Annotated in this window: 166 protein-coding genes, 6 tRNA genes and 1 pseudogene; 72 read left to right on the plus strand and 101 right to left on the minus strand. The window is 28.8% G+C overall.

Going from position 1 to position 167833, the window contains the following annotated elements; genetic code table 11:
* The 10 genes from L8Y18_RS01230 to L8Y18_RS01275 form a co-directional block, all read right to left on the minus strand.
* A partial coding sequence (locus tag L8Y18_RS01230) for a hypothetical protein (protein ID WP_263676109.1) occupies window positions 1-186 on the minus strand: 186 nt, incomplete at its 3' end.
* A gap of 555 nt (window positions 187-741) precedes the next feature.
* Complete coding sequence (gene cmoA / locus L8Y18_RS01235; protein ID WP_263662402.1) at window positions 742-1446, minus strand: carboxy-S-adenosyl-L-methionine synthase CmoA; 705 nt, start codon at window positions 1444-1446, stop codon at window positions 742-744.
* Complete coding sequence (locus L8Y18_RS01240) at window positions 1436-2287, minus strand: bifunctional riboflavin kinase/FAD synthetase (RefSeq protein ID WP_263676110.1); 852 nt, start codon at window positions 2285-2287, stop codon at window positions 1436-1438. The genes cmoA and L8Y18_RS01240 overlap by 11 nt, the downstream gene beginning before the upstream one ends.
* Window positions 2253-2975 (minus strand): TlyA family RNA methyltransferase, encoded by a 723-nt coding sequence (locus L8Y18_RS01245; RefSeq protein WP_263661375.1) that lies wholly within the window; start codon window positions 2973-2975, stop codon window positions 2253-2255. Before L8Y18_RS01245 ends, L8Y18_RS01240 begins: the two co-directional genes overlap by 35 nt.
* On the minus strand, window positions 2965-4920 hold the full coding sequence (gene ligA / locus L8Y18_RS01250; RefSeq protein WP_263662477.1) for an NAD-dependent DNA ligase LigA: 1956 nt from the start codon (window positions 4918-4920) through the stop codon (window positions 2965-2967). Before ligA ends, L8Y18_RS01245 begins: the two co-directional genes overlap by 11 nt.
* A gap of 2 nt (window positions 4921-4922) precedes the next feature.
* Window positions 4923-6065, minus strand: a complete 1143-nt coding sequence (gene folP / locus L8Y18_RS01255; RefSeq protein WP_263662400.1) for a dihydropteroate synthase — start codon at window positions 6063-6065, stop codon at window positions 4923-4925.
* Complete coding sequence (locus L8Y18_RS01260; protein WP_263662476.1) at window positions 6052-6663, minus strand: DNA polymerase III subunit delta'; 612 nt, start codon at window positions 6661-6663, stop codon at window positions 6052-6054. Before L8Y18_RS01260 ends, folP begins: the two co-directional genes overlap by 14 nt.
* A gap of 41 nt (window positions 6664-6704) precedes the next feature.
* On the minus strand, window positions 6705-7241 hold the full coding sequence (locus tag L8Y18_RS01265; protein WP_126340811.1) for a HobA family DNA replication regulator: 537 nt from the start codon (window positions 7239-7241) through the stop codon (window positions 6705-6707).
* Window positions 7242-8444 carry an aspartate kinase gene (locus L8Y18_RS01270; protein ID WP_263659611.1) on the minus strand — a complete coding sequence of 401 codons (1203 nt, stop codon included), beginning with the start codon at window positions 8442-8444 and terminating at the stop codon, window positions 7242-7244.
* On the minus strand, window positions 8444-8914 hold the full coding sequence (locus L8Y18_RS01275; RefSeq protein ID WP_133319199.1) for an RNA pyrophosphohydrolase: 471 nt from the start codon (window positions 8912-8914) through the stop codon (window positions 8444-8446). The genes L8Y18_RS01270 and L8Y18_RS01275 overlap by 1 nt, the downstream gene beginning before the upstream one ends.
* A gap of 80 nt (window positions 8915-8994) precedes the next feature.
* Here L8Y18_RS01275 and hemW point away from each other — a divergent pair, with 80 nt between their 5' ends.
* Window positions 8995-10044 carry a radical SAM family heme chaperone HemW gene (hemW, locus tag L8Y18_RS01280; RefSeq protein ID WP_263662399.1) on the plus strand — a complete coding sequence of 350 codons (1050 nt, stop codon included), beginning with the start codon at window positions 8995-8997 and terminating at the stop codon, window positions 10042-10044.
* On the opposite strand, the gene L8Y18_RS01285 is transcribed toward hemW, so the two are convergent.
* Together L8Y18_RS01285 and L8Y18_RS01290 are read right to left on the minus strand one after the other, a co-directional pair.
* Window positions 10041-10358, minus strand: a complete 318-nt coding sequence (locus tag L8Y18_RS01285) for an ArsR/SmtB family transcription factor (protein ID WP_263662398.1) — start codon at window positions 10356-10358, stop codon at window positions 10041-10043. The genes hemW and L8Y18_RS01285 overlap by 4 nt on opposite strands.
* Window positions 10359-10366: 8 nt before the next feature.
* On the minus strand, window positions 10367-11347 hold the full coding sequence (locus L8Y18_RS01290; RefSeq protein WP_133319202.1) for a permease: 981 nt from the start codon (window positions 11345-11347) through the stop codon (window positions 10367-10369).
* A gap of 154 nt (window positions 11348-11501) precedes the next feature.
* On the opposite strand from L8Y18_RS01290, the gene tatB reads away from it, so the two are divergent.
* Genes tatB through queA form a run of 3 tightly spaced genes read left to right on the plus strand, consistent with a single transcriptional unit; the run spans window position 11502 to window position 13652 of the window.
* The gene (gene tatB / locus L8Y18_RS01295) at window positions 11502-11894 is read left to right on the plus strand and encodes a Sec-independent protein translocase protein TatB (protein ID WP_133319203.1); all 393 of its coding nucleotides are present in this window, start codon (window positions 11502-11504) and stop codon (window positions 11892-11894) included.
* Between the two features lie 2 nt (window positions 11895-11896).
* Window positions 11897-12637 (plus strand): twin-arginine translocase subunit TatC, encoded by a 741-nt coding sequence (tatC, locus tag L8Y18_RS01300; RefSeq protein WP_133319204.1) that lies wholly within the window; start codon window positions 11897-11899, stop codon window positions 12635-12637.
* Complete coding sequence (gene queA / locus L8Y18_RS01305) at window positions 12624-13652, plus strand: tRNA preQ1(34) S-adenosylmethionine ribosyltransferase-isomerase QueA (protein ID WP_263676111.1); 1029 nt, start codon at window positions 12624-12626, stop codon at window positions 13650-13652. Before tatC ends, queA begins: the two co-directional genes overlap by 14 nt.
* On the opposite strand, the gene mrdA is transcribed toward queA, so the two are convergent.
* From mrdA to L8Y18_RS01365, 12 genes are all read right to left on the minus strand, one after another.
* Window positions 13645-15471 carry a penicillin-binding protein 2 gene (mrdA, locus tag L8Y18_RS01310; protein ID WP_263676113.1) on the minus strand — a complete coding sequence of 609 codons (1827 nt, stop codon included), beginning with the start codon at window positions 15469-15471 and terminating at the stop codon, window positions 13645-13647. The genes queA and mrdA overlap by 8 nt on opposite strands.
* A gap of 1 nt (window position 15472) precedes the next feature.
* On the minus strand, window positions 15473-15964 hold the full coding sequence (locus L8Y18_RS01315) for a hypothetical protein (protein WP_263662396.1): 492 nt from the start codon (window positions 15962-15964) through the stop codon (window positions 15473-15475).
* Window positions 15954-16553: a ribosome biogenesis GTP-binding protein YihA/YsxC gene (gene yihA / locus L8Y18_RS01320; RefSeq protein WP_133319208.1), complete on the minus strand. Its 600-nt coding sequence runs from the start codon at window positions 16551-16553 to the stop codon at window positions 15954-15956. Before yihA ends, L8Y18_RS01315 begins: the two co-directional genes overlap by 11 nt.
* On the minus strand, window positions 16550-17008 hold the full coding sequence (gene lptA / locus L8Y18_RS01325; RefSeq protein ID WP_263662395.1) for a lipopolysaccharide transport periplasmic protein LptA: 459 nt from the start codon (window positions 17006-17008) through the stop codon (window positions 16550-16552). The genes yihA and lptA overlap by 4 nt, the downstream gene beginning before the upstream one ends.
* Window positions 16990-17496 carry a hypothetical protein gene (locus L8Y18_RS01330; RefSeq protein WP_133319210.1) on the minus strand — a complete coding sequence of 169 codons (507 nt, stop codon included), beginning with the start codon at window positions 17494-17496 and terminating at the stop codon, window positions 16990-16992. The genes lptA and L8Y18_RS01330 overlap by 19 nt, the downstream gene beginning before the upstream one ends.
* A complete protein-coding gene (locus tag L8Y18_RS01335) occupies window positions 17487-17975 on the minus strand; it encodes an HAD hydrolase family protein (RefSeq protein ID WP_133319211.1) in 489 nt (162 codons plus the stop codon). Before L8Y18_RS01335 ends, L8Y18_RS01330 begins: the two co-directional genes overlap by 10 nt.
* A 4-nt stretch (window positions 17976-17979) precedes the next feature.
* Window positions 17980-18819 carry a septal ring lytic transglycosylase RlpA family protein gene (locus L8Y18_RS01340; protein ID WP_133319212.1) on the minus strand — a complete coding sequence of 280 codons (840 nt, stop codon included), beginning with the start codon at window positions 18817-18819 and terminating at the stop codon, window positions 17980-17982.
* Complete coding sequence (locus tag L8Y18_RS01345; protein ID WP_133319213.1) at window positions 18755-19906, minus strand: lytic transglycosylase domain-containing protein; 1152 nt, start codon at window positions 19904-19906, stop codon at window positions 18755-18757. Before L8Y18_RS01345 ends, L8Y18_RS01340 begins: the two co-directional genes overlap by 65 nt.
* A complete protein-coding gene (locus L8Y18_RS01350) occupies window positions 19906-20703 on the minus strand; it encodes a TatD family hydrolase (protein WP_263676114.1) in 798 nt (265 codons plus the stop codon). The genes L8Y18_RS01345 and L8Y18_RS01350 overlap by 1 nt, the downstream gene beginning before the upstream one ends.
* The gene (locus L8Y18_RS01355; protein ID WP_263664863.1) at window positions 20694-21938 is read right to left on the minus strand and encodes a diguanylate cyclase; all 1245 of its coding nucleotides are present in this window, start codon (window positions 21936-21938) and stop codon (window positions 20694-20696) included. Before L8Y18_RS01355 ends, L8Y18_RS01350 begins: the two co-directional genes overlap by 10 nt.
* A gap of 67 nt (window positions 21939-22005) precedes the next feature.
* The gene (locus L8Y18_RS01360) at window positions 22006-23520 is read right to left on the minus strand and encodes an AAA family ATPase (RefSeq protein ID WP_263676116.1); all 1515 of its coding nucleotides are present in this window, start codon (window positions 23518-23520) and stop codon (window positions 22006-22008) included.
* Window positions 23520-24350, minus strand: a complete 831-nt coding sequence (locus L8Y18_RS01365; RefSeq protein ID WP_263660276.1) for an NAD(+)/NADH kinase — start codon at window positions 24348-24350, stop codon at window positions 23520-23522. Before L8Y18_RS01365 ends, L8Y18_RS01360 begins: the two co-directional genes overlap by 1 nt.
* Before the next feature lie 85 nt (window positions 24351-24435).
* On the opposite strand from L8Y18_RS01365, the gene aspS reads away from it, so the two are divergent.
* The 10 genes and pseudogenes from aspS to L8Y18_RS01415 all read left to right on the plus strand — a co-directional run bounded on the left by aspS (window position 24436) and on the right by L8Y18_RS01415 (window position 34724).
* Entirely contained in the window at window positions 24436-26187 is a 1752-nt protein-coding gene (aspS, locus tag L8Y18_RS01370) for an aspartate--tRNA ligase (RefSeq protein ID WP_263664865.1), read from the plus strand.
* A complete protein-coding gene (locus L8Y18_RS01375) occupies window positions 26184-26756 on the plus strand; it encodes an adenylate kinase (protein WP_220566653.1) in 573 nt (190 codons plus the stop codon). Before aspS ends, L8Y18_RS01375 begins: the two co-directional genes overlap by 4 nt.
* Window positions 26757-26766: 10 nt before the next feature.
* The gene (gene ppa / locus L8Y18_RS01380) at window positions 26767-27285 is read left to right on the plus strand and encodes an inorganic diphosphatase (RefSeq protein ID WP_263664866.1); all 519 of its coding nucleotides are present in this window, start codon (window positions 26767-26769) and stop codon (window positions 27283-27285) included.
* Between the two features lie 36 nt (window positions 27286-27321).
* The gene (locus L8Y18_RS01385) at window positions 27322-28359 is read left to right on the plus strand and encodes a hypothetical protein (protein WP_263664867.1); all 1038 of its coding nucleotides are present in this window, start codon (window positions 27322-27324) and stop codon (window positions 28357-28359) included.
* Between the two features lie 74 nt (window positions 28360-28433).
* Window positions 28434-31046, plus strand: a complete 2613-nt coding sequence (locus L8Y18_RS01390) for a valine--tRNA ligase (protein ID WP_263676118.1) — start codon at window positions 28434-28436, stop codon at window positions 31044-31046.
* A gap of 3 nt (window positions 31047-31049) precedes the next feature.
* Window positions 31050-32006 (plus strand): methionine ABC transporter ATP-binding protein, encoded by a 957-nt coding sequence (locus tag L8Y18_RS01395; protein ID WP_263664869.1) that lies wholly within the window; start codon window positions 31050-31052, stop codon window positions 32004-32006.
* A gap of 2 nt (window positions 32007-32008) precedes the next feature.
* Window positions 32009-32665: pseudogene (locus tag L8Y18_RS01400) on the plus strand (methionine ABC transporter permease); the annotation flags it as partial.
* Window positions 32666-32674: 9 nt separating this feature from the next.
* Window positions 32675-33658, plus strand: a complete 984-nt coding sequence (locus L8Y18_RS01405; RefSeq protein ID WP_263676120.1) for a glycosyltransferase — start codon at window positions 32675-32677, stop codon at window positions 33656-33658.
* A gap of 16 nt (window positions 33659-33674) precedes the next feature.
* A complete protein-coding gene (locus L8Y18_RS01410; RefSeq protein WP_263664871.1) occupies window positions 33675-33881 on the plus strand; it encodes a hypothetical protein in 207 nt (68 codons plus the stop codon).
* Between the two features lie 72 nt (window positions 33882-33953).
* Window positions 33954-34724 (plus strand): MetQ/NlpA family ABC transporter substrate-binding protein, encoded by a 771-nt coding sequence (locus tag L8Y18_RS01415; protein WP_133319226.1) that lies wholly within the window; start codon window positions 33954-33956, stop codon window positions 34722-34724.
* A gap of 31 nt (window positions 34725-34755) precedes the next feature.
* Here the strand turns inward: L8Y18_RS01415 and L8Y18_RS01420 are convergent, their stop codons facing one another.
* Both L8Y18_RS01420 and pta read right to left on the minus strand, forming a co-directional pair.
* Window positions 34756-35937 (minus strand): acetate kinase, encoded by a 1182-nt coding sequence (locus L8Y18_RS01420; RefSeq protein ID WP_263670325.1) that lies wholly within the window; start codon window positions 35935-35937, stop codon window positions 34756-34758.
* Window positions 35938-35945: 8 nt separating this feature from the next.
* Window positions 35946-37415 carry a phosphate acetyltransferase gene (gene pta / locus L8Y18_RS01425; protein ID WP_318529911.1) on the minus strand — a complete coding sequence of 490 codons (1470 nt, stop codon included), beginning with the start codon at window positions 37413-37415 and terminating at the stop codon, window positions 35946-35948.
* 85 nt (window positions 37416-37500) lie between these two features.
* On the opposite strand from pta, the gene flgH reads away from it, so the two are divergent.
* Window positions 37501-38202 carry a flagellar basal body L-ring protein FlgH gene (gene flgH / locus L8Y18_RS01430; RefSeq protein WP_133319229.1) on the plus strand — a complete coding sequence of 234 codons (702 nt, stop codon included), beginning with the start codon at window positions 37501-37503 and terminating at the stop codon, window positions 38200-38202.
* 11 nt (window positions 38203-38213) lie between these two features.
* Here flgH and L8Y18_RS01435 read toward each other — a convergent pair whose 3' ends face one another.
* The 6 genes from L8Y18_RS01435 to L8Y18_RS01460 are packed head-to-tail and all read right to left on the minus strand — an operon-like array spanning window position 38214 to window position 44032.
* Window positions 38214-39614 carry a Mur ligase family protein gene (locus L8Y18_RS01435; RefSeq protein WP_263660270.1) on the minus strand — a complete coding sequence of 467 codons (1401 nt, stop codon included), beginning with the start codon at window positions 39612-39614 and terminating at the stop codon, window positions 38214-38216.
* Window positions 39607-40350, minus strand: coding sequence for an alpha/beta fold hydrolase (locus L8Y18_RS01440; protein ID WP_263676121.1), 744 nt, complete (start codon window positions 40348-40350; stop codon window positions 39607-39609). Before L8Y18_RS01440 ends, L8Y18_RS01435 begins: the two co-directional genes overlap by 8 nt.
* Before the next feature lie 2 nt (window positions 40351-40352).
* A complete protein-coding gene (locus L8Y18_RS01445; RefSeq protein ID WP_087699049.1) occupies window positions 40353-40568 on the minus strand; it encodes a type II toxin-antitoxin system Phd/YefM family antitoxin in 216 nt (71 codons plus the stop codon).
* Window positions 40569-40570: 2 nt separating this feature from the next.
* On the minus strand, window positions 40571-41611 hold the full coding sequence (locus tag L8Y18_RS01450) for a D-alanine--D-alanine ligase (protein ID WP_263661296.1): 1041 nt from the start codon (window positions 41609-41611) through the stop codon (window positions 40571-40573).
* A gap of 16 nt (window positions 41612-41627) precedes the next feature.
* Complete coding sequence (gene ruvA / locus L8Y18_RS01455; protein ID WP_263676122.1) at window positions 41628-42179, minus strand: Holliday junction branch migration protein RuvA; 552 nt, start codon at window positions 42177-42179, stop codon at window positions 41628-41630.
* A complete protein-coding gene (locus L8Y18_RS01460; RefSeq protein WP_263676123.1) occupies window positions 42176-44032 on the minus strand; it encodes a FapA family protein in 1857 nt (618 codons plus the stop codon). The genes ruvA and L8Y18_RS01460 overlap by 4 nt, the downstream gene beginning before the upstream one ends.
* A gap of 124 nt (window positions 44033-44156) precedes the next feature.
* Here L8Y18_RS01460 and murJ point away from each other — a divergent pair, with 124 nt between their 5' ends.
* From murJ to rseP, 9 genes are read left to right on the plus strand one after another with little or no spacing between them, the layout of a single operon-like run.
* Window positions 44157-45611 carry a murein biosynthesis integral membrane protein MurJ gene (murJ, locus tag L8Y18_RS01465; RefSeq protein WP_263676124.1) on the plus strand — a complete coding sequence of 485 codons (1455 nt, stop codon included), beginning with the start codon at window positions 44157-44159 and terminating at the stop codon, window positions 45609-45611.
* Window positions 45611-46993 (plus strand): cysteine--tRNA ligase, encoded by a 1383-nt coding sequence (gene cysS / locus L8Y18_RS01470; RefSeq protein WP_263676125.1) that lies wholly within the window; start codon window positions 45611-45613, stop codon window positions 46991-46993. The genes murJ and cysS overlap by 1 nt, the downstream gene beginning before the upstream one ends.
* Complete coding sequence (locus tag L8Y18_RS01475) at window positions 46986-48749, plus strand: ABC transporter ATP-binding protein (protein WP_263676126.1); 1764 nt, start codon at window positions 46986-46988, stop codon at window positions 48747-48749. The genes cysS and L8Y18_RS01475 overlap by 8 nt, the downstream gene beginning before the upstream one ends.
* 50 nt (window positions 48750-48799) lie before the next feature.
* Entirely contained in the window at window positions 48800-49858 is a 1059-nt protein-coding gene (locus tag L8Y18_RS01480; protein WP_220566636.1) for a quinone-dependent dihydroorotate dehydrogenase, read from the plus strand.
* A complete protein-coding gene (locus tag L8Y18_RS01485) occupies window positions 49855-51108 on the plus strand; it encodes a M16 family metallopeptidase (RefSeq protein WP_263664879.1) in 1254 nt (417 codons plus the stop codon). The genes L8Y18_RS01480 and L8Y18_RS01485 overlap by 4 nt, the downstream gene beginning before the upstream one ends.
* Window positions 51098-51994, plus strand: a complete 897-nt coding sequence (gene dapA / locus L8Y18_RS01490) for a 4-hydroxy-tetrahydrodipicolinate synthase (RefSeq protein WP_133319239.1) — start codon at window positions 51098-51100, stop codon at window positions 51992-51994. The genes L8Y18_RS01485 and dapA overlap by 11 nt, the downstream gene beginning before the upstream one ends.
* A complete protein-coding gene (locus L8Y18_RS01495; protein WP_087689753.1) occupies window positions 51994-52773 on the plus strand; it encodes an enoyl-ACP reductase in 780 nt (259 codons plus the stop codon). Before dapA ends, L8Y18_RS01495 begins: the two co-directional genes overlap by 1 nt.
* A gap of 38 nt (window positions 52774-52811) precedes the next feature.
* Window positions 52812-53348, plus strand: a complete 537-nt coding sequence (pgsA, locus tag L8Y18_RS01500) for a CDP-diacylglycerol--glycerol-3-phosphate 3-phosphatidyltransferase (RefSeq protein ID WP_263664880.1) — start codon at window positions 52812-52814, stop codon at window positions 53346-53348.
* Window positions 53345-54451 carry an RIP metalloprotease RseP gene (gene rseP, locus L8Y18_RS01505; RefSeq protein ID WP_263664881.1) on the plus strand — a complete coding sequence of 369 codons (1107 nt, stop codon included), beginning with the start codon at window positions 53345-53347 and terminating at the stop codon, window positions 54449-54451. The genes pgsA and rseP overlap by 4 nt, the downstream gene beginning before the upstream one ends.
* Here rseP and L8Y18_RS01510 read toward each other — a convergent pair.
* Genes L8Y18_RS01510 through L8Y18_RS01585 form a run of 16 tightly spaced genes read right to left on the minus strand, consistent with a single transcriptional unit; the run spans window position 54448 to window position 72446 of the window.
* Window positions 54448-55278, minus strand: a complete 831-nt coding sequence (locus L8Y18_RS01510; protein ID WP_133319242.1) for a hypothetical protein — start codon at window positions 55276-55278, stop codon at window positions 54448-54450. The genes rseP and L8Y18_RS01510 overlap by 4 nt on opposite strands.
* 11 nt (window positions 55279-55289) lie before the next feature.
* Window positions 55290-56663, minus strand: a complete 1374-nt coding sequence (locus L8Y18_RS08665) for a methyl-accepting chemotaxis protein (protein ID WP_133319243.1) — start codon at window positions 56661-56663, stop codon at window positions 55290-55292.
* Entirely contained in the window at window positions 56638-57144 is a 507-nt protein-coding gene (locus tag L8Y18_RS01520; protein ID WP_263676127.1) for a PAS domain-containing protein, read from the minus strand. The genes L8Y18_RS08665 and L8Y18_RS01520 overlap by 26 nt, the downstream gene beginning before the upstream one ends.
* Window positions 57145-57203: 59 nt before the next feature.
* The gene (gene mnmC, locus L8Y18_RS01525; protein WP_263676128.1) at window positions 57204-59039 is read right to left on the minus strand and encodes a bifunctional tRNA (5-methylaminomethyl-2-thiouridine)(34)-methyltransferase MnmD/FAD-dependent 5-carboxymethylaminomethyl-2-thiouridine(34) oxidoreductase MnmC; all 1836 of its coding nucleotides are present in this window, start codon (window positions 59037-59039) and stop codon (window positions 57204-57206) included.
* On the minus strand, window positions 59036-60976 hold the full coding sequence (locus L8Y18_RS01530; protein ID WP_263676129.1) for an N-acetylmuramoyl-L-alanine amidase family protein: 1941 nt from the start codon (window positions 60974-60976) through the stop codon (window positions 59036-59038). Before L8Y18_RS01530 ends, mnmC begins: the two co-directional genes overlap by 4 nt.
* The gene (locus L8Y18_RS01535) at window positions 60969-62066 is read right to left on the minus strand and encodes a nitronate monooxygenase (protein WP_263676130.1); all 1098 of its coding nucleotides are present in this window, start codon (window positions 62064-62066) and stop codon (window positions 60969-60971) included. The genes L8Y18_RS01530 and L8Y18_RS01535 overlap by 8 nt, the downstream gene beginning before the upstream one ends.
* The gene (tyrS, locus tag L8Y18_RS01540) at window positions 62066-63268 is read right to left on the minus strand and encodes a tyrosine--tRNA ligase (RefSeq protein WP_220566337.1); all 1203 of its coding nucleotides are present in this window, start codon (window positions 63266-63268) and stop codon (window positions 62066-62068) included. The genes L8Y18_RS01535 and tyrS overlap by 1 nt, the downstream gene beginning before the upstream one ends.
* 13 nt (window positions 63269-63281) lie before the next feature.
* Window positions 63282-65471 carry a RelA/SpoT family protein gene (locus L8Y18_RS01545; protein WP_133319249.1) on the minus strand — a complete coding sequence of 730 codons (2190 nt, stop codon included), beginning with the start codon at window positions 65469-65471 and terminating at the stop codon, window positions 63282-63284.
* A complete protein-coding gene (locus L8Y18_RS01550; RefSeq protein WP_133319250.1) occupies window positions 65455-65673 on the minus strand; it encodes a DNA-directed RNA polymerase subunit omega in 219 nt (72 codons plus the stop codon). Before L8Y18_RS01550 ends, L8Y18_RS01545 begins: the two co-directional genes overlap by 17 nt.
* A 9-nt stretch (window positions 65674-65682) precedes the next feature.
* Entirely contained in the window at window positions 65683-66408 is a 726-nt protein-coding gene (gene pyrH, locus L8Y18_RS01555) for a UMP kinase (RefSeq protein ID WP_133319251.1), read from the minus strand.
* Window positions 66409-66463: 55 nt separating this feature from the next.
* On the minus strand, window positions 66464-67639 hold the full coding sequence (locus L8Y18_RS01560) for a murein hydrolase activator EnvC family protein (RefSeq protein ID WP_263676131.1): 1176 nt from the start codon (window positions 67637-67639) through the stop codon (window positions 66464-66466).
* The gene (locus L8Y18_RS01565; RefSeq protein WP_133319253.1) at window positions 67636-68442 is read right to left on the minus strand and encodes an ABC transporter permease; all 807 of its coding nucleotides are present in this window, start codon (window positions 68440-68442) and stop codon (window positions 67636-67638) included. Before L8Y18_RS01565 ends, L8Y18_RS01560 begins: the two co-directional genes overlap by 4 nt.
* On the minus strand, window positions 68429-69085 hold the full coding sequence (locus L8Y18_RS01570) for a cell division ATP-binding protein FtsE (RefSeq protein WP_039625813.1): 657 nt from the start codon (window positions 69083-69085) through the stop codon (window positions 68429-68431). Before L8Y18_RS01570 ends, L8Y18_RS01565 begins: the two co-directional genes overlap by 14 nt.
* Before the next feature lie 46 nt (window positions 69086-69131).
* On the minus strand, window positions 69132-70322 hold the full coding sequence (trmB, locus tag L8Y18_RS01575; RefSeq protein ID WP_263676132.1) for a tRNA (guanosine(46)-N7)-methyltransferase TrmB: 1191 nt from the start codon (window positions 70320-70322) through the stop codon (window positions 69132-69134).
* Entirely contained in the window at window positions 70322-71530 is a 1209-nt protein-coding gene (locus L8Y18_RS01580) for a fibronectin type III domain-containing protein (protein WP_263676133.1), read from the minus strand. Before L8Y18_RS01580 ends, trmB begins: the two co-directional genes overlap by 1 nt.
* The gene (locus L8Y18_RS01585) at window positions 71484-72446 is read right to left on the minus strand and encodes an RluA family pseudouridine synthase (RefSeq protein WP_263676134.1); all 963 of its coding nucleotides are present in this window, start codon (window positions 72444-72446) and stop codon (window positions 71484-71486) included. Before L8Y18_RS01585 ends, L8Y18_RS01580 begins: the two co-directional genes overlap by 47 nt.
* A 72-nt stretch (window positions 72447-72518) precedes the next feature.
* On the opposite strand from L8Y18_RS01585, the gene L8Y18_RS01590 reads away from it, so the two are divergent.
* Both L8Y18_RS01590 and L8Y18_RS01595 read left to right on the plus strand, forming a co-directional pair.
* Window positions 72519-73628 carry an FtsW/RodA/SpoVE family cell cycle protein gene (locus L8Y18_RS01590; protein ID WP_087700555.1) on the plus strand — a complete coding sequence of 370 codons (1110 nt, stop codon included), beginning with the start codon at window positions 72519-72521 and terminating at the stop codon, window positions 73626-73628.
* 52 nt (window positions 73629-73680) lie between these two features.
* Window positions 73681-73757 (plus strand) — tRNA-Ile (locus L8Y18_RS01595).
* Window positions 73758-73782: 25 nt separating this feature from the next.
* Here the strand turns inward: L8Y18_RS01595 and L8Y18_RS01600 are convergent.
* Together L8Y18_RS01600 and L8Y18_RS01605 are read right to left on the minus strand one after the other, a co-directional pair.
* Complete coding sequence (locus L8Y18_RS01600; RefSeq protein ID WP_263676135.1) at window positions 73783-74055, minus strand: hypothetical protein; 273 nt, start codon at window positions 74053-74055, stop codon at window positions 73783-73785.
* Between the two features lie 49 nt (window positions 74056-74104).
* Complete coding sequence (locus L8Y18_RS01605) at window positions 74105-78277, minus strand: inverse autotransporter beta domain-containing protein (RefSeq protein WP_263676136.1); 4173 nt, start codon at window positions 78275-78277, stop codon at window positions 74105-74107.
* Window positions 78278-79770: 1493 nt separating this feature from the next.
* Between L8Y18_RS01605 and L8Y18_RS01610 the strand changes: the two genes are divergently transcribed.
* The gene (locus L8Y18_RS01610) at window positions 79771-80226 is read left to right on the plus strand and encodes a tyrosine-type recombinase/integrase (RefSeq protein ID WP_263676137.1); all 456 of its coding nucleotides are present in this window, start codon (window positions 79771-79773) and stop codon (window positions 80224-80226) included.
* 139 nt (window positions 80227-80365) lie between these two features.
* Here L8Y18_RS01610 and L8Y18_RS01615 read toward each other — a convergent pair whose 3' ends face one another.
* Together L8Y18_RS01615 and L8Y18_RS01620 are read right to left on the minus strand one after the other, a co-directional pair.
* Complete coding sequence (locus tag L8Y18_RS01615; protein WP_263676138.1) at window positions 80366-80530, minus strand: hypothetical protein; 165 nt, start codon at window positions 80528-80530, stop codon at window positions 80366-80368.
* 69 nt (window positions 80531-80599) lie between these two features.
* Window positions 80600-81856: a hypothetical protein gene (locus L8Y18_RS01620; protein WP_263676139.1), complete on the minus strand. Its 1257-nt coding sequence runs from the start codon at window positions 81854-81856 to the stop codon at window positions 80600-80602.
* Window positions 81857-82433: 577 nt separating this feature from the next.
* On the opposite strand from L8Y18_RS01620, the gene L8Y18_RS01625 reads away from it, so the two are divergent.
* From L8Y18_RS01625 to L8Y18_RS01640, 4 genes are all read left to right on the plus strand, one after another.
* The gene (locus tag L8Y18_RS01625) at window positions 82434-82682 is read left to right on the plus strand and encodes a hypothetical protein (protein ID WP_263676140.1); all 249 of its coding nucleotides are present in this window, start codon (window positions 82434-82436) and stop codon (window positions 82680-82682) included.
* On the plus strand, window positions 82660-82875 hold the full coding sequence (locus L8Y18_RS01630; RefSeq protein WP_263662375.1) for a hypothetical protein: 216 nt from the start codon (window positions 82660-82662) through the stop codon (window positions 82873-82875). Before L8Y18_RS01625 ends, L8Y18_RS01630 begins: the two co-directional genes overlap by 23 nt.
* A gap of 241 nt (window positions 82876-83116) precedes the next feature.
* On the plus strand, window positions 83117-83332 hold the full coding sequence (locus tag L8Y18_RS01635; protein WP_263676142.1) for a hypothetical protein: 216 nt from the start codon (window positions 83117-83119) through the stop codon (window positions 83330-83332).
* A complete protein-coding gene (locus L8Y18_RS01640; RefSeq protein WP_126204267.1) occupies window positions 83332-83538 on the plus strand; it encodes a hypothetical protein in 207 nt (68 codons plus the stop codon). Before L8Y18_RS01635 ends, L8Y18_RS01640 begins: the two co-directional genes overlap by 1 nt.
* Window positions 83539-83665: 127 nt before the next feature.
* Here the strand turns inward: L8Y18_RS01640 and L8Y18_RS01645 are convergent, their stop codons facing one another.
* Complete coding sequence (locus L8Y18_RS01645; RefSeq protein ID WP_263660609.1) at window positions 83666-83926, minus strand: hypothetical protein; 261 nt, start codon at window positions 83924-83926, stop codon at window positions 83666-83668.
* A gap of 225 nt (window positions 83927-84151) precedes the next feature.
* Here L8Y18_RS01645 and L8Y18_RS01650 point away from each other — a divergent pair, with 225 nt between their 5' ends.
* Both L8Y18_RS01650 and L8Y18_RS01655 read left to right on the plus strand, forming a co-directional pair.
* A complete protein-coding gene (locus L8Y18_RS01650; RefSeq protein WP_263676143.1) occupies window positions 84152-84367 on the plus strand; it encodes a hypothetical protein in 216 nt (71 codons plus the stop codon).
* A 9-nt stretch (window positions 84368-84376) separates the two neighbouring features.
* Window positions 84377-84520 carry a hypothetical protein gene (locus L8Y18_RS01655; RefSeq protein WP_263676144.1) on the plus strand — a complete coding sequence of 48 codons (144 nt, stop codon included), beginning with the start codon at window positions 84377-84379 and terminating at the stop codon, window positions 84518-84520.
* 2544 nt (window positions 84521-87064) lie between these two features.
* Here the strand turns inward: L8Y18_RS01655 and L8Y18_RS01660 are convergent.
* A tRNA-Met gene (locus L8Y18_RS01660) sits at window positions 87065-87140 on the minus strand.
* A 13-nt stretch (window positions 87141-87153) separates the two neighbouring features.
* Window positions 87154-87228: transfer RNA gene (locus L8Y18_RS01665), tRNA-Gln, on the minus strand.
* A 105-nt stretch (window positions 87229-87333) separates the two neighbouring features.
* On the opposite strand from L8Y18_RS01665, the gene L8Y18_RS01670 reads away from it, so the two are divergent.
* Window positions 87334-88356, plus strand: a complete 1023-nt coding sequence (locus L8Y18_RS01670) for a bifunctional 3,4-dihydroxy-2-butanone 4-phosphate synthase/GTP cyclohydrolase II (protein WP_220566773.1) — start codon at window positions 87334-87336, stop codon at window positions 88354-88356.
* On the opposite strand, the gene L8Y18_RS01675 is transcribed toward L8Y18_RS01670, so the two are convergent.
* Genes L8Y18_RS01675 through L8Y18_RS01695 form a run of 5 tightly spaced genes read right to left on the minus strand, consistent with a single transcriptional unit; the run spans window position 88346 to window position 93714 of the window.
* Entirely contained in the window at window positions 88346-89296 is a 951-nt protein-coding gene (locus L8Y18_RS01675) for an SAM-dependent methyltransferase (RefSeq protein ID WP_318529420.1), read from the minus strand. The two genes, L8Y18_RS01670 and L8Y18_RS01675, sit on opposite strands and share 11 nt — an antisense overlap.
* A gap of 2 nt (window positions 89297-89298) precedes the next feature.
* Window positions 89299-90105, minus strand: a complete 807-nt coding sequence (locus tag L8Y18_RS01680) for a M23 family metallopeptidase (protein ID WP_263659975.1) — start codon at window positions 90103-90105, stop codon at window positions 89299-89301.
* Window positions 90102-92096 carry a glycine--tRNA ligase subunit beta gene (glyS, locus tag L8Y18_RS01685; RefSeq protein WP_263676145.1) on the minus strand — a complete coding sequence of 665 codons (1995 nt, stop codon included), beginning with the start codon at window positions 92094-92096 and terminating at the stop codon, window positions 90102-90104. The genes L8Y18_RS01680 and glyS overlap by 4 nt, the downstream gene beginning before the upstream one ends.
* A gap of 35 nt (window positions 92097-92131) precedes the next feature.
* Window positions 92132-92272, minus strand: coding sequence for a hypothetical protein (locus tag L8Y18_RS01690; protein ID WP_263660603.1), 141 nt, complete (start codon window positions 92270-92272; stop codon window positions 92132-92134).
* The gene (locus L8Y18_RS01695; RefSeq protein WP_263659973.1) at window positions 92272-93714 is read right to left on the minus strand and encodes an alanine/glycine:cation symporter family protein; all 1443 of its coding nucleotides are present in this window, start codon (window positions 93712-93714) and stop codon (window positions 92272-92274) included. The genes L8Y18_RS01690 and L8Y18_RS01695 overlap by 1 nt, the downstream gene beginning before the upstream one ends.
* 223 nt (window positions 93715-93937) lie before the next feature.
* On the opposite strand from L8Y18_RS01695, the gene L8Y18_RS01700 reads away from it, so the two are divergent.
* Entirely contained in the window at window positions 93938-94690 is a 753-nt protein-coding gene (locus tag L8Y18_RS01700; protein WP_133319270.1) for an amino acid ABC transporter permease, read from the plus strand.
* Window positions 94683-95411 (plus strand): amino acid ABC transporter ATP-binding protein, encoded by a 729-nt coding sequence (locus L8Y18_RS01705; RefSeq protein WP_263660602.1) that lies wholly within the window; start codon window positions 94683-94685, stop codon window positions 95409-95411. The genes L8Y18_RS01700 and L8Y18_RS01705 overlap by 8 nt, the downstream gene beginning before the upstream one ends.
* Here L8Y18_RS01705 and L8Y18_RS01710 read toward each other — a convergent pair.
* The 4 genes from L8Y18_RS01710 to L8Y18_RS01725 form a co-directional block, all read right to left on the minus strand.
* A complete protein-coding gene (locus L8Y18_RS01710) occupies window positions 95408-95875 on the minus strand; it encodes a tRNA (cytidine(34)-2'-O)-methyltransferase (RefSeq protein ID WP_257928077.1) in 468 nt (155 codons plus the stop codon). The genes L8Y18_RS01705 and L8Y18_RS01710 overlap by 4 nt on opposite strands.
* Before the next feature lie 14 nt (window positions 95876-95889).
* Window positions 95890-95966, minus strand: a tRNA-Arg gene (locus L8Y18_RS01715).
* A 42-nt stretch (window positions 95967-96008) separates the two neighbouring features.
* On the minus strand, window positions 96009-97025 hold the full coding sequence (locus L8Y18_RS01720) for a sensor histidine kinase (protein WP_263659366.1): 1017 nt from the start codon (window positions 97023-97025) through the stop codon (window positions 96009-96011).
* Window positions 97026-97027: 2 nt separating this feature from the next.
* Window positions 97028-97879, minus strand: a complete 852-nt coding sequence (locus L8Y18_RS01725) for a DUF234 domain-containing protein (RefSeq protein WP_263676146.1) — start codon at window positions 97877-97879, stop codon at window positions 97028-97030.
* Between the two features lie 58 nt (window positions 97880-97937).
* On the opposite strand from L8Y18_RS01725, the gene L8Y18_RS01730 reads away from it, so the two are divergent.
* A complete protein-coding gene (locus L8Y18_RS01730; protein WP_263676147.1) occupies window positions 97938-99203 on the plus strand; it encodes an aminotransferase class V-fold PLP-dependent enzyme in 1266 nt (421 codons plus the stop codon).
* On the opposite strand, the gene L8Y18_RS01735 is transcribed toward L8Y18_RS01730, so the two are convergent.
* The 6 genes from L8Y18_RS01735 to L8Y18_RS01760 form a co-directional block, all read right to left on the minus strand.
* Entirely contained in the window at window positions 99204-99962 is a 759-nt protein-coding gene (locus L8Y18_RS01735; protein WP_133319276.1) for a basic amino acid ABC transporter substrate-binding protein, read from the minus strand.
* Between the two features lie 190 nt (window positions 99963-100152).
* Window positions 100153-101316, minus strand: coding sequence for a putative lipid II flippase FtsW (gene ftsW / locus L8Y18_RS01740; RefSeq protein WP_220566762.1), 1164 nt, complete (start codon window positions 101314-101316; stop codon window positions 100153-100155).
* Between the two features lie 69 nt (window positions 101317-101385).
* Entirely contained in the window at window positions 101386-102192 is an 807-nt protein-coding gene (locus tag L8Y18_RS01745) for an adenylosuccinate lyase (protein ID WP_133319278.1), read from the minus strand.
* 18 nt (window positions 102193-102210) lie between these two features.
* Entirely contained in the window at window positions 102211-102930 is a 720-nt protein-coding gene (locus tag L8Y18_RS01750) for an arginyltransferase (RefSeq protein ID WP_133319279.1), read from the minus strand.
* On the minus strand, window positions 102930-103190 hold the full coding sequence (locus L8Y18_RS01755) for a hypothetical protein (RefSeq protein WP_012661304.1): 261 nt from the start codon (window positions 103188-103190) through the stop codon (window positions 102930-102932). The genes L8Y18_RS01750 and L8Y18_RS01755 overlap by 1 nt, the downstream gene beginning before the upstream one ends.
* Entirely contained in the window at window positions 103187-104629 is a 1443-nt protein-coding gene (locus L8Y18_RS01760) for an acetyl-CoA carboxylase subunit A (protein ID WP_220566761.1), read from the minus strand. The genes L8Y18_RS01755 and L8Y18_RS01760 overlap by 4 nt, the downstream gene beginning before the upstream one ends.
* 118 nt (window positions 104630-104747) lie before the next feature.
* Between L8Y18_RS01760 and L8Y18_RS01765 the strand changes: the two genes are divergently transcribed.
* Window positions 104748-104824, plus strand: a tRNA-Arg gene (locus L8Y18_RS01765).
* A gap of 1 nt (window position 104825) precedes the next feature.
* On the opposite strand, the gene L8Y18_RS01770 is transcribed toward L8Y18_RS01765, so the two are convergent.
* From L8Y18_RS01770 to folD, 5 genes are all read right to left on the minus strand, one after another.
* Window positions 104826-105584 carry a CorA family divalent cation transporter gene (locus tag L8Y18_RS01770; protein WP_220566760.1) on the minus strand — a complete coding sequence of 253 codons (759 nt, stop codon included), beginning with the start codon at window positions 105582-105584 and terminating at the stop codon, window positions 104826-104828.
* Window positions 105578-106699: a tRNA guanosine(34) transglycosylase Tgt gene (gene tgt, locus L8Y18_RS01775; protein WP_220566759.1), complete on the minus strand. Its 1122-nt coding sequence runs from the start codon at window positions 106697-106699 to the stop codon at window positions 105578-105580. The genes L8Y18_RS01770 and tgt overlap by 7 nt, the downstream gene beginning before the upstream one ends.
* An 89-nt stretch (window positions 106700-106788) precedes the next feature.
* Entirely contained in the window at window positions 106789-107955 is a 1167-nt protein-coding gene (locus tag L8Y18_RS01780) for a pyridoxal phosphate-dependent aminotransferase (protein WP_263676148.1), read from the minus strand.
* Between the two features lie 162 nt (window positions 107956-108117).
* Entirely contained in the window at window positions 108118-108966 is an 849-nt protein-coding gene (lepB, locus tag L8Y18_RS01785) for a signal peptidase I (protein ID WP_220566758.1), read from the minus strand.
* The gene (folD, locus tag L8Y18_RS01790) at window positions 108963-109811 is read right to left on the minus strand and encodes a bifunctional methylenetetrahydrofolate dehydrogenase/methenyltetrahydrofolate cyclohydrolase FolD (RefSeq protein ID WP_263676149.1); all 849 of its coding nucleotides are present in this window, start codon (window positions 109809-109811) and stop codon (window positions 108963-108965) included. Before folD ends, lepB begins: the two co-directional genes overlap by 4 nt.
* Before the next feature lie 81 nt (window positions 109812-109892).
* On the opposite strand from folD, the gene L8Y18_RS01795 reads away from it, so the two are divergent.
* The 7 genes from L8Y18_RS01795 to L8Y18_RS01825 are packed head-to-tail and all read left to right on the plus strand — an operon-like array spanning window position 109893 to window position 115736.
* Window positions 109893-110246, plus strand: a complete 354-nt coding sequence (locus L8Y18_RS01795) for a c-type cytochrome (protein ID WP_263659360.1) — start codon at window positions 109893-109895, stop codon at window positions 110244-110246.
* Window positions 110233-111510, plus strand: a complete 1278-nt coding sequence (hemL, locus tag L8Y18_RS01800; protein WP_263676150.1) for a glutamate-1-semialdehyde 2,1-aminomutase — start codon at window positions 110233-110235, stop codon at window positions 111508-111510. The genes L8Y18_RS01795 and hemL overlap by 14 nt, the downstream gene beginning before the upstream one ends.
* Window positions 111507-111785, plus strand: a complete 279-nt coding sequence (locus L8Y18_RS01805) for an AtpZ/AtpI family protein (protein WP_263676151.1) — start codon at window positions 111507-111509, stop codon at window positions 111783-111785. The genes hemL and L8Y18_RS01805 overlap by 4 nt, the downstream gene beginning before the upstream one ends.
* Entirely contained in the window at window positions 111769-112254 is a 486-nt protein-coding gene (locus L8Y18_RS01810) for a hypothetical protein (RefSeq protein WP_263664733.1), read from the plus strand. The genes L8Y18_RS01805 and L8Y18_RS01810 overlap by 17 nt, the downstream gene beginning before the upstream one ends.
* Entirely contained in the window at window positions 112248-113444 is a 1197-nt protein-coding gene (locus L8Y18_RS01815) for an MFS transporter (protein ID WP_133319290.1), read from the plus strand. Before L8Y18_RS01810 ends, L8Y18_RS01815 begins: the two co-directional genes overlap by 7 nt.
* Entirely contained in the window at window positions 113434-115443 is a 2010-nt protein-coding gene (locus L8Y18_RS01820) for a flagellar hook-length control protein FliK (RefSeq protein ID WP_263676152.1), read from the plus strand. The genes L8Y18_RS01815 and L8Y18_RS01820 overlap by 11 nt, the downstream gene beginning before the upstream one ends.
* A 2-nt stretch (window positions 115444-115445) precedes the next feature.
* Window positions 115446-115736 carry a FlhB-like flagellar biosynthesis protein gene (locus L8Y18_RS01825; RefSeq protein WP_133319292.1) on the plus strand — a complete coding sequence of 97 codons (291 nt, stop codon included), beginning with the start codon at window positions 115446-115448 and terminating at the stop codon, window positions 115734-115736.
* Here L8Y18_RS01825 and L8Y18_RS01830 read toward each other — a convergent pair.
* On the minus strand, window positions 115711-116520 hold the full coding sequence (locus L8Y18_RS01830; protein ID WP_263660591.1) for a phosphatidylserine decarboxylase: 810 nt from the start codon (window positions 116518-116520) through the stop codon (window positions 115711-115713). The genes L8Y18_RS01825 and L8Y18_RS01830 overlap by 26 nt on opposite strands.
* Complete coding sequence (locus L8Y18_RS01835; protein ID WP_263676153.1) at window positions 116521-117651, minus strand: metallophosphoesterase; 1131 nt, start codon at window positions 117649-117651, stop codon at window positions 116521-116523.
* Window positions 117652-117721: 70 nt separating this feature from the next.
* Between L8Y18_RS01835 and abc-f the strand changes: the two genes are divergently transcribed.
* The 7 genes from abc-f to L8Y18_RS01870 are packed head-to-tail and all read left to right on the plus strand — an operon-like array spanning window position 117722 to window position 124461.
* Window positions 117722-119659, plus strand: coding sequence for a ribosomal protection-like ABC-F family protein (gene abc-f, locus L8Y18_RS01840; RefSeq protein ID WP_263676155.1), 1938 nt, complete (start codon window positions 117722-117724; stop codon window positions 119657-119659).
* Window positions 119660-119712: 53 nt separating this feature from the next.
* On the plus strand, window positions 119713-120900 hold the full coding sequence (locus L8Y18_RS01845; RefSeq protein WP_263676156.1) for a M48 family metallopeptidase: 1188 nt from the start codon (window positions 119713-119715) through the stop codon (window positions 120898-120900).
* The gene (locus L8Y18_RS01850) at window positions 120900-121700 is read left to right on the plus strand and encodes a HemK/PrmC family methyltransferase (protein WP_165955269.1); all 801 of its coding nucleotides are present in this window, start codon (window positions 120900-120902) and stop codon (window positions 121698-121700) included. Before L8Y18_RS01845 ends, L8Y18_RS01850 begins: the two co-directional genes overlap by 1 nt.
* Before the next feature lie 30 nt (window positions 121701-121730).
* The gene (locus L8Y18_RS01855; RefSeq protein ID WP_133319299.1) at window positions 121731-122198 is read left to right on the plus strand and encodes a DUF4149 domain-containing protein; all 468 of its coding nucleotides are present in this window, start codon (window positions 121731-121733) and stop codon (window positions 122196-122198) included.
* A 33-nt stretch (window positions 122199-122231) separates the two neighbouring features.
* Entirely contained in the window at window positions 122232-122981 is a 750-nt protein-coding gene (locus L8Y18_RS01860) for a flagellin (RefSeq protein ID WP_263659352.1), read from the plus strand.
* A gap of 38 nt (window positions 122982-123019) precedes the next feature.
* Complete coding sequence (cmoB, locus tag L8Y18_RS01865) at window positions 123020-123895, plus strand: tRNA 5-methoxyuridine(34)/uridine 5-oxyacetic acid(34) synthase CmoB (protein WP_263659350.1); 876 nt, start codon at window positions 123020-123022, stop codon at window positions 123893-123895.
* 2 nt (window positions 123896-123897) lie between these two features.
* Complete coding sequence (locus L8Y18_RS01870) at window positions 123898-124461, plus strand: hypothetical protein (RefSeq protein ID WP_318529802.1); 564 nt, start codon at window positions 123898-123900, stop codon at window positions 124459-124461.
* Here the strand turns inward: L8Y18_RS01870 and L8Y18_RS01875 are convergent.
* Together L8Y18_RS01875 and L8Y18_RS01880 are read right to left on the minus strand one after the other, a co-directional pair.
* Window positions 124441-124626 carry a hypothetical protein gene (locus tag L8Y18_RS01875; RefSeq protein WP_263659349.1) on the minus strand — a complete coding sequence of 62 codons (186 nt, stop codon included), beginning with the start codon at window positions 124624-124626 and terminating at the stop codon, window positions 124441-124443. The genes L8Y18_RS01870 and L8Y18_RS01875 overlap by 21 nt on opposite strands.
* A gap of 8 nt (window positions 124627-124634) precedes the next feature.
* Complete coding sequence (locus tag L8Y18_RS01880) at window positions 124635-125159, minus strand: thermonuclease family protein (protein ID WP_263659348.1); 525 nt, start codon at window positions 125157-125159, stop codon at window positions 124635-124637.
* A 53-nt stretch (window positions 125160-125212) separates the two neighbouring features.
* Between L8Y18_RS01880 and L8Y18_RS01885 the strand changes: the two genes are divergently transcribed.
* Window positions 125213-126481, plus strand: a complete 1269-nt coding sequence (locus tag L8Y18_RS01885; protein ID WP_263659347.1) for a M20/M25/M40 family metallo-hydrolase — start codon at window positions 125213-125215, stop codon at window positions 126479-126481.
* Window positions 126482-126615: 134 nt separating this feature from the next.
* Window positions 126616-128010, plus strand: a complete 1395-nt coding sequence (locus tag L8Y18_RS01890) for an anaerobic C4-dicarboxylate transporter (RefSeq protein ID WP_263676158.1) — start codon at window positions 126616-126618, stop codon at window positions 128008-128010.
* 33 nt (window positions 128011-128043) lie between these two features.
* Here the strand turns inward: L8Y18_RS01890 and L8Y18_RS01895 are convergent, their stop codons facing one another.
* The 4 genes from L8Y18_RS01895 to L8Y18_RS01910 form a co-directional block, all read right to left on the minus strand.
* The gene (locus L8Y18_RS01895) at window positions 128044-129900 is read right to left on the minus strand and encodes an aryl-sulfate sulfotransferase (RefSeq protein WP_263666743.1); all 1857 of its coding nucleotides are present in this window, start codon (window positions 129898-129900) and stop codon (window positions 128044-128046) included.
* Between the two features lie 21 nt (window positions 129901-129921).
* Window positions 129922-130659 (minus strand): protein-disulfide oxidoreductase DsbI, encoded by a 738-nt coding sequence (gene dsbI / locus L8Y18_RS01900; protein ID WP_263676160.1) that lies wholly within the window; start codon window positions 130657-130659, stop codon window positions 129922-129924.
* A 13-nt stretch (window positions 130660-130672) separates the two neighbouring features.
* Window positions 130673-131335, minus strand: a complete 663-nt coding sequence (locus tag L8Y18_RS01905) for a thiol:disulfide interchange protein DsbA/DsbL (protein ID WP_263659342.1) — start codon at window positions 131333-131335, stop codon at window positions 130673-130675.
* Window positions 131336-131532: 197 nt separating this feature from the next.
* Window positions 131533-132183, minus strand: a complete 651-nt coding sequence (locus tag L8Y18_RS01910; protein ID WP_220566742.1) for a thiol:disulfide interchange protein DsbA/DsbL — start codon at window positions 132181-132183, stop codon at window positions 131533-131535.
* 174 nt (window positions 132184-132357) lie between these two features.
* Between L8Y18_RS01910 and L8Y18_RS01915 the strand changes: the two genes are divergently transcribed.
* Window positions 132358-132738, plus strand: a complete 381-nt coding sequence (locus L8Y18_RS01915; protein ID WP_263676162.1) for a YbgC/FadM family acyl-CoA thioesterase — start codon at window positions 132358-132360, stop codon at window positions 132736-132738.
* Here the strand turns inward: L8Y18_RS01915 and L8Y18_RS01920 are convergent.
* The 3 genes from L8Y18_RS01920 to L8Y18_RS01930 are packed head-to-tail and all read right to left on the minus strand — an operon-like array spanning window position 132716 to window position 135014.
* On the minus strand, window positions 132716-133933 hold the full coding sequence (locus tag L8Y18_RS01920; RefSeq protein ID WP_263659341.1) for a hypothetical protein: 1218 nt from the start codon (window positions 133931-133933) through the stop codon (window positions 132716-132718). The genes L8Y18_RS01915 and L8Y18_RS01920 overlap by 23 nt on opposite strands.
* Window positions 133930-134541, minus strand: a complete 612-nt coding sequence (locus L8Y18_RS01925; RefSeq protein WP_220566740.1) for a uracil-DNA glycosylase family protein — start codon at window positions 134539-134541, stop codon at window positions 133930-133932. Before L8Y18_RS01925 ends, L8Y18_RS01920 begins: the two co-directional genes overlap by 4 nt.
* Window positions 134541-135014 carry a GNAT family N-acetyltransferase gene (locus L8Y18_RS01930; protein ID WP_263660624.1) on the minus strand — a complete coding sequence of 158 codons (474 nt, stop codon included), beginning with the start codon at window positions 135012-135014 and terminating at the stop codon, window positions 134541-134543. The genes L8Y18_RS01925 and L8Y18_RS01930 overlap by 1 nt, the downstream gene beginning before the upstream one ends.
* A gap of 141 nt (window positions 135015-135155) precedes the next feature.
* On the opposite strand from L8Y18_RS01930, the gene rpmH reads away from it, so the two are divergent.
* Genes rpmH through L8Y18_RS01985 form a run of 11 tightly spaced genes read left to right on the plus strand, consistent with a single transcriptional unit; the run spans window position 135156 to window position 146217 of the window.
* The gene (gene rpmH / locus L8Y18_RS01935; RefSeq protein ID WP_012661270.1) at window positions 135156-135290 is read left to right on the plus strand and encodes a 50S ribosomal protein L34; all 135 of its coding nucleotides are present in this window, start codon (window positions 135156-135158) and stop codon (window positions 135288-135290) included.
* On the plus strand, window positions 135287-135613 hold the full coding sequence (gene rnpA, locus L8Y18_RS01940) for a ribonuclease P protein component (protein ID WP_082018444.1): 327 nt from the start codon (window positions 135287-135289) through the stop codon (window positions 135611-135613). Before rpmH ends, rnpA begins: the two co-directional genes overlap by 4 nt.
* On the plus strand, window positions 135601-135984 hold the full coding sequence (gene yidD, locus L8Y18_RS01945; RefSeq protein ID WP_039664776.1) for a membrane protein insertion efficiency factor YidD: 384 nt from the start codon (window positions 135601-135603) through the stop codon (window positions 135982-135984). The genes rnpA and yidD overlap by 13 nt, the downstream gene beginning before the upstream one ends.
* Window positions 135948-137531 (plus strand): membrane protein insertase YidC, encoded by a 1584-nt coding sequence (gene yidC / locus L8Y18_RS01950; RefSeq protein WP_263661572.1) that lies wholly within the window; start codon window positions 135948-135950, stop codon window positions 137529-137531. The genes yidD and yidC overlap by 37 nt, the downstream gene beginning before the upstream one ends.
* Window positions 137515-138360 carry a Jag N-terminal domain-containing protein gene (locus L8Y18_RS01955; protein ID WP_133319314.1) on the plus strand — a complete coding sequence of 282 codons (846 nt, stop codon included), beginning with the start codon at window positions 137515-137517 and terminating at the stop codon, window positions 138358-138360. The genes yidC and L8Y18_RS01955 overlap by 17 nt, the downstream gene beginning before the upstream one ends.
* Window positions 138357-139685, plus strand: a complete 1329-nt coding sequence (mnmE, locus tag L8Y18_RS01960; protein WP_263660574.1) for a tRNA uridine-5-carboxymethylaminomethyl(34) synthesis GTPase MnmE — start codon at window positions 138357-138359, stop codon at window positions 139683-139685. Before L8Y18_RS01955 ends, mnmE begins: the two co-directional genes overlap by 4 nt.
* Window positions 139686-139698: 13 nt before the next feature.
* Entirely contained in the window at window positions 139699-141876 is a 2178-nt protein-coding gene (purL, locus tag L8Y18_RS01965) for a phosphoribosylformylglycinamidine synthase subunit PurL (protein ID WP_263660573.1), read from the plus strand.
* Window positions 141877-141878: 2 nt separating this feature from the next.
* Window positions 141879-142646, plus strand: coding sequence for a DnaJ domain-containing protein (locus tag L8Y18_RS01970; RefSeq protein ID WP_133319317.1), 768 nt, complete (start codon window positions 141879-141881; stop codon window positions 142644-142646).
* Window positions 142646-144178: a bifunctional phosphoribosylaminoimidazolecarboxamide formyltransferase/IMP cyclohydrolase gene (gene purH, locus L8Y18_RS01975; RefSeq protein ID WP_133319318.1), complete on the plus strand. Its 1533-nt coding sequence runs from the start codon at window positions 142646-142648 to the stop codon at window positions 144176-144178. Before L8Y18_RS01970 ends, purH begins: the two co-directional genes overlap by 1 nt.
* 15 nt (window positions 144179-144193) lie before the next feature.
* Complete coding sequence (locus L8Y18_RS01980) at window positions 144194-145786, plus strand: methyl-accepting chemotaxis protein (protein WP_263665645.1); 1593 nt, start codon at window positions 144194-144196, stop codon at window positions 145784-145786.
* 17 nt (window positions 145787-145803) lie between these two features.
* Complete coding sequence (locus L8Y18_RS01985) at window positions 145804-146217, plus strand: META domain-containing protein (protein ID WP_133319320.1); 414 nt, start codon at window positions 145804-145806, stop codon at window positions 146215-146217.
* A gap of 10 nt (window positions 146218-146227) precedes the next feature.
* Here the strand turns inward: L8Y18_RS01985 and pyrF are convergent, their stop codons facing one another.
* Genes pyrF through L8Y18_RS02015 form a run of 6 tightly spaced genes read right to left on the minus strand, consistent with a single transcriptional unit; the run spans window position 146228 to window position 150896 of the window.
* Entirely contained in the window at window positions 146228-146911 is a 684-nt protein-coding gene (gene pyrF / locus L8Y18_RS01990; RefSeq protein ID WP_263659334.1) for an orotidine-5'-phosphate decarboxylase, read from the minus strand.
* Window positions 146908-147306, minus strand: a complete 399-nt coding sequence (nusB, locus tag L8Y18_RS01995) for a transcription antitermination factor NusB (protein ID WP_263664753.1) — start codon at window positions 147304-147306, stop codon at window positions 146908-146910. Before nusB ends, pyrF begins: the two co-directional genes overlap by 4 nt.
* 1 nt (window position 147307) lies before the next feature.
* On the minus strand, window positions 147308-147778 hold the full coding sequence (gene ribE, locus L8Y18_RS02000; protein ID WP_012661257.1) for a 6,7-dimethyl-8-ribityllumazine synthase: 471 nt from the start codon (window positions 147776-147778) through the stop codon (window positions 147308-147310).
* A 12-nt stretch (window positions 147779-147790) separates the two neighbouring features.
* Complete coding sequence (kdsA, locus tag L8Y18_RS02005; protein WP_263676164.1) at window positions 147791-148594, minus strand: 3-deoxy-8-phosphooctulonate synthase; 804 nt, start codon at window positions 148592-148594, stop codon at window positions 147791-147793.
* 18 nt (window positions 148595-148612) lie between these two features.
* Entirely contained in the window at window positions 148613-149974 is a 1362-nt protein-coding gene (locus tag L8Y18_RS02010; RefSeq protein WP_263670123.1) for a uracil-xanthine permease family protein, read from the minus strand.
* Entirely contained in the window at window positions 149964-150896 is a 933-nt protein-coding gene (locus tag L8Y18_RS02015; protein ID WP_263676165.1) for a DMT family transporter, read from the minus strand. The genes L8Y18_RS02010 and L8Y18_RS02015 overlap by 11 nt, the downstream gene beginning before the upstream one ends.
* Window positions 150897-150995: 99 nt before the next feature.
* On the opposite strand from L8Y18_RS02015, the gene der reads away from it, so the two are divergent.
* From der to L8Y18_RS02040, 5 genes are read left to right on the plus strand one after another with little or no spacing between them, the layout of a single operon-like run.
* The gene (der, locus tag L8Y18_RS02020) at window positions 150996-152381 is read left to right on the plus strand and encodes a ribosome biogenesis GTPase Der (RefSeq protein ID WP_263676166.1); all 1386 of its coding nucleotides are present in this window, start codon (window positions 150996-150998) and stop codon (window positions 152379-152381) included.
* Window positions 152365-152862: a shikimate kinase gene (locus L8Y18_RS02025; RefSeq protein ID WP_263676167.1), complete on the plus strand. Its 498-nt coding sequence runs from the start codon at window positions 152365-152367 to the stop codon at window positions 152860-152862. The genes der and L8Y18_RS02025 overlap by 17 nt, the downstream gene beginning before the upstream one ends.
* Window positions 152859-153818, plus strand: a complete 960-nt coding sequence (trpS, locus tag L8Y18_RS02030; RefSeq protein WP_263664759.1) for a tryptophan--tRNA ligase — start codon at window positions 152859-152861, stop codon at window positions 153816-153818. The genes L8Y18_RS02025 and trpS overlap by 4 nt, the downstream gene beginning before the upstream one ends.
* 11 nt (window positions 153819-153829) lie before the next feature.
* Window positions 153830-155065, plus strand: a complete 1236-nt coding sequence (gene serS, locus L8Y18_RS02035; protein WP_263676168.1) for a serine--tRNA ligase — start codon at window positions 153830-153832, stop codon at window positions 155063-155065.
* A gap of 8 nt (window positions 155066-155073) precedes the next feature.
* On the plus strand, window positions 155074-157476 hold the full coding sequence (locus tag L8Y18_RS02040; RefSeq protein WP_263676169.1) for a tetratricopeptide repeat protein: 2403 nt from the start codon (window positions 155074-155076) through the stop codon (window positions 157474-157476).
* Window positions 157477-157578: 102 nt separating this feature from the next.
* Here L8Y18_RS02040 and L8Y18_RS02045 read toward each other — a convergent pair.
* The 7 genes from L8Y18_RS02045 to secA all read right to left on the minus strand — a co-directional run bounded on the left by L8Y18_RS02045 (window position 157579) and on the right by secA (window position 165099).
* Window positions 157579-157653: transfer RNA gene (locus tag L8Y18_RS02045), tRNA-Asn, on the minus strand.
* A gap of 67 nt (window positions 157654-157720) precedes the next feature.
* The gene (locus tag L8Y18_RS02050) at window positions 157721-158629 is read right to left on the minus strand and encodes a radical SAM protein (RefSeq protein ID WP_263670116.1); all 909 of its coding nucleotides are present in this window, start codon (window positions 158627-158629) and stop codon (window positions 157721-157723) included.
* Window positions 158626-159648, minus strand: a complete 1023-nt coding sequence (gene hemE / locus L8Y18_RS02055; protein ID WP_263670114.1) for a uroporphyrinogen decarboxylase — start codon at window positions 159646-159648, stop codon at window positions 158626-158628. Before hemE ends, L8Y18_RS02050 begins: the two co-directional genes overlap by 4 nt.
* Before the next feature lie 14 nt (window positions 159649-159662).
* Complete coding sequence (locus L8Y18_RS02060) at window positions 159663-160169, minus strand: YqhA family protein (RefSeq protein WP_087699510.1); 507 nt, start codon at window positions 160167-160169, stop codon at window positions 159663-159665.
* Window positions 160170-160180: 11 nt separating this feature from the next.
* Entirely contained in the window at window positions 160181-161197 is a 1017-nt protein-coding gene (locus L8Y18_RS02065; protein WP_263664764.1) for an aspartate-semialdehyde dehydrogenase, read from the minus strand.
* Between the two features lie 12 nt (window positions 161198-161209).
* Window positions 161210-162499: a sigma-54-dependent transcriptional regulator gene (locus L8Y18_RS02070; RefSeq protein WP_263670113.1), complete on the minus strand. Its 1290-nt coding sequence runs from the start codon at window positions 162497-162499 to the stop codon at window positions 161210-161212.
* Window positions 162500-162507: 8 nt separating this feature from the next.
* Complete coding sequence (gene secA, locus L8Y18_RS02075; protein ID WP_263670112.1) at window positions 162508-165099, minus strand: preprotein translocase subunit SecA; 2592 nt, start codon at window positions 165097-165099, stop codon at window positions 162508-162510.
* Between the two features lie 119 nt (window positions 165100-165218).
* Between secA and lolA the strand changes: the two genes are divergently transcribed.
* Window positions 165219-165725, plus strand: coding sequence for a LolA-like outer membrane lipoprotein chaperone (gene lolA, locus L8Y18_RS02080; protein ID WP_263659319.1), 507 nt, complete (start codon window positions 165219-165221; stop codon window positions 165723-165725).
* On the opposite strand, the gene L8Y18_RS02085 is transcribed toward lolA, so the two are convergent.
* On the minus strand, window positions 165726-166376 hold the full coding sequence (locus tag L8Y18_RS02085) for a flagellar basal body-associated FliL family protein (protein ID WP_263676170.1): 651 nt from the start codon (window positions 166374-166376) through the stop codon (window positions 165726-165728).
* On the minus strand, window positions 166373-167719 hold the full coding sequence (locus L8Y18_RS02090; protein WP_263676171.1) for an ATP-dependent DNA helicase: 1347 nt from the start codon (window positions 167717-167719) through the stop codon (window positions 166373-166375). Before L8Y18_RS02090 ends, L8Y18_RS02085 begins: the two co-directional genes overlap by 4 nt.
* Window positions 167720-167833 lie beyond the last annotated feature (114 nt).

Consider the following 167833-nt stretch of genomic DNA (forward strand, 5'->3'; position numbering starts at 1 on the left):
GATTTGATTTAGGGTAGTATTAGCTGAGTTAGAACTATGAAAGCCATTAACTACAAAAATATCTTCTTTAATACTTGGAGTGAGTATGTCTTGTTTAAAATATAAATCATTCATTTTTTCATGAGCTTTGTTTTTAGGATTATCATAAATTAAAGTAATATTTGAAAGGTTTTTATTGCTAGCCATTTGACCATAGAAGTTTTTACCACTTAAGAGTTTATATGTATCAAGATTATAATCATAGACATCATTATTATTATAATGGTGTTTTTTAATTACATAAGCATTAGAAGTTTTATCATAATTTGCCTGGGTGGCAGCTTCTAAAGAGTTTAGTGAAAGTATAGTGAGTAGGGAAAGTTTTAATAGATTAAAGTTTTTATAGTTTTTTAAAGGGTTTAAAGTGTTTGAGTTAAAACGAAAATTATCGTATCCCCCCCCCCCGTGAGGTGATTTTTGGATAAATTTATATTCATTGAAAAAGTCCTTTCAAAAATAGTTAATGTATTTGATTGATTCATTATTTGTTTGTGTGTTTTACAATACCCATTGCTAATATTTTAACAATAAGTGTAGAATATTAATATTTTATTTATAAATTTTTACTTAAGTATAATTTAAGATAAGAAGTATCTTAAATTTAAAATTACTATAAAATAGACTTTATGGTTAAAAAATAATATTTTTGCTTCCATGGCTTCATAATTATTTTTCTAAAACACATTGTTATAAAAAATATTTTTATTTAAAAGCTATGAAAGTTTCAAAATTTACCCATTTAAAAACACTTTCTACTTTAGAAAATCCTGCCTTTTTAAGCATAGCTATGTTTTCATTTTGAGTATAAGGAATGAGGACATTTTCTAAGGCTTCTCGTTTGCTTGAAATTTCTAGCTTACTATAACCTTGCTCTAGTTTATATTGCTCATAAATTTGTATCATTTTTTTAGCTATTTTTACATCTTCATAAAGAATTTTTTCACTAAGCACAAATATACCATTTTCTTTTAAGTTTTGATAGATTTTATCAACTAATTCTTGTCTTTTAGGTGGGCGGATAAACTGCAAAGTATAAGTAGCTATAAAAACATCATTTTTAAAAAACTCAAAATCATCTAAATTTTTTTGATGAAATTCCACCCTAGCTCCAAAGGCTTGACATTTGTTTTTGGCGATCTCTAACATAGCATTAGCTTCATCAACCCCACTTAAAAGAAAATCTTTTCTTTTTTCATAAAGTGCAAGCAATAAACTAGCCGTAGAACAACCAAGATCACAAATTCTCGCATTTTGTGGTGCAAAATGATCAATAAGTTTGACTATGAGTTTTAAATTTTGCGTATAAAAAGGCACAGATCTTGACACCATATCATCAAAAACACTTGCTACGCTTTTATCAAATTCAAATTGTTTTTCTAAGGGTTTTTTAAAAATTTCATCTTTCATTTAATCTTCCTAAAATTTCTTTTGCTTTGTCAATATCTTTACTAATTTGTGCTTTTAATAAGGCTAAGTCGTTAAATTTCTCATTAGTTCTTATATAGTCAATAAAACTTAACTCAACTAAAATTGCTTTTGTGTTTGTGAAATTTTCATCTAAAATATGCGTTTCTAAAGCAAAATTTTTATCAGTAGATCTTATGCCTATAAAACTTACACTATGATAGCTTTTATTTTCAATCTTTACTAAAGTCGCATATACGCCATCTTTGGGTAAAAAGAAGTCTTTTGTATGTAAATTTAAAGTTGCAAAAAGCTCTTTAGCACCTATGCCTTGACCTTTGATGATATTTGCTTGTATATTATAAAATCTACCTAGAAAATTTTTAGCTTCTTTGACTTTTGCTTCTTTAAGTAAGGTTTTAATCATACTTGTATGAACACTTTTATTTTGAATTTTAAACTCATCTACGATGATGGTGTTTATACCACAAAGACTTTGTATGTCTTTGGCACTGCATTTTCTTTCTTTGCCAAATTTAAAATCATAACCTACAATGATCTTTTCTAGTTTGGGAAATTCTTGCTTTAAAAGCTTTAAAAAATCCTCGCCTTTATAGTCCTTGATTTTATCAAAATCACAAAAAATCAAAGGAAAATCAACCAAATTTACTCTAAAATCCTTAGGTGTTAGGGCTTCTTTTTCCTCTTTAGTGATGATAAATAAGGCACCATTTTCATCTAAATGCTTAAAAAGTTCAAAATGCCCCAAATGCATACCATCAAAACGCCCTATGGCTAAATTTGTGATCTTAGTTTTTTCTATAGGCGTAGAAAAACTCAACATTACCTTCTTTTCCTTTTAAGTGTGACTCTTGACTTGCTTGCAAGATCCAACCAAGCTTTGCACAAGCTTTTTCAAAGCTTTCTTTAGCATTTTTGATGGCTTTGGTATCTTTTACCACTCCGTTTTTATCGCGCTTAGCATTTTTACCTACTTCAAATTGAGGTTTAAAAAGCAAGATGATAAGATCTTTAGCAAGTTTATCTATATGAAAAATCAAATGTGTTAAAGATATAAAACTCACATCACAAGTGATAACATCATATAAAATTTCACTTTTAAACTCACGCAAATCAGTGTTTTCACAAATTTGGATATTTTCTAAATTTCTTAAGCTCTCATGAAGTTGGTTAGAACCTACATCTAAAGCTGTAATGTGTTTAGCATTATTTTGGTGTAAAATTTGCACAAAACCTCCGGTCGATGAACCTATATCTAAACAAATTTTATCTTTGATAGTAAATGTATGCTCTTGTAAAAAATGCTTGAGCTTAAAAGCAGCTCTGCTTACAAAAAGCTCTTCTAAAAGCGTGAGTTTTAAACTCTCATCTTCTAAAGGATTTAAAGATGTGATTTTAAAAGAGGTTTTTTTAAACTCACTATTGAGTAAAATTTGCTTGTTTTCTATAAGCTCACAAGCTTTATTGCGAGAAATGTTTAACTTTGCACTTACAAAGACATCATACCTCATCATCATCACCTAAAAGAGCGTTAAACTCAGCTTCATTGATGCACTTAACCCCTAAGCTTTGAGCCTTTTCAAGCTTTGAGCCTGCTTCACTTCCATATAATACAAAGTCAGTTTTCTTAGACACACTTGAACTTACCTTTGCTCCAAAGTTTTCGATTAGTTCTTTAAAATGATCGCGTGATTTGCTTAAAGTGCCTGTGATAACAAAGGTTTTATTAGAAATATTATCATTTATAATAAGCTCTTTTTTCTCATCCTCTAAATGTAAAATTTCATAAAAATGCTTAATGCGATTTGCATTGACATGGGTAAATTCTTCTAAGCTTTTAGCCATTTGTTCGCCAAAGCCTTCTAAATTTGCATAAGCTTCATAGCTTTGCATAAACCATTCAAAGCCAAAAGATTGAGCTAATTTTTTAGCTGCTACTTCGCCAATATGCTCTATACCCAAAGCAGTGATAAACCTTGATAAGGGGCATTTTTTTGCATTTTCAATAGCACTTAGAAGATTGTTGATTTTTTTCTCTTTAAAACCTTCCAATCCTTCAAAATCACTATATTTTAAGAAAAATATACTTTCTATGTTAGTGATTTTTCCTTCTTTAAATAAAAGCTCGACGATATTTTCTCCAAGGCCGTCTATATTTAAACACTTTTTAGATACAAAATGTATGATAGAATTTACAAGTCTTGCTTTACAATCTAAGTTTTGACATTTTAAAAAAGCACCCTCATCTAAAAGTTCACTTAAACACTCAGGACAAAGAGTTGGTTTAGTGATCTTACTTTCTAAACCATCACGCCTTTGAGTAAAAACTTTAGTGATTTTAGGTATAACATCTCCACTTCTTATCACACTTACGCTATCGCCTATCATCACTCCAAGTCTAGCTACCTCATCAAAATTATGCAAGGTTGCAGATTTTACTACAACCCCATCTAAATTTACAGGCTCTAAAACCGCCACAGGGGTAATCACTCCGCTTCTTCCAACTTGCAAATTAACCCCAAGCAATGTTGTAGTTTTTTCCAAAGCAGGAAATTTAAACGCAGCCATAAATTTTGGAAATTTCACGGTATAACCCAAAAGCTTACAATGAGCTAAATCATCTACCCTTACAACCATACCATCCATCATCATAGGCTTTTGATCTCTTTTTTCTAAAAGCTCGTGATATTTTTCTAAAACCTCATCTAAAGTCTTAACACAAAAAACAAAATCATCTTTTAAAAAACCAAGACTTCTTACAAACTCCATTACTTCAGAGTGCTTGCTAAATTCTAAAGAATTCTCCCCCACTCCCCAAGGATAAAATTTTAAATTTCTTTCTTTTGTAATGCTTGTATCAAGCTGTCTTAGTGAACCACTTGCTGCGTTGCGTGGGTTTGCAAATAAGCTCAAGCCATCTTTAGCTCTTTTTTCATTGATTTTTTCAAAATCTTCTTTTAAAATTACCACTTCGCCACGAATTTCTATCTTGTCTTTATAAGGAATTTTTTGAGGTATGTTTGATATTTCTTTTACATTTAAAGTAATATCCTCGCCTACTTCTCCATCACCCCTTGTAGCACCGCTGATTAAAATACCATTTTCATAAGTAAGATTTAAACTCGCTCCATCAAATTTAGGTTCTATGAAAAAATCAAATTCACATTTAGCTCTTTTTGCCCAAGCTCTAAGCTCAGCTTCATCAAAAACATCTTCCATAGACCACATTTTTGCACTATGTGCAAGTTTGTAAAATTCACTTTGTATAGTTGGGGCGATATTTTGCGTAGGAGAATCTTTAGAAATCTTTTCTTGATGAAGCGTTTCAAATGCTTTTAACTCTCTTATAAGTTTATCATATTCTTCATCGCTTGCTAAAGGCTCATCATCTTCATAATAAGCCCTCATCCATTCTTTTGCTAATTTTACCTTTTCTAAATACTCTTGATAAGTCATCATTACTCCAAAGAAAGTTCATCCATAGCTTTTGCAAGTTCAAACATTTGCTTATGTTCATACACATCATGCACTCTTATAATACTTGCACCATTTTTAAAAGCCTCTAAATGTAAATAAAGTGTGCCCGCTAGTCTTTGCTCAACACTTGAGTTAAAATAAGCATTTATCATACTTTTCCTACTAGCTCCGATTAAAAGTTCTTTTTCAAAGCGTAAAAAATGCTCTAAATGTTTGATTAACATCATATTATGCCAAGGGCTTTTACCAAAACCAATACCAACATCTAAAATCACATCTTCTAAACCAAGCTCACTTAGCCTTTCTAGCTTTTGTGTAAAAAAATCATCAAGCTCGGCTAACACATCTTCATAATGCGGGTTATCTTGCATATTTTGTGGGGTATTTTGTATATGCATGAGTGTATAAGTGGCTTTGTATTTTAAAGCTAGTTTGGCTAAATTTTCATTTTTAAAACCGGTGATATCATTAATAAGCTTAAAGCCTTTATTTAAAGCATATTCTAAACAATACTCATCAAAACTATCTAAACTAAAAATACATTTTTCATAAAGTTTTTCTTTATAGATTAAATCTAGGGTATTTTTTAAGCGTTTAAACTCTTCTTCTTTCCCGCAATACACACTTCCAGGCCTTGAAGAAACCCCGCCTATATCTATATAATCAGCCCCTTGAGAAATCATGAGTTCGATTTTTTCTAAAACTTCATTTTCTTTAACCCTACTTTGAGCGTTAAAACTATCTTCATTAACATTAATCACACCCATGATTTTTGCATATTTTGGTTTAGCAAAATTAGACTTTAAAAATAGTGCTAAATTTTTAAGCTTAAAATCTTGCAGTTTTTCTTTTTCTATAAGCTTTTTAGTTTGATCTTGTGTTACCATAAGCAAGGCATTAGTATGTTCTTTACCTAGTATAACTTCTTTGTGTGTTACAAGTTCAGCTCCAACCCTTAGTGCGTCTTGTTTAAGTATATTTGCAGCAGGTGCTCTTAATTCTTTGATAAGAAAAAAATGAATTTGAGTTTTTTCACTCATAATTTTCTCACCTGCTTTGTGTGGCTTTATATATTTAGAAATTTGTTCAAAGTCTGTGTTGGGATTGATTTTAATGATTTTCATTTTTTCTCTCGTGTAAAATTAAAGCTATGGTGCTTAGTAAAATAGTTGGCTTTGCATTTAATTTAGCTAACTCATAAGCTTTATAAAAAAATTCAATTTCTTCATCGTTTAATTTTATATCTTGTTTAAAACACTCATAGCTTAAAACACTAATTAAATCTAAACACTCATGCTTGTCTATATTTTCATATTGTTTTAATAATGAAGCAATTTGAGCTAGATCCATTTTTTTAAGATCTAAATTTAAAGACATCTTTTCTTTTTGAATTTTATGCTTTTCTATGATAAATCTTGAAAGTATAGTAGGTAAAAAAACATTTTTTGAAGGAGCTACGATGATAAAATACACATTTTTTGGTGGCTCTTCAAAAAGCTTTAATAAAAAATTTTGTGCTTCTTCACGAAAAGACTTAGCTAGTATAACAATAATTTTAGCTTGCGCTTCAGCTACATAGCTTTCTTTCATAATGGCTTTTGCGGTTGCTTGAGCGTTTTTGTCATAAGTTAAGTCATTTAATCTTAATTCTAAGTCAGGATTTTTAGGTATGAAAAATCTAAGATTTTTTTGACCATATTCTTCTGTGAGTTTTTCTTGCATAAACTCAAAATCATTATGGATAATGATTTTATTTCTTAGATTCAAATTTCTACCTTAGAAAAAAGCACAGCCTCTAAGCTTTGCTCAAATACTTTATATAAAGAAATAAGCTTATAGTCTAATTCTTTATCACGCGAGGAAAGATAAAAGCTATTTTGTAATTGCTCATCAAAAAGCCAAAGCATACTTTCTGCTTTAGAATTAGCGATTTTAAATTTAAATCCTGTATTAGTTCCTATATAAAAAAAAGCATAACCATTGGGAAAAGAAATACTTAAAAGATCATTAAGTAAATCTATATCTTCTTGGGTATTGCAAGCTTTGTTATAAATTCCTTTTAAAGATACAAAAGGCACTAAAGGTCTTGTAGTGCTAGCATTGATTTGACTTAAAAAATACTCTTCAAACCAAGCTCTTTGATCATCAGTAATCACAATAAAAGTATAACCTTGCAAAAGCAAAGCTAACTTAGAAGCGATCAAAGGCGACCATTCAAGACGCCTTTCTTCTAACCAACTTGTATAAGTGCCATTTTCTCGGATTTGTTCTAGGGTAAATTTTAAAAAACTATTACTCATTTATACATCTAGTTTATAAACTTCATGCAATACTCTTACAGCTAATTCACCATATTTTTCATGCACGATAACTGAAATTTTAATTTCGCTTGTAGAAATCATTTGTATGTTAATATTTTCATTTGCCAATGCTTTAAAAGCTGCTGAAGCTACTCCAGAATGTGATTTCATACCCACACCCACAACTGAAACTTTTACCACTGCACTATCTGTTTCTATATTAGCATTAGCACCTAAAACTTTTTTCATAGCATTAGTTGCTAAATCAAGCTCGTTTTCAGGCACAGTAAAGCCCAAATTTGTAGCTCCATCTACACCTACATTTTGGATAATCATATCTACATTGATATTTTCATTTGCTAAAGTTCCAAAAATTTCAGCAGCAATTCCTGGCTTATCATCAATATTTCTTAAAGTAACCCTTGCTTGGTTTTTATCTAGTGCTATACCACTAACCAAAGCTTGTTCCATATTTTCCTCCTTAGTAATGATCGTCCCTTCATTTTCATTAAAGCTACTTCTAGTAACTAATTTTACATTTAATTTTTTAGCAAGCTCTACAGAGCGATTTTGTAAAACTTTAGCTCCCAAACTTGCAAGCTCTAGCATTTCTTCATAAGAAATTTTATCTAGCTTTTTAGCCTTTGGTTCAATTCTAGGATCGGTAGTATATACCCCATCTACATCAGTATAAATTTCACACAAATCAGCATTTAAAGCTCCTGCTAATGCAACTGCACTTAAGTCACTTCCGCCACGACCCAAAGTAGTAACATTACCCATTTTGTCGATACCTTGAAAGCCAGCAACTACTACAATATACCCCTCATCTAAAGCTGTATTAATATTTGTAGTATCAATGTGCTCAATTCTTGCTTTAGTATAAACATCATCTGTAATAATCCCTGCATTGCGTCCGGAAAATGCAGTAGCTTTTAAACCCATTTCATTTAATGCAATAGCAAGTAAAGATGAAGTTACACGCTCACCACTACTTAAAAGCATATCCATCTCACGACCTGAAGGATTTTTACTAAAATGATGTGCAAAATCAATAAGCTCATTAGTAACTCCACTCATTGCAGAAACTACTACAACTAACTTATCGCAAGTTTTTTTACTTTTTGCCACTCTTTTAGCAACTTCATCAATACGCTCAAGCGTTCCTACACTCGTTCCCCCATATTTTTGTACGACCAGCATTAAATATACCCCCTTTCTTTAAAATATTTTAAAACTCTAATATATATAGGCTTTTTAAAATGATTAATCATATCATACACATCTTCTAATGAAGCAAATTTATAAGCATCAAATTCAGGATTTTTAGTATTTAGATTAACAATAGCTTTGTTTTTTAATCTAACTAAAAAATATTTTTGATTTTGACCATCATAAGGATACATTTTTTGTGCAACCTTAGGTGGAAAATCATAACTAATCCATTCAGGATGTTCGGCTAAAATTTCAATCTCATCTGTACCTATTTCTTCTTTTAATTCTCTAAATAACGCACTTTTAGCATCCTCTCCCTCATCTATTCCACCTTGAGGAAACTGCCATATATTTTCCATATCATTGCGTTTAGCGAGTAAAATTTTACATTCAAAAGGATAAGCTGATGATAGCACTATTGCGGCTACATTTGGCCTATATTTTTTTTCTTTTTCCATGATTTTCTTATCCTTGACTTTTTAATAATATAATTCTAACAAAAAAATACGAATTTATAATCACATTTTAAAGAAGTTTTATGCATTTATATATACATATACCATTTTGCGAAAGTAAATGTTTTTATTGTTCTTTTACTTCACTTAAAAAAAAAGATTTTGAAAAAGATTATCTAAACGCATTAATGCAAGATATAAAATATCAATTAGATTTTTTTATGCTTGATAAAAATTCCATAAAGACTGTTTTTATAGGCGGTGGAACGCCTAGTTTAATGGATGCTAGTTTTTATGAAAAAATATTTATTTTTATACAAAGTTATTTACAAAAAAATAATGAAATAAGCATAGAAGCAAATCCTAACTCAAGCAATTTTTCTTGGCTTAAAGAGATAAAAAATTTAGGTTTTAACCGCATTTCTTTTGGGGTGCAAAGTTTTCATGAAAAAAAATTACAATTCCTTGGGCGTATTCATGATCAAAAAAGCATTTTTACAAGTATAGAAAATGCAAAAAAAGCAGGATTTAATAATATAAATTTAGACTTAATTTATGATACAAAACTCGATGATAGTAAAATGCTTGATTATGAAATTTCTAAACTCGCTTTAATTGATATTAGCCATGTGAGTGCTTATAATTTAACTATAGAAGAAAAGACAAGATTTGCTAAAAAATTTCATTTTAAAAAAAACGCTCCACGTCTTGCAAAACATTTTATCAAAGCAATTGAAAATCTTGGTTATAAACAATATGAAATCAGTAATTTTGGACAAATTTGCAAACATAATTTTGCTTATTGGCAAGGAAAAGACTATATAGGATGTGGATTAAGTGCAGTAGGATTTTCAAAAAATCAAAGATTTTATACTAAAAAAAGTTTAAAAGATTATATAGCAAATCCTTGTTTTAGAGAGGTTGAAAATTTAAATTCAAAAGATTTGTGTTTAGAGCATATTTTTCTAGGACTTAGAAGCATTATAGGAGTGGATGAAACAAAGCTAGAACCTTTAGAAAAAGAAAAGGCAATGTTTCTTAGCAAAAAAGGGAAATTAGTATATAAAAATGGATTTTTTTATAATACTAATTATCTTTTAAGCGATGAACTAGCCTTGTATATTAGCACTTAAACTTTGCATTCACAAGAAAACTTTTTAAGCTCAGGAAGCTTTATAGAAAGCTCGTTGATATTTTTTAATATATCGCTGCAAAAATTATTTAAATTTTTTTTGACTCCATAATACGCCCAAACACCCTGTCTATCTACTTCTAAAAAATTAGCTTCTTTTAAAATTTTTAAATGTCTTGAAAGCCTTGATTGACTCATATTTAAAGAGCTTTGCAAATCACACACGCAAAGTTTTCCGTATTTTTGTAAAAAGGCTAGGATTAAAATCCTGCTTTCATCGTTAATTGCACTTGTTATTTTTAAAAATTCTTGCATAAAATTCCTTATATAAAAAACATTAAAAGTCCAAAACTAATTGCAATAAAAACAATCATACCTGCAAATAAAAACAAAAAGCTTGTTTTAAAAATTCTTTTAAGTAAAATAAGTTCAGGTAAAGAACACCCTGCTCCTGCTATTAAAAAACTCATCATTATACCAAGCGGAATTCCACTGGTAGTTAAAGCTAGTGCTACAGGAATCATAGCAGTGCAATTCATATAAAGCAAAACCCCTATAAATGCTGCTATAAATACACCCAATACCCCATAATCTTTCATATAATTTTGAAAAAAATCTTGCGGAAAAAAGCCGTGTATAAAAGCCCCAATACCCATACCAATAATAATATATGGCAGAATTTTTTTATATTCATTAAAGCTTTGCATAAATAATATTTTGATTTTATTTTCTTTTGTTTTAGTCTTAAATTTTAAAATTTTACTGCTAATTTTAGAATTTTTAACAAAAATAGAGCTAGGTTTTTCACAGCATAAACTTTTAGAAGTATCATTAGAACAACACTTTGAAGTTTGCTCTAAATCATTTTTTAAAAAGTCTTCATTAAAAAATCTTTGAGTGTTTATTTTTGAAACACAAAAAGCAATAAATAAAATCACGCTAAATAAAAATCCCACATAAAATAAAGAGATTTTTAAGCCAAAACTTACTACAAACATCACTACTATAATAGGATTAATTAAAGGCGAAGTTATCAAATAAGCTATACATACTCCAAGTGGTACTTTAGCTTTCAAAAATGCATTTAAAAGCGGTATGCTTGAACATGAACAAAAGGGAGTTAAACTACCCAAAAGAATAGCCTTTATATAACTTACAAAAGAATCTTTCTTTAAATGTTCATTGAAAAATTTAGCATAACGCTCATTAAGATAAGCAATAAGCATACTAACTAATATAAATAAAATAGAAATTTCAACAAATAAAATCAAAAAATCTTTAAAAATAAAAAATAACTTTTCCATAATCTTTCACTCCATTTCATTTTAAAATAAGCATAACAAAAATATATTAATATATCAATATATCTTTATATATTGATATTATAAAAGTAATAGTATTTTTAAGTATTTTTATGTAAAATGCAAACTATATATTTAAGCGAAAGAAGATAAAATAATGAGTTTTGGAGAAATTTTAGTTATTTTAGTTATAGCTATTTTAGTTCTTGGGCCTGAAAAACTACCTTCAACTATAGTTGAAATTGCAAAAATTTTAAAAGCCATTAAAAGTAATATTGATGAAGCAAAAGCAAGTATCAATAAAGAATTAAAAATAGCAGAGTTAAAAGATGAAGCACAAAAATACAAAGATGAATTTTCACAAACTAACGAAAATATCAGAAAAAAACTGAGTTTTGAAGAATTTGATCAACTCAAAGAAGATATTTTAAATAATACCAAAGAGTTAAAAAGTGAAATTAATGATTTAGAAAAAGATATACAAGAACTTTCGCGTGTAGAAGAAAAAACTCAAAAAGATGAAAAAAATACTCAAAAAATGGAAAGCTAAGAATGTTTGAAGAATTAAAACCGCATTTAGTAGAACTTAGAAAAAGATTATTTATAAGCGTAGCTTGTGTTGTTGTAATGTTTTTTGTATGCTTTAGTTTTAATAGTTATATCATAGATATACTAAAAGCACCCGTTGAAGCAGCCTTACCTGAAATTTCAAAACAAATGACTTTCGTTGAATTACAAGAGCCTTTATTTACTGCAATGAAAGTTTCATTTTTTACAGCTTTTTTGATTTCTTTACCGGTTATTTTTTGGCAGTTTTGGAAATTCGTAGCACCAGGACTTTATGATAATGAAAAAAGATTAGTAGTGCCTTTTGTAAGCTTTGCTAGCATTATGTTTGCGCTTGGAGCTTTGTTTTGTTATTATATAGTCATACCTTTAGCTTTTAAATTTTTAATTGATTTTGGGGTGCAAACTCAAGATTTTAAACCTTTAATCAGCATAGGCTTGTATGTGGGATTTTTTACTAAACTTGTAGTTGCCTTTGGCTTAGCGTTTGAAATGCCTGTGATAACCTTTTTCTTTGCCAAACTTGGACTTATTGATGATGCATTTTTAAAAAAACACTTTAGAGTTTCAGTTTTAGTAATTTTTGTTTTTTCAGCTATGATGACACCACCTGATATAATCTCACAATTTTTAATGGCCGTTCCTTTGTGCGGGCTTTATGGAATTTCTATTTACATAGCCAAAAAAGTTAATCCTAGTCAAAAAGAAAATGATGAAAACGATTGATAAAGATCTTTTGCTTTCTAGTTATGATTATAATTTACCTAATGAACTTATAGCAAATTTTCCTATTTTACCCAAGGAGAATGCTAAACTTTTAGTTTATGAAAGATGTAAAGATCAAATTTTACATTTACATTTTAAGGACTTAGCTAAAATTTTACCACCTTGTGAAATCATCTTTAATGACACTAAAGTAATAAAAGCAAGAATTTATGGATTTAAAGAAAGTGGTAGCAAAATAGAACTTTTCATTAATCACCCTTTAAAAAATAATGATTTTTTGGTTCAAATTCGTGGCAAGGTTAAAGAAGGACAAATTTTATATTTTGAAAATTCTTTAAAAGCTAAAATCAAAAAATTACACGATGATGGCACAAGAGAAGTAGAGTTTTTTAATGATGAAAAAAAATTCAATCATCATGAAGTTTTTGAAATTTTAGAAAAAATAGGCCATATACCTTTACCACCATATATTAAAAGAGCAGATGAAGCACAAGATAACATTAACTATCAAAGCATTTTTGCCAAAAATCAAGGTGCGGTTGCTGCACCCACTGCAAGCTTGCACTTTGATGAAGCAATGATAAAAGAACTTAAAAAAAATCATAATATCCATACTATCACACTACACGTTGGCGCAGGAACTTTTAAAGGTGTAGAATGCGAAGATATACGCGAGCATAAAATGCATTCAGAATTTTTCTATGTTGATGATGAAACTTGTGCTTTGATTAATTCTTCTAAAAAAATACTTGGTGTAGGCACCACAGTTACTCGTTGTATAGAGTATTATCATAGAAAAAAATTAAAAGAAGGTTTTTGTGATTTGTTTTTACACCCACAAAATACCCCGCAAAGACTTGATTTTTTACTCACTAATTTTCACTTACCAAAATCAACTCTTATTATGCTTGTGGCTTCTTTTATAGGCAGAGAAAAAACTTTAGAACTTTACCATGAAGCTATAAAAAACAAATATCGTTTTTATTCTTATGGCGATGGAATGCTAATCATTTAGCTTTTTTCTTAATATATTTTTTATCAATATAACCCAAATCTATAAGTTTTTGATAAATTTTAGCAAGTACAGGTCCGCCTGCGCTACTACCACTTTTTCCATGTTCGATTAAAACTACTACTACATATTGAGGTTTTTCATAAGGCGCATAAGAAGTAATCCAAGCATGAGATCTTAAAAAATACTCTAAATCCTCTTCTTTAATACGCTTTTTTTCACTTTGGGAAATTCCAACTACTTGAGCTGTTCCTGTCTTGGCTGCTATAGTAATAGGAGAATTTCTTAAAAATCTTGCTGTAGTTCCACCATCAACATTGGCCACCTCATACATCGCACGCCTTAAAAGTGGAAGTTTTGATAATTCAAAAGTCGTAAAAACACTTTCATTATTGTCAAAATTTACCTTAGTAACATTATCATCAATACTATATAAAAAATGCGGTGTGATATTTTTAGCCGTAGCAATCATAGCTGTAAATTTAGCCACTTGCATAGGAGTAGCAAGAAAATCACCTTGACCTATGCTTGTATTTAAAGTTTCACCTTGATACCAAGGTTGATTGTATTTTTCTTTTTTCCAAATTCTATTAGGAACTGTTCCTATAAATTCATTAGGTAAATCTACTCCTGTTTTTGTACCAAAACCTATTCTTTCAAAAACAGAACTAATAATGTCAATACCAACCTCCAAAGCTCCTTTATAAAAATATACATCACAGCTTTCTCTAATAGCATCTGTCATATCTACATAACCATGACCTATAGCCTTCCAACATCTAAATTTTCTACCACCAAGTTCAAAGTTAGAATCACACAAATATTTATGATTTTCATTCACTTTTCCACTATCTAAAAATGCTAAAGCTGTTCCCATTTTTATAACTGAACCTGGAGGATAAAGACCATTAATGAGTTTATTAGTAAAAGGATGGTTTAAATCATTAGAAAGTTTATCCCATTCTTCTTGACTAATACCGGTAACAAAAGGATTGAGATTATATTCAGGAAAACTACCCGCTGCTAAAATAGCTCCACTTTTTACATCCATTACTATAGCAGCGCCTGCTAAATTTTCAAAAATACTAGCCAAGTATTCTTGCAAATCAAGATCAATGCTTAAAGTGATATTACTTGAAGTAGGTTTTTTATAAGAAAGTTCTTCTATTTCTTTATTTAACGCATTTACTTTGCTAACCTTTTCACCCTTTTGACCTTGCAAAATTTCATTATAAGAACGCTCTATACCGCTACGCCCTACATAGCTAGTTAATCTTGCAATTTCATTTTCATTCATATCGTTTAAATTTGCTTTTCCAACATAACCTATAACATGGCTAGCTAAAGCATCATAAGGATAAAATCTTTGAGTAGTAGATTTAACTTGCATATTTTCACGCAAATTAAGCTTAGTAAAATGCTTAATCATAGCATCATATTCTATAAATGGAACTACTTCTATATAATCTTGATTATAATAAGAATCTGCTTTTATATAATTTCGTTTTAATTTAGTTATGTTTAAATCAGGAAAAGCATCTACTATAATTTGCAATTCCTGCTCTAAAAGATTTCTGTTTTTCTTTTTTATATACAAATATGGCTTTATAGAGATTGAAAAACCTAATTTATTTACTGCTAAGGGCCTACCTTTAACATCTAAAATTTGCCCTCTTACAGGTGCTAAAAATTGCGTTTTAATAGCATTTTGTTTAGCTATTTCTTCATAATAAACATTAGATTTAATGCTTATATAATACACTCTAGCAAGTAAAAGTATAAAAAAACAAGCTATAAATCCCATCACCAAACGCATACGCATATTAGATTTTCCCTTTAAAAATAACAAAAGAAATCAAAGCTTCAACGACAAAAAACCACAGATATTCAATACCAAATTTTAAAATTTGACTATTATCTAAATACGCCAAAAATATATCAAAAAGATAGATAAAAATATAAGCACAAAAGGTAAATATAACGAGTAAATAATGGCCTAGTTTTAATTTGCTTTTAAACCAATCAACAAAAAGATGATAAAAAACAAAAAAAGCTATCCAAGAACTAAAAAGATAAAATCCATGGATAATATCAATTAATAAAAGATAAAACAAAGAAAAATACCATCTAAAATCAAGCTTATTAAGAGTTCTTTCTTTTTCTTTTAAAAGCACTATCATATAACAAAAAAACACGCCAAACAAAGGAGGCATCCAATAATAAACAGAGCTTAGCACTTGATAAAAAATCAAAGATAAATAAAAAAATAAATAAGAAAAATCAAATCTATTTTTTACTAAATTTCTACTCCTCATTAAAACCTAAGCTCTCTAAAATAATTTTTTGTTCTAATTTATCAATACCACTTTTTTTCAAATTTGAAACTAAAATGGCATTTTTATTTACATTTAAAATTTTTGCTTTTTGACTTTGATTGAGCTTATCTGCTTTTGTATAAACTATTATTTTTTTTTGATCAGCTCTAATAAAAGAATCTAAATACAAATCCAAATTTGCATCAATATCTAAATTTTCATGTCTTGAATCTATTAGATGAATAAAAAGCTTGATAGAACTACGCTCTTTTAAAAACTCATCTAAATTTTTATTCCAAATAGCCTTAGTTTTTTTGCTCACTTTAGCATAGCCAAAACCAGGTAAATCAATAAACATCAATTTAAATTTATCTTCATCTTTTTTACAATCAACTTCAAAAAAATTAATGAGTTGGGTTTTGCCCGGAGTTGAAGAACTTTTTGCTAAATTTTTATTCTTACAAAGAGTATTAATCAAAGAACTTTTTCCTACATTAGAGCGGCCTAAAAATGCAATTTCGGTATATATAGGCTGTGGAGCTTCATTTATTTTAGAAGCAGAAGTTAAAAATTTAGCATTTAATATCATTCTTTTACTTCAAATACAAATTTAGCAGGTTTTTTATCATTACTAACTACTCTATAAGTCATATTTTTTCTATCTACTATGATTTTATCACCTATAAGCTCTTTTTTTGACTGCACTTCTATAATTTTTGCATTACCATTAATTTCATATGTATCTTTAGCTACATTATAAACAAACTCATCACCACTTCCATGATAAATCTTATCTTTCATCATAATTTTAAATTTAGCATCTTTAGTAGCTATATACTTAATGGGTTGTTTATTTTTCATATAAATGACTAATTTTTGCGAATTTAAAATATCTTTACCTTTTTTTACTTCCACATCACCGGTTAATATGCTCGTTTCATTTTTCTCATCCAAATAAAAATCTTTAGCATAAACTTCTATTTTTTGAGCACTAAATGCAAATAAATTTAACAAACACAAAAAAATTATTGCTCTAAAAACCATGCTTTTATTCCTTGAATTTTTAATTCTTTTTGACTCACATCATATAAAAAATTATCCCCAAAAACCTCATTTAACCCTATATATGCCTTAAATTTTTCATTGGAAAATAAAATTTTATTTTTCATATCATAAATTGCTTTTTGAGTAAAAATAGAAGTTTGATTTTGATCAAAATAACTTACATTACCTTCTAAAATGGATTTTTCATCATTTCTTACTAATAAATCCGAACTTAAATTATAATCAAGTGCTTGCACTTTAAAATCATCAAAAATATCTTTATCTTGGTATTTTACCCAACGACTTGCTTGATAGCTAGCTTTTGTAACAGATGTATTAAGCTCATAATCAAGCACATCAAAAGCTTGCATATTTGCCACATCTACCTTTTGCGGTTTTATTGCAAACAAATAAGGATCTTGAGTACTTAAAATCACCATAACAAAGGCAAATAAACTCATTAATATAGCAAAAATTTTTATCGCCAAAGTTTATCCCATTGAGCTTGCATATTATTATGTTCAATTAAAATTTCTATCATCTCACTCACTGCTCCATTACCACCTTTTCTGTTTAAAACTTTATCAGTTTTTAAAGCCTTATGCGCATCTTTTGGCTTAAAACTATAAGCAACTGCTTCAAGTAAGCTCATATCATTATAATAATCCCCAATAGCAGCACATTGAGAAAAGTCTAAATTTAATTTTTCTAAAATTTCTTTAGCACAAGTTAATTTATCACTAATACCTTGATATACTAGATCAATTTTTAAATCTCTAGCTCTAAAATATACACACTCGCTAGTCCTGCCTGTAATAATAGCAACTTTTTTGCCAAGCTTTTGCCAAGCCTCAATTGCTGCACCATCTTTTACATTAAACTCTTTAATTTCACCATAATTTTGTGTGTAGATGATTTTACCATCTGTTAGACAACCATCTACATCTAAAAAAATAAGCTCTATCATAATTTTACTCTCTTACTATAAACGCACCGGGAAAAGAACCACCATCAACAAAATCCCTTGCTTCTTGCTCGCTTCTAAAGCCTTTTAAAAATACTCTATGTAAACCATCTTTAGCACTTGTTTGTATTGTTGAAGTATAAGAATTATAATTTTTATATCTACTTGCTATTAACTCTGCGCCACTTTTATTTCTAAATGCCCCAATTTGCACCATAAAAGCTCCACCTTGGAAAATATGGCCACTATCAGCAATCTCCCCGCTGCTACCTAAATTAGAATTAGTATGCACTGAACCTGAATTTGCACTTGTTCCAAAACCAATTACTTCAAGTCTTACAGGAGCCGTTCCTGCTTGAATCATATCAATATCTCTTGCGGCCATATTAGATAAATCTATAATCCTACCTGCTACAAAAGGTCCTCTATCATTTATTCTTACGGTAGTTTGACGATGATTTTTTAAATTAGTTACCTTTACTATAGTATTCATAGGTAAAGTTTTATGAGCTGCTGTATAAGCATGTTGATCATAAGTTTCACCATTGGAAGTTTTTTTACCATGAAAGCCCGGTCCATACCAACTAGCTATACCATCAGCAGTCTCACCTACTTCTACTACGGTTGGATAATATGTTTTACCATTAATAGTATAAGGTTTCATAGTGCCTTTTAAGCCTGTATTATTATGCTTTATACTTTTAAAATCTCTTTCTGGATAATACACAGTAGGTGTGCTAATAGGCACCATACTACAAGCACTAAATAAAACCCCTACACAACTAACGACTAACGACTTTTGTATGAGAGTTTTTTGGTAATTTTTGAGTAGTTTTGATTTTTGCATTGTTATTCTCCTTAATTTTTAACACAAGTTTTTGATTAATATTAATCAAGTTTCCTTTGATTTTATTATATTCTTTAATGCTTTCAACACTAATTTTATGTTTTTTTGCAATAGTATAAAGACTATCACCCTTTTTTACTATATAAATTTTTGTATGCGGAATAGTTGTATCCACTTTAGCTAGCTTTACATTCTCTAATGCATTTTCCACAGCCACACTTTTACTTAAAGGAATATACATATAATAATCTTTTTTATCAGGCGGAGTAAAGTCATAATTAAAATGTGGATTATAACGCTTAAATTCATTATAAGACATCTTAGCTACTTTAGCAAGCTCTCTTAAAGAAACACTTGGTGGAACAGGTATTTTTTTAACTTCACTCGATAGAGCATAATTAAGCAAAGCACTATCTTGTGAAATCAAAAAATCATTATTATTAGCCAAAAATGCCATAGTAAGAATTTTTCTAATAAAAATTCTAGTTTCCAATGGTAAATATTTCTTATCAGGATCAAGCAAGATTCTTAAATCATCACTTTTTGCTTTTTTTATAGCTTGGCGTAATTTACCATCACCACAATTATAAGCTAAAATTGCTAAATACCATTTTCCAAACTGCTCTTTTAATTGCTTTAAATAAGCAATGGCTGCATAAGTTGATTTGACTAAATCTCTTCTCTCATCAACATAAGGATCTATTCTTAAACCTAAAGTTTGTGCTGTTGGCTTCATAAACTGCCAAACACCTACTGCTTTAGTTCTAGAAACACTATGAATTTTTAAACCAGATTCTACAATTGCCAAATATAAAAATTCTTGAGGAATATTTTCTTTTTCTAAAATTTTACGGATAATTGGAGTGATTTTATAAAATTCTCTCATGGTATCAACTAAAGTTTTAGAATGCATATTTAAAGAAGATTCTTTAAATTCTAAAAATAACATATCACTAAGATAGCTTGCTTCTATGTCTAAATTTCTTAGAATTTGAGCTTGCTGAGTATAATATTCAGGAGTTACCTGCAAGGCTTTAGCATTTAAACATAATAATACTAATATAAAAAATATAAAGTTTTTTTTCATTATAAACCTTGAAAAAACAAACGATTAGCATTTAAATTCGTAAGTTTTACTACTTCAACTTTAGATAATTTTAAAAGATCAGATATTTTTTGTGCTACAAAATGCGTTAAAATAGGATCATTTACTTTACCACGATGTGGTTCTGGAGTTAAATAAGGCCCATCTGTTTCCAAAACAAGTTTATCTTTTGGAATTTTAGATAAAATTTCCACTAATTTTTTTGCATTTTTAAAAGTTAAAACCCCGCCTATACCAAAATAAAATCCTTCATCTGCTAGTTGAAGTAAAAGCTCGCTTGCATTAAAGCAATGCAAAACACCGCCTTGTAATTCTTTTGAGTATGTTTTTAGAATATTAAAGCTGTCTTCATTAGCTTCACGCACATGCACAATCAATGGCTTTTTATATTCAATAGCTAGTTGTATTTGAGCTATAAAAACTTCTTTTTGTCTTGTTTTGACAGTATCATCATTAGTATTTAAACGATAATAATCAAGCCCACACTCACCCACTGCGATACATTTTTTATCATCTATAAATTCTTTTAAAACTTCTAAATCAAAATCATCTATATCATAAGGATGCACCCCACAAGAAAAATACACATTATCATAAGTATGTGCTATCTCTCTTGCTCTTGGTAGATCTTTTATATCTGCACCTGGTATAATGATTTTATCTACACCATTTTCAAATGCATGCGTTAACATCTCATCTAAATATCCAAAATAAGCTTGACTATCTAGATGACAATGAGTATCTATGATTTTTTCGCTAAAATCACAATCTAAAAACATACCTCTACCCTATTTTTTCCATTAGCCTTAGCTAAATCTAATGCCTTTTGTGCTTTATTGAGCAAATCTTGCATTTGGCTTCCTTTGCTACCAAAAGCAACCCCCACAGAGATGCTATAATCAACCTCATCTAAAGCTATCAAAACACTTTCTTTGGAAATATTAACTCTTATATTTGAAAAAGCTTTTAAAGCCTCTTTATTGCTTATATTTTTTAAAGCAATGTAGAATTTACCATCTTCAATTCTAGTAGCTAAATCCATACCACGAATTTGATCTTTAATCTTTTCGGCTGTATATTTTATCACTCCATCACCGCAATCATAACTTAATTCATAATTAATTGTTGCAAGATTATCAATATCAATCAAAGCCAACGCCATTTCTTCATTTTCTTGCATATCTTCTAAATAATCTAAAAATCTTTTTTCAAAAGTAGCATAATCATCAAGTCCTGTTAATAAATCTTTACCTAAACTATACTCATCTAGCAAAACACATTTTTGCATATAATCTAAACAATTATTTACTCTACAATTAAGTGATTCTTTTTGGAAAGGTCTAATCACATAATCATTCACACCTTTTCTAAAAGCTCTTGCTTCTAATGCATCATCTTTATCCCCAACCATAATCACACCAAGTTCTATTTTAGAATATTTTGAGCGAATTTCTACAAGTAAATCTTCCCCATTAATTACCGGCATAGTAGCATCGCAAATTACTAATTTTGTATCAGGATGATCACTTAAATAACTTAGTGCCTCTTCTCCATGAGCTGCTGCTAAAACATTAAAAAGCTGATTGTTTAAGTTTTTCTTCATTTCTGCGCGTAAAGTTACATTTGCAATTGCTAAAATTATCTTAGTTTTATTATTTTTTTGAAGCATTCTAATAGAATTTAACATTTCATTAATACAATCTTCACTTTCTTTTTGAATATAATTAATAATATCTTTTTCCATAAATTTTTTACGAGTTTGTCCGTCATTACTTCCCGTAAGAACAATAGCGGGGATATTTTTTTCTAAAACTACATCAACCACTTCACCATTAGGAGCATCTGGTAAACAAAGATCTACAAAAGCCATAAAATAATCATTTTTCAATAAATCTTTTGCACTATTCATATCAAAAGCAACATCTACCTTTAATCCTAAAGTATTTTCTACTTTTTTTGCTAAAAGTTTAGTTAGCATTTTATTATCATCAATGATTAAAATTTTTTCTTCCATGGTAAAACACTCTCTTTAAATAATTTTAAAAAACTAATTATATCATATTGAAATTTACTTTTTGTTTTTAAAGCAAAGTTCTAGTAAATTCTAAAGCTTCTTGGGTAATATTTTCCCCGCTTACCATTCTAGCAAGTTCTTTTACTCTTTCTTCTTTTTCTATCTTTCTTACCTTACTTTCATTTCCTATTTTTTCTACTAGGAGGTGATTGCTTGCTTTTGATGAAAGCTGTGGTAAGTGTGAAATTGCAAAAATTTGATAAAACTTAGCAAGCTCTTTTAAAACTTCAGCTATACTCATTGCTTCTTTACCACTTAAATTTGCATCAATTTCATCTAAAAATATTATCCCGCTAGCTTTATTAGTAACATTACATTCAGTTGCGATAAAAGAAAGTCTTAAACGATTTATCTCACCTGAGCTTAAATTTTTCAAACTAGCTTCATTTATATTTAAATTCACTTCATCTTTACCTAAAATACTCAAAGCACAATCTTTAAGCTCTAATTTAATCTCTTTCATATAAAGTTTTTCAAGATAAAAATTAAGTAATTTCTCAAGCTCTTTTAATCTTTTTTTGCGCAAAGTACTTAATTTTTGGCTTTTCTCATCTAAAAGTATTTTAGCATTTTGCACTTTCTCTTCTAATTCTTTTTTTTCAAAACTTAAATTTTCATAATGAGCTAATTCTGCTTTTTTCTTCTCTAAAGCTTCTAAAGCTTCTTCTATACTTCCATATTTTGAAATCAAAGAAGAAAGTTTTTCTATCCTATCAAGCACTTCTTCTATATCAAAATCAAAATCATCAAAACTTTGATTTTCCCACACCACCCTTAGTTCATTTAAACACTCTGAAAAAAATGAACTATCAACATCACTAATTTGCAAAGCTTCAATCACTGCTGATTCTAATTCAAAAATTTTGCTTGCCCTGTTCCAAGCTGCATCAATTTTGTCTTTTTTAGAAAGCCTTTTTTTTAAACTCATCAACTCATCAAATTCGCCTATTTTTGGGTTGATACTTTGGATTTTTTGTATTTCAAAGCTTGTAAATTCTTTTAATTCTTCTACCTTTTTTTCTTCTTCTTGAATTTTTTCTAATTTAATTTTATTTTCTATATATTCTTTATAAACATTTTTATATTCATTTAAAAAATCTTTAAATTTCTTATCTTCTTTTGATTGCATAAAATCAAGTAAGTTTAAAAATCTTTCATTTGAAAACTCATTATTTTCCTTAGCTGAAAGATATTTTACAAATTTCTTAGAAAGTAAGGCTAAATTCTTTTTTGAAATAAGTTGATTATTGACAAAATAACGCGAGCTTTTATCTTTTAAAAGTTTAAATACATTTAATTCTTCATTTTCAATGCCAAACTCATCTAATTCAAGCTCATCGTTTAATAAAACTTCCACCATTTTAGCTTCACTCTCACTTAAAGCAAAAGCTGCCAAAATGGCCTTAAAAAGCACAGACTTTCCAGCACCACTTAAACCAGTAAAGACAGTAAGTCCCGCTTCTAAGTCTAATTTTGCTTGTTTAAAACCTAAATTTTCTTTGATTAAAATACTTTCTATCATCACTTACCCCAATTTAACTTTTCTTTTAAAACTTGGAAATAATCTCTATCTTTTTTATGTATAAAACTAAGTTCTTTCTTGCTAAGCCCTATAAGAATTCTATCATATTCTTTAGGATCAACCACTTCTTGCCCATCTAAATACAATAAACAATGCTCAACTTTTAATTCAAGCTCAAAACCATAAGGCAAAACTATAGGCCTTTGAGTTAGAGAATGAGAACAAACCGGAGTTAGAACAAAAATTTCACTCCAAGGATGTACTATAGGTCCACCTGCACTAATATTATAAGCAGTTGAACCACTTGAACTAGCTATGATTAAACCATCTCCATAATAAGCATTAAAAAGTTTATTTTCAAAAAAAACTTCCACATTTGCCATTAAAGCATTATCGCGAGAAAAAACCGCGTCATTAAAAGCAAATTTTTTAATGATTTTATTCTTTTTACAAAGCATTATTTGAAGCATTTTAGCTTTTTCTATTTTAAAATCATTTTTAAAAAACTCTTTAAAAAAACTTTCTACTTCATTAAAAGAAAAAGCAGTTAAAAAACCTAAATTTCCTGCATTTATCCCTAAAATAGGCTTTTTTGCTTGATAAGCTTGCCTACATAAAGACAAAAGCGTGCCGTCCCCACCTAGAGAAATTAAAAAATCTAATTTCTGTAAATCTTTAAGATTATTTTTTTTCTGATCTAATAACACAAGCTCTATATTTTTTTGCAAAAAAATTGTTTTTAAAAAAGCAATTTGCTCATTTAAATTTGTATTTAACCTGCAAAATAAGCCTACTTTTTGAATTTTTTCTATATTTATACATTTTTTCATAAAAAAATTATAACAAAACTTAGCTAAGCAAAAGAATAAAATACTATAATAACAAAATTGAACAAAATTAAGCTAAGGAAAAATTTTGAGAACTCATTATAATACAGAGCTTAACATACAAAATGTTGGCGAGGAAGTAACATTATGTGGTTGGGTAAATTCTTACCGTGATCATGGAGGTGTAATTTTTATCGATCTTAGAGATCGTAGCGGACTTATACAATTAGTATGTGATCCAGCAGATAATCAAGAAGCACATAATATAGCTTCATCAGTAAGAAATGAATATGTTTTAATAGCACAAGGAAAAATTCGCCCACGCGGTGAAGGACTTGTAAATCCAAAATTAAAAACCGGAGAAATAGAAGTTGTTATAAATAAACTTACTATTGAAAATGAAAGTGCTGTAGTACCTTTTGCTATAGGCGATGAAAGTGTAAATGAAGAATTAAGATTGAAATATAGATTTTTAGATTTAAGAAGCAAAAAACTTTATGATAATTTTGCTCTAAGATCAACTGCTTGTATAGCAACAAGAAATTCTTTAGCAAAAATGGGATTTTTAGAAGTTGAAACCCCTATTTTAACCAAAGCTACCCCAGAAGGCGCAAGGGATTATTTAGTACCATCACGCGTACATCAAGGTGAATTTTATGCCCTACCTCAAAGCCCTCAACTTTTCAAACAACTTTTAATGTGTTCAGGATTTGATAGATATTTTCAAATTGCAAAATGTTTTAGAGATGAGGATTTAAGAGCAGATCGTCAACCTGAATTTACTCAAATAGACATAGAAATGAGTTTTTGTGAGCAAAAAGATATCATAGCCATGGCAGAAAATTTACTTAAAGATATTTTCAAAGCTTGCGGAAAAGAAATTAGCATACCTTTTAGACAAATGAGTTATAAAGAAGCTATGGAAAATTATGGCTCTGATAAGCCTGATTTAAGATTTGATATGAAATTTATTGATGTGATTGATATTTTTGCAAAATCAAATAATGAAATTTTTGCAAATATTGCAAAAGACACGAAGAAAAATCGTATTAAAGCTTTAAGAGTTCCAAAAGGCGATACGATTTTTTCTAAACGCCAAATGCAAAGATTTGAAGAATTTGTGCGTAAATTTGGAGCAGCAGGGCTTGCATTTATACAAATGAAAGAAGATGGTCCTAAAGGCCCACTTTGTAAATTCTTTAGCGAAGAGGACTTAAATGCTTTAATCCAAAGATGTGAATTAGAAGTTGGTGATGTAGTATTTTTTGGTGCAGGGATTAAAAAAACTGTGCTTGATTATATGGGCAGATTTAGATTATTCCTTGCTGATGAAATGAAAATTATCGATGAGGATAAATTAGAATTCTTGTGGGTTATTGATTTTCCTATGTTTGAGCAAAATGATGATGGAAGCTATTCTGCAATGCACCATCCATTTACTATGCCAAAAAATATTGATGAGCAAGACTTAGAAGAAATTAATTCTATTGCACATGATGTAGTGTTAAATGGTATAGAATTAGGTGGCGGTAGTATAAGAATTCACAAAAGTCCTATCCAACAAAAAGTATTTAAGCTTTTAAATATTGATGAAGAAGAACAAAGAAAGAAATTTGGCTTCTTACTTGATGCATTAAGTTTTGGAGCACCACCACATGGTGGTATAGCAATAGGCCTTGATAGACTTATCATGCTTTTAACAAAATCTTCAAGTATTAGAGAAGTTATAGCATTTCCTAAAACACAAAGAGCGCAATGTCTTATGACTCAAGCTCCAAGCGAAGTAAGCAATGAACAAATGAGAGAACTAGGTATAAGATTAAGGGAGAATACTAAATGAAACAATTATTTTTAATCATAGGTGCACCAGGTAGTGGTAAAACAACCGATGCAAGCATCATAGCTACAGATGATGCGAGCATTACTCATTATTCTACAGGTGATTTGCTAAGAGCAGAAGTGGCTAGTGGAAGCGAACTTGGAAAGACTATTGATAGTTTTATTTCTAAAGGAAATTTGGTTCCTTTGGAAGTGGTAGTTAATACTATCATCACTGCTTTAAAAAATGCACCAACTAATACTATATTAATAGATGGTTATCCAAGAAGTGTTGAACAAATGCTTGAGTTTGATAAGGTATTAAAAAATCAAAGTGAAGTAATTTTAAAAGGTGTGATAGAAGTTAAAGTTAGCGAAGAAGTTGCTAGAGAAAGAGTTTTAGGGCGTGCTAGAGGTGCTGATGATAACGAAGAAGTTTTTAATAATAGAATGAAAGTTTATTTAGAACCTTTAGAAGAAATAACAAATTTTTATACTAAAGAAAATATCCACCATGTAATCAATGGTGAAAGAAGTATTGAAGCTATCGTAGCTGATATGAAAAATTTAATCAATGATTTATTAAAATAAAGGATAAAAAATGGATATTAGCAAAATCAAAGTTGGAGAAGTACCAAATAAACTTAATGCAGTTATTGAAATTCCTTATGGATCAAACATTAAATACGAACTTGACAAAGAAAGCGGAGCCATCATGGTTGATCGCGTGATGTATTCAGCTATGTTTTATCCAGCAAACTATGGTTTTATACCAAATACTCTTGCAGATGATGGCGATCCTATTGATATTTTAGTATTAAATGAATACCCTATCCAAGCAGGAGCTGTGATTCCTTGTCGTTTAATAGGGGTATTATTAATGGAAGATGAAAGCGGTATGGATGAAAAATTACTTGCTGTTCCTGTAAGTAAAATAGATCCAAGATATGGTAATATTAAATGTTTAGATGATTTACCAAAAGCAAGCCTAGATAAAATCAAAAATTTCTTTGAAACATATAAAATGCTTGAGCCAAACAAATGGGTAAAAGTAAAAGAATTTGCAGGTATTGAAAAAGCAAGTGAAATTTTAGAAAATTCTATTAAAAATTATAAATAATCAAAGTCCTTTTGAGGACTTCACAAAGGATAAAAAATGAAAAGTATTATTGCTTTTAGCATAGCTTTTGTGGTGCTAATAGGCGCTAGTATTGGTTTTTATATGTGGTATTTTGAAGATGATTCAAATACTTATGTATATGATTATAAAAAAAGTAGTTCTTATCAAAGCTACACTCCGCCAAGTACTCAATACAATCAAGAAAGAAATAATATAAGTGATAATACTTATTATCCATCACAACAAATAAATCCGGAGTCTTTAAAAGAAGAGACTCCGGTACAAAATAATCCTACCATAGATGAAAATACAAGCACTCAAGAAGTCGCGCCAACAACCCAAACAAATATAGCTGAAGTTTCTAAAAATGAAACTATTACTCCTAAAGTAGCCCAAGAAGAACAAAAAGTTCTCGTTGAAAACAACAAACAAACAAGTGTAAAAAAAGAAAAAACAACAAAATATAAAAATACTATGCAAGAATACATTGCAAAAGGTAAAACTAGCAGATATGAACCAAGATTAAGTAATGATTTTGTTAAAGTTTATGTATTGGATGGAAAAAGTTTAAGTGATTATAGGGTTGATATGTTAAAAGAAATGATTAATCCTGTTAAAATTAATTCTCAAGATTACAATTTAACTATTTTTATCGATATGCTTTCAAATGATAATATGAAACTAAGCATATATAATAAAGATATTGTTTTTGCTAAAAATAAGAAAAAATACAATTATGTAGATGTTAAAATTTCTGATTTAAAATTTTTATTTGAAAGAAATGGATATAGTGAATACAGCAATGAAAATCTACTTGAAAAAATCAATCAAAATCTAGCAAGAGAAGATATACTCAAAAGAGTTAAAATTCAAGGTTATGCAGACGATAGAGGTAGCACTTTTGCAAACTATATGATAGGATTAAATAGAGCAATGAATGTGGCTAAACATTTCTTTAGTTTTACTGAGGTTATAAAAATAGAATCTTTGGGAAAAGACACCTATCCTACTAAAGATAAGTCTGATTCTCAAAGAAAAAATAATCGTAAAGTAGAAATTAGTTTTTATAACTAATTTCTAAATTTCAAAACTTCTTTAACAATTTTAAGCTAACATAACAATTTATTTTCATTCTCAAGGTAGCAATTATGTATGATAAATCACTAGAAAAAGAATATTATAAAATTTGCGAAGAACGCGGATATTTTGAAATCAATGGTAATGAAAAAATTCAAGAAAAAGGTAAAAACTTTTGTATTATGATGCCACCACCTAATGTAACAGGTGTTTTGCATATAGGTCATGCTCTAACTTGTACTCTACAAGATATCACAACGCGTTATAAAAGAATGGATGGTTACAAAACTCTTTATCAGCCAGGACTTGATCATGCAGGGATTGCAACACAAAATGTTGTAGAAAAACAACTTTTAGCTCAAGGCATTAAAAAAGAAGAACTCGGTAGAGAAGAATTTGTAAAAAAGGTATGGGAATGGAAAGAGCAAAGCGGTGGTACCATAGTTAAGCAAATGCGAATTTTGGGTATCACTCCTGCTTGGAGTCGTTTGCGTTTTACTATGGATGAAGGTTTAGTAAATGCAGTAAAAAAAGCTTTTGTAGATCTTTATGATAAAAAGCTTATTTTGCGTGGAAATTACATGGTAAATTGGTGCACTCATGATGGAGCATTAAGCGATATAGAAGTAGAACACAAAGAAAATAAAGGAAAATTATATTACTTAAAATATTTCTTAGAAAATTCTCAAGAATATATCGTAGTAGCCACCACAAGACCAGAAACTTATTTTGGTGATAGCGCTGTGATGGTTAATCCAAACGATGAAAGATTTAAGCATTTAATAGGCAAAAATGTCATTTTACCTTTAATAGATAGAAAAATTCCTATTATTGCTGATGAGCATGTAGATATGGAATTTGGTACAGGCTTTGTGAAAGTAACCCCAGCACATGATCATAATGACTATGAAGTAGGCTTAAGACATAAACTTGAATTTATTACCATCTTTGATGAAAAAGGTATCTTAAATGAATATTGCTTGCATTTTAAAGGCTTAGAAAGATTAGAAGCAAGAGATATTATTATAAAAGAATTACAAGAAAAAGGTTTTGTTGAAAAAATAGAAGATTATACTAATCAAGTAGGATATTGCTATCGTTGTAAAAATGTGGTTGAGCCATATATTTCTAAACAATGGTTTGTAAAAAATGAAATCGCAAAAGAAAGTATAGAAAAAGTTAATTTTGGTGGAAGTAAATTCTACCCTGCACATTGGATTAATAGTTTTAATGCTTGGATGAGGGATTTAAAAGATTGGTGTATTTCAAGACAACTTTGGTGGGGTCATCAAATTCCTGTGTATTACTGTGAATGCTCTCATGAATGGGCAAGTGAAGAAACTCCAAGCCAATGCCCAAAATGCCAAAGCACTAATTTCAAACAAGATCCTGATGTTTTAGATACTTGGTTTTCTTCAGGTCTTTGGGCTATGAGTACTTTAGGTTGGGGTAATAAAGACTGGGGTAAAAATACACTTTGGCATGAAGATGATTTAAAAGACTTTTATCCAAATTCTTTATTAATCACTGGTTTTGATATTTTGTTTTTCTGGGTTGCTAGAATGATGTTTCAAAGCACTAATGCCTTAGGTGAACTTCCTTTTAAAGATATATATTTGCATGCTTTGGTTAAAGATGAACAAGGTAGAAAAATGAGTAAGTCTTTAGGTAATGTCATTGATCCTGTGCAAAGCGTGGATGAATATAGTGCTGATATCTTGCGTTTTACTCTTGCTCTTTTAGCTATCCAAGGTAGAGATATAAAGTTAAGCAATGACAAACTCATACAAGTTAGAAATTTTACCAACAAGCTTTATAATGCAAGTAAATTTTTACTCTTAAATGAAGAAAAATTTGAAGATTTAGATAAAAGCAAAATTCAAACTAACTTGGCAAAATACATGCTATCTCGTTTTGAAGTATGCGTAAAAGAAACAAGAGAAAATTTAGATAATTACCGCTTTAATGATGCGGCAAATACTTTGTATAGATTTTTCTGGGATGAATTTTGTGATTGGGGGATCGAGCTTAGTAAGGCTGAAAAATCAAGTATAAAAGAACTTGGAAGCATTTTTAAAGAAGCATTAAAGCTTTTAAATCCTTTTATGCCATTTATTAGTGAGTATTTATACCATGAGTTAAGTAAAACTTCTATCCAAACTCATGAATCTATAATGATTTCAAAATATCCTAAATTTAATTCTAGAGATGAAAAAATCGAAAAATTATTTAATATCATTATAGAAAGTATAGTAAGCTTACGTCGTGCAAAAACCCTAGTAGAACTTGCAAATGCAAAAATTCAAAAAGCTTGTATAAAATTAAACGATGAGAGTTTAATGGCTGAGTTAAAAAATTACACTAATTTCATCTCAACACTTGCAAAATGTGAAAACATCGAGTTTATCAATACAAATTTGGAAAAATCCATTAGAGATGTAAGCGAGAATTTAGAAGTATTTATACCAACTCAAGATCTTGATTTAAGCGGTGTTTTAAATAGACTTAATAGTCAAAAAACAAAACTTGAAAAAGAATTTAACAAGCTAGATGCTATGATGAAAAATGAAAAATTTATCTCTAATGCACCTGCTGCGGTTGTTGAGCAAAATAAAACTCAACTTGAAAATATTAAAGCTCAACTTGAAAAAATCAATGATGAAATTTCTAATTTAGAAGGCTAATAAGTGATAAAAATACAAAATCTTAAAAAACATTATGGCAAAGAATTAGTTATAAACGATGTTTCTTTAGAAGTTAAAGAAGGAGAAATTTATGCTCTTGTTGGACATAGCGGGGCAGGAAAATCAACTTTGCTAAGATGTATTAATGGTTTGGAAAATTATCAAAGCGGTAGTGTGGAAGTTTTTGGTAAAGAAATAGCTACTTTAAAAGAAAAAGAGTTAAGAGTATTTAGAAAAGATATAGGAATGATTTTTCAGCATTTTGCACTTATGAGTAGAAAAAATGTATTTGAAAATGTAGCTATGCCTTTAGAAATTCATAATTTTGACAAAAGTACAATTCAAAAAAGAGTTAATGAGCTTTTAGATCTTGTGGGACTTTTAGCCAAAAGCAAGGCATATCCAAATGAACTAAGTGGTGGGCAAAAACAAAGAGTAGCCATAGCCAGAGCCCTTGCTTTAAATCCTAAAATTTTACTAAGTGATGAAGCTACTTCTGCGCTTGATCCAAATACTACAAATAATATTTTAGAACTTATTGCCACAATCAATCAAGAATTTAACATCAGTGTAGTATTAGTAACTCATGAAATGGAAGCAGTAAAACAAATAGCACAAAAGGCTGTATTGCTAGAGCATGGACAAATTATAGGTCAAGGGAAAATCGAAGATTTATTCTTAAAACCAAGTGAAAAAATGCGTGAATTCTTAGGTGAGAGTGATTTTTTACCACAAAATGGAGTTAATGTGCGTTTATATTTTTGCAAAGAAAAAGCAAACCAAAGCATTATCACTCATATGGCTAGAAGTTTAAATATTGATTTTAATATAGTTTGGGGTAAGATAGAAAAACTAAACAACAATGCTTTAGGAAATTTGGTAATCAATATAGAAGCCAAAGATCAAGAAAGAGTTTTAAATTATTTACAAGAAAATGGCGTTATTTGGGAGCTTGTGTAATGAACTTAGAAACAATTTTAAGAAATTTTGAAAATATACTTTATCCGGCATTACTAGAAACTCTTTATATGAGTTTTACAGCCACTTTTTTAGCCTTTTTAATCGCGCTTATCCCTGCAATTGTACTTACTGTTACTGATAAAGGTGGCTTATGTGAAAATAAAAGCATTTATAGCGTGCTTGATTTTATTATCAATATTTTAAGATCTTTTCCATTTTTAGTACTTATTGTAGTTTTAAGTCCTTTTACAAAATATCTCATTGGTATTAGCATAGGAACAACTGCTACCATAGTACCACTTACCATAGGAATTGCGCCTTATTTAGCCAAAATGATAGAAAGTGCTTTTAAAGAAATTGATCCTGCTATCATTGAAGCAGCAAGATCTTATGGAGCTAGTAAAGCACAAATTATCTTTAAAGTTATGTTTAGCGAGGCTTTACCAAGTATTATTAATGGTATTACTTTAATTTTGATTATTGTTATTGGTTTTTCTGCTATGGCAGGAACTGTTGGTGGTGGTGGTTTGGGTGATGTGGCTATTCGCTATGGTTATGAGCGCTTTAGAACTGATATTATGATTCAAACTGTTGTGATTTTAATTATACTAGTGCAAATCATACAATTTATAGGAAATATTCTTTATAAAATCACCAAAAGATAAACAATGAAGCATAAACTTGGTATTTTACTAGCTGCGACTAAAAATTCAAGCTTTACCATAGGAACCTTGCTCATTAATATCATGGATGTTATGGGTGAAAAGGTAGATGTGTTTTACATTTTACATGATGGTTTTAGCTTGAACGATCAAAATATCATGCAAAAAATTGTTAAAAACAAAACAATTAAATTTATTCTTTTTACCCAAGAAGATTTTTTAACCACTCTTGATAAAAATCAAAACGATATTAATAATTTATTTTTCTTAAAAAGATGGACGCATATGACTTTTGCAAGATTTGAAGCTTTTAAGTTTTTAGATGAATGCGAAAGTATTATCTATCTTGATTTTGATGTTTTACTTTTAAAAAGTATAGATGAACTTAGTAAATTAAGAGCTAGAAAATATCATTTTGGTGTAAGATTAGGTAAAACTTTACTTCTTGAAAGCTTACCTACAAAAAAAGAGTATCATCAAAAACGTACATATTTAACTGGAATTTTAGTCTTTACCGATCTTATACCAAATCCTTTAAAATGCTATCAATTTATATATAAACATTTAAACGAAAACATTCATAATTTAAACGATCAAGGATTGTTTACACTACTAGCACTAGAATACAAATTTAAAATAAAAGATTTAAAAGATACTTATAATGGAAATATTGATTATAAAACTAACTTATCACAAAATGCTTCTATAACACATGCAGAAGGTAGCAATAATCGTTTTTGGAATAATATTTTATGCAATCAAACATGGCCTAAATGGCAAGAATACTATGAAAAATGGTTAAAATTTGGAGGAAGTAGATATTTAGATGGAATAAAAGCTACTAATACTCAAGCAAAAGCAAGAGTAAGATATCATTTATCATACAAACTAGGTTATGCCTTTATAGAGTGTGCTAAGAATAAGAAAAAAATTCCTTTTTTTACCTTTTACTCTACTAAAGATTTATTACAAACACACAAAACTAGCTAAACAATACCAAAAAGATTTGAAAACAAGACCTTACCTTAAACTTCCACCTTTATCAAGCTATGATGATTACAAAAGCGAAGGTATTAAAAATCAAAATACTTATTCTTATAAAATTGGAAAAGCCCTTATTAATGCTCAAAAAAGTTGGTATAAAGGTGGTTATATAAAATTTATAAAAGAACTTAAATGCTTTTCTAAAGAATATAAAAACAAACAAAAATAAAACTTTTCTCATCTTATTAATATTTTTACAATATAATCAAACATTTTAAAAAACTATAAAAAAGGAGTTAATATGAAATTGTTAAAATTGCTCGCTGTAAGCACAATTTTAGGTGCAAGTTTATTTGCTAATGAAGTTATCACTGTAGGTGCAACACCTGTTCCTCATGCTGAAATTTTAGAACAAACTAAAGATTTATTAAAAAAAGAAGGTTACACATTAGAAATTAAAGAATTTAATGACTATGTTTTACCAAATCTTAGTACAGATAGTAAAGAACTTGATGCGAATTTCTTCCAACACCAACCTTATTTGGATGAGTTTAATGCCAATAAAGGCACAAAATTAATTAGCGTTGCAAAAGTTCACATCGAACCAATGGCTGTTTATTCTAAAAAATATAAAAATATCCAAGATCTTCCACAAAATGCTACTATAGCTGTACCAAATGATCCGACAAATGAAAGCAGAGCTTTAGATATTATCGCTAGTACTAAACTAGTTAGTTTTAAAAATATCGCATTAAAAACTCCACTTGATATTAAAGATAATCCAAAAAATATCAAATTTAAAGAGTTAAAAGCAGCACAACTTCCAAGAGCTTTAGATGATGTTGATTTTGCAGTGATTAATTCAAACTATGCTTTATCGGCAAATTTAAATCCTGTAAAAGATTCTATTTTAATAGAAAGCAAAGAAAGTCCTTATGCAAACATCTTAGTAACTACTCAAGATAATAAAGATAATCCTAAAATCAAAGCTTTAATAAAGGCTTTGCAAAGTCAAAAAGTAAAAGATTTTATCAATGAAAAATACCAAGGTGCCGTAGTTCCTGCATTTTAAAACAAACCTTGAGTTTAAAACTCAAGGTTATTTATTTTTTAATAAGTTCTGTGGTAATTTTAGCTATTTCTAATTCTTCTTCTGTTGGAACAATTAAAATTTTAATTTTAGAGTCTTTTTTACTAATCTCACCATTTCTAAGTTGTGCATTTTTATCTAAATCTATATCAAATCCCAAATGCGCTAGTCTTTGACAAACTTTTGCTCTAACAATATTATCATTTTCTCCAATACCAGCTGTAAAAATCAACGCATCGACTCTAGGTAAAATCGCAAAATATGAGCCAATATATTTACTCAAACGATAACAAAACATATCAAGAGCAAGTCTTGCTTTTTCGTTATTTTCTTCAATTTGCGCTTCAATATCTCTAAAATCATTAAACCCACAAATTCCATAAACACCACTTTTTTTATTCATTATAGTATCTAAATCAGATGGATTTAAATTTAATTCTTTTGCTAAAAATGGCAATACAGCAGGATCAATATCACCACATCTAGTTCCCATAATCAAACCTTCTAGTGGAGTAAAACCCATAGAAGTATCTACGCATTTTCCATTTTCTATAGCACAAACACTCGCACCATTTCCAAGGTGAGCGCTAATTGCATTAAATTCATTAATATTTTTACCAAGTATATGTGCAGCTTGTTTACTTACATAAGAATGTGAAGTACCGTGAAAGCCGTATTTTCTAACTTGGTGTTTTTCATAAAACTCATAAGGCAAAGCATACATATAAGCATAATCAGGCATGCTTTGATGAAAAGCTGTGTCAAAAACTGTCACATTGGGAACTTTTGGAGCTGCTTTTATCATAGTTTTAATACCTATTAAATGTGCAGGATTATGTAAAGGTGCTATATGAGAAACCCTATCAATTTCTTTTAAAATTTCATCATCTACTAAACAATGTTTAGTTAAATTTGGACCTCCATGAACTATCCTATGTCCACACCCATCAAGCTCATTTAAATCATGTAAAATTCCACTTTGAGCAAATAATTCATTTACTAATTCAATACCTTGTTCATGATCTTTAATTGCTAATTCTTTTTGGTATTTTTGACCACTTTTTAGATCTTTTAGTTCTATTTTAGAGCTTTGCTCGCCTATTTTTTCCACTAAACCAGATGCTAGGGCTTCATCTTTTTCAAAAAGCTTAAATTTAATTGAAGATGAGCCTGAATTTAAAACTAATATTTTCATTTTTCTCCTTATTCTTGTGCTTGAATAGCACTTAAAATCACAGTATTAACAATATCTTCCACCAAGCAACCTCTACTTAAATCATTAATTGGCTTTTTAAGACCTTGTAAAATCGGGCCAATAGCTAAAGAATTTGCTGTTCTTTGTACTGCTTTATAGCAAATATTTGCCGCATTTAAATCAGGAAACACATATACATTTGCCTTTCCTGCTACTTTAGAATTTGGCATTTTACTTTTTGCTGTTAGCATATCATATGCTGCATCAAATTGTATAGGACCTTCTAGCTCAAGTTGAGGATATTTTTCTTTAGCTATTTTAGTAGCTTCTTTAATCGCATCCACGCTAGCTCCACTCCCACTATCTCCACTAGAATATGAAAGTAAAGCCACTTTAGGTTCAAGTCCAAAAGCCTTAGCACTATTTGCACTCACATAAGCAATTTCAGCAAGTTGTTCAGGGGTTGGATTTGGCATAACAGCGCAATCAGCAAAAACCAAAACCTTATCTTCTAAAGACATAAAAAACATACCAGAAACCAAACTCACATCAGGTTTTGTTTTGATAATTTGCAAAGCAGGACGAATAGTTTCAGCAGTAGTTGTACTTGCACCACTTACCATAGCATGGGCTTTTTGAGTATGTACAAGTAAAGTCGCAAAATAAGTTTTATCTTGCACGAGTTTTTTAGCTTCTTCTTTACTCATACCTTTACTTTTTCTAGCTTCATATAAAAGTTCTTCAAATTCTTCATTATATTGAGAATTTTTAGGATTTATAATACGCACACCATCGATATTGATATTTAAACTATTAGCTTTCGCACAAATTTCATTGCTATCACCTAGCAAAATCAAATCAACAATTTCATTTTGTATTAAAAATTCACTAGCTTTTAATACTCTTTCATCAAAACTTTCAGGTAAAACTACTATTTTTTTATCTGCTTTTGCTTTTTCAAAAAGCTCATAAGAAAATCTTGCCTGAGTTTTATAAGTATATTCTTGTAATAAATCTTGAGTAAAATCTTCATTTTCTTTTAACAAAACAAAGTCGCTAAGCTTTTGGCTTAGTAAAAAATTTAACATAGTATAATTTTCATCTTGACTTTTTGCATACAATGGAGTGTTTAGCTCTTTAGCTAAGGCTATATTTAAACTTAAATCCCCCATCAAGCCAAAATCATCTACTCCAACTACTATAGTAAAATCATTTTCTTTTTTTGTTTTCTCAAAATCTTCAATAATTTTTTTAAAAAAATCATTTAAATTTTGAGTGAATTTACCTTGATACTCATTTTTTTCAAAACTACTAAAAAAATCTATTTTAAGATTTCTTTTTGTGCAAAATGAAGTAATTTTTTCTTTATTTTTTTCACAAAAAACAGGAAAGTAAAAAGCTATTTTACCTCGTACCTTTTCTAAACACTGCTGCAAAAATTTTTCATCAATGCAGTTTAATAAAAACATAGATTTCATTTTTTCCTCTTTATTTAACAAAATAATTGTTTTTTATAATATAATTATTTTAAAATTCATCATAATAATATAAGGTTATAAAGCTATGAAATTTAAAAATGTTAATTTTTACTTGTTACCTTTTGTAATGTTTGGCTGTAGTGCCACAGTTGATCCACATATTAATATGAAACCACCTACTTATGTAGAAGAACTAGCTCCTAAGCAAAATCATAATACTCAAAGCAATCCTGGATCGCTGTTTGGTAAAGGAGATAACCCTTTATTTTCTGATAAAAAAGCAATGAATGTAAATGACTTGGTAACCGTAGTCATTAGAGAAAATGCTACACAAAATTCACAAGGCTCTAAATCTACAAGCAAAAACAACAATGTAAATTTAGGCGGTGGACAAATAACTACAGGTGCTGGACTTAGCAAAGTTAGAGATTTTGTTAATGACTATACAAATATAGGCTATACCACAGCAAGTACTTCACAATATCAAGGCACAGGAAGCCAAACTAGAAGTGAAAATTTCCAAACTACAATTTCTGCTAGAGTAATTAAGGTTTTATCTAATGGAAATTATTTTATAGAAGGAAGTCGTGAGCTTTTAATCAATGGAGAAAAACAAATCATTCAACTAAGTGGGGTTATAAGACCTTATGATATTTCTCAAGATAATATGATAGATAGTAAATATATAGCTGATGCAAAGATTCTTTATAAAACCGAAGGCGATATAGACAAATCTACACGCAAGCCTTGGGGGACAAAATTTATGGAGACCATTTGGCCTTTTTAAGCTAAATGGTTTTACATAAAACTTGGCGCATCATTGGAAAATAAAATCAAATCCCCATTTTGAGTTAATCTTGATAAAGTTTGCACAAGTTGAGATTTTTCTTTTAATACATAAAAATCTAATGTGATATGTTTTTGTAAAATCGCGCTATTAGCCTCTGAAGTAATAATCACAAAATCAAAACATTCATTAATAATTTTACATAATTTTATATTTTCTTCTTCATTAACTTCAACTATACCAGGAGTTACTAAAACTCTTCTTCCTTGATAGCTTTTACAAAGCTCATAGCTTTGACTCATACCCTTAAAATTTCCATTAAAGCCATCATCTATGATAAATTTAGGCTCTTTAGAAATCACTTGCAAGCGATGTTCTACTGCCTTTAAATTCGATACGCTTTTTGTAATATTTTCTATTTTAATTCCTAAATAATGTGCAAGCAAAATACACACGCTAATATTATAAGCATTAAAAGCACCTAGTAAATTTGCATGAAAGTCATAAATACTATCATCTAATCTTATTTTAAAATCCAATCCTTCCAAACTTGCCCTAACATCACTTAAATACTCATCATAAAATTCATTTTCATATAAGGTGCTTGAGTGTAAAAAGTATTTTTCTAAACGCTTGGATTTTAAAGCTTGCAACTTAGCTTTGCGGATATTATCTTGAGTTTTAAAATATTCCAAATGCGCCAAACCAATCTCACCTACTATGCAAATTTGAGGATTTAAAAACTCTGTAATTTCTAAAATATCATTTTGCTCTCTTGCACCAGCTTCTACGATATAAATTTCAGTATTATTTTCCAAATTTTCATTGATATCTTTTACTATACCCATAAAAGTATTAACACTTCTTGGAGTCTTATAGCACTTAAACTCATCTTTTAAAAGTTCGTATAAAAAATTTTTTATACTTGTTTTTCCAAAACTTGCAGTTATTAGAATGATTTTTAAATTTGGATTATCACAAATCTTTTTACTTGCTTTTTTTATAAAACTTTTCTGATTAATTTTTTCCACAAAAAAGCTTAATAAAAATGTAACTACTAAAGCTTCTAAACCTATCCAAAAAAATGGTATAAAAATCAAGCTAAAAAGTGACAAAAATAAAAAATAACGCTTAATCCTAGCAGTAAAAACTAGCTTTTTATCTAAATTTTTATATAAATATCCACCATATAGTAAAGATAGAGCAAAAACTATAAAATATAAATAAAAATTTCCACTATACAAAGAAAACACAAAAGCAAAATAAGGAATTATTAAAAAATACAAATGCCATAAGGGTTTGGAAAAGTGTAAAATTATGCGTGAAAATTTATAAGAGTACCATTGTAAGGCTAAAATCAGATAAAATCCAAGTAAAAAATTCAAACTTAAAAAAGCTATCATACTAATCATTTTTTAAAAATTCCTCATGTATTTTTTCATTTATAAAATCAGCATGTTTTAAAAAGAAAAAATGATCCCCATCTAATGCAAAAAATTTCCCTTTTTGTGCTAAAGAATGGATAATTGCTCCGCTTTTTAAAGGTGTAGCCTTATCTTCATTACCCCAAAAAATCAAAATAGGATTTTTAAGCTTTTGAAATTCATTTTCTAAATTTTCATTAACAACCTTTTTAAAGGTTTCATACATCACTTCATTCATGCCTTGAGCGTCTTTACTAATAAAAAATTTCCTCCAAAAATCCCCATAAGGGAGATTTTTTAAAATTTTAAACAAGGTTATTTTAAACTTCACTTTAAAACTTTTTGGTAAAACTACGCCTGCACTAGAAAGCAAAATCAAACCTTGAAAATTAGCATTTTGGCACATAATAGTCGCAACTTTTCCGCCAAAAGAATGCCCCATTAAATAATCTACTTTTTGCTCAATTGTAGTTAAAAAGTCTTCTACAACCTTTGCATAAGCATAAGAATCCATAGATGCATCTATACTTGAATTTCCAAAACCAGGTAAATCTAAATAAATTTGCTTAAAATCACTCAAAGGCTTTTCAAAAGCTTGTTTCATAAGCTCTTTATTAGCACCCCAACCATGTAAAACAAGAATTGTTTTTTCGCATTTTGGATTGATGATTTCATAACTTAAATTATAAAAATACCCATTAGAATATACTCTAGTTTTTGCCATTTCTAGCCTTTTTTATCTTTGTAAATCTTTTCTAAAAGCATCACAGCTTCATTTAAACGCTCATATTCTTCAAAGTTCAAAAGTACAGCTTCAAATTTATTGTTTTTTACAATCACCACTCTACCATTTTCACTTTTTTTTGTTTTTTCAAGCATAGTGCTGAAATTTCTTACCACTTCAGTTGCAGTATAAATTTCATCTTTGCTAAAAGTAGCCATGATTATAATTTACCTTTTTGTCCATTAATACTATGAATAAAAGCATAATCAATCTTAATTTGCTTTTCAAATTCTATATTTTTAGCTAGACTATTAATTACATTAGTAAAATCTTCAAATAAATAATTTGCTAAAGATCCTGGATTTGGATTGATCTCATTTAAATAAACCTCATCATCTATCACAAAAAAATCACAGCGAATCAAAGCTCCTTTAAATAAAGGATTATAAATTCTAGTAAAATTATCCCTTAATTTTTGTTTTAATTCTTCACTAATATTTGCTTCACTTACTTTAGAACTTTCTGAAAAACCTAAATATTTTTGTTCAAAATCTAAAATTTCATTTTTTCTAGGCTCTTCAATAATAGAAAATTCCATTTTTTCATCTATCATACAACCTGCTAAGTTATATTCTTTAATATTACTTACAAATTGTTCTATCACAATATCCTCATCAAATTCAAAAGCAACATCTTTGGCATACTTAAGCTCGCTTTCATCTTTAACTATGCTTATACCTATACTACTACCTAATCTTGCAGGCTTTAAAATACAAGGAAAGTCCAAAGATACATTTTGCTCTTTATGCAAATTTAAAACCTTATAATCAAGTGTTTTCACCCCTACGCTTTGTGCATAAAGTTTAGTTAAAACCTTATTAAAAGATAAAACACTAGCTTCTATGCGTGGACCTATGTATTTTATACCATAAAAATCAAGCAAAGCAGCTATTTTGCCATCTTCACCATCTTTTCCATGTATGATATTTATCGCTATATCAATGTCAAGTTTTTTCTCACCTAACATAGTTTTTATGAAAAACCCACCCTGCTTTAACACCAAGGCTTTTTCTTTTTTATAAGCACCGCTGCTAAAAGTTTTTGCATTCATTTTTTCTTCATCTATAAGAAAAAATTCCTTATTTTTATCACAAAATATAAATTTTTTTTGTGCTTTGAGTACTTTTTTTAATACCACAGCACTTACAATGCTAATTTCATGCTCATAAGAATTTGCACCAAAAATTACACCATATATCATTATATTTTTCCTTTTATTATGCTAATTTTTTCAAAGCCTCTTTAATAAGCTCACTAGTATTTTTACTCTCACAAGTTTTTAAAACCTTTAAAATATTTTCTTGTTTAAAACCAAGTGAAAGTAAAGCTGCCAAAGCTTGTGCTTGGTCTTGATTAGAATTTTCTATATTGATTTTTGTATCACTTAACTCAGCTATAATTCTTTTTGCACTCTTTGGACCAATACCAGGAACTTTTTTAAATACACTCTCATCGCCACTTTGCAAAGCTGCATAAAAAGTATTAGTATCTAAGCTTGAGCAAAGTGCCATAGCAGTAGTTGCTCCTATACCACTAATTTTGATTAATAATTCAAACATTCTTTGCTCATTTATATCTAAAAATCCATATAATTTATGAGAGTCTTCTTTGATAATTTGAGTGATTAAAAACTCAACCTTTTGATCTTTTTCAAAATTACTTGAGCAAAAAAGCGAAACAAAAACACCATAACTTACCCCACTTGAAGTTTTCAAAACTACAAAAGTAGGTTCTTTTTTACTCACTATTCCTTCAATTGCCACTATCATTTAGTTTCTTCCTTGTAATTGTTAATAGCACGAATTTCAAAAAGTTCCATCTCATTTTCTGTATTAATTTTTTGAAGCTCAAAACATTGAATTTTTTCTTCATCATGAGGATAATAGCTTAATTCTTTTCTAGGATTTAACAAAATGAATTTAATTTCATTTAAATCCATCCATTTTCCACTTTTATTAATAATCTTAGATTTTAAAAGTTTTTCTTGAATTTTCTTAAGCTTTTCCATATTTGCTTTTTCTTCTTCTTTTAAAGATTCTATTTTATTGGCAAAAATACTTAGATTTTCAATCTTTTGATTAAAATCTTTAATAGTAGCTTTATAAGCTTGCGGTATAGCTCTTTTTGCACTCATTAATTCTTTTACTTTTTGCTGTAAAATTCGTATGGAGTCTTTACTTATATTGATTGTGTGTTTAGTCTCTTCTATTTCTTTAGCTAAATTTTCTTGTTCTTTTTTCAATCCATCAACATGTATTAGTATCTCTTCTCCGCTTTTTTCTTCTCCAAAAGCTTTAAGATCTTGAATTATAAATTTATTTCCACTGCCTTGAATTTTTTCAACATGGATTAAACTTTTAGCACTACATAAACAATTTCCGCCGAGTTCTTGTATGTAAATTTCATCAGCAATAATCTCTCCACCCATAGCCTTTTTAATATTTACTTTTTTAGCCTTGATAGAGCCATTTTCCAAAGTTTCAGCAAAAACCTCCTCAGCCTCACAATATCCTCTTAAGATATTAACCTCAACCTTTTGTCCTATGATAGTGCTTTTATGATGCATATTGCCTTTAAGAATTATTTTTTTACCTCTTAAAACAGAATCTTGAGCCATATTACCAGTAACTTCTAATTCCTGAGCCTCAACAGTAATTCTAGGACCTATTGCATCTTCTAGAGTGTTTGTATTTTTAATCACAATAATAACTTGCTTATCAAAACCCGCCCAAATAGAACCTGTACTTTTAAAATCAACTTTACTAAATTCTAAATAATTTTCTATCTCATAAATGGATTTTCTTTGTATAATAAAACCATCTTTTTTAGCAATATATTTTATACTCTCATCATCTTCTTTAACTTCAAATTTATCAGAACAAACAACTTTTTCTTTATTTATTTTTGGTGGAAGTGCTTTTAAAATTTTAAATCTTAAATCCTTGCCATCGCTACCCTCTTTTGGCTTGATTCTCTCAATAGCCACCTCATCTTTTCCTATAGGTGCTACATAGTTTCTATTCATCACATCGTTGTGTTTTTTTAGATTTTCTAGATAGTGATATTGAATTTCTTCATTTGTAGGCTCTTGTGGATTAACTCCCTTACATACTTCAAATTCAACTTCAAAATCAAATTTTTGCTTCTCTTTAACCTTAGCATTAAAATCAATAATTTGCTTTTTAAAATCAAAAATTCTAAGCCCAAGCAAATATTTTTCTTTTATCATCGCTTTATAAATAGCCTCTAAAAGCTCTAGTGCTAATTTATCATGAAAAGCAATAGTTTCACTAGCTCTAACGCTAGCTTTTAATAAAGTACAAAGCTCATTAGTATATAAACTAACTTCAAAAGTTGAAATGCGTGCAAATTTTTTAAAATAAATTTCTATTTTATATTCTTGTTCTATATTTAATTCATGATTTAAAAATTTCTCATCTTCTTCAAAAATTTTCAACTCTTTTTCATTAACTTTTATCCATTCTTGATTATCATAAGTATAAGAAGTACTAAAACTTAACAACCTAAAATCAAGTTCATCAACTTCACATTTATTTTCAGAAGCAAATATTAAAAGCTCTCTATAAGGGTCTTTAGTGTATAAAATTTTCTTTTCTTCCATAGCTTAAGCTTCCTTATTATATATAAAATTTTGATTTTAGCAAAAATAAAATCAAAATTTAGTTAAAATTAGCTCTATTAAAAATTTTATAATACTCAAACTAATGTTTAAAGAATGAAAATTAATGAGAAAAAATATTGTTTTTAAAAATTTCATCATCAATGCCTTAGGAATTTTATTTTCTAGGATTATGGGCGTTTTAAGAGATATTGTTTTAGCTTTGTACTTAGGAGCTGGAATTTATAGCGATATTTTCTTTGTGGCTTTAAAAATGCCTGCTTTTTTTAGAAGAATTTTTGCAGAAGGGGCCTTTGGACAAGCTTTTTTACCAAGTTTTTTAAAAGCAAGCAAAAAAGGTGCTTTTTGTATAAATGTTTTATTGCAATTTAGTATAATTGTTTTTTTAACCTGTATTTTAGTGAGTTTTTTTGCTGAATTTTTTACAAAGATTTTTGCTTTTGGCTTTAATAAAGAAACAATTATCTTGGCTGCACCTTTGGTTTCTATTAATTTTTGGTATTTGTTTTTTATTTTTTTGGTAACTTTTTTAGGCTCTTTATTAAATTATAAGCAAAATTTTTTCATCACTTCTTTTTCTGCTTCATTTTTTAATCTTTTTGTTGTGATTGCAGGTTTTTTTGTCAATCAAGATGAGCCTTTAGAGGCCTTGTATTATTTTTCATATGCGACTGTCTTAAGTGGTTTAGCTCAACTTATATGGCATATTTTTGCTTTAAAAAACACTAGAATTTTAAAAAGTATGTATTTAAGCATAAAACTTAAAAAAACAAAGACCAATTTAGATAAATTTCATTCTACTTTTACCCATGGACTTTTAGGCTCTTCGGCAAATCAAATTAGTTCATTATTAGATACTACTATAGCTAGTTTTTTAATGTCTGGAAGTATTTCGTATTTGTATTATTCTAACAGAGTTTTTCAGCTTCCTTTAGCTCTTTTTGCAATCGCTCTAAGTCAAGTAAGCTTTCCAAAAATACTAAGACATTTAAAAGCAAATGAAGAACAAAAAGCCTTAGCTTTTATGCAAAAAGCTTTTGAATATTTAAGTGTGCTTTTGATTTTAGCTAGTATAGTAGGGATTATTTTAGCTAAAGAAATTGTGGAGTTTTTATTTCAAAGAGGAAATTTTAATCAAGAAGATACAAAAATCACTGCATTTTTATTACAAGCTTATCTTTTAGGACTTTTACCTTTTGGTTTACAAAAACTTTTCTCTTTATGGCTTTATGCTAAATTTAAACAAAAAATAGCCGCTATAATAGCCTTTAAAACACTTTTTATTTCAGCATTTTTTAGCATAGTGATTATTTTACTTATCAAAGAAGAAGCTTATAAGAGCTTAGGCATTGCATTAGCTTCATCTATTAGTGCTTTTTATTTATTATATGCTAATATTAAAGAATTTGGCTTTAAAAATCTTTGGGGTATTTTTAGGGTTAAATTTTGGCTTATTAGTATAGTATTTTTAAGTTTATTTGCTCTAGGCTTATTTGAAATTAAAGATATTTTAATACAATTTTTAATTGGAATTTATCATTTTTTTAAAGGTTTATTTTAATGGTTTTTTTTGATAGTGTTTTAAAGAAAAAATGCGAATTTATCCCAAATGAGGCAAAAAAAGCAAACATTTATCTATGCGGGCCTACTGTATATGATGATGCACATTTAGGACATGCAAGAAGTAGTGTTTGTTTTGATTTTTTAAGAAGAGTTTTACTAGCAAGTAATTATGAAGTGATTTTTGCTAGAAATTACACTGATATTGATGATAAAATTTTAAAAAAAATGCAAGAAAGTGGTAAAAGTTTAGAAGAAATTACAAATTTTTATATTAAAAGATATGAAGAAGATATGCAAGCGCTTAATATCTTAGAACCTGATTTTAAACCAAAGGCTACAGCTTATATTGAGCAAATGATTATATATATAGAAAAACTTTTAGAATTAAACCTAGCTTATAAACTTGAAGATGGAATTTATTTTGATACCAGCAAAGATGATAAATACTTTTATATCTCTAAAAGAAATTTAGAAGATAATCAATCACGCTTAGAAGAAAGTGTAGCCAAAAAAAATGATAGCGATTTTGTTTTATGGAAATTTGATGAAAAATTTTATCCTGCAAGTTTTGGTAAAGGAAGACCAGGTTGGCACACAGAATGCGTTGTGATGATAGAAAGTATTTTTAAAGATAAACTTGATATTCATGCAGGAGGCATAGATTTACTTTTTCCTCACCATGAAAATGAAGCTTGTCAATGTCGTTGTAAAAACAATCATGAGCTAGCTAATTTTTGGCTGCATAATGGCTTTGTGCAAATTAATGGTGAAAAAATGAGCAAAAGCTTGGGAAATAGCTTTTTTCTAAAAGATTCTTTAAAACTTTTTAGTGGAGAGGTTTTGAGATTTTATCTTTTAAGTGTGCATTATAGAGCGCATTTTAACTACGCTTTAGAAGACTTACAAGCTGCTAAAAAAAGACTTGATAAATTTTACCGTTTAAAAAAACGCTTAAATTTAAATGCTTTTATAGATGAAAAAACTACCATAGAAAGCGAAGTAACTAAAAATATCTTAGAAGTTTTAAATGATGATTTAAATGCCTCTAAAGCCTTGGCTTTACTTGATGAGTTTATCAATGAAAGTAATATTTACTTAGATCAAAACCTAAAAGACAAAGCTTATAAAATACAATTAGAAAAAAACTTAAAAGAACTTGCTTTTATTTTTGGTATAGGTTTTATGGATACTATAAAATATTTTCAATTTGGCATTAGTGAAGAAAAATGTCAAGAAATAGAAGAAAAAATCGCTCTACGCAATAAGGCAAAGCAAGAAAAAAACTATGCCTTAGCAGATCAAATTCGTGATGAGTTAGCTAAAGAAAATATTCTTTTAATGGATACACCAAATGGTGTAGTATGGGAGAAAAATGGATAAAAATTACAAAGAAATGAAACTTAAAGAAGTTTTTACTCGCTTTAAGCCTTATTATAAAGATTATTGGTTTTATTTTGTCTTAGCTATTATTGGCATGCTTTTAACTAGTGGTGGCACAGCAGCTAGTGCATACATCATAGAGCCTATTTTAAATAAAATTTTTATAGAAAAAAATGTTGATTTGCTTTATTACATGCCTTTACTTGTTGTTTTAATTTATGCTTTAAAAAATCTTGGTGCTTATATGCAAGTTTATTATATATCTTATGTTGGGACAGATATTTTAAGAAGATTAAGAGAATTAGTTCTTGGCAATCTTTTGCGCTTAGATATGAGTTTTTTTCATAAATACAGAAGTGGAGAATTAATCAGCAGATGTACTTCTGATATTGGAGCTTTACAAAATATAGTTTCTACTATAATACCTGAAATTTTAAGAGAAAGTTTAACCGCGATTGGACTTTTAAGTGTGGTAATTTATCAAAGTCCAAAACTTGCTTTTTTTGCTTTAGTTATTTTACCTTTAGCAATTTACCCTCTTGCTATTTTTGCTAAAAAAATCAAAAAAATAGGACGCAATACTCAAGAAAAAAATTCTGATCTTACTTCAAGATTAAGTGAAATCTTTTCTAATATAGAACTTATTAAAGCTTCTAATGCAGGTAAAAATGAAATGCAAAAATTCAGCCAAACTAATAGCGAAGTTTGCAAACTTTCCTTAAAAGGCATTAGAATTGAAGCTTTAAGTAGCCCTTTAATGGAATCTATGGGTTCAATTGGCTTTGCAATAGTAATTATAATAGGTGGTAAAGAAGTAATTGATGGAAGTTTAAGCATAGGTTCTTTTTTTAGCTTTACTACAGCTTTATTTATGGCTTATACTCCTATTAAAAGACTTTCTTCACTTTATACAAGATTGCAAAATGCAGTAGCAGCTAGTGAGAGAACTTTTTATCTAACTGATTTAGAACCACAAATTAAAGGTGGCGATGAAAAACTTGCAGAAAACATCCAAAATATTCATTTTAAAAATGTCTCTTTAAGCTATCAAAAAGATAAAATAGTATTAAAAGATGTAAATTTTTCTTTTGATAAAGGAGAAATTCTAGCCTTAGTTGGATCAAGTGGTGGAGGAAAATCTTCTATTATCAATCTTTTGATGTATTTTTTTGAAAAAGATAGTGGTGAGATTTTAATCAATCAAAAAGACATTAGCTCTTTTGATATTATTAGTTTAAGAGAAAATATTTCTTTGGTAACTCAAAATATTTATATATTTAATGACACTATAGCTCAAAATATTGCTTATGCTAAAGAATATAACGAAACACGCGTGATAGAGGTTTTAAAACAAGCTAATGCTTATGATTTTGTCCAAGAACTTGGTGGTATACATACTGAATTAAAAGAACATGGAAAAAATCTCTCCGGCGGACAAAAACAACGCATTGCTATAGCAAGAGCTTTATATAAAAATCCTCAAATTTTAATTTTTGATGAAGCAACTTCAGCACTTGATAATGAAAGTGAAAAAGCCATAGTAAGAACTATAGAAAGCTTAAAAAAAGATCGCTTAATACTCATCATCGCTCATAGGCTTAGCACTATAGAAAATGCTGACAAAATTGCTGTGCTTGATAAAGGAAAAATAGCTTCTATAGGAAATGATGCTTATTTGATGCGACATTGTGAAATTTATCAAAAATTAAAACAAAAAGTACAAAAAACTGATAAAGTTAAAGAAAATGAAAACTAAGAATTATCATTTTTTTAGTAAAATATGCCATTTTATAAAAAAGGAAAAATATGACTTATGAAAGTTTAAAACCTTTAATATATAAATTAGATCCAGAAAATGCCCATGCTTTAGCTGAATTTAGCATGCGAACGCTAGATTGTATATTTCCTGGAGGACTTAGTTTTTTTGCAAAAGATTGTATAATAAATGATGAAATTTTAAATCAAGAAATTTTTAATTTAAATTTTTACAATCCTGTGGGCTTAGCAGGTGGCTTTGATAAAAATGCAACTATGATAAGACCGCTAAGTGCTTTAGGTTTTGGTTTTTTAGAATATGGAACTTTCACCCCAAAACCTCAAAATGGCAACGAAAAACCTAGACTTTTTAGACTTGTTGAACAAGAAAGTATTCAAAATGCTATGGGTTTTAATAATAAAGGTAAAGATGCTATCGCAAAAGAAGTAAAAAAAGTCTATCCTTTTAGCATACCTTTAGTAGCAAATATAGGCAAAAATAAAATCACTCCAAATGAAGAAGCTATTAATGATTATATTATTTTATTAAAAGAATTTAAAGATTTGTGCGATTTGTTTGTGATTAATATATCCTCTCCAAATACCAAAAATTTAAGAGATTTACAAAGTGAGGAATTTGTAAGCACCCTATTTAATCAAGCAAAAGAAATCACAAAAAAACCTGTGATTTTAAAAATTGCTCCAGATATGAGTATAGATAGTGCAATTTCACTTTGCAAAAGTGCTATTAGTGCAAAAGCTGATGGTATTATCATGGCAAATACTAGTATAGATTATTCTTTAATTGATAATACAAGAACCTTTGGTGGAATTAGTGGTAGATTAATCACTCAAAAAAGTGCGACATTTTTTAAAGAAGTAGCTAAAGAAATTTATCAAGATACTATTTTAATAGCAAGCGGTGGTATAGATAGTGCTGAACTTGCTTATGAACGCATTAAAAATGGGGCTAGTTTGGTTCAAATTTATACAGCTATGATTTTCAAAGGACCAAGCATTGTTAAAAATATCAATCAAGGATTAATTGAACTTTTAAAACAAGATGGTTTTAATCATATTAGTCAAGCTATAGGAGTTAATTTTAAATGATTAATTATAAAAAAATCACCCTTGAAAATGAACTTGAAATTTACACTTTACCTGTAAATAAAAAAAGCGGGGTTATAAGTGTAGATATTTTTTATAAAGTTGGCTCAAGAAATGAAAAAATGGGAAAAAGCGGCATAGCTCACATGCTTGAACATTTAAATTTTAAAAGTACAAAAAATTTAAAAGCAGGCGAATTTGATGAGATAGTCAAGGGTTTTGGTGGAGTGGATAATGCAAGTACTGGTTTTGACTATACGCATTATTTTATAAAATGCTCTAGTGAAAATTTAGACAAATCTTTGTGGCTTTTTGCTGAATTAATGCGTAATTTAAATTTAAAAGATGATGAGTTTCAGCCTGAAAGAAATGTAGTTTTAGAAGAAAGGCGTTGGAGAACTGATAATAATCCTTTAGGATATTTATATTTTAGATTATACAATCATGCCTTTTTACATCATCCATATCATTGGACTCCAATAGGCTTTTTTAAAGATATACAAAATTGGAAAATAGAAGATATACAAGATTTTCATCAAACTTTTTATCAACCCAAAAATGCTATTTTGCTTGTGAGTGGTGATATTAATGAAGATGAAGTTTTCAATCTTGCTAAAAAACATTTTCAAGATATAAAAAACACCAAAGAAATCCCTATAGTTCATGAAAAAGAACCTGAACAAGATGGTGCTAAACGCGTGATCTTGCACAAAGAAAGCGATACGCAACTACTAGCACTTGCATACAAAATTCCTGCATTTAATCATGAAGATATGCCAAAACTTTGCGCATTGAGTGAGCTTTTAGGAAATGGAAAAAGCTCATTAATAAGTGAAATTTTAATTGATAAATTAGAACTAATCAATGAATTTTATGCCTATGCAAGTGAAAATATAGATGAGAATTTATTTATATTTATTTGTGTTTGTAATGAAGGTATAAAATCAGAAGATGTTGAAAAAGAGCTTTTGAAAATTCTTGAAGATGTAAAAAATGCCAAATTTGATGATGCTATCATGGAAAAAATCAAAAATACCGTAAAAAGTGATTTTATTTTTTCACTAAGCAATGCAAGTAGCGTTGCAAATATTTATGGATCTTATCTTGCAAAGGGTGATTTAAAACCTTTGCTTGATTATGAAAAAAATATAGAAAATCTAAGCAAAGATGATTTAATTCATTGTGCTAGAAAATACTTCAATGAAGACAAATCTACAACAATAATCTTAAAAAGGGGTGAAAATGGACAATAACATCATCATAGGAGCAATGACAGCTTTAATAACTCCGTTTAAAAATGGAAAATTAGATGAGCAAACTTACCATAAACTCATCAAAAGACAAATCGCAAATGGAATTGATGTGGTGGTGCCTGTTGGAACAACCGGAGAAAGTGCCACCTTAACCCATGAAGAGCATAGAATTTGTATAGAAATAGCACTAGATGCATGCAAAGGAAGTTCTTGTAAGGTTTTAGCAGGAGCAGGAAGCAATGCCACACATGAAGCTGTAAGTTTGGCTAAGTTTGCACAAGAGCATGGAGCTGATGGAATTTTAAGCGTTACTCCATATTATAACAAACCCACACAAGAAGGTTTATATCTTCATTATAAAGAAATAGCAAAAAGTATAGATATACCTGTACTTTTATATAATGTCCCAGGAAGAACAGGGTGTGAGCTTCAAACAGAAACTATTATAAGATTATTTAGAGATTGTGAAAATATTTACGGAGTAAAAGAAGCTAGTGGAAGCATTGATAAATGCGTTGATTTGCTAGCGCATGAACCTAGAATGATACTTTTAAGCGGGGAAGATGCGATTAATTATCCTATACTTTCAAATGGCGGTAAGGGTGTGATTTCAGTTACTTCAAATTTACTTCCTGATATGATTTCAAAATTAACTCATCTAGCTTTAAAAGAAAAATACATTGAAGCTAAAAAAATCAATGATGAGTTATATAATATTAATAAAATTTTATTTTGCGAAAGCAATCCTATACCTATTAAAGCGGCAATGTATATAGCAGGTTTAACCCCTACTTTAGAATATCGTTTGCCACTTTGCAAACCTAGTGATTGCAATTTAACAAAAATAGAAGCGATTATGAAAAACTATAATATAAAAGGATTTTAATGGATACTTTTTTTCAAAATAAAACTTTAGTAATTAGCGGCGGAACAAGAGGGATTGGTAAAGCTATTGTATATGAGTTTGCAAAAGCGGGAGCCAATGTAGCTTTTACTTATAATTCTAATGCAGATTTAGCTCAAGAAATTGTGAAAGATTTAGAAAATAATTATAAAATCAAAGCAAAGGCTTATGAATTTAATATACTTGAACCAGAAACATATAAAGAGTTGTTTGAAAAAATCGATCAAGATTTTGATAGAATAGATTTTTTCATCTCTAATGCTATCATTTCAGGTCGTGCTGTTGTAGGTGGATATACTAAATTTATGAAATTAAAGCCAAAAGGTATTAATAATATTTTCACAGCAACCGTAAATGCTTTTGTTGTTGGAGCACAAGAAGCGGCAAAAAGAATGGAAAAAGTTGGCGGGGGTAGTATATTATCTATTTCTTCAACAGGAAATTTAGTTCATATTGAAAATTATGCTGGTCATGGCACAGCTAAAGCAGCGGTTGAAGCTATGGCAAGATATGCTGCAACCGAGCTTGGTTCTAAAAATATCCGTGTAAATGTAGTTAGCGGTGGACCAATTGATACTGACGCGCTTAAAGCATTTACAAATTATGAAGAGGTAAAAAATGCAACTATCAATCTTAGTCCGCTAAACCGCATTGGACAGCCACAAGATCTAGCTGGTGCATGTTTATTTTTATGCTCTGATAAGGCAAATTGGATCACAGGCCATACTTTGATCGTAGATGGTGGCACCACCTTTAAGTAATATTACCTTAAGGGTGCTTTATAAAGGATTTTAAAAGTATGAATTTACCCAATATCTTAGCTTTTATAAGGATATTATTAGCTCCACTTTTGTTTTTTTTACTTATTAATGATTTTGAAAATATCCATCCTAGTTGGGTAAATTATTTTTCTTGCGTTATTTTTAGCATAGCTGCTTTAACTGATTTTTTCGATGGCTATATTGCAAGAACTTGGAATCAAACTACTAAACTTGGAGCTATTATAGATCCTTTAGCAGATAAAATGCTTATTCTAGCTGCATTTTTAGGGTTATTACTTACGCAAAAAGCTGATCCATGGATGGTTTACATTATCTTAGTAAGAGAATTTTTCATCACCGGCTTTAGAGTGGTTATGGTAAGTGAAAAATTTGATGTAAGTGCTTCTTTTGCAGGCAAAATAAAAACAACCTTTCAAATGATAGCTATTATATTTTTAATCATGCAATGGCCTTTTGCCAATACATTGTTATTTATTGCTTTAGTGCTTACACTTTATTCAGCTTTTGAATACATACTAGCTTATGTAAAACATTTAAAAAAAGGTATAAATTGAAATCATATTTATTTTTATTTATTATCTTAGCTATTGGCTTTAAATTTTATTCTTTTAGTTTTTTAATAACACTTTTAGTGATATCTTTTTTAATTTTTTTTCACGAATTAGGACATTTTTTAGCTGCAAAACATATGAGAGTTGATGTAGAAATTTTTAGCATAGGTTTTGGAAAAGCTATTTTTAAAAAAACTTACAAAAATACAGAATATCGCTTATCCGCCCTACCATTTGGTGGTTATGTTAAGCTTAAAGGACAAGATGATTTAAATCCTAGTGAAAAAAATTATGAGCCAAATAGCTATAACACTTTAAGTCCTTTAGCTAGAATTTATATACTTTTTGCAGGACCATTTTTTAACTTTTTTCTAGCATTTTTACTTTATATAGCCATAGGTTTTTTAGGAGTTCAAAAACTTGTGCCTGTTGTTGGAGATATAGCGCCAAACTCAGCTGCACAAAAAGCAAATTTACAAATTGGTGATAAAATCCTAGCTATAGATGGGGTTCAAATTCAAAGTTTTGAAGAAATTGGCAAACTTGTTCACGCAAAACCAACCCTGCTTGATATAGAACGCGATAATAAATTTATCAATATCACTTTAACACCGCAAATTGACCAAGGCTATAATGAGTTTTATCAAAAAGTTCAAAAACCTCTTATTGGTATAGCACCTAAGGGTGAGTTTGTTACTATTTATCACTCAGGAATTAGCAGTTTAAAATATGCTTATGAAGAAAGCATAGATGCTTCTTTGCTTATTTTTAAAGGTCTTGCTAAAATCATCAGTGGGGAATTAGATGCTAAAAATATGGGTGGAATCATCACTATGGTGGATATAACCTCCAAAGCAGCAAATACTAGTATAGTAGTTTTATTTTTAATCACAGCTTTAATTTCCATCAATCTTGGAGTATTAAATTTACTTCCCATTCCAGCACTAGATGGAGGACATATACTTTTTAATCTTTATGAATTAATTTTTAAAAAAGAAGTACCAAAAGTATGTTTTGAATATCTTAGTTATTTTGGCATGGCTTTACTTTTAAGCTTAATGGTATTTGTAACTTACAACGACATTACTCGTTTTATAAGCAATTAATAAGTCCTAGTAGCAAAATCATAGCGATTAAACTCGGCTATACTATTTTTACGATAAAAGCTATTATAAAATTGCTTACTTAAACTTTGTTCATAATTTAGTCTAAACTTAACCCACATTGCCGTTTGATCTTTTGCACTTGTTTTTTCATCTTGATAATTAAGTGATAAATCCAAAATAGAAATTGGAGAATAAGTAATGTTATACTGATTTTGTGTTTCTTTCATGTTAGAATTTACATTTAAAACATTTAAATAAGGTAAATCAAATATAACCCCAAACTCTGTACTATCATCACTATTATTTTCTTTTATATCATAATGATTAGCATATGCTTTAAAATATTGACTAAATTGCAATTCAGCACCAAAACTATTTTTTGCATAAGCTTGTTTATATTGATCGTTAAAATAATTAAAACCAAAATTGATTTCATCAAATTCATAACGATTAATAATTCCCAAAGAATAAGCTTGCTCTAACTGCCCTATTCTTGCTTGTTTTTCTAAAAGTAAAGTAGCATTATCATAATCTAAAATTGAGTTGATATTTTTAATATTTACATTTAAAGCGTTATAATCTAAACTAGCTTCTGTTTTATCCTTTGAGCTTAAATTTAAAACCTGTGCTAAAGAATTACTAGCAAAAGTACCAAAATCAACATTTTGAGCTTGATACTCCTGCGGTTTTTGAAAAAATACTTGTTTGGAAATTGCATTTGTTTTTTGTTCTTTAGTTATATTAACATCACCCTCACTTAAGCTTTCTTCTAAATTAGAAGCAAGCACATTTAAACATATACAACTTAAAAAAATGTATTTTTTCATTTAACCTCTTATTAAATATGTTTTTTATGCTCTATTTCGCTTATCATTTTTTCATTTATATCTTGAATTTGCTTAATATGTGCATAAATTTTTCTTTCCTCTTTGACTATTTGATTGTTTCTTATATAATCAAATAATTTTTCTATATAAGAATTTAAATTTTGATTTAAAACATAAATATTACTTGTAGAATCAAATTTGGCTAAATTTTTATCTTCTATATCTTCTATTTTGGAATTAATCACACAAGAGCAAGCTAGATATGTTTTTAAGCAACACTCTAAATAAAGCAATATTTTATTAGTATCAACACTTGTCTTAGAAATCTCATCTAATAAAATTTTAGCTTTTTCATCAACACCGGTAAACACCTCTTGAAATTCTTCTAAACTTGAGTTAGATTTTTTAGCAACTTTATAAGCTTCATTAGTTATATTTTTAATATTACTCATTTGCTCTATTGATACTTTAATCATCACAGAAATTTCTTTGGCGGCCTCTTGAGTTTTTTCAGCTAAATGTCTTACCTCATCTGCAACTACCGCAAAACCTCTACCATGCTCTCCTGCACGAGCTGCCTCAATAGCTGCATTTAATGCTAAAAGATTTGTTTGCTCTGTAATATCTTCTATAATAGATATAAAAGAAGAAACATTATTAATTTGCTGTGAAAAAGTATCCATTAAAGTATGAATTTGAGTGATATTTTCACCTAAATTTTGCAAATCGACTGAAATTAATTCTGCATTTTTGGCACTTTTTGAAGAATGAGTAGAAATATCATTTGCCTGCTCATATATATCATGCATAGTGCTTGCATTATCATTTAATTTCACATTAATCAAAGCTAATTCTTTTTGCAAAGAATCTGACATATCCTTAGAAACATTTTCAACGACAATACTTCTTATGGATAAATTTTGAGTTTTTTCTATTTCTAAAGTAGCTTCATTAATAATTTTAGCATTATATGCGAAAGTACCCATTAAGCCTTCTAATCTTGCTTTTCTATAAAATCTTTGTTCTTTTACAGCTAAAATAGCATTAAGAATTTCTCTGTTAAAAGCCTCCATTTGATCAGCTAAATCATTCACAACCCAACTTAATTTTCCTACTCCAGATTTTGGAACAGCTATATGAGTAATTCTTGCTTCCAAATTTCCTTTTGTAAGCTCATTTAAAACTTGAGTAATCCTTAAAACTTCTTTATTTCTATAATAAGCACTAGCAAGCCCAAATAACACCACTAAAGTTCCAATCACACAAAAAATAAAACCAAAAATATTATTTTCTACTATTTCCAAGATTGCCATCAAACAAAATAAAAATAAAGCAAAATAATTTACAGATTGATTGATATTATATTGATAAAACCAATTCTTCATAACTCATCCCTTTTGTATTTAAATAATCATCAAGTTTCTTCCTTGATGCACCTTTTCCACCTTTTTGCTCTTCAATCAAAAGCTCTTTGTATAATTTTTCTATTTTTTCAACTGCTTCTTTTTTGGGTTTTAAACGCATAGAATAATACCCAACAACTTCTCCTTTGGAATCAAACGAAGGACTGACAAAAGCCAAAACCCAGTAAAATGATCCATCTTTTGATAGATTCTTAACATAAGCTACAATCTCTTTTTTACTCTTAAGTCTTTCCCAAAGTAATTCAAAAACAACTTTTGGCATATCCGGATGACGCACTATGTTATGAGGTTTTCCCAATAATTCTTCCTCACTATAGCCCGAAAGAGAAATAAAGATTCTATTGCAATATATGATTTTTCCTGTAGTATCTGTTTTGGAAATAATCATTTGTCCGTCATTGAAAAATTTTTGATTATTATTTGGCAAAATTTTTCTTTTCATATACCCTCCTTAAAATATTAATTTTAATATACCAATATATAAAATTAATAAATCAAGGATTAAATAAGTCCTTTTTTAAGCTTTCTAATTAAGAATCTTGCAGGATGTAAGGCATGTAAAAATTCTTTTTTTATTCTTGGCTCATCAAAAATCAATGAGCTCATCACTCTAGCACAAACAATAGCACTAGCAAAAGCTCTAGATCCATGAGCAATAGAAAAATACAAAGGAATAAAATCATTTGGTATGACTTGATTTTTATTTTTATGCCATAAAAGTGCTTTATAATTTTGCATATAAAAATTTTCATCATAGGCTTGACCTACTATGGCAAATCTATCACTAGAATATGATCTAAATCCTACTTTACCGCCCATTATCTCTAAATTTTCATCATGTAAAAACTCTTTTACATTTTCAATATTTTGCAAATCATCATTTTTTAAAAGCGTTGTATCTTGATTAAGCCTATCATAACTTGCGCCAATAAGTTGTAAATTAAGCTCCTCATTAATAGGACAAATATATCCTTTAGAAGATAAGGCATGCGGGTTTTTTAAAAATGGTTTTAAATGAGTACATTGACCTCTTACACTACTTAATTTCATATATTTATACTCTAAAAAATTCTTAACATCAGCACCTTGAGCATAGATTAACACATCATAATCTTTTAAAATTTTTTGATTATTAAAATTTAAAAAAAACTTTTCATTTTTATAAGAATAATCTTTAAATTCATACTCAAAAAATACCCTAGCCTTGCTTTTTTGCAAAAGTGTCTTCACAAGCTCTTGAGGTTTTATACAAAATCCATCTTTTAAAAAGGCTTGATTGTTAATAATTTCAAATAAAACATTATCTTTTTGACTATCAAAACGCTCTTGCATAAGCTCATTATGAGCAAATTCATAAACCCCTTGTGGAGTTAAATTTAAAATTTGTCTATAAAATCTACTTGCTTCTAAAAAAGCATATTGTGAAAACTCACCCAATAAAACATCGGGTTTTAAAATCAAAGAGCTTAAAATTCCATTGATATTTCCAGAAGCGCCTTTTCCTAATGAATTTTCTTTTTCAAAAACATCTACTTGAACATTTCTTAAAGAAAGCTCATAAGCCATGCTTGCTCCGGCTATACCTGCTCCGATAATAGCTATTTTTTGAATCTCTTTTTTTAAAGATGGGGTATTAAAATATGCAAATTTATCTTCAAATTCTAAACCATTAAAAATGGCTTGTATCATTTCTCTTTTTCTAAAACCTTTTATCTTTTGCACTTGAAAATTGTTGTTAATTAAAGCCTTTTTTAAAACACTAGCAGAAGAAAAAGTTAAAATCTTAGCATTTATTTTTGAGTTTTTAGCAACATTGTTTATAATATTATCATCAAACATATCTTGATTTTTAGAAGGTGAAAAACCATCTAAATACCAAATATTTGCCTTAAAGTCTAAATTTTGTAGATTTTCTTTAGCATCACCAAACACCAAATCTAAAAAACAATCTTGAAAATAAAACCTATAAACTCCATCCTTACATGGAGGATAAAAATTTAAAAATTGCTCTAAAACTTCTTTAAATTCCTCATAAAAACCAAGTTTTTTATAAATTTCTCTTAATTTATCTTTTTCTATATAAAAATTTTCAAAGCTAAGATAAAAAAGTCTTTGATTGTGTTTTTTTTCTTTTAAAAAACGCTTTAATGTAAGAAAGAAATTTAAGCCTATACCAAAACCAAGTTCTGCTACAATAGTTTGTTTGTTTTCAAAGTCAAAAGCATTTGTATATATAAATTTGCTTTCACTTAAACCATCACTAGAATTAAAATAATAATCATCAAAATCCAAAGAAAAAGGCGCATTATTTTTTATAATAATATTTGCTTTTTTCATTGATTCTTATAAAAATAACTTTCAATTCCATTGGCAATACCAATGGCTAATAATTCTTGGAAATTTTTATTTGTCAATCTATTTCTTTCACTAGGATGACTAATATAACCTGTTTCAATCAAAATCGCTGGCATTTGTGCTCCTACTAAAACCCAAAACGGAGCCTCTCTAACCCCGCCATCAACAACTTTATATTTTTTTCTTACATTGCTCAAAATTTTTTTCTGCACATCGATAGCTAATTTATTTGAAGCAACTATTTTTTCACGATTTAAAAAATTTAAAAATGTTTGCTTGGAAAAATAATTCATTTCTTCAAAATCTGATTGATTTTCTGCTTCAGCAGCTTTTTTACTTCTTTCGCTTCTTGCAGGAGATAAAAAGAAAGTTTCAATTCCTTGTAAAGTCTTAGCTCTTTGTTTATTTGGTGCTGCATTTGCATGGATAGAAATAAACAAATCTGCCATTTTCTCATTAGCCATGGAAGTTCTATCTCTAAGGTTTATAAATTTATCAGTACTTCTTGTGTAATAAATTTTATATCCTCTTTTTTTTAGCTCATTTCCAAGTTTTAAAGCCACACTTAAAACTACATCCTTTTCTCTAACACCCTTATCTCCTAAAGTTCCTGGATCCTTACCTCCATGACCTGGGTCAATTACTATAATTTTGCCTGATTTTTTGATAGTAGCTTTTGCTGCTTTTGAAGTATTTTTTACTGGCGTTTTTTTAATCTTTTTCTCAAATCCTACAAATAGCTCATCATCATCCAAATCAAGACTAGTCTTAAAATCACTAGTAGAATTTAAAACAATTCTTACTGTAGTTTTATTAAACTGCACTATTGTGATAGATTGATTTTTATTAATATCAATTTTTTTTCTATCGCCTTCTAGAATGGCTTCAAAACTCACAATAGAGCGATACATTTTACCATCTTTAAAAGAGTTGATTTTAATATCTTCAATATCAATATCATTGTTTAATTTTAAATTAACACCACTTTTATCTTTACTTGATTTTAAAATATATAAAGGTTCATTTCCAACAACTTCTTTTTTAACTTCTGTTTTTTTAATCTCGCTTTGTTTTTTAACTATAGGTTTAGGTTCTTCTTTTTTTTCTATTTTTTCAAGTCCCATAAAAAGACTTTGATCTTTAAGCTCTATTTTTACTTTTAACTCTTTTTTAGAACTCAAAACTAAACGCATGCTAGTTGGATTAAATTGTGATACAATAATATCAAAATCTTTAAATTCAAAATTTCTCTTTGGCCCTTTTAAAATTCCATCAAAATCTGCAACATAACGAAAATTATCACCTTTTAAAGTAAAATTTTTTATATCTTTTTGGCTAATTTTTTCACTCAAATCAAGCAAAACACCATTATCTAATTTTTTAACATCAAGAATAAAAAGCTCTTTTTGTACCGAAGTTTTTTTATCTTCTTTTTTATCTTCTTTTTTATCTTCTTTTTTATCTTCTTTTTTATCTTCTTTTTTATCTTCTTTTTTATCTTCTTTTTTATCTTCTTTTTTATCTTCTTTTTTATCTTCTTTTTTATTAGTAAAAGCGGTAGCATTAGTTTCGTTTTTTACTAGCTCTTTTTTTATTTTTTGATCTTGTATAACTTTTAAAGCATTTTTTAAACGCGAAATTTCTTCTTCATTTACTCCGCTTTCTTTAAGCTCTTGCACATAAGCTTTATCATCAAAACCTAAAAAATTTGAACTAATGATTAATCTTTTTAAAATCTCATTTTTTTCTTCATTATTATCATTAATTACGCTTTGTATATATAAAGATTTTAGTTGTTGATGTAATTGTAATTTTTCTTCTGCATTAGAGGTTAAAAAGTTTTGATCAAATTTTTTAACCTCTACATTAGCAAAAACACCAATATAAAATAATAAAAAAATAAAAAATATTCTAAGCATCTTCACCATAAACTAATTTTTTCATTAGTTCTTCTACACTAATAAGTTTATCTAATCTATACCCATTAGCTCCTGTAAAAAATAAACCTGTTTCTTTTTTGCCACTCCAAGCATCGTATAATCTATCCGCTATACAATAACCTACTTTAGTAGCTTCCTTACCTCTACCACATGGTGCAACGCAGTTGCTCACACAAGAAATTTTTGGCCCCATTCTTTTATCTACTAAATTTAAAAGATTGGTTCTTACTCCTCTTGCAGGATAACCAACCGGGGATTTTAAAAGCTCAATATCTTCTTTTTTACAATCAAGTAATACTTGTTTAAAATCATCACTCGCATCACATTCAAAAGTTCCTATAAAACGAGTTCCCATTTGAACGCCACTTGCTCCTAAAGACATCATCTTTTCTATATCTTGCTTATCCCAAATTCCACCTGCAGCAATCAGTGGTATGTCGCCCCAATTTTTAATTTCTTGCGCAACTTGTGGCACCACATTTTCTAATTGATATTCATCCATTAAACATTGCTCATAAGTAAAACCCTGATGTCCGCCGCTTTTTGGTCCTTCAACTATAACTGCATCAGGTAAGCGATTGTATCTACCTTGCCATCTTTTACAAATAATTTTTAAAGCCTTAGCTGATGATACAATAGGTACCAAAGCAACATTAGGATAATCTTGTGTAAATTCAGGTAAATTTGTAGGAAGTCCTGCTCCTGAAACTATCACATTAAAACCAACCTCACAAGCATTACGAGCAATTTGCGCATAATTATTACTTGCATATAAAATATTACAGCCCAAAGGTGCGTCTTTGCAAACCTTTCTAGCATTATCTATCAAAGCTTTTAAGCCTGCTTTTGAGTAAAAATTATCACTACCATAAGGTTTTGCATTAAGTTCTTTATCTATATGTGTTCTATTTTCATAATACCCAGTTCCCACTGAAGAAATAATCCCTAAACCACCATTTAAAGAAACTGCAGAAGCAAGCTTATCCCAACTTATACCAAGCCCCATTCCACCTTGAAAAATAGGATATTTTATCTCATGCTTTCCAATTTTTAAAGCTTTAAAACTCATTATATTACCTTTAATTTTGCAAATTTTCTTTTTCCAACTTGTATAATATATTCTCCACTTTCTAGTTGGTATTGTTCATTTTGAACTTTTTCTCCATTAATACTTACTGCATTAGAACTAATCAATCTTCTAGCAGCTGAAGTAGAGCTTTCCATTTTACATTCCACTATAGCTTTTGCAAGCCAAATACTACCTTCTAAAGTAAAACTTGGCATATCACTAGGAAGCTCTTTTGCACTATGAACTTTGTCAAATTCCTCCTTAGCTTTTAAAGCACATTCATTTGAGTGAAAACGAGCTGTTATTTCTAAAGCTAAATTTTCCTTAGCTTTTTTAGGGTGTAATGAGCCTTTTTTAATATCATCTTTCATTTGCGAAATTTCATTTAAGCTTTTTTCACTTAAAAGCTCATAATATCTAAACATCAACTCATCACTTATACTCAAAACCTTAGCATACATATCTTTAGCATTTTCTGTTACACCGATATAATTTCCTAAGCTTTTACTCATTTTATTTACACCATCAAGACCTTCAAGCAATGGCATCATCATTACCGCTTGCTCTTTTTGGCAATTATATACTCTTTGAAGCTGTCTACCCATTAAAAGATTAAATTTTTGATCCGTTCCACCCATTTCTATATCACTTTTTAATGCAACGCTATCATAACCTTGTAAAAGTGGATATAAAAACTCACAAATTGATATAGGACTTTGCTCTTTAAAACGCTTAGTAAAATCATCTCTTTCAAGCATTCTAGCAACACTAAAAGTCGAAGTAAGTTCTACTATACCAGCAGCACCAAGCTCATTTAGCCATTTAGAATTAAAATGAATTTGAGTTTTACTTGGATCTAAAATCTTAAAAACTTGCTCTTCATAAGTTTTAGCATTTTTAAGTACTTCTTCTTTATCAAGTTTTTTTCTTGTGACACTTTTTCCTGTTGGATCGCCTATTTGAGCAGTAAAATCACCTATTAAAAATTGCACTATAGCTCCATGCTTTTGAAGTAAAGCCATCTTGCTTAAAACTACAGTATGACCTAAATGCAAATCAGCGGCCGTAGGATCAAAACCAGCTTTTACAAAAAAGTTTTCGCCTTTTTCATAATAATTTTTTACCAAAGAAATCAATCTTTCCTCATCAATAATTTCTGCTATTCCTCTTTTAATTTCTTTAATAATTTCTTCAATATTCATTATAAAACCTTTTTTAGTGATTATTATATGCATCATTTAAAGATGTAAAATCTAAAATCTTATACCTAGCTTTTAATCTTTCTTTTGCATTTTCAACATCTATATTATTAGGTAATTCAACTTGCACTTCAAAATAATTTGCCACCACAGGCTCTGAATCGGCTGAATTAATACTTAAAACATTAATCTGCATTTTAGCCAAAGTAGTTAGAAAATCCGCTAAAGAGCCTTTTTTATTTTCTATAGAAACAATGATTTTGTAACTTTTTATCGAGCTATCATTCCAAGAAACAAAAACCATTTCTTTGTTATCTTCTATCATCTTCATTGCTTGTTCGCAAAGTTTATGGTGTATTGTAGCACTAGTTGAATGTCTAAAAGCGATGATTTCATCTCCTCTTTTAGGTCTACAACAATAATCAAAATTAATCGTAGTTATTTTATAATTAGAACCAATCACTATGCTTTCAAATTTTTGTTCATTTTGTTCAAATTTAGCTGCTTGATTTTGTCCTACATATTTTCTAAGAGCTATAATTACCTCTTTAAAATAATTAAAATCTAAAGCAATTTGTCTGAGCTTTTTATTAAATTTTTCTTTTTCAAGCCATTCTTCTATAAGTTTAGAATCTTTATTAAATGCCGTAGATAAAAGATTAATGGCAATTTTATTGTTTAATTCTTTTTTCTTTTGCTTACAAAAATCTCTTATACTAGCTCTAGCTTTTCCTGTTTTAACACTATCTATCCAAGAGCATCTAAAAAATTCTTCCTCTGAAGTTTCAATACTAACTATATCTCCATTTTTAAGCACAGTTAAAAGCGGGACTCTCATACGATTTACAAAGGCGGTTTTTGCATGAAGTCCTACTTTAGTATGAACCTCATATGCAAAATCCAAAGCCGTAGCTCCACGCGGTAAGGTAAAAATTTCACCTTTAGGAGAATATACTGCTATATCCTCAATATATAAACTATCCTTTGCATATTCATAAAGCTCAATAGCATCACAATCTTGTATATTATTTCCTTCTTCTTTACCATGCATAGAAATATCTTCAAGCCAATCTAAATTTGGTGTTGCAATATTTCCTTCTTTATATTTCCAATGTGCTGCAACGCCAAATTCAGCAGTTTTATGCATATCAAAGGTACGAATTTGAGCCTCTATGATATTTTTTGCATCAAAAAGTGTTGTATGTAAGGTTTGATAACCATTTTGTTTTGGCAAGGCTATATAGTCTTTAAATCTTGAAATCAAAGGATTAAAATGCGTATGTAAAATTCCCAAAGCCAAATAACAATCATAAACTTTTTCAACCAAAATTCTTACACCCAAAAGGTCTAAAACTTCATCAAGCCCCACACCTTTTCTTTGCATCTTTAAATAAATAGAATAATTATGTTTAATTCTTTTATGTATAACAAAACTACCTTGTCTAAACCCATTTTCCAAAAATAACATTTCTATTTTTGAAATAAATTCATTAAATCCAAGTTGAATTTGTTGATCTTTTGCATTTATATAATTATCAATTTGTGCATATTCATCAGGAAGCAAAAATTTAAAACTTAAATCCTCAAGTAAATTCTTTATACTTGAAATTCCAAGTCTATGAGCTATAGGTGCATATACCACTAAGGTTTCTTCGCTAATTCTTTTTTGCTTATCTTCTCGTAAATAATTTAAGGTAAGCATATTGTGCAATCTATCACAAAGCTTTATTACAAGCACACTCACATCTTCAACACCCGCTAAAAGCATATTTCTAAAAGTCAGAGCAGATTTTGCAAGTTTCTCATTGGAATTAGAATGAGTAAGATGATCTTCTCTAATACTAACTATTTTAGTTAAACCTTGAACTAATTTTGTTACTTCTTCGCCAAAATTTGCATTTAACTCTTCTTCATTACAATTTGTATCTTCTAATACATCATGTAACAATGCGGCTATAATCATAGATTGTATAGGACTCAAAAAAGCTACAAAAGAAGCTACTAATATAGGATGAACCGCATAAGGTTCTCCACTCTTTCTAAATTGTCCTTCGTGTTTTTGGATACAAAACTCCACTGCTTTTTCCAAAACAGCAGATTGTGGAAAAACCATAAAAAGAATTTCTTTTGCTCTTTGTAAATCCTTGCAATTTTTTACATCATCAACAAGTTTATCTAGCAATAACTCATCATTTACCAGCTTCAATAAATCCCTCTAATACGATTTTATCTTCTGCTATTTCATATAAAGCAATATCAGTATATTTATATTTATTTTTATCTAAATTTACTAAAGGTTCTGCGCCATTTGCAAGCTCTTCAGCTCTTTTAGCTACTACAAGAGCTAATTTGTATCTATCATCTTTTAATTTTTTTAATGCCTTTGCAGCTATTTGTTCTACTCTCATTTTTTACCTTTAATCTTGATTTTTAACAATAGAGCATAAGCTCATATCGCCTTGGATAATTTTTAATAAATTTCCTTCTTTAAACATATTACATACCACAATAGGTAAAGCATTATCTTTAGCTAGAGCTATTGCTGTATCATCCATAACTTTTATATTATCATGTAAAGCTCTTTCATAGCTTAACTCATTAAGCATAATAGCATCATCAAATTTTTTAGGATCTTTGTTATAAATTCCATCTACCTTAGTTGCTTTAATGATCATATCTGCTTGAATTTCAACCGCTCTTAAAGTTGCAGCAGTATCTGTAGTAAAATAAGGATTGCCAGTACCACAAGCAAAAATAACTATGCGTCCTTTTTCTAAATGTCTATGTGCTCTTCTCATAATATATGTTTCGCAAAATGCTTCCATTTGGATAGCACTTTGAACCCTCACATCAAGTCCAGCACTTTCTAATGCTTCTTGCATAGCTATAGAATTAATTACAGTAGCAAGCATACCCATATGATCGCCACTTGTTCTTTTTATAAGTCCATCTCTTGCAGCAGATACCCCTCTAATGATATTACCACCACCTATTACAATACCTACTTCAACATTTTCATGAATCAAACTTTTTATTTCAGAAGCTATATATTTTAAAATAGAATTTTCTATACCAAATCCATTTTCTCCAGCCAAAGCTTCTCCAGAAAATTTAACCAATACTCTTTTTCTTTTATTGTTCATTAAATTTCTCCTTTGATTTAAAACTATATCAAAATTCGCATTAAAAAAAACTAATTTATTTAATCATTTCCAAAGGATTGATATGAAAATTCTTTTGGGTTACTTCAAAAGTTAAATCACTTTCAACCCTACCTATAATATAACCTTTTTTGATATTTCTACCTACTTTAACCCCAGGGGCAATTTTATCTAAATGTGCATAAATAGTATGTATACCATCTTTATTTTCAACAATCACAACTTGCTTTAAAGTTGGAGTTGCTTTTGCAAAAACTACTTTTCCATCTAAGACATTTCTTACCGCAGCATTAGTACTATCACTTTTTAAAACTACATTTTCATTATAGATCTTAATATTATAAATAGGATCTATATAATTTCCAAATTTTTGCTTTACCGTATAAGATTCTAAAGGAGCTATTGTCTTAGGACCATTATATCGCTTAACACTGCTTGTTTGATAGCTTGAACCTACTTGTTTTATGTTTGAATTTGGCTTTTGATCATCCTTTTTTTGTGCTAATTTTTCTTCTTCTTTTTCTTTGATAATTTTTAATTTATTGAGTGTTTTTCTTAATTCTTGCTGTTGGGCTTGCAAATTAGAAAGTTTTCTAGTATAAATTTCTTTATCAGTTTTTTGTTTAGCTATTTCTTGCTCTTGTTTTTTTCTAAGGTTTTTGAGCTCATCAATTTGATCTTTATAAACTTTTAAATTATTATTAATTGTAGTAATTTGTCTTTGCTTTTCTTCTATTTTTTTGCTCACATCTTCATAATCTTTTGAAATTTGATAAAATTCTTCTTTGAAAATTTTATCCAAAACCCCAACTAACTCCAAAGCAATAATACTATCTTCACTTTCAATATAATTTTTAGGGATTGCTAAATCATAAGCAAAATCTTTAGCAATTAAATCAATTATTTTTCCTTCGATCTTATTTTTATTTTGCAAAAGATCTTTATTTTGTGCATTAAGCTGTTCTAATGCTTTTATTTGAGTTTTCACAGATCCTTCAAGTTTAGAAGTTTTTGAAGTTAAGGTGCTAATTTCTGAAGCAATTTTTTTTAAATTTTTCTCATTATCTAAAATTTCACTAGCTAAATCTTCTAATTTTTTAGATAATTGCTTTACTATGCGTTCATTTTCTTTAATGTCTTTTTGCTTTTGTGCAATTTCATTTGCAAATAAAACAGAAAAGGAAAATAAAAAAAGCAAAAAGCATTTTTTCATTTTCTAACCTTAAACATCACAAAATTCACACAAGCAAAACAAACACAAAGCATTGCTAAAAAAATCAAAAATAAATGCGTGAAAATACTTATTTTAGGTAAGCTAATATCTACACTTTGTAAAGCTAGTTTAATGGATTCAAGATCATAAACTTGGGTAAAAAATAATACAAGCAATAAAAATGCTATAAAACAATCAATAAAAACTATCTTATAAAGCATAAAAGATCTAAACCAAAATGGGGCACCAAGCAAGCACATGATTTCCACTCTTTGAGTATGCTCGAAAAGCCAAATTTTCATTTGTTTAAGCAATAATACAAAACTAAGCAATATTATAATAAACAAGAAAAACCATAATAAAAATTTCACTAAAACTAAAAGTTTATAAATTTTTGTATGCGTTTTTGCAAAAGTCTCCACTCTAGTAATGTTAGGATTTTTTAAAAGTTTATCTTTTAAAATGTTTAACTCATCTTCTGACAAAAGCTTATTAAGCTTTAAAGTATAAAATTTTGGCAATGTAGCCTTTAAAACCTCTATGTTTTTAGCTGATATATCATTTTTAAGTCTATCTATCATTTCATTTGGATTTAAAATTTCTAAAGACTGAAAATGACTTACTTGATCCTCTATGCTTTTTTTATCTAAGTGAGTTTTTCCTACTAAAATGATATTATAGTCTTTATTTAAAAGTTTTTCATAATATTCAATAGTTTTATTTGTAATAATCAAAAACTCAAAAGCAAACATCATCACCATTAAAGCAAATATTAAAGAAAGATGATTTTTAAAAGATTTCATTCATTCTCCCATTCTCTATATTAAAACGACGATAATCAAGTCTTAAATTAGTAGGAATTCTATGTGTAACAACTACCACGCAAGTTCCAAGTATTTCTCTGGCTGATTTTAACAAAGTCCATATAATATCTGAAGAATACTCATCTAAATTTCCCGTTGGCTCATCGCATAAGAGTAATTTTGGATTATGTGCTAGAGCTCTTGCCATGGCCACGCGTTGCTGCTCTCCACCTGAAAGTTGAGCTGGCTTTTTATCAGCTTTGAAAGTTAAATTTACATGCTTTAAAAGCTTTGCGGCTTGTTCTTTACATACATTTTTACTATAACCTTTAATCATCAAAGGTAACATTACATTTTTTTCTACACTAAATTCTTGAACCAAACGATAATCTTGAAAAATAATTCCTATTTTTTGCCTAAGCTGCAAAAGTTCAGCATTAGAAATATCCACTAAATCATTATTGCAAACCTTTAAATTTCCACTTATTGGCTCCAAATCCCCATAAAAAGATTTTAACAAAGTTGATTTTCCACTACCACTTTTTCCTGTGATAAAAACAAAATCATTATCTTTTAGCGAAAAACTAGCATTTTCTATAACAAGCTCATCATAACCAAGACAAAGCTTTTTGGCTTCTATCATCACTGCTTTTTCCTTATCATTTGTTTGATAATTATTTAAATCATTATTATTTAATATAAGAATACAATATTTCTCTTAATTTTTCTATAGCTTTTAAATTTTCTTTAGTTTTAAAAGGTTGCTCAAAGATAAATTCTATCTTTTGTAAGTTTAATACTATATAAACATGTTCAGGTTTATAAAAAGCACCAAAAGCTATTTTAATAACAAGTTCTTCATCTTTAATATACATTTTTTCAAAATGCAAGAAAAAATCTTCGCCTTTAAAAACTTCATTTTTAAAATTCTTTTTTATACAAGCTAATTCTTTTGTATTTAATTTTAAATCCTCAATAGCAAATTTTTGATTTTTATTCAAGCTTTTACTCTTGCTAAAACCACTAATGATTAAATCATATATATCTTTATTTTGTCTTTTCCAACGATCTTCATATTTACTTGAAATTTCTAAATTTTCATTTTTTTTGATTAAAGCTTTTAAATGTGAGAAAGTTAAAAAAGTCTCCAAAGTAAAATCAAAATACAAAAAACTATCCGTTCTAAGTTCAAATTGTCCATCTTCTTTTAAAACCCTAGCACATTCATTTACAAAATTTAACCCCACAACTCTACGGTGAGGCTTTTTATCCCAAGGAACAGGAAAATGCAAAAAGATTTTATCTACAAGATTAGATTCAAGTACGCTTAATAATAATCTTGCATCAGTTTCTATTAATAAAACATTGTTTAAATTTTCACTTAAAGCAAGTTTAGCTACTTGTTCTAATGCAGGAGTGTAAATTTCTATACCAATTATCAGTACATTAGGATTTTGCCTAGCTTGATAAAGCAAATGTCTACCGCTTCCAAAACCTATTTCAATATAAATTTGTTTTTTATTTTTTATTTGTTCTAAAATTTCTTTTAAATCATTAGCAATTAAAGGTGTTTTTTGGATTAACCTTGTGTGTTTTAGCGCCACAGCTTCACAAGCTACATCTTGAGTAAAATTTTCTTTAAATACAAGTAAAGCCTTTTGCAAATACCCAATTTGCGAAGGCTTAGTATGTTTTTCACCCTTTATAAGCCATTCTTGACTTTTTTCATCTTTTTTAATTTGTAAAAAAAATTTTTCTTGGTTTATACGCGTAAAAAGCAAATCAACATTTTCACCTTTAGCAAGCCATAAGAATTCAACTCCATCTTTTTCAAAAGGAAGTTGAATTTCTTTTAAAATTTTACACTTAAAATTTGGCATTATTTTACTGCTGTAAATTTATCAGAAGCTTTTGATTCTATGCCATTTGCATCAATTGCAATAACTTCATAACTATATACTTTTCCAGGAGCTGCAGTAATATCTTTTAATTGTTTAGATTTAATCTCTTTAAACACAGCATTACTTCCACCACCACTTCTTTTAACTATGTATTCTTTAGCTCTATCATCATTATCAATCCACTCTACTCTAATACCATCATCTTCAACAGCACACAAAACAATACTTGGCGCTAATGGTGCTCCTAGGGTAATACCTTCCACAGGCTCACTTGCTATAGGACTTTCCAAGCCATCTTTATCGACCATACTAACTTTATAATATCTTTTTTCAGCCACACCTTTAACCACATCTTCATAAGTATTTTCAGAAGTTTTAGCTACCACACTAAAAGGTAAAAAAGTAGTTGAACTTGAATAAATTTTATAATAAGCAAAATCAGCATAATCAATTTTATCCCAAGTTAAAATGATTTTTCTTGGTGCGTCTTTACTTGCTTGTAAATTACTTACCATAGGAGGAAGGGCTTTGGTAGTTGATTCTACTATTTTACTTGGAGTGCTTTTAATACCATCATAAGTTAAAGCTATGATTCTATATTGAAAACTTTCATCAGGTTTTAGCGAATCATCTATATATTCAGCACTTAAGCGATTTTTGATTCTAGCTAATTCTTTAAATTTCATATCTTTCATATTTGCGCGCTCAATGATGTATGAATTTACTCTTACATCAGGATGTGGTCTCCAAACTATTTTCACACGATTTGGCAACCCCACAATAGCTTGCACAAAAGGCACTGGATCAATCACTCTATTTGTAAAAGCTTCTATACTTACACCATCTTGAGAAACTTGTCCAAGTTCATTAAAGGTTTTCATGGAATAATAATACCTTGTATTTGGCTCTAAATTTGTATCAGTATAATGAGTTTGAAATTTATTTTTAATTTTTGCTATAAGCTCCATAGGTGCACCAGCTGCATTTGCTCTATAAATATAATAACCTGCTATATTTTGATCATACAAAGGTTCCCATTCAAACGCTATACTTGTAATATCACTTATACTTTTAATACTTGATATTTTTGGTAAAGTATCATTTACTTGAGCAATTTGCGGTGAACTTACGCTACAAGCACTAAAAGCTAAAGCAGAACTTAAGATAATCCAATGAAGTTTTTTCATCTATCTCTCCTTGTGTAAAATTTTCTTTTAAAATTTGATAAAAATCATCAAACATAGGAGCTTTTACAAACATCAACTCTTTAGTCCTAGGATGAATAAAATAAATCAAATACGCATGAAGCATTACTCTATTATACTTTATTTTTCCTTTATATCCGTATAATTGATCTCCTAAAATATATCGATTAAAATCTGCTAAATGCACCCTGATTTGATGAGTTCTTCCTGTGTATAACTTAGCAGCTATCAAAGAGCAATTTTTAGCGCTTAATAAATTTATAAAATCTGTTTTTGCATTTTTTGCTAAAGGATTTTTAGTATTTGTAGTAATTTTTTTAAGCCTATTGCTAGGACAACGCATAATAGCTTTTTCATTACTCATTTTATCATTTTTCAAAGGCAATTCACTCAAAGCAAGATAAAATCTACCCATACTTTTATCCAAAAGCTGATTTGCTAAAAATTGATGTGCTTGATTGTTTTTAGCTATGATGATAGCTCCACTTGTGCCCTTATCAAGTCTATGCACAAGCCCTGCTCTATACTCTCCATTTAAATTTGATAAAGCATAGCCCTTATGCAAAAGCCAATCCACCAAAGTCGCTTCTTTAACACTACTTGCACCATGCACGACAACATTAGGAGCTTTGTTTAAAACCAAAACATCATCATCTTCATATAAAATTTCTATATCAAACTCAGGCGTGTAGCTTTCTTTGGCTTCTTTTACTAAAGGTAAAAAAATACTTATTTCATCTTTTTGTTTTATTTTTTTAGAACTTTTATTTTCTATTTTTTCATTAATATATATGCAGTTTTCTTTGATTAGTTTAGCAACTTGCGAACGACTTTGCTTAAGTATATCTGATAAAAAAACATCCAATCTTTCTTCACAAAGTGATGAAATTTTTAGCATATTATATTTCCTTGTGATAAAATTTGCAATTTTAGCATATAATTATGTAATATTTTATAAAAAAGGGTAGCTTTGATAAAACTTGATAGAAGAATTTTAACACATTTTGACTTTGTACAACCTCTTTTAGTGTTACCTATCATAGCTATATCTTTTCTTTTAATTTATGAGGCAAATACGCGCTTAGCTGAAAAACAATTTATCTATACTTTAGTGGGTTTTGCAGGATTTGCGTTTTTTTTCTTTTTACCCTTAAGAAGACTAATGTGGCTTATACCTGTGTTATATTGGATTAATATAGCTTTACTTTTAAGTGTGGATATTTTTGGTGTTGAAAAACTTGGAGCTAGAAGATGGCTTGAAATACCTTTTACGCATTTTACCATACAACCTTCTGAAATTTTTAAGCCCTCTTTTATTTTAATGTTAGCTTATTTGATTTATCAAAATCCTCCACCACCTAATGGCTATGGCTTAAAACAATTTTTAAAGCTAAGTTTTTATATTTTACTTCCGTTTTTGCTTATAGCAGGAGAACCTGATTTGGGAACAGCTTTGGTACTTTTAATAGTAGGCTTTGGAACGCTTTTTATCATAGGGGTAAATTATAAAATTTGGCTTAGTATTTTTTTAGCTATAGCCATAGCCTCACCTATTATTTATAGTGATTTTTTAAAGCCTTATCAAAAACAAAGAATTCATGACTTCTTAGCTGAAGAGCCAAGTTACCATGTAAAACAATCCATCATCGCTATAGGAAGCGGTGGTTTGAGCGGAAAAAAAGCAGATGAAGCTACACAAACACATTTTAAATTTTTACCTATTTCTACGAGTGATTTTATCTTTGCATATTTGTCTGAAAGATTTGGTTTTATCGGTGCAGTTGTAATCATACTACTTTACACCTTACTCATTTTTCATTTATTGAGTTTAAATTATAAGCTCAAAGATGATTATTTTACAAGAGTGGTGACAAATTGCATTGCTTTATTTATTTTCATATATGTAGCGGTAAATATATCAATGACCATAGGTTTTGCTCCTGTTGTTGGTATACCTATGCCATTTTTTAGTCATGGGGGAAGTTCTTTTGCTACTTTTATGATTTTCTTTGGAATTTTACAAAATTTAATAACCTTTAGATATTTAGCAATAGAAAAAGCGGTAAAAATAAAATTCTAAATTTAAATTAAGGAAATAAAGATATAATAACATTTTTATTTTAACTTCTGGCGGATTTATAGCTCAGTTGGTTAGAGCAACCGGCTCATAACCGGTTGGTCGCAGGTTCGAGTCCTGCTAAATCCACCATTTATTTTGCATTACAACTTGATTTTCAAAAAAACATTTTCCAATGATTTTTTAGTATTTTGATAATATTTTTGCAAATTTCTTTCTTTTTGCTTTCTTCTATTTGGAGTTTATCTAAAAAAGTTTCTTCAAGAGTGTTAATAAGTTGTATACATTCTTTTGCATTAAATCTTTCTACTTCGTTTAAAGGCGATAACGCTTTTAACAATAAATCTTTATATTCCATAAGAGTTTTAATATCTACCTCTGAAAGCTGGGCTAACAGAGATAGAAATTGTTCAAAATTATACAGTGGCATATATTTCTTTCTTTTTCCATAACATTATAAAATGTGCCTATATATCCGACTAATAAATTATTTCATGATCTCCACCACCAAAAGTAACATCTCGTATTCTTGTGACATCTGCACCTAAAGTATTAAATCTCATTGTAAAAGTAGGAGTTTCGGTCAATGGTTTAGTGCACCATGTAGTTGATATTACAACTTTCGCTTCACCGGAATTATCAAATTCTTTATCCCATCTTTGTATTTTTGGCGGAGTTTGACCATGGCCAACATCGAGTTTGGTTCCATCAAAATCAACTTTTTCTCCTGCAATTCCATCGGTTAATGTTAAAGTTGCACTGGTATAGCATGAAGCAGGATCTTTCCAAGTATCATATATTGCATGAATGCGTTTTTGCACCTCAATACTTCCTACAATTGCCTCATGATCAGTTCCATCCCATTCTTTATATTTCACTTTAAGACTAAAAATTCTACCGGTGTGTTGAGTAACTTTTCCAATAGGTTTAAAATTTAAATAAACTGAACCTTCATCATCAGTATGAAGCTTGCCTTTATTTACAAAATTAGTATAACCAAGATACTGATCTGGTTGAACATCTACACTAGAGTTTGGAGTTAATCCATATAGCTCTATAGTTGCTCCTGTATCAAATGGAATATATCTCATATTTATTCTTGGACGAATTGGTCCATCAAATACAGCTGTTTCAGTAGCTTTTTCACTTCCATCTTCATATTCAACGCTTACTTTTACCAGATGAGCAGTAGGATTAATTGTTTTAAACTTAGTTAGTGCAACACCTTTACTATCAAAATATTTTGGAATTAGATCTTCTTTTTTTGGAAGTACTCCATCGCCGGCAATACTCCATTTTATTTTTGCATAAGGGGTGCCTTTTGCCGATATACTGACAACTTCAAACAAATATGGATTTAGCTTTGTTTGACCAAGAGTTAATTGAATTGGAATCTTCTTATAATTTAATTCTTTACTTAAATTTTGACCCATAGCATTTACACTAATTACAGGGTTAGCTTTAAATGGAGCTTTAGAAGTAATAACTGCCTTAGCTTCACCGCTAACATTAAATACTTTATCAGTCTTAGTTAAAGTAGCACCCCCACTTAAACTCCATTCTATTTTTTCATTAGGCTTACCACCTTTTAAAGTTACTTCGGCATTTTTATTAGGTTCTGCAATGATAGTACTTGGATCAGCATTAAAGGAAATAGCGTATTGATAAAGTTTGATTTTATCTAAATTAAGCTCCTTTTTAATACCACCTTGTTTGATATAATTAAACTTAATAGCAATATCTTTAACACTATAATCACTAATACCACTAAATTCTAAAGTAGCTTCACCTTTATCATTAACATTAAAGCTTTCTTTTTTAGCTTTTACTCCTTTGCTTCCACTGATATTATCAATGGTTGAATTTGGCAACAAACCACTTACTTTTAATACATAATCACTTTCATAGTCTATGGTTTTTTCGTGACTTTTGAAGCTTGGATAAGTTACTTTAGGAGTATATTCTTTAATCTCATAAGGCAATTCTTTTTTAAGATCTTTAGTCATAGTTTTAACTTCTAAATTTGGATTAACTTTAAATGGAGCTTTAGAAGTAATAACTGCCTTAGCTTCACCACTAGCATTAAATGTTGCTTCTTGATTGCTTAAAGTAGCGTCTCCACTTAAACTCCATTCTATTTTTTCATTAGGTTTACCACCTTTTAAAGTTACTTCAACATGATCAAGTTTTGGATCTTTTAAAGCTTTGTTATTATCACTTTCATAAGCATGAATTTTGTCTTTACTAAAACTAATGCTTGGGGTGTATTGGTGGAGTTTGATTTCTCCACTTACTTCTTGAGTACTAGCTGCGCTTTGATTATAAGTAGCAATGATTTGTAATCTTTTAATATTAAAATCTTTTACTCCTTCAAATACTACCTTACTCTCACCTTTATCATCAGCTGTACTTTCTTTATCGTTACTAATTCTTAAAGTTTTATTGCTTTGTATATCTTTAGCCTTCCATAAAACTTTTGTTTTTGGCATTAAACCTTTAAGTTTTACTTCAAAGTCGCTTTTATAATCAATCATTCCTTTTTCAAAGTCTTGATGAGTCACAGGATCTTTTCCAGCAGGAAGCTCCATAGTGGCTGTATAATTTTTAATCTCTAAATCTTTACTTCTTTCTTTTACTAATTCATCACTCATATTCTTAGCAATGATTTTTACTTTTTCATTTCCACTAAGTCCTATGATTTCTACATTACTCTCACCTTTATCATCAGCTATTAAATTAAGCTCCTTAGTAGTTTTATCTTTATCAACAAATAAAGCATTATCTCCTTGAATACTCCACTTAACCTTAGTGGTTTTAGCTTGTAAGTTTTTATAACTTGCATGAGCTTTTTCTTTATTACCTATAATAGTTTTATCTAAGATAATATCATCATCTCCATAAATTGCTATTTGAACAAATGTTTTTAAAGTAACTCCTAATACATTAGCAATGATTTCAGCTTTTTCTTTATCTTTCATGTTTACATCAGGTTTGTAGATGATATTTGAATTTCCATCTTTATCAGTTTTATCTGAATTTGGCGTTTTTTCTAAACTTCCTTTACCATTTAATTTCCAATGAATTACCGAATCGCCTGCTAAATCATTTCCTGTAAATGTGATTAGAGATTTTTCATATCTTTGTATATTAGAAGGTTTAGCAAATATCCTAAAGTCTTCTTTTGGAGCTATGATAGTAATAGGGAAACTTTCTTGAGCATTCCCTGCTTTAGTAATTAAATTGGTTTGATGGACTCCATAAGAATGGATTATTTTTACAAAAACTTTTCCATTACTATCAGTAATATAATGATTTCCATCTTTTAAGATTACACTTTTTTGTTCAGGAGTTACACTCATAGCAACATTTTTAACTGCTTGATTAAAACCATCTTTAAGCATAATACAATGAGTATTATCTCCCAAATTTCCGCAATAAGAAATATGATAAGTATTGTTAATAGCTTTATATTCAAGCACCATAGAATAATCTCTATCTATAAAATGAGTTCTAGAGCCTTCAATGGTATTATTTATACCTGCTAATTTTGTATCAAAAGCGTGTTTGAAGGCATCTTTATCTAAAGGTATGTTAAAATTCATAGCTATATTTGTGCCTTGTTTATCACTTTCATTACTTCTTTTATGGCTTAGCGAAAAAGTTAATGCAGGACAAGGTGAGTAAGTAATACCTCCTTCATACACTAAAGGATTTTTTTCTAAATCTTCATAGCAGTTTACATTGCCAAATGGAGCTACTTTTTCTCCATACCATTTACTCATATTAGCAAAAACAGCTACATTACTCATAGAAGGAAAAGCATATTTAATACCCATATCCCAGCCATTAGCAGGGCGTTCTAAGAAAGTTAGATCATTATTTGCATTTTTAAAATCATAACTATTAATCCAATCACTTAATCTTTGATAAATATTAGCATGGAAAGCTAGTGTATCTAACATACTTTCAAAGCCCAAAGATATTCTTTTATGCTCTCTACTAAAATCATGATCATAAACTAAATTTAATCCTAGCATGATATTTCCTGAATTATCTAATGCTAATGCATTAGGATAATATCTTATACCACCACCAAAATGACCTATGATTCTATTATTATCATATCCACCTATACCGCTTTGTAAAAAATAAGATATTTTTGGATTATCTTCACTCATAATAGGTAAAAGAACTTTAGCATTACCACTTAAACCACCCCTATCATTATAGTTTAAATTAAACTCACTATTAATGGAGTGATTAAGAGCATGTAAATATTCTTGGATTAAAGTATTAGCTTGTAAGCTTAAATAATTGCTTGCTAAATCTCTTATAAGTTCATCTCTTTCTTTACTATCCTTGGCATTATATACATTGCCTATAGTTTGAATAACACCAATAACCTTATTAGATAATTCTTCATCTTCTTTACTAAGATTAGAATCTTTCTTTGATTTTTCTTCTAATAGCTTTTTGACTCTTGGGTCAATGCTATCATATTCTTTAAGTATTTGCTTTTGATCATGGTTTACATGATTAAGTGCAAGAGTTTGATTGTCATCTATAATGATTTTATCTTGATTTTTTAAAATCATTATTTGAGAAAAAAGAAAAGTGTGAATGATTAAAACAAGTAAAAGTGTTTTTTTCATATCCCCCCCCCCGAATCCTTTGCATAAAATTTTTTATTTGTGATGAGAATATGATAACACAAAAAATACAAAAGTGATAAAAAAGTTATAAAAATATTGAAAAATAGCCAAAAAATTAATAAATATAATAATTATTTATTAATAATAATCAAAATTACTTTTATTTTTTATTAAAAAAATGCAAATAGATTTATTATTATTTAAATATATATGAAAAAAACTTATCATTTACTTTTTAAAAACAATGAAAAATAATCTTTTTGAATTTTTATATTTATATTTTATTATACTATTTAACATTTTTAAAAGTATTAGCATTTAGTATTTTAGATAACAGTGTAAGGTGTATTTATCATATTTGGTATATAAAGTATAAATACTAAGCTTATATATAGTAATAAATAAAGAGTATAAATACCTTATTATACTCTTTAGATAACTACAATATAGCGTTTTTGTATAAATTTGATAATAGTTGTTATAATCTTAAAATTACTTATTAAAAAAATATATTTAATTATAATTTGTATGTTTTTATAATTTGGATAATAGGTAAAAGAATATATATAATATTTAACAGAAAATAAAAAGTGATTAAATAAAGTTAGATATATAAAGATATTTATAGTTTTATATGTTATTTTTATAAATTAAAACAAACATATTTCACAATTAAGCAAGATTAGCACAACTAAGAATTATTTAGAAACAAAAATTTTTTGAGAAATATAAAAAAATGTCTTTAAGTAAAAAAGAATTTGCTAAAGTATTAGGCGTTTCTTCAGGAACTATTGATAATCTAAGAAGAAAAAATACAATCTATGGAAGTATCTTGCTATGTATTATTTTCCATTGAAGAAATAGCTAAAGTTGTATCAGGGATTAAATCTTTAAAATGAGATTTAACTATACAAATTATTGAATTTTCAAAAGTATATGTTATTTAGATATTTAATTTCTAAAGTATGGATACTTAGACGCTTTCTAAATCCACCATTACTTCTCTATCACGAATTATTACTACAATTAAAATCTTTTGACAAATTAAAAAAAATATTTTTTTGTACACACTTTAAAGGAAAATCAGTGATTATTGTAAATGATAGGCAACTTAAAAATTTAACTGTTGATAAAAAACTTATATCAAAGTGCTTGTACTAAAAATTTATATATTGAAGCTATGGTTTTTCATGGAAATATTGATAAGAATTTTTATTTTAGATATAAACTTAATAAAAAGGGTATTCTTTTAAAATAGGAAAATATCCTATAACCATATTAACACGAGCGAGAGAGATTGTAAATGATTATAACGACATGCTATCATAAGGCATTAATCCAAAAGAACATATTCAAAAAGAAAATACTAAAAATCAAAATATAAAAAAGCACTTTATGGTACTAATAAAGTTCAAAGTTATAAAACTTCACAGATGAAGCAAGATTTAAAGAATTATTACTTACGATTAATAAGTATTTTTACAAAAGTTGCTTTGCAAATTAGTCCATATTTATTTTTAAGAAGTGCTAATATTATAAATTTAGAATGGAAAGAAATAGATTTTGATAAAAAAATTATTATTCGTGCTAATAAAGTTAAAGCAAGAGAGGATTTTATTATTCCGCTAAGTCAGAGTGTTTTAGACTTGCTTTTATATGTTAAAAATTTTTCTTACTCAAATTCAAAATATGTTTTTTCAAGTGATATAAGTAAATCTAAAACAATGAGTAAAAACACATTAAATCAAGCCATTAAAAGATTAGGTTTTGGTGATGAAATACTATATCATGGTTTTAGAGCTACTGCTTCAACTTTTCTTTATGAGCATAAAAACATTCATAAACGAGATAGTGAAGTTATAGAACTATGTTTAGATCATAGAGAAAGAAATAAAGTAAAAGCGGTATATAATAGAAGCTTAAGACTTGATGATAGAGAAGAGAGTTAATGCGATGGTGGAGTGATTTTATTGATAAATTAAAAAGAGATAAGTAGTTTAATTTTATAATGTTTGTAAATTATAAACACATAAGAACTTTTTAATTTTTGTAAATTTAATAGTATTTTATTGAATATCTTTAACGCAATTATTCTATTAGTAGCTTTCTTAATACACTATTTTGTGAATTTATATATTTTAAAACAACACTTTTTTTTATTTTATTTTCATCTAAATCTAAGAAATCTAAATAAGCTTGAAATAAATTATTATTTAAATCATCATCAAATTTATGATTTATAGCCATATTCATAGAAAAATGATTAAAAAATTTCTTACAAAAATCGTTATTATTTTTAAATAGCTGTACTAATTCTTCTTTTTAAAAAAAATTATATTGCTTGATTGCTTCGAGGTAAAAACTACTTTCTATATTTTCATAGCTATTAATAAGTGCATTAATATTTTCATACTTGCTTGTTTTGTATTTTTCTTTGGTATCTTCATAATAATCTTTCCATTTTTCATTTTTTAATAATTTTAAAAGAGCTATGTCAGACTTATAATAATGATTAAGATTAAACTTAAATTCTTCTATAACAAGAGCTTCTATATAATGCTGATTGATTTTTTCTTCTATGTTGCTTAATTTTTTCTTTGTAATTTGTGTGTAGGTTGAAAGTAAGTTTTGATAAAAATCATAAGGATAATACGCCATTCCACATTTTGGATAAAAGTTTATTTTTGGGAGTAAATTCTCAATACCTTTTACAAATTGCTCATCGTTTAAATTACCTTCTATATATTCTATTCTGCAGTTGTGAAGTTTGTAGCAAAAATTTAATTTTAAAGTTTGATAAAAATCGCGTCTTAGTTGGTATTTTTCTTCTTTATTTAAATAAAACATATTTTTTAGGTATTTTTCATAAAGATGATAATAACCTGAAGCTAAATCTATTTTCTCTATTTTAATGGAAAGATATTTTTTAATTTGAAATATTAATGATTTATAACTTAATTTCAGAGCAATTGCAAATGCTTGTTTATCGTTGTATTTTCTAAACTTTAAAAAACAATGCTTGTTAAAATAATATATGTGTTCTAATGCGTGATATAATAATCTTAGATTACCACTACAGTGTTCTTGATATACTTCAAAAATAACAATTTCAATAATATTTCTTATCTCATCTGTAATTTTAGTATATTTATTTACTTTATCTTTGATAATTGCCTTTGCTACTTCATCATTGTTTTTTATGGTTATTTCACAATCAATAACCTTTTCTTTGTATATTTGATACCAGTTTTTACTATTATATTGTTTGACTTGTTCTTCTTTAGCTTTTTGATACCAACTATTAAAATCTTGTTCAGTCTCTTCTTCTTTATTATTTTCAGTCAAATTGTCATCTTGTTCTTTTAATTCTTCCTCATGAAAAATCACAACAACATTACATTCTTTTTCTTCTTTAAGCAAATTTACAAGTCCTAAATTTTCTTTCAAAGAAAGATTATCAGATTTTCTTTCTATGTTGTCAAAACACACAATAATATTATAAAAGTCTTCCTTTTTTAAAAAGGAAAAAATAGCATCACTATCTATATCTATTAAGCCGCTACTTATACTTTTAACCAAACCTTCTAAACCTTTAAAAGTTGTTTTGGTAATTTTATTATAATCTCCATGTAGGCTTACAACTATTTCTTCTAATATTTGCTTATAACTTTCTTTGCCAAAAAGATCTATATAAACAACTTTTTTATCTTTAGAAAGTTTCTTTTCAACTTCTTTCCATAAATAAGTTTTACCTATACCTCAAGATCCATTTATAGCTAAACATTTTTTAGATTTTTTATTTAAAAAATTTGCGATAGTGTCAATCTTATTCATTATACACTCCTATAAAATATTTATGTAATTATATAAAATTATTTAAGTTTTCTATGTAACTATCCTCCAAACCTTAAAGCTATAGATAGTTACATATTCTTTTTAAAATACCCCTTACAACTACGCACTCAGACAGCCTTTCTTTTTTTAAAAAATATATAAAAAAATACATACGCATACGCGAGAGAAAAAACAAAAAAAGTTGAGTAATTTTTTTCAATGTTTAAACAAATTTTTGTTTTTTCTGTTATTTAATATTAAATTAATTTTTTGACTTTTATAATTATTCATATATCAAAAATAATCATAGAAAGACTCAAAAATGAAAAAAATTATCTTAGGTTTAGCAGTTATTGCTTCATTATCTAGCCTTGCTTCAGCTTCAAATCATAGTTATCATAGCAAGAAAAATTTTAATAATTCACAACAAGAATATATAGAAGGTAGAAGTATAACTTGTGCAACTTTTCATAATTGCCAGACAATACATCAACCTATTTACCAAGAAGCTGGGCATAAGTACTTTGTAAATTTGGATATTGTTTCTAATGTTAAATATGTTAAATCCTAATTCAAATATTCGCTTCCACAAGTGTATGCCTAAGGAAGTTCATCAAATATATGACACCTTAAAGCTTATGGAACAAGAAGATACAAAAAAAGTAGAAGCTGAAGCTAAAAAAGAAGAACAAAGTAATTCTACAAATGCTGATAATCAAGCAAATACTAGCAAAAAAGATCAGCTTTTAGATATATCTGCTTAATCTTAATATTAGGGCAGTGGGTTTTGTCCATCTTCCGTGCTACGCACTCAGACAGCCTTTCTTTTTTTAAAAAATATATAAAAAAATGCATACGCGTACGCGCGAGAAAAAACAAAAAAGTTGAGTAATTTTTTTCAATATTTAAACAAATTTTTGTTTTTTCTCTTATTTAATATTAAATTAATTTTTTAGTTTTTATAATTATTCATATATCAAAATTTTAATCATAGAAAGGATTAAAATGAAAAAAATTATCTTAGGTTTAGCAGTTATTGCTTCATTATCTAGCGTTGCTTCAGCTTCAAATCATAATTATCATAGCAAGAAAAATTTTAATAATTCACAACAAGAATATATAGAAGGTAGAAGTATAACTTGTGCAACTTTTCATAATTGCCAAACAATACATCAACCTATTTATCAAGATGCTTTTTGCAAATGGACAGGATATTGTTAATGTTTGTTAATACTTGTCACGGCTTGGTAGATACCAAAGTAGAATATCGAGATAAACCTGCATTAGAAGAGGCGATTGCTAAACAGCAAGAAGATACAAAAAAAGTAGAAGCTGAAGCTAAAAAAGAAGAACAAAGTAATTCTACAAATGCTGATAATCAAGCAAATACTAGCAAAAAAGATCAGCTTTTAGATATATCTGCTTAATCTTAATATTAGGGCAGTGGGTTTTGTCCATCTTCCGTGCTACGCACTCAGACAGCCCCCGCACCCCAATTATCGCAAATCATAGCACCTTAACAGGTGCGATTTGCTAAAGCACCAAAAAGGAAAACTATCTATTAAACCCAAACCCTCTATCGTTTCTTTTAGTTTTTGCTTGTTCAAAAGAATTTTCAAAAGCTCTTTGATATTTAAGCTCTTTTTCTATTCTTTCGGCTTTTAATGGAAATACTTCTTTTAACTGCTCCACGCTTAAATTTTTTTCGCACCATCTGCCTATTTCTTTTAGTCGAGTTTCTAATCTTTCATTATTTGTCTTGTGTGTTTCAAACAAAGTTCTTAAAGTATCTCTATCATCTTTGACTTTATCCACTTAATATTTCACTATCTCCTATCATATAGACTTTTGTGAAAATCCATCCCCTGCTTTTTTAAATATATAAAAACGCATACGCGCGAGAAAAAACAAAAAAAGTTGAGTAATTTTTTTCAATATTTAAGCAAATTTTGTTTTTTTCTCTTATTTAATATTAAATTAATTTTTTGACTTTTATAATTATTCATATATCAAAAATAATCATAAAAAGGCTCAAAAATAATGAAAAAAAATATCTTAGGTTTAGCAGTTATTGCTTCATTATCTAGCGTTGCTTTAGCTTTAAATCATAGTTATCATAGCAAGAAAAATTTTAATAATTCACAACAACAAGATGGAATTTTAACTTGTGAAAATTTTCATAATTGCCAGACAATACATCAGCCTATTTATCAGCATCAAGCTTGTGCTAAATTAGGTATTTGTATAAATCACTAAAGGATAATGATGGGATTAGTATATTCTCAATGTTGTAATCAAGTTATTGATACAAGCTTGCGTTATACAGCAAAACCACTATTAAAACTTGAAGAAGCTAAATTTGAACAAGAAAAAAAGCTGAGAATGATAATACAAAAAAGTAGAAGCTGAAGCTAAAAAAGAAGAACAAAGTAATTCTACAAATACAGATAAAGCAGACAATAAAAAAGATCAGCTTTTAGATATATCTGTTTAATCTCAATATTAAGCGGCAGACTTTATCCGCTTTCCGTACTACACACTTAGACAACCCTAGCACCCATTTTAGCACAAAACATATGGCACCTATAAGGTGTATTTTATTTAGAGAAGAAAAGGTGCTTCTTTTGAAAACCTTATCTTGCTTCTTCTCTTCTTCATCACGGTGATTGCTATTTAATAGCATTAAAAGCCGTATTTTTAAAAGTGTTTAAAAAAGATTTTCTAAATCATTCATTGGTGTAGTTTCTTTGATATTTACAACCGCACTCCATTTATAGTTTTTTACTTAAAAATTTTATCCTATAAGTTTGATATATTTTTCATAGCATTATTTATGATTTCATTTTTTAACGCAATTGTTTATTTAAAATAACTAAGTAATGAAAATCTTTATTATGTTGGATTTGTATAAAATTGGATTTCAAAATTAATACTATATATTTATCTCATTGTCATATTTGTCTATAATCATTTTAAAATAATTGATAATTTTTTCAGGATTTTTATTCCATTTCTTCAAATGTTTAAAAATCAAAACTGCCATATTTATTTTAAGTTTCATTGCAATTGGTTTTAACAAGATCAAATCAGTGATTTACATATAAATATGGCTTAGTTATATCAATCAAGTGATGAAGAAGATTATATTTTTAAAAAAAGAAAGAATTTTACTTGTAGTTCATACTATATAGAAGGCAGTACGGCATACATTATTTCAACATCAAACTTAATCAATATTTTTTAAAGATTATTGCAGTGGTTAGATATTTATTATCTTTAATATTCAAGAAGAGTATAAAATAAATATTATTTCATGTTATCAACTTAGAAAACAAGAGTATAATTTATTCTTATATCATTTAATGACTCATAAAAAAAGAGAGAGTAATCATTAAATAAATCTTGATTATTATTACAATAACATAATAATTGCTACAATATACCTTAGAATAATTATACAAAATATTTTAAAATTAATTTCTTATACTTATTTTATATTGCTTCAATGTGAAGATTAAAAACATCAAGATAAAATATTATCACACAAGTTCGAACACATTTGGCACTTTCTTAGTTAATAAAACTACTATCTTTTATTTACCAATCAAGAAATATTTGATTAATAAAACTAACTAAGGAATATTTATCCAAACAGATTATTTATTTAGATGTATAAAAGGATTTGCTAAATTAAGAGAATATAGTTATATTTTTGAAATAAAACATAAAATAATAGAACAAAGAATAAAAATTATATCTTTCATAAGCATCATGGTTTAAAAGCTACTTTAGAAGCTTTTAATATAGATAAAAAGACACTTTTTAGAAAACAAGAAATTTATCACAAAAATAATGATAATTTAAATACCCTAAATACAAAATACACTAAAGTAAAAAATATAAGAAGTTCTTTTGATTTGGAAATTACTTTAAATATTAAAATACTTAGGCATATTTATATAAATTTAGATAAAGAAAGATTGTATTATTTTTTAAAGCCTTTTTTATAATAAAACCTCCTAGTGTTTCCACCATAAGAAGAATCATCTCTAAAGATAAAATGAGAATAACACTTACAAGAATTAATTATCTAGGCCAAAATAAAAGCTACAAGAGAGAGTTAAAAATAGATAACTAAAAAAATCTTAAAACAACTCCTATGAATACTTGGGCAATAGATACTATAAAATATGTCGATAATAAAATAAAAATATATACTTACTATGATAGATTTAGTTACAAGAATTGATTATACTGTAGCTTTATCTCCTAAAAAGACAAGATATACTAGCATATCTTAAAAGTTTTGTTATTATCTTAAAAACTAATAATATTCATAAAAGAATTTAGCATACTCACAGATAATGGCTGTGAATTTAAAAAACTATGAATGTTTTATTAAAGGAACTTAACACTACTCATTATTATACTTATCTAAAGAATCTTAGAATGAATATTCATAATGAAATATTTAATAAAACCTTAAAAGAAGCATTTGCTAATCATTATAAAGATTTATTATTTATAGATCTTAAAGAATTTAATCAAGAAACGATTAAGTAGTTAGCAGCTTATAATACTATCTTGTTATATCCAGCTTTAAAATATAAAGTCTCCTCATTTGCTCTTCATCAATTAAGAAATATTTTTATTTGTTAGACTTTAAATCAATATTGTTTTTCTTGCACTCTAAAAATTTTAATACATTACCTATTTAACAAAAAATATCATTTTTTTACATTTTTACAATAAAATACAAAGCATGTGCAATATTAATTAATAAATCATACGCCTATTAAACTCGCCATTTATTCTTGTTAAATATATTTTATCTATTTTATTCTTTGTATTGTATTTTTAAAATTTCAATAATTTTAGAAATTTTAAATTAATTTGATTTCAATATTGCTAAAAAATATCTGTTGAAATAGATTATAAATTATTTTTATATAATGGTTGCGAAGGGGAGATTTGAACTCCCGACCTTCGGGTTATGAGCCCGACGAGCTAACCACTGCTCTACTTCGCGGCATCATATGAAGTGGATGGGGTAAAGGGATTCGAACCCCTGAATGACAGGACCAAAACCTGTTGCCTTACCGCTTGGCGATACCCCAATAGAAATTTTTTATTTAAATTAAAAGTGATATTATATATTATTTTTTATACAATGTCAAGAAAAATGCTATAATATTTTTAAAATATTTTCAAGGAATGATTTTATGGGATATATAAGTATAGAACAAGCTATAAAAGAACTTCAAGATGGTAAAATGTTAGTAATGGTGGATGCAGAAGATAGGGAAAATGAAGGGGATTTGATTTTCCCTGCACAATTTAGCTCACAAGAAAAAGTAAATTTTACCATCACTCACGCAAGAGGTGTGGTATGTGTAGCATTAAGTGAGAACTTAGCTAAAAAATTTGAACTACCTTTAATGGTACCTAAAAACACATCAAATCACGAAACAGCTTTTACCATCACTGTCGATGCAAAAAATGCAACAACAGGAGTAAGTGCCTACGAAAGAGATATGACTATACAAATTTTTGCTGATGATAATGCAAAGGCGAGTGATTTTGTGCGTCCTGGACATATTAATCCTTTGATAGCAAAAAAAGGTGGAGTTTTAGAAAGAACGGGCCATACAGAAGGAACAGTGGATTTATGTCGTTTGGCAGGATTAAAAGAAGCATGCGTAATATGTGAAATTGTTAAAGATAATGGAGATATGGCTAGAAGAAGCGATTTGCTTGAGTTTTGCAAAAAACATAATATTAATATGATTACTATTTCAGATTTAATCGAGTATCGTTTAAAAAATGAAAGTTTGATTTCTTTAATTAAAGAAGAAGAAAGTATTTTAGCAGGTTTTAAAGCTAAAAAAATGACTTTTAAAGATCACAATGAAAATGAACACATAGCTTTTAGTTTTGGCACTTTGAAAGAATGCGAGAATGTTAAATTTTATCTTAGTGGAAGCGACTTTGAGCTTCTAACTTCTAATAAATTTAATGAATTATTAAAACAAATTGAATTTTTAAGTCAAAAAGGTGGTGTAATCATTTTCATGAAAAATGAAAAACAAGAAAACATACAATTTAAAAATTATGGCATAGGAGCGCAAATTTTAAGGTATTTAAAAATTTCAAAAATCAAACTTCTAAGTCAAAATACCGATAAAGAATTTATAGGCTTAAAAGGCTTTGGGCTTGATATTACAAGCAGTGATTTTAAAGCTTAAATTCTAAAAACTTAAACTTATCGCCAAAGTTAAACATCAAATTTTTACTTTGGTTGATAAAGTTTTTATAAATTTGGAGGTTAATATTTTTAACTTGCTCGATAATTTCTTCTAAGCCAAAATCAATTAAAGCTTGATTTTGATTTTTATATTCTAACACCTCAAAGCCCTCTTCTTTTAAAACTTGTAAAAAATGATCAAAATTTACATTATATGTAATATCACTTTTAGCAAAAAAATCTTTTAAGTTTTCTTCAAAAAGATTATACACTTGGTGATTTTTATACATTCTAATACTAATTTTTTCTTCTTTTTTTGCATAATCAAAACATGCAAAAGTTAGTTTTTCACAGGTTTGTTTTAATTTGGATAAAAAGGGTTTATAAGAAATACAAAGCTCGCTATTAGTGATAGAATATTTTTCACATTCTTTTAAAAGATCTTCATTCATAGCTTTAAAAACAATGTTTAAATCATCATCAACATATGCCATTGTTCTATCTTTTATAAGCTCACACGCAAAACAATCAAATAATTCATTAGCGTAAAAAAAGGCGTTTTTAAAATGACATTCTTCTAAAGAATTATAAATTTTTACATCCAAATCATACTCATCAAAAAGTTTTTTTTGAACACATTTTAATTTTTCATGTGGCTCTATGATAAAACACTCAATCTGCTCTAAAATATCAGCCCTAAGAGTGTATAGAGCTTGTATAAAATCAAGCATTAAATGCCCTTCATTTGCCCCTATTTCTACAACTTCAACCGGTAAAATTAGCTTTTTATCATCTATAAGTTTTAAAAAATGATTAGCTAAGAGTGTTCCAAACAGATTTCCCACGCTAACTGCGGTATAAAAATCTCCATTTTTACCAACACTCACAGCTTGGCAGTAATATTTATCAATCCAATTTTGAAAAAACTCGCTAAAAACTATCATTATAAAGCATTAAATTTGACTATAAAATCAAGTGGATCAACTTGCACACCATTAACTAAAATTCCAAAATGCAAATGTGGCCCTGTAACCCTACCGCTAGCTCCACTCAAACCTATAAGCTCACCCTTTTTTACCTTTTGTCCTACTTTTACATTAAGTTTTGATAGATGATAATACTGAGAATAAATCCCATATCCATGATCAATTACCACTGAATTTCCTGCATAATAACGATTTGAAGCAATCCTTACAATACCATCATTGCTAGCATAAATTTTTGTCCCACTTGCTGCTCTAAAATCAGTTCCGCTATGATAACTTTTAAGAGTATCATTAAACAATCTTGCTTTTCCAAAAGCACTTGTAATTTTACTTTCTAAAGGGTATGTAAAATTGCCTTCAAATAAAGCCATATTAGTATAAGTATTATAAACCTTAATAGCTTCTTGATATTCTTTACTAATGCGATCAAGTGTTTCTTTAGGTGGATTAACCTTAGAAGCACTAACTTTTAAAAATTCTTTTTTATAGTTTCCTTCGCTAAATTTTATGTTAATTTCTTCTTTGGAATTATCTTTAAATTCAGCTATTAATTTTCTATCTTTAGGATTTTTATAAGGTATGGCTATACTAACAATGACTTTATTTTTATACTCAAAAAAAGGAAGTTTTTTAGAATTTGAGCTAATTTGTAAAAAATTATTTTTATCAAATTCTAAAAAAATTACTTGCCCTTTTACAAGCTCAATCTCTCTAGCTTCTAATGCAAATACCAAAAAACAAAGTAAAAAAAGAATTTTTCTCATACACTAAGCTCTTTAATATCAGCTATTTTTAAAAACTCACGATAAATTGCACATACTAAAGCTTGACGATTGTTTTTAATATTTTCATCTTTGTCATTAATCATTACTTTATCAAAAAAAGCATCAATTTGTGGTTTTAGTGCAAAAAGGCTTTCTAAAAGCTCTTGGGTGTTATTTTCTTTTGTTTTACACTGCATAAAAGCTTGGTATAAATCTTTTTCCTCTTGAGTGTTAAACAAATTTTCATTAATTTGAACTTCACTTAATATTGCAATATTTGCCAAGCGCTTAAAAGTAGCAAAATTTTGACTAAAATCTGCCTTATTTGCACTTTGTATTAAAGCTTTAATACAAGAATCAATATAAATAACATCATAAGTTTTAGAGCTAAGCACAGCTTTAACAAAAGAAGCATTAACCTCATAAAAAGTATATAAGCGCTCTAAGATAAAGTCTAATAAAATTTTCAAATCAAAGCTTTTATACTCACTAGCTATTACTTCTAAAAATATCTTAAGATCAAAATTTTTATTTAAAGCTAGAATAATTTTTAAAACACCATTTGCTGCTCTTCTTAAAGCATAAGGATCTTTTGTACCACTTGGGATTTTCCCCATTGAAAAAAGCCCCACGAGTGTATCAAATTTATAAGCCAAAGCTACAATAGAACTAAATTCATTACTTGGCATAGCTGAATTATCGCCATTTGGAAGGTATTGTTCTTTAATCGCCAAAGCAAGCTCATCGCTCATACCCATAGCCTTAGCATAATAAGATCCCATAATGCCTTGAAGATCAGTAAATTCATACACCATTTGAGTACTTAGATCAGCTTTTGAGTATTCTATAGCTTTTAAAATTTCATCTTTTTGAGTATTAGCAAAAACTTCACAAAGCTTAGTAGCAATTTTTTGTTCTCTAATAATTTTATCTTTTAAGGTTCCAAGTCCTTCAAGATAAACCATTTGGCTTATTTTATCATTATTTAAACCCTGTGCTAAGTCATTTTTCCAAAAAAACATTGCATCACTTAATCTTGCTCTTAAAACTCTTTCATTTCCATTAATGATTTTAGAATAATCTTCACAAACCGCATTAGAAACTACAATAAAATGATTGCTTAGAGTATTGTTTTTAAATACTGCAAAATAGCGTTGATTTTCTCTCATAGAAGTAATTATCACTTCGCTTGGGATTTCTAAATACTCTTTTTCAAAATGCCCTAATAATGCCTTTGGATACTCTGTGATAGCTACAACTTCAGCTAAAAGCTCATCATCTTCTGCAATAGTAATATCATTTTCTTTTTCAAGTGTCTTTAACTGCTCAATAATAAGCTTTTTTCTTTGTTCTTGATCTAAAATAATATAATTTTGCTCTAGAGTCTTAAGATACTCATCAATATTTGAAAAAGGTATTAAATCATAACTAACACTTCTATGAACAAAAGTACTTTTTGCACTTTTAACGCCATAGCTTTCAAACTCAATCAATTCATCATTTAAAATACAACAAAGCGAGCGAATAGCTCTGATAAATTCAAATCTACCATCACCCCATCTCATAGTTTTACCAAAACTCAAGCTTTTTAAAAAAGCCTCGATCATTTGAGCTAAAACCACCTTGCTTTGCAAGCCTTGTACTTGTTTTTGACAATACAATACTTCTTTACCCTTAATTTCTTTAAATTCAAGCTCTTCTTCTTTTAAACCACTTTTTTCTAAAAAGCTAAATCCTGCTTGAGTAAGCTTTCCATCTTTATAAGCTATCGCCTTAGGTGCGCCTATAAATTCCACAAAAGAATCATCTTGTTTTTCTTTAAAATTTTCATGAATAAAAACTAATCTTCTAGGAGTATAGAAAAATTTAAATTCAGATTCTAAATGATACTCTTGTAAAATCTTTTCCCATTTTTTAGTAATATTTGGAAGTTCTTTTAATAAAGGAATAGCAGGAAGCTCTTCTGTGCCTATTTCTATTAACAATTTCATTTTACACTCTTTTTTAAAAAATTTTTTAGTGTATTTTACCTATTTTTTTTAAAATCTTTCTTTGTTTTTAGTTTTTCTTCTCTTTGCTTGACTTTTTCTTGCATTTGGCGGTTAAAGCCAAACACAAGAAAAACCATAAAAGCTATAAACAAAGCAATAATAATATAATCTATCATTAGTCCCAACACTCTGCGTTTTTAATACCAAGCTTTGAAGCACTAAATACCGGATCTCTACCTTGTCTTTTTTGCTCGCTAAAATCTTTTAATACCTTTTTCACTATACCACCAAGCAATAAAATAGAAATGATGTTAATCGTAGCCATAAACGCCATAGTAGTATCAGCCAAATCCCACGCAAATTTTAAATCCATATTTGCACCAATAAAAATCATAAGCACGGCACTTGCTTTAAAAAGATTAATAATAATAGGATTTTGAGTAAGGTATTTAATATTTGCTTGAGCATAATAATAATTTCCTATCAAAGAAGTAATAGCAAATAAAACTATACTAATAGTAGTGAAATGTACACCTAGATTTCCATAATATTCTTTCATGGATTCTTGTACTAAAGGTAGTGCTGTTAAAATAGGCTTACCGTCTACACCAATATTATTAGCATAAGCAAGTGAAAATAATACCAAAAATCCTGAACTTGTACAAATAATCACATCAATTAATACAGAAAATGCTTGAATAACCCCTTGTTTTGCAGGGTGAGTTGTAAGAGCTGAAGCTGCTGCATTTGGTGCTGAACCCATACCTGCTTCATTAGAAAATAATCCTCTTTTTATACCTATAACTAAAGCAGAACCTGCAAATCCACCAAAAATAGCTTCAAAATCAAAAGCACTTTTAAAAATCATAGAAAACACTTCAGGAATTTTATCAAAATTCATAAACATCGCTATAATAGATAAACCAACATAAATCATCGCCATAATAGGAACGATGACCGAGCTTACTTTACCTATTTTAGTATGATCACCAAAAAACATATAAGCAGCAAAAATAGCCAAAATAGCCCCTATTACAATAGGCCACCAACTTTGCGAAAAACTTACTTCGCTAGCATCAACCATACCTTTATAATAAAACTCAAATGCTGAAGTCATAGTTTGACTTTGAAGTCCATTAAATCCATAAGCATAAGTAATGATTAAAATCACCGCAAAAACAGCTCCAAGCCATTTTAAATTTAAAGCTTTACTAATATAATAAGCAGGGCCACCTTTAAAACTTTTACCATCACGACTTTTATAAACTTGTGCTAAAGTGCTTTCTGCAAAAGCTGAAGCGCCACCAAAAAATGCCATAGCCCACATCCAAAACAAAGCACCAGGTCCGCCCAAAACAACTGCTACTGCAATACCTGCAATATTTCCTATACCAACTCTTGAAGCTGTTGAAATCATCAAAGCCTGAAAAGGAGTAATATGGTGTTTTTCATGTTTTTCTTGCTTTTCTGTCAAAATGTCAAACACATAAGGAAGCATTCGAAATTGCACAAAACCTGTCAAATAACTATAATAAAACCCTACAATAATAAGCAAAATAACCAAAATGGAATAATACTGATTATTTACAAAGCCAACAAATTGGGATATTAAATCCATATTTATCTCCTTTTTATAATTTAATCGAGTGTAAATTTATCATAAAAAAATGAATTTGCTACAAAAAAATATAATTTTATATTAATTTTATTTTATTTTTTACAGCTATGTGAAAATTTAACTCACGATATTTACCAAAAAAACACATAAAAATGCTTTTAAGTAAAAAGAAAACTTAATTTTTATACACTTAGTTTTTTTAAAATTTTATAAGGTGTTTAAATTGAAACAAAATACGATGAAAATTTTTGTATTTTTTGCCATTATTGTTTTTTGGGCTTATTTTTCATTTCCTATTGAAATTTTACAAGTTAAAGATCAAAATGGCTTAGCTACAGGAGAATATGCTTATACTATAGAAGCCAAAGCTTATGTTCATAGTTATTTCACAACACTTGGCTTAACAGTGGGTGGAATTTTAATAGGAATAGCACTTGGTTTTTTCCTAGCATTTTTAAGATTTTTAGAAATTCAAAGTTTAAATTTCATCATAGATGAATACATAGACATTATACGCGGAACTCCTCTGCTTTTACAGCTTTTGATTTTCTCAGTAGTGATTTTTGCTACTTGGAGTGATAATTTTTATGTAGCTATTATTGCACTTGGACTTAATAGTTCTGCTTATGTAGCTGAAATCGTAAGAAGTGGAATTCAAAGTGTAGACAAAGGACAAATGGAAGCATCAAGAGCAATGGGGCTTAATTATTCTGCTTCTATGAGACTAATCATCTTTCCACAAGCGATTAAAAATATCTTACCTTCTTTAATGAATGAATTTATTTCTTTATTTAAAGAAACTTCAATAGTGGGCTATATTAGCGTTATGGATATTACCATGCAAAGTAAAAGCTTACAAGCAATTTATTACAACCCTAAACCTATTATTTTTACAGGGCTTGTATATTATGTAAGCGTTAAAATTTTAACACTGATTGCAAGATTTATAGAAATGAGATTAAACAAACATGATTAAAATAGAAAATTTGATTAAAAAATATGGAGATTTAGAAGTTTTAAAAGATATTAGCATTGAAGTACATAAAGGTGATATTATTGCTATTATAGGGCCTAGCGGAGGTGGAAAAAGTACTTTTTTACGCTGTTTAAATAAACTTGAAACACCAGATAGTGGTAATATTTATATCAATAATATCAATATACTTGATAAAAAAACAGATATCAATAAAATTCGACAAAAAGTAAGCATGGTATTTCAACATTTTAATCTTTTTAATAATAAAAATGTTTTGGAAAATTTATGCCTAGTGCCAGTACAAACAAAAATCATGGGTAAAGATGAAGCAGTAAAAAAAGCACGAGAATTACTCAAAAAAGTTGGCCTAAGTGATAAAGAAAATTATTTTCCTCATAAGCTTTCAGGTGGACAAAAACAGCGTATTGCCATAGCAAGATCATTAATGATGAATCCTGATGTGATTTTATTTGATGAGCCAACTTCAGCTTTAGATCCTGAAATGATAGGTGAGGTTTTAAATATCATGAAAGAAGTGGCTAAAGAAGGTTTAACTATGCTTGTAGTTACACATGAAATGGGATTTGCAAGAAATGTAGCTAATAGAATTTTTTTCATGGATAAAGGCATTATAGCAGTAGATGAATGTCCTAAAATAGCTTTTGAAAACCCAGAGAATGAAAGATTGAAAGAATTTTTAAATCAAGTTTTAAATCATTAAAATTTTTCAAAAGAGGCAAAATTTTGCCTCAAAGCCTCATAACTCACTATGCCTACACTTGTAGCTAAATTTAAACTTCTACCGCAATCTTTCATCGGTATAGTAATAGCATTTTCCCATTTTTTTTGCATTAAATCCATAGGCAAACCAAAACTTTCACTTCCAAAAAATAAAAAATCACCTTTTTGATAATTTACATCAAAATAAGCTTGAGTAGTTTTAGTTGTCGCAAAGAAAAATCTATCTTGAAATTTTTCATACTCTTTTAAAAAATCTTCTAAATTATCCCATAAAAAAGGATTTAATTTTTTCCAATAATCAAGTCCTGCTCTTTTAACTGCCTTTTCATCAATACTAAAAAGCGGATTGATAATATGTAAAGCAAAACCTGCATTAAAACACATTCTGCCTATACTTCCTGTATTTTGTGGTATGCGAGGCTCAACTAAGACTATATGAAACATCTTTTTCCTTGAAATGGTGTCCCCAGCAAGGTTTGAACTTGCGACCTCAGAATTAGGAATTCTGCGCTCTATCCAGCTGAGCTATGAGGACAAATATTTTTATTATTTTAAGAAAAAATTTATTTTATAGAGCTTAAATTTTAAGCTCTATAAAAAAACATTTTGGATTTTCATCAAAACCTAAAACTCCATTATGCGCATCAATAATTTGTTTTGATAAAGAAAGACCTAAACCATTACCTTTTAATTTAGTTGTTTTAAAAGCCTCAAAAACCATTTTTTTATCTTTGATACTTACACCATTATCATAAACTTTAATAAAAACCCTATCTTCTTTTTGTTCGCACTTAACCTTTATATAACCATCATCATTTTCGCTTTCTTCAATAGCATCTATGGCATTATAAAGTAAATTTTGCAAAACTAAAGCAAGTAAAGATTTATCTGCATTGATTTTTAAATCTAAAAATTCAAATTTAAAATCGATATTAGCTAGATAATTATAAGCTCCAATAGCTTGCTCACACTCATCTTGTAACTCCTGTAAATTAAACTCATTTAAATTAACATGTACTCCTTTTGTAAAAAGTAAAGTAGAATTTACAATACGCTCTACTCTTGAAATTGCTTTTTGGATTTCTAAAACTATATGCTTATTTTTTAACTCACTTCTTTCAAACAAAGTAGAGCTTAATAAAGAAATAGAACCTATGGGATTGCGTATTTCATGCGCTAGGTGTGCTGCAACTGTTCCCATACTAGCTAACCTTTCGTTTCTTTTTTCATCACTAATATCTGTTGCATTTACTATAAGTTTATCAGTATGAGAAGTGATTTTGATTAAATAAAATTTATGATCAAACTCAAGCTCATAATGTGTTTTATCAAGATCAATGCATTCTAAAAGCTTTGGCTTTTGTGTAGCTAGGTTGTTTTGCAAAATAATATTTTTATTTGCGTCTAAAATCCACAAAGCCATAGGCAAAACCTCTATAATCTCACTTACCATTTGTCTTAATGCAGTGTAGTTTTCATTAAGTTGCTTATATTCATTTTCTATAACATAGGTTTGCTCTATTAAGGCTTTTAATCCTTGTTGTAAGTTTTCTTTTTCACTAGAATCTAAACTTTTTAAAATATTCTCATCCACACTTAATCCTTAATTAAAAATTGAAAATCTTCTAAAGTATATAAAAGCAAATTACGCTCCTTATTTAAAATAAGCTCTTTACTAAAGCCACTCTTTGAAAAAAGCACATATAAATTAGGTTGAATTTGCAACTGTTTTGCTTTACTTTTTAAAATATTTAAAACATTTTTACATATTTTTCTTTCTTTAAATTTAACTTCACCTAAAACACAAAAATTGTTTTCATGATAATACAAGTCTATTTCATGATAATAATTCCAAAAACTATACACTTGATCCACTTTAAGTTTTTTTGCTAAAAATTCTTTACATAAAAGTTCAAAAGTAAAACTTTGGTATTTTTCCAAATTTTCTTGGATAAGTTCTATTAATTCATTATATTTTTTCATCGCGATTAAATTAAGTTTAGGATATATAAAATAAAAGAAAAATCTTAATCCTTGATTTTTAAAAACAACCTTATCTTGTATATTATAAGAGCGTAATTCTTTTTTAACTTTCTGTCTTTTGTTTTTTATAATTGGCTTTTCTTGACTTTTTTCTAAGATCAAAATATTTTTCTCTAAAAGTTTATTAATAAGTCCTAGAGCCTGAAAATGCGGAATAGATTTATTAATAGAATAGCGTTTTCTATCGTTTTTACTTAAAACACTCAAAGCTTTTAAAGCATTCTCATCTAAATTTAAAGAAGCTAAAACATCAAAGGCTTTCAAAATAAAAACATTTAAGATATTTTCATATAAACTTAATTTCAAATCAAATTCAAACTCATCAAAAATACTATAAAAATCAAAAATACTTTCAAGCTCCAAAGTTTCACAGCGTTTTGAAAAATCACCAAATTTTATAATCACATCCTTAAAATAAATATTTTGTATGTTATAATTTTAACAAAAAATTAGAGGATTTTTTTTGGATACTGAAAAACTAAAACAAGATATTATTTTAAAAAAAGGAATATATTATTTTGATTTTACAGCTAGCGCTTTAGCACTAAAAAGCATAGAAAAAGAAATTAAAAAAATTCTTACTACCTATGCAAATACACATTCAGATAGCTCTTTAAATTCTTTTATCACACAACAGCATTATGAAAACGCAAGAATAAATTTAAAAAAATACCTTGAATTAGATGATAGTTTTGCTCTTATAGCTTGTGGGAATGGATCTTCAGCAGCTATAAAAAAATTTCAAGAACTTTTAGGTCTATATATACCACCACTTATTAAAGAAAAATATTTTAAAAATACAGACAAAAATACCTTACCTTTGGTTATAGTTGGACCCTATGAACACCATTCTAATGAACTTTCATTTAGAGAAGCTTTGTGTGAATGCGTTCGAGTGCCCTTAGATAAAAATGGAGAATTAGATTTTAATTTTTTAGAAAGATTATTACAAAAATCCAAAAACAGACAAATCATAGCAAGCTTTAATGCAGCTTCTAATGTTACAGGAATTTTAAGTGATTATAAAAAAATTTACACTTTAATCAAACAACACAACGGTATAGTTGCTTTTGATATTTCCACTTTAGCTCCTTATGCTAATTTAGATCCTAAATTTTACGATGCAGTGTTTATTAGCTCTCATAAACTACTTGGAGGTGTAGGATCTTGTGGCTTACTTGTTATCAAAAAAAATCTATGTGGCAATACCCCTAGCTTTGCAGCAGGTGGAACTGTGGGCTATGTTTCAAGAACATCTCAACAATATTTATGCGAAGTTGAAAATTTAGAAGAAGGTGGCACACCTGGAATTATTCAACTTATTAGAGCAAGTTTGGCTTTTAAAATACGCAATGAAATAGGTTTAAAAAATATAGAAAAAAAAGAAAAAGAACTTTGTGAATATTTTTTCAAACAATGTACAAATTTTCCAAAAATGATCTTATATGCAAAAAATATCACTAATAGATTACCTATTTTTGCTTTTAATATAGAAGGAATTTCTCCTTTTGATTTAGCTTATAAACTAAGTAAAACTTATAAGATAGAAACAAGAGCAGGTTGTGCTTGTGCAGGACCTTATGGACATGATTTACTCAATCTAAAAGACAATCAAGAATTAAAATCTAAACCAGGTTGGCTAAGAGTGGGTTTTCATTATACGCATACAAAAGAAGATATAGAATATTTTTTTAAAGCCTTGAATATAAGTATCAAGGCTTTAAGTTAATTATTGTAAATCGTATTTTTCTACAATTTTTTGGTAAGTACCATCAGCTTTAACTTTTTCTAAGCCTGCATTAATTTTTTGAACAAGCTCACTTTGTTTTCCTTTATCAAAAGCTATACAAAACCCTGAACTTCCATCATTTTCTTCTAAAAATGCTTCTAGCTCTTCATTAGTTTTTAAATAACCTTTACCAATATCTTTATCCGTTAAAACTGCATCTACTTTGCCAGCTTTTAAAGCTAAAATTGCTGCTAACATTTCTTCACTTGCAACCACTTGAGCATTTGGAATAGTCTTAGCAGCACTTTCTTGAATAGTTCCAAGTTGAACACCTATTTTTTTACCTTCCAAACTTTGTTTATCGCTAATACTAGAATCTGTTTTTAATTTTAAATATAAATTTTTAGTATTGAAATAAGTATCACTAAAATCCATACTTGCTAATCTTTGAGGAGTTGAACTCATAGCAGAAGCTATCATATCAATCTTTCCAGCTTTTAAGGCAGGAATTAAACCATCAAAACTCATATTTACCCATTCAAGTTTTAAATTTTCTCTTTTAGCAATTTCTTCCAATAAATCAACATCAAAGCCGGTAATTTTTGCATCTTTAATAAAATCAAAAGGAGGATAATTTGCAGCTATACCTACTTTATAAACTTTTTCACCAGAAGCACTAGCTTGATTTTTATCGCTTGAACAAGCACCTAAAGCTAATATACCAAATAACGCTAAAACAACATATAATATTTTTTTCATTTTTTTCCTTTGTTAAAATTAAAATAAAATTGATAAATGATTATAATGTGTTTAAACGCCTGTATTTCTTCATATCCGCCTCCTTTATAATAAATGTGAGCATAATTATAGCAGAAAAAAGTTTTTTGTAAAGAGTTGTTATAGAATATTTTTTATTTAAGTTAATTTTTATATATTTTAATTAATGAGTTTAAATTTTTACCTTCTTACTAATCATTAAAACATAACCTATTCCAAGACAAATAGACCACATAGAACTGCCACCATAACTTAAAAGTGGCACAGCAACTCCTTTTAATGGAGTTAAAGAAATAATTCCAAAAGCATTCATAAAAAATGAAAATAATAAAAGTAAAGCTACACCTGAACAAAATAAAAAATGGACCTTATTTTCACAGCGCCCAGCAATTCTAAAAATTCTAAGTATAACCATCAAATAAATCAAACATATAATGCTCAATCCCAACAATCCTATTTCCTCAGTAATCCCTGATAAAACAAAATCCGTATGCACCTCACTTAAAAATCCCAATTTGAAAGTTCCAAGACCCAACCCTTCTCCAAAAAATCCACCATGAGCTATAGCATTTAAACTATGTGAAATTTGATAAGGTTCTGAGTTATGGCTTACTCTTAAAGCACTTGCTAGCCAATCAGGAAAAAAAGGTAAAAACGCATCTTGGATATTTCCCCACCAAGCAGAAATACGCTGAATTCTTCTTTGATTACTTAAAATCACCAAAACCCCAATCATTCCAACAATAACCACGCCAAAAGCAAAAAGTCTTTTACTAGCTCCTGCAAAAAATGCTAAAGCAAAAACCAAGAAAAAAGAGATAACACTTTGGCCTAAATCATTTTGTGTCATATAAATATAGCCAATAACAAAAGCAGCTAAAATAAAATAAGGAATTAAAATTAAAACTTCGTGTTTGATTGCTTTTTTGCTATCATCAATTCTTCTTGTATAAGACCAAGCAAGGAAATAAATCAAACCTATCTTAAAAAATTCAACAGGAGAAATAGATAAAGGACCAAGCCTGATCCACCTTTTAGCACCACCTGCTGCAGTAGCAAGAAAGGTAGGTAAAAAAGGCAAAATAAGTATAAATAAAAAAGAGATTAACAAAACACTTATCATTAAATAATGTGCCATTTTACTATCAGGATTTAATCTTGAAACAAAATAAATAATAGCTATACCACTAAGTCCAAAAAAAAGCTGTCTGATAAAAAAATGAAATTCATTATATTCTAAATAAAGCACAGTAAAAGCACTTAAAGAATATGAAAAAAGTATCCCTATAGTTATTAGAATGCAACTTAAAAAAAATAATTTTCTATCAGCAACCAAAATTTCTTCCTAGAATTTTATAAAAATTAATTTTAATAAATTGCAACTTAAAATGATGTTATTTGGAGATTATGTATTGTTTTTATATAAAGATTTTAAACTCTCATAAGCAAGCTGAATTTTTTCAAATTCCTCACGACAATAAGCTTGTTCGATTTTGCTTTTACCTTGATGGCGATCAGGATGATAAATTTTAACTAAATTAAGATAATTTTGTCTAATAGTAGCAAAATCATCACTAGAATTACATCCTAAAGTTTGGAAATAATTCTCAAAAAGTTTAGCCAAAGCATTAAATTTCCAATTAGTATTGGCTTTATTTTTCATTTTATTTCTAAATTCTAAAAGCTGAGTTTCATTGATTGTAAAATCCACACAATATTTTAAATGCTCATTTACGCTTGCTAAAATTTCTAAAAGATTTAAAGTATTATCATCTTTGTATTCTACTGAAAAAATACAATTTTTCTCATCATACATGCTTTTATGATCTTTAAAATATTGCTCTAAATATACAGCAAACATTTTTTCATTAGAACTTAAAGTTATTAAGATATTTTTTTGTGCAAAACCTATTTTAGCAAAGATTACAGGCTTTAAAGTATTTGCTTGAGCAAGATTTAATTTAAAGGTCTTATAATGCGCAAAAGCAAGATTATCGATTTGGTTTCCAGTATTTTTTTTATACTTGTGATTAACAAGTTTTAAAAAATATCTTCTTTGAGGAATTTCATTTTCCACAAAAAAAGATAGGGTTTTATTTTTATTACCTATAACTTTAGAAAAATTTTTACGGATAAGATCTTGAAAATATTTAAACATTAAAAAATCATCAGTATTAACACTAACAGATTCTAAAGTTTGCACTACTTGCATAAAATCCTCTCTATAAACCTAACTCCACAAAAATGCCTGTTCATCTAAAGCACTAGTGTGTTTTAAAATTTCATTTGGACTATAATCGGCTTTATACGATAAAGATTGACACCCTTTTACAAAATATCCTAAATAAATATATTTTAATTTTTTTAATTGTGCAAGCTTGATTTCTGTTAAAAGCGAGTATTTTCCAAGACTTAGATGTGAAAAATCAGGATCATAAAAACAATATATACTAGAAATTCCATCTTCTAAAATATCAATCAAATCAACACAAACTAACTTATTATCTATATAAAAATCAAGTTCATATCCAAAAGTACCTGCATTATCTACATAAAGATTGTAATATTTTCTAAAATTTAAATCATAAATTTTCCAATTTCTTTTATCTTTTTGATAATGGTGGTATTTTTCATAAAGCAATAAATGCTCATCACTTAAAGAAGGTTTTTGTAAGATTATTTTAGTAGCTATATTTTTTTTTAAAACCCTACGATAGCTTTTGCTAAAATGGAAATTTTCTACCAAAATACGCAAATTTTGACATTCATTACAATCATTACATATTGGTCTTGAAAAATATGAACCAAAGCGACGCCAACCTCTTGAAACTAATTCTTGATTTTGTGCTTTGTTAATAAAAGATATATAATTATACTCATTTCTACAATATCTATTTTCAAGATAAGGACATTCTTCTTCTAAAGTACAAAAACCAATAATATTATTCATTAGATCTTTTTAATATCACTATTTTTTACAAATTCCATAAATTCATTAGCTAAACGCTCTTCTTTTAAAAACATATCTTCAAATTCTTGTTCTTGCTTTTTATCTTCATTTTGCTTAGCTAAGTCTTTTTGTATAGCATCTAAGTCAGTATTTTTCATACTAACTCCGCTTTTACTCGCTTTAACCTTTTCTTTTTTTGTTTGACCTTGTTCTTTTTGGAGTGCTTTTTTTATATCTTTTAATTCATCTAAAAAACTCATGATTGCCTACTTTCTTTTATCTTTTGTAAGGCTGCAGCTATAGCAGCAATTACTTCTTCTTTATTTTCTTGGTGTCTATCTTCTGTCTTTTCCAAAAGCTCTTCCATATGTGTTTCTATGAAAGAAGTATCAAAATACCCTCTTCTAAATTCTCTTATTTTGGTAATTGCAATCAAAAATGGAACAGTTGTTCTAATATCATCAATCACAAATTCTTTCAAAGCTCTCTCAAGTCTATTAACTGCACTATCATAACTTGAACCCTTAACAATTAATTTTGCAAGTAAAGAATCATAATAAGGTGGTACAGTATAGTCTTTATATAAATGACTATCCACTCTCACAGATGGCCCTAAAGCTGGAAAATACTCTGTAATTTTGCCTGGACTTGGAATGAAATTTTTCCATACATTTTCTGCTGTAATCCTAGCTTCTATCGCGAAACCTCTTGGTTTTATATCGCTTTGCTCAAGATCTAAAATTTCCCCATTTGCTATACGAATTTGTCTTGTAATAAGGTCAATCCCCGTAATTTCTTCAGTAATTGGGTGTTCTACTTGAATTCTTGTATTCATTTCCATAAAATAAAATCTATTATAATCATCAAGTAAAAACTCAACCGTCCCAACATTTGTATAACCTACAGCTTTTGCAGCAGCTACTGCAGTAACTCCTATGGTTTTTCTTAGTTTTTCTGAAATACTTGGGCAAGGTGCTATTTCAATGATTTTTTGATGTCTTCTTTGTATTGAGCAATCTCTTTCACAAAGATGAATGATATTACCATAATTATCTGCTAAAATTTGAAATTCAATATGCCTTGGATTAATAACATATTTTTCCATAAAAACTTCATCATTTTTAAAAAAACTTAGTGCTTCTCTTTTGCATGCTTCAAAAGATTTTTCCAAATCCTCTTCTTTATGTACTACGCGTATGCCTCTACCGCCGCCACCACCACTAGCTTTTAAAATTACAGGATAGCCTATTTTTAAAGCTTGGAGTTTGATTTCTTCTAATGTGCAATGATTTAATTTTTCAGTACCTGGAACTACAGGGATTCCATTTTTTTTCATTAAATATCTTGCTATGTTTTTATTACCCATTTTACGGATAACATCTGATTTTGGACCTATAAAGATAATCCCTGCTTCTTCGCATTCTTTTGCAAATTCATAATTTTCACTTAAAAAACCATATCCAGGATGTATAGCATCAGCTCCACAAGCTTTAGCAATCTCAACTATTCTTTTACCATCTAAATACCCTCTTATGGCATCAGTTCCTATTCTATATGCTTCATCAGCAACTTTTACATGCAAACACTCATAATCAGGTTCAGTATAAACAGCAACACTTTGTATATGCAAATCTCTACAAGCACGGATCACCCTTACTGCAATCTCACCTCTATTGGCTATTAAAATCTTATGTATCATGACTTTGCCTTAAGCTAAAATATTAAAAAGAAGATTAGCATAAAAATATAAAAATTCTATAAAAATATTTATTTTTGCTAATTTTAAGAATTTTTTGATAAAATTACTCTTTATTTTTGCGCCCATAGCTCAGCTGGATAGAGCATTTGATTGCGGTTCAAAAGGTCAGAGGTTCGAATCCTCTTGGGCGTACCACTTACTTCTTTTTTACAGAAAATTCATCCAAATCCAATTCTTTTTTATCTTTAAATTGATACCATAAAAATAAAATAAAAAATATCGTTAAAATCACAGCTAAAATATAGTAAGTTCCGTATTCATTTTCAGATAAAAATAAATTTTTGGTATTCATACCAAAAAATCCAACGATTAAATTTAAAGGTAAAAAAATTGCAGACATAATACTTAAAAAGTAAATATTTTTATTTATTTTTTCATTTCTTGCGGTATTAATATAAGTGTAAATCCCTTCTAATCTTGATATATTTTCTTTAATATTTTTTTCCAAAACAGCTAAATTTAAAATAATTGTTTTTAAACTTTTCTTTATAAAATGATGCTTACTATGACAAATTTTACAAGCCTCTAAAACAGAAGAAACCATGTTATAACTTTTACTAAGCTTGACTTTTAATATAAAATATTTTGTCAAGAAATTCTTTACTTTTTTATTTTCTAAAATCAACTCCTCTCTTTTTTCTATAGAAAGGTTAATGGTATTATTTTTTTCTTTTTCATTTTGCAAAATTTCTTTTAATATAGCTATAAATTCCGTATTAGAAAATAAAATCAAATTTTCATCTTTATACTCAAAAATTTGATTTTCTTTAAAAACAAATACACTTTTAGAATTTTTAGTTATATCTAGAGTGAAAATATCAAAATCATCAAATTCATAATAAGCATTTGATATATTAATATTGCTAATAATTTGTTTTAAAACATCATTTAACACATTCTTTGCCTATAAAATTCTTTTCTAAAATTTTCAAATTCATCTTTAATAATAGCTTCACGCATTTGCTTGACCAAATTTAAATAATAATGTAAATTATGAATACTTGCAAGTCTAAAAAAGGTTAATTCTTTGGCTTTAAATAAATGATTTAAATAGGCCCTTGAAAAATTCTTACATGTATAGCAAGAACATTTGCCGTCTATAGGAGCATGATCAGTGATAAATTCTGCTTTTTTGATATTAAATTTTCCAAAGCTAGTAAATAAAGTACCATTTCTTGCATTTCTTGTTGGCATCACACAATCAAACATATCCACACCTCTTGCTACATTTTCTACTAAATCTTCAGGCGTGCCAACTCCCATTAAATATCTAGGGCGATTGTTATCCACATAAGGCATCATAGCTTCAACCGTATCATACATAGCCTCATTTTCTTCTCCCACGCTTAATCCACCTATAGCAAGTCCATCAAAATCCATCTCGCAAAGTGCTTGAGAGCAAATTTTTCTAGCTTCAAAATCAGTCCCACCTTGGATAATACCAAAGATATTTTGCCCTATTCCCACACCTTGACTTTGTTTTAACTTATGATAATCAATAGCTTCTTTTGCCCATTTTATAGTGCGTTTTAGAGAAAGTTCTATCCTTTCTTTACTTGCAGGTAAGGCCACTAAATCATCTAAAATCATCATAATATCTGAATTAAAATCATATTGCGCATCTAAAACACTTTGCGGGGTAAAATAGTGCAAACTTCCATCGATATGACTTTTAAATTGAATACCTTTTTCATCAGGTTTTGAATTTTTACTTAAAGAAAAAGCTTGAAAACCTCCACTATCTGTTAAAAAAGAGCCTTCAAATTTACTAAAACCGTGCAGGCCACCCATTTGCTTAATCACTTTAGAACCAGGCCTTAGATACAAATGATAAGTATTTGCTAAAATAATTTTTGCATTTAAAATCTCACTCATATCAACAGCATCTAAACTTTTAATCGCAGCCAAAGTTCCAACGGGCATAAAAATAGGAGTTAAAATTTCACTATGTGTAGTTTTTATACGACAAGCTCTAGCATTTGCGCTTTTATATTGAACTTCAAATTCCATTATTTTTCCTATATTTTTTGCATAATCATACCAAAGACTTGCTTATAAGTTTTTTTGAAAGAAAGCCTGTTTTTAACAGGCTTAAGAAATTAGTAGTTTTTTACAAATTCAACGATTTTTTCACAACCTTCAATAATATCTTTTTCATTAGTTGCATAAGAGAGCCTAAAATACCCTTCCATGCCAAAACCAATACCTGGCACCAAAGCTACTTTTTGCTCTTCTAGCAGTCTTTTACAAAATCTCATAGAATCATTATCAGCTTCTTTACAAGATATAAATAAATAAAAAGCTCCTTGTGGAATTTGTTCTAATTTTAACTTATCGCTTTTGGCTAAAATTTCACAAGCTAATTCTCTACGCTTTAAAAAGGCTTGTCTCATCATTTCAATATCATTATCTGCTTTTCCAAGTAAGGCTGGTAAAGCTGCGTGTTGGATGATTGAACAAATATTTGATGTACTTTGCCCTTGTAGTTTTTTAACAGCATTATTAAACTCGCTCATTTTACTTGCCATGTATCCAAAACGCCACCCTGGCATAGCACCACATTTGCTAAGACCATTAATACTTACAGTTCTATTTAAAGCATCTTCACTAACTTGCGCAAAAGCACAAAATTCTCCATCATAAACTAATTTTTCGTAAATTTCATCACTTAAAACTACTATTTTAGTTCCTTCTAAAACCTTAGCTAAAGCACTTATTTCTTCTTTAGAATATATAGCTCCTGTAGGATTTGATGGAGAATTAAACATCAAAACCTTAGTTTTTGAAGTAATAGCTTGTTTTAATTGTTCTGGGGTGATTTTAAATCCATTTTTTGCTTCACCTTCTATAAACACAGGAGTTGCGCCTGCAAATTTTACCATTTCAGGATAACTCACCCAATAAGGACTTGGAATAATAACCTCATCACCTTCTTCAACTAAACACTCAATCGCCATAAACAAAGAATGTTTAGCACCAACATTGGTAATGATTTCACTTGTTTTATAATCTAAACTATTATCATTTTTAAATTTATATTGTATAGCCTCTATAACTTCTTTTATACCCACAACTGGCGTATAAGCTCCACAACCTTTTTCAATAGCTTCAATTGCTGCTTTTTTAATGATTTCTGGAGTATCAAAATCAGGCTCACCTGCCGAAAAACTAATAACTTTCTCACCATTTGCTTTTAAAGTTTTGGCTATATCAGTCATTACTAAAGTTAAGGATTCTCCTAAATTTTGAGATCTTTGGCTTAGCATTTTCTATCCTTTTATCTTATACTAATTTTAATTTTTGTAATTGTTACAACTTGGAGCTTAAAAAATTCTACGAGTAAAATCAAGATTGTATATTTTTAAAAAATTTTGTGTAGAAACTATACATTTTCTACACAAACTATTTTTATTTGTTTCTTTGGGTAATTATTCTAAAGCTTCTATGTCGCTTTCATTATGATGAATAAAGCGTTCATCTTTTTCTATAGTTTCAACTAAACGCCCTACTCTTTCCCATCTAACTTTTTTATTTTCATCCCATGAAAAATAAATAAACCAAGGTTGCCCAACTATATATTTATAATCTACACTTCCCCAAAATCGACTATCGCTAGAATGATCACGGTTATCGCCCATCATAAAATATTCATTTTCAGGTACTTTATAATAATAAGCATTAAAACCATAAATATTATTAGCACCTAATTCATCAAAAGAAGCAGGCTTCATAGCAAATTGTCCCAAATTTAAATAGCGAAAAAATACACTGTCTATATCCACTCTAGAATCATAATGTATCCCTTTTTCTACAAAAGGCTCTTTTACAAAAAGTCTTCCGCCTATGATTTTTGTTTTATTAGGATAATAATCTTTCATATATTCATCACCCTCAACCATACGCACATATAAGGTTTTATTTGCAAAAACTACTTCATCTCCGCCTTTGGCCACACATCTTTTTACATAGTGGATTTTTGGCTCATGCGGATATCTAAATACCACAATATCCCCTCTTTTAGGACCTTCACCACTTACTAAATGTCCATTTTTATTAAAATCAGGTAAAACAGGAATTTCCACCCAAGGAATATGCGGAGTTGGAATACCATAAGAAAATTTTTTTACAAATAAAAAATCCCCTACTAATAAAGTATTTTTCATAGAACCGCTTGGTATAGTAAAAGCTTGTATAAAGAAAAATATAATCAATAAAACAACTACTAAAGTTCCCGTCCAAGATTGTGTAAATTTATAAATTTTCTTCAAAAATTTCATTTTTTTATCCTATTTTTAGCTGATTTTATAGTATTTTCTAAAAGCATGGCAATAGTCATAGGCCCTACTCCACCTGGTACAGGAGTGATATAACTAGCTTTTCTACTAACATTTTCAAAATCGACATCGCCTACTATTTTTCCATCAACTCTATTAATCCCAACATCAATTACCACCACACCTTCTTTAACCATATCTTCTTTTAAAAGATTTGGACAACCTGCTGCTACGATAACAATATCAGCATTTTTTGTATAAGCTTTTAAATCTTTTGTATAAATGTGACAAATACTCACACTAGCATTAGCATTTAACAAAAGAGTAGCCATAGGACGGCCTACTATATTTGAAGCTCCTATTACAACTACACTAGCTCCTTGTAATTTTATATCATAATGTTCTAAAATTTTCATAACGCCTAAAGGTGTACATGGTAAAAAACCACCTTTTAAATTAAGATTTAAATTTCCGACATTAAAGGGGTGAAAGCCGTCTACATCTTTATTAAAGTTAATACTTTCTAAGATTATATCTTTATTAATATGCAATGGCAATGGAAGTTGAACTAAAATTCCATCTATACTATCATCATGATTTAAAGTATTAATCAAAGCCAAAAGCTCATTTTGAGTTGTATTTACATCAAGTTTATAAACTAAAGACTTAATTTCACATTGCTCGCAAGCTTTTGCTTTAGAACCCACATAAGTAGCACTAGCAGGATCCTCGCCTACTAAAATTACAGCCAAACAAGGCTCTATACTTTGAGCTTTAAGTTCTAATACTTCTTGTTTTAAATTTTCTTTTAACTTATCACTTAGCTTTTTACCATCTAAAAGTGTCATTTCTTTCCTTAAATTTTATAGCTTTCTTTAACTTAAAAAATTGTATCATAACAAAACTTCTTTTTTTGTTAAAGGCAATGAATGAAAATTGTATTATTTTTATTTTTTATAATTTATGGTGCTTGGGCTGAAGATTTTATCTCTCCTAAAGAATACCAAGAGTCCCTTTACAAAAATCCAAGAGGCATAAGTTGTGCTAAATGTCATGGCGATGGAGGTCAACAAATACTAGGTTATTACACTAAAAATGGAGAAAAAATTCCTTTTATTGTGCCAAGTATTAAAAACACTCCTTATACGCGTTTTAGAAAAATTCTAAATCAACCTCAAGAGGCAAAAAGCATTATGCCAACTTACTCGCTAACAGAAGATGAAATAAAATCACTTTATGATTATATTACTAGCAATAAAAGGAGTAAAAATGAAAAACAATAAAAAAGCCTTTGAGGAAGCTTCTGAGTATATAGCAGGTGGGGTAGATTCTCCAGTGCGTGCTTTTGCAAGCGTAGGTAGCAATCCTTTATTTATCAAACAAGGCAAAGGTGCTTATATTAGCGACATAGAAGAAAATACTTATATAGATTATGTGCAAAGTTGGGGACCTTTACTTTTTGGACATTGTGATGAGGATATTGAAAAAGCTTGTAAAAAAGCATTAGAGCATGGCTCGAGCTTTGGTGCGCCAACTTTAGCTGAAACTAAATTGGCCAAATTTATCTTAAAAGATTGGCCACATTTGGATAAAATCCGTTTTGTAAGTAGTGGCACTGAAGCTACTATGAGTGCTATTCGTCTTGCAAGAGGATTTAGTAAAAAAGATAAAATCATCAAATTTGAAGGATGTTATCATGGGCATTCTGATTCTTTATTAGTAAGCGCTGGAAGCGGTGCAGCTACTTTTAACACCCCAAGCTCACTAGGAGTTTTAACCGATGTAGCTAAAAATACTCTAGTAGCCGTTTATAATGATATTGATAGTGTTAAAAACTTAATCAATAATGATGATAATATAGCTTGTATCATCATAGAGCCAATTGCAGGAAATATGGGTTTAGTGCCTGCTAAAATAGAATTTTTACAAGAGTTAAGAAAACTATGTGATGAGCATCAAATTCTTTTAATTTTTGATGAAGTTATGAGTGGCTTTAGAGCTTCATATCTTGGCTCTTTTGGGATTAATAATATAAAAGCTGACATAGTAACTTTTGGTAAGGTTATAGGCGGAGGTATTCCTGCAGCTGCTTTTGCTGCAAGAGCTGAAATCATGGATTTATTAAGTCCTTTGGGCGGGGTATATCAAGCAGGAACACTAAGTGGCAATCCTCTTGCTATGGCTGCAGGTTATGCGAGCTTAAAAAAAGCAAGAAATTATGAAGGCTTATATGAAAAATTAGAAAAACTAGGCAAAAGACTTACTCAAGGCTTTAAAGAAGCTGCAAATGATTGCAAAATTCCTTTGCAAGTTAATTGCGTTGGTTCTATGTTTGGATTTTTCTTTTGTGAAAACCCTGTTAATAATTATAAAGACGCTTTAAAATCAGATACTAAATTATTTGCCAAATTTCATGCGCAGATGCTAAGCAAAGGTGTATATTTAGCACCATCTCAATTTGAAACAGGTTTTATATGTGAATGTATGGATAAAAAAATCATTGATAAAACTATACAAGCAGCACAAGAAAGTTTTAAAGCATTATGAATAAAAGACAAAAAATCATTCGCAAAGGTATAGAAGCTGCAGATGGATTAAGCCTTGGTATATCCATGGTTGTAGCTGTTTTAATCGGAGTTGGCATAGGCTATTTTTTTAAAAACTTAACCGGCATTGTTTGGCTTTTTTGGGTAGGAGTGTTTATAGGAGTAGCTGCGGCGATTTTAAATGTTTACAAAGCCTATAAAGCACAAGTAAAAAGTTACGAAGAATTTAAAGAAGAAAATCGCTATAAAGATTTAAAAAATGATCCTAAAGCCTAAAATTTTATTAAAACTCTTGCTAGGATTAAATTTACTTTTCTTAGCAGGAGTTTTTTTTTACAAAGAATTAAGCTTTAAAACCTTTATAAGCTTTGAATTTGGCTTTTTAGCTCAAAATTTAATCATTCTAATATCTTTTTTAAATTATAAAAATTTTATTTTTAAAGCAGCTAAAAATTATGATTTTATGCAAAGACCTTTACAAATTTTTGCTAAAAAACAATATTCTTTGCCAAAAATTATAAAATTTATCTATATAGATGACGATTTAAAACCAAAATTTAAAAGTATTTTTAAAAACGCGTTAGCTTTTTTTTCTTTATTTAAAATTTTTGCTTATGTGTTTTTAATAGCAGGATTTTTATTTTTAGAGTTTCAAGGTTTAATGAGTATTTTTGCCTTGTTTTGTGCAATGTTTGTCACACCCATAGCGGTATTAATATATAATTTTTTAATAAGAAAATGTTAAGCTCAAAAAGAACGATTAGATCACTAACAGCATTATTTCTTGGTATGATTTTTGTTTTCATAGGAAGTGCTTTAACAGTAAATTCCATAGCTATTATTTTAAAGCATAATAATGTTAGTAATTTTTATATAGGCGTAATAGGAAGTTGTTATTTTCTTGGTGCTATGGTAAGTACAATTAGTGCCCATAGAATAGTTTCTAAAGTAGGACATATAAGATCATTTGGAATTTTTGCTATTATTTTTGGTATAGCCACCATGCTTCATAGCTTAAATTCTAATCTTTATTTTTGGATGTTTTTAAGATTTTTGCTAGGTTTTTGCTATTATGCGCTTTTAATGGTAATAGAATCATGGCTTAATGAAAAAGCAAAAAACACTATTCGCTCAAGAGTGATAGCCTTTTATGAGGTTGTATTTTACTCATCATCAGGTTTTGGAATTTTACTTATGTCTTTTGACTTTCCAAGTAATACAGTATTTATTTTAAGTGCTAGTTTTATTATGTTTGCTTCTATTCCTTTATTTTTAATCCGCATTAAAGAGCCTATTTTGCCACAAAAAACAAAAATTTCCATTCCTAAGGTTTTTGATATAGTGCCTTTAGCCTTAGTAACAAGTTTTATAGCAGGCATGCTTTTAAATGGCTTTTTTTCCATGGCTTCTTTATTTGTGCTTATACAAGGATTTGGCGCAAAAGAAGCTTCTATTTTTATTTTCTCTACTATGGTAGGTGGCTTTATTTCGCAACTTTATATCGGAACTCTTTCTGATAAAATTAGTAGAAAATTTGCCATTATATTGTGTGCTTTTATTGCTTTAAGCGCTATGCTTTGCATACTACTTTTAGAATATAATATTTATCTAAAATACTTTTTTGGATTTTTGCTAGGCATGGGTATGTGTTGTTTATACGCTCTTTCTTTAGCAAGAGCAAATGATATGCTTGACAATCCTAGCAAAAGAGTTGAACTTGGCAGAGCAGTTCTTTTTACCTATTCTTTTGGTGCTTTATTCGCGCCTGCAGTTTTGGGAACTTTGATGTATTATTTTCAAGCTTATGGCTTTATGTATTTTTATATAGTTTTATTAAGTATTTTGATACTATTTGCCATCGATAAACCAAAATTTAAAAAACTTACCAAATTTAAAAGAAAACCTGGTAATATGGTAATGCTAGATGATAACTAATATCTCTAATAATCAAAATCAGTTTGCAAAAAATGAAACAAATAAAGAAAATAAAAGTGAAAAATCAGACAAAAAAACCTCGCTCAATGAAGCGTTAAAAAATCCTTTATTTTCCAAAAGCGATTCTGAAGTTAAATTACCCAAAGATTATATTAGCAAAATTGATCAAAAACTACAAGAATTACTTAATAAACTTTTAGATCAAATCAAAACCAATAAAGATCCTGATTTGGCAGTATTAAAAAATCATAAAGATTTAAATTTTGCACCTAATTTTGCCAATGAAGTAAAAAAACTTCAAGCAGAGCTTTCAAAAAATCCTGAATTTGAAAAACTGCTTAAAATTCTAGAAGATTTAGTCAAGCCTGCTAAAGATATTAATAATAAAAATCTTTCATCTTTAGTGAAAAATTCAGGCATATTTTTAGAAGCAAAGCTCAATCATTCTTTAAAAGAACAAAATTTACCACAGAGTTTTTTTAATCTTTTAAGTACTATAAAAGGCGCTACAAGTGAAAATTTAAAACACGATATAAGTAATTTAGATCTTAAAAATCTTGATACTACAAGCACCTTAAAAGAACTTATTCACATCTTACAAAATTACAAAAAAGATAATAAAATTTCTTTAGAAAATACAAACTACAAAACACTTTTTAAGCTATTTGATAAAATAGAAAATTTTAAAAATTATATCAATAAAAACCCAAGTTCTATTAGTCAAGAAAAACTCCAAAATATTGCGGATAATTTTATCAAAAATCTTAATAAAAATTTAACACTTATCAACAAAGAACTAGCTAAACCCGAAAACATAAAAATTCAAAACACTCATATACTAAAAGAGCTTAGCCAAAATATAAAAGATTTTATAATACTTTTAAAAGATATAAAAAATCACAAAAACAAAACCGAAACAACACAAGAAAATTTAAATAAAACTCCACACACTAAAGACATCAAAGAAGAGTTAAAAGAAGAAATAAAAACTCCACAAAAAAGCACAGAGGATAAAAAAGAAACTCAACAAAAACAAGAAAGCATAGCAAAAGATAAAGAAATTCAAAACACAAAAGAAGAAAAAATACCACAAAGTAAAGATATCAAAGAAAATCCCAAAGAAGAGCCAAAAACACCACAAAAAAATACTGAAGATTTAAGCAAAAATGATAGCAAAAGTCAAAATTTACAAACAAATAATACTAAGTTAGAGGATATATTTAAAAGCACTTCGGGTAAAATTTTACTAGAAGATATTTTCAAACAAAATGTAAGCAAAAATCTTAATTTTAGCCAAAATTTACAAGAAGAGCTTTTAAACAATCTAAACAAAGAACTAGGCTTAATAGGAAGAAAACTCAATGAAGTTTTAAAAGCTTTAGATCCTAAAAATTATGAGGCAAAAAATTCTTTAGATGATATAAAAAATATAGAAAAAAAATTAGAACTTTCTATAAAAGATCTTGGAAAAATCACCCAAAAAGATAGCACAGAAATTTCTTCAGAATTACAAAAAGATATTAAATCCACTCTTTTACAAGTTTCTAATCTAGCCAAAAATTTAGACAATGAAAGCATACTAAATCAAACAAATCGTCTTATAGCTCAGCTTGAGTTTAATCAACTTTTATCTTTAGCCAATAATAGCATTCATACTTTTTTACCTTTTTTTTGGGATGATTTAGAAAAATCTAATGTAGTTTTTAAACGCGGTAAAAAAGATAAATTTTATGCACAAATTAATCTTGAATTTGAAAAATTAGGAAAAATCAATGTATTTTTATCTCTAAGTAATGATAAATACATCGATATAAATATGATGATAGAAAATGCTAATTTTAGAAAAAAACTTTATGAAAGAGCACATGAACTAAAAAAAGCCTTAGTTAAAGTAGGACTTCTAAGCTCTAATTTTTTCATCAGCGATATAATTAAAAGTAAATTTCACAATCAAGAAGAATATAATGACTTTAATATGGGTTTTGACACAAGGGCTTAAAAATGGCTAAAAAAACAAAAAAAGCCGTTGCGCTAGGCTATAACAAAGAAGAACAAAATGCACCAAAAATCCTAGCTAATGCCAAAGGTGAAAACGCTGCTAAAATCATCTCTTTAGCCAAAGAAAATGGCATACCCATAAAAGAAGACAAAGACTTAGTAGAAGTGCTTAGCAAACTTGATCTAGGCGATGAAATCCCACCTAATATGTATAAAGCAGTGGCTGAAATTTTTGCCTTTTTATATAAAGTTGCTAATGAAGATGAGACTAAGCAAAGTCCGCAATCTTCTTAGAAAATTCAACTTGCTCATAAGCATTTTTACTAAATTTTAAAAACCCTTTTTGAGCGATTAAAACTATAGTTGAACCTAGCTCAAAATTTCCAAGTCTTTGGCCTTTTTTTACAAAAAGATCTTCATAGGTATGAGTAAAATCAAAATTTGCTGCATTAGTTTGTATGCTAGTATCAAAGCTAAAGTGCATTTTACCGACATTTAGCGCACCCACAAATACCATCCAAAGTATAAATTTTCCTTCCACTAAGCACTTTAAAACTACTCTTTCATTTTTAGTATAAAGGTTTATAATTTTAGCTAACTTTGCCTCACTCACACTAAATAAAGCCCCGCTCATATAAGTAGCACTTAAAATTTGCATATTACAAGGTGCATGATAATGATGATAATCTTTTGGAGATAAATAAATATTTGCATAATCTATGCCATTTTCCAATTCTTCTTTACTAGCTGAGTTTTTTAAAAGCTCTTCTATACTATAACTTGAACCTTTAATGCTAAAGGCTAAATTTTCTTTTAAATCATTTTGAAAGCTACTTCCAAGTTCTAAAATTTTACCATCACTTGGACTTATAAAGCCATCTTCTAATTCTCGCTCATTTAATAAAGTTCTTGTAAATAAAGCATTTAAACTCTCATATTCTTCTAAAGGTTTAAATTCACTCATATTGATATTAAAAGCATTTACATAAGCTTTATTAATATTTTTTTGTATAATTTTTGGAAATTTATATTTTGCTATGATTCCAAACATTTTTGAAGCACTATTGCTAAATCCCACTCATTCTCCTTTTAATCTAATCAAAGCTATCTCACTAGGGGCTAAAAATCTCACAGCAGGTCCCCAAAATCCAGCTCCACTGCTTACATAAAACAAACTATCCTTGCTTAATTTATAAAGCCCATACACAAAGCCTTGTTCTAAATATACTAGCAAAGAAAAAGGGAAAATTTGTCCTGCGTGTGTATGCCCTGATAAAATCAAATCAAACCCACTCACATCATAAGTTTTTACATATTTTGGCTGATGTGTGATTAAAATATTAACTTTTTCTTGATTGATTTGAGTTTTGATTTTTTCTATATTGCTTTCTTTAAAACCCAAACGCTTGGCAGCCAAATCCAAAGTCCCACTTAAAGTAAAATCCCCAAAATCAATACTTTCATCTTCCAAAACTTTGAAATTTTTAAGAGTTTTAAGCTTTTTGCTTATTGCATTTATATCATTATAATACTCATGATTTCCATAAACAAAATAAGTACCATATTTTGATTTAAAATTTTCTAATAAATTAATATAAGGCATACTAGCAATATCTGCATCGATTAAATCCCCAGCTATAATGACTATATCAGCATTTAAAATATTAACTTCATCGATTAAGGTTTTTAAAAAATCTTCTCCTAAATTTTTTCCCAAATGCACATCAGAAAGTAAAACTATATTTAAATCTTCTTTTAAATTTTTAACTTTAATATCTACCTCATTAACCTTAGGTGTGCTAATAGCATTTACAAAACCTTTAAATACCATACTAACGCTAAGTATAATAAGCCAAGAATCAAAAATTAATTTTAAAAACTTTCTTCTTTGGACACTGAAAATTTGCTCTTTTTTATTTTCATTAAAAAAAATCCAAGAGCCAATTTCAAAAATCACTCCAAAAAGCAAGAAAAAGCAAGTAGCAGTAGGAAAAATAGCTAAAATATAATAAAGCTTTTCATGCAAAAAGTCCCCGCGCATATTTATAAAAAAGATTAATTCACATGCAAAAACTATTAAAACAAAAGCTAATACAAACTTCTTATAAGGTTTTAAAAAACCAACCCTACTTAAAAATCTTTTATAAATATACCAATTTGCCAAAGCAAAAAATAAAACTAATAAAGTAAAAAAAACAAATGCTCTCATGGCGTAATTTTATTTAAGCAAAATTAATACTTTTTAAAGTAAAATCGTAAAAAACATTTGGGAAAGAAATTTGGCTTTAATAGATTTAATCGACGCAAATAAGAAATTTAATACAAAAATAGTTTTAGAAAATGCAAATTTTAGTGCAAATTTAGGAGAAAAAATCGCTATTATAGGCAAAAATGGCGAAGGAAAATCAAGCTTTTTAAAAACCCTTATGGGGACTTTAAAATTAGATAGCGGTAGAGTAATTAAACAAAATAACACTAGTATAGATATGCTAAGCCAACAAGTAAGCTTTGAAAGCACCTTAAGCGTAAGCGAAGCCATCAAAAAAGAACTTGAAGAAATTTACCAAGCCTTGAAAGAATTTGAAAGCTATAATGAAAAACTAGCTTTTGATCCTGAAAATAAAGAATATTTAAAAAAAGTAGATGAATTAAGTTTATTTATAGATTCAAAAGACGCATGGAATTTAGACCAAAAAATACAAAGAATATTAGAAGAATTTAAACTATTAGAATACAAAGACAGAACACTTTGCTCTTTAAGTGGGGGCGAAATAAGACGCGTAGGGCTTTGCACACTTTTGCTAAAAAATCCTGATATATTATTGCTTGATGAACCAACTAATCATCTAGATGTATATATGAGTAACTTTTTAGAAGAAAGACTGAAAGCTTCTAAAATGTGTGTTATTTTCATCTCTCATGATAGGTATTTTATCGATGCTATAGCGCAAAAATGCGTAGAAATAGAAGCGGGAAAATTAAGCATTTTTGAGGGTGGATATACGCAATATCTAGAAAAAAAAGCAGCTATTTTAGCTTCCTTAGCTAAAAGCCATGAAACCTTGCTTAAGCAATTAAAAAGTGAGGAAGAATGGCTAAGAAGAGGAGTCAAAGCTAGGCTTAAACGCAACGAAGGACGCAAAGAACGCATTTTTAAAATGCGTGAAGAAGCTAAGAAAAACCCAGGAGCTATCAAACGCTTACAACTTGAAATCAAAAGAGCAAGTAAAAATTTTAACCAAACTCAAAGCCAAAACCGCAAAAAAATGCTTTTTGAACTTAAAAATATCTCAAAGTCTATTGCCAACAAGACACTTTTTAAAGACTTTAATGCACGAATTTTACAAGGTGAACGCATAGCCATAGTAGGTAAAAATGGCTGTGGGAAATCTACTTTCTTAAAGATTTTACTTGATCAAATTCCGCTTGATAGCGGAGAGATTAAAAGAGGTGAAGTTAAAATAGGCTATTTTGATCAAAGCAGAAGTTTATTAAACACTGATAAAAAACTTTTAGAAATTTTTTGCCCAAATGGTGGCGATCACATTCAAGTGCGTGGTAAAAATATGCATGTTTATGGGTATTTAAAACAATTTTTATTTCCAAAAGAATTTTTAGAGCAAAGCGTGAGTGTGCTAAGTGGGGGTGAGAAAAACAGAGTTGCTCTAGCCTTGCTTTTTACCAAAGAATATGATGTATTAATCTTAGATGAACCAACAAATGATTTAGACATAGCTACGATTAATATCTTAGAAGAATACTTACTTTCTTTTGAAGGCGCGATTTTGCTTGTCTCACATGATAGATATTTTGTCGATAAAATAGCAACTAAACTTTATGCTTTTGAAGATAATGCAAATATTAATATAGAAGTTCTTTCTTATAGTGAATATTTAGAAAATGAAAAAGAATACAAAGACTTTGAAGAATTTTCTAAAAGCTTAGAAACAAACACCACCGCAAGTGTAAAAACAAAAGAAAAATCGAGTAAAAAACTAAGCTATAAAGAAAATGAAATTTTAAACTCATATCCTGATAAAATTCATAAATTAGAAGAAGAAATAAAAGAAATCAAAAATGCTCTAAGTAATCCTACAATCTATCAAAAACTAGGTATAAATACCCTTTATGAAGAGCTAAATTCCTTAGAAAATGAACTTAGTATTTTAGAAGAAGCTTATTTTGAGGTTTTGGAAAAAAGTGAAAATACTGATTAACTTTATATATTTTAAATAAGATAAAATTACTCAAATTTATTTAAGGAAAAACTATGACTTTGATAACTATTTTATGTATTTACACAGCTTTTTTGGTTTTTATATCTTATGTGCAAATTTCTTTTTTAAAAAAAGAAAGAGAAAAACAAGCAATTATTTTAAATGAACAAGATTATAAAAATGCTGCAAATATCGCCATAGAAAATGAAAAATACAAAATCTTTTCTAATCTTTATAATCTGATGGTTAACATTTCTTGGATTAGCTTTGGCTTTTTGTATTTAAAAGAAATTTTTATAAAAGAAAATTCTACCTTAGAAAATACTTTATTTTTGCTTGTATTTTTATTGATTATTAGTATTTTAAATTTACCACTTAGCTATTATGAAAGCTTTATAAAAGATAAAAAACACGGCTTTTCAAATATGACTTTAGCACTTTTTGTTAAAGACAGCATTAAATCTTTAGCTCTAATACTTGTTTTTGGCTTTTTAATCATCTATGCCTTAGTATTTTGCTTTGAATTTTTTAACACATACTGGTGGGTAGTGGCTTTTGCTCTAAGCTTTATAATTATACTTATTATAAATCTCATCTACCCTACACTTATTGCACCTATGTTTAACAAAATGAAAAAACTTGAAGATGAAAATTTATTAGAAAAAATCACTAATTTAATGCAAAAATGTGGCTTTAGTGCAAATGGTGTTTATGTTATCGATGCAAGCAAAAGAGATAAAAGATTAAATGCTTATTTTGGTGGCTTATTTAAAAGCAAAAGAGTAGTACTTTTTGATACACTTTTAAATGCTTTAAAAGAAAAAGAACTCATTGCTGTTTTGGGTCATGAGCTAGGACATTTTGTGCATAAAGATTTGCTAAAAATGTTATTTGCTAGTGCTTTGATGCTTTTTGCTTTATTTTTCATCTTTGCACATTTACCAAACTTTTTTTATATTGAAAGTCATTTAGATGGAGTGAATGCTGGAGTTTTTGCACTTTTATTGATTTTTGGAAATATTTTTACTTTTATTATTTCTCCACTGCTTAATAAAATGAGTCAAAAAAATGAATTTAATGCTGACTTACACGGAGCAAAACTAAGCTCTAAAGAAGATATGAAAAATGCTCTCATAGCTTTAGCAAAAGAAAACAAAGCCTTTGTTAAAACAAGTAAAATTTATACTTTCTTTCATCTAAGTCATCCTTGTATTTACGATAGAATCAAAGCTTTGCAATGATTTCAATCAAACAAGCTTTAAAGCAAGCTTACGCAAAAGATCCTACTCACAAAGAATATATACTTTTTATTCTTTGTGAACTTTTACAAAAAGATAAAGCTTGGATTTTTTTAAATCCTGAATTTCAAATCAATGAGAAAGTTTTTTTAGAATATATAGATAGATTTTTAAATGGTGAGCCTTTTGAGTATTTATTTCAAAAAACACAATTTTATGGTTTTGATTTTTTTACTAAAAAAGGGGTTTTGATACCGCGTTTTGATAGTGAAATATTACTTGAAAGATGTTTAGAAATTTTAGATCATAACTCTTTTAAAAATATACTTGAAATTGGCTTTGGAAGTGGAATTTTAAGTATTTGCTTAGCAAAGTTAAAACAAATTTTTATACAAGCTTGTGATATCAATCCAAAAGCATTAGAGCTTGCTAAAAAAAATGCAGATTTTCATAATGTTTCAAATTTAATCAATTTTCAACTTTGTGATTTTAAAAATATACAAGGAAATTTTGACTTTATTTTTTCTAATCCTCCTTACATAAAAAATGACTATCCTTTAGATAAATGGGTTCAAAACGAACCACACAATGCTTTATTTGGTGGAGATAAAGGTTGGGAAATTTTACATGAAATTATTCTTTTTGCCAAAAATCACAACACAAAAGTCTTAGCATGTGAGTTTGGCTATGATCAAAAAACAATTTTAAATAAAATTTTAAAAGAAAATGATTTCAAGGCTACTTTTTATCAAGATTATAATGGATTTGATAGAGCCTTTGTTGCATGGAATTTAAAAAATTAGACTATAATTATCTTTATTATAGGAGAAAATATGAAATCAATATATTTATTTTTACTAGCAAGCTTAATTGGGATTGAAATTAGCATAGGTGTGTTTTTAGCTCCGACTATATTTTATCCTGCTAAATTCATAGGTGAAGGGGTTTTAACTCATTTTCAAAGTGGGCTTTTAATGACACACATTTTTGTGCAATTTGGCTATGTTTTGTTAGGTGTGAGTGTTTTGTCTATTTTAATAGAAATTTTTTCATTTAAAGACAAAAATTTAACTTTTAAAATAAATTTTTCAAAATTTATGCTTTCTTTGATCATTTTGGCACTAAGTTTGCTTTTTGTATTTTACTTCACTGCTTATGTTTTAGAAGCACAAAGTTTAGGAGAAGAAGCAACTAAAACTCAAGAATTTATAAAAATTCATGGTGCAAGTGAAGTTGTGATGAAAATTATCATGTTATCACAAGTAATTTTGTTTTTCTTAAATTTTAAAACAAAAAAATGATATAATAAAATAAGTCTTTAAAAGGAGTCAAAGATGAAAATAGGCGATATAGGAACAACTCAACAAAATCACTACTTAAATCAAGCTCAAAAAAGCCAAGAAAAAGCTTTAGAAAACATAGCCACAATCCGTGCTATAGATGGGAGCGATGGAGCAAATTTAGCCATAGCTGATTCTTTAAGAAGTCAATATAGCACTATAGATCAAGGTATTTTAAATGCCTATGATTCCATAGGAGTTTTACAAATTGCTGATTCAACTTTAAATAGCATTTCAGCTACTGCAGATAAACTTAATGAACTTTCAGTGCGCTCAAACAATGCTGCTTTAAATGACAGACAAAAAAGTATGCTAAATTCTGAAGCAAGCAAACTTGTAACTTCAATCAATGATGCTTTTTCCAATGCGACTTTTAATGGAAAAAATGTATTTCAGAGTATGGATTTTGTTGTTGGTACTGGGGTTGAAAGTATTAATTTAAATCAACCAAGCACAGCAAATTTAAGCCTTGAAAATCAAGACGGAATTCGTGATTTTCAAGATCAAGTAGGTTCTTTACGCGCAGATATTGGTGCTGGAATTAACGCTATCCATTCTAATATCAACTCATCTTTGCAAACTAGTATTAACACTAAAGAAGCTGAAAGCAAATTACAAAATAATGACTTAGCTCAAAATATCAATGATTTTAATGCAAATTACCTAAAAGAAAATGCATTTTTATTTGCAAATGCTCATTCAAATGTAATGTTACAAACTAAACTAGCAAGCCTACTTCAATAATAAAAACTCCCAAATAAGGGAGTTTTTCAAGGAAAAATATGCAAAATAATGCTTTATTTAAGCAAGTTTTAAAACATCCTTTATATGAAAAAATCCAAAAACTTAGTAAAAAAATTCAAAATTCAAATTACCTTATAAATGAAAGTTTTGATATTTTTTGTGATAAAAGTTTAGATGATGAGATCAAGAATATCACTTTAGAATTAAAACCTTGGCGTAAAGGACCTTTTAAAATTAATGATTTATTTATAGATACAGAATGGCAAAGTTTTATCAAATTTAATATTTTAAAGCCTTATATGCAAGAAATAAAAGGCAAAATAGTAGCAGATATTGGCTGCAATAATGGTTATTATATGTTTAAAATGCTTGAATTTAATCCTTCAAAGCTCATAGGTTTTGATCCTTCTATTAAATATTATTTGCAATTTTTACTTTTAAACTCCATTGCAAAAACTCCTATACAATATGAGCTTTTAGGCGTAGCTGATGTACCAAATTATGGCATAAAATTTGATGTGATTTTTTGTCTTGGAGTGATTTATCATCGTAGTGATCCCATAGCCATGCTAAAACAACTCAAACAATCTTTAAATAAAGATGGCATAGTCTTTTTAGACACTATGTATATAGAAGATGAAAGAGAAATAGCACTTATTCCTCAAAAAACTTACTCAAAAATACCAAATATTTTTTTCATTCCGTCGATATTAGGTTTAAGAAATTGGTGTTATAGGGCTGGATTTAGTGAATTTGAAGTTATAACAACTAAACAAACCGATCTTTTAGAACAAAGAAAAACACAATGGATTGATTCTTATTCTTTAGATCAATTTTTAGATAAAAATGATTCAAATTTAACTTGCGAAGGCTATGAAGCACCAAAAAGAGTTTATGTTAAATTAAAGGTGTAAAAATGGCAAGAACAGTAAGTGCTGTTACTATAGAAGAATTAATAGACCCAGAAGAGTTAAATCGTATTAAATCAGAACTTATCACTTGTCCAGGGATAAACAATACTTTAGCAGGAAGTATTTCTCATATAGAAAAAAATTTCGCCAAAGGTATTTTAATCACAACCCATGATATGGCAGTAGATGAACTAGGATTAGTGCATAGTGGCTTTGTATTTAATGCAGCAAATTACATAGCACAAGCTGCAATTAATAAAGAATTTAGCGTCTTAATAGGCTCAAGAAGCTTTTTTTATGCTCCTTTAAAAGTGGGAGATATTTTAAATCTTGAAGCGAGTGCTTTATTTAGCGATGACTCAAGAAAAAGAGAGGTTAAAGTAGCTGGTTTTGTAAATGAGATTAAAATTTTTGACGCATCTTTTCAAGTTATTACTACAGATGATCATATATTTAAACTTAAACAAAATCAAGCTGCTGCAAATAATAATCAAAATCAGCAAGAAACAACTAAACAAGAATCAATGCAAGAAGAACTTAATGCAGTCTTAAAAGGAATCGGGGGTTAAAGGTAAATCCACCCAATTCTTTGGACATTCTTTATGATAAGTCCCGCTTGCATCATAATATTCTTTACAATCATCATAAAAGCGATTTGAAACCCCTCTTTCATTTACAAAACAACCGCTAAAAAATAATGCTAAAAATCCAAACAATAATATTTTTTTAAACATCTTATATCCTATTTTAATCTTATTTGTTTACGCCATTTATAAGGCTCTATAGGATTTTCACTTTCCCATAATCCTTTTTTATTTATCTTGGCATAATTTTGCTCATTTATATACAAATCACTATAATGCTCATATGCCCAAGCAAAACCATTTTTAACCATAACTTGATTAATATCTTTATCATTTAAATATACAATGGCTAAAATTCTACCATATTTATCCTCATCTTTTACATTCAAAACTACTTCTTTGTTTAATACAATAGCTTTTAGAAATTGCGTAGCCATCTTTCCATAAGCTTGATCACTCTCAGGTGCATCTATACCAAAAAGTCTGATTTTAAGTTTTTCATTTTCGAATTTAGCCTCAATAGTATCTCCATCTACTACACGACTTACTTTAGCATTGATATATGAACCACTATCATAGTTTAAAACATAAGCAAAAGCAACTAAAAAAAATGCGATTAAAAATTTCTTCGGATCTTTTAATAAGTTTATAAATAATTTAATTTGTTTCCTAGAAAATTTCATTTAAACCTCATCTATATAAAAATATGCCATAATTACAATAAAAAGGAGAATTTATGCAAGAAATTATACAAAATTTTAAACAAATTGCTCAAATACCTCATTGTAGTTTCAAAACCGAAGAATTGAAAAATTTTCTCATTGATTTTGCTAAAAGTCAAAATTGCCAAGTAAGCGTTGATGAAGCAGGTAATATCCACGCACACAAAGGAAATCCTAAAATTTGTTTACAAAGTCATTATGATATGGTTTGCATGGGAGAAGCTCCAAATATACAAATATATGAAGAAAACGGATATTTAAAGGCTAAAAATTCAAGCTTAGGTGCAGATAATGGCATAGGAGTATCGCTAATGATGCAAGCTTTAAAAGATTTTGAAAATATAGAATGTCTTTTTACTAATGATGAAGAAGTTGGACTTTGTGGAGCAAACAATCTCACCCATACTTTGATCTCAAGCAAGCTTTTAAATTTAGACCACGAAAGCGATGATGAAGTTGTTATAGGTTGTGCTGGTGGGGTAGATATTTTTGCTAGTTTAAACTTAGAAATAGATGAAAAAGAAGAAGATTGTTATGAGATAGAAGCAATTGATTTTAAAGGTGGGCACTCGGGAATTGATATTGTTAAAAATATTAAATCTTCTATTAAAGAAGTGAGCTATTTTATCACTCAAAATCAAGGAGAACTTTGCGAATTTAAAGCAGGTGAAAGAATAAATTCTATACCAAAACATGCTAAAGTTATAGCATTTTTTAAAAATCCTCCAAAAGAAAATGATTATTTTAAAGTAAATTATATAGGTAAAATCGAAAGAACATATTATAAAAATTCTCAAGTTATTTTAAATCTCATTAATGCTTTTGCACAAGGAGTTAGAACTTTTAATCATCAATTAAATTTAGTTCAAACAAGTATCAATCTTTCACTAGCTTATGAAAAAGATAACAAATTTCATTTTGAGCTTTTTGCAAGATCTAATGATTTACAAGAACTTAAAAACATAGAATTTGAAACCTTAACTTATTTTAAGATGCAAAACTGCGAAGTTTCAAGTGCAAATTTTTATCCACCGTGGGCTAATAAAGATACTAAATTTGGAGAAGAAATTCTAAGTTATTTTAAAAAAGAAAACCCAAACGCCAAGCTTTACACTATACATGCTGGTTTAGAATGTGGCATTATAAGTGAAAAACAACCTTTAGAATGTTGCTCAATAGGACCAAATATCCATAACCCTCACTCAACAGATGAAAAATGTGAAATAGCTTCTATTGAAAAAATCAGTAAAATTCTTTATGCAATCTTAAAATATTATCAATAAATATAAAATAACCAATATTTTGATAAATAAATTCAAAATATTGGTAAATATTTATTTAAATAATAAAAAATTTTATTTACTATTAATAAAACTTGGATTATACTCTCACATATTTCAAAAAATAAGGAGAGAGTATGGAAATACTAACTAGCCTTAGCGAAGGTGTTCAATTTAGTATTCAACTAATTGTTGTTCTTATTTGTCTTTTTTATGGGGCAAAAAAAGGCGGTATCGCTCTAGGCTTATTAGGCGGTATAGGTTTATTAGTTTTAAGTTTTGGTTTTGCTGTAGCACCTGGAAAACCTTCTATTGATGTTATGCTTACCATTTTAGCTGTTGTTGTTGCTAGTGCAACTTTGCAAGCTAGTGGTGGTTTGGATGTAATGTTGCAAATTGCAGAAAAAGTTCTAAGAAAAAATCCTAAATTCTTAACTATTTTAGCGCCATTTGTAACTTGCATTCTTACCATGCTTTGTGGAACTGGGCATGTTGTCTATACTATGATGCCTATTATTTATGATATTGCTATTAAAAATGATATTCGCCCAGAAAGACCAATGGCTGCTTCTAGTATTTCTTCACAACTTGGTATTATCGCAAGTCCTGTTTCAGTTGCAGTTGTAAGCTTAACAGCCCTACTTTTAAATCCAGAAATTAATAAACATCCTTTAGCAGGATTTGATGGCTATGTAGATTTACTTGCTATTACTATACCTTCTACCTTAGTAGGTGTTTTGGCTATAGGAATTTTTTCTTGGTTTAGGGGAAAAGATCTTGATAAAGATGAGGATTTTCAAGCTAAGATTAAAAATCCAGAACAAAGAGAATATATCTATGGCGATAGTAAAACTCTTCTTGGACAAAAACTTCCAACTATCCAATGGGTAGCTATGTGGATTTTCCTAGGTGCTATTGCTATAGTAGCTATACTTGGAGCTTTTCCAGAACTTAGACCGCAATTTACCTCAAAAGGCGTTACCAAACCTATGAATATGGTAGCAACTATTCAAATGTTTATGCTTTTAGCAGGTGCAGCGCTAATCATTTTTACCAAACTTGATGCAAGCAAAATTGCAAAAAATGAAATTTTTAAATCCGGTATGATAGCCTTAGTAGCTGTTTTTGGAATTTCTTGGATGGCAGATACAATGTTTGCAGTGCATACTCCTATGATGAAAGAATCTTTAGGTAATATCGTTATAGAACATCCTTGGACTTATGCTATTATGCTTTTACTTATTTCTAAATTTGTTAATTCTCAAGCAGCAGCAATTGCAGCTTTTGTGCCACTTGCACTAGGAATTGGTGTTGAACCAGGTATTATCATTGCTTTTGCAGCAACTTGCTATGGATACTACATTTTACCAACTTATCCAAGCGATCTTGCAACTATACAATTTGATAGATCAGGTACTACAAAAATAGGTAAATTTGTTATCAATCATAGCTTTATCTTACCAGGATTAATTGGTGTGATTGTTTCTTGTATAGTAGGTTATTTTTTAGCTTTAGGTGCAGGATATTTATAAAAATTAAAAGGGCTTTAAAAAAGCCCTTTTTTCTTATTTAAATGCTTTTTCTAAATCAATAGGCATAGCTTGATAACCAGTACTTGCTCCGCTAAAGCGAATTTGTACTGAAGGTTCTTTAGCTCCCCATTTAAATTCATCTATTTCAGGTTTTGGCTCACCTACAGCAGCACCCTTGCTTAAGTCAAATGACATTCCAGCAGTAGCACTATAAACCATGATGGAATTTTTATCTTTATGGTATTCTGCCAAAGAAGTGACAGGTGAAAACCATTCATTGCCTCTTTGCTTTCCATACTCCCAAATTTGTTCTACGGTTTTATTTTTTTGATCTATTTTATACACAACTGCTCTTGAGTATTTCATTGAAGCAAAAGCAGGTTGCTCTATACCTCTTGCATCGCCATTATCAAAAGCTGTGATATAAATATATCTTTTGTCAGATTTTTCATCTATTCTAAAAGCAGTATGCTGTGTCCATGTAAAATCAAAACCACCTTCTTCGTTTTCATATCCTGGACATTTACTATACTCATCTTCACAAACTATCTTTTTGCCATTTTTATCAACAGGTTGCAAAAGTGTTTTTTTATATTTTTCTCCCCATCCTTTGTGTGCTCCTAATATCCATTTTACTTTTTTATCGCGTCCTATTTTTATAATAGCACTTTGATGACGACTTGAAATAATAATACTATCATCACTTGGATCATAATCTACGCTATTTACATGAGCCCAGTTACGCCCTACTCCAGTACCTGCTATATCGCCAAAAGAATCACTTGCATCCATTTTAGCTAAATCCTCATCACTTAAAGTAACCCCTGCTTTACTCGCATCAATATTTAAACAAACAGCACCTTGATCTAATGCTTTGATTACATTTGCTCTATATGGATCTAAAATTTCAAACAATCTCCACTCATCTACTACATTACCATTTTTATCAACTTCTACTATCACATCGCGTACTGAACGCACATTTTTACCATCAGGACGCTTAACATTGGCAGAAGCCACCCTTAAAAGATAATTTCCATTTTGCATATTATCCATAGAATGAGAAAAATCTATATAAGAAGAAGGTAAAAGACGATTAAAAATTTCTCTACCCATTAAATCATATTTAACATATCTTTGTCCAAAACCCCAAGTTAAAGCTCCATCAGTATTTTGCCTAAATCCCATCATAATACCACGGTTGTAAATATTATTCCAATCCATCAATTTATCATTGTCAAAATACCAACGAATTTCACCTTTTGTATCAATGATAAATGCATTTGAATTTTCATCCCATTCCATTGCACCACCTGCTGGGTTATTCCAAACAGATTGAGAACCTTTTCCACTTTGTTTCCCTGGAGCATTATTAACCAAATACAACCTATCTTCAAAACCTTTATCTACTTTAATCACTTCTACTTTTTCAAAAGGTACACCTCTTTGCATAATACTTCCACTTGGCTCTATATTTACTCCACCAGTTGCTATTTTATATACCTCATCTACTACTTTTTCACTCTTTCCAAAAGCAGTTTTAGTATAACTTACTTTTACTGTATTAAAATATGATGGATAAAGTCCAAAAACAGGAATTCCTCCATAAGTTTTAATTTTATTAGGGCTAACCTTATAAGATATAGTCTGTCCATTTGGCTTTGGAACTATAGTTACGCTCACATCGCTTAGTTTGTATCCACCATCCATAATTATAGCACTAAGCGGAGATAAACCATAAGGATTCATCTTTACTGCGCCAATTTTGCCTTGAATTTCCCAATCAATTTTAGCACCACTAGGTCCACCCATAGCCAAAGAAACACTAGGCGCTACCATAACAACACTACCAGCAAGCAAAATACTACTTACAATTTTACTAATCTTCATTTTTTCTCCTTTTTTATATTATTAAGCTATTTGCACACTTGGCTCACCTAAAATTTTTAGCAAAACTACTAATATTAAAACAATCAAAGCATAAAATTTAGCCTTAGAATGTGAAAATGTATAAGAAACAAACATGCTTCCTAAAATCACCAAACAAACAACAAAAGCCAACAAACAACAAATCGCCATATTCATAAATTCCATACTAGGAATCAAATACCAACCATTACTATACAACCCATCTTCAAAATTTGGAGGATTTCCAACAAAAAATTTCTGAAAAGCATTTAAACTACCATAAACATCTTCAGGTACTATAGGTGTATCCATACCACACTCACCTGTTGGTAAAAACCATCCTGGTGCCCATTCATGCAATGGTAAATTAAAAGGATATATAGGAATTTCTCTACACCCATCAACACCAGCAAAAGGATTTTCTGAATGTACTACCTCGTGGATATGATTAAGAGTAACACAATACTCTATACCAAGCCATATACCCCAAAATACAAAAGTATAAGCAAAAATTTTTAGATAATCATTTTTAGGATCTATCAAGGCTAAAATACCACCAAAAGCCATAGTTAACATAGCAAATCTTATATAAACACACTGCTCACAAGGCTCCATATAAAGGTATTCTTGAAACAAAAAGTGTGCTATAAAAGTTAAGCCTACCATAGCTATAACCATTATCAACCAAGGAACTCTTGTATTTTGCCAAGTAGTGATTTTACTAATAGGACAAGAACTCATAAAATACCTCAAATCACATCTTGCTTAATTCTTCTGTTATTTCTATTAAAGCTTGTGGAGATGTGATAGCTTGTGGTATGATTTGGTATTTACCATTTACTACAAATGCAGGCGTACCATAGTTTTTAGAGATATCATTAGCATATTCATAAGATTTTAAAATTTCACTAGCTTCAGGAGTTTTTAAAAAGTTATCTAAATCTTCTTTACTTGCTGAAATTGCTTTTAATCCTACTTCATAAAACGCTTCAGGATTGGCTCCATTTCCCCATCTTTGTTTTTTCTTAAAATAAGCATTAAAATATGCTTCAGAAGCTTTATGAGTTAAACTATTTTTATCGCTTTGACTTACTTTATTTTGCTCATCTTTAAAAGCAGCAAAAGCAAAAATTTCATTAGCTTGCTTACCATAATCACCCATAGAGCTAACAGGATAAAATTTATAAGTTAATTGTGGTAATTTTTCTTTGACTTTTGACATGGTATTAAACTTATGATGATCGTAACAATGTGTGCAACGATAAGAAAATACTTCTATTAAAGAATTTTGAGCATTTGGGATAGGTGTTTTTAAAACCACATACTCTTTACCCTCACTAAGTGCATTTGCACTCACACCAAGAACAAAAGCAGCTGCCGCCATTGCTTTTGACAAATTATTTAAGTTGAATTTCATTTTATTTCTCCTATTTGTATTTTATATATAATAAATATTTGCAATTTATTATAAACATGCTAAAGTTATATTAATATAACTTAAATATTAATTAAACAATAAGAAAAAATTTCAAAATGAAAATATAATTATTAAAAAAAATAAAAAATAATAATACTTTATCACAAAAATTACAAAAAGTAATGCTTAAAAAAGCATTACTTGGTAGAAAGTTCTTTAACTATACGGATTAGTTCCTCTAAAGAAGTGATATACTCAGGATTGATTTGATATTTGCCATTTACTACAAAAGCAGGCGTACCATAATTTCTTGAAATTTCATTAGCTACATCATAAGCAACTAAAAGCTCTTTGGCTTCTTTAGTTTGTAAAAATTTTTGCAATTCTTCTTTACTAGCACCAATAGCATTTAAACCTATTTTATAAAATAAATCAAGATTATTTAAATTTATTTTTTTTTCAAAATGACTTACAAAATACACATCAGCAAGCTTATAAGTAAGACTTTTTTCACTAGTAACATCTAAACCTAAAGCTTTTTCTTTAAAAGAAGCTAAAGCAAACATCTCATTTAAAGCACCACCGTACTCGAGCATAGAACTTACCGAGAAAAGATCATATTTTAAATTTGGTAAAGCTTGTTTAACTTTTGCTAGAGTGTGAAATTGATGATGATTATAGCAATGAATACAACGATAAGAAAATACCTCTATTAGAGAATTTTGTGCATTTGGAATAGGTGTTTTTAAAGTAATATACTCTTTACCCTCACTAAGTGCATTTGCACTCACACTAAAAACAAAAGCCATAATAGCTAGCAATTTAAACATTTTTTGCAAAACTTGCATGATTTTCCTTTTTTCAATGATATAAAATACAATTTTAACATAAGATATAAAATCAAGAATATTTTATGCTTTTCTTATGACATTTTAAGTAGAATTTCAACAAATTTATCAATAAAAAAAGTTGATTGTAAGCGATATTTTCCGATCAATATATAATAAAATAAAAGGTCTAAAATGCAAATACGAATTTATTATGAAGATACCGATGCAGGTGGAGTGGTATACCATAGCAACTACTTAAAATTTTGCGAAAGAGTAAGAAGTGAGATATTTTTTCAAAAAAATGCAAAAATTTTTGATAAAAATACAGGACATTTTCTACTTACAAAAGCAAATTGTAACTTTTTAAAACCCGCTAAACTTGGAGATCTTATAGAAGTAAAAACATTTATCACAAAGCTTAAAAAAGCCTCAGTTTGTATAAAACAAGAGATTTATAAAGAAAATACCAAGCTTTTTGAAGCTGAATTTACCCTAGCTTTTTTAAAAAATGAAAAAGTAGCCCCTATAGATGAGACTATAACTAAGGTTTTTACTGATCTTGCAAAGGAGTAAAACCTAAGCCTTGCGAGCGAATGATTTTAACCTTATAGTCAAATTGATTATCATTTAAACCCTCATCAAAAATTCTTTGAGAATCTTTATCTAAAAACTGCGTATAAAAATAATCAAGGCCCACGCTAGTTGCATAAGCTATCCAGTTGTAATTAATATTTTGCGAAAAAAGCTCATTAAGATAGCTTAGAGTTTGATCCTCATTAGAAATGGAATTTGCTAGCAAAAGTTTTTTTCTATCATTAATTTGCGTTAAACTTAGCAAAATAGGATTATAATTAATCTGAGTTGATAATAATACAAAAGGCTCTATATCATAAGTTCTTATTTGTGAGCTTATGAGTGCTGTTTTAATCAAAGAAGTATTTAAAATAATACTAGAATCTTGAAAACTTCTATTTTGATTTAAAATGCTTCTAAAATCAAATTTAGAACTATTAATAGTATAAATTTTCTCACTACCATTCCCTACGTTTAAAACGTTTTCATCTAAGCGATTTGCCAAAGGTGTTCCATCTGAAAAAATAATATTTTTACCATTGGAGTATTCCAAAAGTTTTTGGATTTGTTTTTGATAGTCTATACTTCCAAAATACACATTTTCATTTTGCGTATCAAAATTTCTTTTATGTGCAGTAGGAATAAAAACTTTTACATTAGAATCAAGGCTTTCTTTTAATAAATTTTTCACACCTTTATCTGTAAAACCTGCGATAATATAATTAAATTTCTCATCTTGAGCTTGTTTAAAAGCTTTAGTTATCTTGCTCTCATCTTCTGTACCTATTAAAAACACCTTTACTTTTATTTGTGCTCTTTGTCTTAATAAATACGCTATGCTTGAATTTATAATAGTATTAGAATAACTTTTAATCGTTTGCTCAGGTATAATAATAGCTAGTTTTATGCTAGCATTTTTTTGAATTCTTTTTTCAAAATCTATAATAGAATTTAAAAGTTTGGTATAGATATTGACTAAAAGCTCATTTGCATTATCATTATTAAATCTTGATAAAAAATTAAAATAAAGTCCTGTTTCTAACAAAGTAAATAAACAATCATTATCACAATTTTGAAATTCTAAATTAGGATAAAAAGACTCACTAGGTTCTATAGGCGATGGTTTTTGCTCTTTCGCAAAGACATTTAAAGTTAAAACAAAACTCATCATCAAACAAACTAAACTTTTTCTCATAAATAACCTTTTATTTTTTTAATATCTTCTATAAATTCAGCATAAAAGCTAGGATTTTTACTCAAAAAATTCAAATCATAACTTGGCAAAAGTAAGGCATTATTATAATACATACATTGTCCTTTATATTTTTGAAAATTCTCAAAACCCAAACTTGCAAAAGCTTCTTGACCAAGACATAAAATAATCTTTGCTTTTATAAAATCAAGCTCATTATAAAAATACGGCAAGCATAATTTTAATGCTTGATCGTCTATTTTAAAATTACTAAAACATTTAAACATATAAGAAAAATATATCTCATCATCTTTTAAATTTAAAAGCTCCTTGCATAATCTTAAAAACTCTTGCTTATTTTTAGAAGCAAAAAACTTTCCACTCTCATTTTCTTCTTTATCAACAAAAGCTTGGTAAATCAAAATTTTAGCATTTTTGGCTTCTTTTTCCATTAAACTATGCTTTCTTAGTCTAGAAAAATGACAAAGATTGCAGGTTTTTACCCTTTCGTTTAATTCTTTAAAACTTAAATTAAAATGCCTAATTTGTTTTTGCTCGTTAAAATATTCATAACCAAAAGCTTTTAAATAATACAAATTACGCTTATTCATTACATCAATGCTTCTAAATTTTCACCCTCTAAACGATAAGTTCTCCACTCATTCATATGCTTTGCATTTAATTTAGTATAAAACTCAATCCCTAAATCATTATCATTCAAACATACCCATTCTAATCTTTTAAGATTTTTTTCTTTACAAATTTGTGCTAAATATTTAAAAACAGCTTTTGCATAGCCTTTTTTTCTATGTTTTGCCTGTATATAAATATCTTCTAGATATAACCCACCTAAACCCCAAAAAGACGAAAAAGTAAAATAATACATTGCATAACCTATGATTTTACCATCAACTTTTAGACTTAAAGCCTTGGCATATTTATTTTCAAAAAAAGATTCTTCAAGTTCTTTAGTTGTGCATTTTACATCTTCAAGCATATTTTCATGGATAGCAAGCTCTTTAATTAATTCTAAAATTTTTTCTAAATCTTCTTTTTTACTCTCACAAATTTCAAAACTCATGATTTTTCCTTAAAATACATAAAAATAAAACAAAAATTTAGCAAAAACTTTTAAAATAACTCTTAATTAAAAGCAGATTTAAGTAAGATTTTGATAAAATACACGCTTATTATTTTGTTTTTTATTTTAAGTTAAGGAAAGAATATGAAAAGAACATATCAACCACACAAAACTCCTAAAAAAAGAACTCATGGCTTCCGCGTGCGTATGAAAAGCAAAAATGGTCGTAAGGTGATCAATGCTAGACGCGCTAAAGGTAGAAAAAGATTAGCGGTATAAAAGATTTTCTAAGTATTAACGACTTAGGAGAGTTTGCAACAATTTATAAAGAAGGTAAAAAGTGGCACTGTGAAGGTGTAATCATCTTTTATACTTTAAGTAAAGAAAAAAAATTTGCTGTTGTTGCTAGTAAAAAAGTTGGAAAAGCTGTCGTTAGAAATAGAGCCAAAAGGCTCTTAAGATCAGCTTTTTTTCAGGTTAAAAATCAAGTCGAAAACGGGAAATACATACTTGTAGCTAAGACAAGTATTACTGAAATTCCTTTTTTAAAATTAGAAAAAAACTTGAAATGGGGTTTGAAAAAAATAGGATGTATAAAATAGCTTGTTTAAAACTTATTAGATTTTACCAGCTCTTTATCAGCCCTTTTAAGCCACAATGCTGCAGGTATTATCCAAGTTGTTCTGAATATGCCTTATGGCAATTTAAAAAAAATAATATTTTTAAAGCATTTGGTGCAGTTTTTTTAAGAATTTTAAAATGCAATCCGTTTTTTAAAGGTGGTATTGATTATCCTAAAATACGCAAGAATACTCTAAACTCAGGTGTATGTTTTAAACCTAGTTTTAATGCTTTAAAACAACTCAATTATTTTTATATCCCTTGCAATGATAATCAATTTTTTTTAATTAAGATTATATTTCCAAAGGACAATCCGTGTCAGAAAATTTATCCCAGCAAAAACGCATATTAATTGCCGTTGTATTATCATTTTTATTTTTTGTAGTTTATGATTATTTTTTTATTCCAAAAGCACCACAAAATGAGCAAAATATCACTCATATAGAACAAAACAATTCAGCTCCACAAACTACAACCGCAAATACAAATACACAAGCTCCAAAGACAGAACTTAGTGTTAATCAAAAAGAAGAAATAGCAGTTGTTAAAAGTGAGCATTTTGAAGCACATATTGACTCTTTAGGTAGAATAGCTAAATTTTATCTAAGCGATGAAAAATATAAAGATGAAAATGGTAAAAGCATTAATCTAGTAGATACTTCTTTATCACCTTTGCCACTAGAAATAAGATTTAGTGATGCAAAGATAAATCAAGAGGCATTCAATACAGTATATACAGCTAGTCAAAAAACTATCAATGTAAATGATGAAAATACAACATTAATTCTTACTCAAAATTTAAATGATCTAATAATAACTAAAAAAATCACTTTTCACAAATATGGAAATTATGATTTAGAAGTAAATCTAAGCAAAGATACAGCTTATTTTATCACTCCAGGTTATCGTCCAAATATAGCAGTTGATAGTTATACAGTACATGGAGTTTTAATCTTAGATAAAGATGATAAAATAACAATGTTAGAAGATGGTGATATAGAAAACGATGAAAGTTTTTCTAATGTAACCCTTATGGCAGCTTCAGATCGCTATTATAGTACTTTCTTTTATAATTTTGAAAAACCTTTAAATGCAGTAGTTACTAAAGATAATCACGAAAATTCTATCGTTTTTGCAAGTGCAACTAATAATTTTAAAGCAACCGGATATATAGGTTCAAAAGAGCATGAAATTTTAAGAAGCATTCATGCGGATTTAGATGATGTGGTAGAATATGGTTGGTTTACTTTTATAGCTAAACCTATGTTTGAATTTTTAAATTTCTTACATGGTTATTTGGGTAATTGGGGTTGGGCTATCGTAGTGATGACTTTAATTGTGCGTATTATTCTTTTCCCACTTACTTACAAATCAATGATTTCTATGAATAAACTCAAAGATTTAGCACCAAAAATGAAAGAAATTAGAGAACGCTACAAAGGTGATCCACAAAAAATGAATTTACATATGATGGAACTTTATAAAAAACATGGTGCAAACCCAATGAGCGGATGTTTACCTATACTCATTCAAATTCCAATTTTCTTTGCAATTTATAGAGTTTTACTAAATGCCATAGAACTTAAAGCTGCACCTTGGGCTTTTTGGATTACAGATTTATCTGTGATGGATCCATGGTTTATTTTACCTATATTTATGGGTCTAACTATGTTTATCCAACAACTTATTACACCAATGGCTATACAAGATCCTATGCAAGAAAAGATTATGAAATTCTTACCATTAATTTTCACTTTCTTTTTCTTAACATTCCCAGCAGGTTTAACTTTATATTGGTGTGTAAATAATATATGCTCACTTATCCAACAAGTAATTGTTAATAAGCTTTTCAAAAACCACAAAAAAGAGGAAATAGCTAAACATGAACATAGAAGCTAAAGACTTACAAACTGCACTCATAGAAGCCTCAAAACAACTTGAGTGCTCTGTGATTGACTTAGAATACGAAGTTATTCAACATGCTAAAGCAGGATTTTTTGGCCTTTTTAAAAAAAATGCGATAATCTGTATTAAAGGACATAAAAAAACTCAAAAAGTCCATAATGAAAAACCTAAAAAAAATCAAAATGAGAAATTTAACAAATATTCTCAAAAAAATTTTGAAAAAAATGAATATAAAAAAGAATATAAAGAAAATTTTCAAAAACCAATTGAAAATATTGCTCAACCTAAAGAACATTACAAAGTAAAAAATGATGCTATTTTTGATTCTTTTCATAAGGAGTCTTCAGAAGAAAAAAACATTGTTTCTTATATTGATGAGATAAAAATTTCACTAGAAAATTTACTAGCAACTTTTGATTTTGATATTAAAGTTGTGCAAGTTAGTGTTTGGGATGAAACCTGTGTTTTAATTAAACTTGATGGAGAAGATGCAGCCTTGCTTATAGGCAAAGAAGCTCACAGATATAAAGCTTTTTCATATTTACTTTATAATTGGCTTAATGCTAAATATAAAATTCAACCAAGACTAGAAATAGCACAATTTTTGGAAAACCAAACCCAAGCTATTGATAGTTATTTAAAAATTCTCATAGAAAAAGTAGAGAACACTGGAAGAGTTCAAACAAAACCACTAGATGGAATTTGGCTAAAACTTGCTTTAGAAAAATTAAGAGAACGCTTTCCTGATAAGTATGTAGCTATCAAACAAAATGACGATCAAAGATATATCGTTGTGAATGATTTTTTGAAGAAAAATGAATGAATGACACGATAGCTGCTATTGCTACAGCTCACGGAGTGGGCTCTATAAGCATCATTAGAGTAAGTGGAAAAAAAGCTTTAGAACTTGCATTAAAAATTACCCACAAAAAAGAACTCACACCACGCTATGCACGCTTGTGCAAACTTTATAAAAACAATAATGACTTTTTAGACGAGGCTTTAGTAATTTATTTTAAAGCACCCTACTCTTTTACAGGAGAAGATATTGTAGAATTTCAACTTCATGGCGGTTTTTCTTTGAGTGAAATTTTACTCGATGAGCTTGTTTTAGCAGGCGCGCGCCTTGCTAATCCTGGAGAATTTAGCAAAAGAGCTTGCTTAAATGGCAAAATGGATCTTTTAAAAGCTTTAAGCATACAAGATGCTATCATGTCAAAATCAACAAGTGCTGCAAATATCATAGCAAAAAATATTAAAGGTGATTTAAGTAAATTTTTAAACGCCATTCGAATAGACCTTGTTCAAACTCTTGCTTTTGTAGAAACTAGCATTGACTATGCAGATGATGATTTACCGCAAGATCTACTTGATCAAATCATTGCTATGTGTGAAAAAAATTCAAAACTTTTAAGCGATATAGTAGATATTTCCTTAAGTAAAAAAGGTCTTATAAATGGCTTTAAAGTTGCTATTATCGGCAAGCCAAATGCCGGAAAAAGTTCATTGTTAAATTCGCTTTTAGCATTTGATAGAGCTATTGTATCTAATATTGCAGGCACCACAAGAGATCGTATCGAGGAAAGTTTAAAAATAGGCTCACATTTAATTAAAATCATCGACACAGCAGGCATAAGAAACGCAGATGATGAGATAGAAAAAATCGGAGTCAACTTAAGTTATGAAAGCATTAAAGAAGCAGATATTATTATAGCTGTTTTTGACGGATCTAAAGAATTTGAAGAAGAAGATAAACATATTTTACAAGCTTTAAAAGATTGTGATAAAAAAATCATTTATGTTTTAAATAAAAGCGATTTGGCTACCAAATTTAAACATGAAATTAGCACTTCTTGTATACGCATTTGCGCCCAAGAAAACGCCCAAGCCATTAAAGAAAGTTTAAATGAATACTTAAATACTTTAGATGGCGATGGAATGCTAATTAGCAATACTTTAATACTCAATGCTTGTAAAAATGCTAGTGAAGCTATTTTGCGTGCAAGGGATTTATTAAAGGAAAGTTCTTTAGAACTTTTTGCTTTTGAATTAAATTTAGCCATAGGAGAAATAGCTCAATTTACCAAAAATTTTGAAAGAGATGAAATTTTAGATGCAATGTTTAGTAATTTTTGTTTAGGAAAATAAAAAGGAGATAATTATGGATAAAGAAGTTATAAAACAACACAAAATTAGCGATGAGGAATATCAAGAAATTTTAAATATACTAGGTAGAGAACCTAATTTATTAGAACTTGGAGTGATTTCTGCAATGTGGAGTGAACATTGCTCATATAAATCAAGTAAAAAATACCTTAATGGCTTTCCAACTAAAGCTCCTTGGGTAATCCAAGGTCCTGGTGAAAATGCTGGAGTAATAGATATAGGCAAAGGAATGGCTGCTGTATTTAAAGTAGAAAGTCATAATCACCCAAGTTTTATAGAGCCATTTGCAGGTGCAGCTACTGGTGTGGGTGGAATTTTACGCGATGTTTTTACCATGGGTGCTAGAGTTGTTGCAGGTATGAATTCTTTAAAATTTGGTAATATCCATGATGAAAAAATAGGCAAACATCAAAAATATTTAGTTAAGGGTGTAGTAAGTGGAATTTCACACTATGGTAATTGTATGGGTGTTCCTACTATAGGTGGAGAATGTGCTTTTGATGAGTGCTTTAATGGAAATATCTTAGTTAATGCTTTTGCACTTGGAACTTGCAAAATCGAAGATATTTTTTATGCAAAGGCTGAAGGTATAGGAAATCCTGTAATTTATGTAGGCTCAAAAACTGGTCGTGATGGACTTGGTGGAGCTGTAATGGCAAGCGATAGTTTTAATGAATCTAGCAAAAGCTTAAGACCAACTGTTCAAATTGGTGATCCATTTGCTGAAAAATTATTGATGGAAGCTTGTTTGGAACTTTTCAAAACTGATTATATAGTTGGAATTCAAGATATGGGTGCAGCAGGACTTACTTCAAGCTCTTTTGAAATGGCAGGACGCAGTGGTAGCGGGATGAAACTTTACCTTGATAAAACTCCTATGAGAGAAGAAGGTATGACTCCTTATGAGTTAATGCTAAGTGAATCTCAAGAAAGAATGCTAATTTGTGCTAAAAAAGGCTATGAAGAAAAAGTTATTGAGATTTTTAATAAGTGGGGGCTTGATGCAGCCATTATAGGCGAAGTTACAGATACTGGCAAAATGGAATTATTTTGGCATGATGAATTAGTTGGTCTAATCCCTATTGAACCACTAAGCGAAAAAGCACCTATACTTGATAGACCTGTGGCTAAGCCAAAATACTTAGATGAAATAAAAAACTATCAATTTAAACTTAGCATTCCCACTCAAGAAGCCTTTGAAAAACTTCTTGCAAATGAAAATATCAGCAATAAAGCTTATATTTATGAGCAGTTTGACTCAAGCGTACAAACTAACACTTTAAAAAGCGATGGGGCTTTAGGTGCAAATAGTATTAGAATTAAAGAAAATAATTGCTTGCTTTCTATGGCCATTGAGTGCAACTCAAGATTAAACTATGTAAATCCAAAAATCGGTGCAGCAGCAGCCGTTGCAAGTGCGGGAAGAAAAATAGCATGCTCGGGAGCTAGACCTTTGGCAATTAGTGATTGTTTAAACTATGGCAACCCACAAAACCCTGAAGTAATGTGGCAATTTGCTCAAGGCTGCGAAGGTATTAAACTAGCTTGTAAAGAACTCAATACCCCTGTGGTAAGCGGAAATGTTTCTTTATATAATGAAACCGATGGAGTAAGTATTTTTCCAAGTCCAACCATAGCTTGCGTTGGTATTCACGAAAAAGCAGAAAATGTTTTAAAATCATACTTTAGTAAAGAAACGCAAGCTATTTATTTAATAGGAGAAAGCAAAGGTAGTTTTGGTGGATCTTTGATTGCTAAAGTACTAGATCAAAAAGTCGCAGGAGAGCTTGAAGATATAGATTTTAAAGCAGAATTAAAACTATGGGATTTCTTACTAAAAGCAAACGAAGCAAAGTTACTTGATTGTGCTAATAGCATAGGCATAGGTGGTCTTGCTATGACTTTAGCCAAAATGAGCGCAAAGGCGAATTTGGGTGTAAATGTAAAAACAAATTTTAAAAACAGAAGTTTTATTTTTGAAGAAAGTCCAACTAGAGTTGTAATTGGTGTTAAAAATGAAGAAAATTTTATTGAATTTGCAAACAAAATGAAAATTAATTTTGCAAAACTTGGAATTTTAAATGAAAAAGATTTCGTTTTAGATGATATTAAGATATCTTTAGTAAAACTACAAAAAATTTATTTTGATAAATTTAAAGAATATTTAGGATAGAAATGCTTTTTGTTTTATTAGTATTAGCAATTCTTGCATTTTATTGGTATTATAAAACTTGGGGTAAAGATGATCTTTTAGGCTCTTTCAAAAAAGGAGCTAAAAGCTTCTCTCAAGGCTTTAAACAAGGCTATCATGAAGAAAGGATTGATGGCTTTAAAAGGAGATTAAACTATTATGTTATAGCGCTTTTAGCAAAAATAGCAAAAAGTGATGGTAGAGTTAGCGAGAACGAAGCAAACATGATCTCACAAATTCTTGATTATAATGCTAAAGATAAAAAAGAAAGAGATTTTTTAAAACAATGTTTTAATGAACATAAAAACACTTTAAATGATACTTTTGATATAGCCAAAGAGTTTATCAAAGAAGTGCCTTTACCACAACAAGAAAGAATTAATATTTTAAATGTCTTAGTAGCAATGGCTTTGATTGATGGAGAACTTAACAATACCAAAAAAGATGTCTTAAGAGCTATCATTAGAGCTTTTGAACTTGATGTAAATATACTTGAAAAACTTTTAAACTCTATGCAAACACAAAATACAGGTATGAATTTACAAAAGGCTTGTGAAATTTTAGGCTTAAATGAAAATGCAAACTTACAAGAGCTTAAAAAACGCTATAGAGAACTTGCCAAAAAATACCACCCTGATATTTTAAACGCAAACAATAGTGATGAAGAAAAAATCAAAGAAGGTGTTAAAAAATTTCAAGAAATTAATGAATCATATGAATTTTTAAAACAATATATAGAAAGGAAAAATTAATGAAAGCACTAATTAGTGTGAGTGATAAAGAAGGTGTTGTAGAATTTGCTAGCGAACTTACTAAATTAGGTTATGAGCTTTTATCCACCGGAGGTACTTATAAGCTTTTAAAAGAAAATAATTTACAAGTACAAGAAGTTAGTGAATTTACTCAAAGCCCTGAAATGTTTGAAGGGCGTGTTAAAACATTACACCCAAAAATTCATGGTGGAATTTTATACAAAAGAGAAAATGAAGATCATCAAAAACAAGCCAAAGATTACAACATCGAAAGTATAGACTTGCTTTGTGTGAATTTATATCCTTTCAAAAAAACTACAATTTTAACCCAAGATTTTGATGAGATTGTAGAAAATATCGACATTGGTGGTCCTGCTATGATACGCAGTGGTGCAAAAAACTTTAAAAATGTCATTGTCGTTTGTGATATTTTAGACTATGATAAAATCATACAAGCTTTAAAAGATAATACCTTAGATCTTGATTTTAGAAGAGCATTGATGATCAAAGCTTATGAGCATACAGCAAATTATGATGCTTACATAGCAAATTATATGAATGAGCGTTTTAATGGTGGCTTTGGTGCAAGTAAATTTATCGTAGGTCAAAAAGTGTTTGACACAAGATATGGAGAAAACCCTCATCAAAAAGGTGCTTTATATGAATTTGATGACTTTTTCACACACAATTTTACAACCTTAAAAGGTGAAGCAAGTTTTAACAATCTAACCGATATTAACGCGGCTTTAAATTTAGCAAGTGCTTTTGATAAAGCTCCGGCAGTAGCCATAGTCAAACATGCAAATGCTTGCGGATTTGCCATAAAAGAAAACTTACTCCAAAGCTATATCCATGCTCTTAAATGCGATACCTTGAGTGCTTATGGAGGAGTTGTTGCTATCAATGGAACCTTAGATAAAGAATTAGCGCAAAAAATCAATGAAATTTATATAGAAGTAATCATTGCAGCAAATGTAGACGATGATGCTTTGGAAGTTTTTAAAGATAAAAAGCGTATTAAAATCTTTACACAAAAAGCGCCATTTTTAACTAGAGCTTATGATAAATATGATTTTAAACACATAGATGGTGGTTTTGTATATCAAGATAGTGATGAAGTTAAAGAAGATGAATTAAAAAATGCAATTTTAAAAAGCGAAAGAAAAGCTAATGAACAAGAATTAAAAGATCTTGAAATAGCTATGAAAATTGCTGCATTTACTAAATCAAACAATGTAGTTTATGTAAAAAATGGAGCTATGGTAGCCATTGGTATGGGTATGACAAGTCGTATCGATGCAGCTAAAGCAGCTATTAATAAAGCCAAGGAAATGGGGCTTGATCTAAATGGTTGTGTTTTAGCAAGCGAAGCTTTCTTTCCATTTAGGGATAGTATAGATGAGGCTAGCAAAATAGGAGTAAAAGCCATCATTGAACCAGGTGGAAGTATAAGAGATGAGGATATTATTCAAGCTGCTAATGAGTATGGTATTGCATTATACTTTAGCGGCATAAGACACTTTTTACACTAATAAAAGGAGTTTTAAATGTTTAAAAGCATAGGTGCAAAAATATCTTTAGCAATGATTTCTACATTGCTAATTAGTTTTATTATCATGCAGATTATCTTACAAAAAGATTCTCAACAAACTACAGATAGAATCAGCCGTGCACATTTAGATACTTTAAGCACTTCTGTTTTTCAAACATTAAGAATGGCAATGAATTTAGGCGATCCTGCTATTATAGAACAAGCTATAAAAGATGCGGGTGAAATAGAAGGTATAAAAGATATTAAAATTTATCCTTCAAAAAGCACAATTGAGCTCTTTGAAATACAACATTTTACAAAAAGTGATGAGAGTATTATCAACGAGCAATTTAACAAGCCAGAAATTAAAGCCGTTGAAATCAATAACGATCAAGGACATTATCTAAGACTTATACGCCCACTTATCGCCAATAAAGGTTGTCTTGCTTGTCATGCTAATGCTAAAGAAGGCGATGTTTTAGGTGTTATGGATATGTATAATGATTTAAAACATGTAGATGATGATTTGGCAAGTTCAGCTAGAACTTATATTATAATCTTTAGCGTTGCTTTACTTTTTACCGTTTTTGCCGTACTTTATATCTTGAAAATAGTTGTAGGTAATCCTGTTTTAGATCTTTTAAAACATGCTAAAGAACTAGCTAGCGGCGATGGAGATTTACGCGCAAGAATTAATATAAAAAGCACCGATGAAATAGGTAAAGCTTGCACCTACATCAACCAATTTATTGAAAAAATTCAAAATGCAGTAGTTTCTACTAATAAAAACTCTCAAATGGTAGATAAACAATCTAAACTTTTAAATGCTAATGCACTTGATCTAGCAAATAGAACTAAAGAAGGTCATACAAAAACTGATGAATCTTATCATTTAAGTGAGCAAATTCATACAGAATTACAAGATCTTGCTGAACTTTCAAATAACGCAAATAAAGCCAATACAAAATCTTTTGAAGTTTTAAACACCATGCTTGACTCATTAAATCAAGTAGTAGATAAGGTAAAAGTTGTAGCTGAAAATGAAGATATATTATCTCAAAAAGTAGAAGTTATGGAAAAACAAGCAGAAGAGATTAAAAAAGCTTCTGACATGATGGGAGAAATTGCTGATAAAACCAATCTATTATCTTTAAATGCAGGTATTGAAGCTGCGCGTGCTGGAGAATTTGGTCGCGGCTTTTCAGTTATTGCTGAAGATGTAAGAAATCTTGCTCAAAATTCAGAAGAATTTTTAAAAAATATTGCCATCGTAACCAAACAATTGGTAGATAGTATCAATGAAGTTTCTAAAGAGTTAAAACACAATGCTAACGAAATTAACTCTTTAAATCAAGATGCAAAAGAACTTGTAGAAGGAACCAATGAAGTAAAAGTTTGCAATGAAAATGCAAGAGATTTAGCAAATGCTTGCATGCAAAAAATTTCAAGCACACAAGAAACTTTGCAATCTTTGCTTGATAAAATGCAAGAAACGGTAAAATTAAGTGATAAAAATGAAGAAATTTCAAAAATTTTATTAGATGTTGCTCATGAGTTAAATATAGTTTGTCAAAATTTAGAGGATGAATTAAAACATTTTCATGTATAAATCAAAGGAGTATAAAAATGAAAAAAATAATCACATTAAGTATAGCGAGCTTAGCTATTTTTAGTGGGTGTTCTGTGGCAAATTTAAGTGTTGATGATTTACAAAATAAAGAATTTACTATAAGTTCTTATGAAGCTAATGGAAAAAATCATGAACTTCCTCAAAATACTAAAGCAAGCATTAGTTTTGATAATAAAGATAAAAGAGTTTTTGGTGTATCAGGATGTAATAGATTTTTTGGAAACTATAAAGATCAAGGAAGTAGTATCAAAATAGAAGATAATCTTGCTTCGACAAAAATGCTTTGCGATCAAGAATCTATGAAATTTGAAAACGACTTCTTAAGATATTTTAATGGAGAATTTCAAATTATTAGTGATGATGATGGAATTATTTTAGAAAATAAGAAAATGAAAATTTATTTAAAATAAGCCTCTAGGCTTATTTTAAATGCTCTAATATATTCTCACAAACCATTCTAGGTTCTTTTGCCTTATAAATAGGTCTTCCAACCACGATAAAATCTGACAGATTATCCTTAGCACACTGTATATCAGCTACTCTTTTTTGATCATCTAAATTTTCTTCAAAAGGACGAATTCCAGGAGTTAGTGTAATAAAATTTGTATTTGTATTTTCTTTAATCAATAAGCTCTCATATACCGAACAAACCATACCATCAAGACCGCTTTCATAGCTAATTTTAGAAAATTCCTTAACAGCTTGTTTGATATCTTGTTTGTATATACTAAAAAATTCTTGCTCATCAAAACTAGTTAAAGCAGATACAGCAAGCACCAAAGGTCTTTTGCTCAAAACACTTAAACGCTCCATAATCATGCACATAGCACTTTTACCTGCACTTGCGTGGATATTAAACATATCCACATCAAGCTTAGCAAGCTCTTCACAAGCATCTGCCATGGTATTTGGTATATCATAAAGCTTTAAATCTAAAAAGATTTTAAAATCATCCACTTTTTTAATCGCCTCTAAAAGCTTTACTCCATCTCTTAAATATGATCTAAGTCCTATTTTAACCCAAAGATCTAAACCTTTTAATTCTTTAGCCAAACTAATACACTCATCATAACTTGACACATCAAAAGCTACACAAAGTTTCATTGCTTTTCCTTGTTGATTTTATCCAACACCCCGTTGATAAATTTAGGAGCATTATCTCCTGCCATTTCTTTTGCAAGCTCTATAGCCTCGTTAATGATAATCGCTTTTTGTGTAGAAGTAAATAAAATCTCATAAGTACCTAAACGCAAAATGGCCTTTTCTATACTAGCTACTCCATCTAATTTGTGCTCTTTTAAACACTCATTGATTTTCTCATCAAGCAAAGTAAGTTGCTCATTGATACCATCATATAAATCTAGAGTGAATTTTCTTTGGTCATTGCGAATTTTTTTCTCATCTAAAAATTCATTGATAAAATCTTTATTTTCTTGATTTAGCTGTGCTGCATAAAGCAAAGAAACTATACTTTGTCTTACTTGGTGTCTAGTAGCCATTTTAAGCCTTAATTTTTTGGATTAAATTAAGCATTTCAACCACAGTAAGCATAGCTTCAAAGCCCTTATTACCTGCTTTACTACCTGCTCTTTCTATGGCTTGCTCTAAGGTATCAGTTGTTAAAACTCCAAAACTCACAGGCACATTAGCTCCAAGCCCTACACTTGCTATACCTTTGGTAGTTTCAGCTGCTACATAATCAAAATGTGGTGTACTTCCACGAATTACTGCTCCAACACAACAAATTCCATCAAATTTTTTACTCTCACAAGCTTGTTTTAATGCAAAAGGAATTTCAAAAGCACCTGGCACTAAGATAAGACTTAAGTTTTCTTCCTTGCCTCCATGTCTTAAAAAAGCATCTTTAGCACCTTCAACTAAACGATCTGTGATGATATGATTAAATCTTGCATTGATAATCGCAATTTTCTCATCACCTTTTAAACTTAAATTTCCCTCTATTATCTTCATAATTTTCCTTTTTTAAATGATTTCTTGAATTTTTAAAAGCGTATTTACACAGTTTTTAAGTCTTGAAAGATCAAGCATATTTGGTCCATCGCATAAAGCTTTACAAGGATCAATGTGCGTTTCAAAGAAAAATCCATCTACGCCTACACTACCAGCAGCTCTTGCTAATGGCTCTACAAATTCACTTTTGCCTCCACTACTTCCACCATTTGCTCCTGGCATTTGCACACTATGAGTAGCATCAAAAATAACCGGAGCATATTTTCTCATGATAACCAAACTTCTCATATCTACAACCAAATTTCCATAGCCAAAACTCGAACCCCTCTCAGCTACAAAAATTCCATTTTCTTTGGCTATTTCAAAACCTTCTTCATTAATGCCTCTAGTTTGTAAAATTTTAGCTACGCTGTATTTAATATCTTCAGGATTTAAAAATTGCCCTTTTTTTACATTTACCTTGGCTTTTGTTTTAGCAGCAGCTACTAATAAATCAGTTTGTCTGCATAAAAAGGCTGGAATTTGTAAAACATCTACAACCTCAGCCGCAACACTTGCTTGAGAACTCTCATGAATATCAGTAAGAATTTGCATGCCAAATTTATCTTTCACTTTTTGCAAAATTTCCAAGCCTTTTTCAATGCCTGGCCCTCTAAAACTATTAATACTAGTTCTATTTGCTTTATCAAAACTTGATTTAAAATAAAAATCAATTCTATCATCTTTTAAAAAGCATTCAAGCTCTTGTGCAACTTTAAAAACAAGTTCTTCATTTTCTATTACACAAGGACCTGCTATTAGTATCATTTTTTTCATTATTTTTCCTTATTTTTATTATTTTACTTTATTTTTTTCATTTTCTTCAAGCGGAAAAACGCAATTTAAAATAATAGCCGTAATCCCACCTGCTGCAATCCCTGAAGAAAATAAAGTTTTAAACCACATTGGCATAAATTCTAAAATATCAGGATTATTAGAAACTCCAAGCCCTATACCCAAACTCATAGCTATGATGATAATAGAACGACGATTTAGATTTTCCTTAGAAATAATCCTAACTCCCGTTGCAGCTATAGTACCAAACATTACTAAAGTTGCTCCACCTAAAATAGGCTCTGGAATTTGTAAAGTAATATCAGCCACAATAGGAAATAAACCCAAAATCATCAACATAAAAGCTACAATAAATCCAACATATCGACTTGCAACACCTGTTAAAGCTATAACGCCATTATTTTGCCCAAAACATGAATTTGGAAAAGTATTAAAAAAGGCTGAAACAAAGGAATTAAAACCATTAGCCAAAACCCCACCTTTTAATCTTTTTGCATAAAGTTCGCCTTTAACTGGCTGATTTGAAACTTCACTAGTAGCACTAATATCGCCGATAGTTTCTAAAGAAGTTACCATAAAAACTAAAATCAAAGGTAAAATAAGATTATAATCAATACTCAAACCATAATGTAAAGGATCGGGTAAAAACACTAAAGGTAAATTTTCATTAAAATTAAAACTAAAATTTTCAAAAGTCATAGCTACTAAAAGCCCTATTATCATAGCTATAAACAAAGAAGAAATTCTTATATAGGCATTATTAAAACGATTTAAAACAACAATACTTAAAATCACAACTCCGGCTAATAATAAATTTTGTAATGAGCCAAATTCACCACTTGCCTTAGCCGCAAATCCACCTCCCGCACTCACAAGGCCAACATTAATCAAACTAAGACCTATAATCATCACAACTATACCTGAAACCAAAGGCGAAATCACTCTTCTAATAAAAGGTAAAATTTGTGAAATAATCATTTCAGTAGTAGAACAAAGCATTAAAGTGCCAAAAATAGCTCCAAGCATTGCTTCTTGCGATAAACCATTATTTTTTAAAACAAGCCCACCTAAAATAATAGGTGCAACAAAATTAAAACTAGTCCCTTGAATAGATAAAAGTCCGCTCCCTATAGGACCCCAAGTTTTAATCTGCAAAAGCGAAGCAACACCTGAAGCAAAAAGCGACATACAAATAATTCTAGCCGTATTAGTATCATCTATTCCAAGTCCTTTGCAAATTAACAAAGCAGGTGTAATCACAGCCACAAACATAGCCATTAAATGCACTAATGCAGCAAAAAATGCCTTAGCAAAAGGTGGTCTATCTTCTAAACCATAAATTAAATCTGTTTTATTTTCCATTTTTCTTTCCTTTTGTTTGCTTACTAACCAAAATAATTCCTCCTAAAATAATGCTAAAAATTCCTATAAAAACCATTAAGCTAGGAAATTCATCTCCTAATAATATGCCCAAAAATAAAGTAAAAACTACATCTATATAGCTAACTCCTGCGACAACTCCTGCCTTTTTTGCTACTCCATAAGCTTTAGTAACATGAATTTGATACATTGCTCCAAAAATTCCCATCAAAAAAATAAAAATCCAAGCTTTAAGACTAGGCATAACAAAAGGAGCAATTAAAAAATCAAGCTCTTTTATTTCATAAAAAGAACCTACAATCATAGACATTAAAGGCATAAGAGTACCAATTAAAACAAAAGATAAAGCTATAAATGGCGCTGGGTATGATTTTCTAAGCTCTCTTACACTAGTTAGCGCCAAGGCTGCACAAAAACCGCTTAAAATTCCTAAAATACTATTTTTTAAATCAAAACCTGAATGCGTAGTGCTATCTGCAAAAGGCTGACAGATTAATAATACTCCTATAAAAGCAATCAAAATCCCAAAACAAGCTTTTAATCCTAAACTTTCTTTAAAAAACAAAAAAGCAATCAAAGCTATAAAAATAGGTGCTGTTTTTTGAAAAGCAAAAGCTCCACCTAATGAAATATTAGAAACATTATAAAAGAAAAGATATAAAGCGATCGTTCCTATAATACCTCTAAAAATAAGCAGTCCAAGATGTCCACCACTCTTATGAAAATTTAATTTTGAAAGCGCATAAAGCATAAAAGCTGTGCCTATAATATTTCTAAAAAACATAATTTCAATCGATGATAATTCTTCACTAAGAATTTTTGCACAAGCACCTACAAATGCAAATTCTATAGAAGCAATAATCATAAAATATATACCTAAATTCTTTTTAACTATTCTTAACATATAAATTCCATATAAAATTCCTGTTATTTTAGTCTTTTTTGCTTAATTTTAAGGCAATTTTTATATAATCACAAATAAAAATTTAAAAAATGAGTATTAATGCAAAGTATTATTTTAATAGGAAAACCAAATGTTGGCAAATCAAGTCTTTTTAATAGACTTGCAAGAAAGCGCATAGCGATAACTAGTGACATAAGTGGAACTACAAGAGATACTAATAAAATAGAAGTAGAAATTGATGGCAAAAAAGCTTTGTTGATAGATAGCGGCGGGCTTGATGAGAGTAATGAGCTTTTTAAAAATGTCAAAGCAAATTCGCTTAAAGCTGCTAAAAATAGTGATATTATCTTTTATATGGTGGATGGAAAATTTTTACCTGATGATGAAGATAAAGCTTTTTTTTATGAAATGAAAAAACTCAACAAACCCATAGCTTTAGTAATCAATAAAGTTGATAACAAAAAAGATGAGGAAAGATCTTGGGAATTTTCTAATTTTGGAGTAAAAGAAGTTTTTAATATCTCTGTAACACATAATATAGGCATTGATGAGCTTTGTATGTGGGCTAGTAAGTTTTTAGATGAAAGTTATTTAAATGCAGATGAAGAAGAAGACTTTGAAAGTTATTTAGAAAATTTTGATGAAAATAGCGGAGATTTTAAGCTAAAAACTATTAATGAAAATCATATTAAAGTGGGAATTATCGGCAGGGTTAATGTAGGAAAATCAAGCCTTTTAAATGCTTTAGTAAAAGAAGAACGTAGCGTGGTAAGCGATATAGCAGGCACTACAATTGATCCTGTTAATGAAAGCATTATGCATAAAGATAAAATCATCGAATTTGTAGATACCGCAGGTATTAGAAAACGCGGGAAAATACAGGGTTTAGAGCGTTATGCACTTAATAGAACTGAATATACCCTAGCCAATGCTCAAATTGCACTTTTAGTACTTGACGCAGCTGAAGGTTTTAACGAACTTGATGAGCGTATCGCAGGACTTGCTGCTAAACATTGTTTAGGTGTGATTATCGTACTTAATAAATGGGATAAAAGCGAACTTGATTTTGATAAAACTTTAAAAGAATTAAAACTAGATCGTTTTAAATTCCTAGCTTATGCACCTGTTGTAAGCGTATCAGCTTTAAGTGGAAAAAGAATACATGTGCTTTTGGATAAAATTTTAGAAGTTTTTGCAAATTTCACCCAAAAAATTCCAACAGCAAAATTAAATGCTTTGGTAGAAGAAGCCACAAGAGCCCACCCGCTACCACATGATTATGGTAAATTAGTGAAAATTTATTATGCGGTTCAATACGACTTAGCACCTCCAAAAATAGCTCTAATTATGAATAGACCAAAAGCTTTACATTTTAGTTATAAACGATATTTACAAAATCAAATTAGAAAACAATTTAACTTTGAAGGTGTACCTTTAATTTTAGCTTCAAGAAAAAAAGGTAGCAAAGATGAGCAAGAAAACTAACCTCCTTTTTGTAGGATTTATGGGCTGTGGTAAAACAACTATAGCAAGGGCTTATGCAAAAAAATATGATAAATTCTTTTTAGATACAGATGTTTTAATCAAAGAAAAATTTAATCTTGAGATTAGTGAATTTTTTAAAACATATGGAGAAAAAAAATTTCGCAAAGAAGAAAAAAAACTTGTTTCGTTTTTAACTTATGTGCAAAATTGTTCTATTGCAAGCGGTGGTGGCTTCATAGAACAAAAAAAATTAAAAAATATTGGTACTATCGTTTACTTAAAAGCAAGTTTTGATTATCTCTTGCAAAGACTAAATAAAGAAGAATTGATCACAAGACCCTTATTTTCAAACACAAACAATGCTAAAATACTATTTGATCAAAGAATTAAAAAATATGAAAAAAAAGCAAATATCATTATAAACATTGAAAACAAAAATATCCAAGAAATAATTAAAGAAATCAAAAAAGAGGTAAAATGAGAATTATTACAGGATTACAGCCAAGTGGAGATTTACATATAGGAAATTATTTTGGCTCTATAAAACAAATGCTAAATATGCAAGAAGAAAATCAAATGTATATGTTTATAGCAAACTATCATGCTATGACTTCAAATTTTAATGGAGAAAAACTTAAACAAAATTCACTCAAAGCTGCGGCAGCTTTTTTAAGTTTAGGAATTGATCCACAAAAAAGCGTATTTTGGTTACAAAGTGATGTAAAAGAAGTGATGGAGCTTTATTGGATTCTTTCTCAATTTACCCCAATGGGACTTTTAGAAAGAGCACATAGCTATAAAGATAAAATTGCCAAAGGTTTAAATGCCAACCATGGGCTTTTTTCTTACCCTGTTTTAATGGCTGCAGATATTTTACTTTTTAATGCTCAAGTAGTTCCTGTAGGTAAAGATCAAATTCAACATGTTGAAATAGCAAGAGATATAGCTTTAAAAGTAAATAATGAATGGGGTGAAATTTTTACCCTACCTCAAGCTAAAGTTAATGATGAAGTTGCAGTAGTGCCTGGTACTGATGGAGCTAAAATGAGCAAGTCTTATCAAAACACAATCGATATTTTCAATACACCAAAAGCTATTAAAAAACAAATTTCTTCTATTGTTACAGATAGTACAGCTTTAGAAGATCCAAAAGATTGGCAAAATTGTAACGTATTTAAAATCGCAAAATTGTTTTTAGACAAAACAAAACAAGAAACTTTAAAAAGCCGTTATGAAAAAGGTGGTGAAGGCTATGGACATTTTAAAATGTATTTAAATGAAATCATCAGTGAGTATTTTGCCTCGGCTAAGGAAGAATATGAAAAATTGCTAGCTAATCCTTCTAAAATCGATGAGATTTTAGAATTTGGAGCAAGCAAAGCAAAAAAACAAGCCCGAGAAACAATGGAAAAAATTTATGCTAAAATAGGACTATAAAAGGAGTTAGAATGTTAGATTTAAAACTTTTACAAAATAATTTTGATGAAATTGCACAAAAACTAAAAGCTAAAAAAGTAGATGAAAATTTACTCAAAGAACTTAGCGACTTATTTATAAATTTAAAAAAAGAAAAAGCACTTTTGGAAGAATTTCAAGCTTTTCAAAATAAGTTTAGTAAAGAGCTTGCAACAGCACAAGATAAAGAAAGCTTAAAGGTACAACTAAGCCAAAATAAAGAAAAAATCAATACTCAGTCAAAAATCGTTAGCACGCTAGAAGAAAAACTAGAACAAATTGCCCTAGCAATACCAAATATCCCTGATGATTGCGTGCCTTTTGGAAAAGATGAAGATGAAAATATAGAATTAAAAAAAGTTCTAACACCTCCTAGTTTTGATTTTGAAATCAAAGAACATCATGATTTGGGAGAAAAATTAAACTGGCTTGATTTTACAAGAGGGGTTAAAATCTCACAAAGTCGTTTTTGTGTGCTTAAAAATGAAGGAGCTTTACTAAGTAGAGCCTTGGTAAATTATATGATTGATTTTAATAGAAGTAGAGGTTTTGAACTAGTCAATGTACCATTTTTAGTAAATAGTGCAACCATGTATGGCACAGGACAGCTTCCTAAATTTAAAGATGATATGTATAAGGTAGAAAATGATGATTTATATCTCATCTCAACTTCTGAAATTCCTGTAACTAATCTTTATTCTAATGAAATTTTAACTCAAGAAGAACTACCCTTAAAAATGACCTGCTATAGCGCTTGTTTTAGACAAGAAGCAGGAAGCGCAGGTAGAGATACAAGAGGTATTATAAGGCAACATCAATTTGAAAAAGTAGAGCTTGTTAGTATATGCAAGCCTGATCAAAGTGAATTGATGTTTGAAGAAATGTTAAATTGCGCCAGTGATTTACTAAGCTCTTTGGGTCTAGCACATAGACATTTAATGCTTTGCACGGGAGATTTGGGCTTTTCTGCTGCGAAAACAGTAGACTTAGAAGTATGGCTTCCATCGCAAAACAAATACCGTGAAATTAGCTCTGTGTCAAATTGTAAAGATTTTCAAGCAAGACGCGCAAAGATCCGTTTTAAAAACGATAAGGGCAAAAATGAATTAGTTCACACACTTAATGGTTCTTCACTAGCTGTTGGTAGAACCTTGGTAGCTATTATGGAAAATTATCAAGAAAAAGATGGAAATATAAGAATTCCTGATGCATTAAGAAAATACTTTTAAGAGAAAACATGGCCGAAGAAGTAACACCTAAAGAACAAGATAATCAAGAAAAAGCTTTTTCAGAGATTGATGAAAATCCAGGAGTGGAAGAACAAACTATCCCTCCTGGCACAATACCTCCTGAATTAGAGGAAGAAGAAAGTACTTTTCAAAGAGTAGAGGAAGAACCTCAAGCATCACAACCTGAAGAAAAGAAAAAGCTTTTTGATAAAAAATTTCTTATTTTGATTTCAACACTTGGTGCTCTTGCTCTAATTTTATTTATTATTTTAGTTTTACTTCTTGTTTTTAAGGAAGATAAAAAAGTAATCACAAATAATCCAATTTTAGAAGATAATGTTAGTACAAGTATCACAAAGGTGAAACAATCTGCTTTAGATCTTGTAGTACAAAAGGCAAATTTATTATATGAAAAAGGTGATATAGAAAGTGCTTTAGAGCTTTATAATAATATTAATATTTTCAATCAATCTTTATCTAGTTATAATCTTGGTGTAGCTCAAATGAAACAAAAAGATTATATTAGTGCTGTTGAGAATTTCAAACAATCTTTAGAATTAGAAGAACACAAAGTTGCAGCAGCTATTAATATAGCTGTGTGTTATTTTAATTTGGGCGATAAAGAGAAATTTAAATATTATCTTGATTTAGCAAGAGTACATTTACCACAAGATTCTAAATCTTCTTTGTATGATTATTATCTAGGATTAATTAATTACTATCAAGGATTTTATCCAGAGGCTTTACAAATGTTCATGCGTTCAAGTAATATCAACAGCTATCAAGGAGAGTCTTATTACCTTGGGGCAAAAATTTACGCATTATTAAAATCTGATCAAAACGCCATTAATCTTCTGCAAAAGCAACAAGATTATGAAGCAAGCTTACCCTTAGGTTTATTATATGCAAAACTAGGAGAATATAAAAAAGCTAAAGAATATCTTGAAAAAGCATCAAAAATAGAAAATCAAACCATAAGAAGCAAAATGGCTCTAGCTTTAGTAGAGTTAAAAACAGGCCAATTTGACAATGGTGCACAAATTTTAAAAACTTTATATGTAAAAGATAGAGCTATTGGCTCAAAATACTATAACATAAAAACAAGACTAAAAAGAAATTTTTCAAATATTGATATAGCGCAGCAACATTTTGCCAAAAGTTTAATCACAGGAAAACAACAAATTTATGATTTACTTTTTTATTTTTCACCTTATCGCGTTTTTGATATAAAACAAAGCATGGAGCTCATCACAAAAGCTGATTTGGGAAATTTCATACAAGGGTATGAGTATGAAAATGAATTGCTTGTTAAAAGCAAAGCTTTATCAGGCGTTAATGTGGAATTATCTCATGCTATCAATCTAGCTTTTAATTTTCATCTAAGAGAAGCAAATCAAGAATTTAAAAATTTAAGTGAAATTTATCATGCTCATGATGTAATTCATTATAATCTTGCTTTAACTTATGCACAACTGCAAGATTATAATAATGCATATAAACATTTTTCAACTGCTTATCATTTAAATCCAAAAAATTATATTGCAGGTATTTTTGCCATATATTGCATGGATTTAGTAAAAAAAGATTATACCAAACTTGCTAATGAACTTTTGGAAAATTTACAAGCAGATAATAATATCGATCAAAATCATAATATCTATAAATATTTACTACATCTAGTTAAAAGTGACTTTACTGCTATGATTCCTTATTTAGACAACCTTTCAAATAGCAAAAATACTCCTTTAGAACTAATGTTTGCTATAGTAGCTGCTAATGGCAATAATCTTGAAATTTTAAGAAATCAAAAAATAAAAGAATTAAAAGATTTGCTCGGTGAGGATATTATTAGCAATATTTTATATTTTAATTCTAAAAACACAAATCTTGATATTAAAGAGTATGCCAAACAAGCACAAATGTATTTTTTAACAACCAAGCTTGATTATAATTCTTTATTTGGTGGAGCTGGTATAGTTAAAGACAGCTATGTGACACTTATGCAAATTACAGGCTTATTAAATCATGTTAGAAATGACATAAAAAAAAGACTTGCTATGAGTAATAAAAATTCCATCGGGCTGATTTTTGCTCTAGCTTATGTTGATATTTTTGCTAAAGAATATCAAGAAGCATATACGCTTTACAATATCTTAATAGATGATTATAAAATCAAAGATGCACAAACTTTATTTTTAGCCGCAGTAGCAGCGATAGGTTCTAATAATCCAAATTCAGCCATAGCTTTACTAGAGCTTGCAAAATTAGAAAATGAAGAAACCTTAGAAGCAAGACTTGCACTAGGACTATTATATCATGAAGTCCAAAATTTAGAACCTGCTATGTTTCAATATGAAAAAGTAGGGAATAATTTTGAAAGTAAATTTTTTACTTTTGATATTAAAAATTAGTATTTTCATAAAATAAGAAAATACTAATTAACTATCAAAAAATATAATTATAAATTACAAATTAGATTATTATAAAATATACATGAGGTTAACTTTATGAAGTGGCTCCGGATGTAGGATTCGAACCTACGACCAATCGGTTAACAGCCGACTACTCTACCGCTGAGCTAATCCGGAACATCAATAAATAAGAAATGATATTATATAAGAAAAAAACTTTTTTGTCAAGATTTTTTATAAAAAATTACGCTTTTTTGTAAAATTTTACTCCTGCTAAATTTTCTACAACAACTTTTCGTTCTTTAATTAATTTTTCTAATATATCTTTACTATGCTGACTAAATTTGTTTTCTATATCAAATTCACTTTGCGCTCTAAGCTGCAGCATCTTCAAGAGCTCTTGGATATTAAAATCAATTTTTTCACCTTTGTAATAATGTTTAGCAAGTACAACAGGCACACTAGTGATATACATACTTAATTCTTCCAACTTTTCCAAAGATATACCTTTAACAGGATACGCAGGCGGTCTATCTATAGTGCTAAAATCCACTCTTGATGGTCTTATCTTGTCAAATGCCTCATTTAAAGCCAACATCTCATCTTTGTTATCATTCAATCCCTTGACAACTAAAACTTCCATAACAAGCTCACCTAAAAATTTCTCTCTAAAGGCGATCATTTGTTCTATCATTGTTTCAAGTTTTATTTGCTTTAAAGCCCTATCAACTCTATAAAAAGTTTTTTCCATTGCACTATCAAGACTAAATTTAACTACATCAATATACATTAAAGCATCAAAAATATCCGAATTTAAAACTCCACTACCATTGCTTAGGATTAAGAGTTTTTTATCTTGTTTTATTTTATTTAACTCATAAACTAATTCTTTTAAATGAGGATATAAAGTAGGCTCACCATTTGCAGTTAATGTTAAAAAGTCAAATTGCACATTACCTTTCAATACACTTTGTACTTCATCGATAATATTTTTTATTTTAGGATAAATTAAAGATTTTTCCAAAGGTTTTGCAGCTTGTAATTCACAATAAACGCAGTCAAAATTACATTGTTTTTGATTTGGACTTAAATCAATTCCCAATGAAAGTCCAAATCTTCTTGAACTTATAGGCCCAAAAGTTATTTTACTCACTTTTTAGATTTCTCTTGAACTAGCTTGATAAAATATTTAGCATTATCAACAGGAATATCAGGTAAAATTCCATGTCCGAGATTAAAAACATGTGCACTATCTTGCATAATATTTAAAATTTTATCCACACCTTGTTCAATAGCTTTTTTATCATAGAGTCTGCAAGGCTCCATATTACCCTGCAAAGTATATTTAGTGCCTAGTTTTTCCTTAGCCAACTCTAAAGGGGTACTCCAATCTACTCCAAAGACATCAAAATTTCCATTTATATCATCTAAGAACCCACTTACCCCTTTAGGAAATAAAATCACAGGAATATGCGGATATTTTTCCTTTATAAAATCAGCAATTTCAAGCATATATTTAAAAGAAAACTCAAAAAACATTTCTTTTTCTAAAGCACTTGCCCAACTATCAAATATCTGTATAGCATTAGCACCTGCTCTAATTTGCTCTTGAATATAATACTTTAAAACAAAAGTAAGTTTAGATAAAATTTGATGTAAAAATTCAGGATTTTGATAGACTAATTTTTTACACTTTGCATAATTTTTACTACTACCACCCTCTATCATATAAGTAGCAATAGTCCAAGGACTTCCACAAAAACCAATCAAAGCTTTATCTTGTGTAAGTTTTTCTCTAGTAAATGCTAGTGCATCATAAACGTAAGAAAGATTTTTAATGCTTTTTTCAACATCTAATCTTTCCAATTCTTCTTTTGTTTTAATAGGATTTGAAAATATAGGGCCCTCGCCTTTTTCAAATTTTAAATCCATACCCATTTCTAAAGGTACTACCAAAATATCTGAAAAAATAATAGCTGCATCAACACCCAAAATATCTACTGGTTGTAAGGTAACTTCACTCGCTTTTTTATAATCTTTACAAAGTGATAAAAAATCTCCAGCACTTGCTCTAACCTGCATATATTCAGGTAAATATCTTCCTGCTTGGCGCATCATCCAAACTGGAGTATAAGGGGTTGACTTTTTAAAACATGCATCAATAAAAATCATTTTTATTCCTTATTTTAATGATCACTTTTGTGTAAAAAATAAAGTCCTATACAAAGAGCTAAAATAGAACCTGCAAGATAAGTCATATCCAAAACCGTATTTAGTTGCATTTGCAAAATTCTTTGGAAAAAATTTACGACTAAAACCATAATAATAACTTTTGCAAGCTTATCTTTTAGTTGATCTAAACTGTGCACTTCTAAAACTTTTGACTGTTTAGTTTGTTTAAATTCTTCTATTTCACTAATAAAAAGTTCATAAATTCCAAAAGAAAATATAAATAAAACTAAAGCCATTAAATATAAATCTACAGCCCCTATAATCAAACCAACAATATCCTCATGCAAATCTACCGTAGAATTAGGCAACATAAAATACTCAAATACATATTTTAAAACTTTAATCACATCATAACTTGCAATAAAAAATAAAACAAAAGCTCCTATAAGGCCAAAAATTACAGGCAAAATAGTGACTAAACGACTTTTAACTAATAAATTTTCAAAAAATCTTTCTAACATTTTTCTCCTTTTTAAACCAATTCTAGCCATTTTTGTGCAATACGCACTGCATTTGTAGCAGCTCCTACACGAATTTGATCAGCCACGCACCATAAGTGTAAAATATTTTTATGATTAATATCGCGTCTAATTCTTCCTACATAAGTTTCATTAGTATCGCTTGTAAAAAGTGGCATAGGATATTTTTTATTTTCTACATCATCAATCACAACAACACTTGGTGCTTTAGAAAGTATCTCTCTAACCTTAGCAACATCAACATCTTTTTCAAAATGCATAGTAATAGCTTCACTATGACTTCTAAGCACAGGAACTCTTACGCAAGTTGCTGAAATTTCAAGTTTTTTATGCAATATTTTTTGCGTTTCATTTACCATTTTTAATTCTTCTTTAGTGTAGCCATTTTCACTAAAAACATCAATTTGAGGAATTAAATTTAAAGCTAAGGTATATGGAAAAGTTTTTGCCTCAAATTCATCTAATTTAAAAGCAAAAAAACTTTGCATTCCTTGAACTAATTCTTCCATACCTTCTTTACCTGCACCACTTGCTGCTTGATAAGTACTTACATCTACCCTTTTTAGATTAAATACATCATCAAGTGGTTTTAAAACATGTACCATTTGTATAGTAGAGCAATTTGGATTAGCAATAATTCCTGTTTTTTCCCAATCTTTAATATCTTCGCTATTGCATTCAGGAACTACCAAAGGAACATTTTCATCCATTCTAAAATGACTAGTATTATCAATCACTACAGCACCACACTCTACTGCGTATTTTGCATACTCAGCACTTATGTTTCCTCCGGCACTAAAAAAAGCAATATCTACAGGATTTTCTTTAAAAACATTTGGAGTTAATTCTTTTACTTTATAACTTTTTCCTCTAAATTCTACTTCACTGCCTGCGCTTTTTGCACTTGCTAATGGTAAAATACTTTCAACCGGGAAATCAAGCTCATCTAAAACATTTAAAAGCTCTTCTCCGACTGCTCCAGTTGCACCTACAATGGCTATTTTTTTCATCATCCATCCTTTTTAAGTAATATTGTATTTTTTCATTTTTTCACTAAAAATTTTTTCACTCATCCCTATAAGCTTAGCTGCTTCTGCAATATCTTGCGAATTTTTTAAAGCTTCTAAAATCAATTCTTTTTCAAGATTTTTAATATCTTTACTTTTTCTACTTTCTAAGAATAAATCTTGAGCGCTAATCTCATCATTTTCACTTAAAATACAAGCTCTTTGTATAATAGAAATTAACTCCCTAATATTGCCTGGAAAATCATAAGCTAGCAAAGCATCTTGTGCTTCTTGACTTAAAGTTTTTTCATTAAAATCATATTCTTTACATGTATCAAGTAATACCTTTTGTGCAATTTGCAAAATTTCTTCTTGACGCTCTCTTAGTGGTGGTATATTAATAGGAATAGTATTAAGCCTATAATATAAATCTTGTCTGAATTCATTATCTGTAATCTTTTTTTCTATATGAGCATTAGTTGCACTAATAATTCTTACATCAATCTTTATACTTTTAGTACTTCCTAATCTTGTAATTTCTTTTTCTTGCAAGGCTCTTAATAATTTTGCTTGAATTTCATAAGGCATTTCACCTATTTCATCTAAAAACAAAGTGCCTTCATTAGCAAGCTCAAACAACCCTATTTTAGTAGTATTAGCATCGGTAAATGCACCTTTTTCAAAACCAAAAAGCTCACTTTCTATCAAATTTGATGGAATTGCTGCCATATTAATAGCCACAAAAGGTTTTTGTGCTCTTTTTGAATTTTTATGCACAAAATTTGCAAAAACTTCTTTACCTACCCCACTTTCTCCAAAAAAAAGCACACTTGCATCTGTCTTAGCAGCCTTAGTAGCCAATTTTAAACAATCTTCCAAAGCTTTAGAAGTGCCATAAAAATCTTGATTTTCTTCTTTTTTGATAATCTTTTTGTTTGTTTTTTTAGAAGTCTTTTCTTGAATTATTTTTGCGCGTTTTATCGCAGTTACTAAAGTATTAATATCAAATGGTTTTACTAGAAAATCTTTTACTCCAAGTCTTACTGCTTCTATGGCACGATTTAGCGTTGCATTACCTGTAATAATAATAAAATCATATTTATTCTCACAAGCTTGCACAAATTCAATACCATCCATACCCGGCATATTAATATCTGTAATAATCAAATCAACATCATCATTTAGTTTTTTTAAAGCTTCAGTTGCTGATTTATAAGATTTTATAGCAAATTCTTCATACTCACTCAAAGCAATTTCGAGTGATTTTCTCATATTTATATCATCTTCAACTATAACTAAATTCATTTCAAACCTTAAGCTAAAATACCCTTTTTAGGACCACTTTTACCATGACATTCTTTATATTTTTTACCACTACCGCAAGGACAAGGTGAATTTCTAGGTACTTTAGTAATTTGTGCTTCACCATTTTCATTAACACCACTTTCTGTAGTACTAGCTAAAAACTGCTCGTTTTGCTCATGGCTTTTTTCTTCAAAATTCTGTGCTTCTTTTTGAGTAAAAACTACATTAAATAACAATTTCAAACTATCAAATTTAACACGCTCAACAAGCTCCATGAAAAGATTATAACTTTCTTTTTTGTATTCTACTAAAGGATCTTTTTGATTATAACTTCTTAAACCTATACCAGTTTTTAAAATATCCATTTGGTATAAATGCTCTCTCCATAGATTATCCAAAATTTGAAGATATAGAATTCTTTCAATTCTTCTGGCTTCCTTATCTTCAATAATATTCATTTTATCTTTGTAAGCTTTTTCTAAAATTTCACTTAATTTATTTTCTGCTTCAATTACACCTAAATCTTTAAAATCAGCTTCGCTAAGATCAAGATTACACTCATAACTTACTTTTTGCTTTAAGCTTTCAAAATGCTTAACATCATCTTCAAGTTCTGCATTTAGATAAATTTGGCTTACCAAGTGATTACTATACTCGGCAATATTTTTTAAAATTTTATCTTGCAAGTCAAATTCTTCATCTAACAATTCATTTCTATAATTATAAATAGTCTTTCTTTGTTCATTTGCCACATCATCATATTCAAGCAAATGTTTTCTGCTCTCAAAATGCAAGCTTTCAACTTTTTTTTGCGCATTCTCAACAGCTCTTGTAACAATACGACTTTCTATATGCTCGCCCTCTTCTATACCTAATCTTTCCATGATATTTTTTATGCGATCACCACCAAAAATTCTCAAAAGATTATCCTCTAAACTTAAGTAAAATCTACTTACACCAGGATCACCTTGACGCCCTGCACGACCACGAAGTTGATTGTCTATTCTTCTGCTTTCATGACGCTCAGTTCCTATAATATAAAGCCCGCCTAAAGCTCTTATTTCATCATCTATTTTTATATCAACCCCACGACCTGCCATATTAGTAGCTATAGTCACTGCACCTTTTTTACCTGCATCTTGGATAATCAAAGCTTCTTGCTCGTGATTTTTAGCATTAAGCACATGATGAGGAATGCGTTCTTTTACAAGCATATTATGAAATACTTCACTTCTTTCAATACTTGCAGTTCCCACTAAAACTGGCTGACCCTTTGCATTTGCTTTTTTTATCTCTTCAATAACTGCTTTAAATTTTTCTTCTTGAGTTTTATAAATCAAATCATCTTTATCTATTCTTGCAATTGGTATATTTGTAGGTATAGAAACTACATCTAAATTATAAATTTGAGAAAATTCCGTTGCCTCAGTTTGTGCAGTACCTGTCATGCCTGCTAACTTTTTATACATTCTAAAATAATTTTGGAAAGTAATATCTGCTAAAGTTTGACTTTCTTCCTGAATTTTTACCCCTTCTTTAGCTTCTAATGCTTGGTGTAAACCATCACTAAAGCGTCTTCCCTCGCTTAATCTTCCCGTGAATTCATCAACAATTACAACTTCTTTATCTCTTAATACATAATGCACATCTTTTTCAAATAAATTATGCGCTTTTAAAGCCTGATCAAGCTGATGGGCCAATATTGCATTATCTAAGCTATATAAATTTTCTACTCCAAATAATTTTTCAGCCTTAGAAATTCCAGCCTCTGTAATCATAATAGTTCTATTTTTCTCATCGACAACAAAATCACCACTTGGCAATTCTTGAGGAGTAGTAGCTGCTTGGCCTTTTTGCATTTGTTTTGCTACTTCATTTGCTTTAACATAGCCGTCTAAAGTTCTATTTGTAGGCCCACTTATAATAAGCGGAGTTCTTGCTTCATCTATTAAAATACTATCCACTTCATCAACTATAACAAAATTATGCTCTCTTTGTACTTTTTCAAGCTTTGAAAATTTCATGTTATCGCGTAAATAATCAAAGCCAAATTCATTATTTGTACCATAAGTTATATCACACTCATAAGCTTTTTTATGTGCCTCATCACTATTTTGTTCTGAAAGTATCACACCTACACTAAAACCTAAAAAATTATAAATAGCACTCATTTGCTCTGCATCTCTTTTAGCCAAATAATCATTTACGGTAACCACATGCACACCCTTACCACTCATAGCATTTAATACAACAGGTAAAGTTGCAACCAAGGTTTTACCTTCCCCAGTTTTCATTTCAGCAATTTTTCCATCATGTAAAACCATACCACCAATTAATTGCACATCAAAATGACGCATATTAAGAGTTCTTTTTCCTACTTCTCTAACTATCGCAAAAACATCATTCAATATTTGGTCTAAAGTTTGTTCTTCTTTTTGAATTTGTGTTTTAAATTCTATAAATACTTGTTTTAATTCATCATCGCTTAAATTTTGGTATTTTGATTCTAAAGCATTAATTTGTGCAACCCTCTTTAAATATTTTTTTACTTCTCGATCATTTTTTGTGCCAAATATTGCTTTAAATACACTAGAAAACATTTTTTTACCTTTAATTACAAAAATATATGCTAGATTATACCTTGAATTTAATTAGAACTATATAAAAAGTTTTGTTTGGATAAATTTTATATAATTTACAAAATTTTTAAAGGATAATTATGAGATATTTTATATTTTTAATGTTATTTGCTTGTAGTATTTTTGCTTTTGATATAAATTTTAAAAATTTTAGTAGCGATTTTGAACAAAAGGTGCAAAGCAATAATTCTTCACTAAATTATAAAGGAAATTTTATCATTACTCAAAATAAAGCCTTTTGGAATTATACTAAACCAAATAAAAAACAAATTTATATCAATCACAAAGAAGTTATTATCATAGAGCCTGAGTTAGAACAAGCCATTTATACTCAATTGCAAAATTTACCAAATCTTCAAGAAATTTTTAAAAATGCAAAATTAATATCTCATGAAAATTATGAAGCAAAATACGAAAATATCACATATAATATCAAACTAAAAAATGATAATCTTAGTAATATTTCTTATAAAGATGAGTTAGGAAACTTAGTTAGTATTTATTTTTATAATCAGAAATTTGATCAAAATATCAACGAAAATATTTTTATACCAAAAATCCCAAGCCATTTTGATATTATTCAATAATCAAAATGGTATTTCATTAAACAAATCTTGCTGTTCTTTACTTGGAGCTAACATTTGCATTTGAGTTTTTTCCATGGTTTTTAAAATCATATCCATAGTCTCTTTACTTGTGTTAGTATCTTGATTAAAACTTTTATTATCATCTTTATCATTGTTGTTTATTTGATCGGTATTTATATCTTTTGATTGAGTATTATTTTGATCCGTATTTTTTGCAACTTTGGAATTATCTTGAATTTCCTTTTGTTTGATAGTTTTTATTGTATTGTCATCTTTTTTTTCCAAATCATTTATAAAACGCTTAAATTCTTCCAAGTCAAACTTAGCTACCGAATTAATTTTTAAAATATAAATATTTTTAATTTGAGTTTTATATTTTTTATTACTAAATTTAAGCAAGGTTTCTTTAAAATTATTTTTACCAACTTCTGTAAATAAATCTTCATAAAAATAACTAGATACAATGGTGTTTAAAGCATCTATAATTTTCTTTTGATCTAAATTTTCTCCCTCAAAATCTAAATTCATTTCAATTTTTTTTAAAGTATTATTTCCAACCTTTGAATATAAATCAGTTCTAAAATTTTCTATACTCAAGGAACTAGCATGGATATTAAAAAACATTAAAAACAAAACTATAATCCATTTCATATTATCTCCTCGTCTTCTTCTAAATCTATAAATTTTTCTTGTAAATAAAATTTTTTCACTTCTTTATCGGTTTTTAAAATTCTTAAAAAATAATCCTCAAAAGGTATTTTATAATTATATATGATTTTTAAATTACAAGGATTAATGGCTCTTGATAAACATACATATAATTGTCCTTTTTCAAAAATTCCATCAATGTCACATATTAATTTATCAATACTCATACCTTGAGATTTATGGATTGTTATAGCATAAGCTAGTTTTATAGGAAATTGAACAAATTTAGCTTTTATCTTAACTTCTGGTTTTTCATCTTTGTCTAACTCATACTCTTCTAAGGCATATTCATATGGTTTTAATTTCAATCTTTCACCATTATTTTTCTCTATCAGAATATATTCTTGCTCTTTATCTTTTATAAAATCTAAAATAATTCCTTGTTCTCCATTGTAATAATTTTCCTCTTTATTATTTACACAAAAAATAATCTTAGAACCTATTTTTAATTTTAACTCCTCTAAAGAATTTAATCCTTTAATCCACTGCTCATAAATTTTATCATCTAAAGTATAATCTAATTTTTCCATTCTTGATTTAAATATTTTTTCTTTACCTTGTAAAAGATTTAATTTTTTAGCATTTATACAATTAGCTTTTTTATTTGTAGCACACAATAGGGTATATTCGTCCATATACTCAAGCAAATCTTTTGGATAAATTAACATTTTTTTAAAAAAACTTAGTATTTCTTGATTTACTTTGCCAATTCTAAGAAAAAATAAATATTCATAAAATTGTTTATCTAAAGTTCTTTTAGTAATACTAAGTCTTAAATTAATAAATTTAAGATCATTCCAAGCTTGCGAAGAAAAAGCATATAGAGTATTTTGAAATAAAGTGTTTTGATTCTCTTTGTAGTTTATTACAGGTGGAAGTTGAAAAAAATCTCCAACTAATAAAATTTTACCATTAAAATCACTTCTTGATAATCTATAATAAATCATTTCCATCAATGAAGCACTTACCATAGAGATTTCATCAATAACCAATAAATCGCATTGTTTTAAAATTCTTTTTAATTTTTCTAACTTATTTCTTTGTTTTCGATCTTCATAATACAATTCATCATAATTTTGACATCTTTTAAAGGCAAAAAAACTATGTAAAGTAACTCCTCCTATATTAAATGCACTTAATCCAGTAGAACCTAATACAACAACAATTCTACCTTGTTTTCTATATAATTTAACAAGTTCTGTAGTTAAAAATGATTTACCAACTCCAGCAGAACCACTTAGAAATATATTATTATCTTTTAAGAAAAAATCTAACTTATTTAACATCATCCTAATATTATATTATAATCTACTAAAACTCAACTAAAAACCTTACCCTATTAGAACAACTAAACCCTCTAATTCATAGTAAATATCTCATATAATCACAACCAATTATCC

Source organism: Campylobacter sp. CNRCH_2007_0968H, from assembly GCF_025773245.1.
GTDB classification, from domain to species: Bacteria; Campylobacterota; Campylobacteria; order Campylobacterales; family Campylobacteraceae; genus Campylobacter_D; species Campylobacter_D lari_D.

Excerpts from the sequence above, each read along its gene's own strand:
- cmoA (WP_263662402.1), bottom strand. The coding sequence starts at position 1,446 with ATGAAAGATGAAATTTTTAAAAAACCCTTAGAAAAACAATTTGAATTT.
- L8Y18_RS01240 (WP_263676110.1), bottom strand. The coding sequence starts at position 2,287 with ATGTTGAGTTTTTCTACGCCTATAGAAAAAACTAAGATCACAAATTTA.
- L8Y18_RS01245 (WP_263661375.1), bottom strand. The coding sequence starts at position 2,975 with ATGAGGTATGATGTCTTTGTAAGTGCAAAGTTAAACATTTCTCGCAAT.
- ligA (WP_263662477.1), bottom strand. The coding sequence starts at position 4,920 with ATGACTTATCAAGAGTATTTAGAAAAGGTAAAATTAGCAAAAGAATGG.
- folP (WP_263662400.1), bottom strand. The coding sequence starts at position 6,065 with ATGAAAATCATTAAAATCAATCCCAACACAGACTTTGAACAAATTTCT.
- L8Y18_RS01260 (WP_263662476.1), bottom strand. The coding sequence starts at position 6,663 with ATGCAAGAAAAACTCACAGAAGAATATGGTCAAAAAAATCTTAGATTT.
- L8Y18_RS01265 (WP_126340811.1), bottom strand. The coding sequence starts at position 7,241 with ATGAGTAATAGTTTTTTAAAATTTACCCTAGAACAAATCCGAGAAAAT.
- L8Y18_RS01270 (WP_263659611.1), bottom strand. The coding sequence starts at position 8,444 with ATGCTGGTCGTACAAAAATATGGGGGAACGAGTGTAGGAACGCTTGAG.
- L8Y18_RS01275 (WP_133319199.1), bottom strand. The coding sequence starts at position 8,914 with ATGGAAAAAGAAAAAAAATATAGGCCAAATGTAGCCGCAATAGTGCTA.
- hemW (WP_263662399.1), top strand. The coding sequence starts at position 8,995 with ATGCATTTATATATACATATACCATTTTGCGAAAGTAAATGTTTTTAT.
- L8Y18_RS01285 (WP_263662398.1), bottom strand. The coding sequence starts at position 10,358 with ATGCAAGAATTTTTAAAAATAACAAGTGCAATTAACGATGAAAGCAGG.
- L8Y18_RS01290 (WP_133319202.1), bottom strand. The coding sequence starts at position 11,347 with ATGGAAAAGTTATTTTTTATTTTTAAAGATTTTTTGATTTTATTTGTT.
- tatB (WP_133319203.1), top strand. The coding sequence starts at position 11,502 with ATGAGTTTTGGAGAAATTTTAGTTATTTTAGTTATAGCTATTTTAGTT.
- tatC (WP_133319204.1), top strand. The coding sequence starts at position 11,897 with ATGTTTGAAGAATTAAAACCGCATTTAGTAGAACTTAGAAAAAGATTA.
- queA (WP_263676111.1), top strand. The coding sequence starts at position 12,624 with ATGAAAACGATTGATAAAGATCTTTTGCTTTCTAGTTATGATTATAAT.
- mrdA (WP_263676113.1), bottom strand. The coding sequence starts at position 15,471 with ATGCGTATGCGTTTGGTGATGGGATTTATAGCTTGTTTTTTTATACTT.
- L8Y18_RS01315 (WP_263662396.1), bottom strand. The coding sequence starts at position 15,964 with ATGAGGAGTAGAAATTTAGTAAAAAATAGATTTGATTTTTCTTATTTA.
- yihA (WP_133319208.1), bottom strand. The coding sequence starts at position 16,553 with ATGATATTAAATGCTAAATTTTTAACTTCTGCTTCTAAAATAAATGAA.
- lptA (WP_263662395.1), bottom strand. The coding sequence starts at position 17,008 with ATGGTTTTTAGAGCAATAATTTTTTTGTGTTTGTTAAATTTATTTGCA.
- L8Y18_RS01335 (WP_133319211.1), bottom strand. The coding sequence starts at position 17,975 with ATGATAGAGCTTATTTTTTTAGATGTAGATGGTTGTCTAACAGATGGT.
- L8Y18_RS01340 (WP_133319212.1), bottom strand. The coding sequence starts at position 18,819 with ATGCAAAAATCAAAACTACTCAAAAATTACCAAAAAACTCTCATACAA.
- L8Y18_RS01345 (WP_133319213.1), bottom strand. The coding sequence starts at position 19,906 with ATGAAAAAAAACTTTATATTTTTTATATTAGTATTATTATGTTTAAAT.
- L8Y18_RS01350 (WP_263676114.1), bottom strand. The coding sequence starts at position 20,703 with ATGTTTTTAGATTGTGATTTTAGCGAAAAAATCATAGATACTCATTGT.
- L8Y18_RS01355 (WP_263664863.1), bottom strand. The coding sequence starts at position 21,938 with ATGGAAGAAAAAATTTTAATCATTGATGATAATAAAATGCTAACTAAA.
- L8Y18_RS01360 (WP_263676116.1), bottom strand. The coding sequence starts at position 23,520 with ATGATAGAAAGTATTTTAATCAAAGAAAATTTAGGTTTTAAACAAGCA.
- L8Y18_RS01365 (WP_263660276.1), bottom strand. The coding sequence starts at position 24,350 with ATGAAAAAATGTATAAATATAGAAAAAATTCAAAAAGTAGGCTTATTT.
- L8Y18_RS01375 (WP_220566653.1), top strand. The coding sequence starts at position 26,184 with ATGAAACAATTATTTTTAATCATAGGTGCACCAGGTAGTGGTAAAACA.
- ppa (WP_263664866.1), top strand. The coding sequence starts at position 26,767 with ATGGATATTAGCAAAATCAAAGTTGGAGAAGTACCAAATAAACTTAAT.
- L8Y18_RS01385 (WP_263664867.1), top strand. The coding sequence starts at position 27,322 with ATGAAAAGTATTATTGCTTTTAGCATAGCTTTTGTGGTGCTAATAGGC.
- L8Y18_RS01390 (WP_263676118.1), top strand. The coding sequence starts at position 28,434 with ATGTATGATAAATCACTAGAAAAAGAATATTATAAAATTTGCGAAGAA.
- L8Y18_RS01405 (WP_263676120.1), top strand. The coding sequence starts at position 32,675 with ATGAAGCATAAACTTGGTATTTTACTAGCTGCGACTAAAAATTCAAGC.
- L8Y18_RS01415 (WP_133319226.1), top strand. The coding sequence starts at position 33,954 with ATGAAATTGTTAAAATTGCTCGCTGTAAGCACAATTTTAGGTGCAAGT.
- L8Y18_RS01420 (WP_263670325.1), bottom strand. The coding sequence starts at position 35,937 with ATGAAAATATTAGTTTTAAATTCAGGCTCATCTTCAATTAAATTTAAG.
- pta (WP_318529911.1), bottom strand. The coding sequence starts at position 37,415 with ATGAAATCTATGTTTTTATTAAACTGCATTGATGAAAAATTTTTGCAG.
- flgH (WP_133319229.1), top strand. The coding sequence starts at position 37,501 with ATGAAATTTAAAAATGTTAATTTTTACTTGTTACCTTTTGTAATGTTT.
- L8Y18_RS01435 (WP_263660270.1), bottom strand. The coding sequence starts at position 39,614 with ATGATTAGTATGATAGCTTTTTTAAGTTTGAATTTTTTACTTGGATTT.
- L8Y18_RS01440 (WP_263676121.1), bottom strand. The coding sequence starts at position 40,350 with ATGGCAAAAACTAGAGTATATTCTAATGGGTATTTTTATAATTTAAGT.
- L8Y18_RS01445 (WP_087699049.1), bottom strand. The coding sequence starts at position 40,568 with ATGGCTACTTTTAGCAAAGATGAAATTTATACTGCAACTGAAGTGGTA.
- L8Y18_RS01450 (WP_263661296.1), bottom strand. The coding sequence starts at position 41,611 with ATGATATATGGTGTAATTTTTGGTGCAAATTCTTATGAGCATGAAATT.
- ruvA (WP_263676122.1), bottom strand. The coding sequence starts at position 42,179 with ATGATAGTGGCAATTGAAGGAATAGTGAGTAAAAAAGAACCTACTTTT.
- L8Y18_RS01460 (WP_263676123.1), bottom strand. The coding sequence starts at position 44,032 with ATGGAAGAAAAGAAAATTTTATACACTAAAGACCCTTATAGAGAGCTT.
- murJ (WP_263676124.1), top strand. The coding sequence starts at position 44,157 with ATGAGAAAAAATATTGTTTTTAAAAATTTCATCATCAATGCCTTAGGA.
- cysS (WP_263676125.1), top strand. The coding sequence starts at position 45,611 with ATGGTTTTTTTTGATAGTGTTTTAAAGAAAAAATGCGAATTTATCCCA.
- L8Y18_RS01475 (WP_263676126.1), top strand. The coding sequence starts at position 46,986 with ATGGATAAAAATTACAAAGAAATGAAACTTAAAGAAGTTTTTACTCGC.
- L8Y18_RS01480 (WP_220566636.1), top strand. The coding sequence starts at position 48,800 with ATGACTTATGAAAGTTTAAAACCTTTAATATATAAATTAGATCCAGAA.
- L8Y18_RS01485 (WP_263664879.1), top strand. The coding sequence starts at position 49,855 with ATGATTAATTATAAAAAAATCACCCTTGAAAATGAACTTGAAATTTAC.
- dapA (WP_133319239.1), top strand. The coding sequence starts at position 51,098 with ATGGACAATAACATCATCATAGGAGCAATGACAGCTTTAATAACTCCG.
- L8Y18_RS01495 (WP_087689753.1), top strand. The coding sequence starts at position 51,994 with ATGGATACTTTTTTTCAAAATAAAACTTTAGTAATTAGCGGCGGAACA.
- pgsA (WP_263664880.1), top strand. The coding sequence starts at position 52,812 with ATGAATTTACCCAATATCTTAGCTTTTATAAGGATATTATTAGCTCCA.
- L8Y18_RS01510 (WP_133319242.1), bottom strand. The coding sequence starts at position 55,278 with ATGAAAAAATACATTTTTTTAAGTTGTATATGTTTAAATGTGCTTGCT.
- L8Y18_RS08665 (WP_133319243.1), bottom strand. The coding sequence starts at position 56,663 with ATGAAGAATTGGTTTTATCAATATAATATCAATCAATCTGTAAATTAT.
- L8Y18_RS01520 (WP_263676127.1), bottom strand. The coding sequence starts at position 57,144 with ATGAAAAGAAAAATTTTGCCAAATAATAATCAAAAATTTTTCAATGAC.
- mnmC (WP_263676128.1), bottom strand. The coding sequence starts at position 59,039 with ATGAAAAAAGCAAATATTATTATAAAAAATAATGCGCCTTTTTCTTTG.
- L8Y18_RS01530 (WP_263676129.1), bottom strand. The coding sequence starts at position 60,976 with ATGCTTAGAATATTTTTTATTTTTTTATTATTTTATATTGGTGTTTTT.
- L8Y18_RS01535 (WP_263676130.1), bottom strand. The coding sequence starts at position 62,066 with ATGAGTTTTAAAGCTTTAAAAATTGGAAAGCATGAGATAAAATATCCT.
- tyrS (WP_220566337.1), bottom strand. The coding sequence starts at position 63,268 with ATGAATATTGAAGAAATTATTAAAGAAATTAAAAGAGGAATAGCAGAA.
- L8Y18_RS01550 (WP_133319250.1), bottom strand. The coding sequence starts at position 65,673 with ATGAGAGTAGAACAAATAGCTGCAAAGGCATTAAAAAAATTAAAAGAT.
- pyrH (WP_133319251.1), bottom strand. The coding sequence starts at position 66,408 with ATGAACAATAAAAGAAAAAGAGTATTGGTTAAATTTTCTGGAGAAGCT.
- L8Y18_RS01560 (WP_263676131.1), bottom strand. The coding sequence starts at position 67,639 with ATGAAAAAATGCTTTTTGCTTTTTTTATTTTCCTTTTCTGTTTTATTT.
- L8Y18_RS01565 (WP_133319253.1), bottom strand. The coding sequence starts at position 68,442 with ATGAAATCTTTTAAAAATCATCTTTCTTTAATATTTGCTTTAATGGTG.
- L8Y18_RS01570 (WP_039625813.1), bottom strand. The coding sequence starts at position 69,085 with ATGATAGAAGCCAAAAAGCTTTGTCTTGGTTATGATGAGCTTGTTATA.
- trmB (WP_263676132.1), bottom strand. The coding sequence starts at position 70,322 with ATGCCAAATTTTAAGTGTAAAATTTTAAAAGAAATTCAACTTCCTTTT.
- L8Y18_RS01580 (WP_263676133.1), bottom strand. The coding sequence starts at position 71,530 with ATGAAAAAACTTCATTGGATTATCTTAAGTTCTGCTTTAGCTTTTAGT.
- L8Y18_RS01585 (WP_263676134.1), bottom strand. The coding sequence starts at position 72,446 with ATGCTAAAAATTTCATCACTTTGTGAAGAAAGATTGGATGTTTTTTTA.
- L8Y18_RS01600 (WP_263676135.1), bottom strand. The coding sequence starts at position 74,055 with ATGCCACTGTATAATTTTGAACAATTTCTATCTCTGTTAGCCCAGCTT.
- L8Y18_RS01605 (WP_263676136.1), bottom strand. The coding sequence starts at position 78,277 with ATGAAAAAAACACTTTTACTTGTTTTAATCATTCACACTTTTCTTTTT.
- L8Y18_RS01615 (WP_263676138.1), bottom strand. The coding sequence starts at position 80,530 with ATGAATATGGCTATAAATCATAAATTTGATGATGATTTAAATAATAAT.
- L8Y18_RS01625 (WP_263676140.1), top strand. The coding sequence starts at position 82,434 with ATGAAAAAAATTATCTTAGGTTTAGCAGTTATTGCTTCATTATCTAGC.
- L8Y18_RS01630 (WP_263662375.1), top strand. The coding sequence starts at position 82,660 with ATGTTAAATATGTTAAATCCTAATTCAAATATTCGCTTCCACAAGTGT.
- L8Y18_RS01635 (WP_263676142.1), top strand. The coding sequence starts at position 83,117 with ATGAAAAAAATTATCTTAGGTTTAGCAGTTATTGCTTCATTATCTAGC.
- L8Y18_RS01640 (WP_126204267.1), top strand. The coding sequence starts at position 83,332 with ATGTTTGTTAATACTTGTCACGGCTTGGTAGATACCAAAGTAGAATAT.
- L8Y18_RS01650 (WP_263676143.1), top strand. The coding sequence starts at position 84,152 with ATGAAAAAAAATATCTTAGGTTTAGCAGTTATTGCTTCATTATCTAGC.
- L8Y18_RS01655 (WP_263676144.1), top strand. The coding sequence starts at position 84,377 with ATGGGATTAGTATATTCTCAATGTTGTAATCAAGTTATTGATACAAGC.
- L8Y18_RS01670 (WP_220566773.1), top strand. The coding sequence starts at position 87,334 with ATGGGATATATAAGTATAGAACAAGCTATAAAAGAACTTCAAGATGGT.
- L8Y18_RS01680 (WP_263659975.1), bottom strand. The coding sequence starts at position 90,105 with ATGAGAAAAATTCTTTTTTTACTTTGTTTTTTGGTATTTGCATTAGAA.
- glyS (WP_263676145.1), bottom strand. The coding sequence starts at position 92,096 with ATGAAATTGTTAATAGAAATAGGCACAGAAGAGCTTCCTGCTATTCCT.
- L8Y18_RS01690 (WP_263660603.1), bottom strand. The coding sequence starts at position 92,272 with ATGATAGATTATATTATTATTGCTTTGTTTATAGCTTTTATGGTTTTT.
- L8Y18_RS01695 (WP_263659973.1), bottom strand. The coding sequence starts at position 93,714 with ATGGATTTAATATCCCAATTTGTTGGCTTTGTAAATAATCAGTATTAT.
- L8Y18_RS01705 (WP_263660602.1), top strand. The coding sequence starts at position 94,683 with ATGATTAAAATAGAAAATTTGATTAAAAAATATGGAGATTTAGAAGTT.
- L8Y18_RS01710 (WP_257928077.1), bottom strand. The coding sequence starts at position 95,875 with ATGTTTCATATAGTCTTAGTTGAGCCTCGCATACCACAAAATACAGGA.
- L8Y18_RS01735 (WP_133319276.1), bottom strand. The coding sequence starts at position 99,962 with ATGAAAAAAATATTATATGTTGTTTTAGCGTTATTTGGTATATTAGCT.
- L8Y18_RS01745 (WP_133319278.1), bottom strand. The coding sequence starts at position 102,192 with ATGCAAGTAGTGCAAACTTTAGAATCTGTTAGTGTTAATACTGATGAT.
- L8Y18_RS01750 (WP_133319279.1), bottom strand. The coding sequence starts at position 102,930 with ATGAATAATATTATTGGTTTTTGTACTTTAGAAGAAGAATGTCCTTAT.
- L8Y18_RS01755 (WP_012661304.1), bottom strand. The coding sequence starts at position 103,190 with ATGAGTTTTTTAGATGAATTAAAAGATATAAAAAAAGCACTCCAAAAA.
- L8Y18_RS01760 (WP_220566761.1), bottom strand. The coding sequence starts at position 104,629 with ATGATACATAAGATTTTAATAGCCAATAGAGGTGAGATTGCAGTAAGG.
- tgt (WP_220566759.1), bottom strand. The coding sequence starts at position 106,699 with ATGGAATTTGAAGTTCAATATAAAAGCGCAAATGCTAGAGCTTGTCGT.
- L8Y18_RS01780 (WP_263676148.1), bottom strand. The coding sequence starts at position 107,955 with ATGCTAAGCCAAAGATCTCAAAATTTAGGAGAATCCTTAACTTTAGTA.
- lepB (WP_220566758.1), bottom strand. The coding sequence starts at position 108,966 with ATGAAATTTTTGAAGAAAATTTATAAATTTACACAATCTTGGACGGGA.
- folD (WP_263676149.1), bottom strand. The coding sequence starts at position 109,811 with ATGACACTTTTAGATGGTAAAAAGCTAAGTGATAAGTTAAAAGAAAAT.
- L8Y18_RS01795 (WP_263659360.1), top strand. The coding sequence starts at position 109,893 with ATGAAAATTGTATTATTTTTATTTTTTATAATTTATGGTGCTTGGGCT.
- hemL (WP_263676150.1), top strand. The coding sequence starts at position 110,233 with ATGAAAAACAATAAAAAAGCCTTTGAGGAAGCTTCTGAGTATATAGCA.
- L8Y18_RS01805 (WP_263676151.1), top strand. The coding sequence starts at position 111,507 with ATGAATAAAAGACAAAAAATCATTCGCAAAGGTATAGAAGCTGCAGAT.
- L8Y18_RS01810 (WP_263664733.1), top strand. The coding sequence starts at position 111,769 with ATGATCCTAAAGCCTAAAATTTTATTAAAACTCTTGCTAGGATTAAAT.
- L8Y18_RS01815 (WP_133319290.1), top strand. The coding sequence starts at position 112,248 with ATGTTAAGCTCAAAAAGAACGATTAGATCACTAACAGCATTATTTCTT.
- L8Y18_RS01820 (WP_263676152.1), top strand. The coding sequence starts at position 113,434 with ATGATAACTAATATCTCTAATAATCAAAATCAGTTTGCAAAAAATGAA.
- L8Y18_RS01825 (WP_133319292.1), top strand. The coding sequence starts at position 115,446 with ATGGCTAAAAAAACAAAAAAAGCCGTTGCGCTAGGCTATAACAAAGAA.
- L8Y18_RS01835 (WP_263676153.1), bottom strand. The coding sequence starts at position 117,651 with ATGAGAGCATTTGTTTTTTTTACTTTATTAGTTTTATTTTTTGCTTTG.
- L8Y18_RS01845 (WP_263676156.1), top strand. The coding sequence starts at position 119,713 with ATGACTTTGATAACTATTTTATGTATTTACACAGCTTTTTTGGTTTTT.
- L8Y18_RS01855 (WP_133319299.1), top strand. The coding sequence starts at position 121,731 with ATGAAATCAATATATTTATTTTTACTAGCAAGCTTAATTGGGATTGAA.
- L8Y18_RS01860 (WP_263659352.1), top strand. The coding sequence starts at position 122,232 with ATGAAAATAGGCGATATAGGAACAACTCAACAAAATCACTACTTAAAT.
- cmoB (WP_263659350.1), top strand. The coding sequence starts at position 123,020 with ATGCAAAATAATGCTTTATTTAAGCAAGTTTTAAAACATCCTTTATAT.
- L8Y18_RS01870 (WP_318529802.1), top strand. The coding sequence starts at position 123,898 with ATGGCAAGAACAGTAAGTGCTGTTACTATAGAAGAATTAATAGACCCA.
- L8Y18_RS01875 (WP_263659349.1), bottom strand. The coding sequence starts at position 124,626 with ATGTTTAAAAAAATATTATTGTTTGGATTTTTAGCATTATTTTTTAGC.
- L8Y18_RS01880 (WP_263659348.1), bottom strand. The coding sequence starts at position 125,159 with ATGAAATTTTCTAGGAAACAAATTAAATTATTTATAAACTTATTAAAA.
- L8Y18_RS01885 (WP_263659347.1), top strand. The coding sequence starts at position 125,213 with ATGCAAGAAATTATACAAAATTTTAAACAAATTGCTCAAATACCTCAT.
- L8Y18_RS01890 (WP_263676158.1), top strand. The coding sequence starts at position 126,616 with ATGGAAATACTAACTAGCCTTAGCGAAGGTGTTCAATTTAGTATTCAA.
- L8Y18_RS01895 (WP_263666743.1), bottom strand. The coding sequence starts at position 129,900 with ATGAAGATTAGTAAAATTGTAAGTAGTATTTTGCTTGCTGGTAGTGTT.
- dsbI (WP_263676160.1), bottom strand. The coding sequence starts at position 130,659 with ATGAGTTCTTGTCCTATTAGTAAAATCACTACTTGGCAAAATACAAGA.
- L8Y18_RS01905 (WP_263659342.1), bottom strand. The coding sequence starts at position 131,335 with ATGAAATTCAACTTAAATAATTTGTCAAAAGCAATGGCGGCAGCTGCT.
- L8Y18_RS01910 (WP_220566742.1), bottom strand. The coding sequence starts at position 132,183 with ATGCAAGTTTTGCAAAAAATGTTTAAATTGCTAGCTATTATGGCTTTT.
- L8Y18_RS01915 (WP_263676162.1), top strand. The coding sequence starts at position 132,358 with ATGCAAATACGAATTTATTATGAAGATACCGATGCAGGTGGAGTGGTA.
- L8Y18_RS01920 (WP_263659341.1), bottom strand. The coding sequence starts at position 133,933 with ATGAGAAAAAGTTTAGTTTGTTTGATGATGAGTTTTGTTTTAACTTTA.
- L8Y18_RS01925 (WP_220566740.1), bottom strand. The coding sequence starts at position 134,541 with ATGAATAAGCGTAATTTGTATTATTTAAAAGCTTTTGGTTATGAATAT.
- rpmH (WP_012661270.1), top strand. The coding sequence starts at position 135,156 with ATGAAAAGAACATATCAACCACACAAAACTCCTAAAAAAAGAACTCAT.
- yidD (WP_039664776.1), top strand. The coding sequence starts at position 135,601 with ATGTATAAAATAGCTTGTTTAAAACTTATTAGATTTTACCAGCTCTTT.
- L8Y18_RS01955 (WP_133319314.1), top strand. The coding sequence starts at position 137,515 with ATGAACATAGAAGCTAAAGACTTACAAACTGCACTCATAGAAGCCTCA.
- mnmE (WP_263660574.1), top strand. The coding sequence starts at position 138,357 with ATGAATGACACGATAGCTGCTATTGCTACAGCTCACGGAGTGGGCTCT.
- purL (WP_263660573.1), top strand. The coding sequence starts at position 139,699 with ATGGATAAAGAAGTTATAAAACAACACAAAATTAGCGATGAGGAATAT.
- L8Y18_RS01970 (WP_133319317.1), top strand. The coding sequence starts at position 141,879 with ATGCTTTTTGTTTTATTAGTATTAGCAATTCTTGCATTTTATTGGTAT.
- purH (WP_133319318.1), top strand. The coding sequence starts at position 142,646 with ATGAAAGCACTAATTAGTGTGAGTGATAAAGAAGGTGTTGTAGAATTT.
- L8Y18_RS01980 (WP_263665645.1), top strand. The coding sequence starts at position 144,194 with ATGTTTAAAAGCATAGGTGCAAAAATATCTTTAGCAATGATTTCTACA.
- L8Y18_RS01985 (WP_133319320.1), top strand. The coding sequence starts at position 145,804 with ATGAAAAAAATAATCACATTAAGTATAGCGAGCTTAGCTATTTTTAGT.
- pyrF (WP_263659334.1), bottom strand. The coding sequence starts at position 146,911 with ATGAAACTTTGTGTAGCTTTTGATGTGTCAAGTTATGATGAGTGTATT.
- nusB (WP_263664753.1), bottom strand. The coding sequence starts at position 147,306 with ATGGCTACTAGACACCAAGTAAGACAAAGTATAGTTTCTTTGCTTTAT.
- ribE (WP_012661257.1), bottom strand. The coding sequence starts at position 147,778 with ATGAAGATAATAGAGGGAAATTTAAGTTTAAAAGGTGATGAGAAAATT.
- kdsA (WP_263676164.1), bottom strand. The coding sequence starts at position 148,594 with ATGAAAAAAATGATACTAATAGCAGGTCCTTGTGTAATAGAAAATGAA.
- L8Y18_RS02010 (WP_263670123.1), bottom strand. The coding sequence starts at position 149,974 with ATGGAAAATAAAACAGATTTAATTTATGGTTTAGAAGATAGACCACCT.
- L8Y18_RS02015 (WP_263676165.1), bottom strand. The coding sequence starts at position 150,896 with ATGTTAAGAATAGTTAAAAAGAATTTAGGTATATATTTTATGATTATT.
- der (WP_263676166.1), top strand. The coding sequence starts at position 150,996 with ATGCAAAGTATTATTTTAATAGGAAAACCAAATGTTGGCAAATCAAGT.
- L8Y18_RS02025 (WP_263676167.1), top strand. The coding sequence starts at position 152,365 with ATGAGCAAGAAAACTAACCTCCTTTTTGTAGGATTTATGGGCTGTGGT.
- trpS (WP_263664759.1), top strand. The coding sequence starts at position 152,859 with ATGAGAATTATTACAGGATTACAGCCAAGTGGAGATTTACATATAGGA.
- serS (WP_263676168.1), top strand. The coding sequence starts at position 153,830 with ATGTTAGATTTAAAACTTTTACAAAATAATTTTGATGAAATTGCACAA.
- L8Y18_RS02040 (WP_263676169.1), top strand. The coding sequence starts at position 155,074 with ATGGCCGAAGAAGTAACACCTAAAGAACAAGATAATCAAGAAAAAGCT.
- hemE (WP_263670114.1), bottom strand. The coding sequence starts at position 159,648 with ATGATTTTTATTGATGCATGTTTTAAAAAGTCAACCCCTTATACTCCA.
- L8Y18_RS02060 (WP_087699510.1), bottom strand. The coding sequence starts at position 160,169 with ATGTTAGAAAGATTTTTTGAAAATTTATTAGTTAAAAGTCGTTTAGTC.
- L8Y18_RS02065 (WP_263664764.1), bottom strand. The coding sequence starts at position 161,197 with ATGAAAAAAATAGCCATTGTAGGTGCAACTGGAGCAGTCGGAGAAGAG.
- L8Y18_RS02070 (WP_263670113.1), bottom strand. The coding sequence starts at position 162,499 with ATGAATTTAGTTATAGTTGAAGATGATATAAATATGAGAAAATCACTC.
- secA (WP_263670112.1), bottom strand. The coding sequence starts at position 165,099 with ATGTTTTCTAGTGTATTTAAAGCAATATTTGGCACAAAAAATGATCGA.
- lolA (WP_263659319.1), top strand. The coding sequence starts at position 165,219 with ATGAGATATTTTATATTTTTAATGTTATTTGCTTGTAGTATTTTTGCT.
- L8Y18_RS02085 (WP_263676170.1), bottom strand. The coding sequence starts at position 166,376 with ATGAAATGGATTATAGTTTTGTTTTTAATGTTTTTTAATATCCATGCT.
- L8Y18_RS02090 (WP_263676171.1), bottom strand. The coding sequence starts at position 167,719 with ATGTTAAATAAGTTAGATTTTTTCTTAAAAGATAATAATATATTTCTA.